This is a genomic window from Flavisolibacter nicotianae (assembly GCF_003628535.1).
Taxonomy (GTDB): Bacteria; Bacteroidota; Bacteroidia; order Chitinophagales; family Chitinophagaceae; genus Flavisolibacter; species Flavisolibacter nicotianae.
The window spans coordinates 57,672-257,732 of record NZ_RBCI01000008.1 but is presented as its reverse complement, the minus strand read 5'-3'; the positions used below and the strand labels follow the sequence as shown (position 1 = coordinate 257,732).

The 200,061-nt window shown below is 51.0% G+C and carries 181 protein-coding genes, 1 tRNA gene and 1 riboswitch (1 of these 183 cut by a window edge); of the genes, 73 read left to right on the top strand and 109 right to left on the bottom strand.

The features are described from left to right. Positions 1-98: 98 nt before the first annotated feature. The 8 genes from truA to D6024_RS19480 form a co-directional block, all read right to left on the bottom strand. Complete coding sequence (gene truA, locus D6024_RS19515; RefSeq protein WP_121356423.1) at positions 99-833, bottom strand: tRNA pseudouridine(38-40) synthase TruA; 735 nt, start codon at positions 831-833, stop codon at positions 99-101. 3 nt (positions 834-836) lie between these two features. Then, positions 837-2,141, bottom strand: coding sequence for a DUF4476 domain-containing protein (locus tag D6024_RS19510; RefSeq protein WP_121356422.1), 1,305 nt, complete (start codon positions 2,139-2,141; stop codon positions 837-839). A gap of 129 nt (positions 2,142-2,270) precedes the next feature. Beyond that, positions 2,271-3,062 (bottom strand): TPM domain-containing protein, encoded by a 792-nt coding sequence (locus D6024_RS27455; protein ID WP_121356421.1) that lies wholly within the window; start codon positions 3,060-3,062, stop codon positions 2,271-2,273. A gap of 3 nt (positions 3,063-3,065) precedes the next feature. Next, complete coding sequence (locus D6024_RS19500) at positions 3,066-3,527, bottom strand: TPM domain-containing protein (protein ID WP_121356420.1); 462 nt, start codon at positions 3,525-3,527, stop codon at positions 3,066-3,068. Continuing rightward, a complete protein-coding gene (locus D6024_RS19495; RefSeq protein ID WP_121356419.1) occupies positions 3,528-4,181 on the bottom strand; it encodes a LemA family protein in 654 nt (217 codons plus the stop codon). Between the two features lie 84 nt (positions 4,182-4,265). Continuing rightward, positions 4,266-5,456 carry a phosphoglycerate kinase gene (locus D6024_RS19490; protein ID WP_121356418.1) on the bottom strand — a complete coding sequence of 397 codons (1,191 nt, stop codon included), beginning with the start codon at positions 5,454-5,456 and terminating at the stop codon, positions 4,266-4,268. 85 nt (positions 5,457-5,541) lie between these two features. Next, on the bottom strand, positions 5,542-6,552 hold the full coding sequence (gene gap / locus D6024_RS19485) for a type I glyceraldehyde-3-phosphate dehydrogenase (protein ID WP_121356417.1): 1,011 nt from the start codon (positions 6,550-6,552) through the stop codon (positions 5,542-5,544). Between the two features lie 152 nt (positions 6,553-6,704). Beyond that, positions 6,705-7,415 (bottom strand): head GIN domain-containing protein, encoded by a 711-nt coding sequence (locus tag D6024_RS19480; RefSeq protein WP_121356416.1) that lies wholly within the window; start codon positions 7,413-7,415, stop codon positions 6,705-6,707. Between the two features lie 92 nt (positions 7,416-7,507). Then, positions 7,508-7,607: riboswitch (TPP riboswitch) on the top strand. A gap of 127 nt (positions 7,608-7,734) precedes the next feature. Between D6024_RS19480 and D6024_RS19475 the strand changes: the two genes are divergently transcribed. The 5 genes from D6024_RS19475 to D6024_RS19455 all read left to right on the top strand — a co-directional run bounded on the left by D6024_RS19475 (position 7,735) and on the right by D6024_RS19455 (position 13,297). Further along, positions 7,735-9,876, top strand: coding sequence for a TonB-dependent receptor (locus tag D6024_RS19475; RefSeq protein ID WP_121356415.1), 2,142 nt, complete (start codon positions 7,735-7,737; stop codon positions 9,874-9,876). 512 nt (positions 9,877-10,388) lie between these two features. Continuing rightward, on the top strand, positions 10,389-11,426 hold the full coding sequence (locus D6024_RS19470; RefSeq protein ID WP_121356414.1) for a PhoH family protein: 1,038 nt from the start codon (positions 10,389-10,391) through the stop codon (positions 11,424-11,426). A 153-nt stretch (positions 11,427-11,579) separates the two neighbouring features. Continuing rightward, positions 11,580-12,008 (top strand): nuclear transport factor 2 family protein, encoded by a 429-nt coding sequence (locus D6024_RS19465; protein ID WP_121356413.1) that lies wholly within the window; start codon positions 11,580-11,582, stop codon positions 12,006-12,008. Between the two features lie 305 nt (positions 12,009-12,313). Continuing rightward, complete coding sequence (locus D6024_RS19460) at positions 12,314-12,865, top strand: inorganic diphosphatase (RefSeq protein ID WP_121356450.1); 552 nt, start codon at positions 12,314-12,316, stop codon at positions 12,863-12,865. A gap of 24 nt (positions 12,866-12,889) precedes the next feature. Then, positions 12,890-13,297, top strand: coding sequence for a sulfite exporter TauE/SafE family protein (locus tag D6024_RS19455; protein ID WP_205573326.1), 408 nt, complete (start codon positions 12,890-12,892; stop codon positions 13,295-13,297). Here the strand turns inward: D6024_RS19455 and D6024_RS19450 are convergent. Then, positions 13,281-14,060: a C40 family peptidase gene (locus D6024_RS19450; RefSeq protein WP_162944889.1), complete on the bottom strand. Its 780-nt coding sequence runs from the start codon at positions 14,058-14,060 to the stop codon at positions 13,281-13,283. The two genes, D6024_RS19455 and D6024_RS19450, sit on opposite strands and share 17 nt — an antisense overlap. Positions 14,061-14,230: 170 nt before the next feature. Between D6024_RS19450 and D6024_RS19445 the strand changes: the two genes are divergently transcribed. Both D6024_RS19445 and D6024_RS19440 read left to right on the top strand, forming a co-directional pair. Continuing rightward, positions 14,231-14,788 carry an RNA polymerase sigma factor gene (locus D6024_RS19445; RefSeq protein WP_240410096.1) on the top strand — a complete coding sequence of 186 codons (558 nt, stop codon included), beginning with the start codon at positions 14,231-14,233 and terminating at the stop codon, positions 14,786-14,788. Next, positions 14,785-15,144 carry a hypothetical protein gene (locus D6024_RS19440; protein ID WP_121356410.1) on the top strand — a complete coding sequence of 120 codons (360 nt, stop codon included), beginning with the start codon at positions 14,785-14,787 and terminating at the stop codon, positions 15,142-15,144. Before D6024_RS19445 ends, D6024_RS19440 begins: the two co-directional genes overlap by 4 nt. An 84-nt stretch (positions 15,145-15,228) precedes the next feature. On the opposite strand, the gene D6024_RS19435 is transcribed toward D6024_RS19440, so the two are convergent. After that, the gene (locus tag D6024_RS19435) at positions 15,229-15,870 is read right to left on the bottom strand and encodes a Crp/Fnr family transcriptional regulator (protein ID WP_240410095.1); all 642 of its coding nucleotides are present in this window, start codon (positions 15,868-15,870) and stop codon (positions 15,229-15,231) included. Positions 15,871-15,979: 109 nt separating this feature from the next. Here D6024_RS19435 and D6024_RS19430 point away from each other — a divergent pair, with 109 nt between their 5' ends. Beyond that, the gene (locus D6024_RS19430; protein ID WP_121356408.1) at positions 15,980-17,224 is read left to right on the top strand and encodes an isocitrate dehydrogenase (NADP(+)); all 1,245 of its coding nucleotides are present in this window, start codon (positions 15,980-15,982) and stop codon (positions 17,222-17,224) included. Positions 17,225-17,311: 87 nt separating this feature from the next. On the opposite strand, the gene D6024_RS19425 is transcribed toward D6024_RS19430, so the two are convergent. Next, the gene (locus D6024_RS19425; RefSeq protein WP_162944888.1) at positions 17,312-18,424 is read right to left on the bottom strand and encodes a T9SS type A sorting domain-containing protein; all 1,113 of its coding nucleotides are present in this window, start codon (positions 18,422-18,424) and stop codon (positions 17,312-17,314) included. A gap of 464 nt (positions 18,425-18,888) precedes the next feature. On the opposite strand from D6024_RS19425, the gene D6024_RS19420 reads away from it, so the two are divergent. Next, the gene (locus D6024_RS19420; protein WP_121356406.1) at positions 18,889-19,512 is read left to right on the top strand and encodes a hypothetical protein; all 624 of its coding nucleotides are present in this window, start codon (positions 18,889-18,891) and stop codon (positions 19,510-19,512) included. Between the two features lie 86 nt (positions 19,513-19,598). Here D6024_RS19420 and D6024_RS19415 read toward each other — a convergent pair whose 3' ends face one another. From D6024_RS19415 to D6024_RS19405, 3 genes are all read right to left on the bottom strand, one after another. Next, on the bottom strand, positions 19,599-20,594 hold the full coding sequence (locus D6024_RS19415) for a polysaccharide deacetylase family protein (protein ID WP_240410094.1): 996 nt from the start codon (positions 20,592-20,594) through the stop codon (positions 19,599-19,601). A gap of 346 nt (positions 20,595-20,940) precedes the next feature. Next, entirely contained in the window at positions 20,941-21,195 is a 255-nt protein-coding gene (locus tag D6024_RS19410) for a carboxypeptidase-like regulatory domain-containing protein (RefSeq protein ID WP_162944887.1), read from the bottom strand. Positions 21,196-21,284: 89 nt separating this feature from the next. Beyond that, the gene (locus tag D6024_RS19405) at positions 21,285-22,283 is read right to left on the bottom strand and encodes a trypsin-like serine peptidase (RefSeq protein ID WP_205573325.1); all 999 of its coding nucleotides are present in this window, start codon (positions 22,281-22,283) and stop codon (positions 21,285-21,287) included. A gap of 497 nt (positions 22,284-22,780) precedes the next feature. Between D6024_RS19405 and D6024_RS19400 the strand changes: the two genes are divergently transcribed. Beyond that, positions 22,781-23,116, top strand: a complete 336-nt coding sequence (locus D6024_RS19400) for a YciI family protein (RefSeq protein ID WP_121356447.1) — start codon at positions 22,781-22,783, stop codon at positions 23,114-23,116. A 130-nt stretch (positions 23,117-23,246) separates the two neighbouring features. On the opposite strand, the gene D6024_RS19395 is transcribed toward D6024_RS19400, so the two are convergent. The 26 genes from D6024_RS19395 to D6024_RS19270 all read right to left on the bottom strand — a co-directional run bounded on the left by D6024_RS19395 (position 23,247) and on the right by D6024_RS19270 (position 40,951). Beyond that, a complete protein-coding gene (locus tag D6024_RS19395) occupies positions 23,247-24,476 on the bottom strand; it encodes a BaiN/RdsA family NAD(P)/FAD-dependent oxidoreductase (protein ID WP_121356403.1) in 1,230 nt (409 codons plus the stop codon). Continuing rightward, positions 24,477-25,103: a T9SS type A sorting domain-containing protein gene (locus D6024_RS19390; protein WP_162944886.1), complete on the bottom strand. Its 627-nt coding sequence runs from the start codon at positions 25,101-25,103 to the stop codon at positions 24,477-24,479. It abuts the gene before it with no gap. 22 nt (positions 25,104-25,125) lie between these two features. After that, the gene (map, locus tag D6024_RS19385) at positions 25,126-25,926 is read right to left on the bottom strand and encodes a type I methionyl aminopeptidase (RefSeq protein ID WP_121356401.1); all 801 of its coding nucleotides are present in this window, start codon (positions 25,924-25,926) and stop codon (positions 25,126-25,128) included. 161 nt (positions 25,927-26,087) lie between these two features. Then, positions 26,088-27,431 carry a preprotein translocase subunit SecY gene (gene secY, locus D6024_RS19380; RefSeq protein WP_121356400.1) on the bottom strand — a complete coding sequence of 448 codons (1,344 nt, stop codon included), beginning with the start codon at positions 27,429-27,431 and terminating at the stop codon, positions 26,088-26,090. Positions 27,432-27,590: 159 nt separating this feature from the next. After that, a complete protein-coding gene (gene rplO / locus D6024_RS19375; protein ID WP_121356399.1) occupies positions 27,591-28,040 on the bottom strand; it encodes a 50S ribosomal protein L15 in 450 nt (149 codons plus the stop codon). Between the two features lie 126 nt (positions 28,041-28,166). Next, on the bottom strand, positions 28,167-28,349 hold the full coding sequence (gene rpmD / locus D6024_RS19370) for a 50S ribosomal protein L30 (RefSeq protein ID WP_121356398.1): 183 nt from the start codon (positions 28,347-28,349) through the stop codon (positions 28,167-28,169). 87 nt (positions 28,350-28,436) lie between these two features. After that, positions 28,437-28,955, bottom strand: a complete 519-nt coding sequence (rpsE, locus tag D6024_RS19365) for a 30S ribosomal protein S5 (RefSeq protein ID WP_121356397.1) — start codon at positions 28,953-28,955, stop codon at positions 28,437-28,439. Positions 28,956-28,985: 30 nt separating this feature from the next. Continuing rightward, positions 28,986-29,345, bottom strand: a complete 360-nt coding sequence (gene rplR, locus D6024_RS19360) for a 50S ribosomal protein L18 (protein WP_121356396.1) — start codon at positions 29,343-29,345, stop codon at positions 28,986-28,988. A gap of 107 nt (positions 29,346-29,452) precedes the next feature. Then, positions 29,453-30,007: a 50S ribosomal protein L6 gene (rplF, locus tag D6024_RS19355; RefSeq protein ID WP_121356395.1), complete on the bottom strand. Its 555-nt coding sequence runs from the start codon at positions 30,005-30,007 to the stop codon at positions 29,453-29,455. 102 nt (positions 30,008-30,109) lie between these two features. After that, complete coding sequence (gene rpsH / locus D6024_RS19350) at positions 30,110-30,508, bottom strand: 30S ribosomal protein S8 (protein ID WP_121356394.1); 399 nt, start codon at positions 30,506-30,508, stop codon at positions 30,110-30,112. 139 nt (positions 30,509-30,647) lie between these two features. Continuing rightward, positions 30,648-30,917 (bottom strand): 30S ribosomal protein S14, encoded by a 270-nt coding sequence (gene rpsN / locus D6024_RS19345; RefSeq protein WP_121356393.1) that lies wholly within the window; start codon positions 30,915-30,917, stop codon positions 30,648-30,650. A gap of 88 nt (positions 30,918-31,005) precedes the next feature. After that, entirely contained in the window at positions 31,006-31,575 is a 570-nt protein-coding gene (gene rplE, locus D6024_RS19340; RefSeq protein ID WP_121356392.1) for a 50S ribosomal protein L5, read from the bottom strand. Next, positions 31,575-31,904, bottom strand: a complete 330-nt coding sequence (gene rplX, locus D6024_RS19335) for a 50S ribosomal protein L24 (protein WP_121356391.1) — start codon at positions 31,902-31,904, stop codon at positions 31,575-31,577. Before rplX ends, rplE begins: the two co-directional genes overlap by 1 nt. A gap of 150 nt (positions 31,905-32,054) precedes the next feature. Next, positions 32,055-32,423 carry a 50S ribosomal protein L14 gene (gene rplN, locus D6024_RS19330; RefSeq protein ID WP_121356390.1) on the bottom strand — a complete coding sequence of 123 codons (369 nt, stop codon included), beginning with the start codon at positions 32,421-32,423 and terminating at the stop codon, positions 32,055-32,057. A 135-nt stretch (positions 32,424-32,558) separates the two neighbouring features. After that, positions 32,559-32,828, bottom strand: a complete 270-nt coding sequence (gene rpsQ / locus D6024_RS19325) for a 30S ribosomal protein S17 (protein ID WP_121356389.1) — start codon at positions 32,826-32,828, stop codon at positions 32,559-32,561. A gap of 71 nt (positions 32,829-32,899) precedes the next feature. Next, a complete protein-coding gene (rpmC, locus tag D6024_RS19320; protein ID WP_121356388.1) occupies positions 32,900-33,106 on the bottom strand; it encodes a 50S ribosomal protein L29 in 207 nt (68 codons plus the stop codon). 98 nt (positions 33,107-33,204) lie between these two features. After that, a complete protein-coding gene (gene rplP, locus D6024_RS19315) occupies positions 33,205-33,627 on the bottom strand; it encodes a 50S ribosomal protein L16 (RefSeq protein WP_121356387.1) in 423 nt (140 codons plus the stop codon). 114 nt (positions 33,628-33,741) lie between these two features. Next, the gene (gene rpsC, locus D6024_RS19310; RefSeq protein WP_121356386.1) at positions 33,742-34,545 is read right to left on the bottom strand and encodes a 30S ribosomal protein S3; all 804 of its coding nucleotides are present in this window, start codon (positions 34,543-34,545) and stop codon (positions 33,742-33,744) included. 26 nt (positions 34,546-34,571) lie between these two features. Further along, entirely contained in the window at positions 34,572-34,910 is a 339-nt protein-coding gene (gene rplV, locus D6024_RS19305; RefSeq protein ID WP_121356385.1) for a 50S ribosomal protein L22, read from the bottom strand. An 86-nt stretch (positions 34,911-34,996) separates the two neighbouring features. Then, on the bottom strand, positions 34,997-35,266 hold the full coding sequence (gene rpsS / locus D6024_RS19300) for a 30S ribosomal protein S19 (RefSeq protein ID WP_121356384.1): 270 nt from the start codon (positions 35,264-35,266) through the stop codon (positions 34,997-34,999). Positions 35,267-35,300: 34 nt separating this feature from the next. Beyond that, the gene (gene rplB / locus D6024_RS19295) at positions 35,301-36,140 is read right to left on the bottom strand and encodes a 50S ribosomal protein L2 (RefSeq protein ID WP_121356446.1); all 840 of its coding nucleotides are present in this window, start codon (positions 36,138-36,140) and stop codon (positions 35,301-35,303) included. An 84-nt stretch (positions 36,141-36,224) separates the two neighbouring features. Continuing rightward, complete coding sequence (gene rplW, locus D6024_RS19290; protein ID WP_121356383.1) at positions 36,225-36,524, bottom strand: 50S ribosomal protein L23; 300 nt, start codon at positions 36,522-36,524, stop codon at positions 36,225-36,227. Positions 36,525-36,603: 79 nt separating this feature from the next. Next, positions 36,604-37,242 carry a 50S ribosomal protein L4 gene (gene rplD / locus D6024_RS19285; protein WP_121356382.1) on the bottom strand — a complete coding sequence of 213 codons (639 nt, stop codon included), beginning with the start codon at positions 37,240-37,242 and terminating at the stop codon, positions 36,604-36,606. 55 nt (positions 37,243-37,297) lie between these two features. Beyond that, entirely contained in the window at positions 37,298-37,915 is a 618-nt protein-coding gene (gene rplC / locus D6024_RS19280) for a 50S ribosomal protein L3 (protein WP_121356381.1), read from the bottom strand. Positions 37,916-38,210: 295 nt separating this feature from the next. After that, a complete protein-coding gene (gene rpsJ, locus D6024_RS19275; protein ID WP_028787065.1) occupies positions 38,211-38,516 on the bottom strand; it encodes a 30S ribosomal protein S10 in 306 nt (101 codons plus the stop codon). A 275-nt stretch (positions 38,517-38,791) separates the two neighbouring features. Further along, positions 38,792-40,951 (bottom strand): right-handed parallel beta-helix repeat-containing protein, encoded by a 2,160-nt coding sequence (locus tag D6024_RS19270; protein ID WP_121356380.1) that lies wholly within the window; start codon positions 40,949-40,951, stop codon positions 38,792-38,794. Between the two features lie 47 nt (positions 40,952-40,998). Between D6024_RS19270 and D6024_RS19265 the strand changes: the two genes are divergently transcribed. Beyond that, positions 40,999-41,910: a lysylphosphatidylglycerol synthase transmembrane domain-containing protein gene (locus D6024_RS19265; protein WP_121356379.1), complete on the top strand. Its 912-nt coding sequence runs from the start codon at positions 40,999-41,001 to the stop codon at positions 41,908-41,910. Between the two features lie 84 nt (positions 41,911-41,994). On the opposite strand, the gene D6024_RS19260 is transcribed toward D6024_RS19265, so the two are convergent. The 3 genes from D6024_RS19260 to D6024_RS26860 form a co-directional block, all read right to left on the bottom strand. Beyond that, a complete protein-coding gene (locus D6024_RS19260) occupies positions 41,995-42,786 on the bottom strand; it encodes a DUF4382 domain-containing protein (protein ID WP_121356378.1) in 792 nt (263 codons plus the stop codon). Between the two features lie 262 nt (positions 42,787-43,048). Further along, positions 43,049-45,196 (bottom strand): elongation factor G, encoded by a 2,148-nt coding sequence (gene fusA / locus D6024_RS19255; RefSeq protein ID WP_205573324.1) that lies wholly within the window; start codon positions 45,194-45,196, stop codon positions 43,049-43,051. 594 nt (positions 45,197-45,790) lie between these two features. After that, positions 45,791-46,321, bottom strand: a complete 531-nt coding sequence (locus tag D6024_RS26860) for a hypothetical protein (RefSeq protein WP_162944885.1) — start codon at positions 46,319-46,321, stop codon at positions 45,791-45,793. On the opposite strand from D6024_RS26860, the gene D6024_RS26855 reads away from it, so the two are divergent. Then, a complete protein-coding gene (locus D6024_RS26855) occupies positions 46,320-46,481 on the top strand; it encodes a hypothetical protein (RefSeq protein ID WP_162944884.1) in 162 nt (53 codons plus the stop codon). The genes D6024_RS26860 and D6024_RS26855 overlap by 2 nt on opposite strands. 74 nt (positions 46,482-46,555) lie before the next feature. Here D6024_RS26855 and rpsG read toward each other — a convergent pair whose 3' ends face one another. Together rpsG and rpsL are read right to left on the bottom strand one after the other, a co-directional pair. Then, positions 46,556-47,023: a 30S ribosomal protein S7 gene (gene rpsG / locus D6024_RS19245; RefSeq protein WP_121356375.1), complete on the bottom strand. Its 468-nt coding sequence runs from the start codon at positions 47,021-47,023 to the stop codon at positions 46,556-46,558. Positions 47,024-47,109: 86 nt separating this feature from the next. Then, positions 47,110-47,517 (bottom strand): 30S ribosomal protein S12, encoded by a 408-nt coding sequence (rpsL, locus tag D6024_RS19240; protein ID WP_121356374.1) that lies wholly within the window; start codon positions 47,515-47,517, stop codon positions 47,110-47,112. Between the two features lie 191 nt (positions 47,518-47,708). Here rpsL and D6024_RS19235 point away from each other — a divergent pair, with 191 nt between their 5' ends. Then, positions 47,709-48,527, top strand: coding sequence for an aminotransferase class IV (locus tag D6024_RS19235; RefSeq protein WP_121356373.1), 819 nt, complete (start codon positions 47,709-47,711; stop codon positions 48,525-48,527). Between the two features lie 5 nt (positions 48,528-48,532). Here D6024_RS19235 and D6024_RS19230 read toward each other — a convergent pair whose 3' ends face one another. Continuing rightward, a complete protein-coding gene (locus D6024_RS19230) occupies positions 48,533-48,760 on the bottom strand; it encodes a heavy-metal-associated domain-containing protein (protein ID WP_121356445.1) in 228 nt (75 codons plus the stop codon). 164 nt (positions 48,761-48,924) lie between these two features. Here D6024_RS19230 and D6024_RS19225 point away from each other — a divergent pair, with 164 nt between their 5' ends. Then, positions 48,925-49,458, top strand: a complete 534-nt coding sequence (locus tag D6024_RS19225) for a hypothetical protein (protein ID WP_162944883.1) — start codon at positions 48,925-48,927, stop codon at positions 49,456-49,458. 189 nt (positions 49,459-49,647) lie between these two features. Then, positions 49,648-50,055: an Hsp20/alpha crystallin family protein gene (locus tag D6024_RS19220; RefSeq protein ID WP_240410093.1), complete on the top strand. Its 408-nt coding sequence runs from the start codon at positions 49,648-49,650 to the stop codon at positions 50,053-50,055. Positions 50,056-50,160: 105 nt separating this feature from the next. On the opposite strand, the gene D6024_RS19215 is transcribed toward D6024_RS19220, so the two are convergent. From D6024_RS19215 to D6024_RS19190, 6 genes are all read right to left on the bottom strand, one after another. Further along, entirely contained in the window at positions 50,161-50,994 is an 834-nt protein-coding gene (locus tag D6024_RS19215) for an MBL fold metallo-hydrolase (RefSeq protein WP_121356371.1), read from the bottom strand. Beyond that, entirely contained in the window at positions 50,991-51,383 is a 393-nt protein-coding gene (locus D6024_RS19210) for a PAS domain-containing protein (RefSeq protein WP_121356370.1), read from the bottom strand. Before D6024_RS19210 ends, D6024_RS19215 begins: the two co-directional genes overlap by 4 nt. A 58-nt stretch (positions 51,384-51,441) precedes the next feature. Further along, the gene (locus tag D6024_RS19205) at positions 51,442-52,503 is read right to left on the bottom strand and encodes a glycosyltransferase family 9 protein (RefSeq protein WP_240410092.1); all 1,062 of its coding nucleotides are present in this window, start codon (positions 52,501-52,503) and stop codon (positions 51,442-51,444) included. Between the two features lie 158 nt (positions 52,504-52,661). Next, positions 52,662-53,906 (bottom strand): MFS transporter, encoded by a 1,245-nt coding sequence (locus D6024_RS19200; RefSeq protein ID WP_121356369.1) that lies wholly within the window; start codon positions 53,904-53,906, stop codon positions 52,662-52,664. A gap of 3 nt (positions 53,907-53,909) precedes the next feature. Beyond that, positions 53,910-54,608: a DedA family protein gene (locus D6024_RS19195; protein WP_121356368.1), complete on the bottom strand. Its 699-nt coding sequence runs from the start codon at positions 54,606-54,608 to the stop codon at positions 53,910-53,912. 39 nt (positions 54,609-54,647) lie between these two features. Continuing rightward, complete coding sequence (locus tag D6024_RS19190; RefSeq protein ID WP_121356367.1) at positions 54,648-55,904, bottom strand: dicarboxylate/amino acid:cation symporter; 1,257 nt, start codon at positions 55,902-55,904, stop codon at positions 54,648-54,650. Positions 55,905-56,062: 158 nt separating this feature from the next. On the opposite strand from D6024_RS19190, the gene D6024_RS19185 reads away from it, so the two are divergent. The 3 genes from D6024_RS19185 (at position 56,063) to D6024_RS19175 (ending at position 59,115) form a co-directional block, all read left to right on the top strand. After that, positions 56,063-57,712, top strand: a complete 1,650-nt coding sequence (locus tag D6024_RS19185; RefSeq protein WP_121356366.1) for an amino acid permease — start codon at positions 56,063-56,065, stop codon at positions 57,710-57,712. A gap of 181 nt (positions 57,713-57,893) precedes the next feature. After that, positions 57,894-58,616: a YebC/PmpR family DNA-binding transcriptional regulator gene (locus D6024_RS19180; protein WP_121356365.1), complete on the top strand. Its 723-nt coding sequence runs from the start codon at positions 57,894-57,896 to the stop codon at positions 58,614-58,616. An 82-nt stretch (positions 58,617-58,698) separates the two neighbouring features. Further along, positions 58,699-59,115 (top strand): thiol-disulfide oxidoreductase DCC family protein, encoded by a 417-nt coding sequence (locus D6024_RS19175; protein WP_121356442.1) that lies wholly within the window; start codon positions 58,699-58,701, stop codon positions 59,113-59,115. 189 nt (positions 59,116-59,304) lie between these two features. Here the strand turns inward: D6024_RS19175 and D6024_RS19170 are convergent, their stop codons facing one another. Genes D6024_RS19170 through D6024_RS19160 form a run of 3 tightly spaced genes read right to left on the bottom strand, consistent with a single transcriptional unit; the run spans position 59,305 to position 63,113 of the window. Beyond that, positions 59,305-60,090, bottom strand: a complete 786-nt coding sequence (locus tag D6024_RS19170; RefSeq protein ID WP_121356364.1) for a PhzF family phenazine biosynthesis protein — start codon at positions 60,088-60,090, stop codon at positions 59,305-59,307. Positions 60,091-60,095: 5 nt separating this feature from the next. Next, on the bottom strand, positions 60,096-60,710 hold the full coding sequence (locus tag D6024_RS19165; protein WP_121356363.1) for a trimeric intracellular cation channel family protein: 615 nt from the start codon (positions 60,708-60,710) through the stop codon (positions 60,096-60,098). A 12-nt stretch (positions 60,711-60,722) separates the two neighbouring features. Further along, positions 60,723-63,113 carry an alpha-ketoacid dehydrogenase subunit alpha/beta gene (locus D6024_RS19160; RefSeq protein ID WP_121356362.1) on the bottom strand — a complete coding sequence of 797 codons (2,391 nt, stop codon included), beginning with the start codon at positions 63,111-63,113 and terminating at the stop codon, positions 60,723-60,725. 195 nt (positions 63,114-63,308) lie between these two features. Between D6024_RS19160 and D6024_RS19155 the strand changes: the two genes are divergently transcribed. Genes D6024_RS19155 through D6024_RS19145 form a run of 3 tightly spaced genes read left to right on the top strand, consistent with a single transcriptional unit; the run spans position 63,309 to position 64,744 of the window. Next, positions 63,309-63,740 (top strand): DUF1573 domain-containing protein, encoded by a 432-nt coding sequence (locus tag D6024_RS19155; RefSeq protein WP_121356361.1) that lies wholly within the window; start codon positions 63,309-63,311, stop codon positions 63,738-63,740. Beyond that, on the top strand, positions 63,737-64,225 hold the full coding sequence (locus D6024_RS19150; RefSeq protein ID WP_205573323.1) for a DUF1573 domain-containing protein: 489 nt from the start codon (positions 63,737-63,739) through the stop codon (positions 64,223-64,225). The genes D6024_RS19155 and D6024_RS19150 overlap by 4 nt, the downstream gene beginning before the upstream one ends. A gap of 57 nt (positions 64,226-64,282) precedes the next feature. After that, a complete protein-coding gene (locus D6024_RS19145; RefSeq protein WP_162944882.1) occupies positions 64,283-64,744 on the top strand; it encodes a DinB family protein in 462 nt (153 codons plus the stop codon). Between the two features lie 46 nt (positions 64,745-64,790). Here D6024_RS19145 and D6024_RS19140 read toward each other — a convergent pair whose 3' ends face one another. Further along, on the bottom strand, positions 64,791-65,249 hold the full coding sequence (locus D6024_RS19140; RefSeq protein WP_162944881.1) for a TspO/MBR family protein: 459 nt from the start codon (positions 65,247-65,249) through the stop codon (positions 64,791-64,793). A gap of 40 nt (positions 65,250-65,289) precedes the next feature. Continuing rightward, entirely contained in the window at positions 65,290-66,384 is a 1,095-nt protein-coding gene (locus D6024_RS19135; RefSeq protein ID WP_121356358.1) for a DUF3810 domain-containing protein, read from the bottom strand. Positions 66,385-66,476: 92 nt separating this feature from the next. Between D6024_RS19135 and D6024_RS19130 the strand changes: the two genes are divergently transcribed. From D6024_RS19130 to D6024_RS19115, 4 genes are all read left to right on the top strand, one after another. Further along, positions 66,477-67,022 carry a YceD family protein gene (locus tag D6024_RS19130; RefSeq protein ID WP_121356357.1) on the top strand — a complete coding sequence of 182 codons (546 nt, stop codon included), beginning with the start codon at positions 66,477-66,479 and terminating at the stop codon, positions 67,020-67,022. Positions 67,023-67,089: 67 nt separating this feature from the next. Next, the gene (gene rpmF / locus D6024_RS19125; protein ID WP_121356356.1) at positions 67,090-67,281 is read left to right on the top strand and encodes a 50S ribosomal protein L32; all 192 of its coding nucleotides are present in this window, start codon (positions 67,090-67,092) and stop codon (positions 67,279-67,281) included. A gap of 73 nt (positions 67,282-67,354) precedes the next feature. After that, positions 67,355-68,299: a phosphate acyltransferase PlsX gene (plsX, locus tag D6024_RS19120; RefSeq protein ID WP_121356355.1), complete on the top strand. Its 945-nt coding sequence runs from the start codon at positions 67,355-67,357 to the stop codon at positions 68,297-68,299. A gap of 74 nt (positions 68,300-68,373) precedes the next feature. Next, a tRNA-Lys gene (locus D6024_RS19115) sits at positions 68,374-68,446 on the top strand. 773 nt (positions 68,447-69,219) lie between these two features. On the opposite strand, the gene D6024_RS19105 is transcribed toward D6024_RS19115, so the two are convergent. Beyond that, entirely contained in the window at positions 69,220-69,492 is a 273-nt protein-coding gene (locus D6024_RS19105) for a short-chain dehydrogenase (protein ID WP_121356353.1), read from the bottom strand. Positions 69,493-69,788: 296 nt separating this feature from the next. Here D6024_RS19105 and D6024_RS19100 point away from each other — a divergent pair, with 296 nt between their 5' ends. Continuing rightward, a complete protein-coding gene (locus tag D6024_RS19100) occupies positions 69,789-70,097 on the top strand; it encodes an RNA recognition motif domain-containing protein (protein WP_121356352.1) in 309 nt (102 codons plus the stop codon). Positions 70,098-70,322: 225 nt separating this feature from the next. Here D6024_RS19100 and D6024_RS19095 read toward each other — a convergent pair whose 3' ends face one another. The 4 genes from D6024_RS19095 to D6024_RS19080 all read right to left on the bottom strand — a co-directional run bounded on the left by D6024_RS19095 (position 70,323) and on the right by D6024_RS19080 (position 79,726). Continuing rightward, positions 70,323-71,651 carry a DEAD/DEAH box helicase gene (locus tag D6024_RS19095; RefSeq protein ID WP_121356351.1) on the bottom strand — a complete coding sequence of 443 codons (1,329 nt, stop codon included), beginning with the start codon at positions 71,649-71,651 and terminating at the stop codon, positions 70,323-70,325. Between the two features lie 513 nt (positions 71,652-72,164). Further along, complete coding sequence (locus D6024_RS19090) at positions 72,165-74,897, bottom strand: TonB-dependent receptor (protein ID WP_162944880.1); 2,733 nt, start codon at positions 74,895-74,897, stop codon at positions 72,165-72,167. A gap of 126 nt (positions 74,898-75,023) precedes the next feature. After that, positions 75,024-77,366 (bottom strand): GH92 family glycosyl hydrolase, encoded by a 2,343-nt coding sequence (locus tag D6024_RS19085; protein ID WP_121356349.1) that lies wholly within the window; start codon positions 77,364-77,366, stop codon positions 75,024-75,026. A gap of 215 nt (positions 77,367-77,581) precedes the next feature. Next, the gene (locus tag D6024_RS19080; protein ID WP_121356440.1) at positions 77,582-79,726 is read right to left on the bottom strand and encodes a glycoside hydrolase family 97 protein; all 2,145 of its coding nucleotides are present in this window, start codon (positions 79,724-79,726) and stop codon (positions 77,582-77,584) included. A gap of 264 nt (positions 79,727-79,990) precedes the next feature. Between D6024_RS19080 and D6024_RS19075 the strand changes: the two genes are divergently transcribed. Next, positions 79,991-80,578 (top strand): hypothetical protein, encoded by a 588-nt coding sequence (locus D6024_RS19075; RefSeq protein WP_121356348.1) that lies wholly within the window; start codon positions 79,991-79,993, stop codon positions 80,576-80,578. A gap of 33 nt (positions 80,579-80,611) precedes the next feature. Here D6024_RS19075 and D6024_RS19070 read toward each other — a convergent pair whose 3' ends face one another. Then, positions 80,612-81,022 carry a response regulator gene (locus tag D6024_RS19070; RefSeq protein ID WP_121356347.1) on the bottom strand — a complete coding sequence of 137 codons (411 nt, stop codon included), beginning with the start codon at positions 81,020-81,022 and terminating at the stop codon, positions 80,612-80,614. A gap of 145 nt (positions 81,023-81,167) precedes the next feature. Here D6024_RS19070 and D6024_RS19065 point away from each other — a divergent pair, with 145 nt between their 5' ends. Continuing rightward, a complete protein-coding gene (locus D6024_RS19065) occupies positions 81,168-82,196 on the top strand; it encodes an Atu2307/SP_0267 family LLM class monooxygenase (protein WP_121356346.1) in 1,029 nt (342 codons plus the stop codon). Between the two features lie 174 nt (positions 82,197-82,370). Here the strand turns inward: D6024_RS19065 and D6024_RS19060 are convergent, their stop codons facing one another. Next, complete coding sequence (locus tag D6024_RS19060) at positions 82,371-83,222, bottom strand: dienelactone hydrolase family protein (protein WP_121356345.1); 852 nt, start codon at positions 83,220-83,222, stop codon at positions 82,371-82,373. A 170-nt stretch (positions 83,223-83,392) separates the two neighbouring features. Here D6024_RS19060 and D6024_RS19055 point away from each other — a divergent pair, with 170 nt between their 5' ends. The 3 genes from D6024_RS19055 to D6024_RS19045 all read left to right on the top strand — a co-directional run bounded on the left by D6024_RS19055 (position 83,393) and on the right by D6024_RS19045 (position 86,356). Next, positions 83,393-84,139, top strand: coding sequence for a hypothetical protein (locus tag D6024_RS19055; protein WP_121356344.1), 747 nt, complete (start codon positions 83,393-83,395; stop codon positions 84,137-84,139). Between the two features lie 106 nt (positions 84,140-84,245). After that, the gene (locus D6024_RS19050) at positions 84,246-85,316 is read left to right on the top strand and encodes a sensor histidine kinase (protein ID WP_121356343.1); all 1,071 of its coding nucleotides are present in this window, start codon (positions 84,246-84,248) and stop codon (positions 85,314-85,316) included. Continuing rightward, on the top strand, positions 85,313-86,356 hold the full coding sequence (locus D6024_RS19045) for a sensor histidine kinase (RefSeq protein WP_121356342.1): 1,044 nt from the start codon (positions 85,313-85,315) through the stop codon (positions 86,354-86,356). Before D6024_RS19050 ends, D6024_RS19045 begins: the two co-directional genes overlap by 4 nt. Before the next feature lie 131 nt (positions 86,357-86,487). On the opposite strand, the gene dinB is transcribed toward D6024_RS19045, so the two are convergent. Next, on the bottom strand, positions 86,488-87,591 hold the full coding sequence (gene dinB, locus D6024_RS19040) for a DNA polymerase IV (protein ID WP_121356341.1): 1,104 nt from the start codon (positions 87,589-87,591) through the stop codon (positions 86,488-86,490). A 97-nt stretch (positions 87,592-87,688) separates the two neighbouring features. On the opposite strand from dinB, the gene D6024_RS19035 reads away from it, so the two are divergent. Both D6024_RS19035 and D6024_RS19030 read left to right on the top strand, forming a co-directional pair. Further along, positions 87,689-88,042 (top strand): hypothetical protein, encoded by a 354-nt coding sequence (locus tag D6024_RS19035; RefSeq protein WP_121356340.1) that lies wholly within the window; start codon positions 87,689-87,691, stop codon positions 88,040-88,042. 76 nt (positions 88,043-88,118) lie between these two features. Next, positions 88,119-89,036, top strand: a complete 918-nt coding sequence (locus D6024_RS19030; protein WP_121356339.1) for a pirin family protein — start codon at positions 88,119-88,121, stop codon at positions 89,034-89,036. 115 nt (positions 89,037-89,151) lie between these two features. Here the strand turns inward: D6024_RS19030 and msrB are convergent, their stop codons facing one another. Together msrB and D6024_RS19020 are read right to left on the bottom strand one after the other, a co-directional pair. After that, a complete protein-coding gene (msrB, locus tag D6024_RS19025; RefSeq protein ID WP_121356439.1) occupies positions 89,152-89,592 on the bottom strand; it encodes a peptide-methionine (R)-S-oxide reductase MsrB in 441 nt (146 codons plus the stop codon). 87 nt (positions 89,593-89,679) lie between these two features. After that, positions 89,680-91,542 (bottom strand): outer membrane protein assembly factor BamB family protein, encoded by a 1,863-nt coding sequence (locus D6024_RS19020; RefSeq protein ID WP_121356338.1) that lies wholly within the window; start codon positions 91,540-91,542, stop codon positions 89,680-89,682. A 365-nt stretch (positions 91,543-91,907) separates the two neighbouring features. Here D6024_RS19020 and D6024_RS19015 point away from each other — a divergent pair, with 365 nt between their 5' ends. The 10 genes from D6024_RS19015 to D6024_RS18970 all read left to right on the top strand — a co-directional run bounded on the left by D6024_RS19015 (position 91,908) and on the right by D6024_RS18970 (position 103,776). Continuing rightward, entirely contained in the window at positions 91,908-93,218 is a 1,311-nt protein-coding gene (locus D6024_RS19015; protein WP_121356337.1) for a hypothetical protein, read from the top strand. Positions 93,219-93,671: 453 nt separating this feature from the next. After that, positions 93,672-94,253: a dihydrofolate reductase family protein gene (locus tag D6024_RS19010; RefSeq protein ID WP_121356336.1), complete on the top strand. Its 582-nt coding sequence runs from the start codon at positions 93,672-93,674 to the stop codon at positions 94,251-94,253. Between the two features lie 370 nt (positions 94,254-94,623). Next, complete coding sequence (locus D6024_RS19005; RefSeq protein WP_121356335.1) at positions 94,624-95,403, top strand: aminoglycoside 6-adenylyltransferase; 780 nt, start codon at positions 94,624-94,626, stop codon at positions 95,401-95,403. Positions 95,404-95,653: 250 nt separating this feature from the next. Further along, a complete protein-coding gene (locus D6024_RS19000; protein ID WP_240410090.1) occupies positions 95,654-96,301 on the top strand; it encodes a dihydrofolate reductase family protein in 648 nt (215 codons plus the stop codon). 198 nt (positions 96,302-96,499) lie between these two features. Beyond that, complete coding sequence (locus tag D6024_RS18995) at positions 96,500-97,066, top strand: DcrB-related protein (protein ID WP_162944879.1); 567 nt, start codon at positions 96,500-96,502, stop codon at positions 97,064-97,066. Between the two features lie 152 nt (positions 97,067-97,218). Continuing rightward, the gene (locus D6024_RS18990; RefSeq protein WP_121356332.1) at positions 97,219-97,704 is read left to right on the top strand and encodes a DUF4256 domain-containing protein; all 486 of its coding nucleotides are present in this window, start codon (positions 97,219-97,221) and stop codon (positions 97,702-97,704) included. 297 nt (positions 97,705-98,001) lie between these two features. Next, positions 98,002-100,632 (top strand): T9SS type A sorting domain-containing protein, encoded by a 2,631-nt coding sequence (locus D6024_RS18985; protein ID WP_121356331.1) that lies wholly within the window; start codon positions 98,002-98,004, stop codon positions 100,630-100,632. Positions 100,633-101,046: 414 nt separating this feature from the next. Continuing rightward, positions 101,047-101,457, top strand: a complete 411-nt coding sequence (locus D6024_RS26850) for an ester cyclase (RefSeq protein WP_162944878.1) — start codon at positions 101,047-101,049, stop codon at positions 101,455-101,457. 205 nt (positions 101,458-101,662) lie between these two features. Further along, complete coding sequence (locus tag D6024_RS18975) at positions 101,663-102,247, top strand: cupin domain-containing protein (protein ID WP_162944877.1); 585 nt, start codon at positions 101,663-101,665, stop codon at positions 102,245-102,247. A 224-nt stretch (positions 102,248-102,471) separates the two neighbouring features. Beyond that, the gene (locus D6024_RS18970; protein ID WP_162944876.1) at positions 102,472-103,776 is read left to right on the top strand and encodes a gliding motility protein GldB-related protein; all 1,305 of its coding nucleotides are present in this window, start codon (positions 102,472-102,474) and stop codon (positions 103,774-103,776) included. Between the two features lie 185 nt (positions 103,777-103,961). Here the strand turns inward: D6024_RS18970 and D6024_RS18965 are convergent, their stop codons facing one another. From D6024_RS18965 to D6024_RS18950, 4 genes are all read right to left on the bottom strand, one after another. After that, positions 103,962-107,297 carry an error-prone DNA polymerase gene (locus D6024_RS18965; protein ID WP_121356327.1) on the bottom strand — a complete coding sequence of 1,112 codons (3,336 nt, stop codon included), beginning with the start codon at positions 107,295-107,297 and terminating at the stop codon, positions 103,962-103,964. A 77-nt stretch (positions 107,298-107,374) separates the two neighbouring features. After that, complete coding sequence (locus D6024_RS18960; protein ID WP_121356326.1) at positions 107,375-108,877, bottom strand: Y-family DNA polymerase; 1,503 nt, start codon at positions 108,875-108,877, stop codon at positions 107,375-107,377. Position 108,878: 1 nt separating this feature from the next. Beyond that, entirely contained in the window at positions 108,879-109,604 is a 726-nt protein-coding gene (locus tag D6024_RS18955; protein WP_121356325.1) for an ImuA family protein, read from the bottom strand. Positions 109,605-109,890: 286 nt separating this feature from the next. Next, on the bottom strand, positions 109,891-112,305 hold the full coding sequence (locus D6024_RS18950) for an alpha-amylase family glycosyl hydrolase (protein WP_121356324.1): 2,415 nt from the start codon (positions 112,303-112,305) through the stop codon (positions 109,891-109,893). 296 nt (positions 112,306-112,601) lie between these two features. On the opposite strand from D6024_RS18950, the gene D6024_RS18945 reads away from it, so the two are divergent. From D6024_RS18945 to D6024_RS18935, 3 genes are all read left to right on the top strand, one after another. After that, positions 112,602-114,749, top strand: a complete 2,148-nt coding sequence (locus D6024_RS18945) for a TonB-dependent receptor (RefSeq protein ID WP_121356323.1) — start codon at positions 112,602-112,604, stop codon at positions 114,747-114,749. A gap of 281 nt (positions 114,750-115,030) precedes the next feature. After that, on the top strand, positions 115,031-115,828 hold the full coding sequence (locus D6024_RS18940; protein WP_121356322.1) for a polysaccharide deacetylase family protein: 798 nt from the start codon (positions 115,031-115,033) through the stop codon (positions 115,826-115,828). 242 nt (positions 115,829-116,070) lie between these two features. Further along, a complete protein-coding gene (locus D6024_RS18935; protein ID WP_121356321.1) occupies positions 116,071-116,694 on the top strand; it encodes a peptidylprolyl isomerase in 624 nt (207 codons plus the stop codon). Positions 116,695-116,925: 231 nt separating this feature from the next. Here the strand turns inward: D6024_RS18935 and D6024_RS18930 are convergent, their stop codons facing one another. The 3 genes from D6024_RS18930 to D6024_RS18925 all read right to left on the bottom strand — a co-directional run bounded on the left by D6024_RS18930 (position 116,926) and on the right by D6024_RS18925 (position 118,905). Then, positions 116,926-117,978 carry a response regulator gene (locus D6024_RS18930; RefSeq protein ID WP_121356320.1) on the bottom strand — a complete coding sequence of 351 codons (1,053 nt, stop codon included), beginning with the start codon at positions 117,976-117,978 and terminating at the stop codon, positions 116,926-116,928. Positions 117,979-118,283: 305 nt separating this feature from the next. Continuing rightward, complete coding sequence (locus D6024_RS26845) at positions 118,284-118,481, bottom strand: hypothetical protein (protein ID WP_162944875.1); 198 nt, start codon at positions 118,479-118,481, stop codon at positions 118,284-118,286. A gap of 37 nt (positions 118,482-118,518) precedes the next feature. After that, positions 118,519-118,905, bottom strand: a complete 387-nt coding sequence (locus tag D6024_RS18925; protein ID WP_121356319.1) for a hypothetical protein — start codon at positions 118,903-118,905, stop codon at positions 118,519-118,521. On the opposite strand from D6024_RS18925, the gene D6024_RS18920 reads away from it, so the two are divergent. Together D6024_RS18920 and D6024_RS18915 are read left to right on the top strand one after the other, a co-directional pair. Further along, a complete protein-coding gene (locus D6024_RS18920; protein WP_121356318.1) occupies positions 118,904-119,143 on the top strand; it encodes a hypothetical protein in 240 nt (79 codons plus the stop codon). The two genes, D6024_RS18925 and D6024_RS18920, sit on opposite strands and share 2 nt — an antisense overlap. Positions 119,144-119,153: 10 nt before the next feature. Beyond that, positions 119,154-119,645 (top strand): YbhB/YbcL family Raf kinase inhibitor-like protein, encoded by a 492-nt coding sequence (locus tag D6024_RS18915; protein ID WP_121356317.1) that lies wholly within the window; start codon positions 119,154-119,156, stop codon positions 119,643-119,645. A gap of 204 nt (positions 119,646-119,849) precedes the next feature. Here D6024_RS18915 and D6024_RS18910 read toward each other — a convergent pair whose 3' ends face one another. Continuing rightward, positions 119,850-120,986 (bottom strand): baeRF3 domain-containing protein, encoded by a 1,137-nt coding sequence (locus tag D6024_RS18910; RefSeq protein ID WP_121356316.1) that lies wholly within the window; start codon positions 120,984-120,986, stop codon positions 119,850-119,852. Positions 120,987-121,044: 58 nt separating this feature from the next. Then, positions 121,045-121,860 (bottom strand): universal stress protein, encoded by an 816-nt coding sequence (locus D6024_RS18905; protein WP_162944874.1) that lies wholly within the window; start codon positions 121,858-121,860, stop codon positions 121,045-121,047. A gap of 296 nt (positions 121,861-122,156) precedes the next feature. On the opposite strand from D6024_RS18905, the gene D6024_RS18900 reads away from it, so the two are divergent. The 3 genes from D6024_RS18900 to D6024_RS18890 all read left to right on the top strand — a co-directional run bounded on the left by D6024_RS18900 (position 122,157) and on the right by D6024_RS18890 (position 124,737). Further along, a complete protein-coding gene (locus D6024_RS18900) occupies positions 122,157-122,918 on the top strand; it encodes an SDR family oxidoreductase (RefSeq protein WP_121356314.1) in 762 nt (253 codons plus the stop codon). A gap of 109 nt (positions 122,919-123,027) precedes the next feature. Beyond that, positions 123,028-124,041, top strand: a complete 1,014-nt coding sequence (locus tag D6024_RS18895) for a zinc-dependent alcohol dehydrogenase family protein (protein WP_205573322.1) — start codon at positions 123,028-123,030, stop codon at positions 124,039-124,041. A gap of 225 nt (positions 124,042-124,266) precedes the next feature. Beyond that, entirely contained in the window at positions 124,267-124,737 is a 471-nt protein-coding gene (locus D6024_RS18890) for a pyridoxamine 5'-phosphate oxidase family protein (protein ID WP_121356313.1), read from the top strand. A gap of 14 nt (positions 124,738-124,751) precedes the next feature. On the opposite strand, the gene glgP is transcribed toward D6024_RS18890, so the two are convergent. From glgP to D6024_RS18860, 6 genes are all read right to left on the bottom strand, one after another. Further along, entirely contained in the window at positions 124,752-127,259 is a 2,508-nt protein-coding gene (glgP, locus tag D6024_RS18885) for an alpha-glucan family phosphorylase (RefSeq protein ID WP_121356312.1), read from the bottom strand. A gap of 69 nt (positions 127,260-127,328) precedes the next feature. Continuing rightward, on the bottom strand, positions 127,329-127,967 hold the full coding sequence (locus D6024_RS18880; RefSeq protein WP_121356311.1) for a phosphoribosyltransferase: 639 nt from the start codon (positions 127,965-127,967) through the stop codon (positions 127,329-127,331). A gap of 10 nt (positions 127,968-127,977) precedes the next feature. Further along, positions 127,978-128,637: a dienelactone hydrolase family protein gene (locus tag D6024_RS18875; protein WP_121356310.1), complete on the bottom strand. Its 660-nt coding sequence runs from the start codon at positions 128,635-128,637 to the stop codon at positions 127,978-127,980. Positions 128,638-128,752: 115 nt separating this feature from the next. After that, on the bottom strand, positions 128,753-129,244 hold the full coding sequence (locus tag D6024_RS18870; protein ID WP_121356309.1) for a hypothetical protein: 492 nt from the start codon (positions 129,242-129,244) through the stop codon (positions 128,753-128,755). A 96-nt stretch (positions 129,245-129,340) separates the two neighbouring features. Next, positions 129,341-130,459 (bottom strand): site-2 protease family protein, encoded by a 1,119-nt coding sequence (locus tag D6024_RS18865; RefSeq protein ID WP_121356308.1) that lies wholly within the window; start codon positions 130,457-130,459, stop codon positions 129,341-129,343. An 87-nt stretch (positions 130,460-130,546) separates the two neighbouring features. Next, positions 130,547-130,963, bottom strand: coding sequence for an Hsp20/alpha crystallin family protein (locus D6024_RS18860; RefSeq protein WP_240410089.1), 417 nt, complete (start codon positions 130,961-130,963; stop codon positions 130,547-130,549). Between the two features lie 362 nt (positions 130,964-131,325). Here D6024_RS18860 and D6024_RS18855 point away from each other — a divergent pair, with 362 nt between their 5' ends. Further along, positions 131,326-131,916 carry a CDP-alcohol phosphatidyltransferase family protein gene (locus D6024_RS18855; RefSeq protein ID WP_121356306.1) on the top strand — a complete coding sequence of 197 codons (591 nt, stop codon included), beginning with the start codon at positions 131,326-131,328 and terminating at the stop codon, positions 131,914-131,916. A gap of 40 nt (positions 131,917-131,956) precedes the next feature. Here D6024_RS18855 and ppsA read toward each other — a convergent pair whose 3' ends face one another. The 3 genes from ppsA to D6024_RS18840 form a co-directional block, all read right to left on the bottom strand. After that, positions 131,957-134,356, bottom strand: coding sequence for a phosphoenolpyruvate synthase (gene ppsA / locus D6024_RS18850; RefSeq protein WP_121356437.1), 2,400 nt, complete (start codon positions 134,354-134,356; stop codon positions 131,957-131,959). An 82-nt stretch (positions 134,357-134,438) separates the two neighbouring features. Next, on the bottom strand, positions 134,439-135,272 hold the full coding sequence (locus D6024_RS18845; protein WP_162944873.1) for a universal stress protein: 834 nt from the start codon (positions 135,270-135,272) through the stop codon (positions 134,439-134,441). A gap of 226 nt (positions 135,273-135,498) precedes the next feature. Then, positions 135,499-138,945, bottom strand: a complete 3,447-nt coding sequence (locus D6024_RS18840) for a ThuA domain-containing protein (protein ID WP_121356304.1) — start codon at positions 138,943-138,945, stop codon at positions 135,499-135,501. Here D6024_RS18840 and D6024_RS18835 point away from each other — a divergent pair. Further along, positions 138,944-139,249, top strand: a complete 306-nt coding sequence (locus D6024_RS18835; RefSeq protein ID WP_121356303.1) for a hypothetical protein — start codon at positions 138,944-138,946, stop codon at positions 139,247-139,249. The genes D6024_RS18840 and D6024_RS18835 overlap by 2 nt on opposite strands. Here the strand turns inward: D6024_RS18835 and D6024_RS18830 are convergent. Continuing rightward, positions 139,224-142,439 carry a VPS10 domain-containing protein gene (locus D6024_RS18830; RefSeq protein ID WP_121356302.1) on the bottom strand — a complete coding sequence of 1,072 codons (3,216 nt, stop codon included), beginning with the start codon at positions 142,437-142,439 and terminating at the stop codon, positions 139,224-139,226. The genes D6024_RS18835 and D6024_RS18830 overlap by 26 nt on opposite strands. Positions 142,440-142,796: 357 nt before the next feature. On the opposite strand from D6024_RS18830, the gene D6024_RS18825 reads away from it, so the two are divergent. After that, complete coding sequence (locus D6024_RS18825) at positions 142,797-143,237, top strand: VOC family protein (RefSeq protein ID WP_121356301.1); 441 nt, start codon at positions 142,797-142,799, stop codon at positions 143,235-143,237. Between the two features lie 192 nt (positions 143,238-143,429). Continuing rightward, a complete protein-coding gene (locus D6024_RS18820; RefSeq protein WP_121356300.1) occupies positions 143,430-143,915 on the top strand; it encodes a GNAT family N-acetyltransferase in 486 nt (161 codons plus the stop codon). A 267-nt stretch (positions 143,916-144,182) separates the two neighbouring features. Here the strand turns inward: D6024_RS18820 and D6024_RS18815 are convergent, their stop codons facing one another. After that, positions 144,183-144,620, bottom strand: a complete 438-nt coding sequence (locus tag D6024_RS18815; protein WP_121356299.1) for a hypothetical protein — start codon at positions 144,618-144,620, stop codon at positions 144,183-144,185. A 347-nt stretch (positions 144,621-144,967) separates the two neighbouring features. On the opposite strand from D6024_RS18815, the gene D6024_RS18805 reads away from it, so the two are divergent. Further along, entirely contained in the window at positions 144,968-146,713 is a 1,746-nt protein-coding gene (locus D6024_RS18805) for a glycoside hydrolase family 13 protein (protein ID WP_121356297.1), read from the top strand. Positions 146,714-146,774: 61 nt separating this feature from the next. Here the strand turns inward: D6024_RS18805 and D6024_RS18800 are convergent, their stop codons facing one another. After that, the gene (locus D6024_RS18800; protein ID WP_121356296.1) at positions 146,775-147,881 is read right to left on the bottom strand and encodes a mechanosensitive ion channel family protein; all 1,107 of its coding nucleotides are present in this window, start codon (positions 147,879-147,881) and stop codon (positions 146,775-146,777) included. Between the two features lie 379 nt (positions 147,882-148,260). Here D6024_RS18800 and D6024_RS18795 point away from each other — a divergent pair, with 379 nt between their 5' ends. Next, positions 148,261-149,586, top strand: coding sequence for an MFS transporter (locus D6024_RS18795; protein WP_262670731.1), 1,326 nt, complete (start codon positions 148,261-148,263; stop codon positions 149,584-149,586). Between the two features lie 250 nt (positions 149,587-149,836). Here the strand turns inward: D6024_RS18795 and D6024_RS18785 are convergent, their stop codons facing one another. Together D6024_RS18785 and D6024_RS18780 are read right to left on the bottom strand one after the other, a co-directional pair. After that, positions 149,837-150,595 (bottom strand): SDR family NAD(P)-dependent oxidoreductase, encoded by a 759-nt coding sequence (locus D6024_RS18785; protein ID WP_205573321.1) that lies wholly within the window; start codon positions 150,593-150,595, stop codon positions 149,837-149,839. 54 nt (positions 150,596-150,649) lie between these two features. Continuing rightward, positions 150,650-152,365 (bottom strand): IlvD/Edd family dehydratase, encoded by a 1,716-nt coding sequence (locus D6024_RS18780; RefSeq protein ID WP_121356293.1) that lies wholly within the window; start codon positions 152,363-152,365, stop codon positions 150,650-150,652. Positions 152,366-152,706: 341 nt separating this feature from the next. On the opposite strand from D6024_RS18780, the gene D6024_RS18775 reads away from it, so the two are divergent. Next, positions 152,707-153,657 (top strand): D-2-hydroxyacid dehydrogenase, encoded by a 951-nt coding sequence (locus D6024_RS18775; RefSeq protein ID WP_121356292.1) that lies wholly within the window; start codon positions 152,707-152,709, stop codon positions 153,655-153,657. Between the two features lie 14 nt (positions 153,658-153,671). Here the strand turns inward: D6024_RS18775 and D6024_RS18770 are convergent, their stop codons facing one another. Further along, entirely contained in the window at positions 153,672-154,814 is a 1,143-nt protein-coding gene (locus tag D6024_RS18770; RefSeq protein WP_121356291.1) for a glycerate kinase, read from the bottom strand. Between the two features lie 125 nt (positions 154,815-154,939). Between D6024_RS18770 and D6024_RS18765 the strand changes: the two genes are divergently transcribed. After that, positions 154,940-155,857 (top strand): hydroxypyruvate isomerase family protein, encoded by a 918-nt coding sequence (locus D6024_RS18765; RefSeq protein WP_121356290.1) that lies wholly within the window; start codon positions 154,940-154,942, stop codon positions 155,855-155,857. Positions 155,858-156,022: 165 nt separating this feature from the next. Here the strand turns inward: D6024_RS18765 and D6024_RS18760 are convergent, their stop codons facing one another. Further along, the gene (locus tag D6024_RS18760) at positions 156,023-156,883 is read right to left on the bottom strand and encodes a sugar phosphate isomerase/epimerase family protein (protein ID WP_121356289.1); all 861 of its coding nucleotides are present in this window, start codon (positions 156,881-156,883) and stop codon (positions 156,023-156,025) included. Between the two features lie 146 nt (positions 156,884-157,029). On the opposite strand from D6024_RS18760, the gene D6024_RS18755 reads away from it, so the two are divergent. The 7 genes from D6024_RS18755 (at position 157,030) to D6024_RS18725 (ending at position 171,405) form a co-directional block, all read left to right on the top strand. Further along, positions 157,030-158,025 carry an FAD:protein FMN transferase gene (locus tag D6024_RS18755; protein WP_162944872.1) on the top strand — a complete coding sequence of 332 codons (996 nt, stop codon included), beginning with the start codon at positions 157,030-157,032 and terminating at the stop codon, positions 158,023-158,025. Positions 158,026-158,070: 45 nt separating this feature from the next. Beyond that, positions 158,071-159,030, top strand: coding sequence for a formylglycine-generating enzyme family protein (locus tag D6024_RS18750; protein WP_121356435.1), 960 nt, complete (start codon positions 158,071-158,073; stop codon positions 159,028-159,030). 18 nt (positions 159,031-159,048) lie between these two features. After that, positions 159,049-160,380: a Gfo/Idh/MocA family protein gene (locus tag D6024_RS18745; protein ID WP_121356287.1), complete on the top strand. Its 1,332-nt coding sequence runs from the start codon at positions 159,049-159,051 to the stop codon at positions 160,378-160,380. A 383-nt stretch (positions 160,381-160,763) separates the two neighbouring features. After that, positions 160,764-161,543, top strand: a complete 780-nt coding sequence (gene xth, locus D6024_RS18740; RefSeq protein WP_240410088.1) for an exodeoxyribonuclease III — start codon at positions 160,764-160,766, stop codon at positions 161,541-161,543. Positions 161,544-161,907: 364 nt separating this feature from the next. Beyond that, on the top strand, positions 161,908-167,799 hold the full coding sequence (locus tag D6024_RS18735; RefSeq protein ID WP_121356285.1) for a S8 family serine peptidase: 5,892 nt from the start codon (positions 161,908-161,910) through the stop codon (positions 167,797-167,799). Between the two features lie 111 nt (positions 167,800-167,910). After that, entirely contained in the window at positions 167,911-169,878 is a 1,968-nt protein-coding gene (locus D6024_RS18730; RefSeq protein ID WP_162944871.1) for an adenylate/guanylate cyclase domain-containing protein, read from the top strand. 12 nt (positions 169,879-169,890) lie between these two features. Continuing rightward, the gene (locus tag D6024_RS18725) at positions 169,891-171,405 is read left to right on the top strand and encodes a YitT family protein (protein WP_205573320.1); all 1,515 of its coding nucleotides are present in this window, start codon (positions 169,891-169,893) and stop codon (positions 171,403-171,405) included. Positions 171,406-171,499: 94 nt separating this feature from the next. On the opposite strand, the gene D6024_RS18720 is transcribed toward D6024_RS18725, so the two are convergent. Continuing rightward, positions 171,500-173,155 carry a UxaA family hydrolase gene (locus D6024_RS18720; protein WP_240410087.1) on the bottom strand — a complete coding sequence of 552 codons (1,656 nt, stop codon included), beginning with the start codon at positions 173,153-173,155 and terminating at the stop codon, positions 171,500-171,502. Positions 173,156-173,397: 242 nt separating this feature from the next. After that, the gene (locus D6024_RS18710) at positions 173,398-174,315 is read right to left on the bottom strand and encodes a sugar phosphate isomerase/epimerase family protein (protein ID WP_121356432.1); all 918 of its coding nucleotides are present in this window, start codon (positions 174,313-174,315) and stop codon (positions 173,398-173,400) included. Positions 174,316-174,742: 427 nt separating this feature from the next. Between D6024_RS18710 and D6024_RS18700 the strand changes: the two genes are divergently transcribed. Further along, positions 174,743-175,939 (top strand): Gfo/Idh/MocA family protein, encoded by a 1,197-nt coding sequence (locus D6024_RS18700; protein WP_121356281.1) that lies wholly within the window; start codon positions 174,743-174,745, stop codon positions 175,937-175,939. Between the two features lie 261 nt (positions 175,940-176,200). Here the strand turns inward: D6024_RS18700 and D6024_RS18695 are convergent, their stop codons facing one another. After that, complete coding sequence (locus D6024_RS18695; protein WP_121356280.1) at positions 176,201-177,070, bottom strand: aldose 1-epimerase family protein; 870 nt, start codon at positions 177,068-177,070, stop codon at positions 176,201-176,203. Between the two features lie 215 nt (positions 177,071-177,285). Between D6024_RS18695 and D6024_RS18690 the strand changes: the two genes are divergently transcribed. Further along, positions 177,286-178,044, top strand: a complete 759-nt coding sequence (locus tag D6024_RS18690) for a hypothetical protein (RefSeq protein WP_121356279.1) — start codon at positions 177,286-177,288, stop codon at positions 178,042-178,044. Positions 178,045-178,256: 212 nt separating this feature from the next. Beyond that, complete coding sequence (locus tag D6024_RS18685) at positions 178,257-179,027, top strand: class I SAM-dependent methyltransferase (RefSeq protein ID WP_121356278.1); 771 nt, start codon at positions 178,257-178,259, stop codon at positions 179,025-179,027. Positions 179,028-179,156: 129 nt separating this feature from the next. On the opposite strand, the gene D6024_RS18680 is transcribed toward D6024_RS18685, so the two are convergent. The 5 genes from D6024_RS18680 to D6024_RS18655 all read right to left on the bottom strand — a co-directional run bounded on the left by D6024_RS18680 (position 179,157) and on the right by D6024_RS18655 (position 187,460). Then, positions 179,157-181,349, bottom strand: a complete 2,193-nt coding sequence (locus D6024_RS18680) for a PAS domain S-box protein (RefSeq protein ID WP_121356277.1) — start codon at positions 181,347-181,349, stop codon at positions 179,157-179,159. Positions 181,350-181,544: 195 nt separating this feature from the next. Continuing rightward, a complete protein-coding gene (locus tag D6024_RS18675; RefSeq protein WP_121356276.1) occupies positions 181,545-181,985 on the bottom strand; it encodes a hypothetical protein in 441 nt (146 codons plus the stop codon). A 319-nt stretch (positions 181,986-182,304) separates the two neighbouring features. After that, entirely contained in the window at positions 182,305-182,760 is a 456-nt protein-coding gene (locus D6024_RS18665) for a hypothetical protein (protein ID WP_121356274.1), read from the bottom strand. Between the two features lie 9 nt (positions 182,761-182,769). After that, the gene (locus D6024_RS18660; protein ID WP_121356273.1) at positions 182,770-184,305 is read right to left on the bottom strand and encodes a SusD/RagB family nutrient-binding outer membrane lipoprotein; all 1,536 of its coding nucleotides are present in this window, start codon (positions 184,303-184,305) and stop codon (positions 182,770-182,772) included. Between the two features lie 11 nt (positions 184,306-184,316). Next, entirely contained in the window at positions 184,317-187,460 is a 3,144-nt protein-coding gene (locus D6024_RS18655; RefSeq protein ID WP_121356272.1) for a SusC/RagA family TonB-linked outer membrane protein, read from the bottom strand. Positions 187,461-188,078: 618 nt separating this feature from the next. Between D6024_RS18655 and D6024_RS18650 the strand changes: the two genes are divergently transcribed. Next, on the top strand, positions 188,079-189,002 hold the full coding sequence (locus D6024_RS18650) for an L-lactate dehydrogenase (RefSeq protein ID WP_121356271.1): 924 nt from the start codon (positions 188,079-188,081) through the stop codon (positions 189,000-189,002). 118 nt (positions 189,003-189,120) lie between these two features. After that, a complete protein-coding gene (locus tag D6024_RS18645; RefSeq protein WP_121356270.1) occupies positions 189,121-189,378 on the top strand; it encodes a hypothetical protein in 258 nt (85 codons plus the stop codon). Between the two features lie 8 nt (positions 189,379-189,386). On the opposite strand, the gene D6024_RS18640 is transcribed toward D6024_RS18645, so the two are convergent. Both D6024_RS18640 and D6024_RS18635 read right to left on the bottom strand, forming a co-directional pair. Then, entirely contained in the window at positions 189,387-190,154 is a 768-nt protein-coding gene (locus D6024_RS18640) for a LytR/AlgR family response regulator transcription factor (protein WP_121356269.1), read from the bottom strand. Further along, entirely contained in the window at positions 190,132-191,172 is a 1,041-nt protein-coding gene (locus tag D6024_RS18635) for a sensor histidine kinase (protein WP_121356268.1), read from the bottom strand. Before D6024_RS18635 ends, D6024_RS18640 begins: the two co-directional genes overlap by 23 nt. A 567-nt stretch (positions 191,173-191,739) precedes the next feature. Between D6024_RS18635 and D6024_RS18630 the strand changes: the two genes are divergently transcribed. Further along, a complete protein-coding gene (locus D6024_RS18630; protein WP_121356267.1) occupies positions 191,740-192,165 on the top strand; it encodes a hypothetical protein in 426 nt (141 codons plus the stop codon). A 145-nt stretch (positions 192,166-192,310) separates the two neighbouring features. Here the strand turns inward: D6024_RS18630 and pepE are convergent, their stop codons facing one another. The 7 genes from pepE to D6024_RS18595 form a co-directional block, all read right to left on the bottom strand. Beyond that, positions 192,311-193,033 (bottom strand): dipeptidase PepE, encoded by a 723-nt coding sequence (gene pepE / locus D6024_RS18625; protein WP_121356266.1) that lies wholly within the window; start codon positions 193,031-193,033, stop codon positions 192,311-192,313. Between the two features lie 39 nt (positions 193,034-193,072). After that, on the bottom strand, positions 193,073-193,594 hold the full coding sequence (locus D6024_RS18620; RefSeq protein ID WP_121356265.1) for a dihydrofolate reductase family protein: 522 nt from the start codon (positions 193,592-193,594) through the stop codon (positions 193,073-193,075). 19 nt (positions 193,595-193,613) lie between these two features. Beyond that, positions 193,614-193,931, bottom strand: a complete 318-nt coding sequence (locus tag D6024_RS18615) for a DUF4157 domain-containing protein (protein ID WP_240410086.1) — start codon at positions 193,929-193,931, stop codon at positions 193,614-193,616. An 86-nt stretch (positions 193,932-194,017) separates the two neighbouring features. Further along, positions 194,018-195,448 carry an MFS transporter gene (locus D6024_RS18610; protein ID WP_121356263.1) on the bottom strand — a complete coding sequence of 477 codons (1,431 nt, stop codon included), beginning with the start codon at positions 195,446-195,448 and terminating at the stop codon, positions 194,018-194,020. A 112-nt stretch (positions 195,449-195,560) separates the two neighbouring features. Continuing rightward, positions 195,561-196,220: a bifunctional 4-hydroxy-2-oxoglutarate aldolase/2-dehydro-3-deoxy-phosphogluconate aldolase gene (locus D6024_RS18605; protein WP_121356431.1), complete on the bottom strand. Its 660-nt coding sequence runs from the start codon at positions 196,218-196,220 to the stop codon at positions 195,561-195,563. Positions 196,221-196,488: 268 nt separating this feature from the next. Then, positions 196,489-197,532 (bottom strand): Gfo/Idh/MocA family oxidoreductase, encoded by a 1,044-nt coding sequence (locus tag D6024_RS18600; protein ID WP_121356262.1) that lies wholly within the window; start codon positions 197,530-197,532, stop codon positions 196,489-196,491. Positions 197,533-197,571: 39 nt separating this feature from the next. Then, positions 197,572-198,000, bottom strand: coding sequence for a rhodanese-like domain-containing protein (locus tag D6024_RS18595; RefSeq protein ID WP_121356261.1), 429 nt, complete (start codon positions 197,998-198,000; stop codon positions 197,572-197,574). 341 nt (positions 198,001-198,341) lie between these two features. On the opposite strand from D6024_RS18595, the gene D6024_RS18590 reads away from it, so the two are divergent. Beyond that, positions 198,342-200,061: the 5' portion of a chloride channel protein gene (locus D6024_RS18590; protein ID WP_121356260.1), read on the top strand. Its footprint extends 173 nt past the window's final position; the window shows 1,720 of its 1,893 coding nt (coding positions 1-1,720); it begins with the start codon at positions 198,342-198,344; its stop codon lies off the right edge, out of view.

The window sequence follows — 200,061 nt, the reverse complement described above, 5'->3', positions numbered from 1 at the left end:
TTAAAAGAGCGGTCGCAAAGATAAGCACCCCCAACCTCCCACCCAAATCCTTCCAAAAATAAATCCCCAATTCCCCGTGAAACACAGTCCCCACCCAACTAAAAAATTCTGTACAAATACTCGACCTTCTTCAAATAAAGACCATGTGCGGGTACAGAAAAGACTGTTTTTTGACCCTCAACAAATAGATTTTCAAATTGTGAGGCGGTAATTTTTTCCCGTCCAAGCTTTAAAAGAGTGGCCGTTAATAAACGAACCATTCCTCGGAGAAATCGATTTCCCTGTATATTATAGGTTAGATTCTCTCCTTCTTCTATCCAAATACTTTTATGAATTGTACAATTGAAGTTTTTTACCTGCGTGTTCGTTTTTGAAAATGCAGAAAAGTTTTGCTGTTGCAGTATATAAGAAGCGCCTTGCTGCAAAAGGGCGATATCCAATTTGTATGGGTAGTAAAAGGATGCCCCGTCTAAAAACGGATTTTTGAACCGGTGAATTTTATAAATATACTCTCTGCTAATTGCATCAAAACGGGAATGCGCTTCTGGAGGCATGCGGCTAATATTGTAGACCACGATGTCGCCAGGTAAAATTGCATTTAACTTATAGACAGCTTGTGGATGAATTTCTCCTTCAAAATCGAAATGAAAATAATTTTGCAAGGCATGCACGCCGGCATCTGTACGGGAAGAACCGGTTAGTTGTACCGGTGTACGGTGAAGAGTTTGTATGGCTTTTTCAACTTCCGACTGGATGGTGGCTGCGTTCTCCTGAATCTGAAAACCGCTGTAGCGAGTTCCCTTATAGGCCACTTCAATAAAGTAACGTGCCATACGTCACTCTCCGATCAGGGCTTTAAAGCGCTTCTGATAATAGTCATCTTTAATCTCAGATGATAACGATGCAAAATTCTCCGTATCCGAAACATGCAGGTAAGCTGTATCAAAGAATTGGTATTTCGCCGCGGCAGTGAGAAACAGTGTGCTTAGGTAGCGAATCTGTTCCACACTGTAACATTTGTTTTTAAATTCCTTCTTCGCTTCGGTAATCATTTCATCGTCGTTGTCCTGCGCCGCCATTTTCTTGCGCAACTTCATAAAATCCTTATCGGAAGCTGCATTGGAACATCCCACCTTGCTACCCGTTTTTTTAACTGAGCCAGTCTCTTTTACACTATTAGCAGGCTCCATCTCCTTTCTTTCGATCAAAGAATCTGCTTGTGCTTTCACCGGGTTTGCTTCCGGTACCGAAGTTGGTTCGGTTTCCGCAACAAACTTTAGCTTCGACGAGGGGATCAGAATGCGGATGGTATCGATTACATCTCCGGCCTTATCAAGATAAACAAGCCCAAAGCCTTCCGTTGTTGAACTCTCCGCACGCCGCGTTACGACTGAAGGTTTATAATCCGTTTCCACAATTGCCGGTTCTTCTTTAATCACCGCAGGCGTTTCTTTTACGGTTTGCTGTGCTGCGCTGGTATCGCTTTTTACCATGCTATTATCTTTGAGATCGGATGCATTACTTTTTGAGGGGGTCGATGCCGTACTTTCTTCCACCTTTATTTTTGTCTCCGCCGTGTTATCAGGCTGGGAAGCATGCGTGTTATCTGCTACGGGTTGTTCTGTAGGTTTCGCTTCTTCCGTTTTTGCAACCGTTTCTTCTTTTTTCTCTTTCTTTTCTGCCACCGGTTCTTCCTTTTTCGCAACCGGAACCCTTACGATGCTTGGATCATTGGCGGCTTTGGATAAAACGCTCGAGAAATTATCCGATTTCGTTTCGTAAACCGTGTTGTCTTTCGGCGCCGAATTGGCTTTCACGATAGATAAATCACCAAAATCAAAAAGCGCCAGTTCGTCATCGAACTTCTTAATGAGGAAGCCCTTGTCGTTTTGCCTGATGGCAATGGAAAACTTTGCCTCCGGCTCCGTGCTGTTTGCAAAGCCTACATTCAATTGATAGGTGCTATCGGTAAGATTGGGAAGGATCAGGAAGCCGGAAGCCGCTGAACTAAAGATTTTATCTTTCATCCGTACATAGAACGGTGCCTGCGTTTCGGTTTGCAGATAGATAAAATAAACTTTTTGGGCGGAAGCCATCACCGTTGTACAGGCCACCAGTAAAAGCAAAAAAACTTTCTTCATCACAACCAAAATTAAAGGAATCCGGAAGAACGCATGATAAAGGAATGCAAAGTCCGGGAAACAGGCACCTGCAGCAATTCAATCCGCCTGCGTAAAAAATCAGGAAAGGAATGTACAGATTCGAGCGATTTACCAGTTTCCGCCGGCACCACCGCCTCCAAAACCGCCACCGCCAAAGCCGCCAAAGCCACCGCCGCCGCCGCCACCTGACCAACCTCCGCCACCGCTGCTTCCCCAGCCGCCCGTCGGAAAAATCATGGGACCGCCAAACCCGCGATAACCACGGCGGGACATGTATCCACCGCCACGGTTGCCACCGCCGAAGATGGATAAAATAACAAACAAAATGATAATGCCTGCAATGAGTTTTCCCAAATTGAAGCCACCGCCTTTTCCACGGCTTCGGTACCCTTCCGGCGCCTTGTATTCGCCGGCTGCAGCCCTGATGAGAGCATCGGTTGCCTTGTCGAATGCTCCGTAGAAATCACCAGACCGCAGGTACGGAATCATGATATCCTCGTAAATATGCCCTGCCGTCATGTCCGGGATAGCGCCTTCCAGTCCGCGGCCAACGGCAATAAACGCTTTGCGGCTTTCCTCTTCATTTCCCATGGAAACCAGGATTACGATCCCGTTGTCGAACTTAGCGCCACCCACACCCCAACGCTGCCCCAACTCCGTGGCATAAACATCGGGCTCATAGCCACCCAGGTTTTTGACAATGATAACGGCAATCTGGTTGGAGGTACTGTCATCATAAGCCACTAACTTTTTTTCCAGTGCTTCTTCCTGTTCAGGCGTCAATTGGTTTGCATAGTCGTTGACAAGCCGGGGCGGATTGGGCTTTGGAGGAATGGGAATATCCTGTGCCTGTACAAGAACACAAAAAAGGATACCGATAAAAAAAAGGAGTTGCTTCATTGTTTACCTGCCGAATACAATTTCATCCGGTAATTCATTTTTGTCGTGTTCCGCACTGTAGGGGAAATGAAAGTGAAGGGCTTCTCCAATATCGGTAATGATATTGCAAAGCCCTTCTGTCAGTTGTTCACTCCTGAAATAAAGCAACATCTTTTTCACTTCTGATTCCCAATATTGCTGCCCCACTTTTTGGTGGATGCCCTGGTCGCCCAGAACGGCAGCCTGCCTGTCTTTTACGGCAACGTAAACCAAAGTGGCGTTCCGCTCGTCGGTTTTCTCCATACCGAGCTGCAGGAAAATTTCCTTGGCCCGGTCCATGGCATCAACGAATCGACACTTCGACTCGACGAAAAGCCGGATTTCACCACTGGTGCGCATTTCGGCATTCCGAATGGCCTGCACCAACTGCTCTTTTTGTGGTGCCGTAAAAAACTCTTTTTGCTTTTGCCAGGGAAAGAGCTTCACTTACCGTGTTTTTGAAGTATCTAAAGTCCTTTGATTGGGCGTTGCCGTACCCGGTTGGTTGGTCGGGAAATTTACCCGCGGCGCCGTTTGTGCACCCTGTTCTGCTTCGAACGGCGGACGGGCACGGAAGCCAAACATGCCGGCAAAGATGTTATTGGGGAACGAACGGACCTTGGTGTTATACGAATTCACCACGGTATTAAAGCGGTTTCGTTCTGTATTGATGCGGTTTTCCGTACCTGCCAGTTCATACTGCAAATTGCGAAACGCATCGTTGGCTCGAAGATTCGGATAGTTTTCGGTTACCACCAGCAGCCGGCCGAGGGCCTGCGACAACTGGCCTTGCGCCTGTTGGAATTTCTCCAGTTGTTCCGGAGTAAGCTGGTTGGGATCCACCTTTACCGCGGTGGCGTTTGCTCTTGCATTGATCACATCTGTCAATGTTCCCCGTTCAAAGTTTGCTTCACCCTGAACAGTGGAAACAAGGTTTGGTATCAGGTCGGCGCGGCGCTGGTAAGCACTTTGCACGTTACCCCAGGCATTTTTTACGTTTTCATCCTCTTTGACCATGCCGTTGTATTGTCCGCACCCGACAAAAGCCAGGATCAAGACAATACCCAGTACAACCCAAAGAGTCATGTTGCGAGATCTCATGTTGGTGAATTTTAGTTGTTTGAATTTGGATGGAACTATTCAAATTGCGCACCAGCCTTTGCAGGCTGCAATTCTGTCGTATTGTTACTTCACAGCAGCGATACCGGGTAACTCTTTCCCTTCAAAATATTCCAGCATGGCACCGCCACCGGTAGAGACATAGCTTACTCTATCGGCAAAGCCAAACTGGTTTACAGCAGCCACGCTGTCACCACCACCCACAAGCGAAAAAGCACCATTTTCGGTTGCCTCTGCCACAGCTTTGGCGATGGCCTTCGTACCGTGCTGGAATTTATCCATCTCAAAAACACCCATCGGGCCGTTCCACAAGATCGTTTTAGAATTGTGTATGACTTTGGTAAACGTATCACAGGCCATAGAGCCGATGTCCAAGCCCATCCAGCCATCCGGAATGGTATTGCTTAGCGAAGAAGAGACATCGGCATCGGCCGCAAATTTGTCCGCGATCACGGAATCCGAAGGCAGGTGTATGCAAACGCCTTTCGCATCCGCTTTGGACATCAGCTCCTTCGCTGTTTCCAGGCGGTCTTGTTCGACCAACGAATTTCCGACCTGGCCTCCCATCGCTTTAAAAAACGTGTAGGCCATACCGCCACCGATGATGATATCGGTTGCTCTCTCGAGGAGGTTTTCTATAATGAGGATTTTGTCCGACACCTTGGCCCCTCCGATGATGGCAGTAAACGGCTTTTCAGAACCGTGCAAAACCTTTTCTGCGCTGGCAACCTCTCCTTCCATCACCAAACCGAACATCCGGTTTTCAGGGGAGAAGAATTGGGCGATAACTGCCGTAGAAGCATGGGCACGGTGCGCTGTACCAAACGCATCATTCACGTAAACGTCGCCAAGTTTGGAAAGCTTCTCGGCAAATTCCTTATCTCCTTTTTCTTCCTGCTTATAAAAACGCAGGTTTTCGAGCAGCAGCACCTGGCCTTCTTTCAACGAGGCAGCTTTTTGCACGGCTTCTTCACCAATGCAATCATTGGCAAACTGCACGTCGGTGCCCAGGAGTTCGCTCAGGTGCTTTACCAGGTGTTTCAAGGAGTACTTTTCTGTAGGTCCTTCTTTCGGGCGGCCAAGGTGCGACATCAGAATCACGCTGCCGCCATCGCTCAGTATTTTTTTGATGGTCGGGATGGTTGCCCGCATCCTGGTATCATCCGTAATATTGTAGTTCTCGTCCAGCGGAACATTAAAATCCACCCTGATCAACGCCTTCTTCCCGCGAAAATTCGTCTCCTGAAACTTACTCATAGATTAATTGGTTTTGAAATGTGCCTAAAGGTAAATTCAAATACGGAGCAAAAAAAAGCCGAACGAATGTTCGGCTTTCAGCTTTTTATTTTTGGATCAGCTCTGCAAAGTATTTCACGGTCCGTACCAACTGCGAGACGTAGCTCATTTCGTTGTCGTACCAGCTTACCGTTTTCACCATCTGCAGGTCACCAACCGTCAGCACTTTTGTTTGCGTGGCATCGAACAGGCTGCCGTATGACATGCCAATGATATCACTGCTGACGATTTCGTCTTCCGTATAACCATAGCTTTCGTTGGCAGCCGCTTTCATGGCAGCGTTCACTTCGTCAACCGACGTCTTTTTACCCAAAACCACCGTCAATTCCGTCAGTGAACCAGTCAATGTCGGCACACGCTGCGCCGTACCATCCAGCTTGCCTTTCAGGCCAGGCAGTACAAGACCGATTGCCTTGGCAGCACCGGTGCTGTTGGGAACAATGTTCTGTGCAGCCGCTCTTGCCCTGCGCAGATCGCCTTTCGGATGCGGTGCATCCTGCGTGTTCTGGTCGTTGGTATAGGCGTGAACGGTTGTCATTAAACCACCAACAATGCCATATGTATCATCCAGTACCTTGGCCATTGGCGCCAGGCAGTTGGTGGTACAGGAAGCGCAGGAAATAATCGTTTCAGAACCGTCCAGGATGTCGTGGTTTACGTTGAACACGATGGTCTTCAGGTCGCCGGTTGCCGGTGCAGAAATGACAACTTTTTTGGCGCCTGCCTTGATATGGGCTTCGGCTTTTGCTTTATCCGTGAAGAAACCGGTGCATTCCAGTACAACGTCCACATTGTGATCGCCCCAGGGAATTTGTGCCGGATCTTTCTGTGCGTAAATCTTGATCTCGTTTCCGTTAACGGAAATGGAGTTGTCGGTAGAAGTTACTTCCTGGTTGAAGCGACCTTGTGCCGAGTCATATTTTAAAAGATGTGCTAATACTGCAGGTGAGGTTAAATCATTGATGGCAACTACATCAATTCCTTCCATGTCGTGGATTTGACGAAACACCAGCCGGCCGATCCGTCCAAAACCGTTAATGGCAACTTTTACTGACATATCAAATGTTGTTTTAAATTTAAAAAATGCGTGGCGAAGGTACAATAATGCAAAATAGAACCACACAGGAAAATAAATACCGAATTACGACATCCATAGACAGCAAAAAGCCCCGCAGAATTGCAGGGCTGCCCATTTTTTCTTTTATAAAACTATGACCGTGATCGGACCGAACTGGCCCCCGACGCTTTGGCCTCTTTGATGGTCGGGTTGCCTTTGTAGTGGATATCGCTGGCACCGCTGGCACGGGCCGAAAGTTCCCGGTTGGCGGTGATCTCAATATCGCAGGCGCCGCTGGCCTCGAGGTCGCATACATCCGCAACAAGGTCGTACCCTTTAAAGTCCGACCCGCCACTGGCATCCACGCTGAGGTTTGTTGCCTTCCCCGAAATTTTTACATCGCTGCCGCCGCTTTGCCGTACCGAAAGCTTGCTTACGTCCACCGCACCTTTGAAATCTGAACCGCCGGAAACATGCAGCGCCAGGTCGCTGCTGTTGATGGTGCTCTCGGCGGTAATGTCGGAACCACCGGAAGCCTCCAGGCTTTTCAGCGTCTTATACGAAACATAAGCTTTCAGGTCTTTATTACCGTTGATACTGATCCCCCATTTGCTATCGTACCAGATCTTCAGGACGCCGTTTTGCACTTCCGTCCTGATCCGGTCGCGGTATTCGGGCTTTGATGCACTCACGGCAATCGCCTCGTCGCCGGCGGAGATATAAATATCAATACCACCGCTGACATCGATACCGGTGAACGAACCGATTTTTCGTGGTTCAGCATTGGGATCGTTAATGGTTTTTTGTGCATGCAGGAATGTCGCAACAGAAAGCAGGCAAAAAAGGGTAAACAGCTTTTTCATTTTTGGCTTTTCCCGTTTAACGCGGCTCCGGCTGAAAAGTTACAGCCCCTGAATATTTATCCTTCTTTATTTTTGCAGCGACAATTAGTTTTTCAGTGTTACCGGGGTGCTTTTCCGAAACGAAAGGCTGAGATTAAACCCGTACAACCTGATCAGGGTAATGCCTGCGCAGGGAGCAAATCAGTTTATCGTTTTTAGTTTCCAATCTTTCGTTTACTAGCAGGCAAAAGGTAAACTGAAAGACCAAAGTCTAAAAACGAAGACTAAGAACTACTCTCTCTTCAGCGTTTCCCTTTCATTTTTAAACCATTTTTTTAAAATGAAAAGGATTCTACTTTTTCTTGGCGTGACCGCCAGCATTTCATCCATTGCACAGCAAAAAGACACCACCGACCTGGAGCCGGTGGAAGTGAAAACCATCAGGGCAAGTGCTACTGCACCATTTGCAAAAACCAATTTGAACAAAAAGGAAATCGAAAAGAAGAACCTCGGACAGGATCTTCCCTTTGTGCTGAACCAGACACCGTCCGTCGTGGTAAATTCCGATGCGGGAAACGGGGTTGGTTACACCGGCATCCGGATCCGGGGAACGGATGCTACCCGGATCAACGTTACGATCAACGGCGTGCCCTTTAACGATGCAGAAAGCAATGGCACCTATTTTGTCGACCTGCCCGACCTGCTTTCTTCTGTCAACAGCATCCAAATCCAGCGCGGCGTCGGCACTTCGTCCAATGGACCCGGCGCTTTTGGCGGAACCATCAACCTCAGTACGAACGAAGTGAACAAACAGCCATATTTCGAAAGCAACAATAGCTACGGTTCGTTCAACACTCTTAAAAACACCATCAGGCTGGGCACGGGTATGTGGGGGAAAAATTTTGTGACCGATCTGCGCCTCTCCCGGATCAGCAGCGATGGCTATGTCGACCGCGCCAAGAGCAATCTGAAATCATATTATTTCTCCACTGCCTATGTAAAAGAGAAGACTACCCTTCGCTTTACAACGTTTTCAGGCCGGGAGAAAACCTACCAGGCCTGGTATGGCGTGTCGGAGGCGGACCTGAAAACCAACCGCCGGATCAATTATGCCGGAATGGAAAAGCCGGGAACGCCGTACGAAAACCAGACAGACAACTATACGCAGACCCACTACCAGTTGTTCCTGACGCAGCAGCTCTCACCCAGGTTGATCTTCAACACAGGCCTGTTTTATGTAAAAGGCAAGGGCTATTACGAAGAATACAAGGCCGACCAAACCTATACAGATTACGGTCTGCAAAACGTGACTAACGGCAGCACGGTGATCACTGCGTCCGACCTGGTGCGCCAGCGCTGGCTGGACAATGATTATTACGGCGACATCTTCTCGCTGCACTATGCTAAAGACAAGACCCAACTGACGCTGGGCGGCGCCGTCACCAGCTATCTTGGCGACCATTTCGGCAAGGTCATCTGGGCCGAAAAAGGCATCAATGGCAACAGTCAGTATTATTTGAATGATGCAAAGAAAAAGGACGGCAATGTGTACCTGAAGTGGCAACAGGACCTGGCCAAAGACTTGCAGTTCTTTACCGACTTCCAGGTGCGCCGCGTCAACTACGCCATTAATGGTTTCGATTACAACCCGGGGATTGCAGTGAATAAGACCAACACATTCTTTAATCCCAAAGCCGGCCTGACCTATCACAAAAATAACCTGACGGTCTTTGGCTCGTACGGCATTGCCAACAAGGAACCAAACCGGGATGATTTTGAAGCCTCGCCCAACGAACAGCCAAGACCGGAGCGGTTGAACGATGTGGAACTGGGATGGGAGAGCAAGGGGAAAAAAGCCAGTGTAGGTGCAACGTTTTATTACATGAAGTACAAAGATCAGCTGGTGCTGACCGGTAAAATTAACGATGTCGGCTCCTACACCAGGACGAACATCGACGAAAGTTATCGCATGGGGATTGAGTTGCAGGGAGGGGCAGCCATTGCCCGCTGGCTCAAGGCATCAGCCAATCTTACCCTGAGCCGGAACAAAGTGAAAAATTTCCGGGAGTTTTACGACGATTACGACAACGGGGGACAAAAGTCGAACCTTTATAAGGAAACCGACATATCCTTCTCCCCGTCTGCGATTGGTGCAGCCACGGTAACCGCCACGCCTTTCCGGCATTTTACGGTTGATCTCCTGAGCAAATATGTCGGCAAACAATACCTGGACAACACCAGCAACGAAGGCCGAAAGCTCAATCCCTATTTTACCGAAGATGTACGTCTTGCATATGCATTGCAAAAAGGTGCGCTGAAGAATGCCGACATCATTTTCCAGGTGAACAATGTTTTCGACAAGAAATATGAGCCCACGGGCTATACCTACAGTTATTTGTATAACACAACCCTGACAACAGAAAACTATTATTATCCTATGGCAGGAACCACGTGGACACTTGGCCTGAATATCCGGTTTTAAGATTCGGTTTCAGGACAGTAAAAGCCCCTCCTGCAAGAGGGGCTTTCTTTTGCTCCCTACATTTCTTTTTTAGAATGACAAGATGCCTGTGACAATTCTGCACGTTCAAGATCAAATAAACGGGTGGCGTTTTTGACGGTAAGGCAGGCAACCGGATGGACCGGGAGATCAGCTCACCGAAAAGCTGTCGATTGTTAACAAAGGTTCAAGGCGTTGAAAAAAGGAGTTCCGTCATTGGGCAGAATCGATTCTGGACCATGAAAACGATAGCAATTAATGTTTACAAAACCTAAACCGGCTGCCATTTATTTTATTAACATTCGTTCATTACTTTTTGCGGTAAATCCTTTGCAAGTCCGAATAAATGGCACTATTTTTTAATTATCATTCTGTGTACAAGAAACGGCGGTTTAAGACCATCAGATGTGCTAAATTGTCGTCTTGAAAACTTGCTACACCAGCAAACGCCAACCGTACGCGAAACGGATTTTGAAAATTAAATTTTACTGGAATTGAGAGAAACAATCATCAACCTTGAAACGGTTAATCCTATAGAGTTCTTTGGTGTAAATAATGGTAAACTGGACATTCTGAAGCGCAAATTTCCCCTCCTGAAAATTCTTTCCCGGGGTACGCAACTGAAACTGAGCGGTGCTCCCGAACAGGTAGACGGGGCCAAAGAAAAGATTGACCTCATTGTGCAATACTTAGAAAGAAATGGTCACATGAGCGAAAATTATTTTGAACAGATTTTAGGTGGCGACGATGCCGAGACCGTCGACAATTTTGTGGAGCGGAACCCGAACGACATTTTGGTTTTTGGTCCCAACGGCAAAACGGTTCGGGCCCGTACGGCCAACCAGAAACGCCTTGTGACGGCAGCCGAAAAAAACGACGTCGTATTTGCTATCGGGCCTGCCGGTACGGGTAAAACTTACACGGCCGTTGCCATGGCTGTCAGGGCACTGAAAAACAAAGGCGTGAAAAAGATCATTCTCACCCGCCCCGCGGTAGAAGCCGGCGAAAGCCTCGGTTTTCTACCCGGTGACCTCAAGGAAAAGATCGACCCATACCTGCGCCCCCTGTACGATGCGCTGGATGACATGATCCCCGCCGATAAGCTGGGCTACTACATGAGTACTCGTACCATCGAGATCGCACCGCTGGCCTACATGCGTGGACGGACACTGGACAATTGCTTCATTATCCTGGACGAAGCGCAAAACGCTACCGACCTGCAATTGAAAATGTTCCTCACCCGTATCGGCGCCAATGCGAAGGCCATTATCACGGGTGACCTGACCCAGGTGGACCTGCCGAAAAACCAGAAAAGCGGTTTGGCCAAGGCGAGTAAGATCCTGCGCAACATTGACGGCATCGGTTATATTGAACTGGATGAAGAAGACGTGGTACGTCACAAACTGGTAAAGGCGATCCTGAAGGCGTACGACAAAGAGAACCAACGCGAAATGGAACTCGAGGAAGCCGAAAAGAAAGAGCGCCGCGAAAGAAGGGAATACTATCGCGAAAGGGACCGGGAAAGAGAATAGTAACTGACAGAACAAATGAACGTGGAAGTGCCTTAGAAATAAGGCACTTTTTAATTTCATCAGCTTCTGCTTCAGATAATAAGGAAACTGTCCACTTTTAAATGTCGAATATCCACTATCCCAATATCTAAATCTCCCTTTAGCTTTGGACCGATGAAAAAACTCCTTTCCATTTGTCTCCTTCTGCCACTTGCCTGGGCCTGCACCAATAGTTCCGACACGGAAAACGCGACCGGCAAGCCGGAGAACGACGTGGATGCAGCCCGCATGTTCATCCGCAGTGCACTGGACGGAAACTATAAACAGGCCCGCAAGCTGATCCTGCCCGATTCTTCCAACGTACAGCTTCTCGACAACCTGGAACGGGCCTATTTGCACAACAACGATGTAACCGAACAGAGAGGATACCGGCAATCTTCCATCCGGGTGCATGAAACCAAAAAGCTCAACGATACCGCCTCGGTGGTTGTGTATTCCAATTCGTTCAAAAACAAAAAAGATTCTGTCAAAGCCGTAAAGGTCGGAGACGACTGGCTGATTGACCTGAAGTATTCTTTTCCGCAAACCACGATCACACAGTGAGCCTTGCCCGGTTGTTGATGGCAGCGCTTTGCATGTGCTTTCTGCCGGTGGCTGCCTCGCATTTGAAACAGGAATCCTTGTGACGATGGCATTTAGCATGCGCCATTAGCCACTTTTTTCCGGCCGGTCGCGCATTGCCTGAACTTCCATGCCCGATTTTGGCAAGGGATTTACAGTCTGTTTCATTCTTGCATTCGGAAATTGGCAAACGAAGAAACCGGAATCTTTTTCGTCTTTTTCTTTACACCTTTGCAAAAGTTAGTTTGGGCTTAGCAGCCGAGAATACGGATTTAAATTTTTTGAGCATGAAAACACGAACAACACAAGTATTACACCCCTGGCACGGCGCTTCGTATGGAGAGGATGCACCGCAGAGAGTGATGGGAATGATTGAGATTTCGCAGGGATCCAGAACCAAATATGAAATTGACAAAGAAACCGGCCTGCTGATCCTGGACCGGGTGATCTACTCCTCGTTTCATTACCCCGTCAATTATGGATTTATTCCGCAAACCCTGGGCTGGGACGGCGATCCGCTCGATATCCTGGTGCTGTGCTCACAAAGCATTCAACCGCTTTGCCTGGTGGAAGCAACCGTCGTAGGCAATATGCAGATGATTGACAGTGGCGAACACGACGACAAGATCATTGCCGTTGCAACCAAAGACCCTTCCGTGAACCACATTACGTCCATTGAAGAACTGCCCCCGCACTTCATCAGTGAATTGCGTAATTATTTCGAGCAATACAAGGCGCTTGAAAATAAGCAGGTGCAGATTGAAAATTTCCAGAACAAGGAAGAAGCGTATAAAATCATCAACGAAGCCATTTCGCATTACAAAATGACCTTTGCATAATTCATGCAAAAAAAACCGACACCCATGACGATGCATTTGATCTTGCTGCTTTCCATCATTGGATTACTGGCAGGTATTTTAAGTGGTATGATCGGTGTGGGTGGCGGCATCATCATCGTTCCCGCACTGGTGTTTTTCCTGGGCTTTACACAAAAGGAGGCCCAGGGAACATCATTGGGACTCCTGTTGCTGCCGATCGGTATTCTGGCCGTATTTAATTATTATCAAAAAGGACTGATCGATATAAAAGTCGTCGGTATCATGGCTGTTGCCTTTCTACTAGGCGGTTTTGTGGGCAGTAAGATTGCCCTCGCCATTTCGGAAGCGGCGCTAAAACGCATTTTCGCGGTTGTCCTTTTTTATACCGGTTTCAAGATGCTGGGATTCGACTTCATTGACCTGTTGGCCCGGGGTTTCAAAAAAATCTTCTGATGGAGTGAAACCGGTGCGTACGCTTCCCGGTCTCCCGATTGAAAATTCCCTCCTCGTCTATCGTATCGATGCGCACTTTGCCTGATGCATGAACAATTTCCTTGTTCTCCAGCAAAATACCCACGTGCATGATTCTGCCTTTCTCGTTTTGGAAAAAAACCAGGTCACCCAGGCGTGCATCTTTCAGGCTTTTTACTTCTGTGCCTTGTTCTGCCTGCAGGTAGGCATCCCGCAAAAGTGGCAGCCCAAAAAGTTTGAACACCTGTTGTGCAAAACCGCTGCAGTCGATGCCATAGATTGATTTACCGCCCCAGAGATAAGGTGTGTCCAGAAACACCTGGATGATGGCGTCCAAATTTGGTTTGGAAAACCCTTTGCTGTTGCTGTTCCAAACGGCCGTACCCGATACCTTGTAGCTGACCTGCTGGTTACCAAAATGCAACGGGTCTCCCGGCTTTCCCGAAGAATAAACGGGAATGGCAAACGGCATCAGACGGCGGCGCCCATTGACGAAAACTTCCTGGGTAAACACACCGATATATTCCGAAGTGGTCAACACCTGCTCGTCTGCAACCGTTGTCAGTTGGTTTGCCTGAACCCAGCCCTGGTAGCCATCAGACTGGCAGGTAACAAATACAAAGTCCTCTTTCTCCTCTCCCAGCGTCACATATTCGCCAAACAGGACCTGGCTCACCATCTCGCTGCAGTGCGAAGGCTCTTTGCGCATGGGAACAACCGATAATAAACAAATGGCAGACTGCATGAAAATTATACCGTTTTGATTATGCAAATTTGCAGGCATTGCATCTTATTATCAAACGGGAGAAATAAAATGTCAACCGTGAAGCAGGAGTTCAAATAAAATAAAAAGTTTCTCCTGTCTCGCGTCTCACGTTTGCTGTTTCACGTACCATGGCCGACCGATACAACCATATGACCGACAACGAGCTTCTGGAGCATTTTTATGCCGACAGCAACCAGGAATGGGTGGGTATCCTGCTGCAGCGGTATACCCTTCTGCTACTGGGTTTGTGCATGAAATACCTGAAAGATGAAACCGAAGCGAAAGATTGCGTGCAGCAGATTTTCCTGAAGGTATTGACCGAAGTGCCGAAATACAAAATCGACTACTTCAAGAGTTGGCTATACATGGTGGCAAAGAACCACTGCCTGATGCGGCTGCGGGAAAAAGACAAGAATGTAAAAGAGCTGTCTGAAAAAAGCAACATTGCGCACAATGAAACCGACCGGCACGACCTGCTGCAAAACGAACAAACCTATGAGTTGCTGGAAGAAGCAATCGGGGATCTCAATGCTGAACAGAAAGTCAGCGTCACGCTGTTCTACCTGCAGAAGAAAAGTTACCAGCAGATCGCCGACCAAACCGGCTACTCGCTGATGCAGGTAAAAAGCTACATTCAAAACGGAAAGCGTAACTTGAAAATACTTTTGGAAAAAAAATTGAAAGAAAAGAGGCAACGGAGATCATGAACGAAAAGTTGAAAGACATATTATCCAATTTGCACTCTGAAGTTGACCAGGAAACGCTGCTGAAATACCTGCAGGGACACCTGACGGATGAAGAGCAAAATGCCGTGGAAAAGAATCTGCTCGACGATCCTTTTGAGTCCGAGGCCATGGAAGGGTTGCAGACCATTCCGGACAAAAACCACATTTCCGATCTTGTTGAGCAGTTAAACCGCGATCTCAAGAAAAAAACAGCCCGTAAAAAAAGCAGGCGAATCCGGCGCGACGTCAGGATCGAACCCTGGCTCCTGCTGGCCATCGTAATGATCCTGCTGATGGTTATCATCGCCTTCATCGTTATTTACAGAACGGGTAAATAAAACGCAGCGACAAAATGGCTTTTCGCGGTGCCTGCAGTTTCACCACCTGCCATTCAAAGAATTTTTTTGGACGTGACGTTCTGGTTAAAAAGCGTTGCCCTGCGAAAAATCCTGCGATGCCACTCCCCTTGTCGGATGAGCGGGTGGCGTTTTAAGCAAATGTTTAAAGCGGCTGAACGTCTCGGGTTGGATGTTGAGCAAAGACGCAAGGTATTTCTGCGGCACCCGTTGCATCAGCTCGGAATTTTTCTGGACGAAATCCAGGAATCGTTCGCGGGGCGACAGCTTCAGCAGACTCATTTGCCAGCGTTCGTTCAGCACCATCATATACGTCACGATCAGACGGCCCAGTCGCTCCATGGCTGCACCGGAAGAAAAGATGGTTTCGAGTTTATCGTAGCTGATGGAAAGCAAGGTGGAAGTTTCGATGGCATCGATGCAATATTCCGAAGGCGAACGGCTGTAGAAAGACTCTTGCGAATGAATGATCTGCCCTTCCCGGGAGATTTGGGTAATGATTTCACCGCCATCCTTGACAAAGTATTTCCGTAACAATCCGGTACCAATGAAGTTGATATAGTTTTCCGCCTCACCGATACGCGTCACCACTTCTTTTTTCTTGATTGTCCGCACTTCGATGAAAGGAACAATCTTCGAATAAAATTCATCTGTTTGGAGTGGAATGAATTTATTCAGGAAGCTCAAAAAGAGTTCAAGCGGTTCCATAGAAGGAGCATTAATAGTAGCTCTACTATAAACATACGGTATTTTTGTTCTACAACTACACGAAACCCTTAGTTTTGCGCATTATTTTTTAAAAAAAATCGCTGGTCTTATGACAAAAAAAATCAAAGTGGCCAATCCCGTAGTAGAGCTGGATGGCGACGAAATGACGCGAATAATCTGGAAATTTATCAAGGACAAACTTATCCTTCCCTACATAGACGTTGACATTAAATATTTTGACCTCGGCGTTGAGTATCGCGACCAGACCAACGACCAGGTAACAATAGATGCCGCCAATGCCATTCGCCAGTATGGTGTGGGTATCAAATGCGCAACGATTACGCCGGACGAAGCACGGGTAAAAGAATTTAACCTGAAGCAGATGTGGAAGAGCCCCAACGGCACCATCCGGAATATCCTGGACGGAACGGTTTTCCGCGAGCCGATCGTTATCAACAACATTCCCCGCCTGGTAACTACCTGGGACCGCCCCATCGTGGTTGGCCGCCATGCGTTTGGCGACCAGTACCGGGCTACGGATTTCGTGGTGAAAGGAAAAGGAAAACTGACCATCACCTTTGAAGGCGAGGATGGCACCAAACAGGAGTACGAAGTATACCAGTACAAGGGCGAAGGTGGCGTGGCGCTGGCCATGTACAATACCGACGAGAGCATCCGTGGCTTTGCCCGCAGTTGCATGAACATGGCCCTGCAAAAAGGCTGGCCGCTGTACATGAGTACCAAGAACACGATCCTGAAAAAATACGACGGCCGTTTCAAAGACATTTTCCAGGAAGTGTTCGAAGCGGAATTTGCCGACAAATTCAAGCAGGCCGGCATCACCTACGAACACCGCCTGATTGATGACATGGTCGCCAGTGCGATGAAATGGAACGGCGGCTTTGTCTGGGCCTGTAAAAACTACGATGGCGATGTACAAAGCGATTCGGTTGCACAGGGCTTTGGGTCGTTGGGTTTAATGACCTCGGTGCTGGTAACGCCTGACGGACAAACAATGGAAGCGGAAGCAGCCCATGGTACCGTGACACGGCACTACCGCGAACACCAGAAAGGCAACCCAACCTCTACCAACCCGATCGCATCCATTTTTGCCTGGACAAGAGGCCTGGCCTTCCGCGGCAAACTGGATAACAACCAGGAATTGATTGATTTCTGCAACGCTCTGGAAGCAGTCTGCATCGAAACAGTGGAAAGCGGCAAGATGACCAAAGACCTGGCACTGACCATCAAGTCGAAGGCCGAACACGGCAAGGATTACCTCTACACCGAAGAATTCCTCGACGCAATCGACGAGAATCTGAAAAAGAAAATGGCAGCCACCGTTGGCGCATAAAAATCGATAGCGATTATCTCAAAAGCCCCGCGATGCGGGGCTTTTCATTTCTTTCATTTGACAGCAGGTAGCTCCGTAACGAGCCTGTTATTGCAGCAGGATCTTTTGTGCCAGAGAAACGCCGTTTCCAGAAAGTGAAATGATATAGGTTCCGTGGGAGAAAGTGGCTGGCAGCGGCAAAAGGTAATCGCCGGAAACATTCGCTATTTTATTCTTCAGCACTACCTGCCCGCTCATATCAGCTATCTCCAGCGCATAAGGACCCGCACTGAGCCCCTTGATGACAACCGATCCATGAATGGAACCGGATACTGTGACTGCACTTTTCGCAAAGTCAACGGTCCTCACCACATAGCTTCTTTCGCTGCCGTCAACATCCACTTCTTTCAACCGGTAGTAGTTTTTCCCGCTCTCGGGCTGCGCATGAAAATACGAGTAGTTCGATCCGGTAGCGAGGTTTTTTTGTCCCGGGAAACTGGCAATCGGTGCAAAGCGGATACCGTCCGTGCTGTGCTCTATCACGTGCTTATCTACGTTTTGCTCGTTGGCTGTTACCCAGTGTACCCGCACACCCGTCCCTTCTTTCCTGGCCGTAAATTCTACCAGCGTAAGCGGAAGGGGAACAGCATTCGATACATTGGCAATGGAGATGTTGTTAAAGGTCATCTCGTCGGGGGCAATTCCGGCATCCGCGTAGTGAAAGTCAATTTGTATTTCTGAAACGTCGGCAAATCCGCCAGACGGAAAAGGAACGGAAAAAGCAAAGGATGAAATGGCGGTCGCATAAACGTCCAGTGATTGCGGGGAAGCCAGTGTCAGCCGCCCGATTTCCACACCATAGTAGTTGCGGAGCGTAACGGTGAAGACGTCCAACGTGGTGTTTTGTCCAAAGTTGCGTAAACTCAGATCTTTGAACGTAAAGGTTTTATTTTTTGTGCCGCCTTCGGCCTTGATGATAACAGTTTCGGTTGCACCCGGTGTAGCATCATTGGCGTACATGGTTGTCCGGTCCTGCGTAAAAACATTGCTGACCTTGAACTTATCACCCTGTTTTCGGAAACCCGTGCCGCCGCTGTTTTCAGCGCCAAGAGCACTGAAATTGTATGTACCGTCGGATGTGCCGGATTGTGCGTGGAGAAAAAGGCTGGATGCCAACAACAGCGCGGAAAGAAAAGTACGAGGCAAATACGTGTTTCTCATAAGCAAGATTTGCGTGTTTCCCATAGGCAGATTTAACAGCCAAAAATAAGGTTTAACCCTTGTATATGAAAGAGGGTTTCTACCAAGTAAATCCACTTTTTTTCAGTAAAAATCCCAGGGCCTTATTCCTGACCGTGTATTGAAGTAGGCAGCTGTTTTAACGAACCAGGCTCCAATAGCCTCGCAACGTTCTCACTTGTGTAACTAACCGATAAATCACCATATGAATGACTGGTTCACCCTTTCCGATTCATCTGCAATAGAAGAACATCATTAACGAACTCGCACAATTGCAGGATAAATAAAATATTTTTTAAGTGTAATTTTTTGTACTTGATGTACATTTTTTTAGTTTCGTCTTGCCAAATCTCCTTTATTCTTCGTTGAACCTCTCCGAACATTTACAACATCAACTGTTGGCTTTGTGAATACCCATGACACTACTTAAATTCATTTCACTAGCCATGAAGAAAACGTACTTTTTCGTGCTGTTGGCCACCTTCGTGATCTGCGCCTGCCAAAAAGAAGCTGGCAAACCACCAGCGGAGCCCGAGCCCCCCAGGCAAGTATGGCCACTTGCGATGGGCAACATGTGGATCTACAACAGGAGCGCCTATTTTGAAGATGGCACCCTGAAAAGCAGCTTTGCCGATACACTGATCGTTACAACAACGCTGCGAAAAGAGAAGAAACTCTATTACCAACTTAGCTGGCGCAATTCCACGACCGAAACTTTTCCCTTTTTACGTTCAGAAGAATCAGCCGTATATGCTTACTCCGACAGTTCGGATCATGAACTGGCAATTTTCAGGCAACCCACCCAGGAAGGGGAAGTTCTTTTTTCCGAAACCTTCGGTGATCAGAAGCAGGAATGCATTGCATCAGCAGCCGCATTATCATTAGACACGGCGCAGACAAACCATGTAACCATCAACAATTGGGAAAAAGGTGTGATGACCTCGTATTTGGAGCTGGACCTGAAACCAGGCATTGGCCTAAGCCGGCAGGTCTCCTACAAACGAAAAGCATCCGGCCAGAATTTTTACAGGAGCTTCGAAGCGACGCTGTCCTCTTACCGGTTTCATTAATACTGGCCAGCTTTCCACAATTTGCAGTCTCATTTTTCAAGATCTCAGGCAACGATGCATTAAGCCGCAAAAGATCTTTGAACCGATCAATGCTGCGCTCTTCGCTGTTTCAGTTCACGCCAGGTCGTTAGAATAATTCCCTCCGTTTGAATGGCCTTTTTAAGGGCCGGGTCAAGCATGGCCAGCAGGTCTCCTTTTCGAACGGGGCCGCTGTCGCTAATGTACGGGAATACGTCTGTCGGCGCGGTGCAGTGCATGATCATCATGGTAATTCCCGGCTTCAGCATCCGGATCGCCTCCCTATATTTTTGCGTTTTGAAGGCCTGTAGTTTCTTGTCATCGCCGGCGATGGCTCCGGGCACCTTCCAACCATAGCTGTCATTGTGCAAATCGTCCAGCACGGGCAGCCCTGCATTCCACAACAGTTTCCCGATGTTGCGAATTTGCTGAATCTGTTCGTTGGAAAAATGGGTTTGCGCCTGGATCAGCGTGGCGTGACCGCCGGGCAACATCACCGGAATTTTTTTTTCAATCCCGAGCCGCACATAGCGCTCCAGGAAAACCGGCGTTGCGTAAACAGTGCCCATGTGCGTATCGAGATGGGTTGGCTGAAATCCCATACGCTCTGCCCGCTGCAACTGTGCCCGCATTTCCTTATCTACCTCCTCGGCGGATGCATGTTCCGCCACCTCTTCTACCGAAGCCCAGAAATCCCCTGCAGTATCTACAAGGCCGGGAACGGCCGGCTTTCCGGCCAGTGGTCCCCAGCGGTAGTCTTTCCATTCCGATGTCAGCGTGAGGTGAAGGCCCGCATCAATAGAAGGATGCTCTTTTAAAAAACGTAAAAAAGCCGGCACCCACGGACAGGGCATCATCACGCTGCACGAGGTGGCCACGCCTTTAGTTAAAGCGGCAACAGCGCCTTCGTTGGAATCATAACTCATTCCTGCATCGTCCACATGCAGGATCAAAACTTTGGCTCCTTTAGGAAAGCCCAACCGTTCTGCATACGTCGAATCGGTTGTTTGCGCTTTTCCCAATTGAAAAGCAAAAAGCAGCAGTAGTAAAATGCGCAGTGACATTGCTTTGATTTTTTTGCATAGGAGCATTCCGACAATCTTTCCGGGACAGCGTTCAATACGCCCTTGCATTCACTCTGAAGATAGATGATTTCAGCAGTTTATCACTCCGGATGTGCAAGAAAATGAACACCCTGGTTTTGAAACTGTGATTCGCGAAGCGCAAAAATGCCAACCCATCTTTGCGAGATAAAATAGGTTCCTGACGCATGAGGGAAGGAAAAGGTATCGACGAGCGGAATGACAGTTACCGTTCAGCAATGGCAAACAAAATTCGCTTGCAATCATATCCTCTTTTGCGAACACGGCTTGGTGCCGGCAAGGGGCTAGTGCAACACCAAAAGCTGTCTCAATACTGTAATTGAATCTGCTCATTACCGGAAAGCGAAACCGGTTGTTGTTTGGAACCACTGTCAGTTTTGATCAGCAAAACATAATCGCCGGGCACCACGATGTCGGACAGGTAAAACTCGCCGCTGTCATTGGTAACCGACGCAATGTCGTGATGCGAATGACTGCCTTGCGCAATCATCACGATGGCATTACTTACCGGCCTGCCGGATGCATCATGCAGGATACCCTTGACGGTTGTTCTCGTTTCCATGTGGTTGTTGTTTGAAGTACAGGCCTGCAAAATCAAAAAAATAAAAAAGAGCAGGGCCATTTGAAAGGTCCCTGCTCCCGGCAAAGGGCTTACAAGCCCTGGTTTTTCCATGCCTGTAAATTGTTGAATACCGGCTGTACGATGCGGGTGGCAGAATTCCCTGTAGCGGCACCATTCGTGTGAATGCCCACAGCCGTACGGGTATTGCCAACTTTGATCCAAACAGGCGCACCGCTTTGGCCGCCAAACGTATCGATGTCATAGGTGATTACCCGTGCAGAAACAGACTTTGTTCGCAGGGCCATAAACCACTGCTGGTTGCCGCCTTTATCGCCGGGATAGCCGGAAAGGTTTAGAATAGAATTCCGTAGGTATGCATCGTCCTTTACGCCAAACCCGAATACACCAGTTGTGGCACCCGGCCGGTAGGATTGCGGTAAAATGATAGCACCGTAATCATAGTTCCTGTTCTTGCTCTGGGTCCATCCCAATACGCTCCGTAGGTTGTTGGTCGCACCGGATTTATAGGGCCGTGCCGCATCGTTGAGACCCGGGATGACTTCAATACTTTTTGCCCATCCGCCGTGATCGTGCATGAATACGCAGTGGCCGGCAGTGATGACCGTACGGGGAGAGATCAACCAACCGGTCCCGATCCAGCGGGAGTTATCCTGTGCTGTGATCTTCAGCGCACAAACGGCCCGCCAGGGATAAATTGTTGTGTTCAGGATCCGTACGCGGTTGTCGGGACCAATGATCACTTCTGCGAGCTCTCTTGCCTTTGGCAGCAATTCGCTGTAACTCGCAAACAGGGCATCGAGCGGCTCTTCTTCAGTTACAATGCCTTCGTAGCCGGCCTCTTCGAGTGTTATCATTGCATCTTCTTCAAATGCTTCAGTAGGCAAGCTGGAAACTTCTTTGTCTACATCGTTGGGGTTGAGCAATACAAATCCTCCCTCCACTTCTTCCACTTCAGTTGCACCGGCGGCGGTTGCTTCAGCTGGTCGTTGTTTTACGACAGCGTCGTTAGAGACAGGAGGCGTTTCTACAGTTGGCTGCTGGGGTGTGTCAATCATTCTTGGTGCCATAACAATTGATTTAAGATGTAAGAAATAAAAACAACGGACTGCCGGGAAAGATTGCCTGCACCCTACGCAGGCAACAACAAAAAGCAGGCATCATATTGCCACAACGATAGCGTCAGCAAGCAGGAAATTGAAGAATTATCAAAGATGGAATCAGTGGAGGATAGAGGGGTAGCAATCTCTGATAAAAAAGGCAGGTTGGTGATATCTTGCTTTCCAAACATACGATGAAGCGATTACGATGTTAGGCGAAGCACACAGCCAGTTTCCTCAAGAACAATCCGCATCTAAAATTACAACAACACAGTTTTCTCAACAAACGTTTTTTCTGTGCAAACTCAACAGCAACGCTGCGGATCAGCCAGTTATGCGATATGATAATTTTTAATACCATTGCCACCCAAAATGCGCCGGGAAGAGAAACGGAAGTGTTGTCTTGCCGTTTTTCTTCCCTGCAAAAAAGGAAATTATCTTCAAGCGAACAACATAAACAAACCACCATGCAACCGATCACAGACGAATTCATGCAGCAGATGCTAGCGAAAACGAAAGGATATTCCTTGCTCCTGTTGAAGCCCGGACCGAATCTTAACCGGGAGGATTTGCAATCAATTATTTGGGAACACGGACGAAGCAACTTCCGCCTGCGGGCAGAAGGATTGCTCTCCATCGTCGCCCCTGTGACGAAAGAAAGCGATATCGTCGGCATCGGTATTTTCAATGCAGATGAAGCAACTGTTCACGAACGCATGAAGGATGATCCGGCCATCCGCGAAGAAATTTTCACGTACGAGATTCTTCCCATCATGAGCTTTCCCGGCGACAGCCTCCCGTGATTAGAAGAGCTGATCTCTAACCGAACGAAAATGGAGCATTAATCAAAATGGTGCAAACCCCGGCCATGGTAAATTGGCAGGGAGATAATTTCCTCAGGGATCCAGGGCTTTCTTACAAGAGAGAAATCTTTCACCCTTCTGCTAGTGCACTGATGCTTTTAGCAGCAATCCACCCGCTGGTCCAGGCATGCTGAAAATTGAAGCCACCGGTGATGCCATCGACATCCAGCACTTCGCCTGCAAAAAAAAGATTCGGCACTTTGCGGCTCATCAGGGTGTTGGGATCCACTTCGGATACGTTAATACCCCCGGCCGTTACGAATTCTTCCTTGAAGGTGGTTTTGCCTTTAACGTCTACGACAAAATCAACCAGGTTCCGGATGAGTGCATTTTCGGTTTTTGCAGGCAGGTCGGCAAAACGCAGATCTTCTTTCACCCCCGATTGTTCCAGCAGAAAATGCCATAGCCTGTTGGGCAAACCAAAGTTGTGATTGCTGATTTTTTTAGCCGCATGCAGTTTGCGGATTTCGCTGAATGATTCTTTCAGGCTTTGTTCATTGGCATCGGGAAGCCAGTTCAGGTGCAGTTTGAAGGTGTACTGTTTTTGTTCCAGTTCTCTTGCACCCCATGCGCTCAAACGCAAAACAGCCGGACCACTCAGGCCCCAATGGGTGATAAGAACAGGTCCTTCTTCCACCAGCTTGCTGCCTTCGATTTTTACTCTCGCCGTTTCCACGCTTACGCCCATCAACGCCGTAATGGGATGCTTGGGCAAATTGAAGGTAAACAGCGAGGGAACGGGGGCGGCAAAACTGTGCCCAAGATTTTGCAGCCAGTCGAACATGGATGCCTTGGGATAACCTCCAGTTGCCAGGCACACAAAATCGGCCTGAATTTGTTCACCGCTTTGAAACTTTACGGAAAACTGCCGGCTGCCGACTGTTAACTCTCTTACGTCTGCATTCATGCGAATATCAACACCATACAGGTTGGCTTCCTGCAGCAGGCAATCAATAATGGTTTGCGAAGAATCGGTAACAGGAAACATGCGGCCGTCCTTTTCGGCTTTCATCTTAACGCCGCGTTGCTCGAACCAGTTGATGGTATCGGTTGTAAAGAATTGATGAAAGGTTTTCTTGACGAAATTTTGTCCGCGGGGGTAGCGTTTGCTCATCTCCGCAATGTCAAAAAGAGCGTGGGTGACATTGCACCGGCCACCGCCAGAAACCCTGACCTTGGAAAGTAATTTGGATGTTTTTTCTACGATGGTTACCTGCAGGCCAGGATTCATTCTCGCCGCATTGACGGCGCAGAACAAGCCACCGGCACCACCGCCAATCACAACCAGTTGTTTGCGCATTTATTCTTTAATGAAGGAAAGTGTTTTTCTTTCTGATCCGGCTTCAACCACCAGCTGGTAAAGCCCCTGCAGCAGGGATTGGGCAGAAAGCGAAAGCTGGTTGATACCGGTTGATAAACGAAATGTTTGTGTTGCGACCTGCAGGCCATTCTGCGATACCACGGTTAGCGAAGCCTGCCTGGCTGATGCTGCAGTCAGTTCTACCTCGATGTTGTTCCGCACAGGGTTTTGCTTTAAGCGAACCACGATCTGCATTTCGCTGACCCTGGCTTCCTTCAAATCGGAATACACACTGATCCCGTCTTTTGAAATCAATTTCAACCGGTACCGCAGAGAAACGTTTTGTTTTGGTGTGGCATCGACAAAATCATAGTCGGCATTGCTGCCTTTGCTGATAGCAAGTTTGCTCCCCACCTTGGTGAAATTGATTCCGTCCTCCGACCGCTCGATGTCGAAACTCTTAAAATCCTCTGTTTCCTGGATAGACCATTTCAGCAAAACCACTTTGTCGACCGCCTGCACCTGGAAAACCGTTAATGGCACAGGCGACACTACTGCTGTATCGGACTGCGCACGGCTCTCGGTCAAAAAGAAGATTGCTGCCAGGAACAGCAAACAATTTTTCATAAGCATTGTCTTTTTCTGCGGCTCAGTAGTCAGCAAAAAGATTGCCGTTTTCTTTCTCAGCCTTCTCAATTTCGGTATAATTGGAAAGAACATCGGCTTTTCCCTTCTTAACGCAAACATCGTGTTCAAAGTGTACGGAAGGCTTGCCATCTTTTGTGCGGACGGTCCAACCGTCGTCTTCAGTATACACCTCTTTTTTGCCCAGGTTGATCATGGGCTCGATGGCAATCACCAGCCCTTCTTTCATGACCGGACCTGAACCACGTTTGCCATAGTTCGGAACCTGCGGATCTTCGTGCATGCTTTTGCCAAGACCATGGCCAACTAATTCTCTCACCACACCATAGCCATTCTTTTTTTCGGTATGTTCCTGGATGGCAAAGGAAATATCACCGATCCGATTGCCGGCCACGGCTTTTTCAATGCCTTTGTACAACGACTCCTTGGTAATTTTTACCAGCTTGATCACCTCATCCGATGGACGGCCAATCATAAATGTGTAAGCATGATCGCCATGATAGCCGTTTTTAAATACACCAACGTCAATAGAAACAATATCCCCTTCTTTCAACTCGTATTTCCCCGGAAAACCATGCACCACGACATCGTTTACGGAAATGCAGGAATTGAAGGGATAGCCGTGGTAATGCAAAAACGACGGCTTGCCACCGAGGTCCTTGATCACAGTGCCGATGAAGCCATCGATATCGATCGTCTTTAACCCGGGCTTTAGAATTTTGGCAGTTTCGGTCAATGTTTTGCTCACTTGCAAAGCACTGTGCCGCATCAGTTCAATTTGTTCTTCGTTCTTATAATGAATCATAATCTTGCGCTTTCAGTTACCAGCCGCTGTCTTTCGGTTTAAAACTACCGGAAAATGAAATTTTATAGGTAGCCGATGACAGAAAGCTGATGGCATTGACAAAAAAACCCGGTAAGATGTCTCACCAGGTTTTGATTTGTAAAAAGTTTATACGTGTCTTCTTAGTAAGAAGCCTGGGTTACAGTTCTGCCCTGGATACGGCCGCTCTTCATCAAACCATCGTACTGACGCATCAGCAATTGTGTTTCAATTTGCTGAAGCGTGTCGAGGATGACACCCACCATGATCAACAGCGAAGTACCTCCAAAAAATGTGGAGAAGCTCGGCTGAACACCAAGGCGTTGTGCAATACCGGGAAGAATACCAACCAGTGCCAACAGGATGGCGCCGGGCAGCGTGATCTTATCCATAATGCCACCGATATAGTCGGCTGTTGGCTGACCTGGCTTTACACCCGGGATGAAACCATTGTTCTGCTTCAGGTTGTCGGCGATTTGTTTGGGGTTAAAGATCAGGGCTGTGTAAAGGAAAGTAAATCCAATTACAACCACCGCGTAAACGATCATATACCCAACATTCGAGTGATCCTGGAACATGCTGGCAATACCGGTACCGGTTGCTGTGCCAGTCAGGTTGAACAACGTGGGCAGGAACAAAACAGCCTGCGCGAAGATGATCGGCATAACACCGGCACTGTTTACCTTAATGGGCAGGAACTGGCGGGCACCACCAAACTGGCGGTTACCAACAATCTGCTTGGCATAGTTAACCGGTATTTTGCGAACACCTTGCACCAGCATGATACATCCCATGATGATGGCAATGAGGATAGCGATTTCAACGATGAAAAGCAGGATCAAACCGGAACGGGTTGACTTGCTTCCCAGTTCCTGCATGAACGACTGCGGTAGGCGGGCCAGGATACCGATCATGATGATCAGCGACGTACCGTTGCCCAATCCCTTGTCCGTGATCTTTTCACCCAACCACATAACGAACATCGTACCGGCCGTCAGGATAACAACGGTCGACAACCAGAAATAATCGATATACGAAGGCAGGATACCTCCGGCCTGACCGGTGATCTGGCGCAGGTAGGCTACATAAGCAGAAGCCTGAACCATGGTCACCGCAACGGTCAGGTAACGGGTCCATTGGTTGATTTTCTTACGGCCGCTCTCACCTTCTTTCTGCATCTTCTGGAATTGTGGAACCAGAACGGTCATTAACTGAACAAAGATCGACGCGGAGATGTAAGGCATGATACCCAATGCAAAAATGGATGCCTGTGAAAAGGCACCACCTGCAAACGTGTTGATCAGGCCCAGGATACCGTTGCTCTTTGTTTGTTCGGCCACACGGGTCAGTCCTTCCGGATTCACACCGGGCAACACGATATGCGTACCGACACGATAGATAAACAACAGGAGCAGGGTGTAAAGGATTTTGCTGCGCAGTTCCTCTATGCTCCAGATGTTTTTTAAGGTCTTAATTAAATTTTTCACAGAAGAGAATTATTTGAAGTCAAAATTCAAAAGTCAAAAGTAAAAATGAGGTTGGGTGGCTTGCGAAAACCCTTTTGAACTCTGTTTTTTTACCTTTGACTTTTTTTTCAATAGCATTTAAATGCAAGACATTTACGGTGCCTTGCAATATAAGACAATTTACTTCACGATTTCAACGCTACCGCCAACGGCTTCGATCGCTTGCTTGGCTTTTTCGCTGATTGCGTTCACTTTGAAGGTGAGCTTTGATTTCAATTCTCCGTTTCCGAGCACTTTTACCCTGTCAGTCTGGTTAATGAGGCCGTTGGTGTACAGGTTTTCAAGAGAAAATTCCTGCAAACCATATTTTTCCTGCAGTTGCTCAATTTGTCCAAGGTTGAACACTTTGTATTCGATACGATCGGGGTTTTTGAAGCCACGCTTCGGAACACGACGTTGGATCGGCATCTGGCCACCTTCATGGGCACGCTTGCGCTTGTAACCTGCACGGCTCTGGCCACCCTTGTTACCTTTTGTTGATGTGCCACCATGTCCGGAAGCTTCACCACGACCTAATCTTTTCTCTTTGTGAACGGCGCCTTTAGCAGGACGCAAATTGTGTAGTTTCATCTTTGATTGATTTTTACTTACGGGGTTCTTCTCCCCTCGCTTTAAGAATGATGTTAAATGCTGAATGATAAATGTTGAATGGAACTACTCATTAATTCAACATTCAACACTTATCATTCAAATAATTTATGCGACGTCTTCTACGCTGATCATGTGCTCAACTTTGCGCACCATGCCAAGGATCTGCGGAGTGGCTTCCACTTCTTTCGAAGCGTTCAACTTATTTAAACCCAGGGCCTGCAAGGTCAGTTTCTGACGCTCGGGTCTGTCGATTGGGCTTTTGACTAAAGTTATTCTTATCTTTTTCATTGTAAGTAGTTTAAGGTTTTGGGTTTAGTGTTTAAGGTTGAGGTTTTGACCAACTCAAAACTTAAAACTCTAAACTCTAAACTTTTCTTATCCGTTAAATACTTTCTTCAACGCAACCCTTCTTGTTTTGGAAACAGAGATCGGTTCACGCAAAAGAGCCAAGGCTTCAAAGGTTGCCTTTACCACGTTGTGCGGGTTGGCAGATCCCAGTGACTTTGCCAGTACGTCGGTTACACCGGCGCTCTCCAGCACAGCACGCATTGAACCTCCGGCGATCACACCCGTACCGTGAGCGGCAGGCTTAATCAGGACTTTCGCAGCGCCAACTTTAGCCAACTGGTCGTGGGGGATTGTACCGTGCATTACCGGAACCTTGATGAGATTTTTCTTTGCATCTTCAATTCCTTTGGTAATTGCTTCCTGTACTTCTTTGGCTTTACCGAGGCCGTGGCCAACAACACCGTTTTCGTTGCCCACTACCACCAGTGCAGAGAAAGAGAACGTACGACCGCCTTTGGTAGTTTTGACTACACGATTGATAGCAACTACCTTTTCTTTCAGTTCAAGGTCGCCTGCTTTTACTCTGTTTAAAATTGCTTTTGCCATTTTATTATTTCGTAATTACGTAGTTAAAAATTAGAATACCAGTCCACCTTCTCTTGCGCCGTCAGCGACAGACTTTACACGGCCATGATACAGGTAACCGCTGCGATCAAATACCACGTTCTCGATACCGAGGTCTTTTGCTTTGCGGGCAATGGCCTGGCCTACCAGTTTGCCCTTTTCGCTTTTATTTCCTGCCTGGGCAGCAATGTCCTTGTCCCTCGAAGAGGCGGCAGCGATAGTTACGGCTGCATCGTCATCGATCAACTGAACGTAGATGTCCTTATTGCTACGGAAAACAGACAGACGGGGCTTTTGTGCAGTACCGGCAATCTTTCTACGGATGCGGTAGCGGATGTTCTGCCTTCTTGTTGTTTTTGCGCTTGTTCTCATTTTTCTGTATTTAATTCACGATTCTGCCGTGAATGATTTGATGTTTGAAGTTTGAGATTTGAAATTGGAAAACTCCAATCGCAAATCTCAAATAAGAAATTTCAAATTTATTTACCAGCAGCTTTACCGGCTTTCTTGCGTACGATTTCGCCAACATAACGCACACCTTTTCCTTTGTACGGCTCAGGCTTGCGCAGGCTGCGGATCTTCGCGGCAACTGCACCGAGCAGCTGGCGGTCAGTGCTTTCCAGTGTGATAGTTGGGTTTTGACCTTTCAACTGTTCGGTAGCCACTTTCAGTTCGTTTGGAACTTCGAAGATGATGTTGTGCGAGTAACCCAAAGCCAGGTCCAGTACATTTCCGGTATTGGCAGCTTTGAAACCCACACCAATCAGTTCAAGCTTTTTTGTGTAGCCTTCTGTCACGCCTTTTACCATGTTGGCAACAAGGGCTCTTGACAAACCATGCAGGGCACGGTGACGGATTTGGTCGGTGGGTCGAGTGATATTGATGGTACCATCTTTCACTTCCACGGTAATATCACGGTCAATTGTTTCCTGCAACTGGCCTTTCGGACCTTTTACAGAAACCACGTTGTCTTTTCCGACGGTAACCGTAACACCGCTGGGAACTGTAATTGGGGCTTTACCTATACGAGACATGTTCTAAAAAGTTTTAAGTATGAAGTTTTATGTTTTACGTTGCCGACCGGTCAGCCTAGTATAGTCTCGGCTTAATGTATCTGCAACTTTAGCTGGCAACGCTTAGTAGATGTAGCAAAGAACCTCGCCACCTACGTTTTGTGCTTTTGCTTCCTTGTCGGTCAAAACGCCCTTCGACGTAGAAACGATCGCAATACCCAGGCCGTTTTTCACACGACGGAACTCGGCAGGCTTCGCATAGGTACGCAGACCCGGGCGGCTTACTCGTTCCAGCGATTGGATGGCGGGTTGCTTGGTGGCGGCATCGTATTTCAAGGCAATCTTGATCACGCCTTGCTTGTTATCGTCTTCGAATTTGTATTTCAGAATATAACCCTGGTTGTACAAAATTTCAGTCATACGCTTTTTCAGGTTCGACGCAGGGATTTCCACGATGCGGTGACCGGCCATTTGCGCATTACGAATTCTTGTCAAAAAATCTGCAATAGGATCTGTTACCATGTTTATTGTCCTCCTACACCCCGGTTCACCCGGAGCAATTGGATGTTTTAAGTTGTTTAAAGTTTTGTGTCTTGTGTTTAGTGCATGTTTCAAACTTTGACTAACCCAAAGCTTAAAACACTAAACGCAAACCTTTTTCTTACCAGCTTGCTTTCTTCAAGCCTGGAATGGTACCGTTCAACGCCATGTCGCGCAGTGCCACACGGGAGATACCGAAATAACGGCTGTAACCACGGGGACGGCCGGTCATCTGGCAACGGTTTTTCAAACGCACTTTCGAAGAGTTTTTTGGCAAGGCATCCAATGCTTTCCAATCGCCGGCAGCTTTCAGTGCTTCTCTTTTTTCAGCAAACTGTGCGACCATTCTCTCTCTTTTACGTTGTCTGGCCTTTACTGATTCTTTAGCCATAGTTTATTTTAATTTGAAAATTTGAAAATTTGAAAAACTTGAAAATGGCTGTTTCATTTGCACATTTTCTCATTTTCACATTTGCTCATTATTTTTTGACATTTTTGAAAGGCATACCCAGTTCTTTCAACAGCTCGTATGCTTCTTCGTCATTTTGAGCACTGGTAACAAACGTGATGTCCATACCGGTGATACGACTCACTTTGTCGATATCGATCTCCGGGAAGATGATCTGCTCGGTTACACCCATGGTGTAGTTACCGCGACCATCGAATGACTTCTCGTTTACCCCTTTGAAATCGCGTACACGGGGAAGCGCAACGGAGATCAAACGATCCAGGAATTCATACATCTTTTCACCGCGCAGCGTAACTTTTGCACCAATCGGCATGTTCTTACGCAGCTTAAAGTTCGAAATGTCTTTTTTTGACATTGTCGCAACCGCTTTCTGACCGCTGATGGTTGACAATTCTTCAAGAGCAATGTCTACCAACTTCTTGTCATTCACCGCACCGTTCACACCACGGTTGATAGAGATCTTTTCCAAACGGGGAACCTGCATGAAGGATTTGTAGTTAAACCGCTTCTGCAATGCCGGTGCCACTTCGTTGGCATATTTTTCCTTTAATCTTGGAGTTACTTTAGTTTTCGTAGCCATTAGATGATCCCTCCAGATTTTTTAGATATACGAACTTTTTTATCGTCTTTTACTTCACGCTTTACCTTGGTGGCTTGCTTGCCGTCCCACAGCATCACGTTGGAGATAGCGATGGGAGCTTCTTTCTTCACGATACCGCCTTTGGTATTTTGCGCAGAAGGTTTTGTGTGCTTGGTGATGATATTCACACCGTCTACAATCACTTTACCATCTTCCACCAGCACCTCTTTCACCTCGCGAGGCTTTTTCAGGTCCTTGTCATCTCCGGCAATCACAACCACCTGGTCGCCTTTGCGGATGTTGTACTTGGGTTTAAATCTTGTCTTCATTTTTTATGGTTCCTTTTTCCCTCCCATTCCAACGGGAGGAGGAGTTTGCAAAATTAATTAAGTGAAGCGGGAAAGGTGAAACGGAAGACCGGAGTTAACGACAATTTGAGAGTTCCTCCGGTTTCACGTTTAACGTTTCTCGTCTCACGTTTACAGCACTTCCGGTGCCAGAGAAATAATCTTCATGTAGCCTTTATCGCGGAGCTCACGGGCAACAGGGCCGAAAATACGGGTACCTCTTGGCTCGTCGGCGGCGTTCAGGATCACAACCGCGTTATCATCGAAACGGATATAAGATCCGTCTTTGCGACGCAATTTGTTCTTTGTGCGAACGATTACCGCTTTTGCAACGGTACCTTTCTTAATACCACCGGCAGGGATGGCATCCTTTACCGTCACCACAATTTTATCGCCTACGCCGGCGTAGCGCTGACCACTGTTTCCCAATACACGGATACACAGTACTTCTTTCGCACCACTGTTATCCGCTACGGCCAAACGAGATTCTTGCTGGATCATTTTATTTAGCTTTTAGCTTCAGGCTGCAAGCTGCAAGCCTGCCTCCTACTGTTTTAAAATCATTATTATTATACTAACTGCCTGCTTTATGTAGCTCAAAGCTTGTGGCTTGTCGCTAATAGCCTGCAGCTTTTCTTACTTCACTTTCTCGACAATCTCTACCAGTCTCCAACGCTTAGTTTTGCTCAGCGGACGGGTTTCATGAATGCGGACAACGTCACCGATGCTCGCTTCGTTCTTTTCGTCGTGCGCATGAAACCGGGTCGTCTTTTTAATGAATTTACCATAGATTGGGTGCTTTACCTTACGCTCTACGGCAACAGTGATGGTTTTGTTCATCTTGTTGCTGGTAACCACACCAATTCTTTCTTTCCGTAAATTTCTTGTTGTTGTTGCTTCAGCCATATATTTAAGCTTTTAGCTTCTAGCTTCAAGCTACAAGCTTGCGGCTCGTAGCTAACAGCTTGTAGCTGTTATTAACCTTGTTGTTTCTTTTTTAATTCAGTTTTCAAACGGGCCACTTCTCTGCGCAGGTTGCGGATGTTCATTGGGTTTTCCAACGGAGAAATAGCGTGTGCAAATTCAAGCTTCTTTAAACGCAGCTCATCTTCCTGAATACGGGCAGTTAAGTCTTCCACGCTCAGCGCCTGAATGCTTTTTTTGAAATCAACTGTCTTTGACATTGTATTGTAATTTGAAAATTCGAAAATTTGAAAATTTGAAAATGAAGAGATGGTTCAAGCCATTTTCACATTTTCATATTTTCACATTATCACATTAATTAAGCTTCAGCCAGGTCGTGACGCTTGATGAATTTTGTTGCAATAGGCAGTTTACCGGCTGCCAGTTTCAGGGCGCCCTGTGCCACTTCTTCCGATACACCATCAATTTCGAAGATGATGCGACCGGGTTTTACCACGGCAGCCCAGTACTCCAGGTTACCCTTACCTTTACCCATACGCACCTCTGCAGGTTTGTTGGTGATCGGCTTGTCTGGGAAAATACGGATCCACACGTTCCCTTCACGCTTCATGTGACGGGTCAGGGCCTGACGGGCAGCTTCGATCTGGCGGTCAGTAATCCAATGGTCTTCCAAAGCTTTCAATGCATAAGAACCGAAAGAGATGGTTGTGCCTCTTTTCGCGTCGCCTTTCATGCGACCTTTCTGCATCTTTCTGTGCTTTGTTCTTTTCGGCTGTAACATAACTTGTTTATCGTTTGTGGTTTGTAGTTCGTGGTAAAACCTTCAACTAAAACCTGTCTTTACAATTTTTGTACTGTTCCTCGTTTCCAGCTTATGGCTGGCAGCTTGCGGCTCTTATCGGCGTCCACCACCTTGTCCGCCCTGACGGCCACCGCCTCTGCGATCGCCACCGCCACCACGGCGCTCACCTCTGTCATCGCGACGACCGAAATCACCACGGTTATCTCTTCTTCCGCCCATTTCACCGCCTTCTTTTCCGCCGATGATATTGGGGTTCAGGTCACGCTTTGCCAATACCTCACCACGGCAGATCCATACTTTGATACCGATCTTTCCGTATACAGTTTGCGCAAAAACGTTTGCATAATCAATGTCCATCCGGAATGTATGCAGGGGAACACGACCTTGCATGAACTTTTCGCTACGGGCAATCTCCGCACCGCCCAGGCGTCCGCTCAGCTGCACTTTAATTCCTTCGGCACCCATGCGGAGAGCAGAAGCAATCGCCATCTTCGTGGCACGCTTAAAGTTGATGCGGTTTTCGATCTGGCGGGCAATGGTATCGCCAACGATCATTGCATCCAGTTCAGGACGACGGATCTCGAGAATGTTGATCTGAACATCTTCCTTACCGGTCAGCTTCTTCAATTCTTCTTTCACACGATCAACCTCGCCACCACCTTTTCCGATGATGATACCAGGCTTTGACGTATGGATGGTGATGATCAGTTTTCCAAGCGTACGCTCAATCACGATCTTGGAGATACCACCTTTATTGATACGGGCATTCAGATACGTTCTGATTTTGTTATCCTCAATCAGTTTGTTGGCAAAGTCTTTCTTGTTGCCATACCAGTTAGATTCCCATCCGCGGATGATACCTAACCTGTTACCAATCGGATTTGCTTTTTGACCCATGATTATATTTTATGTACGATTTTGAATTAAGGTTTTGCGTCTACAATGACAGTGACGTGATTGCTTCTTTTGCGAACGCGGTAACCACGACCTTGCGGAGCGGGACGCATGCGCTTCAGCGTTCTGGCACCATCAACGAAGATGGTTTTTACATACAGAGAACCCTCGTCACCACCTTCGTTTTTCTGCTTCCAGTTGCTGATGGCACTCAGCACCAGTTTACGCATAGGCACCGCCGGGTGTTTTGGATTGTGCTCCAGAACCGCCAGGGCCTTTTCTACTTGCATGCCACGGATCAAATCGGCCAGGAGGCGCATTTTACGGGGCGATGTCGGGTAATTTCTCAGTTTTGCTACTGCTTCCATTTTATATCTTGTTTGGTGTTTTGGGTCTTGAGTTTTGAGTTTCGTGTACTTCACTCAAAACTCTAAACGTTAAACTCAAAACTGTTTTATCCTTTTTTACTTGAGTGTCCTTTGAAGTTACGGGTAGGTGCAAACTCGCCGAGCTTGTGACCAACCATGAACTCTGTTACATACACAGGAATGAATTTGTTCCCGTTGTGTACAGCGAACGTGTGACCAACAAAATCAGGAGTGATTGTCGAACGACGGCTCCAGGTTTTAATCACACCTCTTTTTGTTTTACCGTCATTGATCGCAACAACTTTATCTTCTAAATGAGCTGCTACGTAAGGACCTTTTTTAATTGAACGAGCCATGTGTTATTTCGAATTACTGATGTTAAAAGATTGATTATTTCGCCAGTTTGGAACCATTCTTACGCTGGATGATCAGCTTGTCGCTTCCTTTACCCTTGGTGCGTGTTTTCAACCCACGAGAGTATTGGCCGTTTCTGCTGCGAGGCTGGCCACCGGAGGCTTTACCTTCACCACCACCCATCGGGTGATCCACAGGGTTCATGGCAACACCACGGTTTCTTGGCTTGATCCCTTTCCAACGGTTGCGACCGGCTTTACCCATTGACTGGAGCTGGTGATCCGAGTTGGAAACAACGCCGACTGTTGCATGACAATTAATCAATACTTTGCGCAATTCGCCACTCGGCATTTTCAATACAGCATACTTCTCTTCTTTGTTCGACAACTGCGCAGAAGAACCGGCAGAGCGGGCAATTTTACCACCCTGGCCAGGCTGCATTTCGATGTTGTGAACCACAGTACCCAACGGCATATTTTTCAACTGGAGCGTATTACCCAGTTCAGGCGCCACGGCTTCGCCGCTGACAACCGTCATTCCCACCTGCAGACCTTGCGGGCAAAGGATGTAACGCTTTTCACCGTCTGCATAATTCAGCAGGGCGATGAACGCCGTACGGTTCGGATCGTACTCGATGGTTGCCACCTTTGCAGGGATTTCTTTTTTATCCCGCTTGAAATCGATGATACGATACGCATTCTTGTTACCGCCACCGATGTAACGCATCGCTCTGCGACCAGAGGAGTTACGACCACCGGAACCTTTCTTTGACTCGAGCAAAGATTTTTCCGGCGTGTCTGTTGTGATCTCAGCATATGCATTGCCAATTCTCCAACGAGTACCGGCTGTAATGGGTTTGTATTTTCTTAGTGCCATGTTTGCAATTTTTGCGGCCTTGCGGGCCATTCTTTTTAAGTCAAAATTCAAAAGTCAAAAGTTGGTCTTTTGTCTTTCTACTTCTTAGATGTTCGAGTAAAGATCAATTGTTTCGCCTTCGGCAACTGTTACCAGCGCTTTCTTGTAAGCCGATTTTTGTCCTTGTACAAAACCTTTTTTAGTGTAGCGGGTTTTGTTTTTACCAGGAACCACAATTGTGTTGACATCAACGATTGTTACACCGTAAACGGCTTCAACAGCTTTCTTGATTTCCAGCTTGTTGGCTTTACGGGCTACCTTGAAAGCATAGCGGCGCAGGCTTTCCTGCTGGCCGTTTGCCTTTTCGGTTAGGATGGGTTTTATTAATACTTCAGAAGGTCTCATCTGAAAAAAATTTGAAAATTTAGAAATTTGAAAATTTGAAAAGGAACGAACCGGCCATTTTCAAATTTTCATAGTTGGCTTAAGCTGCAGCTTCTTCCTCGTTACCGGCAAAGATCTTGGCAGCGCCTTCGGTCAATACCAGCACTTCGGAATTCACGATATCGTAGGTATTTACATCGCTCAGCAACGTGGTCAATACTGACGGAATGTTGCGGCTCGATACGTATACGTTTTCGTTGTATTCCGGAAGAACAAAAATGCTCTTCTTCTCGCCTACCTTCAGGCTGTTCAGGATACCGGCAAAGGTTTTTGTCTTCGGTGCATCCAGGGTTACATCTTCAACGATGACGATCGCATTTTCCTTTGCCTTGTGCGCAAGGGCTGACATTTTCGCCAGGTCTTTCACCTTGCGGTTCAGCTTGACTTCGTACTTGTGCGGCTTGGGACCGAAGATAGTACCACCACCTTTGTACAGCGGGTTACGAATGTTGCCCTTACGAGAGCCACCGGTACCTTTTTGCTTGTGCAGTTTGCGGCTGGCACCTTGCACTTCGGCACGGGTTTTTACTTTGTGTGTACCCTGGCGCTGGGCTGCCAGGTATTGCTTTACAGCAAGGTAAATGGCGTGGTCGTTTGGCTCGATACCAAAGATTTCTTCAGGAAGCTCAACAGTTCTACCTGTTTCTTGTCCTTGTATGTTGAATACTTTTACTTGCATGATAATTTTTATTTTATCACTGGCTTATCCGTACGGACACGCCAGCGGCGTGTCCCTATTTCTGGATTAAAACGATTGAACCATTATGGCCCGGAACTGAACCACTTACCAAAATGAAATTTTTCTCAGGGAAAATCTTAACGATCTTCAGGCCTTTCACCTTTACACGGTCGGTACCCATACGGCCGGCCATGCGCATGCCTTTGAATACACGGGAAGGGTAAGACGAACCACCGATCGAACCCGGAGCTCTTTGACGGTCGTGCTGACCGTGAGAAGCTTCACCCACACCACTAAATCCGTGGCGCTTAACAACACCCTGGAAGCCTTTACCTTTTGTGGTACCGACAACCTCGACTTTTTCGCCTTCGGCGAAGATGTCTACTGTGATGGTGTCACCAATATTTTTGTCGAGAGAAGAGTTGCGAAATTCCTTTACAAATTTCTTAGCCGGAGTGCTGGCCTTGGAGAAGTGTCCTTTTTCTGCTGCAGTGGCGTGTTTGTCTTTCTTGTCGCCGAAGGCTACCTGGATAGCGCTGTAGCCGTCTGTGTCCTGTGTCTTGACTTGCGTAACGACGCAAGGACCAGCTTCGATAATCGTACAAGCGGTTTGTTTGCCGCTCGGATCGAAGACGCTGGTCATCCCAATTTTTTTACCAATGATACCTTTCATTTGTTTTGCGGTTTAATCCCCGCAAGGTTGTGCAAGACAGACCCATTGGTATAGTTGGGTCTTCAATCCTGGTTCATCATCCGACCTTTTCTTTTATCTCGCTTTACGCGGTCCGCTCGTGGCGGCTTCAGAAGTACCGGCGACAAACAAACCTCGAAGGGCTTGTTTATATGTAATGTGCGGTTTTACCCGCATTTTGTTTCAGAGCTCTTTTTTCGCTTCCCGGAAAACGGGATTCGGTTGAGAGATGAGAAATGGTTTTATAAGAACTGCTTGCCTTTGGTAAGGACTTCTTTTACGCTTTGATTTCAACCTCAACACCAGAGGGCAAATCCAGCTTCGACAGGGCATCTACGGTTCTTGAAGAAGAAGTGTAGATATCCAGCAGGCGCTTGTGAGTGGCCAACTGGAACTGTTCGCGGCTCTTTTTGTTCACGTGGGGTGAACGCAACACGGTAAAGATCTTCTTGCGGGTAGGCAGAGGAATTGGACCTGTAACTACGGCGCCGGTGCTACGAACAGTCTTAACAATTTTCTCTGCTGATTTGTCTACCAGGTTGTGGTCGTAAGACTGAAGTTTAATTCTGATTCGTTGTGACATAATCGATTCCCATTTTTTACAATGGGAGTGCAAAAGTAGGGGATCATTTCATATGCACAAAGAAAGACAAAAGTTTTTTTGTGAAGAAAGGCCTAAAGCAACCGGAAATGGGCAGGCGGCGACCGGCTTTGGGTAAAAAAAGGCAAATCTTAGGGTAAACTCAATTGCCCAGGTCGGCCAAGATTCTTAGAAGATTGGAGCTTTCCAGGTTCGCGAAGGCGATTTACTTTAAATAGAACAGATCGCTCCTGACTGCGCTAAGGAAAGAATCACGATCAATTCTTCTTGGCCAGTTTCAGGCTTAAGGTCGCAAAACCGTGGAGGTTGGCATGCTCAATCCTGAAGCGATGCCATCCGCCGAGGTTAATGCCCACCCTCCTGTTTGGCGCCTCGTCGAATGTATACTTCGACGGCTCCCATTCATCGATCACCAGCTTTCCATCAATATATACCCTTACGGCATCGTCCCAGGTAACGCTCAGCTCGTAGAGGCCTTTGTCCATCTCGGCCTTACCCTCGGCGATAGTCAGAAACTGCTGGTACGAACTGTCCTTCGTTTTGATTCCACTCCACCAGGCGTAGTCAAGCCTGTCCACAGATTCTACCTTGATGGGTTGTTGTGTTTCCAGGTTTTTCAATGTTTCCTTTTTGACCGGGTTACTGGCACTATCAAAGGCAAACCATTTTACCGTAAACGGTATAGGCTGAAAAAACTTTTTGAATTGGAAGCGGTATGGCCGGTTTGCTGCCACCCGGTTTCCAAACACATCGGTAAATGCCGGCCCGCGGTATTCGGCCGTAACAACAATGTCATGCTTCGCTCCTGCTTTTTTGGTTATCCTGAGTTTACCGGGAAAGCTGTCGCCTGCCGCCTGGTAATCTACCGCTCCTTTCACCGAAACGATCTTCCATTTACCCCTGGGACCAAACACGTCAAATTCCATTTTGCCTGCCGTATCGGTTGGATTCGAATTCCAAAGAATCGGGTAGCCATAATCATAAGGTCCCCATTCTGTCATGCGAATGTTTTTGCGTCCCGCCAGCTTGCCGTTTCCTTTAAAAGCATCCATTCCATTTGGCAGGCTGTAGTCGAATGCTGCGGTATCGTAAACCCGTTGCGGCACACTGTCTAGGTTGGTAACCGTACTGTCTTTGTTGTATTGTTTCGCGTTTTCGGAATAGACGTTGTCAAAAATGGCCAGGCTATCGGTCCGCTGCAGGTCAAAGACTGTTCCGTTGCGGCTGAAATTGTTGGTACCGATCGTGTAGTCCACGCTTCGCGTATCGCGGAATTTTGCATAGCCCCAATCCAAAGGCTGCTGTGGCCGCGACCAAATTTTAATGGCCTCTTTGTTCTCCAGGAAAGTATTGCCAGTAATCTCGTTGTGCTGCCCATGTTCGATGGCAATGGCAACGCGGTTGTTGCGAAATTGGTTATCGGCAATGGCCGAGTGGAAACTGTATCCGCCCCACACCCCATGATCACATTCGTAAATCCGGTTGTGAGCAATGATGTTGCGGCTAAACGTTACTTCAACACCATTGGTGGGTGAATAGGAAAAGTCGTTGAAGAGAAGTTGATTGTCGTTGCAGCCGCCCTGTCCCGTGTCCATGGTCGACTGGCCCGCCCATAAGAAAAAGCCGTCGCCGCTGTGCGTAACGGAGTTTTTAAAAAACAGGTTGCCGCTGCTTTGCTCATAAACCAGGATGCCGGCACTATCCTGTCCCCTGTTATACACCCCATGGCTATAGCCACGCACATTAAAGTTTAGACGGTTATGCAGTACCTTGTTGTAGCTACTGCGATAAAAGCCCAGGCCCAATCCTGAATTATACGAAAAATCGTTGTTGTAGATCATGGCGCCAACGCAGGCCGTCATCAGCAGGGCGTTTTGACCGCCGGTAACTTTGTTGCCAGAAATCACGGCGCCGTTGCACCCCTTTAAGTAAATAGCAGCCCCGTAGCGAAGCCATTCGTCGTTTTCGTTGTGGTGATGGCTCAGCCAGTCGGAAATGTCTTCTTTCTCCTGCGTGCTATTAAGGCGCTGCCGGTAATTATAACTGAAATCGCAGTTTTCGATTTTCAGCCCTTCAACATTACGGGCCAGCACGGCAACTTTATAGCCCCTGGCTGTCAGGTTTTTGATCGTAATGTTTTTCCCGCCTTTGATCAGAACCGCCACGCCGTAAAATTCATCCGGGTTCTTTTTGGTGGAGCTTCCCCGCAACACCGCATGATTGAAATCGACGGTGATATTGTCTCCCATAATTACGATGGCACTCTTGGTCAAACTGTCGAAACCATTCAATGCATACACCCCCTTTTTGATTGTTGCCGACCGGGTGATGGTCATGCCTCGATGAAGCATTACCTGCGCCTGAACCGAGAAACATATCAGCAACAGGAAAACGAGCCATCCTATTTTTTTATTCATCCTTTTCGTTTTACTTGCACCGCTTTTGTGAGCGCTAAATTTAATGAATGCCGACAGAGATCACCCCTGAAAAAAAAGAATCGAGGACGAAGAAACTGGTGAAGTTGCTTGTCAAGATCGTGATTACTGTTCTTTGTTTTTGGTATATCTCCCGGAAGATTGATTTCGGCAAAGCATTCGATGCCCTGCAAACAGCCAATTGGGCCTTTTTCGTGTTGGCAGTTTTGGCCTACATTCTTTCAAAACTGGTGGCCGCTTACCGGCTCAACATCTACTTTCAAAATATCAGCCTCCATCTGCCGCAGTGGCAAAACATCAAGCTTTACTGGCTCGGCATGTTCTACAATCTTTTTCTACCGGGATCTATCAGTGGCGATGCTTACAAAGTGGTTGTGCTGAACAAGCGGTTTGGTGCATCCTATCGAAAAACCAGTGCTGCCGTACTGCTCGACCGGTTCAGCGGCTTGCTTGGCCTGGGTGTTCTGCTTTGTATTTACGGCGTAATTGTGTTTGACAATAAAACGTACGACCTGGTATTGGTTGGCGGATGCCTGCTCGCCATTGCGGCTTTGTATTTTACGATTGCAAAATTTTTCACCGATTTTCTTCCCGGCTTTCTGCCCACGTTTTTCTGGGGTCTTGTCGTGCAGGCCATCCAGGTGGGGGGCATCTACCTGATTTTATCGGCCCTGCACATCACTGCAAATGGCAAGGAATGGGTGTTTATCTTTCTTTTTGCCTCGGTCGTTTCGGTCCTGCCGCTTTCACTGGGCGGAGGGCTGGGCACAAGGGAAGTCGTGTTTGCCGAAGGCGCCACCTATTTTCATATCGATCCGCATGTTGCCGTCATCATCAGCCTTCTTTTTTACCTGAGCAGCGTGGCTGGCGCTGCCTGGGGCGCCTATTTCGTCTTTCACGATCCGCTGCAGGGAATGACACCCTCCAAACAATCACCGTAAACGAATTCCCAAATAATGGCCGAAAGGCATCGTTATAAAAAAGGCCGGCTACAAAGCCGGCCTTCTCTATTGTAAAAAAACATCTTACTGTACCAAATGCACAGTATCCACGACAGTCACATTGTTCACGGTTACGTTGACACCTGCTTTTGTCTGCGACTTGAATGTGCTGTTGCCAGGCACAAAGGCCAGTGAATAGGAACCTGCATTCAACCCTTTCAGCATGTAGGCACCGCTCACGGTATGCGTTCCGGCTACCGTATCGGTTCCCTGCAAAGCATAAACGGCTGTGGCAATACTATCCGGCGTTACAAAACCACGTACACTGCCGCCGATGGCTTCCAGGGTTGTGCGGATCACCGGCTTCAATAGGTATTTTCCATTCCCGGTCTGAACGATTGAACGGGATGCATCAAAGTCCATCAACAGTTTGTACGTCACGCCTTCGTTTACATCCTGGTGGATATTCAGTTTCAGCCCGGATTGTTGTGCACTGGGCGTTTGGAGTTTAATTGTTTGCCCGTTGACCCGCACAAAATTGTTATCGCCCAAAATGAGACGGATTTGTTCGATGCGGCCGGTGTTGATCTGCGCATCGGCCAGTACGGTATCTTTCCCGTTGGCCAGCCGCAGGATATCGTAACTGCCGGTTTTTACGCCATTCAGGCTTACCCAGCCGTTTGCGGTATCGTTTGAATAATTGATGCGGATATCCTGCACGTCGATGTTCACTTCATCATAATTGCCCGGGCCATCGGTCAGCGCCACCTGCATGTGGGCTTTGCCATCGCCGGAGGAAACATCATTTTTGGAACAAGCATAAAAAGAGAAAACGGTAGCTGCAGCAGCCAATACGAGGAAACGTTTAGTTTTCATGACAGAAAAATTTTCCTGTCACGGGCAAGGATGGTGCCAATGTTAAAGAACGTGAAAATGGGCTCCGAAGAGCCCGCAGGACAATTGACCCGGTTGGTGTTTTTCATAGGCCAGTAACGGCCAGTATGAAGAGGGGCAATTATCTTGACTCAAAGACAAAATCAATGCCTAAACGGTTGCATGCTGTTTCTAATTAGATTTTTTTTCAATAAAAAATCCCGTCAGTTGCCCGACGGGATTTTTATTTCGAGAATACCAATTCTTATTCAGCGCTCACTTTGCCCTTGCTCTTCGCGATCACTTCTTCAGCGATGTTGTTCGGAGCCGGAGAGTAGTGAGAGAACTCCATCGTAGACGATGCACGACCGGAAGACAGCGAACGCAGTTGGGTTACATAACCAAACATTTCGCTCAGCGGAACTTTGGCCTTGATCACCTGTACGCCTGCACGGGTATCCATACCTTCCATCATACCGCGACGACGGTTCAGGTCACCGGTAACATCACCCATGTACTGGTCAGGAGTCAGCACTTCCACTTTCATGATCGGCTCCAGCAAAACAGGTTTTGCTTTTCTTGCCGCTTCGCGGAAACCTTGCTTGGCGCAAAGTTCGAACGACATGGCGTCCGAGTCAACCTGGTGGAACGAACCATCAAAAATGCGCACTTTCATGTTGTCAACCGGGTAAGAGGCCAGCACACCGGTACCCATCGACGCTTCGAAGCCTTTCTGGATTGGCGTGATGAATTCTTTCGGAATGGAACCACCGAAGATATCGTTCACGAACTGGAAATTCTTGTCCGGGTTTGCTTCTTTCCAATCAGCATCAACCGGTCCGAGGTTGAAGACGATATCGGCAAACTTACCACGACCACCCGACTGCTTTTTCAGCACTTCACGGTGTTCGACAGTTGTGTTGAATGCTTCTTTATAGGCAACCTGGGGAGCACCCTGGTTTACTTCTACTTTAAATTCGCGACGCATACGGTCAACGATGATCTCCAGGTGCAATTCACCCATACCGCTCAACACGGTCTGGCCTGTATCTTCATCTGTTTTTACACGCAGTGTCGGATCTTCTTCAATCAGCTTTGCAATGGCCATACCCATTTTGTCAACGTCGGCCTGCGTTTTCGGCTCAATGGCGATAGAGATCACCGGCTCCGGGATGAACATGTTCTCCAGCGTGATCGGGTGGTTCTCGTCGCAAAGGGTATCACCGGTTTTGATTTCTTTGAAACCAACCGCTGCACCAATATCACCAGCCTCGATGAAGTCGATCGGGTTTTGTTTGTTGGCAAACATCTTCATGATACGGCTGATCCGCTCCTTCTTACCGCTGCGTACGTTCAGTACGTATGAACCGGCATCGAGGTGGCCAGAATAAGCCCGGAAGAAGGCCAGGCGACCAACGAACGGGTCAGTCATGATCTTGAAGGCCAGGGCTGCAAAAGGTTCTTTGGCATCCGGTTTCCGCGTGATTTCCTCACCTGTGTTGGGATCTGTACCTGTTACGGCTTCAATATCAACCGGAGAAGGCAGGTAGCGGCAAACAGCATCCAGTGCCGTTTGTACACCTTTATTTTTGAAAGAAGAACCGCACATCATTGGAACGATGCTCAGGTCGATGGTTGCTTTGCGGATCGCTTCGTGCACTTCGGCTTCCGTAATTGTGCTCGGATCGTCGAAGAATTTCTCCAGCAACTTGTCATCGTATTCAGCAACGGCTTCAATCAGGTTTTGTCTCCACTCGTTTACTTCGTCCACCATGTCAGCAGGGATAGCGATCTCGTCGAACGTCATTCCTTCTGTTTCCATGTGCCAAACGATGCCCTTCATTTTGATCAGGTCAACCACGCCTTTGAAATCATCTTCAGCGCCGATCGGAAGCTGCAGGGGAACGGCTTTCGCACCCAGCATTTCTTTTACCTGGTTTACCACCATCAAAAAGTCGGCACCCTGGCGGTCCATTTTGTTGACGAAACCGATCCGCGGTACACGGTAACGGTTTGCCTGGCGCCATACGGTTTCCGATTGAGGCTCTACACCATCAACCGCAGAAAACAGGGCAATCAGGCCATCCAGTACACGCATGGAACGCTCTACTTCTACGGTAAAGTCCACGTGACCCGGAGTATCGATAATGTTGAAATAGTATTTTTTTGTATCGGGAGTTGCCTTACCTAATACAGTAGGGAAATTCCACTGGCAGCTTACCGCCGCAGAGGTAATGGTAATCCCTCTTTCTTTTTCCTGCTCCATCCAGTCGGTTGTAGCAGCCCCGTCATGCACCTCACCAATCTTGTGGATCATGCCGGTATAGCGCAAAATACGCTCTGTAGTGGTCGTCTTACCCGCATCGATGTGGGCGGCGATACCAAAGTTGCGTTGAAATCTTAAGTCTGCCATGATTGATTAAAATTGAATTTGGAGCGCAAAGGTAAGCGTTTAGCCCTGAAATCCGGCAAAAGAAAAGGGCCAAAATCGTTAACCCTAGATTAAATCCGGTTGAAATCCGGCGCCTTCTGTTTGGTGCAGGAAAGCACTCTTGAACGGTCGCTGTAAACAAGGACGTAAAAAAACAAAGTCCAACAATCACTATTCTAAAGTACTTACGGATGGTGTGAAAAGAAACAAACAAAAGAACGACACGGCATGTTGCAACTCTACCAGAAAATTTCGGATGACATTTTTCACACGCTGCGATTGCGCAGGTCGAAGCACGAGTAGCATAAGCAAACCAGTTAGAACGACCTGCGACGCAGACGCAGCGCACATTTCCCATGCATGCGTTTGCATTGCACCTGTCAACTTCCTTCGCAGATTCACATGAAGACAGTCTTGCAGAAGCAAAAAATAGGTGTGCACAATTTTTGCAAATAATTTATCATTCGTAATTTCATTACGGATATTTATTAACCCTTACTTAAAACCCATTAAACATGGCAAAAGCAACAAAAAAAGCAGCCCCTAAAAAAAGCAGTGCCTCCTCGAAGGGAGCCGCTAAAAAAGGTGGTGCAAAAAAGGCGGCGCTTCCAAATCTGCGTCTAAATCCTCTGCCAAAGGTGCTGCGAAGAAAACAGCAGCCAAGAAAGGCGGCATGATGTCGAAGGGCGGCGCAGCCAAAGGTGCAGCCAAAAAAAGCAGTGCCTCCTCAAAGGGAGCCGCTAAAAAAGGTGGTGCTTCCAAAGCCAAAAAAGGCGGCGCTTCCAAATCTGCGTCTAAATCCTCTGCCAAAGGTGCTGCGAAGAAAACAGCAGCCAAGAAAGGCGGCATGATGTCGAAGGGCGGCGCAGCCAAAGGTGCAGCCAAAAAAGCAAGTTCAAGTGCATCGAAAAGCGCAACAAAAACAGCCGTAAAAAGCACAAGCGGTGGCCGTAGCGCAACCCGTAGCGGTGGTTCTTCCGCAACCAGAAGCGGATCAGCAACAAAGAAGAGCGCAGGATCGCCTTCAAAAAGCACACGCAGCAGCGCAGCCAAGAAAGGCGCAAGCCGCCGTAGCAGCAATGAATCGACCTTACCTATTGGTGGCATGACCGGCGGTACGGGCGGCTCTTACGAAGGTTCTGATTTTGCCACGGGCTCGCAAACGCCGGAAGGTATCACGACACCTTCGACCGATGTATTTGACAGCGGCATTGCCGGTGGCCCAACCAACGGTGAAGGCGAAGAGAATCCGGGTTCTGCCTCCTAAAAACAAGAAAGAACGAGACATAAAAAAATATCCCGCCAGAAGCGGGATATTTTCATTTATAGAACCGATGTTCCTTAGACTTTGAAGTGAGCGAAAGCCTTGTTGGCTTCGGCCATACGGTGGGTATCTTCTTTCTTTTTGAAAGCGGCGCCTTCACCCTTGGCAGCGGCAACGATTTCGTTGGCCAGCTTATCAGCCATGCTGCGACCGTTTCTTTCGCGGCTGTAGCGGATCAGCCATTTAATGCTCAGGGAAATCTTCCTGTCCTGGCGAACTTCAGACGGGATCTGGAAGGTGGCACCACCGATACGACGGCTGCGTACTTCCACGGCTGGTGTTACATTGGCCAGGGCTTTGCGCCAGATTTCATAACCTTCTTCACCGGTTATTTTCGAAACTCTTTCCAGGGCGTTGTAGAAGATATCAAAGGCAACGCTTTTCTTTCCTTCCCACATAATGTTGTTCACAAAACGGGTCACCAGTTTGTCGTTGTAACGGGGATCCGGGGCGAGGGGAAGTTTTTTGGCTTGTGCTTTACGCATGTAGTTTAATTTTTAAGTCACCGCAACGGCAGAATGTCTTCAAGTATTAAAACTTTACTCTGTATTGCGGCCGGTATTACGAAAAACTATTTCTTTCCTTTTGCAGGCGCACCTTTTGCACCGGCTTTTTCCTTCTTGGTACCGTACTTGGAACGGCTCTTCTTGCGGTCTTTTACACCGGCCGTATCCAGAGAACCGCGTACGATATGGTAACGTACACCCGGCAGATCCTTTACACGACCACCGCGGATCAGGACGATCGAGTGCTCCTGCAGGTTGTGGCCTTCACCAGGGATGTAGGCAATGACCTCCACTTTATTGGTCAAACGAACTTTGGCAACTTTGCGGAGAGCTGAGTTCGGCTTCTTTGGCGTGGTTGTGTACACACGGGTACAAACACCGCGGCGCTGCGGACAAGCGTCCAGCGCTCTTGACTTGCTTTTTGCACGAATGATCTCTCTTCCTTTACGTACTAATTGTTGTATAGTAGGCATTACGAACCTTAAATTTTGGGACGGCGAAGGTAGGGGAAAGATTTGAGAATGGGAAAGCGGTTTGACTTTTTTTTCAGATTTTAGAAGTTTGTTGGCAATAACAAAGGCAAAATCCGAAAGTGAAACCTAAAAATAAGGTTCAAATGTTTTGATAGCCCTTTTGAATTTCGCCTTTTTACTTTTGCCTTTCTATGGCAAAATGGGTTTTCCTGAACGACTCGTTCGTGGCAGAAGAGAAAGCGATGCTGCATTTCCGTGACCTTTCGTTTCAACGAGGGTATGGCGTTTTTGATTTCTTCCGTCTGGCGGGGTCTAAGCCGCTGTTCCTGGATGACCACCTCGACCGGTTCAACCGGTCGGCAGAAGGACTGCATCTCCCCTTGCCTACCCCAAAAAAAGAATTGAACGACATCGTTCTTGACCTGGTGCAGAAAAACGATCTGCCAGGTACGGGCATTCGGCTTAGCCTTTCGGGGGGATATTCTGAAGACGGCTTCAACATTGGCCAGCCAAATTTCCTGGTCTCCCAGCACAGTTTTACGCCACCCCCGGCCAGCCAGTTGGACAAAGGCATCCGGCTCCTCACCTACTCTTATCAACGGCAATTGCCGCATATCAAGTCGATCGACTACCTCATGGCCATTTGGTTGCAGCCCCAACGGGCTGTCCAGGGAGCAGACGATATCCTCTATCACCACAACGGTTTCATCAGCGAATGCCCCCGCAGCAATTTTTTCCTGGTCACAGCCGATGACCGCGTTGTTACACCGTCGGAAAACATCTTATCCGGCGTCACCCGGAAAAAAGTGCTGGACCTGGCCAAAGAATATTTCCAGGTGGAAGAAAGACCGGTAGGCCTGGCAGAAATTCAAACGGCAAAGGAGGCTTTCATCACCAGCACCACCAAGCAAATTCTTCCGGTTGCCCAAATCGACGACAAAATATTTGCACGAAATCCTGTCACCCGAAAACTAATGGGATTGTTCCATTCAACCTATAACCAGGCATAAAAGTCTTAGGCCTGCTCCTTAGGAACGGCCTTAAAACCGGCATTTTCCACATAGAGTTGCACTTGCTCCAGCGCCAGCTTGCTCGTTTCAATTTCCAGCGTATGATCGGGGTCGGTGAGATGAACCTGCCAGTGTTTGATCTGTCCTTCCTGCTCCAGTTTGTCCAGGTGTGGCTTGATCTGGGAGGCGCAGCCAATGCAATTGATGTTCGTTTTGAAACTGTATTTGCTCATAAAGGCTGTTTTTAACCTCGCCTCCAATTTGATGCCGAAGCAATCGGTGCCAGGGACCCGCTCCGGTGCGGTTGCCAGACCGGGCATAAAATTTTAAGCATGCAGGGAAAGACTTTTTTATGGCAACGGAAAGAACAAATCCCGCAAACGAAAGGGACATGAATATGAACAAACTTGAAGGGCGGTCGTCCATTCCCGGCGACCTTCCCGACAGCCCGGAGGACAGCAAAAAACTGCAACCGGAAGAAACCACCATCAACCTGCCGGATGTAAAAGATATACCGGGACAGGAATTTGTCAACGCACCTTCAATCGGGGAAATGGCCGATACCACCGCGTCCTCCTCGGACGAAGAAGGCGACAGTATTTTTGAACGCGACGACAGCCGCGGATTCAGTTCCGGCAACGACGCCGACGTGCGACCTGATGAATTACAGGCCCTCCGCGACACGACCTATATGCCAACCCGCGACGAAGACAACCTGCGGCAGGCCCGCATGGACAATGTGGACTTCCAGGGTGAGCCCCTGAATGAAGAAAGCTTTGGCGAAGGACAACGCCTGTCGGCCTCCGACCTCGATACCGACACCGAGCAGGAAGGCCCGCAGTCTGATGCTATGGACGATGAAGAAAACAGGGACTACAGCGTGGAAGACACGGACAGGGACCAGCCGAACGAGAACAGGACCGGGGCATAGGCAGATAGTAGATAGTGGGAGGGATTGAAATTTTTGCAGGCCCGTTGTGTCAATGATTCAAGAATGCTGAAAATTTTTCAGCATTTTTTATTTGGTACCAGAGTTGAAAAAGAGGAGCTGTTAACCCATATTCCTAACGCTAAAATGGAGGTCACTATGTCACAATTCAGATGGAACCAATTTCCGGCAATGACTAACCTCTTCGACGATTTTTTTACCAAAGATCTGCTCAACTGGGGGTTAGACAACAATTCATCCACCAACACTACCATTCCCGCTGTCAACATCAAAGAAACAGCCGACAGCTTTGAAGTTGAAATGGCTGCACCGGGTATGCAAAAGGAAAACTTTAGCGTGGAGCTGGATGGCAACAACCTCACCATTCGCAGCGACTGGCAAAACCAGGAAAGAGAAGATGAACGGTACACGCGGCGTGAATTCAGCTACCAATCTTTCCAACGCACGTTTACCCTGCCGAAAAACGTAGTGGATGTGGACCAGATCAATGCCAAATACGAAAACGGCCTTTTGCAACTGCGGATCCCCAAGCGGGAAGAAGCAAAGCAAAAGCCGCCAAGAATGATTCAGATCCAGTAACATTGAAAAAAGTAAAGCCTGGCCGGCCATAATCGTGCAAGGTTGCTAATGCTCATTTTGCCCGCCGGGCGGAATGAGTATTTTTACTTCGCCGCAGGGAGCAAATCACAATTGAATGGCCAGCCCTTCGTAAGCTAGCGCATAGGGAAATTGATACGACGTTGTTTCCTGGAGGTGCCTGAATGCTTTTTCCAGTTCTTCGTCCGATCGAAGGGGATCGTGGTGGGTTAGCAGCAGTTTTTTTACTCCTGTTAAAGCGGCATATTCCAAAGCGTCCGTAAGCGAGCTATGCCCCCATCCGACGCGATCCTTGTACTCTTCCGGCGTGTACTGGGCATCGTGCAACAACAGGTCGGCCTCCTTTGCCAGGTCGCTTCCCGACAACCATTTTACATCATGCAACAGGCCGTCGCGTCCCAGCGCTGGCTCATGGTCCGGCAGGTAGGCCAGCGTTCCCCGCTGGTGCCGAACCCGGAAACCCAGCGTGGGACCGGGATGCATAATATGGCAGGATTCGATATGAAACGGACCAATGGCAAACGAGCTGTCGTCCACTTCGTGAAGGACCAGTTTGCAGGTCAGATTACGAAAGTAAACGGGAAAAAGCGGTGGTGAAAAATAACGGCCCAGCCGGGCACGAAGACTTTGTGTTTTGCTGGCAGGTCCCCAGATATGGATTTCCGATTCGGGGTTGAAAAGCGGTTTGAAGAAACCCAGGCCCTGGATATGATCGATGTGCAGGTGGGTCAGCAGGATATCGACCCGGTTGTTGCGAAAGCCATTGCCGGCATGAATGTGTTGCATGCCGCTTCCGGCATCCAGTACCAGGCGCCACCCGTCGGCTTCCACTTCTACGCAAGAGGTATTGCCACCATACTTTTTTGTTTCCAGGGTCGTCGTGGGTATGGAGCCACGAACACCATGTATGGTAATGTTCATTCTTCGGTTGGACGCCAGAAAATAGCCACGGCTCCTAAAAACTTCCCCGAACGGCCGATAATGGGATACGAGGTCACCGAAATACGTTCGGCCCGCCCCTGCAGGCTTTCAATCCAAAATGTTTTGTGATAGGGCTGCTGATTTGTCAAGGTCTTCACCAGCGGCAGTTCGGCAGGCGGCAGGACCTCACCATTTTCATCCTTGTTTTTAAATACGGTCGACCATTCGTCTACCGCCATCTCGCCGGTATCCTCGTATCGCTTACCCAAAATTTCTTCAGCGGGTTCGTTATAGAAAAGAAGGTTGCCTTCCGTATCTGTAATAAAAACAGGGATGGCAAGGCAGTCGGCAATCTGGCGGTTCAGGATCAGTTCTATAGCGTAGGCCATATTCCAATAATTGGGTTGGCAGGAAAGGGGCAGTCGTTACCAAATATAAAAAATTCCTTTACGATTGCCGCAGCCTCTTTTCTACGTTTGCCACGATAGCATCGATCGAAATCTGCTTCATGCATTTGAAATGCCCCTGCGGGCATTTGTGCCGGCCGATCTTGGTGCAGGGACGGCACCAAAGTTTAAGCACCTGCACGTCGTCGTACGGTGCGGGGTTTCGCTGGAGGTAATTTTTTCCATAATAGGGCACCATGCCAAACGAAGGCGTCGTGCTGCCCCAGACGGCGATGACCGGCTTTCGCAAGGCAGCGGCAATGTGCATAAGCCCTGTATCATGCGCAATCACCACCTTGGACTGGCGCACCAGGTCGGCGCTTTCGTGCAGGGAAAACTTCCCGCAGGCGTTGTACACTTTTACCGGATCAACCGAAGCGATGGCGTCGCCCTCTTCCCGCTCTTCTTTGGCACCCAAAAGAATGATCGGGTGATTGATTTTTTTGCACAGCTCCTGCAATTTGTCCACCGGCAGTTTCTTGGTGTAAAAGGAAGCGCCAATAACAATGGAAATAAACCCGGCATGATGCGAGTGCGGGATATCGCTCAGCGGAACCCTGTCTTTTTCCGGGATGAAATAATCCATGCCTTCCCCGTCGTTGTACACGCCAAACGGCGCCACGGTTTCCATGTAACGGTCGATGATGTGCACCTTCGGCATCACGTTCCACTTCAGCTTGACGAAAATGAGTTTCTCGATATTGAGCTTGTTGAACGAATAGGACGGCACCTTCAGGGCATTTTTTACCCGTAGGGTGCGGAGGTTATGATGCAGGTCGATGATGTAATCGAAGCGTTCCGCCTTCAGTTCCTCTATCATGGCGTCCCAGTCGGCCTGGAGCAAATGAAGCTTGTCGATGTACGGGTTGGGCTCCATCACCATCCGGAATTGCGGTTTGATCAGGTAATGGATCTCGGCGCCCGGCACCTGCTTTTTCAAGCAACGCACAACAGGCGTGGTCAGCACAATATCGCCAATGGAAGAAAAGCGGATAACCAAAAACTTAATTCGCTTTTCCTGCTGAAGTGGGGCCATGGCTGTATCGGTTATTTCAGTGCTCATTCGTCGTCTCTGCTCGTTTTTATAGGGAAGCGGTATACCTACGTTTTGGCCGGCTTTTTCACGATAGAAACCTGCCTGCCGGTCCGCCAATCCCGTGCAAAGAAAAGCACGGAACGGGGAATGCCGTAAAACGAAACTTCAGGGAGATTGCAGTGGAATTAGGTTTCCACAAAATTCAGGTCCTTGTGAAAACTCTCTTTGGACAGCAGCGCCGCAATGATCGTAATGACCATGATCACAACAGCCGTCATCCAGCCGCCGGTGTAATAATCGGTGGCAGTACGCAGTACTTTGAACAGCGGGAGAATAAAAACGGTCAACATGCCCCGCACCATGTTGGGAATGGTGGTGGCGGCCGTTGCCCGCAGGTTGGTGCCAAACTGCTCGGCCGCCATGGTCACAAAAATGGCCCAAAAGCCCGTGCTGAATCCAAGGCCTGCGCAGATCCAGTACATTCGGCTGGCCGTGCCGTTCCACTGCGTGGTAAAGAACAGGACCATAAAAATGATGGTAAGGCCATAGAACAAAAACAAGGCTTTTTTGCGGCTCCGGAACCACTGGCTGATCAACCCGACCAGGATATCGCCTGCCGAAATCCCGGCATAGGCATACATGATGGCCTTTCCCGGGTCGACTTTTTCTGTAATGCCCATTTTCTCGGCAAACTCACCGGAGAAGGTCACCATCACGCCGATCACGTACCAGGTGGGCAGGCCAATGAGTATGCCCATCAGGTATCGCCTGAAACGGTTGCCGTTGGTGAAAAACATAAGCAGGTTTCCCCGCTCCACTTCCAGCTTTTTGACCTCGTGAAACATACCCGATTCAAAAACGGAAATACGCAGCAGCAGCAGGAGCAAGCCCAGGCCGCCGCCAATGAAATAGCAGGTGCGCCAGTCAAAGTTCTGTTTCATGACAAAGGCCACGATGGCGCCGGTCAGCCCGATGCCGGCAACAAGAGAAGTTGCCACGCCGCGCTTTTCTTTTGGAGTCAGCTCCGATACCAGTGTAATGCCGGCACCCAGTTCTCCCGCCAAACCCAGGCCGGCGATAAACCGAACGAGTTTGTATTGCTCAACGGTATGCACAAACCCATTCCCGATATTGGCCAGTGAGTACAGGATGATGGAGCCAAACAAGACACTCAGGCGGCCCCGCTTGTCACCCATGACACCCCAGATAATTCCGCCAATCAGCAGCCCCGCCATCTGCCAGCTTATGATGCTTTCGCCGTCGATAGTGATCTGCTCTTTGGTCAAACCCAGTGAAGTCAGGCTGGGAACACGGATAATGCTAAACAGTAACAGGTCGTAGATATCAACAAAATAACCCAGTGCCGCAACAAGAACGGCCAGGCTGAAGACGCTTTGTGTGCGGCGGGAAGGCGCAATCGTTGGCTTCATACATTAAACAGTGGGTGGATTTTTTTTCTGGTCGGAGTTCGATGCACTTTTGGTAAAAAACAGCTTGTACAAAACAGGCAGGGTGGTAATCAGGATAATGCCGATCGCGATCAGTTCAATATAATCGGTGAGGCTGATGCCAAACTGCCGGTGCACCCACTGCTCCAAAAAATAGCCGCCCAGCACCATCGACAACACCCAGGCTGCACTGCCCAGCAGGTTGTAGACCATGAACTCCGCGGCGTTCATCCTAACGATACCGGCCACGATGGGGGCAAACGTGCGGATCACCGGCAGAAATTTCGCCAAGAAAACGGTGGACTTTCCATACTGGTCGTAAAATTCCTTGGCCCGGTACAGATGTTTTTTCTTGAAAAAAAAGCTGTCCTTCCGGTTGAAAAAATGCGGCCCGGTGCGCTGTCCAAACCAAAATCCCGCCATGTTGCCAAGGGTGGAAGCCAGGATGATCAGCAGCACAACAACCAGGTAGTGCAAATGGTAAAAACCTTCCGGGAAGGTGCGGAGGTAAATGCCGGCTGCAAAAAGCAGCGAATCGCCGGGCAGGAAAAAACCCACGAACAAGCCGGTTTCGGCAAAGACCACAAAAAGCAGAACGAACAACCCGCCGTTGCTCAAAATCCATTCGATTAGCCGGTTAATAATTCCGCCGCTTAATAGCACGATGTCGAGCAAATATGTCATTGATTGAAATGGATTTTCTGTTTTTCAAAACTTGCCGGATCAGGCAGCCAGTTCAGTCTCTGCATGTTCCAACTCTCCTTCCCACTTGCTTACCACACTGGTGGCAAGCGCATTACCGACTACATTGGTGGCCGTGCGAAACATATCGCAAAAATGGTCGATTGGCAATATTAGCGCAACTCCTTCTGGCGGAATGTTAAACATGGCACAGGTAGCCAGCACCACCACCAGCGAAGCCCGTGGCACACCGGCAATTCCCTTGCTTGTCAGCATCAGCACCAATAACATGGTAAGTTGCGTGCCAAGCGGCAGGTGCACGCCATACGCCTGGGCAATGGCCAGCGACGCAAAAGTCATATACATCATGCTGCCATCCAGGTTGAACGAATAGCCCAGCGGCAACACGAAGGCAACGATCCGGTCGCGGCAGCCAAAACGCTCCAGTTCTTCGGTCAGCTTGGGAAAGACGGCTTCACTGCTCGTGGTACTGAACGCAATCAGCAGCGGGCTGCCAATGCGCTTCAGCAATTCCTTCAGCCGCGACCCAAGGATCAGTCCACCAACCGTCAGTAAAAGCACCCACAGCACCGCAATACCCATCAGGAAGAAAAGGAAATATTTCAGGTAAAAATTAAAAATGCCCAGGCCTTTCGCCGCCACCACGGCAGCGATGGCACCAAACACACCCACCGGCGCAAAGTTCATCACGTAGTTGACCATTTTCAGGATCACATGCGAGGCCACTTCGAGGGCTTTGATCAGGGGCTTGGTATAATTGCCGATAGCCGCTGCGGCCACACCAAAAAAAATGGAGAAGATCACCAACTGCAAAATTTCATTGTTGGCCATCGCTTCGATGAAACTTTTCGGGATCACATGCTCTACGAAGTTTTGAAGGGAAAAGCTTTTTTGTTTGCCGGCTAGGTCGGTCAGGCTGGCCACGTCTTTCTGGGAGAGGTCAATGTATTTACCCGGTTGAAAAAAATTCACCAGCACCAAACCAATCAACAGCGATGCAAGTGAAGCGGAGACAAACCAGAGGATGGCCTTGCCGCCTACCCGTCCCACTGTTTTCAGGTCGCCCAGTTTGGCAATGCCCACGACAAGGGTGGTAAACACCAGCGGCGCAATGATCATCTGCACCAGGCGAATAAAAATGGTGCTCAGAAGTTTGATATTGTTGGAAAACGTTGTTTGAAAATCCGAACCGGTTGACGTGTGCACCAGGTATCCGACAAAAACACCCAACACCATCGCAGCAATAATATAGATCGTCAGCCGGTTTCCTTTCTTCATACGCAGGGTTGATAAACGAGGGCCGAATATCGGTAAAAAAAAGGCATTGGTGAAAGTTTTGCGATTTGCGCACCGACTCATCATACAAAGAATTGAAGAGGCAATTAATTTATTCCTTTATTTTACGAGCTTAAAAAACTAAATTCTAATTCACATTTATGAGTTTATTTGTAAAGAAACCTATCGCCGGCTTGATGGCTGAAGCGCAAGATGAAGGTGGTCACTCTCTCAAGAAAACACTTGGCGTCGGCGGATTGATTGCTTTGGGAATTGGTGCCATTATTGGTGCGGGTTTATTTTCCATTACCGGCGGTGCTGCCGCCAACCAGGCCGGCCCTGCCATTACCATTTCTTTTGTCGTTGCTGCCCTGGGCTGTGCTTTTGCAGGTTTGTGTTATGCCGAATTTGCGTCCATGATCCCGGTAGCCGGAAGTGCGTATACGTATAGTTATGCAACGATGGGCGAATTCATTGCATGGATCATCGGCTGGGACCTAGTATTGGAATATGCGGTGGGAGCCGCAACGGTTAGCATTAGCTGGAGCCGTTACCTGGTAAAGTTTTTGGAAGGCTTTGATATCCACCTTCCCGCCGCCATTGCCACGGGCCCCTGGGACGGAGGGATAATCAACTTACCTGCTGTTTTTATCGTGATCCTGGTTAGTTTACTTCTTATAAAAGGAACAAAAGAGAGTGCGTATGTGAATGCGATTATCGTTACACTGAAAGTGGCGGTAGTATTGGTCTTTATTTTCTTAGGCTGGAAATACATCAACAACGACAATTACAAGCCGTACATCCCGGACAATACAGGCACGTTTGGCGAATATGGCTTTAGTGGCATCATCCGGGCAGCGGCCATTGTGTTCTTTGCCTATATCGGTTTTGACGCCGTGAGCACGGCAGCGCAGGAAGCAAAAAACCCAAAAAGGGATATGCCCTGGGGAATTTTAGGCTCCCTGGCGATTTGCACGGTGCTTTATATTTTGTTTGCCCACGTGATGACGGGTGTCACGAATTACACGTCGTTCAAAGGACAGGACGGCATCGCCCCTGTCGCCGTAGCCATTGATCACATGGGAACGCCTACTGCAGCCGGAACGATCACGCCGGATTATCCCTGGTTGAACCGAGCCATCATTGTGGCGATTTTAGCCGGATACTCGTCGGTTATCCTGGTGATGCTGATGGGGCAAAGCCGGGTATTCTATAGCATGAGCCGGGATGGTTTGTTGCCAAAGGTCTTTTCTGATGTTCACCCGAAATTCAGAACGCCATTTAAAAGCAATTTTATGTTCATGCTGTTTGTTAGTTTATTCGCTGCTTTTGTTCCGGCAAGAGTGGTGGGTGAAATGACGAGCATCGGTACCCTGTTTGCTTTCATTTTGGTTTGTATCGGCGTGATGGTGTTACGGAAAAATGAACCCAACATTCCCAGGGCGTTCAAAACACCACTGGTGCCGTTGATCCCAATCCTTGGCATCTTTACCTGTTTATTCATGATGGTATTCTTGCCCCTGGATACCTGGATCCGGTTGTTGGTATGGATGATCATCGGTTTTGATATCTATGCCTGGTACGGCATGCATAAAAGTGTGCTTTCCGGCGGTGATAAGGCATCGTTTGGCAGAAGCAACCGTATCATCGGGAGCACCGGTCTTGTGCTGGTTGTGCTTCTGGCGGCAGTCGCTTTTATTCACCACTCGCTGGTGAAAGCTGACGATTCAGATACCGGTTTGTTTTATTTCTCTCTGATTTTCGCGGCGATTCATGCCGTACTGTATGCGATGAAGCTGACTAAAAAATAAACAAAACGCCATATGAAAAAAGCAGCTCCTCCGGTGAGCTGCTTTTTTTTGCGCCATAATAGTACATTTGCGCCTCTTGAGTGTACGTATTGAACAGCGGCGAGAGGTTACCAGGCAATGGTACCGAAGCGCAAAACGTACATTTAACATCAAACGACAAACATCAAATCGTAAACTTTTTATGGGTCGCATATTTGAAGTTAGAAAAAGTACCATGTTTGCCCGGTGGGACCGGATGGCCAAACAGTTTACCCGTGTCGGCAAAGAAATCGTGATCGCTGTAAAAGCGGGTGGTCCCGACCCGGCAACCAACCCGGCCCTCCGGCGTGCCATGCAAAACGCCAAAAGCGTGAACATGCCCAAGGACCGCGTGGAAGCCGCCATCAAGCGTTCACAGGGCAAGGATACGTCCGATTACGAAGAAATCCTGTACGAAGGCTATGCCCCGCACGGCGTAGCGGTACTGGTGGAAACAGCCACCGATAACCATGTCCGTACTGTAGCCAACGTGAAATCAATTTTCAACAAAGGCGGCGGTGCGTTGGGCAATAGCGGCAGCGTGGCCTTTCAGTTTAAAAAAATGGGAACGTTTAAATTGAATCCCGAAGGCTTGAATACGGAAGAACTGGAATTCGAGCTGATCGATCACGGCCTGGAAGAAATGGGCGAAGGCACCGGCGAAAATGGTGAAGACGTACTGGTCTTGCGTTGCGCCTTTACCGACTTTGGCGCCATGCAAAAAGCACTGGAAGAAAAAGGCCTGGCAACACTAAGCGCCGAGGTAGAATGGATTCCTACCACTACAGTATCACTTTCGGAAGAACAGGCAGAAGAAGTGCTGAAACTGGTGGACAAGCTGGAGCAGGACGAAGACGTGCAGAAGGTCTTTCACAACCTGGCCTGATGAGCATACGAATGACAGTTTTTCGATGACTGTCCATTCCAGTCATAATTTTGAAGCATCCAGGAATTTGGATGCTTTTTTCATGCCATCGACAAACGCAGTTCAACAGCAGCCCGTAATCTTATTTGATGGTGTTTGCAACTTTTGCAACGGCACGGTGAACTTCCTTCTCAAACAGGATAAGAAAAAGCGTTTCCGCTTTGCAGCGCTGCAGTCGGAAGCCGGTCAGGCTTTACTGGCACAATACGGTTTGTCGAAAGAAAACCTTGACACATTTATTTTGGTGGACAACGGAAAAGTGTACAGGCGTTCGACAGCAGCCTTGCGTGTTGGCAGCAACCTACCCTGGTATTGGCAGTGGACACAGGCGTTCCGGATTGTTCCACCGTTTATCCGTGATGGGGTTTACAATTTCATTGCAAGAAACCGTTATAAATGGTTTGGAAAAAAGAAGACCTGTATGCTGCCCGCTCCCGGTATGCAAAGCCGTTATCTTTAAGCGGCAGGATCACCCGCCATCACGTCAAAACCAACGATCAAAATGGAGTCCCAAGTGCCTTGGAAAATCTTCCATTCAACTACTTTTCACCGCCTGCACCAGCGCTAATAATATAAAAGCCCTTCAAGTTTCGCATCCAAAGGCTGATCTTGCAACAGCGGGCTGGTCTCATAACATGAATACCGACGACTAAAGGGTGATTTCCCCTTGCAGGAACAAAGCGCATTTTCCACTCATCAGTACCCTGTCTCCTGCCAGTTCGCAATGCAAATCACCGCCGCGGGCCGATAGCTGCTGGCAGAACAGTTTTGTCTTGCCCAGCTTTTCGCTCCAGTAAGGAACGATGTTGCAATGTGCTGAACCCGTTACGGGATCTTCGGGAATGCCGGCACCGGGGTAAAAGCAACGCGACACCACGTCGGCCTCGTGTCCTCTGGCTGTTACGATCACGCCAATCGTGTCGAGTTCCTTCATCAGTGTATAATCCGGTTCGCAATTCCGCACCGCCTCCTCATTGGGCAAGACCACAAAATAATCCCGTGATCGAAGCACTTCCACTGCATTGCCGATGCCTAAGCTGGGTAATAGTTTGTCTGGAATGGCACAGGCTTCTGGCAGGCGGGACGGGAAATCCAATGTGTACATCCCGTCTTTGGCGGCGGCTTTCAGCACACCGGCTTTTTGCGTGGTGAAATGGATTTCGGCCACGTGCGGTTCCAGGAAATTTTTGATCACATAGGCAGAAGCCAGCGTCGCATGACCGCAAAGGTCGATTTCGTATTCCGGCGTAAACCAGCGAATATGATAACCGGAATCCGTCTTTACAAAGTAGGCGGTCTCGCTTAAATTATTCTCCATCGCGATCTGCTGCATCAGTGCATCGTCCAGCCAATCTTCCAGTGGAACAATGGCAGCGGGGTTTCCTTTGAAAACAGATTCGGCAAAGGCATCAACCTGGTAAATGGGGAGCGTCATGCGGTTTATTTTACGGTGATCTGCGGCAGCGATAAATGGAATTTCACGGCAATGATACGGATAGAAAAGATCAGAAAGATGCAAAGCCCCGTAACCACATCGCCGTTGATCGCCGTGCGCTTCAGCATAAAATAGGCAATGCCGCCGAGGATGCAGGCCAGCGCATAGATTTCCTTCTGGAAAATGAGCGGCACTTTGTTCAGCAGCACATCCCGCAGCACGCCGCCAAAGCAGGCCGAGATGGTGCCCAGCGCAATACAAATGCCAGCGCCAAAGCCCTTCCTCAGGCCAATTTCCAGCCCAACGATAGTGAACAAGCCCAATCCCAGTGCATCAAAAAGAAAAAGGAACGTATTCAGGTGTTTGAAGTAGGAGCCAAAAACCATGGTAAGAAGAGCGGAAGCCAAAATCACCCAAATGGCCGTATCGTTGTGCAGCCAGTTTACCGGCAGATTGCCCACCAGGATGTCCCGGATGGTGCCGCCGCCAATTGCGGTCACAAACGAAATGATCAGGATGCCAAAGATGTCCAGTTTTCGTTCCATCGCCGAAAAAACACCGCTGACTGCAAATGCAAATGTGCCCAGTATGTCGATCAAATTCAAAAAGCCTGAGTACATGCCGGCAAGTTTTTATTCTGCCATCATTTGCCGGATGACGGTCTTGATTTCTTCCGCATTCGGCTTGCTGAAATAGTCGCCGTCGCTGCCATAGGGCGGACGGTGCGCTTTGGCGGTCAGGGTTCGCGGCACTGCATCCAGGTAGCGGTAACCGCCCTGCCCTTCCATCACCTGTTGAAACATGTAAGCGGTGGCGCCACCCGGCACGTCCTCATCTACAAATAAAATGCGGCTGGTCTTCTTCAGGGAGTCAAGAATTTTATGGTGCAGGTCAAAGGGCAGCAAGGTTTGCACATCCACCACTTCGCAGGAAATTCCCTGCTTCTCAAGGGCCTGCGCCGCTTCAACGACAATGCGAAGCGTAGAGCCGTAGCTTACCACCGTCACATCCCGGCCTTCTTTAACTACTTCCGGTACACCCAGCGGAACGGTGAAGTCGAGCAGGTTGGCCGGTAGTTTTTCCTTCAGGCGGTAGCCGTTGAGGCTTTCGATGACAATGCCCGGGTCGTTGCTGCGCAACAAGGTATTGTACATGCCAACAGCCTGCGTCATGCTGCGGGGTACGCAGACCCACATGCCGCGAAGCGAGTTGATCACCATCCCCATGGGGGATCCGCTGTGCCAGATGCCTTCGAGCCGGTGACCTCTTGTTCGAACAATGATCGGGCAACTTTGCTGCCCGTTGGTCCGGTAATGCAGTGTGGCCGCATCGTCGCTGAGTGGCTCCAGGCCATAAAGCAGGTAATCCAGGTACTGGATTTCGGCAATGGGCCGCAGGCCGCGTACGGCCAGGCCGATGCCCTGTCCCATGATGGTCAGTTCGCGGATGCCGGTATCGAAAATGCGGTTTTCGCCGTGTTTAGCCTGCAGACCGGCAAAACCCTGGTTGACGTCGCCGATATTGCCAAGGTCTTCGCCAAAGGCAACGACCTTGGGATTGGCCGTGAAGAGCTCGTCAAAATAGTGGTTGATCACCTCAAAACCATTGACGGTGGGTGCGTCGGCAGCAAAACGCACTTTTACTTCCGGCACTTTCAATGCACTTTTGGGTCCTTCGTTATACAGATAGGTATTATACAGGTTCCGGGCTTGCTGCTGCAGCTCCTTGTAAAAATCATTAAGCCAGAAAGCAGCTTCGTTTTGCCCAACAATTGCCAGCGCGGTGTGAAGCGTCCGCATGATATCCCGCCGCAGGGGCTCGCGGAGAGAAGAAAGTTCGTTGATCAGCGGCTGCAACTCGTTGGAAAAACCATCCGCCTTCGACGCCACATCGTTCAGCAGTTCTACGGCCTTTTCTACCTGGGTCTTGATCGGCTGAAGGTAATCGTTCCAGGCTGCCGTGCGGCCATCCCGGACATGGCGTTTGGCCTCGGCTTCCAGTTCTTCCAGTTCTTCTTCCACTGCCAGTGCATTTGACAGGATCCATTCCCGCATCTTGCGGATGCAGTCCCATTCGCGTTCCCACTGCAGGCGGTCGGCCGTTTTATAACGCTCATGGCTGCCGGAGGTGGAGTGACCCTGCGGCTGCGTGATTTCTTCTACATGAAACAGCACCGGCGTATGGGTTTCGCGGGCCAAGCGTACGCCTTCCTCGAAGGTCTCGCAAAGGCTGGCGTAATCCCAGCCTTTTACTTTATAAATGTTGAATCCGTTGGTTCCGTCTTCTTTTTGAAAGCCGGCCAGCGCATCGGAAATAGAGGCTTTGGTGGTTTGGTATTTTTTCGGAACCGAGATGCCGTAGCCATCGTCCCACACGAAAACCGCAAGCGGCACCTGCAGCACACCGGCCGCATTGATCGTTTCCCAGAAATGCCCTTCCGACGTGGAGGCATCACCGATGGTCACAAAACAAACTTCGTTGCCGTTATCGGAAAGGTGGGTAAACTGTTTCAGGCTTTCGACGTTCCGGAAGGTTTTCGAGGCAAAGGCCAAACCCAGGCTGCGGGGCATCTGTCCCGCTGTGGGAGCAATGTCGGCGCTGATGTTTTTGCGTTCCGTCAGGGGCAGCCATTCGCCGTTTTCGTCGACAAAAGCGGTAGCAAAATGCGAGCTCATTTGACGGCCGGCGCTAAAAGGGTCGTTGTTCACGTCGGGGTCGGCATAAAGCTGGGAAAAGAACTGCTGCACGGTTGCCTGCCCGATAGCAAAAGCAAAGGTCTGATCGCGGTAATAGCCTGCACGGAAATCACCCGGCTGGAAGAATTTGGCCATGGCCACCTGCGCCACCTCTTTCCCGTCGCCGAAAATGCCAAACTTGGCCTTACCGGTCAGCACTTCTTTCCGCCCCAGCAGGCTGGCCTCGCGGCTGACACACGCCATACGGTAATCGTACAACACTTCGGTGCGAAAATGATCAAAGGACAGTTGCTCCAACGACCGGCTTCCTTCCGTGAAATTTTCCATGGCGCAAAAATAGGGGTTCGGGTTTTGTTGCTAAGGAAATGCCAAAAAACCAGGCCTTTGCTGCCACCGGCCGGGCACCTCTCTTTTCTGTACTCCGGGCCGTACAGCGTGCCTCCACCGTTAAAAAAAGCTAAATTGTCGCCGCCTCTTTCAGATCAAAAATCTTTCTGCTATTTTTGAGCACAACCCTGAAAAATGAAACAGCTTTTTACCCTCTTTGTTTTGATGACCTGCGCCTTTGCCGGTCATGCACAAACGGCCACCGAGGCGTTGGAAGTGAAGGAACAGGAATACAACTTCGGCACCATCCCACAGGGAAAACCGGTGTACCACGTCTTCCAGATTGCCAACAAGGGCGCCATTCCGCTTAAGCTCGATAACGTACAGGCCAGTTGTGGCTGTACCACCCCCGAATGGAGCAAAGACCCGATCCCGGCCGGCGGAGCCGATAAGATCCGGGTGGGGTACAATGCCGCTGCCGAAGGTCCTTTTGAAAAAGTAGTGACCGTCACATACAACGGAAACAGCACAAAACTCATCCGAATAAAAGGAGAGGTATGGCGGGCACCTGCCGGCTCTGCTCCTTCCAATGCTTCTATCAACTTTTTAAAACAACAAATGCAATGAAAAAGCTCCTCTTCTTAGCTGTGGCTTTTGTGGCAGGCCTCAGCGCAATGGCACAAAAAGCAGATGACGTTATCAAAGTCAGCGCCGACAAATACGATTTCGGCAAAATCAAGCAAGGTGTACCGGTAACGACGTTTTTTACGATTACCAATACCACCGACAAGCCCGTAGTGATTGAGAACGCCTGGGCGGGTTGCGGTTGCACCACTCCCGAGTTTTCGAAAGAGCCGATTGCCCCGGGTGGCACGTCCAAGCTGAAGGTTGGGTACAATGCGGCTTCTATGGGTCATTTTGACAAGGTCGTGAACATTAAACTGGCCGGCGTTAACGAACCCAAAGTCGTAACGATCACCGGCGAGGTGGTTGATGCCAACGCATCAGGTCTTGCAACAGCAGCCACCACTGAAACAAAGGTTTCGACACCGGCTGCCGACGCCAATGCGAAAACAGTGACCAAGGTGAAAACGAAGACCAAAAAGTCATAATAAAAAACAAGCTGTCCCCCGCCGATGCGGGGGATTTTTTTGTCCAAACCTTTCGCCATGAAAGAACAGCTGCTGCAGGCATGGCAAACCAACAACGCCAAAAATTTGTTGTTGCTGCAACACCTCACCGAAGCACAACTGGCAGTGTCACTTACAGCCAGGAGCCGCACAGTGGGCGCACAGTTGGCGCACATGCAAAATGTTCGCATCAGCTGGACTGAGCACGTGGCCAGGCCGATTTACCAGAAATCCCTCCTTCTTCCCAAAGACGCCGCGCTAACCCTCTCCTCGCTTTCACAAGCCTTTGTCAGATCAGCAGAAAAGATTGCAGACGTTATTCATACCAGTTGGGAAAAGGATGGCAGGCTTCCCTCGTTCAAAGCGGGCTTACTCCCTTTTATCTCGTACCTCATTTCCCACGAATCGCATCACCGCGGCGCAATTTTGCTGACGCTGAAACAAAGCGGTTACCCGTTACCCGACACCCTGAAATGGGGCCTGTGGGAATGGAATAAATGAGTTTGGCGTTGGTAAAAATCAAATCGTCCCTATGCATTACCTGGCCTCAGTTCAATTGGTAGATGTTCAGGGTCAGGAGAGTGGCAAACGTCACCCAACTGATATAAGGCACCATTAGCCAGGCCGCCGGCTTGCTGACGCGACCAAAGGACAGGATGGTAAGCAGGATGAAAAACCAGAGGATGACGATCTCTCCCAGCGCCCAATCGATCTGATGTTTTTTGAAAAAGATGAACGACCAAAAAAAATTAAATACCAGTTGGATAATCCACAGTGTGACGGCCATTCGTTTTGTTTTGGCCGGTGCCGGGCTTTTCCAGACCAGGTAAAACGCAATCCCCATCAGGATATAAAGCCCTGTCCAAACAGGGCCAAACACCCAGTTGGGCGGCTGCCATGCCGGTTTTCGGATGGTTTGAAACCATCCGCTGATTTCGGAGGTCGTAAACAGGCCGGCAATGCCGCCAACGGCCAGGGGTAGCACCAAACTGATAACAAGCTTCATCCAATTTTTCATACCACCTTTTCAACAAAGCTAAAGCCGGTTAGATCGCATCCTTCCCATATTTTTTCATGTAGGCAATCAGGTAGGCAATGACTTCGTCGTATGTCGCCGTTCCCTTGGGCTGGTTATTGAATTTGAGGTAGCGGTCGTAAAAGCCGCTCATAAATGGTTCGACGAAGTTTTTATTGCGCAGCAGGTAAAGCTGCAGGTCGTGTGCATCGATCCGTACACGGGGATGGATGTTGCGGCGGAGCGGCTCCGTGATCTCCTTGTTCGGCGTCAGCCGGCATTCAAATATCGCATCCCGGTAAAGCTCGAAATAGGCCGAATAAAGAAAGTTGACGTCGGCCGAGGCCTTGCAGGTAAGGTAGGCCACAAAACTGGCTTCATTCTCCTTGGCATAGCCCAACTGGTGCGCCATTTCATGCGAGATAACAAAGGGCTTCAGGAAAACCGGGATGGTCGTACGCAGTTGCGCCTCCGCGGTAAACGGATTGTAGTATCCCGTAAAGCCAAACCAATGTCCCACCGGTGTATAAAGCGAAGGCTTCAGCGAAGGCTGGCGATAGGCCAGGAAAGGATACTGCCGCTGAGCCGTTTGATAGGCTTCCTCACCTCTTCGGAACAAAAAATCGTTTTGGTTAAAGGTCAGCCGCTGTACGGAGTCTACTTTTTCGGCAAAACTGTTTAGCCGCTGCTGCAGGACCATTGTTACGTCGAACAGGTCCTGCACAGAATAGTGCTCTACTTTCAAACCCAGTTGTGCGGGGAGCCCCTGCCGGTAGTAGTTCATCCCCCACAACGACATAAACACGATATAGACCAACAGCGAGAGCTTCAGGTATTTGCGAAAAAGCTCCCAGGAGAGAAGGTTGCTTCCCCGCCTGTGTTTTAGCACCAGCACCAATTTCCAGGTTTTCCAGACCAGCCAGGCAAAGGCGAGAAAATAAACGACATCGCCAACACTGAATGGGACCCAGCCAAAAACTGCCCGGAAGATCCGCGACAGCACCGGGTAAACGCCAACGGTGTAAATTCGTTCCACCCCACTTTGGTCCAGGGCAAAGAGTCGAAGGAGGACAGCGACCAGCAGCAACAGGATCAGGTATCGGTCACGAAAGAGGGCTTTGAACATGGGTTTTGCAGGGCAATTCGTTAAATTCTTTGCTCAAAATAATGCATTTCAGGCGTTTTCCTTTACCTTCGCACACTCTTAAAACGAATGTCATGAGCAGCAGGCGTGAATTTGAGATTGCATTTGTGGGTCTTAAGCCGGGTGTTCACGAGTTCAATTACGAGATTACCAACAGTTTCTTTGAAGATTACGGCGAACAGGATTTTTGGGACTGCAACGCCACGGTGAAGCTTTTGCTGGAAAAAACGACCGGTTTCATGCTGTTGCGTTTCCAGGTAGGCGGCACGGTAAAAGTGGTGTGCGACCGTTGCAATTCCAACCTTCCCATGAACCTGTTCGAAGACTTTACGGTGACGGTGAAAGTTGTGGAGAACCCCGAAGAAATGAACGAGACGGAAGAAGATCCGGACGTGTACTACATTTCCCGTGGTGAAAGTCACCTGAATGTCGCCCCCATGGTTTACGAATTCATCAACCTGAGCATACCGACGCAAAAGGAATGTGAGTACGAAAACATGGACGGCCCCTACTGTAATCCGGCAGCCCGCGAAGTGCTGAACAAGATGCGGCAGGCCGGGGAAGAAAAAGACAATCCCTTGTGGAAGGGACTGGATAAATTTAAAAACCTGGAAGATTAGCCATCGGCTTTCAGCCGACAGCGGCGAATATAAACAACAAAACACGTAGAATTTAAATAACTGAGTTATGCCAAATCCGAAACGCAGACATTCGCAACAAAGAAGTGCCAAGCGCAGAACCCACTACAAAGCAGTAGCGGCTACGCTTTCTACGGATAAGACGACCGGCGAGATCCATGTTCGTCACCGCGCACATGTGAGCGAAGGAAAACTGTACTACAAAGGACAGGTCGTTGCAGAAACGTCTCCGATCAAGTAAGCAAAAAAGATTTTTGCACCATCCATTCTCCCCCATACCGGCGGGATAATGGATTTTTTATTTTTGGGCCAACATGAAGATAGGCATTGACATGATGGGTGGCGATTTTGCTCCCCTCGAAGCTATTAAAGGCATACAGGAATATTTTGCAGAAAAGACAGACAGCCCGGCACACGTGGTTTTGATTGGTGACGAAGAAAAGATTACGCCGTTGCTTCTTCAATACCCGCTCCCCGAAGGGACGTATACAGTCGTGCATGCATCGCAGGTAATTGATATGCACGAATCGCCAACCAAAGCGCTGAAAGAAAAGCAACAGTCGTCCATCGCCGTTGGCTTTGGTCTGCTGGCACGGGGCCGCACCGATGCCTTTATCAGTGCCGGCAACACCGGTGCCATGCTGGTTGGTGCTTTGTATTCGCTGAAGGCGCTGGAAGGTGTGTTGCGGCCCACGATCTCCACCATCATCCCAAAAGAAAATGGCAGCACCGGCCTGCTGCTCGATGTGGGACTGAACTCCGACTGCAAGCCCGAGCACCTGAACCAGTTTGCCATCATGGGATCCGTGTATGCACAAACCATCCTGGGTATCGACAACCCGCGGGTGGCACTGATGAACATTGGTGAGGAGGAAGGGAAGGGCAACCTGCTGGCACAGGCAACCTATCCCCTGCTGAAAGAAAACCGGCACATCGACTTCGTGGGGAATGTGGAAGGCAGGGACCTCCTGATCGACAAAGCCGATGTGATTGTGTGTGATGGCTTCACGGGCAATATCATTTTAAAAATGGCCGAGAGTCTGTTTGAAATCACACACCGCAAACAGATCAACCACGAATATTTTGAACGTTTTAATTTTGAGAATGTCGGCGGAACGGCCGTACTGGGGATTTCAAAGCCGGTGATTATCGGCCATGGCATTTCCAAGGGAAAGGCGTTCAAGAATATGATCGTGCTGGCCGAAAAGATGATCGAAACGGAGATGATGCAGAAACTCCAAACGGAATTGATTAATTAAAAAAATATCTGTGCAAAAGTTTGGCAGCAATAAACACGCCCCTTATTTTTGCACTCCCAATCACAAAACGGGATGAACTCGTAGCTCAGTTGGTAGAGCAATACACTTTTAATGTATGGGCCCTGGGTTCGAGTCCCAGCGGGTTCACAAAAAACAGCGAAGCCTTCCAGGTTAACAACCGGAAGGCTTCGCTGTTTTAGCAGGAAACAGTTTTTCCCTCCAGTTGACAGTACTGGACTGTTTTTCATCAAAGCAATCGTTGATTGCGTGCAGAGGCATTACCCCATCACAATACGACCACTATGCAGCGGTGAATATTCCGGGCCACTTCTGCGAAAGGAGTGTTCCCCTAAGCCGAAAAAAGAATCACGAAGCGTTGGCCCCAAATGCGACTGCTTAAATTCGAAAAAATAAAGTTTAGGCTCATCATTCTACGTTCCATAAGTAAGAGACGATGCCTTCTTCGAAAGAACGGTATTCGTTTGGGCTGTGTTTTCCGGAGTGTTATTCCGCAAGGTTTTCAACCGCGGGACTTGCTGCTTCGTGGAAAAGAACTGTACCCTTCCTTGGGCCAGTTGGCATTTTGCTTCAAAGCTAATCGTGTACTCGTTCTGCCTGCGTAATTCGTTCGCTGCGGGATCAAACAAAAGAACGGCAGAAAGATTTTTTGCGATCGCGGGCAAACCAATGCTGCTGTCGGCCTTGCCATTACGAAACCCAATGGTAAACTTATGACCGCTTTTGCGAACGGCAGCTGACTTTTGAAAGTCCGGTGCGTTTCAATTGAAACGTTTGATCTTCAGGGATCGCTCTTTTTAAAAGAATCCTAATGACAGGCAAGGATTTAATCCACGTTTGCATGTACATGGATTTTGTTTAGATCATGAGTAAACAGGCCGCGGTCAGTTTGGCTGCAATGTTTATTCAACAATGTTCTTGCTCAAGGTTAGCCTGGAAAAGTCAGAGCCCTGGAAAATCTTAGCAAGGCCGACATTTTTCGATTGGTGATAAGCATCAAATTGGCTTTCCGGCACAATGCGCCAGAAATTCTTTGATTTTAAATCTCCGTAATCTCTATGCTCCCTGATAAACAGACCATAAACCGGATTCCGTTTCTTGAAGGTTATCTTAACGTACTCATTACCTGCCGAAGTCTTGTTGTCAAGGAACTTTTGAATATCTTCTATGCTCATTATGTATGTTTAATGCGACCTGAGACGAAAGCGAGCAGTATAAAATTTGGGAAATGATTAGACTGTTTGCTGAAAGCTCATTGGAATTCCCGAAAGGTAACCTTAATCACCTGAACGAATAAAGAACAAACGTTCTTTATGAAAGTTTTGGCAATGGATATAAGAAGAAACCCTATCTTCACCGGGCTAATTTGAGCCTCGCATCAGTAATCACTTATTATTCTGCTTTATCTGCATCGTAGTTCGTCTCTTACTTCTTGCCTTCTCAACATTTTTTATTTTTTATTTTTCAGATCATGAACATTTATGTTTCCAATTTAAGCTTCAACGTACAGGATGAAGACTTACGCGAATTTTTCACTCCTTATGGAGAAGTTACCTCAGCAAAAATCATTATGGACAGAGAGACCAACCGTTCCCGCGGATTTGGTTTTGTTGAAATGTCGGATGATTCAGCAGCCAAAAAAGCGATAGCCGAATTGGACCAGGCTTCCGTAGAAGGCAGGACAGTGAAGGTGATGGAAGCCAAACCCAAAGAAAACAAGACTTCTTCAAGTTTTAGCCCGTTCCGCAGCAACAATAGCGGTTACACAAAAAAATACTGATACATTTTTCACGGTAAAACGGACAAAAGACCTAAGTTTTTAGGTCTTTTGTATTTATAGCCACCCGCATACGATTTATTCGCTGCTGGAGGACAAAGAAACAGCACTTCTCGCCCAATCACGATCCCATTCCCGATCGATTTTTCAGGTTCCTGTGCAGCTTAATAATGCAATTACTTCATCGGCGTGTCGCAGACTAATCAAATGGCGACGCCCACCTCCGCCTTATTTGGCGATGTCGATACGCACCTTTTTATTTTTTATCTTTTGCTCCTTTACCAGATGCAACACATGGCTTGCTTTTGTTTTTCGAACGGCCACAAACGAAAAGAAATCCTTGACTTCGATAAGCCCGATGTCTTCTTTTTTCAATTCACCGCGGTTCGACAAAAACCCGACGATGTCTACTTTATTTACCTTGTCTTTTTTGCCGGCGCCAATGAAGAGTGTCGTCCATTTCGGCTTTTCAGGCAGAAGGGCCGCATCGGGTAATTGAATTTCTTCTACCGGCTGGGTTATATACGCCGGGACTTTTTCTTCATCGTTTAGAATCAGGATCGCCGTTCCGCTGGCGGTCATCCTTGCCGTTCTTCCATTGCGATGGGTAAATGTTTCCTGTTTATCGGGCAGGTGATAATGAATAATATACCGGATATTGGGAATGTCCAGTCCACGGGCTGCCAGATCGGTGGTGACCAACGTATTCACACTGCCATTTCTGAATTTGGCCAGCGCGACTTCCCTGTCCCGCTGTTCCATAGCGCCGTGATAAAACGTGTTGATGATACTTTTTTCCGCCAGCAGTTTGCTTGTTCTTTCCACTGCTTCGCGGTGGTTGCAAAAAATAACGGCAGACCGGTTTCCTAAATGGCAAAGCAACCGGAACAACGTTTCAATTTTGTCTTTTTCCGGTGAATGCAGTTTTTGAATCTGGAGGGCCTGGGACGGCGCGCCTCCTTCCGGTAAAAAATTCAGCGTTTCGGCATCCGTGGCACCGATGAATGCGGGTATGTCTGCAGCTTCGGTTGCCGATGTCAGTATCCTTTTCTTAACAGAAGGCAAGGAGTTAACAATAAAAGCCATCTCCTCCTGGAAGCCGAGTTCAAGTGATTTATCAAATTCATCAAGCACAAGGGTGTGAATCGCATCAGCTTTTATATTTCCCCGGCGCAGGTGATCGCCTATTCTGCCGGGTGTGCCCACAATCAAAGCCGGGGGTTGAACGAGGTTGTTTTCTTCAATCTCCCGTTTATGTCCCCCATAGCAACAGGTTATTTTAAAGCCTGTACCCATTGCTTTGAACACCTGCTCTATCTGCAAGGCCAGTTCCCGGGATGGCACAACAACCAGCACCTGCGTTTTTGAAATGGAACGATCCATACCACGAAGGGCAGGCAGCAGGTAAGCCAGGGTTTTTCCCGAGCCGGTAGGAGAAAGAAGAACAATATTGTTGTGTTGGGAAGTGGCCTGTAATGTAACGGCCTGCATTTCATTAAGGGCCTCTATATTCAAATTCGCGAGGACGAATTCCGGGGAGAATTGACTTTTAGACATCAACAAAGATACAGGTTTCGCTTCCCTTGCAATCTGGGGGACGAAGCGAGGCCCTTCGTCCCTTCTTTGAACTCACTGCGTTGTATTTAATGTTTGCATTAAAATAGAAAGGAGCAGAAGCAGCGAGAAAAGCAATTTTATTAGATGTCTCTCAAATACTGACCAAAAATGTATTTGTTCATTCGTAATTGTTTCAAAATAAATATAGAGAAGCTTTGAAGCTTTACGAGGAAGAGAAATCCGTAATAACAGCAAATGAAATAAAATTCAGTTATAGGCATTCAAGAGTTGCATGAACTTGAATACAGTGGAATAAAAACATAGAGATGTGGTGAAAATTGAAGATTTTCCTGAGAAATAAATTTCATTAAGAAATGCGAAATACTTTAAAAATAGATTTTAAAACATCGAAACCTGTTGTCGCAAACCCAGAAGGAAGAAGTTTGAGTTAAGTATTCTTGAGATTCATAGGTAATTCATCTGCACATGTAGTGGAATCTTTTGGCAACTGTACTACCCTCTTCCTGACTTCACTGCCCCGGCAAACCGCGACATACGCAGGTTGACCGAAAAAAGGAAATACCGGGCCAGTCGCGTGGTGCGACTGTCCGTGATCGTGGTTTCGTTCACGCTTCTTGTAATGCCGATGTTTTTATTGAAAAGATCAAAGCCCTGCAAGCGAAGCGTTAGTTTTTTCCCCTTTAGCATCCGGTATTCGGTATACAGATTCAAGATAGCCGGATTGCTGTTTACACTGCTGCTGAATCCATAATTCACCAGCTGCGAAAAATCGTAGCCGACAGCAAGATCACCAAAATAATTTTTTCCGCTGACGCCCAGGTTGAGCGATTGTGCACGGGTGTCATTGGTAAAGGCGGCATAACGGGTTGTTGTCTGGTAAGTGGTATAATCAGCCCGCAGGGTGACATCGACCTTGTTTTCCAGGTCAACACGGAAGTTGACGCCGGACCGTACACTCCAGTTTCGGCCTTTGTTTTTCAGCCCGTCGGTGTAGGAGATATTGTTGTCGTAACTGGCAGCCATGTTGATGCCGGCCGTGTATTTACGGTTGGCAAAAGGTTGGGTAAAAGAAGCATTGCCGTTATAGCCGAAAAAACCATCCGTGTTCAGGAAAGTGGTCGTTCGTCCCGTACCGGTACTGTTGTTGATCCGGTTACTGACAATCTTGTCGCTGGTTTTATCATACGAGAAATTCAGAAAGAGGCTGCTGCCCACCTTTGGGTCAAACTTGTGGTATTGCAGTGAAACGCGGTTGGTTAATTCGTTCGTCAGGTTCGGGTTACCGAGCACAATATTATTGAGACTGGAACTGTCGGCAACGGGTTGCAGCTGCACAAAATTGGGTTCCCGTGCCCAGCCGTCCATGGTTGCCGTAAACGTGTTGTTGCGGGCAAAATTGTAAACAAAGCGTGCTTCCGGAATCCAGTTGCTGTTGCGGTAGGCCGTCGATTGATTTTTTCCCACGGTGTTGCCGGTCAGGCGGTTTGGCTGCGATTGGATCCCGATGCTGTAATTGTATTTTTCATTCCGTCCTTTGAGGCTGATCCCGCGCCGGTTGGTGGTAAACTGGTAGCGGTAATGATTGCTCTGCCGGTCATTGAAAACACCGGTTTTGCTCACGGAATCCAGCAGGTCGCTGACTTCTTTAATGCTCTCGGTTGCCGATTTGTTCCATTCGTAATTCAGTTCGAGAACGGTTGTCCCGGATGCATTCAGGGGCTCCGTGTACGAAAAGCGCAAATTGGTGCGCCGGTTCGTGGTAGCGGTATTGATTTGTTGGATTTGCAGCGTGTCGCGGATAGACAAAGGCGTGGAAGCCGAGTCAATGTTGTGGTACGAACTGTTGGAAAAACGGCCGGCATCGTTGCCTGAATAATCCAGTGCCAGGTTCGCACTGAAATTGCGGCCACGCCTGCCAAACTTGTGGTTATAGAGCAAATTGCCACCGGCATTGGGCGAGTTGCTGTTGACCGTACTGTGGTTCTCGTTCAGCGTATAGTACTGGTGGCGGTTGATCCCGGAATGACTCCGGCTTTCATTATCCGAACGGCTCTGCGAGAGATAAGGTGAAATTTTAAAATAGTTGAACGAGTCCGGGGAATATTCCATGTTCCAGGTCAACCGGTGATTTTGACTGCTGTTTTGGCTGACACTTTCCCGCTGGGTGGTGCGAATATTCAGGGGGTTGATGTCCTGCGAAAAAACGGATGAAACGATCGAGGTCTGGCGAGCAGAAAAACTATAACTGCCATAGACCGACAGTTTCTTTCCCCACTTATCCCTGAAATTGAGTCCAACGGAACGGGACAGGGTAATGCCGGAGCCGCCGCCCCCTGCCCTGTTTTCGCTGCCGAAATTGGCGCCGCGGGCACCACCGCCACGGCCACCGCCATTGAAGTTGAACAGGTTGGCATTCGTGTTATTGACGGCACCCAGCAGCGATATTTGCTGCTCTTCGTCAAAGCGGTTAACAAAGATGTTTCCCGCATAGCGACCTTTGTCGCCAGCGGCAATCGTGCTGTTTCCAAAGGCACCCTTGTTGCGGTTTTGCTTGGTGATAATATTGATGACTTTCTCCGGCTCGCCGCTTTTTATTCCCGTGATATTTGCCTGGTCGCCGTAATCGTCAATGACCTGGATGCTTTGAATCAGTTCGGCCGGGATGTTCTGCGTAGCGGTTTGCACGTCGCCGCCAAAAAAATCCTTGCCGTTGATGCGAACCCGGGCCACTTTCTTGCCGGCCGATTCAATGTTGCCGTCCTTGTCTACCGTCACTCCCGGCAGTTTCTTAATGACATCTTCCACAGGAGCGCCGTCTCTCACTTTGTAGGCATCCGCATTGAACTGCACCGTGTCTTCTTTTAAGGTAACCGGCCGCACGGAACGGATCACGATATTGTCCATCGATTGCGAGAAAGGCAAAAGAACAATCGGGGCGAGCTGGAAAAATGAACCGCTGTTGCTCCTGTACGATTGCTGAACGGTTTGCAAACCGGTATACGTCGCGACAATCGTAAACGAATCGGTCTTTTGCCCCGTGAAAGAAAACTCGCCTTTTTGCGATGTCAGGGAAAACGCGCTGTCATGCCCCTGCAGCAGCTTTATCGAAACGCCGCTTAGGGGCTGGCCACTGGTATCAACAACACTCCCTTTGATGTTCCATCTTTCCTGGCCCCGTGCGGTGAAGCCAAGAAGAAAAAACAGCAAAGGGAGCAATTGTCTCATTTCACCGGAAATATAGACGACCCGGCTAAAACCACTGTCCTGCCTACGCGAAATTTTAATGATAAATAACATTGCGCAGCCAACAACAGGTTTTGCCTGTGGCTGTTTCGCGGTTAGCCGCACGTCCTATTGCGCTTTTTTACCGGCTGCAGGCGTTTGCGCCGATGAGGGTAGCCCTGGTGATTTTTCGGTTGAAAACGAATAGGGATAAGCTGTGGCGGATGTGCCACGGCTTTTGTTTGGCTGCGCACCCATCGTAAAATTGAGTGTGCCGCCTTTTTGCAGGTCAAAATGATCCAGCCAGTTCCTGTCCTGCGCTTTGCCGTTCAAATTGACCGCCTGCACGTACTTATTCGTCTCGCTGTTGCCTGCCGCGTTGATCACCAGCTTTTTCCCGTTGTCGAGCGACACGGTGATCTTCTGGAACAGCGGCGTGCCTAACACGTATTGCGTTGTGGCGGGACAAACCGGGTAAAAGCCCATGGCCGAGAACACGTACCAGGCCGATGTTTGCCCGTTGTCTTCGTCACCGCAGTAGCCATCGACGGTTGGCTTGTAAAGGCGGCTCATGGCCTCCCGGATCCAGTACTGTGTTTTCCAGGGCTGGCCGGCATAGTTGTACAGGTAGATCATGTGCTGGATGGGCTGGTTGCCGTGGGCATATTGGCCCATGTTCATGATCTGCATTTCGCGGATCTCGTGGATCACACCACGGTAATAGCTTTCGTCGTAAACCGGCGGCATGGAGAAAACGGAGTCCAGCATCCGTACAAACATATCGCCTCCACCCATCAGCTTTTTCAATCCCTCGATGTCGTGAAAAACGCTCCAGCTATAATGCCAGCTGTTGCCTTCGGTAAAGGCATCGCCCCATTTGAAGGGATTGAAGGGCGACTGGAACTGGCCGTCCTTGTTCCTGCCCCGCATCAGCTTAGTCTGTGCATCAAAAAGGTTGCGATAGTTCTGCGACCGCTTTTCGTACAGCTCGATTTCCGCTTTGGGTTTTCCCAGCGCTTTTCCCAGTTGGGAAATGGTAAAATCATCGTAGGCATATTCCAGCGTGCGGGCCGCATTTTCATTGATGTTCACATCATAGGGCACATAGCCCAGCTCATTGTAATACGCCACGCCTTTACGGCCCACGGCGGTCAGGGGGCCTTCGTTGTTGGCACCGTGTTTCAGTGCTTCGTAAAGCGTATTGATGTCGTAGCCCCGCAGGCCCTTGATGTAGGCATCGGCCACCACAGAAGCCGAGTTGTTTCCCACCATCACGTTGCGAAAACCGGGGCTTGACCATTCAGGCAGAAAACCGCCTTCCTTGTAGTCGTTCACCAGCCCTTCCTGCATTTCGCGGTTGATGGAGGGATACAGAAAGTTGAGGAAGGGATAAAGGGCCCGGAAGGTGTCCCAAAAGCCGGTGCCAGCAAAGAGGTAGCCGGGCAGCACCTGCCCGTTGTAGGGGCTGTAATGAACGGCTTTGCCCTGCCCGTCGATTTCATAATGCTTTTGCGGGAACTGAAGGGTGCGGTAGAGGCAGGAATAAAACGTCCGCACCTGGTCAACCGTGCCGCCTTCCACCAGGAGCTTGCTGAGTTGCTTGTTCCAGGCTGCTTTTGCCTTGGCGCAGGTTGCGTCAAAACCGTCTTTTCCGATCTCGCTAGCCAGGTTGCGTTCGGCCTGTTCGTAACTGATGAACGAGGAGGCTACCCGCAGGGCGATCTTTTCTCCTTTGCTTGTTTTAAACCCGATGACAGCGCCGGCGTGGTCGGCGGTTGTTTCCAACACGCCTTTCGTCAGGGTGCTGTCGTGCCAGCCACTGGCGATGGCAAAGGGCTTGTCAATAGAAATAACAAAATAGTTTTTGAAATTCTGGGGCACACCGCCGCTGTTGCGGGTGGTATAGCCGATGATCTTTTTTTCCTGCGGAAGGATCTTGACATACGAGCCTTTGTCAAAGGCATCGATCACCAGGAACGAACTGTCGGACTTGGGAAAGGTAAACCGGAATTGGGCGGCCCGTTCCGTGGGAGTGATCTCGGTGGTTACGTCATGGTCGGCCAGGTAAACGCTGTAGTAGTAAGGCTTGGCCACTTCCGCCTTGTGCGAAAACCAACTGGCCCTTTCGGCTTCGCGAAAGCGCAGTTTGCCCGTTACCGGCATAATGGAAAACTGCCCGTAGTCGTTCATCCACGGGGAGGGCTGGTGCGTTTGCTTGAATCCCCTGATCTTGTCCGATCCGTACGTATAGGCCCAGCCGTTGCCCATCTGGCCGGTTTGCGGCGTCCAGAAGTTCATGCCCCAGGGCACACAAATCGCAGGATAGGTATTCCCGTTTGACAAACTGGGTTTCGAATCAGTTCCCATCAGGGGGTTGATCCACTCCACCGGGTCAACAACTTTTTGAACCATCTGCGCAGGCGCAGTTCCAAATCCGGCAGCGGCAATGGCTGCGAGAAAGATCTTTTTCATATTTTTTTTCACGGACGTAAATTTCGTTGTTTCGCCAATCGCTTCCGCGAAACTTTATCAACACACGGTTTCAATCACCGGTCCCCTATTCGATAAAAGCAGAAGAGTTGAATTGACCCTGTTCTGCATGCAATGCAAAACCCGGGTACAAATTCAACTCTTCCAATGGGGCGAGGCAAAATGAGCAGCTGCTTAAACAACAGGCAAACGCCAGACTATAATTTTTTCAACCCCTTGGTTTGCGCTTTGTCGGCCTCCACGATGCTGATGGCATATCCCCCACCGGGTGCGGAAAGCTGCGCCAGTTTTGATTTGTTATTCACAATTACTTTGCGGATAGTGTAAGCTTGCGGGTTGGTCTTGTAATGCGCATTTTTGGCGTCGGCATAGATGGTGGCCACGTAGGTTTTACCGGGCTCCAGAAAATCAAAACCGATGTTCGATATCCTGGGCGTTTCGCCGTTGACGTTACCCACAAACCACTTGCCCGTGCCTTTTGCCTTGCGGGCCACCGTAATGTAGTCGCCGGGTTCGGCTTCCAGGTATTTGCTGTCGTCCCAGTCTACCGCTACGTCCTTGATGAATTGAAAGGCATCCAAAAAGCGGTTATAGTTCTCCGGCAGGTCGGCCGCCATCTGCAAGGGGCTGTACATCGTTACATACAGCGCCAGTTGATTGGCCAGCGTGCTGTTGACATGCGACTTATTACCGGGGTTGATCTTGCTGATGTCCATTTCAAAAATTCCGGGTGTGTAGTCCATGGGCCCGCCGATCAGCCGTGTAAAGGGCAGCACGGTCACGTGGTTGGATTTGGAACCGCCAAAAGCCTGGTATTCGGTTCCGCGGGCCGCTTCGTTGCCGATCAGGTTGGGCCAGGTGCGGCCAATGCCGGTAGGCCGGGCCGCTTCGTGTGCATTGACCATGATATGGTACTTTGCCGCTTTTTCGATGGCGTATTGATAATGGTTGACCGTCCACTGGCTGTAGTGATTTTCACCCCTTGGCAAGATTGGTCCTACATAGCCGCTCTTCACCGCATCGTAGCCATTTGCCTTCATGAATTTGTAGGCCGTGTCGATCCACCGTTCGTAGTTGCGGGTAGAAGCCGAAGTCTCGTGGTGCATGATCAGCTTTACGCCCTTGGATGCGGCATACGCATGCAGCTCTTTCACGTTGAAATCCGGGTACGGCGTTACAAAATCAAACACGTAATCCTTGGAGTTGCCAAACCAGTCTTCCCAGCCAATATTCCATCCTTCCACCAGCACGGAATCAAACCCGTGAAGGGCGGCAAAGTCAATGTATTTTTTGACGTTGGCGTTGTTGGCACCATGACGGCCGTTCGGTTTTGCCTTCGCATAATCCGTGATCCCCAACTGCACGGTTGGATATTCGTCGGTGTAAGCCCAGGTCGATTTACCGGTGATCATCTCCCACCATACGCCGATGTACTTGGTCGGTTTGATCCAGGACACATCACTGATCTTCGACGGTTCGTTCAGGTTGTAGGTCATTTTGGAGGCAAGGATATCACGGGCATCGTCGCTGATGATCACCGTTCGCCAGGGTGTCGTGCAGGGTGCCTGCATGTATCCCTTGTCGCCGATGGCGTCGGGTGTCAGCCACGATTCAAACACCATGTTTTTGTCATCCAGGTTCAGGTGCATCACCGGGTAATTGATCACTGCGGCTTCGTGCAGGTTGATGTAAAGCCCGTCGTTGCTTTTCAGCATCAGCGAGGTTTGCACACCGGTGGGAGAAAACGATGTTTGCGACAGGTTGGCCGTGATCGATTTCGCCATCAGCGGCCTGATCTCCGACAGCTTTGATTTGGTGTAATCGTATTCCTGCGTGTCGTAGTCACCTGGGATCCAAAACGCGGTGATGTCGCCCGGCATGGCAAACTGCGTCCGTTCTTCCTTGATGACGAAATAGGCCAGGTTCTTCTGCGAAGGAAACTCGTAGCGAAAACCCAGTCCGTCATCGAAAAGGCGGAAGCGTATCAGGATTTGCCTAGCAGATTCTTTCTGGTTCAACGTTACCGCCAGTTCGTTGTACTTGTTGCGGATCTTGTTGACCTCACCCCACACCGGCGTCCAGGTTTCATCAAACGATGTTGTTTTAGTATCCACTACCGTGAAATCATTGAGCAGCGAATTCTTGTCGTTCTTCAAATAAAAACCCAGCTTGCTGGGCCTGATAACGTCTTTGCCTTTGAAAGAAAGCTGGTACACCGGTGTTCCGTCCGCTTCGAGTGAAAACCGCAAACGCACCTTGTCACCAGGCGAATGCACCTCCTGCGAAACAGCAATGTCAACGATCGCCACCAGGAGCATAGACAACAAAAATATTTTCTTCATAGTCGTTCTTCTTGGTTGCAAATCTTTGGAAAAAAACACGAGAAGAATGAAATTAAAATCCGCTGTTGTCAAACAGCTCCAATAAAACCGGATCACCGCATTTTCAATTGCAGGAGATCTTACACGCACATCAGTAGCCCACACCGCGAGGTCTGTTTACTTCCGGCACGCAATATTTCCACTACCAGAAACATGCATTGTTATTTTTCTCCATAAGTTCTACTTTTAAAAAACGGATTGATCTCAAAACACAACGCATTTTTTATGAGAACCTATTTCCTGCTTTCAACGCTTTTACTTTCCCTTGTTGCCGGCGCACAGCGTTCGGCCGATGCTCCGGTCACGGGCCTTGCCTTTCTTTCTTCGGTTGGTTTGGGTGTGATCGACAACGAATTCAAACCCCGCATTTCAAACAGCATCCAAACTTCGCCGGGCCTGGAATACAGGTTCTCCCGGCAGTCCAGCCTCACGGCAGCGGTCAATTTCGACAGCTACGGCTATGAAATTACCGGCTCTTCGTACGCTCTCAACACCAGCCTGAAGGCAACCGGATTTGTCTTTGCATACCGTCACCGGTTTGGTAAGGCCAACTGGCTTCCGTACCTGAAAGCCGGCGGCGGCGCCGTTCGTTTATCGGTGCCAAACGTGGCTGCTTCACCGGGCTTTACCCGGGTTGAGAACAACGTGGAAGTAACAGGTGTGGTATCGGCGGAAGCCGGCATCCAGTGGAATGCCTATCGCCGGTATGCGCTCTTCGTCGGCGCCGAACGGGAGTGGATGGGCAAATCGGATTTGCTGAACAATTCGCTCCGGGCAAATTTTTACAAGATCGGCCTGATCTCGGCTTTTTAAGAACACGGCCTCCCGCCGCTGTTTACCTTCTGCTTACATCGCGGATTTCTTTTCCGGCGCATGACAGTAGGAAAGAAACTGCTGTGCGATCTTCTGCATCTCCCCGAACGTGGCCGGCTTTTCAAACACATCCACGTTCATGTCGTGCAACTGCTTTGCCTGCGGCGAATTGGCGCCGGTGGTAAACATCACCACGGGCAGGCGGCGATACGTCTCCGAATCCATGAGCTGGGCCAGAAGTTCAATACCGTTTTGCACGGGAAGATTAATATCGAGGATGACAAGGCAAACTTCCTGCGCATGAACGGCGAGGTATTCCATCAGGGCCACACCGGTGCTGACAGAATGCAGGCGATACTCCGGGAAGGCTTCAAAGGTTTCCTGGAGAAAATGCAGGTCGTCCGCATCATCGTCTACATAAAGAATGGTTTTAGCGTTTGCCATAACATTTGAATACAAGAGTAAGGAGCAACAAATTTATTTCCGGCAACAATACAACGAGCAGGGAAACGAATCCAATTCTTCGTCACCGCTTGGTTGACGGCTTTCCGGAAGTCCCCAACTACCTTTGCCGGCAAAACCTTTCAGCATGGAAATCGGCATTGGCATGTTTGGCGATTTGCACGGCCACAGCAACGGCAAGTGGCAACCGGCACAGCAACGCTTGCAGGAACTCATCGAAGAGATCAAACTGATGGATGAAGTGGGTCTTGATTTTTTTGGCATCGGTGAGCATCACCGTCCCGATTATGCCGTGTCCACGCCGGAAATTGTTCTTGCCGGTGCTGCAACGGTTACAAAGAACATCAGGCTAGGGAGCGCCGTTTCGGTCTTGAGTTCCTCCGATCCTGTGCGCCTGTACCAAAGTTTTTCCACCCTTGACCTGCTTGGCGGTGGCCGTGCCGAACTAATGGTGGGCCGTGGCAGTTTTACCGAATCGTTTCCCTTGTTCGGGTACAACCTGGCCGACTACGACGAGTTGTTTGAAGAAAAGCTGGAGCTGCTGCTGAAGATCAACAACGATGAACGTATAACCTGGAAAGGCCGGTTCAGGCCCGAATTGGTAAACCAGGAAGTTTTACCCCGTGCAGTCAACAATCACCTCGACATCTGGGTTGCGGTTGGCGGCACACCCGAATCCGTGCTCCGTGCCGGGCGGTTGGGTTTGCCGGTGATCTTCGCCATCATTGGCGGAAACCCTGCACACTTCAAATCCCTGTTCGATTATTACCGCAAAGTGTATGCGCATTTTGGTCACACGGCACCCGTGCAGGCAGGTGTGCACATGCACGCTTTTTTTGGAGACGACAGCAAACAAACGGCAGAGGAATACTATCCCGTTTATGCGGCCCAGATGAACCGCATTGGCCGCCAGCGGGGATGGCCGCCCTACCAGAAGCAGCAGTTCGATCTTGGCCGCGGGCCGCAGGGCCACCTGTTGATCGGTGACGCCAGCGAAGCGATCGATAAAATACTCCGCCTCCAGGAACTGTTTGGCCTTACCCGGTTTTCGGCGCATATGGATGTGGGTGGCCCTTCGCACCTGTCGCTGATGAAATCCATCGAAATCTTTGGAACCAAAATCGCCCCGAAAGTGAGAGAAGCGTTGGGCAGGTAAAACTGGTTAGGATATTGGGATATTAAATAGTGGGATATTTTATACCACGCACGTCCCACTATCACAGTATCTCCATATCATGGATACAGGCCACCGAAACCGATAGAATATGATTCATTGTGTACTTGTCAACTCGCATACAAGAAACGAACAGCGTCGGGCAAAAGCCCGGTTCTACTTCAGGTACTTCGCAAAAAAAGCCAGTGTGCGGCTCCAGGCTAGTTTGGCCGCTGCTTCGTTGTAGCGTGCCGCCGATGTATCGTTGTGAAATGCGTGCTGGGCGCCTTCGTATAGATACAACTCGTAGGTTACGCCTGCTTTTTTCAGCGCTTCTTCATAAGCGGGGATGCCGGCATTGACCCGTTCGTCGAGACCGGCATAATGCAGTTGTACGGCCGCTTTAATTTTGGGCACGTCTTCCGCAGCCGGCTGCCGTCCATAAAAAGCAACGACGGCCTTTAGTTCGGGGACATTCACGGCAAGACTGTTGGCCATGCCGCCGCCCCAGCAAAAGCCAACGCAGCCTACATGCCCGTTGTAGTCTTTGCGGCCGGCTAGGTAAGGAAAAACATTTTTAAAGTTTTGCAGGCTGTCCTCCGCTTTTAGTTCGCTGAACCACTGGCGGGCCTCGTCCTCATTGGCCGGCGTTTTTCCCAAAGCCGAAAGGGCATTGGGTGCGATGGCCAGGTAGCCTGCGCTGGCCGCCCTGCGGGCCACGTCTTCGATGTGCGGTGTCAGTCCGCGGTTTTCGTGGATCACCACCACCGCCGGGTAGTTTTTTTCTTCTTTCGGCCGGGTCACATAAGCCGTGACATTTCCGGGCACACCGGGATAGTTGATGTATTCGGTAAACAATTCGTCACCGGTAGTAACGGCAGCTTTTGCATAATTGCTTTCGAGCAGCGGAAGCAGCGACATCGCAGCAGCCGTTCCGCCGGCCAGCACCGCAAGACGTTTCAGAAAATCCTGCCGGCTTAGGGGCTGATGGGTGTATTCGTCGTAAAGGTTGATGATCTGCTGGTCCATGATGGGTCGTTTTCCTGAAGATACGGCAATGTTGCCGCCCGGGAAGCGGGTCGATAAGTACAGAAATGGAAGTCCCCTGTTTTATCGATTGCGGTTCCGCTCTTTTATAAATCCATGAACGGTAAGAGCAACTATTTGCCGCCCTTTAGTTTCGCGGCAAATTTCATTGTATGAAACAAGTGACAGGATTTTTTGCAGCGCTGCTGGCAGGATTCAGCAGCATGGCGCAGGTCGACACCATCAACACGCAAACCCACCAGCTCAATACCGCCGCCCTGAAAGAGAGCAGGGCGTCCTACGTCGTTTACTTTGCCGACAGCACCGGCAAACGCACCGCGCCGATCGACATCTGGGATCGCAGCCTGCAGGTTACGACCAACGGTCATGGCCAGCGGATCTACCGGTTCGACTGGAGCGTTTACCGCAAAGACACCCTGGCCGCAACGGTGAGTGCCACGGGTTTGCTGCCCTCGTTCCAGCCACTGACCCACGATGCCGACTACACCGGTCGCGGCAAGCTTTCGTTTGCATTTGCCAACGAGGTTGTCACGGTACCGCAGGACAAACAACGCACAGCGAGGGACAGTGCCTTTCATGTAGTACTGGAGCAGCCGGCATTCGAATTTCCCATGGACCTGGAGCTGTTTGCACTTCTTCCTTTCAAGAAAACAGGACAACGGTTTGCCATGGCCTTTTACGAGCCGGGAAGTCCCAAATCGAACTACTACCCGCTGACGGTCACCGGGAAAGAGTATCTGCCGCTGCCGGGAGGACAAAAGACCGCCTGCTGGCTGCTGCGCATTGACTATGCTCCCGGCAGTTACGCCACGTTCTGGATCGCCGACAAAACAAGGGAGGTACTGAAGATGAAAGAATTTTTCCGTGGCCGTTACCGTTACAAAGTGCGCCTGTTCTGATACCGATGACTCTTTTCCCCAAAAGGCACCGGCCCTGCAGTTTTTTTTAGATTTCCGTAACGGGCGGGCAACAAAAGCACAAACCCAAATCCTTTATTTTTAGCGCATGATCAACAGGCGTCCGGCGGTAACGAGTATGCGGATGACAGCAGACGATGTGTGGGCTGTCATCCTTGTGCTCCCCGTACTCAGTTTGGCGTTTGGACTGGTGTGTTTTGGCACCGTCCTTTTTCAAAGTCCCGTTCATTTTGTAAAAGGCTATGTTCCCACGTTTTTGCTGGTGACCATTTTTCACGTGGCACTGGTGCAGATCAGTTATGCGATGCGCCGCCGCTTTCCCTCGCACCAGGACACGTCCAGGCGCCTTCTTTCCGCCCTGGCTTTTTACCTCCTGACTTCTTTTCTTGCCATTCACCTCAGCCTGTGGATCTATGGCCGCGTTGGCCTGCTGGGTCTCGAAAAAACACCGCAACTTACCCAACGCTGCCTGCTGGTAGCACTGGTAGGCAACCTGGTAAACGGAATCATGTACGACCTGTTTTACACGTTTGCCAAAATGAAAGAAGCACTGGTTGCGAAGGAAGGTTTGCAGAAAGAGCACCTGCGGCAGCAGTTTGATGCGTTAAAAACCCAGGTCAACCCGCACTTCCTGTTCAACAACCTGAATACACTTTCCGAGTTGATCGAAGAAGACCCCGATGCGGCCGACCGGTTCCTGAACGAGATGAGCAAAGTGTACCGTTACATGCTGCGCAGCCGCACCCACGCCTGGGTTCCGCTGCAGCAGGAGCTTCGTTGTATTGCCTCCTATTTTTACCTGCTCACTGTACGGCATGGCAACAAGATTTCGTTTGAAAACGGCACGGACCCGCAACAGGCGGATTGGCAAATTCCTTCACTTAGCCTGGCACTGATGATAGAAGAAGCCGTTCGCACCAGCCGGTTCTCGCGGGAAGAACCGCTGGTCATCCGCCTGTCATCACGGGGAGAGCACCTGGTATTGCACTATCGCCATCAGCCCAAACAACGGTTGCTGGATACCGGTAGCCTGGACTGGGCTATGCTGTCGGACCGTTTTGCAGAACATGGCCTCACCGGCTTTGCCCGCACCGAAACCAAGGGTACCGTCACCGTTACACTTCCCCTTTTGTCAACTTCCGAAACCGTTGCCTCATGAAGCAGTTGACCGCACAAAGCCGCTTTGCGCTTCTGACCTTTCTTTGGGTGCCTGTCCTGGCGCTGCTCCTGAATCATGTTTTTTTTGGTGAAGCTTACGTTTCCATTCTGCCTCTTTTAGGTGGCGCCACCGCCATTACCCTTCCAACCGTCCTGTTGCTCTCGCAGGTACAGGTACAGCTTTCATTACGGCTGCGGGCACAGTATCCGCGGTTCGAACAGCGGCGGCTTCGTTTTGCCCGATGGCTCCTTGTTTCGTTACCGCTAACGCTGGCGGCTATGGCCTCGCTTTGGATCGCATTTACCCGTATTCCGTTCTTTGCCGGCAATGTGCAAGGCGGCAGCCTGCCCTGGGCCTTGCTGCTGGGCGCCGTGGCCACGATCATCGCCATCATTGTCAATGAAGGACAGTTTACCTACCACCAATGGAAGGAAGCCATTACCGAAGCCGAGCGGCTGCAAAGGATCAACTGGGAAAGCCGCTATGAGGGTTTGAAGCAACAGGTGAACCCGCATTTTCTTTTCAACAGCATCAACACGCTATCGAGCCTGATCACGGAAGACAAGGCAGAGGCGGGACGCTATGTAAAAGAAATGAGCCGCGTGTACCGGTATCTTCTGCGCACCAACGACGACGAACTGGTGCCCCTGCAAACCGAACTGCAGTTTATTTCTTCCTATTACCATCTTTTGAAAACGCGGTTTGGCAGCGCCATTCACCTGGCGGTGAATGTGCCACAGCGGTATGCGCAGTCGCTGCTGCCGCCGCTTACCCTGCAGATGCTGGTGGAAAATGCGGTGAAGCACAATAACGTGAGCAAGGACACGCCCCTGTCGATTGGCATTGGCTGTACGCAGGAGGGCTGGCTTTGGGTGAAAAATAACCTGCAGCCCAGGCAGGGATTTGTGGATTCGACCGGCATTGGGTTGAATAATATCCGGGAGAAATACCGCCTGCTTGGATTGCCGGATGTGCAATTACAAAATACGGAGCAGGAATTTACCGTCCTCCTTCCGCTGGTGGAACAACTAGGCAGCTGATACCAACCGCTATCCGGATAAATCCATCTTCTGTTGAAAAAGGCAATTTTCTCCCTGCTGTCATCTATCCTCTAACATCCGTCATCAACGAAACCTTTCCAGGCAAAAAGCAATTGGGTACGAATGCCAGTTTAAAACAGGACTAACTGCCCGTTTGGCTGTTCGCAGGTATCGCCGGCTGGCGTGCCAAAGTTGGACAAAGTGAGTCCCAGCAACCGAACCTTCGCGTTGGCCGGATCGGTTTCCGCCAGCAGGCTTTTGGCTGTGGATGCCAATGCTTCCTGTTCGTCCACCGGTACTGCCAGGGAACGGCTGCGGGTCACGGTTTTAAAATCATGGTAGCGGATCTTTACCGTAACCGTGCGGCCTTTTAGCCCGCGGCGCTTGAGCCGGCCTTCAACGAGTGCGGCCAGCCGGTCGAGCTCTTCGCACATGGCATCCAGCGTAACCAGGTCTTCCGGGAAAGTGTCCTCCGCACCGACGGACTTGGTTTCGCGGTTGGGTTGCACCGGGCGGTTGTCGATGCCCCGCACAATGCTGTAATAAAAATGCCCCGGCTTGCCAAATTGCTGTACCAATGCTGCTTCGGAGAGTTTTTTCAGGTCGGCCCCGGTGTGCAGTCCCATCGCTTTCATTTTGGCCGCTGTGACCTTGCCCACGCCAAAGAATTTCTCTACAGCCAGGCTTTCCATAAAGCGTTCCACTTTCGACGGACCGATAAAACTAAGCCCGTCGGGTTTTTGAAGATCGGAAGCGATCTTGGCGAGAAATTTGTTTACCGACACACCCGCTGAAGCGGTGAGGCCCAGTTCCTCCCTGATCCGTTTTTTGATTAACGTCGCAATGTCGATGGCCGAGCCGATGCCTTCTTTGTCGACTGTTACATCGAGGTAGGCTTCATCGAGAGAGAGTGGTTCGACAAGATCGGTATAGGTGTAAAAGATAGCCCGGATCTGTTGCGAGACTTCTTTGTAAGCCTCAAAGCGGGGCCGGACGAAGATTGCCTGCGGGCAAAGCTGCTGCGCTTTTTTTGAGGGCATGGCCGACCGGATGCCAAACTTCCGCGCCTCGTACGAGGCCGTGGCCACCACGCCTCCCCGGCCTTCGGGTTGCCCGCCAACGACCACCGGCTTGCCCCGCAGTTCGCTATTGTCGCGCTGCTCCACGGATGCGTAGAAGGCATCCATATCCACGTGGATGATCTTGCGGTGGTTGATGGGTGCAGGCTGCGACATGAGGGAAAGTTGCCGGCTAATTTAGGAAAGTTGGCGGAAGACGGCGGACCGCATATGGTTTGAAAACCGGATTTTTGTTATCACTGAATAAAACATCATGAAAAACGTCATCCTTGTTCTGCTAATGACCACTATGGGAAGTTCCGTCTTTGCGCAAAACACGACCGTTGCCGATAGCAGTCGCCGCGCTGCGGAAGATATCGGCACAACGATCTACGGGCTGCCCGTGCACAAATCCTATGTACCGCCGGAAGTTGTTGAGCGGGCAAAGAAAAAGTACGGCCGGTCCCTGTATAGCATTGAGAAATCGACCGCTGAAAACTGCCAGGAGTCTTATCTCGTGGGCCTGATCAAAAACGGCCGGTTAACGATGGAGTGGATGTGTGACGACCCGAAGATGGTGTGGCTGAATCGCCGCGACTCTTTCCTTGCCCTGCAGGCGACCGAGTGAGCGCCTCCGGTTTCACGCAGCGGATACACAAAACGCTGTACCTTCCCATTCCTGTCCAACCGCAGTTGCCCAGCCTATGCTCGACCTAGTCATTGATGCCCGTCCTGCCGCCATTAGCGAATCCATGAAGGTGAAGCGCATTCTTCCCTTTCGCCTGCGACGGATGGTAGGCCCCTTTATTTTCATGGACCATGCCGGCCCGGTGGAATCCGCCCCGGCCAACCGGTCTTCGCTGGATGTACTGCCGCATCCCCACATCGGCCTTTCGACCGTGAGTTATCTGTTTGGCGGACAGGTTACCCACCGCGACAGCCTGGGCGTGGAGCAGATCATTCGTCCCGGGGAAGTAAACTGGATGACGGCCGGCCGTGGAATCTCCCATTCCGAAAGGTTCGAAGACCCTGCCGCACTGGCCGGCGGCCAGCTGGAAATGATTCAAACCTGGGTGGCGCTGCCGGAAAAAGACGAAGAAGACCTTCCTTCCTTTCATAATTACACGCCGGACCAATTGCCTGTTTTTACCGACACCGGTGTCTGGATGCGCCTGATCGCCGGCGATGCCTATGGCCTGCAAAACGGAGTAAAAACCCATTCGCCCCTGTTTTACCTGCACGTGGTTTTGCAGCCGGGAGCCCGGTTTGGCCTGCCCAAAGAACATCCGGAACGCGGCATTTACATTGCCAGGGGCAGCCTGGAAGTTGGCGGGACGACTTATCGCGAAGGACAGATGCTGGTGTTCAGCAAAGGCGTCGATCCCCTGCTCCTGGCGAAAGAAGCCTCCACGCTCCTGTTGCTCGGCGGGGAGCCGCTGGGAGAACGCTTTATCTGGTGGAATTTTGTGTCGTCGCGGCGGGAACGAATCGAGCAGGCCAAGGAAGACTGGAAACAGGGTCGCATCATTTTGCCGCCCAACGATAACAAGGAGTTCATCCCCCTGCCCGAATACAAATCCCGGCCGGCCGGCAGTGCGCCAAAGCCCGAACCGCTCTCCTGAAGCAATCAAGCAAAACCTTACCCAGCATTAACGAAAGGAATTGATTCGGTCAAAGGCCTCTTTGGAAGTCTCTCGCCGGTCTGCAGCATTTTCTTTTCCCTTACTAACCCTGTTCTCAGGAATCCACCTTTTTCAGCGATGCGGAATTGATGCAAAACCGCAGGCCCGAAGGTGCCGGCCCGTCGGGAAAAACATGGCCCAAATGCGCTTTGCACACATTGCACAGCACTTCGATGCGGGTCATGCCCCAGGAGCTGTCTTTTTCATAGCGAATGACGTTTTCTTTGACGGGTTCCGTAAAAGAAGGCCAGCCGGTTCCCGATTCAAATTTCACCCATGAATCGAAAAGTTCCGTGCCGCAGCAGACGCAGGCATAAACACCGGGTGAATGCGCTTCGCAATACTCACCCGTAAACGCCCTTTCGGTGCCGTGCTGCCGCGTGACGCGGTACTGTTCCGCTGTGAGCTGGGCTTTCCATTCCGCATCCGTTTTGCTGACTTCCCTGTCGGGAGCCAAATTGTGTTGGCTGTGACTGAGCACATCATTCCAGTTCATATGGTTTGCTTTGGGTTGACATTTTTTACCGCAGGCTTCCTTTCCTTTTGGCATTGCGATGCCCGTTTGCTGCAGGTGCCGGAAGCCTTACTCTGTTGTTTGCAACAAGCAGACCTTCCCGTCCATCGTTGCGGCAATGACCTGCTTTCCGCTGATCACATTGACGGTATTCACCATGGAGTTGTCGATTTTATAGGCCCATGCTATTTTTTGCGTGGCTGGCGTAATGGCGTAGACGACGCCGTTGCGGGTTCCAAAAAACAGGCGGCCGTCTTTTTCCACCAGCATCGAAGGCGCATGCTCGTAGCCAAAACCGGCGTGCATCTTCCAGGCAAACTGCGGCTCGCGGCTGTTGGTGCGCAGCGCCACAACCGTATCCTGCATGGTTTTCCCGTAAATCCAGTTGCCGTCGGTTGACAGACCGATGCTTTCGCGAACCGTGGCTTCGTTGGTGCGCCAGAGCGTTTGGCCGGAAGCCAGGCCGATGGCCGAAAGATAGCGGTCGGGGGCCACCACGTAAACCACGCTGTCTTTGATCACCGGGATGCAGGCGGCTGGTGAATAATTGATCACCGGTGAGCCGTTGTTCCATTTCCACAGGAGGCGGCCGTCATTTTTGTCCAGTGCATAGAGGTTCTTGTCCCAGGCGCCAAAGATGATGGTGCTTCCGCTGATCACAGGCTTGCTCACCACCGGACCGTTCAGCTCCGCAAACCGCCAGCGTTCGTTGCCGGTGTTCAGGTCAAGAGCACGAAACACGTGATCGCTGCCACCGATATAAACAAAGCTGTTTTCAATCAGCGGTGATCCCAGGACGGCCGCATCGGTTGTGTGTGTCCACAGTACCTTACCATTAATGGAAAAACAGTAAACCTTGCCGTCGGCCGAACCCACAACCAGCCGCGTTTCCTTTTGTTTGACGACAGGAGTAAAAGCCGGTGACGAAAAAACCGGCCCGCCGGTTTGCACCGTCCATTTTCGTTTGCCGCTTTTTTTGTCCAGCGCTTCTATCTGCCCGTTTTGGTTCCCAAAAACAACCAGTCCTTCCACCACGGCAGGTGTCGAGATCACGTTGGCACCCGATTGATAGGTCCAGGCAGGGCTTACCTGCGGATACGTTTGATTGATGGAAAAATCAGGTCGGGGGAAAACTTTTGTCCTGTCGTATTGCTGCAAGGCCAGCGCCACGCCGGTCCATTTTCGTTCCGCCTTGCTTACCGGTTTCCGTTCGGTAAACGTGATTGAATCAGTGCGGACATCAACGAGGTTGTAGCCACCTTCGGATGCCTTGGCCCGCAGGTTCGACCGCCCCATCACAGCCGGGATATCGTCGGCCTTCACGGGACGGTTGGTGTGACCATGACCGCACAGGGCCAGCACCGTATTTTTTGCCCGCAACTGGTCGATGATCTCGTACCAGTTGTCCAGGCCATTGTCGAGGGGATAATGGTTGAGGAAGATCACCGGTTCTTTTTCACCGATCGTTTTCAGTTTGTCCCGCATCCAGTTCACAGCGTTGCGGGGCACGTGTCCGTCGCTCATGCGGACATAAGGCCCGGAGGCGCAGCCGATGAAATGAATGCCGCTGTACGTAAACGAAAATTTATCGTCGCCAAAAACCTGGTTGAAACGCAGTCCACCGCTTTCGCTCCAGCCAGTATCGTGGTTGCCCGGAATAATGTAGTAAGGTACCTGCAGGCTGTCGAGGATTTTCTTGGCCAGTGCCAGTTGTTCATTTTTACCCAGCTCCGTAATGTCGCCGGTCAGCACCACGAAGGCAATGTCGTGCATGGCGTTGATGTCGGCCACGGTACGCCGCAAATCTTCTTCCGCACCACCGTTAGGTGAACCGATATGCGTATCGGAAATAAAGGCAAAGCGAAAGGGTTTTGTTTGCGAAAATGCAGAAAAGCAAAGGGACAGGAAAAAGGCAAACCAGATTGATCTCATAGCCGGCAAATGTACGTTTTGGCTGCAGAACGCGATCGGGCCAGCAGCAACCAGGAGCCATCATTTTCCGTTTTGACAATCTTTTACCGTTATGCTTTGTGTTGACTGCAATCTTCACCGGCCGGATGCCGCTCTCCTTCTTGCCGTTTCGGCAATTCATGTTTGACTTCCGGCAGTTCATTCACCTGCCCTGCAAACAAGCATAGCTCGCGGCTATTTTCGTTCGGTCAACGCGAAACAACTGCAACAGTTTCGTGTAACCGTAAAATACGGACGCCATTCTTTCCGGCCGTTTCGCCGGTCAGGCAGCAGGACGATTGCCGGTTGATTTTAGGCAAACCCATTCCAACATCAAACACTAAGTCATGAACAAGAAACTCAAACCCTTTTTTTACGCAACCCTGTTTGCCGGCATTGCCTTCTTGGCCAGCTGCAAAAAAGAACCGGCAAGTCCGCAACCGCCAACGGAATCCGTCGTCCCGTTGGTAACAACCATCGGTCAACCCGTGGGCTCTGCCAGTACCGCCAGCATCGGTGCTGCCGGTGGTTCCATTACTTCACCCGACGGACGGGTAACCCTGACCATCCCGGCCGGCGCCCTGGGCACGGCCACAACCATTTCCATTCAGCCCATCGAGAACACGGCGCCACTGGGTGTTGGACTCTCCTACGATTTCCTTCCCAACGGGCAGAAATTTGCCAAACCGGTAACCGTCACGCTCCATTATACCGACGACGAACTGGCGGGTACAGCGCCGGAACTGCTGGAGTTTGGTTTCCAAAACGCCAAGAATAACTGGCAGGGAAAAGCCAACCTCCAGGTAAACGCTACGGCACGCACTATAACGGCAACGACTAACCATTTCAGCCGCTGGTCTTTCTATGCAAGCTTTAAACTGCAGCCGGAGCAAAAAACGTTGCCGGTGAATCAAACGGTTAACCTGCAGGCCATGAAGCTGCCGTATACCGAAGACCCCGACCCGAACAACATGGAGGAGCTTTTGCATACACTGGGTGAGCCTAAACCGGTTGCCGACGCCGACGTAAGCAACTGGCTTGTGAATGGCGAGGCCAGTGCGGCGAATAGTGCAAATGGCTGGCTGACCGGAACGGCGGCCAACGAAAAACTCTATCATGCGCCGGCACACCAGCCGGCTGCCAACCCGGTTGCTGTCAGTGCGCAGATCCATACAACGCGGGGCTACTTCACCGTTGTGTCAAACATAACAGTCGTGGAGGACCGCTATTTTGAATTCAGCTGCTACGGGCAAAGTTTCAAAGACCTGGAGGGAAGCATCAACGCTTCCACAACCGCGGGTACACTCTCCATCTTTATGATGGCAAAAAATGCAACAGGCAACAAGATCCCCAGTCTTGTGCTGGCAATGGGCGAAGGTTTCAAAGGCGTAGGGTCGTATTCGTTTGGCGAAAAAAACCAGGTTGCCTGCACTACCACGACTTACCCGTACGAATGGGAAACCATGTATTTTGAAAAAGACAACGCGACGCCCAAATTCGGCAGCGGCTCAGTGACCATTACCTCCTATGGGCGTATCGGGGAACCGATCACCGGTACGATCTCAGGCACGCTGCATTTCCAGCGCACAGTTGATGATGTCACGGAACACCTGACAGCACCAGTCAATGCCAAATTTTCGGCGATCCGGAACGAATAGTGCAGGTTCACCGCAATAGCAGCCTTGTGTCTTTCCTGCACGACAAAGACCCCTTGAAAAAGGGGTTTTTCATTGGATATAGTTCCTCGCAACAAATACTGTAGGCAGGTGATGTGAAAGGTTATGCGGAATCGCATACAGCCTGATTTGCACTGGGCCGATTTGGGACAACTGTAAAGAAGGACTGTCATCTCATAAATTCCGGCAGCAAACACATCCGGTGCGTTCCGCATGGGAAAAGGGCAATTGATTGCTGTTGGCGAACAAAAGATTGGCAAGAGCGATGTTGTTCATATTTACGATACGGCACAATACAAAAGTGAAATAAGCAAGTGATGAAAATGAAGAACATAAAAAAATTGTTAGTTTCGGGAGATCGCTTGATACGACTATTGGCAATCATTTTAAAAAGTCAGTAACAAACCATAAACCACAATAAAAAAATAGCACCTTATGAGAAAAATAATTTCATTCATGCACATATCGCTTGACGGTTTTGTAGCAGGACCAAACGGAGAAATGAACTGGATTAAAGTCAATGAAGAAATTTTCGATCACATCGGTAAGCGGATTAGTGAAACTGATGCTGCATTATATGGACGAGTAACCTATGAGATGATGCAAAATTACTGGCCGAGTGCAGGAGACGAACCAGGAGCATCCAAACATGACATCGAACATTCCACCTGGTATAACAAGGCGCACAAACTTGTTTTATCAAAAACGATGAAAGGTGCAAGTTTGACGAATACAACAATCATCAGTGATAACCTCCCGGACAGGATCAATGAAATAAAACAATCCCGCAATGGCGGGAGTGAAGAGATCTTGCTTTTTGGTAGCCCGACAGCAACACATTCACTTATTCAACTGAACTTAATTGACGGCTATTGGCTATTTGTTAATCCAATTATCCTGGGACAAGGCATTCCTTTGTTTGTCGATGTCAAAAACAAAATAGCACTAAAACTTTTGACTTCCCGGCAATTTTCTTGCGGAGTAATTGAACTGAATTACGCGGTGGACAAACAATAACAACGAAACGCTAACAAACGTACTGGCAAATGCAAGGCAGACGGCAGATCAATCGGCAGTAATCGTTCCTGTACTGCACCAGGCACGAGGGAATTCTGCTCACCATTTCGTTATTGATTGGGCTATAATTTCCTTACCCGTCTGCCGTTCCGGGCTGGGCAAGCAATAATTATCCAGCCTTCGCCAATACTCGAACGCTGTGTGCAAACAACCAGGTAACCATGTGGAAACTATCGGCGCTTATACCCATTTTTCTCACTGGCTGTACAATTCCAGTAACAGACTTGTTTCATATGTCCTGGCTTGAGACAACTGTTTTATGGTAGCGGCATCCCATAAAACCCCTCATCACAATCAAGAGGATATAGAGATGTTACAGAAAGAATTTGCAGGCAAGGCTGCAGAGATTTTAAAGGAAGACGAAAATGTTATCGGTTTAGCCGTTGCGGGTTCCTGGCTGACAAATGAGATGGACGAATTTTCTGATCTTGATTTAATTCTTGTTACCCATGAAAGAATCTCCAGTGATAAAAACAGAATGCTGGACTATGCCAATCGCCTTGGACAGCTTCTGTCTGGTTTTACGGGTGAACACGTCGGTGAACCCAGGGTTTTGATTTGCCTGTACGACAATCCCTTGCTACACGTAGACATCAAGTTCGTAACGCTGCAGGAGTTTCATACAAGAATTGAAACACCGACTCTCCTGCTTGACAAAGATGGACAGTTGCAACACGCATTAAACAACTCAACACCAAAGTTTCCTTATCCCGATTTTCAATGGATCGAAGACCGCTTTTGGACCTGGGTTCATTATGCCTTATTAAAAATCGGGCGGGGAGAATACCTGGAAGCTTACGACTTTTTTGGTTTTCTACGAATGGTTGTATTTGGTCCATTACTGCACATAAAAAACGGCAACTTACCAAGAGCGGTTCGCAAGGTTGAAACACAATTGCCGGCAAAAGACTTTGCGCAATTGAAAGCAACCATTCCAACATATTCTAAAAGCTCGTTGTTAGACAGTTTACAGAATTCCATAACACTCTACCGGCAGTTACGGAATGAATTGTTTACGACCAATGTCACCTTAAATGGTAAAACAGAAAAAAGAGTAATGGCGTATTTCGAAGAAATCAACGCAGGTTAATGCATTGGTTGGGCTGCTATCAAAAGCATTGCTGCAAGTAGCACCGGACGCTAATAAACCGGCGATTTATTGCATGCAGCTGCAGTCCCGGCAGTTTTAAAATGCACGTCTTCATAAAGCCCTGTTCGTTCGTGTGCATACAATAGCGAAAGATTCGCCTGTCTTTACCGGGCTATCGAGCGTTGTCGCATTCAGTTACCAAGATTGTCGCATTTACACTATGCTAACATGGCCTTTGTTGACGAGATTTGTGCAATACAAACCCATTCATTTAAAAATAAAATTTAAGTGGAGGCAACATCGTATGCGAAAAATAATCGTGTTAGAGTTTATCACCCTGGATGGCGTAATGCAGGCGCCCGGCGGGCCCGACGAAGATACATCAGGTGGCTTTGAATTTGGCGGTTGGTCTGCCCCTTATTCTGACGAAGTTTCCGGTAAGATCATGCAAAAGCAGATGGAACCCGCAGATCTGCTTTTGGGCAGAAAAACATTTGAGATCTTTGCCGGCTACTGGCCGGAACATGCAGCCTATTGGCCGGGTATAAATGACGTCACAAAATACGTCCTGTCTACGACGGTGAGAAAGTCAGACTGGACAAACTGCGTTTTTCTTGAAAGCCTCGCCGACATCGAAAAGCTCAAAAATTCTGAAGGTTCGGACATTAAGGTTTGGGGCAGTAGCGAACTTGTTCAGTTGCTCCTAAAAAAAGACCTGGTGGATGAACTCTGGCTTAAAATTTACCCCTTGACCCTTGGTAAGGGAAAAAAAATTTTTGATAACGGAACCATTCCGGCAGCATTAAAAGTAACAGAGAGCACCGTTACTCCGAGTGGCGTTTTGGTTGTGAATTACAAGCGGGCCGAAAAAGTGAAGACCGGTACGATTGGCGCTTAAGGAGAAAGCACCAACCGCTAACAATTTATTTGGCTGTAATGCTGGCATGGGGAGGACAAATCTGCCGTTGTAAAACCTGCAGCGAGTATCCACGAGACGAATTTCTAATGCGCATTTGTTGTTAATTTGATCATCGGTATTTTCACAGGTCCTCAGTTGTCGGCTAACGGTTATAAAATGCCAGCACCATAGCTGGTCTTGAACGTTGCCAGCAGCTTTTCGGAACCGTTCAAAACGAACCAACCACTTATGAGATTTTTAATCCTCCTTCTTTTCCCCGTTCTTAGTTTTAGCCAGTCGAGGCTGGACACTCTTCGTTTCCTGAATGGCAAAGTAAAAATCCTTGCTCCCCAGGAGTTAAAGCCGATGTCTGACCAAATGTGGACTGCTAAATATCAAAAAAGAGCACGCCCTTTGCTCGTTTTGAGTGACGACGATGGCGAAGTGAATCTTCTGGCCGATATGACCCCGCAACCGGCGGCAGAAAGCCAACTGGCCTCTTTCAAAGACTTTCAAATTCAACAACTGAAATCCAGGCGACCTGACCTGGAATTGCTTTCAGACGGGGTAAAAACAATCAATGGCAAAAAAGTAGGCTATTTTACGTTTGTCACCCAGGCCATTGACCAGAAGGTTTTCAACTATTATTTCTTTACAATTGTCGATGGAAAAGTATTGTTCTTCTCCTTTAACTGTATTGAGAAGTTGCAAAAAAAATGGGAACAGACAGCCGACCAAATTGTAGCATCACTTAAAATAACCTAATGCCGTTATGGATACCTGTGCTATCGGCTGACCGCGGAAACCGGCACCTATTGATAAAACAATCTTTACTTGCATGGCAAATAAAAAAGGCTTATCAACGGAACAACGGGAAGAATTATTCCGGACGGTAAAAAATCCGTTTCGAAAAAAACATGAATCGTCATCCGGGCCTGGTATGGGCTGCCGTACAGGCAAAGCTGGAGTCAAATTGGGACAAACTGTGGTCGCTCCATGAAATGGAACGAACCGGTGGCGAACCGGATGTTGTTGGTTTTGATCAAAAGACCCGGGAATACATTTTTTTCGATTGTTCGGCCGAAAGCCCCAAAGGCCGCAGAAGTGTTTGTTACGACCGCGAAGCGCAAGAGTCACGAAAAGAGAACCAACCCGAAAACAACGCACTAGACATGGCAGCGGCTATGCGTATTGAACTTTTAACGGAAGAGCAATACAGGGATTTGCAAACACTGGGGCACTTCGATACTAAGACATCGAGCTGGGTGAAAACACCTCCCGGTATTCGAAAACTCGGCGGCGCCCTCTTTGGCGATTACCGATACGGCCAGGTTTTTATCTATCACAATGGCGCTCCTTCTTATTATGCGGCCAGGGCGTTTCGCGGCGCACTGCGAGTCTGAAATTTTACATCCTGCCCCGTTTGAAGATTTTGTTTGACTGCAGCAGGCTGACACAGGATTGTGACCTAATTGTTGATCGCCTGAATTTTTTTGTAAAAATCATAGATCATCGCAAATGTCCGCGGCATCCGGAAACAGGAATGGTCAAATTCCCTTGGTATTCTTACGCTTTTCCACTTTTTGTTCCTGACAGGCGGATAAAACGTTGTCGCGAAATATAATTTCCTGCAAATGGTTCCTATCTTACGCCTTGTTTATTAAATCGTAGTCCCTGTAAAAACGAAACTTCCAATTCTTATGAGAAAAAAGTTTACACTTTTCCTTTCCCTGCTTTTTATTGCCTTCCTTCAATCGAATGGCCAGGCGCCTCTCACCGGCTGGTATCTGACCAATGGTACGGTTCGCACAATGGTTCAAAGCGGATCAACTCTTTACATCGGCGGCGATTTTACGTATGTCGGTCCCAACGTTCCTAACGGCACATCGCTAAGTGTCAGCACCGGCGCTCCCGATCTTTCTGTTGCCAGGCCAAATGGAGCTGTTTATACAGCGGTACCCGACGGAAGCGGTGGATGGTACATCGGCGGAAATTTTACCAGCGTTGGTGCCGTACCCCGCAATTCGATTGCGCGGATCAATGCAGATGGAACGGTTCATCCCTGGAACCCCGGCGCGGATAATGCGGTTCACTCCTTACTCGTGAGCGGCAATACGATCTATGCAGGCGGTGATTTCACTTCCATCGGTGGACAGACGCGGTATTTTCTTGCCGCACTGGATGCCACCACCGGAAATGCGACTGCGTGGAATCCAAGTGTCAATAATACGGTTTACGCACTGGCCATGAGTGGCAGCACCGTGTATGCAGGTGGCGCATTCACCGCTGTCGGCGAACAAACGCGGAACTACCTTGCAGCTATCGACGCAACAGGGAGTGCCACAGCCTGGGATCCCAGCGCTGATGGCGAAGTGTATTCGCTGGCTGTCAACGGCAGCACCGTGTATGCCGGTGGAACGTTTAATAACGTTGGCGGACAGGTGCGGTACTACCTTGCTGCACTGGATGCCACAACCGGCACCGCTACCACCTGGGATCCAAGTGCAGATGACTTTGTTCATTCGCTGGCTGTCAACGGTAGTATCGTGTATGCAGGCGGTGCATTTATGTCGATCGGCGGACAGGCGCGGAACCGGATCGCTGCACTCGATGCCGTAACTGGTAACGCAACGGCCTGGGATCCAAATGCCAATAACACGGTCCGCTCGCTGGCCATCACGGGCAGCACGATCTATGTCGGTGGTGATTTCACTTCGATCGGCGGACAAACCAGGAACCGCATTGCGGCACTGGATATCACGACCGGTACAGCAAGTGCCTGGGATCCGAATGCGACCAATACGGTCTATACTGTCGCCTCTAGCGGAGGCACTGTGTATACCGGCGGAGCATTCACCTCTATCGGCGGACAAACAAGAAATCGCATTGCTGCTATCGATGTTTCAACTGGAACAACAACAGCCTGGAACCCCGATGCAAACAATACGGTGTATTCGCTGGTCGTCAGCGGTAGTACCGTCTATGCCGGCGGAGCATTTACGTCGATCGGCGGACAAACAAGAAACCGGATCGCGGCACTGGATGCCACGACCGGCAATGCTTCTTCCTGGAACCCCAACGCAAGCAACTTTGTGCTTACGCTGGCTGTCAGCGGCAGCACGGTTTATGCAGGTGGATCGTTTACATCTATTGGCGGACAGGCAAGAAATCGCATTGCCGCACTCGATGCCACAACCGGTACGGCTACAGCGTGGAACCCCAATTCGAACAACTACGTCTGGTCCATTATTCTGAATGGAAGCAACGCGTATGTCGGCGGCTATTTCACTTCCATCGGCGGACAAACCAGAAACCGCATTGCGGCACTGGATGTTTCTGCCGGTACTGCTACGACATGGAACCCCAATTCGAATAATTATGTTTTGAGCCTCGCTACGGATGGCAGCAACATTTATGCAGGAGGAACGTTCACCTCTATTGGCGGGCAAACACGGAACAAGATCGCGGCGCTGGACATCGCCACCGGCACGGCCACAGCCTGGGATCCGAATGCATCTAATACGGTTAATACCATTGTGCCCAGTGGCAACACTGTATATGTTGGCGGTGACTTTACGGCCATCGGCGGACAAACCAGGAACCGGATCGCCGCAATCGATGCGTCGGCTGGTGTTCCTGCGGCCTGGGATCCGAACGCTGGCGGTAGTGTTTATGCCCTTGCTGTCAACGGCAGCACGGTATATACAGGTGGCCAGTTTGCCACCATGGGTGCTTCGGCGACAGGTAACCTCGCTGCCCTTTCTTCTGTTGTACTGCCGGTAAAACTTCTCTCGTTTACCGCCACTGCGCAACACACCCTTGCAGCGAAAGTGGTGTGCACCTGGGTAACCGCGGAAGAAGAAAACAGTCTCAATTTTATCGTTGAAAGAAGTATAGACAGAAGAACCTACACGGCCATCGGTAGCGTTAGCGCGGTTGGTTATTCCTCGGCGACACAAGCCTATCGCTTTACGGATGATTCCCCGATGCAGGACGTTGCGTATTACCGCCTGAAACAGGTTGATAAGAACGGCTCTTTCTCCTATTCAAAAGTGGTGGCCGTTTCCTGTCGCAAAGACGGCAGCGTGGTTTTGCTTTACCCCAACCCGGTACAGGAGCAGGCGACGCTGATGATTTCCCTGCCGTCTGCACAACAAGTGCAGTACAGCCTCATTGATCAAAGTGGAAGAGTGGTGATCTCCGCGTCTGTTTCATTAAAGGGAGGAAGCAACCAGGTGATCATTCCGGTAAACACGCTTTCCAGGGGACTGTACACCTTCCAGCTCTCGGGCCCTTCTGTCCAGAAACAAATGCAACTGGTCAAACAATAAAGGGGATACAAACGATTTGTCAAAGCAGGACTTCCGGGTCCTGCTTTTTTGTTTTGATCCAATGGCAGCATCCACACCTGGTCAACACAAATGAGGCCAGGACAAACCGATCGCCTTTCTACAATGCCGTGCACTTCTGCCTGCAGTCCTCTCATCCATCATCTGCTTTCAATCTTACGATCGCGACTTACCCGACGAGTCATACCACATAAAGCGTATCGCTACGAACGGCTTTTGCATGTTATTTTTCCATCATACGTCAAATCAAGTACCTTTACTGTGGTCTTTGCAAAAAGCAAGGCAACAGATCAAAACCGCCCTACTGCGCAAAGCTGCTCGCCGTTGCACGGCATGTCCAATCATCCCTCTGCCTTAGGAGGCATCGCACTGATTGTTCACTCAAAACTGCTTTTTATGCGTAACACAAAATCAACCTTGCTCTATCGCTGGTTCGAGGAAGTATGGAATCAAAACCGGGAAGATTCCATCGACCAATTAATGACGACAGACTCTCATGCGCATGGGATCATCGCTCCCGGGCAACCGAAAGGCGCAGCCGGGTTCAAAACTTTTTACCGCGACTTTAAAAAACAATTCGACGCGATCCATATTGCGGTGAAAGATGTCGTTGCCCAGGACGACATGGAATGCGGGCTGACGGAAGTAACGGCCCGGCACCGCGAAACCGGGAAGGCGGTAAAATTTTCCGGTCTTTGCATGGTCAGGGTGGAAAACGGGAAAATCGCGGAGGCATGGAATCACTACGACTTCCTTGGCATGCACCAACAGCTTGGACAGGTTTTAACACCGATGGAAGCAGCCTGACACAGCCAAACTGTGAACAAAAAAATGACTTAACGCTTCGGGAGAAATGCGCCCCGGAGAAGACATCTTTTGTGTGGCATTTGCCAACCTTTGTTTGGCCACCTTCGTCCGGCAACTCAATCTTTCAACAGAAAAACTACAAGCTGCTTACGGTTTACCGGCCATCGCGAAAAAGACTACCTTACAGGTTGATAAAATCGTTCTTATGGCTACCCATCGGCAACCACGCAGGCAGTTTTTGCAAACTGGGGTTACAGCTGTTGTTGCGTCACTTTTCGGAAGCCTTCCGCAAACAGGTTTTGCAAACGCACTTTCCGGTGATAACGACGGTATCGTCGTTCACGAATACGAAGGGATTCAAATTCTCACAAGGCGCAAGATTCCAATCACCATAAAGATCTCCAAAGCGAAGCATGGTGTTCAGGGCATCTCGTTTTGTATCGAGGAAATGGAGCCAAGGCGCAAAATGCGGGTGCACAAGCACCTTTATCATGACGAACTTGTGTTTATTCACCGCGGACAAGGCACCCTCACCTTAGGCGAGCAGTCCATTAACGTCAACACCGGCACAGTGGCCTATATTCCGAAAGGCACCTGGCATGGACTGGATAATACCGGCCAGGAAAAGCTGCAAATGGTTTTCCAGTATACACCTGCGGGGTTCGAGGAGTATTTTATCGAAAACGGCACACCGGTTGGAATGCCGGCAAAAGAAAGAACGGCCGAAGAATACAAAGCCACCGAAGAAAAATACGGGATGGTGTATAAAGACGGGTCCCCGGATCAATAACACCAGCGCACAACGGGCAAGCGCCAATTTGCCTACCTGTGTCACAATCACAATTAAAAATTCTTATCGCTGACTGGAACCATGTAAAAAGTGCCCTGCATCCCGAAACGGGGCGTTCATCATCGGCAAGGAAAAAACTCGAAACGTCTATCTTTATCACAGGCATTGAAGGACGTTACGCACCATGCAAGGCCCTGAATCTTTGCCAATCAATTCCAACCTTCATGATGAAAAAAGCTGCTTATCTCATTTTTGTTTTACTGACACTTTCTCTCCTGTCTGCAGGGCAAAGCTCCCGGCCAACGGTTTTTACGTCCGACATCGGCAATTTCTGGCGTGCTTATGACAGCCTACAAACAACAAAAGACAGTGTACAGCAGGTCCGAATGATCCGTGACCTCTACATTGCTAAGGGCACCGAAGGATTAAAAGCATTTATGGAAGCCAGGGACTATACGGCAGAAGGATGGGTTGACCTGATTCGCAAATATCCCCGGTTCTGGCGCTCCATCCGGCCCAATACACTTACGGTTCGCTCAAAGGCGAAAGAAATAGAGAAAAGCATCCAGGCACTGAAAAAGCTTTATCCTGCGCTGAAGGAAGCCAAAATGTATTTTACCATTGGTGGCCTGCGTTCCGGCGGTACAACCATGAAGGACATGGTACTAATCGGGACAGAAATTGCAACAGGAAACGCGGCTACCGATGTATCGGAATTTCCCGATAACTGGCTTGCGGGTGTTTTTAAAAGCCAGGAAACCAACAATCTTGTTCCGCTCAACATCCATGAATATATCCATACGCAGCAAAACGGGGAAGCGCAAAATCTTTTGGGCCAGGCCATCAAAGAAGGCGCCTGTGATTTCATTACAGAACTGGTCATGCAACAGCCGCTGCAGAGCAACTATCTCCAGTACGGACGGCAGCACGAAGCAGAACTGAAAGAACCGTTCAAACAGCAAATGTTCACCACGGCGTATTACAACTGGCTTTACAACGGCAGTGCTGCGCAAACAATGGCAGACCTGGGCTATTTTATGGGCTATGCCATTTGCAAGGCCTATTACACACACGCGGCAGACAGGAAAAAAGCCATCAGCGAAATCATTGAATTGAATTACGCGGACAGCACAGCCGTTGAAACCTTCCTGCAAAAATCGGCCTACTACGATACACCCCTGAACAAAACAGAACTGGTCCAACAGTTTGAATCCAGGCGGCCAACTGTTTTACGGCTGGAACCATTTGCCAATGGCGATACGTTGGTCGATGCGTCTATCAAAGAAATCAAAATCGTTTTTTCGGCGCCGATGAACAAAAAGGGTTTTTCGATCAACTACGGAAAACGCGGCAAAGCATATGCACCCATTTCCGGCGTGGGCGGCTTTTCCGAAGATGGAAAGTCGTTTTCCCTTCGCGTCGACATGCAGCCGGGGCACGAGTACGAGTTTAGCGTGACCGACAAGAGTTTCCGGTCAACAGAAGGTTACCCGCTCCGGCCCTACGACGTAAACTTTAAAACAAAATGAACAGCCGAAGCAATGCATGGCCGATACTGTGGCAGTTGAAATAGGCAGTCGACAGTACGCAGTTGGCTGTCGAATCGCCATCACTGCTGATTCAGTTGCTGCTGCCGATGTTTCTGCCAACGGCAGCAGCAACTGAATTGTCACCCGGTAGGCAACTGGTAAGCAGAATTAACGTTCACCATTCATTACTTAAAATTTCTTGCATCGGGGAAAAGCTTTTCCTGCTTCGTCACCCGCTGATCCTGTACCGGGACTTTTTCGTCGGCACGTGACAGGGTAAGTAAAGGCAGGTCTTCGTTACCCGTAGCCGTTAGTTTGCGCAACAGCTTTGAAAGGTCGTAGCCTGCTTTCACGATCAGGTGAATCACTTCGCCTTCTTTCTGCACCGTGCCTTCAGCGAGAAAGAGCCGGGCACCAATGATGGCTTTGCGGTATTGCTCCATCACGTTTGGAAAAAGCACCAGGTTGGCAAAACCGGTTTCATCTTCGATGGTCATAAAGCATACGCCTTTGGCTGTGCCGGGCCGCTGCCGCACCAACACAAGGCCGGCTACTTTCACGGGCTGCCCGTTCTGCAATTTTGCAAGGTCTTTGGTGCAGCACACGTGCAATTGCTCCAACTGCGGCCGCACAAAACTAACCGGGTGCGCCTTGAGGGAAAGCGATGTGGTGGCATAATCCTGTACCACGTGTTCGGAGGGCCGGAGCAGCGGCAGTTTCACATTTTCGCCAACGGCATCGGGTGAAGACTGCCCGGCAAAGAGAGCCTGCGGACGGTCCTTCGTACTGACTTCCCACAAAGCCTGCCGACGGTCGAGCCCAAGGGATCGGAAAGCATCGGCATCGGCCAGCCGTTCCAGTGCCGCATCGGAAAGGCCTGCGTCCCGCAAGTCGTTGATGCTGGTGTAAGCACTCGTTCTGCCGGCAAGGAGTAACCGTGTATCGTCTTCCCGCAATCCTTTTACGAGGCGGAAGCCGAGACGAAGAGTCCCCCTCCCCCCCAGGGGAAATCCTCTCCAAACCCCTTTGGTGAAGGGGCTTTCCAACTCACACCCCTCGTTAAAGCAAGAACCAAACTTGGATACAACATCGTTGCAAAGCGAGGAAGGTGCGGAGGCCTCTCCACCCTTGGGGGGCGGGGGGGCTAATTGATGATCCCATCCCGAATGGTTTACATCAACCGGCAGCACCTTTACACCATGTTTCCGGGCATCCTGCACCAGTTGCGCCGGCTGGTAAAAACCCATGGGCAGGCTGTTGAGAATGGCACAGGCAAAGACGTCGGGAAGATAGCATTTGAGCCAGCTCGAAACATAAACCAATTGTGCAAACGACGCAGCATGGCTCTCGGGAAAACCATAGGATCCAAACCCTTCAAGCTGTTTGAACACCCGCTCGGCATAGTCCTTTGCATAACCGTTTGCCATCATGCCCCTCACCAGTTTTTGCTGGAAAAGGTTGACCCTGCCCGGTAGTTTGAACGTCGCCATGCTGCGGCGCAGTTCGTCGGCTTCGGCGGGAGAAAAGCCGGCAGCTGCAATCGCGATCTTCATGGCCTGCTCCTGGAAAAGCGGAACCCCTTTTGTTCGCTGCAGAATTTCACGCAGTTCTTCCGAGGGATATTCCTCCAGTTCTTCATTGTTTCGGCGACGCAGGTAGGGATGCACCATATCGCCCTGGATAGGCCCGGGCCGCACAATGGCCACTTCGATTACGAGGTCATAGAAAGTTCGCGGCTTCAGCCTCGGCAGCATGGCCTGCTGGGCACGGCTTTCGATCTGGAAAACACCGATGGTATCAGCAGCACAGATCATGTCGTAAACCCTTGCATCATCCTGCTCAATATTGGCAAGGGTGAGGTGCAAACCGTAGTGTTGTTTGGCGAGGGTAAACGCTTTGCGGATGCAGGTAAGCATACCAAGCGCCAGCACATCGATCTTGAGAAAGCCAAGGACGTCGATGTCGTCTTTGTTCCATTCGATACAGGTACGACCCGGCATGCGGGCATTGAGGATGGGACAAAGAGACGAGAGCTTATGCCGGGTAATGACAAAGCCGCCGGTGTGCTGTCCCAACTGGCGGGGAAAACCCATGTACTGCTGCGTGAGTTGCAGTGTCTTGCGCAGGTGCGGATCGGCCGGGTTCATACCCGCATCTTTTACGTGTGCATCGCTGATCGCTTCGTCGCTGAAGTGGTGCAAGAGGCTGGAAAGTTTGGTCACCACATCTACCGAAAGACCCATGGCCTTGCCCACATCGCGGATGGCACCTTTCCCGTGCACCTGCGTGACGGTAGCCACGATGGCAGCCCGGTCGCGGCCGTATTTTTCATAAATGTATTGAATCACTTCCTCGCGGCGTTCGTGTTCGAAGTCCACGTCAATATCGGGTGGCTCGTTGCGGGCAGCGGAAATAAAACGTTCAAACAGGAGGTCGAATTTTTCGGGGTTGACAGACGTAATGCCAAGACAAAAGCACACGGTAGAATTGGCTGCCGAGCCACGTCCCTGGCAAAGAATGTCACGGCTGCGGGCAAAGCGCACAATGTCGTACACCGTCAGAAAATAAGCGGCATAATTCATCTGCTCGATGAACTGCAGCTCGTGGTTGATGGCAGCGACAGTTTTAGACGGCAACGGTTCGCCAAAGATCTCCATCGCCCCTTTCCAGGCCAGCTGCGACAGTTCCTGCTGTGGGGTGCGGCCTTCGGTCGTAATCTCCTCGGGGTATTCGTATTTCAGTTCGTCGAGTGAGAACCGGCAGGCCGCAGCAATTTCCTGTGTACGCTGAATGGCTTCGGGGTAGCGGCGGAAAAGGCGAAAGATCTCTTCCTGCGGTTTGAGATAGCGTTCGGCATTGGGAAGCAAACGGAAGCCAGCATTGTGAATGGTGCATTTTTCGCGAATGCAGGTAAGGATGTCCTGGAGCTGCCGTCTTTCGTGGTTATGGTAGTGCACGTCATTGGTGGCAACAAGCGGAACATCACATTTTTCTGCTAGCTGACGCAGACGGTGAAGTTGCTTGCCATCGTCACCGTTGTAACGACGGGTTATGGCAAGTGAAAGCTGGTTGCCAAACGCTGCTTTGTATTCGCTGAGCGCCGCTTCGAAAGAGGGATCAAAATGAAAATCTTCGTTGAGGGTTTCGGGTGGCAAGATGATGAAGTGAAGACCTGCACCCCGTTGAAAAACGTCTTTCTTGTAAAGATGACAGTCTCCTTTTTCCGCACGAAGGTTACCGGTGGAAAGAAGCGTACAAAGATTAGCCCATGCATGAACGTTAGTGGGATAAGCCAACAGCCCCGGGCCATCGAGAAGAGCTAACCGGCAGCCTGGTATCAGGCGGATGTGGTGCTTTTTGGCGGCCGCATGGGCTCGAACAACACCGGCTACTGAATTGCGGTCGGTGACGGCAAGCGAAGTATAGCCCAGGACGGCAGCGTATTCCACTAACTCCTCAGGGTGTGACGCACCACGGAGAAAAGAAAAATTGGTTGTGATCTGGAGTTCGGAGTATATCATGTTTGATTTTTTGAACCACGAAGGCACGGAGCCTCACGAAGAATCTTCCAACTTTTATAGTGCTGGCTTTTTATTCTCTATGCAAAGAACCCGTGCAGGAACCACGACGGTGTTTCCTCTTCGTTGTAATGCCCGGACCGAAACAACCAATACCGCCTGCCTTCTTCGTCTTCCACGCAGTAATAATCCCGGTGTTTGCCATCCTGTATCCACCATTCCTGTTCGATGCGTTCGGGTCCGTCGGCTTTGACGATCTTATGCACTGAGCCTTTGTAACGAAACAACATCGGCGGGTAATCGGGAATAGGTGCCGTGACGTCGATCCGTTCGGGAGGCGACAACAATTGCAAAGGCCGCGGACGATCCAGTTTCCAGCCGGCAGCCGGCAGTTCGTCCAACGAGGCTGCCTTTTTAAACGAACGCTCGGGCCACCAGTGTTCTGCAGGCAGGTAACGGCAAATGGCTTCCTGTCCCAGCTTGCCTGCAAGACGATCCACCAGTTCGGCCAGCCGCGGATCCTGGAGGCCGCTCCCCTCCTCCCACAAGCTTTCCTGGAGCGGTGTGGCATCTTCCACTTTTGTTGCTTCGAGCAGGAAAAGTTCGATGCCTTCTTTGGGTTCGATTGTCGACAGCTTCAGGCTGAAAAGATGAAACAGGTGTTCTTCGTTGTGGGAAGAACGGTTGGTGCCGATCTCGATGCCCTGTGTGCCGCCATCCACGCGGTAGACGCGAAAAAAAGCGCTTCGCAAACCTTTGCCTTCTTTGCGAAGCCGGTCGCACAAAGCCGCTAACAGGTGGTGCAAGGCGATTTCAATTCCTGTTAACGTGCGAATGGGTTCCAGGCAGGGCAAACGTTCCTGGAAAGGCTCCGGGGGATAAACCGGCTGGATGCATTCCTCTTCATCACCCAAGGCCTGGTTGATGCGTTGGATAAGCTGTGCACCAAACCGGCGGCGCAGGGAAGTTTGCGGCAAGGCCATCACGTCTTTGATCTGCCGCAGTCCCAGCTTGTGCAGGCGAACAATCATCTCTTCTTCCAAACGGAGAGAAGAAACCGGCAACGAAAGCAATATTTTCCGGTGGTGGCCGCTGTCCACGACCGGTGCAGTGTTTCCGTAACGGGCCACGGCCCAGGCAGCGCCGATGGTGTCGGCCATGGCTGCACGAACCGAATACCCCCTTGCCGTTAAGCGTTTACAGATATCTGCCAGGTAGGCATCTTCCCCACCCCACAGATGCGCACAGCCGCTTGCATCGAGTAGAAGGCCACCGAGTGGGTCGGGAGCAGCAACGGGTGTAAAACGAATACACCATTCGGCCATGCGCTGGAGCAATTGCTCCGCCAAACCTAGTTTGTGCTCCAGTGCCTGTAAAGAAGGAACCAACGCTTTTGCATCGGCCAGCGTGGTGCCGGTGCGGATGCCCAGGGAAAGCGCCGCCGGGCTCACAGCCGTCACGACGATGCGGTTGCGCACCGGTGCTTTCAGCACAAAAGGCATGTTGTGCAACTGCGGCTGTTTACGTATGTGCCAATCCGTAACCAGGCAGGGAAGCCAGATGGAAACAAAACGCCTGGCCATATCAACCGGTTTTCTTTTGTGCCTCGCGGTGAAGAATCGCCAGTTTCGAAACAGTACGGAAGGCACCTTTCACCCATTCCACGTTCCAGCTTCCGGGTTTGCCGTTTCGGACCTTCAGCAAGCTAACCTGCCAGCGTGGATAACCAACACCGGGAAGATCGTCCGGCTGGCCGCTGCGGATCGTTTCTACCTGCCAGCGGGTTACAGAAGCTGTCGTGCGGTTTTTGGGATTCCGGCGAATAACAAAGCAACCCACGCCGCTTTGCTCAATCGCCAGTTGATAACGGCGGCTGGCCGTAAAACTCAGCTCCTGCATTTCACCAATAACCGCCGAAAGTGAGCGGCATTTCAGGGCTTCTTCCACCGCCCAGGCCACCTCTTTCTCTTTTTGCAGCTCGAGAAAAATAACCTGCCCGGGCTGAATGCCAAAAGCGTTCAGGGCAGGCGGAAAAATCCTGCGGGAAGAACTGATCCACATCACAACACCTTTGCTTTTCGTCAGGGCCGAAACGATGCCGGAAATGAAAGCCATGGATGCAGTGGCACTTTCCTGGCTGGTGCAAAAAAATTCATGGAGTGCCGACCGTGGGAAGACGCCATGTGGAAAGGCTTCGTTTATGCGCCCCAACCCGGTTTCATCCACGGCTTGAAGAGAAGGCGATTTGATTCCCTGCAACAAAAGAATGTCGCGTTGCAAACGGGCAAGGATGTCTGCTTTTGCTGGCATGTGGTCGTGGTTAGTAAGAAAACAAAATTACTAAATTTTTTAGCAAAGTTTTTACGCGAGTTTTCCACCGATTGAATCAACTGAATGGATCGGGAAAGAACAGGTGGGCAGGTCGCAGTTGACAGCCGTGGAGATTTAGCGGCTATTTCAACATGAGATTTTCATTTTTCAACGAAACGTATTGCAAAATGCAAAGGAGAACAACAGCAGGTCATATCCCACTATCTCAGTATCGCAATATCCATTTTACCATATCGCAAAATTGCAAACGCTATAGACCTTGTCCTCATTGCCGCACAAGCACGACAAACCCATTGGCCGGAATAACCAGTGAAAGCTGTCCCGGCCAAGCAGCGATGACCGCACCCGCATTGCCTGTATTTTGACCACCATAGAGGGCCGCATCGCTGTTGAAAATTTCTTTCCATCCGCCACCGGGGATGGCCGCCGCATCTTTCGCTATGACATAACCGTTATCGAAGGGCCGGTTGTTAAGACTTGCGACCACGATCACTTCTTCCTGCCCGCTCCAGCGCTTGAACGCGATCACGCGGTTTTGGTTAGACTGGTGCACGATGTCGATATTCCGGCTGCGGATGCAGGACAACCGGCGGCTCAGCGTAATCAGGTCCTGGTAAAAATGAAACAGTGCGCCACCGTTTGCAATGCGTTCGCCGGTAATGTCTTCGCGGTGAGCCAAAAAGCTATTGAACCGGTAGGGCTGCTGCGCACCGATCTCCTCTCCCATGAAGAACATGGGTGTCCCTGCCGAGAGAAGAGTCAACCCAAAACAAACCCGCGACCGCGACTCGGCAGCGATCCGGGTAGCGCCAAAGATGGCTGCATGGTTTACCGCCGTTACAAGTGTACGGGCCGTACCGCCGGCATTGCCGGCTTCATCGTGCGACTCGTGAAAGACCACCTGCCGGTATTGGGTGTTGTACAAAGCCGCAGAAAAGCTGTCCATGGGCAAGGGATCATCTCCGCCGAATCCGGCTTGTTTCAACAACCTTGCTTTACCGCCGGCCATATCCGAATCTCCGACCAGGTGATGATAATAGGCCGCCTCCCACCTGGCATCAAAACCGAGTCCGCCCTGGGCAGGCGGCTTGGTCACAGCATCCCATTCGGTATGGTCTTCCGCAATCAGCAACACGCTTGGCTTGATCATTTTCAGGGTGCGGCTCCACTCCCGCAAAAATTTTTGCCCAAACACATTGGCTGCTCCCACTGAACGCCCATCGGCATGCAGGGCATTGTCGCGGTGAAGCGCCTGTGTCAGGTCTACCCGTAAGCCGTCGACATGCATTTCTTCCACGAGGAAAGCGGCAGCACTGATAAATTGCTGGCGCACGGTTTCTTCCCAAAAACGCGGTGTAAAGCCACTCGAGCCGTTGTCGAGATACCCGCCTTCCGCAAATGTGTAATCAGTGGAGCGGCCTTCATACCAGTAGTAAATATTTTGCTCCGGCACGGTCGAATCGTATTGCCACTGGGCTCTTTCGGCGCCGGGATCGTAATGATTGTAAACGACATCCTGGATCACCGCGATACCGCGGCGGTGGCATTCGCGAACAAAATGCCGGTACTGGTCGCGGCCGCCAGCGCTTGCCTCAATGCAGAGATGGTGGCTGTCGCCATAGCCCCAGGCAACATTGCCCGAAAATTCGGCCATGGGCAGCAGTTCGATGGCATTGATGCCAAGATCCACCAAGTGATCGAGAAAGGCCAGGGCGTCGGCCAGGTTCCCGGGACCGGCTTTGCCAAAACCCAGCGAACCCACATGCAGTTCGTAAATCACCAGGTCTTCGAGCCCCGTGGGTACCGGCAGGCCGGCAGTAAACTCGGTTGCCCAGAAATCCTCGGCCGGTACTAGGTTTGGCGGCACCGTGCCCGCAGGTACGGAAGAAAATGTGGACCGCACGACATCCGGGTCGATGACCACACTGCAACTCACCGTGCCATCCAACTGGTCCGGGGTACCGGGATACGCATTTCCTCCAGGGTTGAAAGCACCCTTGCCGATCTGGCTGCGGGAAAAAATATCGGTGCGATACACTGTTTTTCCCTGCGCATTTTCGATGCGGTACATGTAAGGCACACCCAGGCAGGATGCAAAGTTTTCCCTGAGCACGCCAGCCCAAATACCGGCATCGTTTGCGGCAAGCGGAAGAACGCTTCTGGCCGGGTCGATGCCGCCGCCGTTGTCGTCGATATAACCGTTGGATGGATCGCCAAACACGACTTCCACCTTCCTGGCATTCGGTGCCCAAACTGCAAACCGAACCAACGGTGCAGCACCCGCTGTTGCACTGTGCTTGTTGGCACCCAGCCGACGCAGCCAAGTGAAATAATAGGTTTCCTCCTGCCCTTCATTCCCGCTCTGAAGACGAAATTGCCGGAAGCGTTCCGTGGAATTGACATCCTGCAATTCTGTAGGAATGCCCCAGAAATTACTTCCCTGTGGCCCATCGAGCAACACCCCCCACCGAAAGGTGTGATGGCTGTCGGCGAGGTCCAGCGAAACAGAAGCGGTAAATACCGGGCACCCGTCTTCGCCCGTGATTTCCGTCATCGGGCTTTCGGTCCAGACATCGGTAAAATGGCCCGTTGCATCCCAACTGCCCAGCAACCGGGCATTGCGAAAAATGGGTCTTTTCAAACCCGTGACAAAGCGGAAGGTGACAGTCTTTGTTTGCATATGCGAACAGTTAGACAGTAAGTTAACTTGTTATAACAATAATTTAAAATACATCCTGTTTACTGCCTTATACCGCTGCCGTATGTTTTTCGAAGGCCTGGCCCACTACATCCGTTGCTGTGTAACCAGCAACCAGCCGGGTTGTCTTTTCCTATATCGCGAAACATTTGCCGGCACCATTCCATTACCGCATTCGGATTAGTTTTGCAGGGAAGTAAAAAAAACAGATCACCGATTTGCTTCCGGTTTTGTCCAATGCCTTGGGTGGCTTCGCCCCTTCACTCTTTTGATACGAAATGAAAAAAATACTTTCGCTGAGCCTTGTTTTGCTTTTCGCCTTCTCTTCGTTTGCACAACATTCACTCAGGTTATCCATCCAAAGCAGGGAAGAAAAAACAGCGCTTGCCGGTGCCACGGTAACGATTGCTGCTCTCCGGGAAACCACCCTGGCCGACAGCCTTGGTATTGCACGTTTTGCAGGCCTTGCAGAAGGCACTTATCGGATCAACGTGACGCACACGGGCTTTGCAGCGCAAAACATAAGCGTGCGGGTGCCGCACGACAGCATACTGATTACCGTTTTGCTGGAAGAAGCCGAAGAACATACGGAAGAAGTGGTGGTAACCGCCACCCGTATCAGCAGGACCATTGGCAACATGCCAACGCGGGTTGAAGTTATTTCGGGGGAAGAGCTGCAGGAGAAAGGCAATATGAAACCCGGCGACATTCGCATGCTGCTGAACGAAAGCACCGGTATTCAAACACAGCAAACCTCTGCCACTTCTTTCAATGCCGGTATCCGGATACAGGGCCTGGACGGCCGTTACACGCAGATCCTGCGAGACGGCTACCCGCTTTATTCCGGTTTTTCCGGGAGTTTGTCCATCCTACAGGTTGCACCGCTGGATCTGCGGCAGGTAGAAGTCATCAAAGGTGCAGCGTCTACCCTTTACGGGGGCGGTGCGATTGCAGGTTTGGTCAACCTGGTTTCCAAAACACCGGGAGCAAACAGGGAAACCAGTTTCCTGGCAAACGGTACATCGGCCGGTGGCCTCGACCTCAGTGGATTCTACCGCGAACGCTACGGCAAAACCGGTCTCAGTTTGTATGCCGCACACAACCGCAACCGGCCCTTTGACCCTGCCGGCATTGGACTGACAGCCATTCCCCAATTTGATCGATCGACCATCAACCCGAGGCTTTTTCTTTACGGCAAGAATACAACCGCTGACGTGGGAATCAGCTACATCACGGAAGACCGCACCGGTGGCAGCATCGCTTACATTCGAAACGGCGGCAGCGGTTTCTACGAAAAGAATAACACCAACCGTCTCACCTCGCAGTTCGGGATTGTTCATACGCTTACTGCTCATTCAACCCTGCAACTTAAAAACAGCTACAGCCGTTTTGCCCGTACACTGCGCATTCCAACCTATACGTTCGATGCCCTGCAGCAATCGTCCTTTTCCGAACTTACATGGAACCGCAAAAATGAAAAAGCGGACTGGATCCTTGGTGCAACCGTGCTGACCGATGATTTGGCCGAGAACGGACAGACAACAGATCCACGGCGAGACTACCACATAAACACCTACGGCCTGTTTGTGCAAAATGCCTGGTCGGTCTCCGACAAGTTTGTTTTGGAAAGCGGTCTTCGCGGAGACTATGTCAACGAATATGGATTCGCACTGCTCCCGAGAGTTTCGGCTATGGTCCGGATTTCACCCAACCTCACAACCCGTATCGGTGGCGGCTTTGGCTATAAAACGCCAACCATCTTTACCGAAGAAGCCGAAAGACGACAGTTTCAAAATATACTGCCGGTAAACGGCCTGGTGAACGAACGTTCGGCTGGCGGCAACTGGGACATCAATTATCGAACGAGAATGGGCGATCTGGATGTGAGTTTGAATCACCTGTTTTTCTATACCCGGTTGAACCATCCGTTGATCCTGGCAGCAGCAACCGGCAACAAACTGCAATTCCAAAACGCAACAGGCCATCTTGCTACCAGGGGAATGGAAACAAATTTGCGGGTCGTGTATGGCGACTTCAAACTATTTGTCGGCTATACCTATACCGATGCCCGTACGCACTTCACAAACAGCGAAGAATGGTTGCCCCTGACAGCCCGGCACCGACTCAACAACGTGTTGATGTACGAGATCGAAAACAAACTGAAGCTGGGTGTGGAAGCCTATCATTTCAGCCGGCAACGACTGAATGACGGCACGTTCGGGCAACCTTACTGGCTGGCGGGTATTATGGCGGAACGGTTATGGAAGAAATTTTCGTTGTTTGTAAACTTTGAAAATATCACCGATACCAGGCAAACAAAATTTGGCCCTCTCTATACCGGTACAATTGACAACCCTCAGTTTAAAGACATTTATGCTCCGGTAGACGGATTTGTGGTAAACGGCGGTGTCAAACTCAGGCTCTGAAGCAAGCGCAAAAGGTCCACTACATTGCCAGCGCCTTCCTGTAATCCTGGCCGGCGAACCATTCTTCGTCATGCCAATTTAGTCCACTACCGATACAGCGAAAGTTGACCTTTGCATGCCGGTAAGTCGTGTAATGCGGGGGGATATTGTGCCGATTAAATTTGAATCGTCGCGGTAACGAACTACTTTCAGACAAATCAGGATACAGGCAAACTGACCTCCGCTCACCTAAGGCCGCGAAGCCTGGCTTTACCGCACCGCCTCTCGATAAATTTTTTCATATGAGATACTGTCTTTTTTTGACCGTTCTTCTTTTGCTTCAGGCAGGTATTCATGCGCAGACAAAAAAGACGGGGAAAGCCATCATTTGCCTGACCTATGATGATGGACTGCAATCGCATCTTTCCACAGTCCTTCCTCAGTTGGACAGCGCAGGACTAAAGGCAACGTTTTTCCTGAATGCCATACAGGGTTCATCTGAAGCCATCGGCGAGGCTTCTCCCGCTGTTGCCGCCTGGACACGTGCAGCAGGCAACGGGCACGAGCTTGCGAACCATACGCTATTCCATGCCTGCCCCGAAAGATTGGGATGGCAAAAAGCATTTGCCATCGAAAGCTACACGGTTGAAAAAATTATTACGGAGATCAAAACTGAAAATACCCTGCTTTCCCTGTTAGATCCCAAACGAAAGGCAAGAGCGTTTGCATTCCCCTGCAACAACTTTCTAATTGGCAGTACAGATTATTCAGACCTGATCAGGAAACAGAACCTGGTGACATACGGGAGAATCGGTGGCGACAGGAAAAGCATCATCACACAATTCGGGAACATCAACAGCATGAAGATGCCAAGCTGGATGGTGGAGGAAGGCACGACACTGGCCGAACTGATCGCCTTTGCTGAAAAGGTCAGGGATTCGAACGGTATGGGGATTTATCAATTCCACGGCATTGGGGCTGAATTTTTCAAAATTTCAAAAGAAACGCACAGCGCTTTTTTGAACTACCTGAAAGAGCACCAGGACGTGTATTGGGTGACGACATTTTCGGATGCCCTGGATTTGATTACGTCCAAATAATTGGCAAAACGATTTGCGCACCAATTTGATTTATTCACCGGTAACACAAAGTGCAAATATTTACAAACGCAATGAATCAGCCATCCCGGCATGACGAACAAAACCGAAATCAAAAAATTCAATCCGCCATTCGTTGGAAATTGAGCGATGGTTTCACTTGTATGGACGTCTCGGGCAGGACGGAAATATCGCCAGTGTCATTCTAAGCAATTCCTTACATTGTGTAGCACAAAACCAACTGCATGAAATACCTGTTCTATGGCTTTCTTGTTCTGTTGTGCATGAGTTGCAACAGGGCCGCATTCCAATCGAAATGGACTACGGAGCAAGCACCGTCAACCTATATCGTACGGTTTGAAACATCGAAGGGATCGTTTGACGTGAAGATCACAAGAGAATGGTCGCCCTTGGCTGCAGACCGCTTTTACCAGTTGATCAGGCACCGGGTTTATGACAATGCGCTGTTTTACCGCGTTGTGCCCAACTTCGTTGCACAATTCGGAAGCAGTGACACGGCCAAAATCGAAAAATGGATGCCCTACAAAATTCCGGATGAAGCGGTTGTGCACCCGAATCAAACAGGCAGCCTCGCCTTTGCCCGCAGCGGTAAAGAAACCCGGGGCCGCGAAGTTTTCATCAACCTCAAAGACAATCCCCGGCTGGACACGATCACGTACAACGGCGTAAAAGGATTTCCTGCCTTTGGCGATGTTGTCAGCGGCATGGATGTCGTGTCGGCGCTTTACAGCGGCTATGGCGACAAAACAATGCCGCGACTGGGCGCGATGTATCGAAACCGGAAACGATTCATAGATACATTTCCGGGGCTTGATGTCATTCACAAAGTCTCTATCCTGAAAAATTGACCAGGAAGAGAAGGCAATACCGGGCAATTATTTAAGGTCGCAAAAACAAATCTGCTGTCAGGATCATTTCGCCGTGCGTCGCTTGCCCACAACAATTCTGACTGGCGAATTCACGCTATTTTTTGGCAAACAATTCGGTGCAGCTTAGGCATGGTCTTGCCTGCTTGTTGGCGTCCTGATTCAATAATTTGCTACACGGCTGTCGAAACTGATTTGCATTCCTGAGCAGCCTTAATTGATCATGAGTTCCAGCTTTCGTGGATCGAGAATGGTGATTTTGCCGTCGGCAATGTCGATCAGGTGTTCGGCTTTGAAATCCGTCAACGTGCGGATGAGAGATTCGGTAGCCGTGCCGGCAACAGCGGCCAGGTTTTCACGGCTCAGGTGAATGCTGTTTTGACCGACCGCATTTTTGTATTTCTCCTGTACCGAGAGAAGGGCGATGGCCACTTTTTTACGCAACGAATTATAGGCAATGTGGATCAATTGCGTTTCTTTTTCTGCCACGTCGCTTGCCAGCATACGGATAAAGCTTCGCGACACGTCGGGGTTGGTCTGGATCAGTTCTTCAAATTCGGCCTTGGGCAGGCCAATGATTTCGGCGTATTCCAGCGCTTCTGCATTTTCGCGGTAAACGGAATTTTCGAGCAGGTGGGTATAGCCAAAAAAATCGCCTTCGTTGGCAATGCGCACAATCAGTTCCTTTCCTTCGTCACTCAACTTGTACACTTTCACCTTGCCTTTCTGCACGTAGTAGAGTCGCAGGGCGTGATTGCCCTCCGTGTAGATCCGCTGCTTTTTTTTGTATACATCCACCTGCCGGCCTTCTACAAATTCCTGCAGTATTTTTTGGCCATCGCCACCGGAAAACGGCTCACTAGTGTGGGCTGGCCCCTGCAGCAAACGCTTGACCAGTTCGCCCTTACGCAGCCGGGCTTCCACTGCGTTTAACAGGTCGGTGGGATCAAAGGGTTTGGCAATATAATCGTCGGCACCCAGCGACATGCCTTTGCGCACTTCGTGCTTCTCGGACTTGGCTGTCAAAAAGATGAAAGGAGTATGCTGCAGCGACGGCGTTTTCTGCACGATGTGCAATACGCCATAGCCATCCAGTTCCGGCATCATGATATCGCAAAGGATCAGGTCGGGATTCACTTTGAGGGCAAGTGCCACCCCCTCTTTTCCGTTGAGGGCGGTATAGACTTCATAATTGGAAAGTTCCAGGATTTCCGCCGTGTTTTCGAGGATATCAGGACTATCCTCAATAACCAAAATCTTTTTCATGTGGTGCTTTTTTACGTTAGGCAATCCGGTTTTTGCAGCGATGCACAAATGCGCCTATTCGCGGAGGTAACAGATCAGGATGATGGCTTCGAATACGACTCGGGTAAAACAAAATCACGCTAGTTGTTTCAATCGATGGAAGATGGCCGGTCTTTTTTGTTATTATAAATATATAACATAAATACATTCAAACGCCGTATTCTGCAGGGACGGGAAACGGCCGTTTTCTTGCCGGCAAAAACGCTTGCTATCTCAAAAAGATGGAAGAGATAAGGGATGACAGCAGGAATAAGTGGCAGGCTGTTTTAACCTTGATGGTGATTTGATTTCGAAGCACAAACCGGCAGCCCGCCACGCATCACTTGCAGGCGCTGTAGTGAGTGACGCAAGGCCTTTCGACACCAGGATTCCGCAGCCGGGAATTGTCCCATTCGCAGGCGAAAAATGACTGTCAGCACCACAATCGCAATCGTTGTCCGCAGCGGGCAAGACAGTCCCTGCATTGATTTTGAAAGGCAGTCGGACCGCTATTTTCCAGGTTCAGAAAGCAGCCCGCCCCAGGAGGTGATACGAAGAAAAACTAATGCATACGGCCGCACCGATGTAAAGGCCATGCAGCCAGTGAAAGGATTGCAGCAAAAGAACCTGCACCAGGATCCAAGCGGCCAGTACGAGGCCACTCGCCAACGTCACTTTGTAGGCTAGCGGATGACGTTGCAACAGGAAGAAAAGCCCGGCCAGGCTGGTGCCGCCAACAACAGCGGCAAGGATCAGGCCCGGGATGAAAAAGTTGGTAAACGGTGTGTTGTTAAGCAAAGAAAGCGGAAGGTCCAGAAGGCTGCCGTCGGGGTGTGCCATCAGGAACAGCCCACAGGGAATTGCAGTGAGCACAACACCCGTCAACAGCAGGAAAAGAAACAGGCGCATGGTCGGTTGGTTTGTAGCGTTGAAGGTAATGGCCAACCTCTCTGCCGGCAATGATACCTGTCATCCGCCTCCCTATCCGGCATCATTCAACTACCACTTTTCGCCTGTCTATTTTCGCCTTGCCCTGTTGCCTTTGCAGAAAGCCGGTGCCAAAAAACGAATGCCCGTTTTGACTTGTTTCGAAATGGGCTGGCTGGTATCGAAACGGCACCTGCCTGTGAGAGTCGTCATCATTTAAACAGCATACTATGGACTTCGCAAAAGCCTTTACCGCAAGCAAGGTTGAGGATTTCAAAACGCTTGAGATCACCAGTCCTTCTTTTGAACAACATGCCATCATCCCCTCCCGTTTCACCTGTGATGGAATCAACATCAACCCGGCCCTGTCTATTCATAACATTCCGGAGGAAGCCAAAAGCCTTGCTATACTTGTGGACGATCCCGATGCGCCGGGTGGCAGCTTTTGCCACTGGGTTACCTGGAACATCCCGGTTACCCATTTTATCAAGGAAAAGGAAAGCCGCGGGATGACGGGCACCAACGATTTCGGCGACCAGCATTATGGTGGCCCCTGCCCACCGTCGGGCATGCACCGCTATTTTTTTAATGTGTACGCACTGGATTGTACACTCGAGAACCCCGTGACATCCGACAAGCCGCAGATTGAAAAAGCCATGGCCGGCCATGTGCTGGCCTTCGGAGTACTGATGGGCCGCTACCAGCGTACGAAAAAGGCTTAGTGCCGTTTTAACGGATTGATCCGGAAGCAATGAGCAATGGGCAACCTGGGCGATCCGACTGCCAATGCAATATCGTACGTACATTTTTCAAAATGGCATAAAACCGGCACTGGCGTTGGCTTTTCATCGTGAGAGATCACATAAAAATCCCGGCGGCTTTTACACCGCCGGGGCAAATTCCTGTCGCAAGCGTTTGCCGGAGATTTAATAACGTGTCTGCAACGCCATACGCTGGTAAGCGCTGAGCGTACCGTTTTCGACAATGACCACGTCGCCGTTTTTTTGGAGTGTGGACCGGATCAGTGAATTAACAACATCCACAACAGTGTAATCTCGCCTGGCGGGTCGGCGCAGGTACAAATGGCGGTTATCGCCTTTCGGCACATAGCCGGTCACCGCATACTCTTTTTCCACAAACAGCCGCAAGCCTTTTCCTTCATTCACCGCATTATGGATTTCGTAAACACCGGTAAGCACCCTTTCCTTCGGAGCATTGGCCAATGCCTCCACCCATTCGTCCTTACGCCGGTTTAAAAATAGTTTTACGGCGTCCCAGCTTGCCATGGACAGTTCATTGACCGGCACATAAAAATAGTTGCCGAAAACTTCGCCAATTGCCTTGTGCCTGGCAACGGATTTGAAAAGGGCAATATCTTTTTTGGTCCCGGTAATGACAAGCGCCGGGTCGTCCTTATCCAGATAGCTATCGAGCACTTTGTCGGCCTTCCTGGCAAAGGCCTTGAAGCGGAAAGCCGCTACCTGCGCCTTGTCTTTTTCAAATGCTTGCAGCATTGTATTACCGCCATAGGAAAGAGCCCGTGAAGGCTTGCTGTACTCATAGGCCGCATCGTTGTTCATGGGAAAATTCGAATCGTTCACTTCTTCCAGCTTGTTGAACTGGCCGCGGTAAAGTCGGGCCTCATCGCCACTCAGCAGGAGCAGCCTGTAGGGCTTTGCATAAAACTGCTCATAAAGCAGGTCCTGCAGGGCAAATACATTCGAAACGGAGACCTCCTCCCTGACCGGAGAAAAAAACAAAACAACCTGCTTCATGCTAGCGGAGACAAAGAGACCAATACCTTGAGCGGCCTGCTGGAAATCGACATCGCTGTACAATGCATCCAGGTCCTGCTGCAACCGGCTGGCATCGTTTTCAGGAACACTGTGTTGCAGCGCCTCTTTGGCCCTGTCAATGGCTTTCTCCACCCGCAGCGGATCGCCGTTCCGTCCCGGCGAAAGAGGATTCAGGGGAACAATGACCGACACGCAGATCGCATTGTCTGTCTCCTGCAGGAAGGGCGTTAGTGCCGTTTTTTCTTTTTTAATCGAACCTGTTTTCATGCTGCTTTTTTTTACGTGAATGAATGACCGTCCTGGTGCCTTACCCGGCTGCCGGTGGTCAGTCGTTTTTCAGGATCAGCAACGGCTGTTGCGACAAAAAGATGATGGACCGTGTATGAACCGTTCCGAAAAGCCGCTCAAAAATGTTGTGATGATGGGCCACCATAACCAGCAAATCGATCGCATGTTTTGTGGCATACTCCCGGATGCCTTCTTCGATCTTGTCGGCCTCCATTGTTTCGAACCGGCCGGCAAATCCCGAAAGCGCCTGGCTGAGTTGCAGCTTTTGCGGAACCTCCCGGCCACGGAGTGGGGTTTCCGGCTTTTCTACGTGCAGCACGGTCACCGACGAATGGAAAGCCTGGCAAACATCCTGCAGCGGTGCAAAAAGCGAATGTGTGACCATGCTTTCGAAGTCCACGGCCAGCAGGACGTTGCGGAGCGGACGATACGACAGGTTTTCCGGCACGACGAGCATCGGTACAGCCGTATCGCGAATCACTTTGTTCACCGTACTGCCCCAGAAGCGGCTCCGGTTCTCCGTTTTGCTACCCATCACAATCAGTTCCGCACCGTTTTCCTCCGCTACGCGGCTAATGGTGTTGCCGCGAAATCCTTCTTCCAGGATAACTTCTCCCTTTATCCCCTTTTCTTCCAGGAAAGAAAGTTCCTGGTTCAGTTGTTTTTGGAGATATACCCGCATTTCCGTTAACGGAACAACCCAGGTTTCCGGTCCCATGGCCCCCGAGGGATAATCCTGGTAAACGTGCAGCAACTGCACCATGGCATGCATTTCTTTTGCCAGGGAAGCGGCATACACAGTTGCGTTACGGGAAGCTGCTGAAAAATCGGTGGGGACCAATATCTTTTTCATGGCGTTTGTTTTTCGGAGGCAATTCAAAGTTGTCAAATCAACAGGGCCGCAGGAATGACGACCGTTGGTGAGAGCAGTGACAGCTATCAGTGGCGATTCACTGCACATGATCGCAGGCGCAGCAGGCAGAGGCAAGGGTGGTTATTTTTCCAGGCGACGACACGCTATGCAATAACGGACAGCTTGTCGCATGCTTCATATGTTTCGCCAGGCGGCTTGCTGCGCATCAGCTTTTCCGCTGACCCGAATCATGTGCCGCTTGTTTTCTCAAGTGTATTTTCAGGAAAATTCCCGTTATGGAAAAACTGTTCCAAAACAAGATCGCTCTCGTCACGGGGGGCAGCTTTGGCATTGGCAGGGCCACAGCTGTAGCCTTTGCGCAACGAGGCGCCAGGGTTGTGATCGCCGATTGGAAAGAAGACCCCGACGGTCTTACGCTGCAGCAAATACGGGAGGCCGGAAGTGAAGGCCTTTTTGTGAAAACAGATATTGCAAAGACCGCGGACGTGAAAGCACTGTTCGAAAAAATCATGGCGATCGATGGCCGGATCGATTATGCGTTTAACAATGCCGGTATTGAAGGCGAAATGGCACCGGTGCACGAGTGCACGGAAGAAAACTGGGACCGCACCATTGCCATCAACCTCAAAGGCACATGGCTCTGCATGAAAGAAGAAATTGCCCGGATGCGCAAACAGGGCGGCGGCGTGATCGTCAACTGTGCCTCGATCGCAGGCCTGGGCGGCTTTGCCAACCTGCCGGCTTATGTTGCCAGCAAACATGCGGTTGTTGGACTGACCAAAACGGCGGCCCTGGAAAATGCCACGGCCGGTATCCGGGTCTGTACTGTTTGCCCGGGTGTAATCCGTACGCCAATGATCGACCGGGTTACACGCGGAGACCCGGAAGTGGAAAAACAGTATACCGCCATGGAACCCATGGGTCGCATGGGAAGGCCGGAAGAAATTGCGGAGACGGTGGTGTGGCTTTGCTCCGAGGCAGCATCGTTCGTCACAGGGATTTCCATGGCCGTGGACGGCGGTTTTATGGCAGGTTAGCCTTTTGCACATCGCCGACTGCAAACGGGTAATTCCCCTACCGCCCTGTATAAAACTGCAACCCTGTTCTCTCCTCCCTTTGGAAGGAAACCCATTCAAAATCGTTTTAATGCTGCCACAAGGTTCGATGCACGCCATGGTACTGGAAAAGCCGGGACAACCACTCGTTCTTCGAACGGTCCCTATTCCCGCACCCGCAGACGGGCAGGTCTTGGTCAAAGTCATTGCCTGCGGCGTTTGCCGTACCGATCTGCATATTGTGGACGGAGAACTGGCTGCCGCAAAACTGCCCCTCATTCCCGGCCATGAAATTGTTGGCGTCGTGGTGCAAAAGGGAAAAGGGATTACGACACTCCGGGAAGGAGAAACCGTTGGCATTCCCTGGCTGGGATATACCTGCGGTTCCTGCCGGTATTGCCTTCGGGGCCAGGAAAATCTCTGTGAGCATGCACGGTTTACCGGCTACACCCTTGACGGCGGCTTTGCCGAATACACAGTTGCCTACGAGTCGTATTGCTTCCCGCTTCCGCGCCGCTATGCCAACGCTTCGGGCAGCCCGCTTCTTTGTGCAGGACTCATCGGCTACCGGTCCTATTCTTTCACCGGCCGGCAGGCAGTCAACCTTGGTATCTATGGCTTCGGGGCCGCTGCTCACCTCCTGATTCAACTGGCCCGCTCGGAAAACAAAAATGTATTTGCCTTTGTCAGGGAAGGCGACCGGGAGGCACAGGATTTTGCGCTGTCGCTTGGCGCGGTCTGGGCGGGCAGTTCGGCGCAACTCCCACCCGAAAAGCTCGATGCGGCCATCATTTTTGCCCCGGTCGGAAACCTGGTGCCGCAGGCCCTCGAAGCCGTTGACAAAGGAGGCATCGTGGTTTGCGGCGGCATTCATATGAGCGATATTCCTTCGTTTCCCTATCACCTCTTGTGGGAAGAACGGGTGCTTCGTTCGGTGGCCAATCTAACCCGGCAGGATGGTAAGACCTATCTGCAACTGGCGCCGCAGGTGCCGGTCAAAACCACCACCACGTCCTACCCGCTGCACCAGGCCAACGAAGCCCTGAATGACCTTCGCAACGGACGCTTACAGGGTGCGGCTGTGCTCGTGATGGATTCAACGTGAAGGCTGAAAAATACTGGCAACAGTTGCAGTGAAGTAAAGCCGTTGATGCAGGTTTAAAGTATTTGTTGAACGAAGGATTGGTTGCAACGGTAAACCCCAATCGAAATCCGGCACCTGCCCTGTTGCTTTCACTGAAATCATGAGAGGGATCAAAGCACCCGGTGACAGCCATCATAGCCCGACCTCTTGCCGCACCTGTAGCTTTAGGGAAGAAAATCTTCCGTCATGATCGGCAAACTGAATGAAACCGAAATCCAGGCCCTGCTTGCCCAGCAAGTGGTTGGCCGCATTGCCTGCTACAACGACGACTTCCTTTTTCTTGTGCCGGTAAGCTATGCTTACGATAACGACAAAATCTATGTGCGCTCACTGGAAGGCACAAAGGTCAACCTGATGCGCAACAATCCCCGGGTGTGTTTTGAAGTGGACGACATTGCCGATATGGCCAATTGGAGGAGTGTGATCGCATGGGGTGAGTTTGAAGAACTGCAGGCGGAAGAACGGGACAAAGGCCTTAAGATTTTACTGCAACGCCATTTACCCTTAAGCTCCAGCGTGACGACGCACCTGGGAAGAACCTGGCCTTTTTCTGCCAACGAAACAGACCAGATATCCGGCGTTGTTTTCCGGATCAATCTTTCCAAAAAGACGGGTCTTTTCGAACGCACGTCATCCAACGGTGCGATGCTCGATTAATGTGTCTTTTTCGCTTATTGCCAAAGGATAAAGCTGTTTTCCGGCGATGCCAATTCCTGTGACGCCGCCGCAACAATCCGTGGCGTGTAATGCGTGGATGGTTTATTGGCCGGCACTTCCGTCTCGTAGACCAAGGCACCATCGACCTCACGAAGCGGCTTCATTTTCTGGCGGGTCGGCTGTTCTTCACCTACGGCTTCAGCATACAATTCCACTTCAATTTCGTCGGCATGCAAGCCATTGAGAAAAACCGGCACTGCAAAGTGGTAACGGGCACCTTGTTTTGTTACCACCGTTTGGCCATACCGCAGGCCGGTCCATTCACCGGCAAAGCGTTTTTTCCGGTCGAGGAGTCTGCGCCCCTGCTCGCCCCGGTTGGCAGCAAGCTGGTGGTACCTGGAGGCGGCCGGCAGGTAATAATGGAGTGTGTATTCCTGCAGGGCACGGGTTGATGAATAACGCCAGGTGAGCTGCGCCATGCTGTTGCGCATTTTCTCCAGCCACAGGGCCGGCAGGCCCATGTCGTTGCGTTGGTAAAAAAGCGGTACGATCTCGTTTTCCAGCACCGCGTACAACCGTTCCGCATCTTCCTCGTCGTGGAGTCGGTCATCGGGCATGTCGCGGCGGTCGCCAAAGGTCCAGCCCACATCGGGTGAGTAGGCTTCATCCCACCAGCCATCCAATTCGGAAAGGTTCAATCCACCGTTGACCAACACCTTCATGCCGCTGGTGCCGCAGGCTTCCCAGGGACGGCGCGGCGTATTGATCCAAAGATCCACGCCCTGGACCATCTGTTCGGTCAGCAGCATGTCGTAATCACTTAAAAACACGGCCCTGTGCTGCACGCCGGCATCGCGGATAAATCGCACCCATTCGCGAATCATTTCCTGGCTCCCGGTGTCGGCGGCATGGGCCTTACCGGCAAGCACCAGTTGCACCGGCCGTTGCGGATGGAGCAGAATCGCTTTTAGTCTTTCGTGATCGCGGAGCAACAGGTTGGTCCGTTTGTATGGCACAAACCGCCGGGCAAAGCCGATAGTCAAATAAGAGGGATCGAATAAGTTTCGTGCATTCTTTATATCGGCCGGTGAAGCGCCGGTCGTGGCAAGCTGGCTGGCATAGTGCTCCCGCACATCATCCAGGAAATCGGCAATGCGCAGCGTCCGCAACTGCCAGAGTCGTTCATCCGAAGCCGTTGCGATATTTTTTTCGTGGTTGCCCAAAGAGCCCAGCCAGCGGTCCTTGCCGCAGGTCTCCGTCCATAACACGTCGGCTGCAGGCGAATCCCAGGTCGACATGTGCACGCCGTTGGTCACATAGCCAATGGGAATTTCATCCAGTGGCCATCGCGGGAAAAGTGGTGAATACAGTTGCCGGCTTACTTCCCCGTGCAAATGGCTGACGGCATTGACAGATCCGCACCCGCGGAAGGCCAGAAAACTGGTATTGAACGGTTCATTCGCATCGGCCGGATTTTTTCGTCCGAGGGCCAGGAAATTGGAAAACGAAATTTTGAGCTGGTCGCGGACATAGCTGCCCAGGTATTGCTCCAGCATCGCTGCAGGAAACAAATCGAACCCCGCCCCGATGGCTGTGTGCGTGGTAAAAATATTTCCGCTACGGGTGACTGTTAGCGCTTCGTCAAACGAAAGACCGTCTTGCTGCATCCGGTCGAGGGCTCGTTCGAGCACCAAAAATGCGCAGTGGCCTTCGTTGAGGTGACACACGTCGGGCCGGATGCCCAGTCGCTGCAACAGGCGCCAGCCACCCAGGCCAAGGATCAGTTCCTGCATCAGCCGCAGGGTGGCATCACTTCCGTAAAGCTGGTTGGTAATACCGCGGTAGAGCGGGAAGTTCGCCACATCGTTACTGTCGAGCAGCAGCAGTTTCACCCGCCCCACTTCCACTTCCCAGGCACGCAGCCACACAGAAAAGCCAGGCAGCGGTACTTCGATGCGCAGCCATTCGCCGCTTTGCGTACGCAAAGGAGTAATGGGAAGATTTCCCGGGTCGTTGAATGGTGACACATATTGCTGCGTACCATCCGGCTGGATAACCTGCCGTGAATAACCCTGGTGATACAACAGGCCCACTCCGGTAACCGGCACACCCAGGTCGCTGGCGGTTTTTAACAGGTCGCCGGAAACGTTTCCCAGTCCGCCCGAATAAATGGGGAGCGCTTCGCTGAGCATGTATTCCATGCTGAAATAGGCAATCTGTGTGAGTGGGGAAGAGGGAACGGTGTTTTGAAACCAGGCCGGCGACACGGCACGCTGCCGCCTCGCCCCGATCAGTTCTTCGATGATCTCGCGGACAATGGGATCGTCCAGCACTTCGCTGATACGGTTGTGCGAAACCGTTTGCAGCACCACAAGCGGGTTGTGTGTGAGCTCCCACAAGGTTGCGTCGAGCTGGCGCCAGATCTTATCCGTTGCGTGGTTCCAGCTCCAGTGCAGGTCCATTGCCAGCTCTTTCAGCCACTGGCCCAGTTCTTCTTTGTTTGCCGGGGTATGATGATCCATAAACAGGTTTTCCGTGCGGTTATGCTGAGGTACGTTTTTCTAGCTGCAACGCCTGAACACGACGTTCCTTCAGCCGGTACGGCGCAGTGCCGATAACTGGCGGATACAGTGCACCACCTCCTTGTCGGTGAGTTGCCGGAAATCGTCGTAAAAAGCACCCACGCCGTGAAAAACTTCCGGCTGTAACACGGCGATGATTTCATCGGCTTCTGCCGCGAGCAACCGGAGAGCCGACGGCGAAATGACCGGCACGGCCACAACGATACGATCCGGCTTGCTTTTGCGCAAGATGTGCAAGGTTGCCAGCAGGGTTTTGCCCGTGGCCACACCGTCGTCTATAACGATCACGGTCTTTCCTTCCAATTCTTCGGGCTCAAGATCGCCCATGAATTTTTCCTTCATCTCCTGCAGCCGCTGCCGCAGTTTTTTTGCTTCGGTAAACAAATAAAAATCATACACGCCTTCGTGCGGAACAAAAAACGTCTGGTTCAGTCCCACAGCCCCGATGGCGTATTCCTTGTTCAGCGGATGACCGAGTTTTTTTACTAGCACCACGTCCATGGGCAGGTTCAGTGCCAGGGCTACTTCGCAGGCCACCGGCACACCGCCGCGGGGCACGGCCAGCACCACGCCGTTGGTATTTCGGTAAGCCGAAAGCAGGTCCGCCAGTTGGCGACCCGCATCTGCCCTGTTTAAAAAGCGTTTCATACCGAAGTTTTTAGGCAATTGCTTCCAGTTTAAAATGCTGTTTGAACCAGACCGCCGCTGCATCGCATACCTGTGTCATTGTGCCGCGTTCTTCAAACAGATGCGAGGCACCCGCGATCACCTGCAATTGCTTTTCGCAGGTCAATGCAGCGAAAGCACGCTGGTTCAGCCACAGCACTTCCGTATCGAGGCTGCCAACGAGCAACAGGGTTGGCGACTGCACGGCAGGCAGCGAATCAAGTACAAGATCGGGACGGCCACCACGGCTTACCACCGCAGCAATGTCTTTGTCGCCGGCGGCTGCCAGCAACGCTGCCGCCGCACCGGTACTGGCGCCAAAATAACCCAGGGGCAGTCCCTTGCAGACCTGCTGCGCACGGACCCATTCCTTTACTTTTTTCAGGCGCCGGGCCAGCAGCGGGATGTCGAACCGGTTGGCATAGAGCGTGTCTTCAGCAGACGTCAGCAGGTCGAACAGCAGGGTCGCCATGCGCTGTTCATTCAGGAAGTTTGCCACCAGGGTATTGCGCGAACTGAAACGGCTGCTGCCGCTGCCATGGGCAAACAACACCAGGCCCCGTGTCCGTTCCGGAACAGCCAGATCGCCTTCCAGTACGACGTCGTCCACGGGGATGCGCACCGGTATTTTGTGTTGAATGGATGCGTCCATGATCGCTAATTTTAGACGGGACAATCCCGCAATTTTCATCACCGGCTACAGAACTGCAAAAGACGGGTGGAAGCGGGTTGTCGGCACTCCTCTTCCGTTTATTCCACCGCATTTTTCAACCCGCCTTGTTGTACGATTGCACTTCTTCCAACTCCCCTTCTTCCACGCGGACAATCAGCAGCTTTTTCAATCCTTCCAGATTCACCACCCAGATATCGCGGTTGTTTTCCCGTACGTTCACGGCCCGGGTGATGTTGTAGTCGCCGTAAGCCTGCTGCACTTTTGTGCGGATTTCCGCGGGCAGGTTTTGCTCGTAGCCAAAGCGGATTTGATAAATGAGCTTACCGTTCTTTTTAAACAGGGCATTGTTGCGCATGTCTTCGTTGATAAAGGTTACCAGGAAGTTTTTGTTCATGCGGAACCACTCCGGGTTCTTTGCGTCCTTAAACTGCTGTTTGAATGCCTTGTCCACCGCTGCGTTTACGTTGGTGGTTGTGCGGATGACGACGGGCTCCAATACATTCATGCTGTCATCCTGGGCACGCAGGCGGTTCACGGTACCGGCCAGCAAGAGTGCCAGGGCCATGAATATCCATTTCTTTTTCATATCGCTTTATTTTGGTTTGACAATGTTGCCTTCCCGGAAACGGATGATCCAAGGGGTAAAACGGAACGCGGCTTTCAAAGGGCATGTGGCCTCTGCTTAAACAAGCTGGGCGAGGGAACCGGCCCTGTACGATTCATCGCTGAATTGCCTGTGCAGGAGCAGGTATTCGACGATGTGCTGAAAATTGATCACACCCAGGAAACGGCCCTTTTCCATCACGGGGTAAACCGTTTCTTCGTGCGAAGACAGTTTTTGCAAAACGGAGTCTGCAGGCGTTTCTCCATCCAGCATCACCAGGTTTTTTTTCATCAGGTCGGTCAGCGGTTCGGCACACCGTTCTTCTGCAACCGCTTTCACCACATCCATCCGGTCGAGGGAGCCGACAGGCACACCGTCTTTCATCACCAGGAAGGTTTTGTGGTGGTTGTGTTGCAGCATGTTTGCCGCTTCGGTTACGGTCAGTTCGGCGTCCATGCCGTTATAATCGTACATCAGCATTTCCTTCAACCGCATGCCCTTTACCAGCCGTTTCAGGTGCACAAAAACTTCTTCGGCACGGGCAAACAGGAGAACGAATATGCCAATAAAGACCAACAGGAAATGGAATGAGCCGAGGCCGTAAATAACCATCACCGAAGCAATTACCTTGCTGATAGCCGTAGCAACGGTGGTGGCCTTTGTATACGAAAATCGCAGGGCAAGCAGGGCCCGGAGGATGCGGCCACCGTCCATGGGAAAAGCCGGCAAAAGATTAAAGAGGGCGAGGTACAAATTCACCGTGCGCAGGAACCAAAAGAAATTAGCCCCGCTAATGACGGCCACATCGGCTGAAGGCGGCACCCCACTGTTAGCAGAGGACAACAACCAAAACAGCCCAGCCAGCAAAAAACTTACGGCCGGACCGGCGGCGCTGATCAGCAATTCCTGCCGTGGCTTTTCGGGCAGGGATTCAAAACTGGCCACACCACCAATGGGATAAAGCGTAATATCCTTTACTGCGATTCCGAAAGAAGCCGCCACGACTGCATGCCCCATCTCGTGAAAGATGATACTGGCGAAAACTGCGGCAATAAAAAGCGCATACCATCCCAGCGAAGCGCCGGTCATGCCGCCGGATGCGGCAGCAAAAAGCACGAACCCTACAAACAGAAGCAGGGTAAGGTGCAGGCGCACCTGCATGCCTTTTACCGTAACAAGGTTGACAGATCCTTTCATGATGTATCGGTTAGGGTTAGCCAAAAAGCCCTACCGCGTGGGGCGACAGGGCTGGTTGCAGGGCAGTTCTGTCATAACGTGTATGACTTATTTCACAGCGATCTTCCTGGTGGCTGTCGCTTTTTTTGCGTTTTCTTTCCGCGGGATGGTGATCCGCAACTCGCCATCCTGGTAGCGGGCATCGATGCTTTCGGGCTTTACATCACCGGGCAGCGTAAAGCTGCGGGAAAAAGAGCTGTAGCTGTACTCGCAGCGGGTGTACAGTTCTTTTTTCTCTTCCTTTTCGGAAGAAACGGTCAGCGTGTTGCCGTCCAGGTCAATGTGGAAATCGTCTTTCTGCATGCCGGGAACGGCCAGGGAAATCTGGTAATCGTGGTCGTTTTCCCTGATGTTGACAGCCGGGATATTGGTCACGCGGCCCACCAGCCTGCTATCGTCATACCACTCGTTCCATGGTCTGAAAAAATCTTCCAACAGGGAAGGCATCCGGCTCGGTTTTGTCATTGCGCGGGTTGACATGGTAAATGATTTGAAGTGAGCAATAGTGGTGAACAAGACAAAGCTACCTGCAGCCGGATGCCGGAAAGTAAGACGGTTATCATCGCATTGCCTGTTTGTGGTCAGTGAACACGATCAACGATTTTCCGCCGCACCAAACAAGGATTTGCAACCATCTTCCAGGTCTCTGCCTGCCGGTCTTTTTACGTGGATAGCCTTCTTCCAGCAAAAAAAATGACACGGATAAGCCGGCAAACTAACCGCGGTCATTCGGCATCAGCAGGCAAGGCTTTATTTTCAACGAACACGAAAAGGAAGACAGGCGAAGACGGGCATTTTCGCCAACCGGCCTGATAGAGCCGGCCTGTATGAACAGAACCCATTACTATATCGTCAATGCCATTACACTTTATCGCTTGCTGGCGACGCTGGTGCTGGCCGTTTGTCTTGCAAAGCAGGCCTTGCCGGCCTTTCGCTGGCTGCTGGCCATCAGCTTTTTTACCGATGCCCTCGACGGCTGGCTGGCCCGGCGGCTGAAAGTAACCAGCGATCGCGGCGCCCGGCTGGACTCGATAGCCGACGATGCCACCGTGCTCGTTGCGATCATCGGCATCCTCGTGTTTCAACCAGATTTTGTGTGGGAGGAACTGCCGCTGTTTTTTATCCTGATCGGTCTTTACCTGTTGCAATTGCTGGTGGCCATGATCGTATACGGACGGCCTACCAGTTTTCACACCTATGCTGCCAAGGTCGCCACCGTTGCGCAAGGCGGCTTCCTGATCATCTTCTTTTTTTCCGACGAATGGCCGGTAACGCTATTCCATGTTGCCGCCGCTCTAACGGCCTACGACCTTTTGGAAGAACTGGTACTCGTTGCACTACTGCCCTCCTGGCGGGCCAATGTGAAAGGCTTTTGGTGGGTACTGAAGCGAAAGCACTCCACCATTTCATCCCCGTAACAAGGGTTTATCAGGCCGGCAATCTTTCAGGCCTCCTGCATCAGGCCGAAAGAGGCTGGCCGGCAGCCCGCTGTTTTTCTTCGGCCTTGCAGATGTTCTCAATTCCTTTCAGCACCGCGTCCGGCGCAAAGGAAATACTGCTGATGCCTTTCTGCACCAGGAATTGGGCAAAGGACGGATCGTCGCTTGGCGCCTGGCCACACAAGCCTACACGGACACCGGCTGCTACGGCTTTTTCAATCATCATCCCGATCATGCGTTGCGCAGCTTCATTCTTTTCATTGAACAGGTCCTGCAGGATTTCAGAGTCGCGGTCAACGCCCAGTGTAAGTTGCGTGAGGTCGTTGGAGCCGATGGAAAAGCCATCGAACAAGGCAGCGAATTTTTCGGCCAGCAAAACGTTGCTCGGAATTTCGGCCATCATGTAGATGGCCAAACCGGCGTCGCGTCGTTTATCCAAACCGTTTTGCGCCATCACGGCAAGCACCCGTTCGCCTTCTTCCACCGTGCGGCAAAACGGGATCATCAGCTTCACATTGGCCAGGCCCAGGACTTCCCTCACCCGCCTGATGGCTTCGCATTCCAATGCAAAACCATCTTTGTACAAGGGGTGGTAATACCGGGATGCGCCACGAAAACCGATCATGGGATTTTCTTCTTTCGGCTCGAATCCTGTGCCGCCAATGAGGTTGGCGTATTCGTTGGTCTTGAAATCGGACATGCGGACGATGACCTCCCTGGGGTAAAAGGCGGCGGCGATCGTGGCGATGCCCTGCGCCAGTTTTTCAACAAAGTATTTCTTCTTGTCGGCGTAGCCCTGTGTCAGTTGGTCAATGTGCCGCTTCACGTTGTCGTCCGGGAGACTGTCGAACCGGGCCAGGGCCATGGGGTGAATTTGAACAAAATGGTTGATGATAAATTCCATCCGCAGCAGGCCCACGCCATCGCACGGATAAAACGAAAGCTGAAAGGCCTTGTCTGGGTCGCCGACGATCAGCATCACCGCCGTTGTTTTTGGTTTTTTCACGGCCGATAAATCAACCTCCACCAGTTCGAACGGCAGTTCGCCGCGGTACACAAAACCGGATTTTCCTTCGCTGCAGGAAATGGTGACCACTTCCCCGTTTTTGATTTGTTGCGTGGCATTGCCGCAGCCAACAATGGCCGGCACACCCAGTTCCCGTGCCACGATGGACGCATGGCTGGTGCGTCCGCCTTTGTCGGTAACAATGGCTGCCACTTTGGTGAGCAGGGGATCCCAGTCGGGACTGATGGTTTCGGTGATCACCACATCGCCTTCTTCCAGGGCCGCCGCTTCCCGCACCGAATGCAACACCCTGGCCCGGCCAAAAGCCACCTTGTTGCCAACCGCCTGCCCGGAAACAACTGCCTCGCTTTTTTGGCTTAAGTGATACTCGGAATACAGGAATGGATTTTTTGCCGACTGCACCGTTTCGGGACGGGCCTGCAAAATGTAAAGCCGGCCGTCAATGCCGTCCTTTCCCCATTCGATGTCCATTGGTTTGCCATAGTGGTCTTCAATGGCAAGACACCAGGAGCCGAGTTGCATGATCTCTTCATCGGTCAAAACAAACTGGGCCTGCAACGATGCAGGAGTCGAAGTGTTTCGTGTGGCGCCGCCTTCCTCGGCATAGACCATCATCAGCGCCTTGTCGCCAAGCCGCTTTTGCAGGATGGAATAACGCTGCTGGCGAAGGTTGGGCTTGAACAGGAGAAACTCGTCGGGAGTGACAGTGCCCTGCACCAGGTTTTCGCCCAGTCCCCAGACGCCGCTGATGTGCACCACATTGCGGAACCCCGATTCCGGCTCCAGCGTAAAGGCTACGCCGGAACAGCTTTTATCGCAACGCACCATTTTCTGCACACCCACCGACAGCGCAACCTTTTCGTGGGCAAAGCCGTTGTTCTCGCGGTATTTGATCGCCCTGTCGGTATACAGGGATGCAAAGCATTTCCGGACGGCCAGCAGCAGCTCTTCTTCATTTTGAATATTCAGAAAGGATTCATGCTGGCCCGCAAAGCTGGCCTGTGGCAGGTCTTCGGCCGTGGCACTGCTCCGCACGGCAACAGCCCCGTTTTCGCTTTGCCAGAGCTGTGCCGCCTCGGCACGGATGGCGTCGGCCAGTTCTGCCGGAAGGGAAGCCTGCAGAATCATGGTTCTTGCCTGCTGCCCCACTTCACCCAGGTTGGAGAACCTGGTGCGGTCCAGTGTTGCCAGCAACCGGCGCAAGGGTTCACGCAATTGGTTTTGATCGAGGAAAAGCCAAAAGGCGTTTGCCGTGGTAGCAAAACCGTTGGGTACACGAATTCCCTTTTGCTGGAGCTTGCCGTACATTTCTCCCAGCGATGCATTTTTTCCGCCTACATCCGGCAGGTTGTTGAGACTGATATCCTGAAAACGCTTGGTAAGTGTGTTCATAAATTTTCGGTTGGCCCGGCAGGTGCCGGCGTTGGGCAATTGGGTTGTTTTTTGACCATGCCGCCTCGCAGGCACAAGCCTGTTACAGGTTGTTGTGTGCAATAAAAATGGGCAGGTCAACGGTGCGGATAAGGCCTTCGGCGGCACTGTGGCTAAAAAAATTGGATAACTGGCTTCGGCCATACGACCCCATAACAATGAGCAGGCCTGCCCGCATAAAAAAGAACGAAAGAAGTTCGTCTTTCGCACGGCCGGCAAGGGCCTGGAAGTGAACGACCGGGTAGTGCGCCTGGAGCCAGCTCATGATGCGGCGGTGGTCTTCGCCAAATTCTTCTTTTCCGGTTTTATTCACTTCAAGCAACAAGGCTTTTTTGGTTTGGAAAGAAGGCAGCAGGTAGGTAAACTGCTTCATGGCAAAGACGGCAGAAGCACTGCCATCGTAACAAAAAACAACTTCATCGAAGGCAGAAAATTTGTCCGGCGACAGGAGCACCGGGCATTCGGCGCCGGCCAGGATCTCTTTGACAAAATGCGAAGGCAACTGCTCGGTGCCCTCGTAAAAATCGAGGTGGGGATCGATGATGAGCAGGTCGGCAAAACGGCTTTCGAACAGGGTTTCCTGGATCGGCTCACCCTTGTCGAGATAGGTTTCTGTCTGCACATTCTGCCGGGCACATTCCTGTACAAAAAACCGGATGGACTGGTCTGTATCTGTGGCAACGGCAACCGTATCCGGCTGCTGCGAAGACGTAAAATACGATTCCGATGATGACTCTTTTTTCGCGGAAGGCTCGAAAAGGTTTTCGATGAACAGCCCGACGATTTTTGCCTTTTCCATCGTAGCAATGCGACAGGCAAAATCAATGGAGGCCACATCGGGTTTATGGGCATTGAGGAGAAGGACAATCTTTTCCATTTTCCTTTTTCCGTAAAGGTAGACCGGCAAAAGAGCGGTGGCCATGACGGGGATTAGGGCAAGGGATGACGGTGGTTAAATACCCAGCCTGTAGCGACACGCCGCGGCGTGTCGCTACAGGTTTCACCGGCAAAGAAAAATGGCATGTGTTGCCACATGCCATTTCAAAAAACCATAGAATTATTTCGGGCTATAAAGCTGTTTGCATTGTGTTGCAGCCGGTCTTTTATTTTGCCCGGAACCGTACGGCCGTCAGGGCAAAGTTGCCTTCCTCCTGCGGGTTCAGCACGTTGCTCACAAAATAAAGGTTGTGCATTTTTCCATCCGTCACGGGTTCCATTTTTACCGGAACTACTGCACGGTAACCACCCGTTGTCTTTGCGCCTTTGTTGCCGGGCGGAACGGTTCCCTCCCCGATCTTTTTGCCCGTGGGACTATCGAGGCGAAGCTCGAACGTGTAGCCGTATTTCGGCGCCTTGTCGCCTCCTGCCTGCAGCTCCACAATAGAAACGTTGGTCAGATCGATGCTGTCGAGACTAAAGGAGGCCTTGTTTTTCGGCACCAACAAAAAGAGCATTCCGTTAAAGGCCTGCTTCGACATGCCTTCCAGGTGGTGAGCATACGCAACACTGACCTTGCTGTTCTTTAAAGCGACCGAGGTATTGCCGGTCAGCGGCTTTGTGCCCGCCGTACCCTTATCGGTATAGCTGGCGGAGACCACCAATACACCGTCGTCTTTCGGCGCCTTGGCCAGCGTGGGTTTTAAGGTACCGCTGACGGGCAGCGATTGCGGCTTTTGCCCTTCGGCAGCCAGCGACAACACCCAGGTCACGATCTGGTGGGCATCGCCTTCCGGCAAATTCGGGTGCGCCGGCATGGCGGTTTCACCCCACACACCTGAACCTCCTTTGATAATTTTGTTGACCAGGTGCGAAACGGCATCGGGATTCTTTTGGTAGCGTTGAGACACGGCCGTGTACGCAGGGCCGATGGATTTTTCCGCTTCTTTATGACAGCTCTTGCAGTCCAGCGATTCCATGAGGCTGCGTCCTGCCATGGCCTCCGACATAACCTGGTGGCCCATCGAAGCGCCGGCCTTGTCGTAGCCTTCCACGTAATCGGCCGAGACCCAAATGTTTTTTGGATCGGCTGTTGCCGACGGGTCGTCCCTGTCCGTTACCTGCACGGCATAGTTAACCGGCTGATCGGGGAAATAAAAAGATTGGTTTCCTTTAATATCGATGTCAACAACCGGCGCTTCGTTTCCGGCATAAACCTGCACGGGAACACTCTTTGAAGCAGCGCCCTGCTTGTCTTTTACCACTACGGAAATGGCATAATCACCAGCACTGCTGAAGGTGTGCTCCAGCCGTGGCACTTTAGTTTCTGTTACAGTATTGCCGATGTGCCACTCGTATGTCATCGGATCGTTTTCGGGGTCTGATGCATGGACGGTTGCCACCAGTTTGAACGGCAGATCACCAGAGGTTTTGTCTACATCCAATCCAGCCACTAAGGGCGCACGGTTGCCGCCGTTGTAATCGATCCGTGACAGGCCCGCATCGGGGTTTTTGCTGAACCACCCGGTGCCATACTCCAGCATATAGATTTTCCCGTCTGGTCCCACTTCCATGTCGATCACGTTATTCAGCTTGGTGTGCTGCATGAAAGGCTCCATTTTGTCGAAGTCACCGTTGGGCAACATCGTCACGGCTTTGATCCAGCCGCGGATCCAGTCGTAGATAAACAGCTTGTTGTTATAGTAATCGGGCAGCCGGGTTTCTTTCGGGAACATGTCGGTGTAGTAAACCGGGCCGGCCATGGCATTGCGGCCACCGCTGCCCACTTGCGGAAAGTCAGGAGAATCGCCGTAGGGGTACCAAATAAATGCCGGTTGTGCCGGTGGCAGGTTTTGCATGCCGGTATTGTTGCGGGACGTGTTGACCGGTTTGGCCGGATCAAAGAATTGCCCGGCGGCCCCGGTGTTGAAATCAAATTCGCGGTAAGCAAAGTTGTTCCCGATAAAGAACGGCCAGCCAAAAAAGCCGGCCTTGCGGGCCTGGTTCACTTCGTCGTATCCGCGGGGGCCTCTTACCGCCAGGCTGTCCTTGCCGGCGTCGGGACCCACTTCACCCCAATAGAGGTAGTTATTTTTCTGGTCGATGGAAATGCGATAGGGATTGCGGTCGCCCTGCACGTAAATCTCGGGACGGGTGCCCGGCGTGCCCTTCGCGTAAAGGTTGCCTGCGGGAATTTCATAACTGCCGTCTTCCTTTACACGGATGCGCAGGATTTTTCCGCGCAGGTCATTGGGGTTGCCGGCGGTGCGGCGGGCATCGTATTGCGCATGTCCCGGGCGGTCGTCGAGTGGTGCATAGCCGCCATTGGGATGCGGTTGCTTGGGCTCGTCGAACGGCGTGGAGTTGTCGCCGGTGGAAACGTAGAGAAGGCCGTCCTTGTCGAAGGCAATCGAGCCGCCGGTGTGGCAGCAGATCTCACGGTCCGAATGGAACTGCAACACGACCTTTTCGGAAGCCGAGTCGATCCTGTCGTTCTCGAATTTGAAACGCGACAAGCGGTTCACCGATGTATCGATGGGGCTGTAGAACACATAGACATAATGGTTCTTGGCAAAATTCGGATCGGCTTTCAGTCCCAGCACGCCTTCTTCAGCATTTACGCCGGGAGTGTTGGTTTTCCAGTATACGTTGAGAAAGCCGGCGGGTTTCAGGATGGAGTCGCCTTTTTTGTACAGCATGATCTCGCCGCGGCGCTGCGCAATGAGAATGTCGAGGTTGGGCAAAACGGTCATTTCGGTTGGTTCAAACAACTGCCCGGTAACCAGCATGGTTTTCGCAAAGCGGTTTTCTTCCGGCACCCTGGCTGTTTTGGCTTTGTCGTAATCCAGTTTTTTGTTGTCGCCGATGGCATATTGAATCCCACCCAGCAAGTGCTTCAGGAAAAGGTCTTCGCGAAATGTTTCTTTTGTATGACCTAGGTTGGTATACCAGGAGCGGCCGCCATCGAAATCGTGGTACCAGGCCATCGGGTGGTTGCCGTTCATGTAGCCACCTTTAAAGCTGCCTTCATCCACTTTTATCAACACGTTGACGGTGCTGTCCATTTTTTTAAACGAATAAAACTCGTCGGTGTGTTTCCATTGTTCCGGCAGGTCTTTGGTAGAAACATGATTTTTGTTCACCACCTGTAGTGTGCCGGGTTGCACGTTCGGAAACGAATCACGGATCCCCGGGTGGGTCAGGAAATAACCGCCCACCAACCGGCCGTACCAGCCCCAGTCGTATTCGGCGTCGGCCGCGGCATGGATGCCTACAAAGCCGCCACCGGACTGTATGTAACGTTCGAGGTCCGCTTCCTGGTAGTTGTTGAGCACATCACCCGTTGTGCTTAAAAACACAACGGCGGAATAATTTTTCAGGCTGTCTTCGGTGATCCAGTCGGCGTTGCTGGTGGTGTCGACGGAAAACTTGTTCTGGCTTCCCAGTTTTTGAATAGCGGCAATGCCATCAGGAATGGACTCGTGATGGTACCCGGCCGTTTTGCTGAAAACAAGAATGCGGGGATTACCCGAGCGTTTGGAACACGATGAAATGGCCACGAGCAAAACCAAAAGCCATGCGAATGGTTGTAGAAGTTTCGGAAATCGTTTCATGTTTGTTGAGCGTTTAAAGAACAAGGGCACTAAAAACTTTGGAGAATGGTTCACTGTTTTTTTACAGTGGTGGATTGCAATCGCCAGTCGTTACGGAAATACCTCTTGCTGTCGCGTACTAAACTACTTGTTTTTTTTAAACTACCATCCTTTACTGCCAGTGCTTTTGCAAGCATCAATCCTGTACGCCGTCTTTCCGTTGCACCGGAACAAAATAAAAGCGGGCCGACAACACAAACGTTTCGTCGGCCCGCTTTTATTTTTTGGTTACCAATTGCCTATTCCGCAGCAGCCGGGATGGTAATTTTCTCGATGTTGGCGCCGCGGCAAAGTGCATTGAAATCGGCCACCTTTTTTTGCAGGCCGGCGTATTCATTTTTCAGCGGCTGCCATTGGGCATTCAGTTCGGCAAGCCGTTGCTTTTGACCGGTGGTCACGTCCGGGATGTTGGTGTCCATCTCCCCTCGCAGGAAAATGTAGTCGGCGCTCAGCATGTTCACAAAGTTGATGATGTCATCATTGCTTTGCGCTTTGGGCTGCACCAGCTTTTCTTCCCAGGCCGTAATGTCTTTCACCAGCTTTTTGCCGTTGTCGATCACGTTTTTGTACGCCACCGTGTCGGTCAGCAAGGCCACCAGGTCCGTGACCTGTTTGCGCACCACCCGCATCTGGTTCACGTCATTATGTATCTCACCGATCTTGCTGTCCACTTCCGACAGTGTTTGCTGCTGCGCCGCGTAGGCTGCAGCGGTTGCATTGATGCGCGGATCGGGTAGTACGCTGATCGTTGTTGTCTGCTCTTCGTTGTTTCGCTTCAGGCGGGCCGTGTACGTGCCGGGAGCCACTTTGCGGCCTTCATAGCTGCCTTCGATGAAGACATTGGGTACACCGGGCAACGTGGCATAACGCAGGTCCCACACAAAGCGGTTCAACCCTGGTTTGTTCGGCAACAACGGGTCGGCTTCCGGGCCGCCGGGAAAGGCAACGAATTTCGGATCGGCCTTGGTGGAATATTTGCGAACGAGAGCGCCTTTGTCGTCCAGGATCTCCAGCGTCAACTTTGCTGAATCCGGCTTTGCCGGCAAAATATAATACAGCGAAACACCCGATGTGGGGTTGGTACCTGCATTGCCCATCACAGGAGCATCATCATCTTCTTCCCGCACCACATCCAGCGCACTGCGGCCCGAAACACGATAGGCATCGGAAGGCTTTAGCAGGGCAAACAGTTTTGTCGTATCGCGACCCACCATCTGCCGCAACACGGACAGGTCATCCAGGATCCAAAACGCACGGCCCATGGTGGCGGCAATCAGGTTGCCCTTGTGCACCTTCAGGTCCGTGATGGGTGTAACAGGCAGGTTCAGTTGCTGCTGTTTCCAGTGGCGGCCACCATCATACGATACGTAAAAACCTGTTTCGGTGCCGGCATAGAGCAGGTCTTTGCGCACATCGTCCTCGCGGATGCAACGGGTGTATGCACCGTAGGGGATGCCGTTGTTGATAGCCGTCCATGTTTTGCCGTAATCGGTCGTCTTGTACAAAGCCGGTGTGAAGTCGTTGAACTTGTAGCGTGTGGTAGCGATATAAGCAGTGCCTTTGTCGTGTGGCGAAACCTCGATGCAGTTGATTAGCCGCTCACTGAGTCCGGCCGGCGTGACGTTGTTCCAGGTTTTGCCGTTGTCCCGTGTCAGGTACACCAGGCCGTCATCGCTGCCGGTCCAGATCACGCCTTTTTCGTAGGGCGATTCGACTACATATGCAAGCGTTGCATAGTTCTCACCACCGGCGCCTTCGTTGGTGTACGGCACGCCGCTCATGCCCATTTTGGCCGTGTCGTGCCGGGTGAGATCGGGTGAAATCACGTCCCAGTTAAGGCCCCTGTCCCTTGTGCGGAACAGGACATTGCCGCCGTGATAGAACACTCCCGTATCGCTGGGCGAATGCACGATAGGTGCGTTCCAGTTGAACCGGTATTTCATGTTTTTGGGCTGCAGGCTTTGGTACTGCACCGGTGCCGCCATCACGCCCTTGCCTTCGTTCAACTGCTGGTCCAGCACTTCGATGGTGCCCTGGTAGCTGCCGCCCATCACGTAGCGCGGATTGTCGGGGTTAAAGGCCAAAAAGGCGCTCTCGCCACCGGCCGAAGGCGCCCAGTTGCGTTCACTGATATTGAAGCCGGAAAGATTGCGGCTGGCGATCATCACCGAGGTGTTGTCCTGCTGGCCACCGTATACGTTGTACGGGAACTTGTTGTCGGCATTGACGCGATAGAACTGGGCCGTGGGCTGGTTCATTTGCGTCGACCAAGTTTTGCCGGTATTGAAGCTCACGGCTGCACCACCGTCGTTGGCGATGATCATGTTTTTGCCATTGAGGGGATTGATCCAGAGCTGGTGGTAGTCGCCATGTGTACCACGGATATTGGTCCATGTTTTTCCCCCGTCAGCCGAACGCAGGCCGGGAGAGTTGAACACATACACCACGTTTTCGTTTTGCGGGTCCAGGGCGATCTCGATGTAATACCAGGCCCGTTGCACCAGGCGGTGGTCTTTGCTGATGCGGTTCCAGCTTTTGCCGGCGTCGTCGCTCACAAACAGGCCACCCTGTTCCTTTTGCGTATCACTTTCGATAAGGGCATAGACTTTTTCGCCGTTAGCACGACTGACCGCGATAGCCATCTTGCCTTTTTCGGCCGGCAGGCCCTTTGTCAGTTTTGTCCAGGTTTCGCCGCCATCCGTTGATTTGTACAAATTGCTACCGGGCCCTCCGCTGCGGATTTCCCAGGGCAGGCGACGGTGATCCCACATGGCGGCATACAGGATACGCGGATTGTTCATGTCCATGCTCAGGTCTGCACAACCGGTGTTTTCATCCACGTACAAAATCTTTTTCCAGGTTGTTCCACCATCCGTTGATTTGTAAATGCCGCGTTCTTCGGACGGGCCATGCAGCGCACCTTGTGCTGCTACGTACACGACGTCGGGGTTGGATGGATGTATGCGAATGGCCGCAATGTGGCGGGTAAGGGCAAGCCCCATTTTCTTCCAGGTTTTACCGGCATCGGTCGATTTGTAAACGCCATCGCCATAGGAAGTCATCACACCGCGTGGTGCATGTTCGCCCATGCCTACAAAGACCACGTTCGGATCGCTTTCACTCACCGCGATGGCGCCCACGGAGCCCGTGGTAAAAAAACCATCCGAGATGTTTTGCCAGTTGGCGCCGGCATCAACCGTTTTCCAGACGCCGCCGCCGGTAGTGCCCATGTAATAAACAAGTGGATCATGCACCACGCCGGATACGGCCACCGAACGGCCACCACGGAAAGGCCCGATGTTGCGCCACCGCAAGGCCCGCAGGCTGGAGTCGGTTTCGGCCGGTGAGGAAATGGTTGGCAAGGGTTGTGTTTCTTTTTTCTTCCCAGGCTTTTGCTGCGCCTGCAGTTGGAAAAGGGAAAGAAGCAATGTGGAGAGAAAAACAATTTTTTTCATGTACAGTTGATTGGATGGTTTGAAGATAGGGAGAGATGAACATCCGTCCGCCAGATATTCCCCAGAGGCAAGGAAGCCGCCTTGCGGTCAAGGGCAATTTGTGTTTCGATCAATCCCTTTCAACGGGTCGTTGTCAACTGATAGTTTATGTACAGTGGCTGCGCATGCGGATATCAAATACCCAGCGCAAAAGCGGATAAACGAAGGCGTCATTGCAATTAACAAACTGCACCAATTCAGGCCGACATATCCATCTGACTCTTGGCGCAATCGACCTGTTTTTTTGCCGCGATTCTACCTTATTTATTTTGTGGTTAAGTGGTATGTTTGAACACTAACAAATCAATGATCTCAACTATGGCACGCATCAATCCTCACATTAATTTCAACGGAAACGCCGAAGAAGCGTTCACCTTTTACAAATCAGTATTTGGCGGAGAGTTTGCAAAGGTTATTCGTTTCAAAGACCTTGCAAGTTCCGGGTTCCCGGTAGAAGAAAAAGAGCAGGACAAAATTCTACACATTGCTTTACCTATCGGTAAAAACAATCTGTTGATGGCGAATGATGTCCCGGAAAGTATGGGACGAACAAACGAAAATGAGAACAGAAGCAAAATCGCAATCAGTGCGGAAAGCAAAGAAGAAGCAGACAAACTATTTAATGGCCTTTCGGTAGGAGGACAAATAGAAGGCCCGATTGGTGACAGTCCCTGGGGTTCCTATTTTGGATGCTTTAGAGACAAATACGGTATTGAATGGATGGTGGATTTCGACCCAAAAAATACAGCGGAAAAATAGGGACGAAAAAAACGAAGCCTGCATGGTAACTGGAAGGCAGGGCTGACACAAGTAATTGACCATTTGAACTTCTACCTGCATTTGTGGATGATTCCGTCGGACGGTTGTCAAATGCCCTGCCATCGCCATGAACCGCCAAAAAACTTCTCAGGACGACCGGAACCAATTGCAAACTCTATCTATACAAACTGTATGACGAACAACAAGCTGGACATAAAACTTAGGCGAACAGAAGTTTCAGACTTAGACAATCTCTTTCAGTTTCAACTGGACAAAGAAGCAGGCTACCTGGCTGCATTTACACCTAAGGACCCAACAGACAAATCAGCATACTTAACCAAATACACAAAGTTGTTGAGCGACCCGGCAATAAACAACCAGACAATCATTATCGACAATCGAATAGCCGGAAGTATCGCGAAGTTTGTAATGGACGGCGATGCCGAAATCACCTATTGGATAGACAGGAACGTTTGGGGCCAGGGAGTTGCAACAAAAGCGCTAACAGACTTTCTTGCCATTGAAACTACCAGACCGATTTTTGGACGCGTTGCGTTTGACAATATTGGGTCACAAAAAGTTTTGGAAAAATGCGGGTTTGTCAAAATCGGTTCCGACAAAGGTTTTGCAAATGCACGCGGGGAAGAAATTGAAGAATTTATCTATAAACTGACCTGACCACCGAACAACTGATAAACACGCTACGAGATCATATTGCCAAGAACGCCGCTGACAGCATTCTCCCGGCAAACGGAATGCGCCTGCTTTCATAACCCTATTAAGCGGTGGTACGGAAATCCCTGCCTTCGCTTGGAAGAATTTCGAACGATTTTCCCACTGCGACAAGAGAGAGAGTCGATACACCAACCTAAAACAAGGATACTTTGTCCGCCTGTCTCCTAATCGTCAGGGAAAAATAAGCAGGCTACTTTCACACTATTGTGCTTAATCCGATTGCCCGTTTGCCGCAACGCGGCGGCCTTTCTTTTGGAGGTAATACATCAACAGGTAGGCAAAGAGCATGCTGACGACAAGTTCCTGGCTTTTCATGTCGGCAACCCGTTCGTTCATAAGCAAATCAACGAGCGGTTTGATGATGACCAGCAGAACGGCCGTGACAAAGGCCCACGCCATCGCTTTTCGGCGAATGACCATTGTCGTTTCATCTTCCACCCTGTCCTTTGCCAGGGCAACCAGGAGCAGGCCAAGGATAAAAGCATTCATCGTGAGCAATCGAAAAAATTCCTTGTTTGCCGGCTCTATCGCAACATGCAGGATTTTGACGATAGCGGCAGGAACAAAGGCCAGCAGCATCACGGCAAGTCCTACTTTCTTGCAATAAAAAGGTAACAAACCGGCTTCACCGGGTTTTTGTTTTTTCATGTTGTAATCATTATGTCCCGGTGGCAAGTATAGTTTACAGCGGCCATTTATCAAATTCCCGGGTAGAAAACGGCGCACCGGTTGATACGACATTGCTGCCGCCTGGATGAAATGCGAACACTGTGCTGCATGGTAAAGGTTCTTCCCAATACCTTATTTCGTTTGCGCTCCTTTCTTGATGAAAGGCGTTGTAGCAACCGGAACCAAGACGACTGAGGAAAGTCTTTCCTATCTGCTGGTCCGCGCCGTTCGCCGCATCGAACGGCGCTGCCGCTGCGCAATATCGTATCTTAGTAAACAGGCGCCTTTTCCAACGCTGACACTTTACCCGCATTCAAAATTTGCTTATGCAACGAGGTTTGCTTTTACTGACCCTACTTTCTTTTCTTGTGCTTTGCTTCAAGACAGGATACGGTCAGCCTGGAACTTCTACGGCTTCAGGAAAAAAATGGTGGAAGGAGGCGATCGTTTACCAGGTCTATCCCCGCAGCTTCCAGGACAGCGACGGCGACGGCATCGGCGACCTGAAAGGCCTCCTTTCCCGCCTCGATTATTTGAAAAGCCTGGGCATTACGGCTGTCTGGCTGAACCCTATTTACAGCTCACCCAACGACGACAACGGCTACGACGTGAGCGACTACCGGAACATCATGAAGGATTTTGGAACGATGGCCGACTTTGATGCCCTGCTGAAAGGCCTGCACGACCGCGGGATCAAACTGGTGATGGACCTGGTGGTGAACCACAGCAGCGACGAGCACGAATGGTTCAAACAAAGCCGCAGTTCCCGGACCAGTCCTTACCGGGATTATTACCACTGGTGGAACGCAGAAAACGGCAAGCCGCCGTACCGTTACAGCCTGTTCGATGTGGCGCACGATGCCTGGAAATACGACTCGCTGACCAATGCCTATTACCTGCATTATTTCTCGCAAAAACAACCCGACCTGAAATGGGAAAATCCGAAGCTGCGGCAGGAGGTGTACGACATCATGCGGTTTTGGGCGGAAAAGGGCATCGACGGTTTCCGGCTGGATGCGTTCCAGTTTGTGGCCAAAGACACCACCTACCCGGCCTTCCCTGAAGGCTTTGAAAAGTCCTTTGTGCAGTACTACGCCATGCAGGGAAACCTGCACGGCTATTTACAGGAGATGAACAAGGAAGTGCTCAGCAAATACAACGTGATGAGTGTGGCGGAAGGCGCCGGCAATTCGTTCACCGATGCGCACAACCTGGTGGATGAAAACCGTCGCGAGCTGAACATGGCTTACGCCTTTGAAGGCGTTGATATTGCCAAACCCGCAGGCTACAGCCTTTTGCACTTCAAAGAAGTGTTCTCCCGCTGGGACAGCGCTTTTGCCCGGAGCGGCTGGCTTTCGGTCTTCCTGGCCAACCACGACCAGGCAAGGATGGTCAGCCGATTTGGAAACGACAGTCCAAAATTCAGGGAGGCTTCATCCAAACTGCTGAACACTTTCATCCTGACCATGCGGGGAACGCCGTACTGCTACAACGGCGACGAGTTGGGCATGACCAATGCCGGCTTTGAAAAGATTGATGATTTCAGGGACGTGCAAACGCTCAACGAATACCGACATGTGAAAAATACAGGCGGTGATGTACAGGCGCTCTTCCGGCGCCTGCAGGCTACAAGCCGTGACAACGGGCGAACACCGTTTCAGTGGGACAGCAGTGCCAATGCCGGCTTCACAACCGGCAAACCCTGGATCAAAACAGCTGCCAATTACCGTCGCATCAATGCCGCTTCGCAGGAAGCGGATCCCAACAGTTGTCTCAATTATTTCCGACGCCTGGTACAACTGCGGAAAGAAAACACAGACGTTCTCGTTTATGGCAATTATACACTGCTGGATAAAACCAACCCTGCCGTGTATGCCTATACAAGAAAAGACGAAGGGCAAACAATGTTGATCGTCCTGAACTTTTCCTCCGCGAATGCACAGACCAGGCCTGGGCTCAATCTTTCCAGGGCGAAACTGCTTTTGTCCAACTACAAAGAAGCGCCACTGGTTGGTAAAGAAAAAACAACACTGATATTGAAACCTTACCAGGCCGCGGTGTACAAATTATAACCGGGCTGGGTACACTGTTCGTTTCGAACAGCATCTTACTGAAAAAGAGTCTGCCGTTTATTTACCCGGCATTTTGCAAGTCTTCTTTTTGGGTGACCTCTTCCTGCAACAGGGCTCTTGTCCGCGGCAGGCATTGCGGGTACACGTCCACGATGCGCTGCAGTAATTGCTCGCGGATGTGACAACGTAGGTCAAAATTGTTGCCCGAAGACCGTGAACTGACGATCCCTCTGATTTCCATAACATCCTTGTTCAAACTGGTGATCACCACACCGGCGGTCTGCCCGTCCCACAACGGGTGGTCTTTGATGATCTGGTTGAATTCGTTGCGCACCCATTCCATCGGCAACGTGTAATCGGCATAGAAATAAACACTGCCGATGATCTCGGCCGTTGTGCGGGTCCAGTTTTGAAACGGCTTTTCCAAAAAATAATTGATGGGAAGAATCATACGACGGTTGTCCCAGATGCGTACGACTACGTAGGTCAGCGTCAGCTCTTCGATCTTGCCAAACTCGCCTTCCACGATCACTTCATCGTCGATGCGGATGGGCTGCGTAAACGCGATCTGGAAGCCCGCCAGCAAATTGGCCAGCGACCGCTGTGCCGCAAAGCCAATGATGATGCCGCCGATGCCTACGCCGGTCAGCAAACCCGTACCGATCTTTCGCAGCGTATCAAACGAAAGCAGCACGGCGCCGATGGCCAGGAGGATAATGATGCTGCTTGCCACCCGCCGGATGTAGATCAGTTGAGTCATGATCTGCCGTTGCCGCAGGTTGTCGCTGACGTTGATGTTGATCTTGTCGTGCACAATGTCCTGCGCTACCTTGATGCAGCGGATCAGCAACCAGGCAAAGCCAATGATCATGACGATTTCGCTTGCCCTGGCGATGTATTGCCGCACCGCAGAAGGCATTTGCAGCAGCGGGATCAGGGCATCAAAAAAAAAGAGCGGGATCAAAAACGCAACAGGACTGGAAAGGTGCCGCAGCAGCGACTGCACCAGGCTGAATTTCATTTCGGTCCCGGTCTTCTGGCGAATGAATAACCGGAGAAAAAAACTTACGGCGACACCAACCAGCAGTGCAGCAGCAATCAAAAGAAAGTTCCAGACATACGGATTCAGGTTCCATTGCCGCAGCAGGTCTGTCACAATTTTTTGCATGTGCTATCCGCAGCAAAAATTATACTTGCCTGTTAAATGCTAATGCCTGCCGGCTCCATTTTACCCGCCAAATAATAGCCCACACAGGCGATCTTCCGCACCGCTGTTTCGGTCAAAGTTTAAAAACGCCGGCAAATCGACCTTTATTCATTTGCCGGATTATCGTTGTCAGGACAAAGGGCAATGCCTTAAAAACACTCCTGCTCGTTCAGGATTTTCTTTTCAGGTAAAACCGGACAGGCCTCACAGGTTTCGAAAACCTGTGAGGCCTGTCCACCCGAAGAAGAACGGTGACGCAGCACTAGATTTAAACTTCCTTTTTTTGTTGCAGGAAATTGCTCTTTATGTGTTTATTTTACCTGCATGAAAACCTTTTCGTTTGAAAAGGGAAAGCAGTACATTCATCACCTTTATAAAAAAAACTACAGCTTGCATCATGAAACCCACTAACACAGGTCAATCAAACGCAAACATCAACAAAAGCGCCCTGTTTAACGGGAGTTGCTTTGCACTCATTACAACCGCCTTTACATTTTCCATCCGTGCCGGGATCCTCCCGCAATTGGGGGAAAGTTTCGGGCTTACAGCCGAACAGCTTGGATTCATCAACTCCATGTGGTTTTTAGGCTTCCCGATTTCCATGATTTTGGGCGGAATATTTTACCATACGATTGGTCCGAAAACGATTATGACCGTTGCCTTTTTCTGTCACACCGCCGGTATCCTGTTAACCATTTTTGCCGGTGGCTACAACACCCTGCTCATCTCCACGCTCCTGATCGGTGTGGGAAATGGCTGTACCGAGGCCGCCTGTAACCCGATGATCGCGGATATGTATTCGGGGGTAACCATGCAAAAAATGCTCGGCCGGTTCCACATGTGGTTCCCGGGTGGCATTTTGGTGGGTTCCCTCATCTCCTTCTTCATGACAAAGATGGGGGCAAGCTGGCAGGCTCAAATGTGGGTGACAATGATCCCGACTGTTGCGTATGCTGTTTTATTTTTCGGCAAGACGTTTCCAAAATCACACGTGGCCGAGGCGACCTCTTTCAAGGAGAACTTCAAGGCCATGGGAAGCCCGGTTTATATTTTCCTGTTCTGCTGCATGGCGCTCACCGCAATCACCGAGTTTGGCCCCAGTCAATGGGTTAGCATCGTGTTGGGTGCCAGTGGTGCCAACGCCATGCTCATCCTGGCGTTAACAAACGGCATTTCTGCTGTCGGCCGTTTTTTCGCCGGTCCGGTTGTGGGACGCCTGGGTCAAACGGGTGTTTTGCTGATGGGTGCTATTCTGGCAACGATCGGCATTTATTTGTTTAGCAGCGTCACGGGACCGATGGCCTACGTGGCGGCAATCGTCTATGCGCTTGGCATCTGTTATTTCTGGCCGGTTATGATTGGTTCGGTTGCTCACCGGGTACCCCGCAGCAGTGCATTGGGTATGTCCATCGTGGGTGGTGTCGGCATGTTTTCCACCTCTATCTTCCAGCCTATCATCGGTGGCTGGATTGATTCGGCCCGGGCCGCGAATACGGCCAAAGGCCTTTCCGGAACGGCATTGGAATTGGCCACCGGCCAACAGTCATTGATAAAGATGATGACCTTCCCTGCGATCCTGATCGTGGCGTTTATCATCTTCTTCATCTGGCAAAAAAATGCAAAGACCGAAGCGACGGAAAGTGAAATGACGATGGCTGTTCACTAACCCTTTCAATGATAAATTTCCAAAAAGGAGAAAGAATATCTGGTTTAGATATCCTTTCTCCTTTTTTGCTTTATTGCAAATGATGGTTTGAAATCGTTTCCATTTTTTTGGATCAACATGGGAATGCGGATAAGGCCGATGGAGCGGATCGACTTCTCCGATCCGTCCCCGCCAACATTTTCCTTCAAAAAAAGTTCGCTGCGGGAGACACATCGGGGAAGGTGATTAACATTTGCAACGGCTGAAATTTTCAATACGGCGAGGGACTGACACTCGTCCACCCACCGTCCACCACCAATGATTGCCCGGTGATGTGCCTGGCTTCGTCGGAGACGAGAAACAAGGCCGTAGCCGCAATGTCTTCGACACTGGCCGGCCGGCCCATGGGTGTAATGCGGGACCAGGTTTTTGTGTATGCCGGATCTTCCAGTGTCCGCTCGGTGGCCGTGGCGCCGGGAGCAATGGCGTTGACATTGATCCGGAAAGGCGAAAGCTCAATCACAAGGTTTTTGGCGAGCATCTCGATGGCGGCTTTGGTCATGCCATAAGCCGCCAGGTTTTTGTGCGCCTGGTGGCCCGTCACGGAGGACATGAACAGCAAGGTGCCGCCACTCTCCTGCATTTTCATTTGATTGGCAGCCGCCTGCGCCAGGAAAAACGTACCGCCCAAATTCACCTGCAGCACACGAAAAAAATCATCGGGCCTGTAGGCAAAGAAATCACCGAACAGCGTAATGCCGGCATTTGCCACAACGATATCTAACCGCCCAAAATGAGAAGCGGCTGTTTCCACCAGCTGATGGATGATCGAAAGATCGCTTGAATCCCCTGGTACCGGAAGGCAAACCCCACCGCTGGCCGTAATTTCTTCTGCAGCTTTCGTTGCCAATGCTTCGTCCAAATCATTGACAATAACCTTCGCCCCGGCCTTTGCGAGTTTTTTGCAAATCGCTAAACCTATGCCTTGCCCGGCTCCGGTGACAATGGCTACTTTCTCCTTGAGCATCATACGTCCTTGTTGTTAGGAAATGAGAAAAATCGTTTCGTTTGTTATTCAAAATTCTTAGTGCGAATCCTTCGTCACCTCGCTTCCTGAGCGGCCTCGCAAAAAATCGAAATCGGCGCCCAAATGCGCCCCCTCCACGTGTTGCTGGTAAAGCTGCACATAGCCCCTGCTCACCCCATTCGTCCGTTGTTTTTGAGCCTGTTTCCGGACGGCAATTTCTTCCTCCGGAACATTCAGTTGCAGCAACCGCCGGTGCACATCAAGAATGATCTCATCGCCGTCCTGCACTATGCCCAGCGTTCCGCCATCCGCCGCTTCGGGGGAGACGTGCAGCACAACAGTACCAAAGCCGGTACCGCTCATGCGCCCATCCGAAATGCGCACCATGTCCGTCACGCCTTTGGCCAGCAGCTTCGCCGGCAGTCCCATGTTGCCGACTTCCGGCATGCCGGGATAGCCCTTTGGTCCCACATTCTTTAATACCAATACGCTGGTTTCGTCCACGTCAAGATCCGGATCATCAATGCAGGCTTTATAGTCGTCGATGTCTTCAAAGACCACCGCACGCCCCCTGTGTTGAAGGAGCGAGGCTGAGGCAGCCGAGGGCTTGATGACCGCACCGTTTTCGCAAAGGTTTCCTTTCAACACCACCACACCCGACAAGACGTTGAATGGCTTGTCCATGCCGGTGATGATGTTGGTATCGTAACATTCGGCCGTTGCAAAATTCTCCCCTACTGTTTTGCCATTCACGGTCAGGCAATCCCTGTGCAGGTGCGGCAGCAATTCTTTGATGACAACCGGCAGGCCCCCTGCATAATACAGGTCTTCCATAAAATAAGCCCCCGATGGCTGCAGGTTGGCCAACAGGGGAATGCGGGCCGACAGGGTATCAAAGTCCTCGAGTGCGAGGTCAACGCCAATGCGTCCGGCAATGGCCAGCAGGTGAATGACGAAATTGGTGGACCCGCCAATGGCCGCGTTGACCATGATGGCGTTTTCAAACGCTTCCCTCGTTAAAATAGCCGACAGCCTGCGGTCTTCTTTCACCATGCGAACAATTTCGAAACCGGAACGTTGTGCCATAATCTTTCGTGCGGCATCCGGTGCCGGTATGGCGGCATTACCGGGCAGCGAAATTCCCAGTGACTCTACCATGCAGGCCATGGTGGAGGCAGTGCCCATCACCGCGCAATGGCCATCGCTGCGGCACATGCCGGCTTCGGCCAGCGTCATTTCCATATCGTCCATCTGCCCGGCACGATTGGCTTCCGAAAACCGCCAGATATCGGAGGTACTGATGCTTTTTCCCTTGTGCTTGCCCGTAAGCATGGGTCCGCCGGACACGACGATCGTCGGAAGGTCCACACTGCAGGCACCCATCACCAGCGAAGGCGTGGTTTTGTCGCACCCGCAGAGCAGTACCACGCCGTCCAGCGGGTTGGCCCGAATGCTTTCCTCCACGTCCATCGACGCCAGGTTGCGGTAGAGCATGGCCGTTGGCTTCATTAGCGTTTCGCCCAACGACATCACGGGAAATTCCACGGGGAATCCACCGGCTTCGTACACGCCTCTTTTCACGTGTTCGGCCAGGTCGCGGAAATGCGAATTGCACGGCGTGAGTTCCGACCAGGTGTTGCAGATTCCGATCACCGGACGGCCGTCGAAGGCATGCGAGGGAACGCCCTGCTTTTTCATCCAGGCCCGGTAAATGAACCCGTCTTTTCCCGTTCGTCCAAACCACCCGGCACTCCGTAATTTTTGCTCTTCCATGGTATTGCTTTCGTTGTGTCAATCTTGTAGTTGAAGCTGCAAGCCAAACGGCAGCGCCATGCATTGTTCTACCTGTTTAGCCGCATAGCAAGCTGTCGTTTCGTATGCGTTTCGCAAATGATCGCAGCAATCTTTCTTTCCCGGACAAGATAAATAATTTGATAGCAAGATGTTGGGATAGTAAGACAGAGAGACAATTTTCCGCCACCAATATCCAATATCCCAATATCGCAATATCCCACTGCCAGGCAGTTGAAAGGTGGATGGACACATCTTTTTCTTCCCTGCACTTCTCTTTGCGATCCTTTCTTATTTTAAAGCCGCAAACAATCTTTTCAAAAATGAACATTGTTGTAACGGATGGTTTTACGCTGAATGGCGGCGACCTGACCTGGGATGGAATTGCCCGCTTTGGTCCGCTTCACTTGCATGACCGGACGCCGCCGCACCTGATCGAAGAACGATGCCGCGAGGCAGAGATCATCGTTACCAATAAAACGCCGTTCAGCAGGGAAACCATTGCGAACCTGCCCAAGCTGAAATGCATTTGCGTCACCGCCACCGGCTATAACATCATTGACACGAAAGCCGCGGCGGAAAAAGGGATTGTTGTGTGCAATGTTCCCGGTTACGGTACGGCCTCTGTAGCCCAGCATGTGTTTGCCTTGCTGCTGGAACTGACCAACGCCGCGGGCCGGCACAGCACGTCGGTACGAAACGGTGACTGGAACCGGGCCGCCGACTGGAGCTATTCTTTGCAACCGATCATAGAGATCAGCGGTAAAACAATGGGCATTGTGGGCTTTGGCAATATTGGCCAGCAGGTGGGCCGCATTGCCGATGCGTTTGACATGAAGGTGATTTATTTCAACCCCAGGGAAAAGCAATCCGATATCGGTGAACAGCGGCCGCTGGAGGTTGTTTTTGAAGAAAGCGATGTCGTATCGCTGCATTGTCCACTGACGCCTGAAAATACCGGCATGGTCAACAAAGCGCTGCTGCAAAAAATGAAACCGACAGCGTATTTGATCAACACCGCCCGGGGTCCATTGGTGAACGAAGACGACCTGGCCGCTGCGCTCAATGAAGGCCTGATCGGCGGTGCTGCTTTGGATGTGTTGTCCACAGAACCGCCGACGGAAAAACACCGGGCTTTGATAGAAGCAAAGAACTGCCTCATCACGCCACACAACGCCTGGATGAGCCGCGAAGCAAGACAGCGGATCATGGAGATGACGGAGAAAAACATGCAAGCATTTTTAAACGGCTCGCCTGTCAACCGGGTTGCCTGACCAAACCGGAACAGTCATTTTTTATACGGTTCGTTTAACGTCAACATGCGTCCCACGGAAAAAGCAGTATGCGAAAGCAAGGATGCGGCCTGTTGAAACGCTTCTTCTTTTGGCATTGGCTGGTTGAGGATAGAGAAAGCAGCCGTCAAGCCGCAGGCCTTAATTTGTACTGGCGAAAGAGCCACCGTTCCACACAAGGCAATTACCGGCTTGCCGTGTTTAAGCCCCAAACGGGCAACAGCATCCACCAGTTTTCCATTTGCCGTTTGTTCATCCAGTTTGCCCTCTCCGGTCAACACCACGTCGGCCTCCCGAATGTGTTGCTCCGCCCCACTGAAGGAGAATGCCACCTGCGCCCCGCTGACGATCTCCGCGCCGAGAAAGGCCACACAACCGGCTCCGATACCACCGGCCGCACCACCGCCCCGGACCGACTCCACGTCTACGCCCTGCTGCTTTTTCAGGATACCGGCAAACCGTTTCATACCACTTTCCAGTTCGTTCACCATTTCTGGCGAAGCGCCTTTCTGCGGACCGTAAACCCGTGTGGCTCCCGCTGCTCCGGTGAGATAATTCGTGACATCGCAGGCCACCAGGAAGGCGCAGTTCCGCCATGTACTATTTTCGGGAGCAAGAATGGTATCGATGGCTGAAAGATTTTTGCCAACCGGCTTTACCTCTTTTCCGTTTTCATCAAGAAAGCGATAGCCCAGGGCTGCCGCCATGCCGGTGCCGCAATCGTTGGTGGCGCTGCCTCCTATACCGATAATGATTTTGCGGGCACCGCATTCCAGCGCTTTTTTGATCAATTGGCCGGTGCCATATGTTGTGGTTTCCGCACAGTTGTACTCGGAAGGTTTCAGCAAATGCAGACCCGAGGCCTGGGCCATTTCAACAAAGGCGGTTTTCGTATTTGCATCATACAAGAACGCGGCTTCCACCGGCCGGTAAAGCGGGTCGCAAACAATGTCTTTGATTTTTTCAAACGGGCGGTAATGTGCCAGCACGTCGGCGAGGCCATCCCCGCCGTCTGATAGCGGCAGCGCCGTCACGTTAAAATCCGGTGAAGCCAGCAAGAGTCCCTGGTGAATGGCTTCGCAAACAGCAAGGCTGCTTAGCGAGTGTTTGAATTTATCGGCAGCAATGACAACTTTCATGGCGGATGGACCAGGTGTCCTTTTGTTGCAAAATAGGCAAACGGCAGCGCACCGTGGAAAACTGTTGGAAGAAAATAAACCCGTGGTTGGATAATTTTCGTAACATAGTGCCGATAACCATTGCCATGCAACGAAGAAATTTTATTCAGCAATCCGCACTGGCCGGCGCAGCTTTTCTCACCCCGGCTTTTTCTTTTGCACACGTCAAAAAAACGTCTTTAGCCGAAAAGACGTTTCATCTTGATTATGCCCCACACGACGGTATGTTCCGGAACAGTGCCGGCGCCTCGTTCCTCGACCAGATCAAATTCAGTTACGACATGGGCTTCCGCGCCATCGAAGACAATGGCTTTATGGACCGCCCGGTCAAAGAGCAGGAAGCCATTGGCAGCCTGCTGGGAAAACTGGGCATGCGCATGGGCGTGTTCGTGGTGAACTTCGACCACTGGCCCGTGAAAACGTCGCTGGCTTCGGGTGACAAAGAATGGCGGGAAAAATTTTTGAAAGCCTGCCGCGAAGCCGTGGAAGCAGCCAAACGTTGCAATGCCAAATGGATGACCGTTGTTCCCGGCAACTATGAACGAAGCCTGCCTGCAGATTTTCAAACCGCCAACGTAATAGAAGCCCTGCGTCCTGCCTGCGATATCCTGGCACCACACGGCCTCGTGATGGTGCTGGAGGCGCTGAGTGATACACCGGATCTTTTCCTGCGCCACTCCGATCAAACCTTTGCCATTTGCAAAGCGGTCAACAGCCCTGCATGCAAGTTCCTGTTCGACATGTACCACATGCAGCGCAACGAAGGCAACATCATCAACAACCTCAAGGCCGCCTGGGACGAGATCGGCTACATCCAGATCGGCGACAACCCTGGCCGCAAAGAACCCGGCACCGGCGAGATGAATTACAAAAACATTTTCAAGTTCATTTACGAGAAGGGCTACAAGGGCGTTCTGGGGATGGAACACGGCAATGCCTACCCGGGCAAAGAAGGTGAGATGAAACTGATACAGGCGTACAGGGAGAACGATAGCTTTTTGTAGGAACCTTTTTGATATTGGATATTCGATATTATGATATTGAGATAGTGAGATATTGCTGAAAGCTACACGGCATTATTCCGTTTTCAATTTGACGACGTGTATTTGCATTGAAAGCAGCCACTAAAAATATCCAATATCCCAATATCTAAATATCCTATCATCGCATCACTTCTGCAGACCCTTCAGGTAAGCAAGACTTTGCGGCACCTGCTCCAACGACCGCGACGATTCATCTTCAATAAAAGCATAGCGGATGCCGATCTTTTTCGCGGCTTTCATCACGGCCGCAATATTGACGTTACCGGTACCCAACACGACATTGGTTTCCACATCTGTCTGGGCGGTTACGTTTTCCGGCGTACCGGGCTTGCGGTCTTTCAAATGCAGCAACAAAAAACGTTTGGGATAGTTGAGCAGCCAGGCGGCCGGGTCCTGGCCCGAATTTCTGAACCAGAAAACATCCATCTCGAAATTGGCATAAGCCGGGTTCATGTTTTTCAGCATGTAGTCGAACAAGGTGCCATTCGCATAGGGCTGAAATTCGTAACCGTGTGCATGGTAAACGAGTTTGAGTCCTTTTGCCGCCAGCAGCTTGCCGGCCTTGTTGAACACCGCTACCGCTTTTTTCGCATCGTCGAAGGTAAAGGTTGTTCCGTCGTGCGGCACCCAGGCACACATCACGTAGGTTGCGCCAAAAAAACGGGCTCCTTCCGCTATCTTTTCCGGCTGATCCTGCAGTTCTTTAAAGTCCGCACCGTAACTGACGATCTGCAGGTGGTTTTGCTGCAACAGGTTTTTGAATTCTTCTTTCGGCAGTTTGTAGGTTCCGCCGCCTTCAAGGTAGCGAAAGCCCATCTCGCTGATCTTTTTCAGCATGCCCGGAACGTCTTTGGGAATCTGGTCGCGAAACGTATACAACTGCAAACCAACAGGCATTTGCGCCCTGGCGGCAAGCACGAAACAAAATGACAGAAGCAGCGCAAACCGGTGCGCCTGGAAATGGTTGATTGAACGGATGGATCGCATAGCTGGAAGACTGTTTGCTCACCAATGTACAAAACAATTGTTTTGTTCCCGACTTCCCTTTTCGTTGTTCAATTGAAAAGCAACCGTCGGCCGGCCGGAAGCGAAACTTTTTTACATTTACCTCTCAACCCGTAAACACATTTCCTTTGCACCGCTTGTTTCTCCTTCTCCTGGCTTTTACTTGCACAGCCTCTTTTTCGCAACAACGTTTCCAGTACACGCAGGCCAAAATGGGTTCGCCGTTTCACCTCGTTTTTTACGCACCCGATTCGGCTGGCGCGGCAACGCTGGCCAGACAGGCGTTCGAACTGGTGGATTCATTGAATGCCGTTTTCAGCGACTACCTCGAAACCAGTGAGCTAAACCGGTTGAACGAAACAGCCGGCAGCGGACGATCCGTTCCTGTGTCTCCTTCCCTCTTTGCTCTCCTGCTTCAGAGCCAAAAAGCGGCGGGGAAAAGTGAGCAGGCCTATGATATCACCATCGGGCCGCTCAGCCGCTTGTGGCGCAGCGCACGAAAGAACAAACGCTTTCCTTCACAAGCCGACGTGCTGGAGGCGAAGAAAACGGTTGGTATCAAAAACATGGTTTTGGATACGGCAAAAAACGAAGCCAGGCTATTGAAAGCCGGAATGCGGCTCGACCTTGGGGGCATTGCAAAAGGACACATCGCGCAGAAAGTTGTGGACTACTTAAAAGACAAAGGAATCGCCTCCGCCCTTGCCGATGCCGGCGGCGACCTGGCCTGCACCGACGCGCCACCGGGTAAAAAGGGCTGGACCGTTGGCATCAACGTTCCAGAAAGCGAAACCGGTTTGCTGGCCGAAACAATCACCATCAGCAACAGTGCCGTTGCCACCTCCGGCGACGTTTACCAGTACATGGAGTACAACGGGAAACGCTACTCGCACATCATCGATCCGCGAACGGGTTATGGTGTGCAGTTTCAACGGAACGTCACCGTCGTGGCACCCGACGGCGCTACGGCCGACTGGCTGGCGACCGCCTGCAGCATCCTGCCGCTGGCAAGCTGCCGGAAACTCGTGCAGCGGTGCAATGCGCAACTGCTCATCACGCAGTTGCACAACAACCATGTCTCCTATTTCATGACAGACGAAATGCGGTCGCGATTAAATCCATAATTCTTACGCAGTTTGCTTATTTTTAAAACCGTTAAATTGACAATTGTGAAAAGAACCGGCCTCCTGCTTGCTGTCGTTTTCGGATACACTTGCCTGTTTGCACAGCCGGCCGATACGGCCTTCCGTCCCTATCAACAAACCATTCCCGGCACTGCCGTTCAGTTCAGGATGGTGCCAATACCGGCCGGCCGGTTTACCCTGGGAAGCCCGGCATCGGATAAGGCCGCCAAAGCTGATGAACAGCCACAGCGATCCATTGCCATCAGTCCTTTTTGGATGGGCGCCTATGAAGTGACGCATGATGAATTCGACGTATTTTTCAACGACATGCAGTTTGCGGAAAACTCGAAAGTTGACGCCGTCACACGTCCGACGCCGCAGTACATCGACCTGTCGTGGGGCATGGGCAAAGAAGGCGGCTACCCGGCCAACAGCATGCAGCAGTTCACGGCGCTGATGTATTGCCGTTGGCTCTATCAAAAGACCGGCGTTTTCTACCGTTTGCCAACCGAAGCCGAGTGGGAGTATGCTGCACGGGCAGGCGCTACAACCCTCTACCCGTTTGGTAACGACCCCAAAGACCTGGACACGTATGCCTGGTACAAGGCCAACAGCAAGAAAGCCTACCAGAAAGTCGGGCAGAAAGCACCCAATGCCTGGGGATTGTACGACATGCTGGGAAACGTTGCCGAATGGACCCTGGACCAGTATGACGGGCAGGCTTATTCGAAAATCGCCGACGGTGCGGCCGACCCGTTGCCAATGCCCAGCAGCCGCCATCCCCGTGCGGTTCGTGGCGGCTCATTCGAAGACGAAGCGGAAGCGCTGCGGCCGGCAGCCCGCCGTTCCTGGATCGCCGAATGGAACAAGCGGGACCCGCAAATTCCCAAGAGCCGCTGGTGGCTGACTGATGCTTATTTTGTCGGCTTCCGCCTGGTGCGGCCACTGAAACAACCGGCACCCGCCGAAGCGGATGCTTTTTACAAAGCGCAATTAGGTCAATAACCTTTTATCGATACAGTTATGAAATCAACTAACTCCCGCAGAGAATTCGTCAAGCAAACGGGTGTCCTGGCCGGTGGCCTTTTCGTGCTGCCAAACATGGCCGGTGCCAACTTTTTTTCCGGAGCCGATGATGTCATCAAAATTGCCCTCGTGGGCTGCGGCGGCCGCGGCACCGGTGCCGTCATGCAGGCCCTTTCCACCAAACAAAACATTAAGCTGGTGGCCATGGCCGATGCCTTCCGCGACCGGCTGGACGATTGCTACAAAACGATCAACGCCGACGATCTTTCGGACTCGCTGGGAATAAAAGGAAACGTAAAGGCAAAGATCGATGTGCCGGAAGACCGCAAGTTCGTGGGCTTCGACGCTTACCAAAAAGCCATCCCGCTGGCCGATGTGGTGATTCTTGCCACGCCTCCGGGCTTTCGCCCGATCCATTTTGAAGAGGCCATCCGCCAGAATAAACACGTGTTCATGGAAAAGCCGGTCGCCACCGATCCGGCAGGCGTTCAAAAAGTACTGGCCGCGGCAGAACTGGCCAGGCAAAAAAAACTAAACGTAGTGGTGGGACTGCAACGTCGTTACCAGAACTCCTACCGCGAACTGTACAAGCGCAAAAAAGAAATCGGCGACATCACCTCCGCACAGGCCTGGTGGAACAACGACGGCGTATGGGTGCGCAAGCGCCAGCCCAACCAAACCGAAATGGAATACCAGATGCGCAACTGGTATTATTTCAACTGGCTGTGCGGCGACCATATTAACGAGCAGCACATCCACAATCTCGACGTAATCAACTGGTTCAAAGAAGGCTACCCGGTAAGAGCCCAGGGCATGGGCGGACGGGAAGTGCGCAAGGGAAAAGACTACGGTGAGATCTTTGATCACCACTTCGTGGAATTTGAATATGCCGATGGCTCGGTGCTGAACAGCCAGTGCCGTCACCAGCCAAAGACCATGAGCCGCGTGGACGAACTGTTGGTGGGTACAAAGGGAAAAATCCAGTGCGGTGCCGCTCGGATCATCGACAACAAAGGCAAGGTCGTTTACCAGTTCGATAAACAACAGGAAAACAATCCTTACCAGACGGAGCACGATGAACTGTTTGCCGCCATTGCCAAAGGCGACTACAAATATGCCGACGCGGAAAGAGGTGCCTACAGCACCATGACGTCGATCCTGGGCCGCATGGCAACGTACAGCGGGCAGGTGGTGGAATGGGATAAGGCACTCCAATCCGGCATCAGCCTGCAACCGAAAGAGTATGCCTGGAATGCTGCGCCGCCGGTGTTGCCCGACGAAAACGGTTTGTACCCCGTTGCCATTCCCGGCGTTACGAAATTTCTGTAAACGAATAAACGCATCCTTCCTAAAAAACCGCAAGGCCTGCACAGTGGAGCAGGCCTTTTTGCTTTTTACAGGCAATCGGCAAAAGATGAATCAAAGCCTGCGAAAAAAAGCCAGGCCATCGCCCTGCAGTCATCCACCAGCTGCCATCCAGTAAAATTTTCCAAGTGAAAGCGCCTGATGATAGGGTATACAATGGAAATAAACCGCAGCCGGGCGGTTGTATCATGGGCAGAAGCCAGCCGGGCTGCAGTGCGACATTGAAAAATTTGCAGCTCGTCTGCCTTGTTTGCCGGAGTTTTGTATTTTACCTTTTTGTGAACGGACTCTTTGCAGGCAGGATAGTAAGCAGGCGAAGGTCTGCAGCACCTTAACCAAAGCCTTGAATGATGAAGATCGCCACGTACAATGTCAATGGAATTACGGCACGCTTGCCCGTATTGCTTCGCTGGTTGGAGGAAACGGCGCCCGATGTGGCCTGCCTGCAGGAGCTTAAGGCACCGCAGGAAAAATTTCCGCTGGAAGCCATCGAAAATGCCGGCTATAAGGCTATCTGGCACGGACAAAAAAGCTGGAACGGCGTGGCCATTCTTTCGCGTATCGGTGAGCCAACAGAACGGCACCGCGGTGTGCCCGACAACGACGAGGACGAACAAAGCCGCTACATCGAAGCCGAGATCAACGACGTGATTGTGGGCTGTCTTTACCTGCCGAACGGCAACCCGGCGCCGGGACCGAAATTCGATTACAAACTTCGGTGGATGGACATTTTTACCCGTCATGCAGCCGCTTTGCTGAAGGAAGAAAAGCCCGCCTTGCTCACCGGCGACTACAACGTGATTCCCACCGAGAAAGACGTGTACAAACCGGAGCGCTGGGTAGAAGATGCGCTCTTCCGACCCGAGTCCCGCGAGGCCTTTCACAAGATACTCGAACAGGGCTGGACCGATGCCTTACGCAAATTAAATCCCGACGACACGATCTACACCTACTGGGATTATTTCCGCAATGCCTTTGGCCGTAATGCCGGCCTGCGGATCGATCATTTTTTACTTAGCCCGCCATTGAAAAAACGTCTTACCGCCGGCGGCGTGGACAAACAGGTAAGAGGATGGGAAAAAACCAGCGACCATGCACCGGTCTGGATTGAACTTGCCGACAAATAGACGTGCCTGTTATGCACTGAATTCTTCTGCACGACAAGCCATCAAAATACAGGGCCGTTTGCAGCACCTTCATGCGGGACAACAGGGAACGGGCACCGGGAACCCGCATTGCAACAAAGCTTAACTGCCTGAAAAATAAAGATTAGAAAAATCTACGCTATATAGAAAAAAGGAATATTTTAGACCTATCCTTCAGATCCCTTTTATCCTTCAAAGACAGTTCTCTTTCGTTTCCCTATGACGCTAACTGCCTGTTGCGCCGCAGAGTCCTTCTTCCTTTTTTGTAAGCCGGAAGATCGTTGTACGGCCAAATGACAGTTGGCAACGGTAGAATGATTTTTACCAACTTAAAACCACCTGACGTATGCCTAACCAACTGCGCACTTCTTTATCGATTCTTTTATGGCTGTGTTTTACGACGACTGTTTTTGCACAAACCTTGCCCCGCCCGATTTCCGACACTACCACCATTTCCCAGTACGTGCTTTTTGCCGATGGCACCCACCGCGGCATGAACGATTCGGTCCGCTACGGTTTGCAACTGTCGGCCAACAGCAGCATCTCCAGAAGCCAGGAGTTGCGAACCATTATTGGCAGTAATTTTCTGGTGACCGTTGGCAACCACAACGATCTTGTTACCGATATCTACAGCGGCAACCGGATCAACATGACGGCCGGTGGCAACACCATTGGGGGCAACCTGGTGGCCCGTAACGATGCCTTCGTCAATTTCCCTGTGATCAATGCTCCACTAAACACGGTAACGACATACGATCCGTTCAACAGCCTGCAGGACCCGCCACAAGGCGGCCTGGTTCAGGCAAGAGGACACGTGGTTTTTGACACGGGTGATCTTGTTGACGGACCGGTTTATCTTCAGAAGCCCTACACCTACCTCGGTCCCGTCCCCACGTTCGGCCCCGTGCAGTTTTTGGATACACTTCCCCTTCCGATTTTACCCTCCCTGCCGTTTCAAACAACGTTTCCACCCTTCACCAGCAAAAATGTCGTCGATGGCGACTCGATTGTGCCCGGTGCTTATGGCGACCTGGTGCTAACCGGGAATGGAAGGGTTGTTTTTACCACGCCGGGTATTTATGTGTTCCGATCCATCCGCACCAGCGGGAGAAATACGATCAGCTTTGACATTCCGCCATCCAGTGAAGAAAGCTACCGGATCTATGTGCACCAGGACGTTGACCTGGGTCCCACCGACATGATCGTCGGCAGCAATTTTCCCAACAACGGGTACTATCCCGAAGCCTCGCGGGTTTACCTGGAAGTGCACGGAAATGGCAGCACCGTTCCCGGTGGGAATGCGTTTCGCATCAGGGATACCACCCGCGGTGCAGAGATCAGCGCTTTTTGGGCCGGTACCGTCTATGCGCCCAATGGCAGCATTGCCATCGGTACGCCGAATGCACTGGAAGGTAATTATGCGGAGGTATACGGCGCTTTCTGGAGCAAAACAAAGATCATAGTGGGCGACGCTGCCAGGATCAACTACCAACCGCTCAATTTTACTCCTGTCGTCATCGATCCCTACTATCCACCTCCGCCCGGCGGAAAAGTGACCAACAAGATCGGATCGGAACTGACATCACTGAACCAAAACCCTGACATCATCACGACAGTTCCCGACAACATCATTTTCCGGATCGACCAGGCGACGCAGAAGGTCTGGATCGAAGTCGTTGCAAAATCGACCGAGCCGTCCGTTTACAACACGCTGTTCAACTACCTGAAAAGCGAGGGCTTCGACTCGGTGTCGACCTTATCGACACACCGGGTGCTCACCGGCAAGTTCCCGATTGCGAAGCTGAACCTGCTGAACCTCCGCGATGACATTGATTATGTACGCCCCCTGTTTGAACCGATTAATAACGTTGGCCAGGTAACGACACAGGGCGACCTGACCATGAAGGCAAATTTTGTACGTTCCCAATGGGGGATTGAAGGCAATGGTGTGACAGTCGGCGTTTTCTCGGATAGCTACGACACCAAGCAGGAAGCGGATCACGACAAGCAGGAAGGCGATGTGCCTGCCGATCTTACCGTGGTAAGGGAGTTTCCCGACCCGCCCCGCTCCGACGAAGGAAGGGCCATGGTGCAAATTGTTCATGACGTGGCGCCGAAGGCCAAGCTTTTGTTCCGCACCGGCATCCTCAGCCCGCTCGATTTTTCGCTGGGCATTAAAGAACTGGCATTGCCGCCAAGGAGCGCCAATGTGCTGGTTGACGATATCACCTACATCACGGAGCCTTTCCTGAAAGATGGCTTGATTGCACAGGCGGTCAATGATGTGGTGGTGAACAACAAAGTGACCTACATTACCTCCGCAGGCAACTTTGGCAGCCGTTCGTTTGAAGGAACTTTCTCGCCGGGCGACGCAACAGCATTACCGGCCGGTATCACTGGCGTCCCTCACAACTTCGGCGACGGCATCCGGCAAACGATTCACCTGAAAAAAGGGATTTACACGATTGTATTGCAGTGGGACGACAATTTTTATTCGCTGGGCGAAGACCCGGGCGCCCTGGTGGACCTTGATATTTACCTTGTCAAACCCGATGGCAGCTATTTTGGTTTTAACCGTGACAGCCGCACCGCCGACCCGTTTGAAGTATTGCCCTTCAATGTCAACGAAGAAACGGATGCCGACCTGCTGATCGTCAGCGCCACGGGTGCCACCAACGTCAGGTTCAAGTACATTGTTTTCCGCGGCGACGCTTCCATTGCAGGTTATCCGGGTTCGTCAACGATCGTTGGCCAGGCCAATGCGGAAAGTGCCATTTCGGTTGGTGCCATGCTGTACGACAACGTCAACAACATCGTTCCGGATTACCCCAGCGTGGCCTCGTTCTCTTCCCGCGGTGGAACTGAGGTGGAAGGAACTGTCCGGAGAAAACCCAACGTGGTGGCGCCCAATGGCGTGAATACAACCGTTACCATCAACACCGATCCTGTCACCAATATCGAAGGCGACCCCTTCCCGAACTTCTTTGGCACATCGGCCGCGGCACCGCACGCCGCCGGTGCTGCAGCCCTGCTCATCGAGGGTAAAAAGAAATTCAACCTCCAGCCTGCGGTGGCACCGGCAGAAGTAAAGGAGCTACTGCAAACGACAGCACTGGACCTGCACGAACCGGGGTTTGACTTCAAGAGCGGCTATGGTGCCATTCGCGCCGATGAAGCCATGCTCACCATTGCCAATGCACGGCCGGTCATCAGCAGCCTGATCGCCCCACCGGATTTAACGCCTTCAACAAACGTCGACTTTACACTCCGCGTCAGGGGCCTGTATTTGATTCCGACCACAAAGGTGTATGTGCGGGGCGCAGAGGTACCCACTGCTTTTGTCAACAACCAGGAAGTCGCCGCACACATTACCGGTTCGGTAGCAGACGATCCGGCCATCCAGCTTTACAATCCGCCGAAAAGCCTGAGCGGGCTGGATGGCGGTTTTTCGGACGCCCTGCACCTGTTTAGCAGCAGGAAGACCGTTTTGGTTAAGGCGGATAACAAAACAAAAACCTTCGGCGAAGCTTTGCCGGAATTTACGGCAACAGTGACCATCGACGGGCAGCCGCTGAGCACCACCACCGAAACCCTTGCCAGCCTCAAACTCGACGGCACCAACATCCATTACGAAACCTTTGCCACCGCCACCAGCAATGCCGCCAACTACAGCATCACGCCTTCCCGCACCACACCACTTGACCCTTCGAACCCTACCGACGCGGCGCTGCTCGCCAAATACGATTTCGTGTTCCAGGCCGGCACACTCACCGTGCAAAAACTGCCGGTGAAAATCATGCCACGTAACCAGACGGTCACCTATGGCGAATACGTAGGAGGTATTGCCTACGACTTCGATTTTGGTGGCCGCCTGATTGATAACACGGTGGTTGAATCTTTAAAAGCCAGGTATTTGAAATACCTGTCCGGCAATACACTGGCCGTGGTCAACGGCCTGGCGGTCCCGCCACCAGCAGACGAAGTAGCCGCACTCAAAAACATGGGCACGCTGGCCAGCTTCCAGTCGGTTAGGAATGCACGGAAATACCTTGTTCGAAACGGGCAACTGGTTCCCATTACCGGACTGGTTTCTTCCGCCGATGCGAAAAACCAACGTTTCCTGGTTGATCTTTCGGCTGAATCGCTGGCCGCCTACAAAACGGATTCCGCACATATCCAACTTCTGCCCACACCACCCGAAAACAAACTGAGAGGGCTTGTGAGTATGCGGGCACTGGCGAATGGTACTGCCCAGGCCACACCGCCGGGCGGACAGACAAAAACACTGATCAATGGGCAATTACTCAGTATGGTGAATGGACAATTGCAAGCCATTGTGAACGGGCAACTGCAGGCACTGGTGAACGGTGTCTGGCAGCCAGCCGAAGACTTTACGGTTCTTAACGGCCAGTTGATGGCCATGGTGAACGGCGTGTGGGTGCCCGTCACCAACGGACAAATCCAGGCAGTCGTCAATGGTGTAGCCGTGACGGTTGACCTGAGCATGCAGAACGGGCAGTTGCAGGCTATCGTCAATGGCCAGTTGATGGCATTGGTGAACGGCCAACTGCAAGCCATTGTCAACGGACAATTACTGGCGCTTGTCAACGGACAATTGCAGGCTGCCGTCAACGGCCAGCTAATGCCGGTCGTGAACGGCCAGTTGCAGGCTCTTGTCAATGGGCAATTACAGGCCATCGTCAACGGACAACTGCTGGCATTGGTAAACGGAGAGCTGACCGTCGTTGATTATGCCGTCCTTGAAAACGGGCAATTGCAGGCCGTGGTGAACGGGCAGTTACAGGCCCTTGTCAATGGCCAGTTGCTGGCGCTAGTCAACGGGCAGCTACTCAGCATAGTGAATGGGCAATTGATGGCTGTCGTAAATGGACGGTTCACCTTTGCAGAACTGGTCAATGGCCAGTTGCAGGCTCTTGTGAACGGGCAGTTGCAGGCTTTGGTCAACGGACAGTTAATGGCGGTGGTGAACGGCACCGTTCAGCCGGTGGAAAGCTACACCATCACGAACGGGCAACTGCAAGCCATGGTCAATGGCGAATCGTACACATTGGTCAACGGGCAGTTGCAGGCACTTGTGAATGGACAGTTGCAGGCCCTTGTCAACAATATCGGCGGAATCAGCGCCACCAACAATTCCAACGCGGCTCTTGTCATCGACCGGGATGACCTGCTGCTGCAGCAGGGCGCCATTGGCGGCCTGTTCTCCGTGAACATGATTACCGGGCTGAATGCAGGTGTACAAAAACTGGTTCCCGGTGCCCTGTTCGATCCAAATTTCGACATCACCTACGGCACGGCCGATATCACCATTTTGCCGGCACCGCTAACAGTTGATGCCGACTGGAAATTCATCAACCAGGGCGATCCGACGCCGCCGCAATCGTTCTTTACATCGACCATCACAGGTTTGGCTTACAACGATCCGCCAGGCATTGTAACGGGCATTACGTACAGCCTGTCGCCGGTGTATAACGGCCAGCCCGGCATGTATATCATCCAGCCTAGTGTCAATGGTCTTGTCCTGGCCAATTACAGGCCCCTGATCATGGATACCGGTCGCCTGTACGTGAACCCGTATGGCAATGGCGCGAAAAAGATCCTGGTCAAAACAGAATGCGTGCGGGCACTCAGTGCAGCCGAAGTGGCACTATATGGCTACCGTTACGTGGTCGTGTTCAGCTACAACAACCGCAACGAAACACCGGTGTACATTCCGCGAGGACCGGACAACTACATTTCCAGTGCACCGGGAAGCTTCTACCGAAACACGTTGCCGGAAGTATTTGAACCCGGCGTACACGAAGTGCAGATCCTGTTCAACGGTCAACCGATGTCCTGGAATTTACGCTCCCTGGAATCCAACCACAAAACGGCCGTTACCAGCGACGTAAATGCCAACTCACCACGATGCCAGTCAACCGTCATCACGCAGAAGCAGGCAGTGGGAGCGCCGGAAGTTGAAACAACGGCTGTCGCCACCTCTGTTTACCCCAACCCGGCACACGACAGGGTAAGGGTTCATGCAACGGTCAGCATTGAATCGGAAAAGGATTTTATGGTGGTAGATGCCACGGGACGACGGTATGCAGGACTGGCTGCGCAAAGGATTGATGAAAAGACGCTGGAAATATCGGTAACTTCATTGTCGCCGGGCATCTACCTCGTCCGGGTAAAAACAGCCGAAGGCTACCGCACCTTGCGCTTTACCAAACTCTAAACGGTACTGCTGCCAAATGAATATCTCCGTACCATGGGAAGTTGATTGTGAACCTGTAAAAAATATGCAATGGCGACACGTAAACGTTTCGTTGGAGGGAAATCGTTGGTGATGCTGAAACGTCTATCCTGCCTGCTGGTGCTGGTGTTGTTTTTCTGTATCACGGCGGCCGCACAAACCGCCTCTCGGGAAGATACCGCAACGGTCAACCACCTGTTGGAGAAAAGCAAATCACTGTTTGGCGAGGATCCTGTCAAAGCCATCGACGTTTCCCGCGAGGCGCAACGCCTGGCGGCAAAGCTACACTTCCAGAAAGGGGAAGCGGTTGCGCTGAAAAACATCGGCATCGGCTATTACTACCAGCAGAAATACGACATGGCGCTGAATTACTGGCACCAGTCGCTGGCCATCTTTCGGCGCATGAACGATGATGTGGGGATCTCCAACCTGCTGAACAACATCAGTGCGGTGTACAAAGACCGCGGTGACGACGTGAAGGCGCTGGATTTTTGCCTGCAGGCCCTGAAGCTGGCCGAAAAGACCAAAGACACCACGCGGATCATTTCTTCGCTGGTCACGGCCGCCAGTATTTACCACAATACCCGCGACCCCAAGGCACTCGATTACCTGCTGAAAGCCCTGCCGCTGAGTAAAGCCAAGGGTGACCAGCGCACCAACTCCATCGTACTAAGCAACCTTGGCGAGATCTATTACGACGAACAGCAGGACGACAAGGCCCTGCCTTATTACAAAGAAGCCATTGTCGCCGACAGTTCCTCCGCACAGGTGGCCTTTGCCTATAACGGCCTTGGCAAGATTTACCTGCGAAAAAAAGCCTACGACGCCGCTCTCCACAACCACCAAAAAGCCCTTCTTCTTTCGGAAAAAGTCGGCGACCAGTCGCAGCAAATGCGGGCCTGGCAGGGAATTGCGAACGTCCAGTTGCAGGAAGGAAATTATGGCTCGGCCCTCACCTATCTTCAACGGGCCGAAGCAAGAGCGCAGGAACTGGGCACCAAGGTGGACCTGCGGGACATTTACCAAAACCTTTCCCTCGCCTATTCGAAAACCGCGGATTACCGGAACGCCTATCTCTACCAGTCGAAGTATGCCGGGATCAAGGATACGCTGTACAATACCGAAAGCCTGAAGAAACTGGGCCTGCTGAATTTTGATTTCGAGTTGTCAAAAAAAGAAGACCAGATCAAGCTGTTGACCAACGAAAAAAAGCTCGGTGAAGTACAGGTGCAAAAAGAGCGGCAGGCCAAGACAGCCTTCGCTATCGGCGTGGTGCTTCTCTGCCTCATCGCCTTCATTATTTTCCGGGGGTACCGGCACAAAGAAAAAATCAACAAGGTGCTCGACCGGCAGCGGGTACAAATTCACACCCTGCTCAACAACATCCTGCCGGCCGAAGTGGTAAAAGAACTGCAGGACTACGGCCATGCCAAACCCCGCAGCTACGAAAGGGTCTCCGTGCTGTTCAGCGACTTTCGCAACTTCACCATGATTGCCGAAAAAATGACTCCCGAAGAACTGGTGAAAGAACTGAACATCTGCTTCGTGGCTTTCGACAACATCATTGAAAAAAACAAACTCGAGAAGATCAAAACCATTGGCGACGCTTACATGTGTGCCGGTGGCATTCCCACGGCCGATATCAGTCATCCCTTCCGCATTGTGCAGGCGGCAATGGAAATACAGGCTTACATGAAAACCTTTAACCAGCGGAGAAAGGACGAGGGCCATGAGCCGCTCGAGATGCGGATCGGCATCCACGTTGGCCCGGTGGTAGCCGGCGTGGTAGGCAAGAAAAAATATGCGTACGACATCTGGGGCAACACGGTGAACATTGCCAGCCGCATGGAAAGCAACGGTGAGCCGGGAAAGATCAACATTTCCGCAGCTACTTACGAACTGGTGAAAGAAAAATACGTCTGCACACACCGCGGCAAACTGTATGCGAAGAACGTGGGTGAGATCGACATGTATTTCGTGCAACAGGAAATTGGCGTACCGGATGAAAAAGCGGTGTCGGAAACGGCCGAACCGCTCGACGACAGGATCTATGTCAACTAAACCTCAGTTCCCATGAATGCAATAAACGACAACGGCGTTCCCGAACCCGGTGAAAAAACAGCGGCCGTACCGGCCAAATCCATCGACTTCCCGGCCTTGTACAACACGGTTTTAAATCTCCTGGAAGAAAACCTTCCGGCCCATCTCACCTATCACAATCCGGCACATACGGTGGGCGTGGTTGAGGCCACCGAAAAGCTGGCAGAAGCCGAAGGCCTCAGCGAAGAAGAAACCCTGCTGGTAAAAACAGCAGCACTTTTCCACGACAGCGGCTTTCTGCGCACCTACAAAAATCACGAAGAAGCATCGTGCGAAATGGCAAAGGAAAACCTGCCGGCCTACGGCTATTCGACGGCGCAGGTGGAAACAATTTGCCGCATCATCATGGCCACCCGCCTGCCCAACCGCCCCGTCGGCAAACTGCAGCAAATCCTTTGCGACGCAGACCTGCACTACGTGGGCACGGACCACTATTTTACGACAGCCGAAAAGCTGTTTTACGAATTCAAAAAAGAAGGCCTGGTCAAGACCCGCGGCGAGTGGCAGGAAAAACAGATTTTGTTTTTAAAAGCCCATCGTTTTTTTACGCCGTCGGGGCAGAAATGGTACGAAGAAAAAAAGAACGAGCACCTGAAATCCCTCTCCTTAAAAGAATTTAAATGGCACCACCAGCACGACGCCATCAAGGATATCTTCCTGATTGTTCTTGGTGTGTTGATTGCCGGGTTGGGACTGGAAAGTTTTTTGGTGCCCAACGGGTTTGTCGACGGTGGCGTAACCGGTATTTCGCTGCTCGTCCACGAACTGAACCACGATAACTTTCTCGCCTATTATATTGTTGCGTTCAATCTTCCCTTCATCATCGCCGGCTATTATTCGGTCAACAAAAAATTTGCGTTCAAAACACTGGCGGCCGTGATCCTGCTCGGTCTTTGCCTGAAGTTTCTTCCCTACCCGATCGTGACTTCTGACAAATTGCTCATCTCCATTTTCGGGGGTGTTTTCCTGGGCCTCGGTATCGGGCTTACCATGCGTGCCGGCTGTGCGCTGGATGGTATCGAAGTGCTGGCGCTGTACACGCTGAAGCGCACCAGTTTCACCATCACCGAGATCATCATGGGAATGAACATCATCATCTTCGCCATTGATGCCCTGGAGTTCGGGCTGGAGCCGGCGCTGTATTCGGTGCTCACGTATCTTGCCGCCTCACGCATGATCGACTACGTGATCGAGGGCATCCAGGCCTATACCGGCGTAACGATCATTTCCCGCGAAAGCGAAACCATCAAGCATGTCCTGGTGAATGAACTGGGCCGCGGCATCACGGTGTACAAAGGCGAAAGAGGTTTTCTGCCCGGCAATTTTGATGTGAGCAACGAATGCGATATCATCTTTACGCTGGTTACACGCATGGAACTGCGCAAACTGAAAAACCTCGTGTACGAAACCGATCCCAAAGCCTTCGTCTTTGCCCACACCATCCGCGAAGCATCGGGCGGGATCATCAAGCGAAAAGAATCGCATTGATGACAAAGAGAAAATAAAGCTTCTGACGAACGCAAATCCTTTGCGACCAAAATTCCTTGACAGCACCATTGCCGGGAATTTCGAAAGAGGCCGGTTACAGTGACACGCCGCGTTTCCAGGGAATGAAATCGTCCTGGTTCAGCAACACAGCTTTGGGTGTGACCTCACCGCTGGCAGCACGAATGCAATAGTCCAGGATATCTTCCCCCATCTCTTCGATGGTTTTCTCTCCAGCAATGATTGGCCCGGTGTCGATGTCAATAATGTCTTTCATGCGGCTGGCCAGCCGCGAATTGGTGGCGACTTTAATGGTGGGACAAACCGGGTTGCCGGTTGGTGTTCCCAGGCCAGTGGTAAACAGGATGAGTGTGGCACCCGATGCCGCTTTCCCGGTGGTGGCTTCCACATCGTTGCCCGGTGTGCACACAAGGTTCAGGCCCGGCTTCGTTGCCGGTTCGGTATAATCCAGCACATCCACGACCGGCGAGGTGCCGCCTTTTTTTGCGGCGCCGGCACTTTTGATCGCATCGGTAATCAGGCCGTCTTTGATATTGCCCGGTGAAGGGTTCATGTAAAAACCGGAGCCGGCCCGTTCTGCCTGTTCTTCGTAATCCTGCATCAGTTGTATGAACTTGCGGGCAACCGGTTCGCTCACCGAACGATCCACCAGTTGCTGTTCCACCCCGCAGAGCTCGGGAAATTCGGCCAGCAACACCGTTGCGCCGAGAGCCACCAGCAGGTCGGCGCAGTGCCCCACGGCCGGGTTGGCCGAGATCCCGCTAAAGCCATCACTGCCGCCGCATTTTACCCCAACGACCAACTTGTCCAGCCCGGCGGGAGTGCGCTGGTACTGGTTGATGAGGGCCAGCCCCTCAAACGTTTGACGAATGGCATCGGCAATCAGCTTGTCTTCATTGCCCACCTCCTGCTGCTCGAAGATGTAAAGCGGTTTATCGAAATGAGGGTTGCGATCCCGGAGGTCTTTGACAAAATCGGCTACCTGCAAATGCTGGCAACCCAGGCTCAGCACCGTTACACCACCCACGTTGGGATGGTCGGCATAGGCGGCAAGCAAGCGGCTTAGCGTGGCCGCATCCTGCCGGGTTCCACCACAGCCACCCTGGTGATTGAGGAATTTAATTCCATCCACGTTTTTAAACAGGCGGTTTTGTTGCGTGGCTTCCGGGCCAAAGCTGACCTCCTCAAGCGTGCCGCCTTTTTGAAACGCTTCCACCAGCTGATGGGCATACTGCCGGTACTTGCCCGATACCGCGTAACCCAGTTCATTGTGCAGGGCTTCGCGGATCACATCCAGGTTGCGGTTCTCGCAAAAAACAGTTGGAACAAACAACCAGTAATTGGCTGTCCCCACCCGGCCGTCGGACCGGTGGTAGCCATTAAACGTCCGGTGTCGAAAGCGGCTGACGTCCGGTGCCTTCCACTCGTACCGAGCGCCCCTGTAGTCATAGGCGCCGGCCGCATGCCTCACGTTGGTGGTCGTCATCAGCCCGCCACGCGGAACAGCCATTTGCGTTTTACCCACCAGCACGCCGTACATGGTAACAGCATCCCCCGCGGCCATGTCCTGCAAAAAAAACTTGTGCTTGGCCGGTATGGCGTCGACAACTGTGTAGCTGTCGTTTTGAAAATGTACCGTTTCTCCTTTCTTCAGATCCTGGAGTGCCACGAGCACGTTGTCTCCGGGATGAACTTTGATGACGGTCTGGCGAATGTTCTTATCGGGAGTCATAGCCAAAAGTAATATTTAAGCCAACGCAGATAGCGGGCTTTTTCGCGATGATTGCGGTTACGCGTAAACACAGAACATGACCGGCAACCCGTTTGAAAATGCACCGCTGCGCTACACTCAGGCAGGCTGCTATCGAACAAAAACGAAACACGTTGAATCGATCAGAAAAAAAGACCGGACGGTTGCCCGTCCGGTCTTTTCGATACAATTTGTAAACACAATCGCGAATGGCGATCCTATTTTTAGAAACCCCATTTTTTCATGATGGCCAGGTCGGCTTTGACAGAATCCAATGGCGTCTGTCCCTGGTAGGATTCCTGCTCGATAATGAAGTGTTCCGTTCCACCCATTTTTTTCGCCATGTCAAGGATCTCTTTCACCTTTACCACGCCGTTGCCGAGGATCGTGCTTTCGTAGCCACCTTCCATTTCGCCCTTGTTGGCGGCTTTGATTTCGTCCTTCACGTGCATGGACTGGAAACGACCGGGATACCGTTTAATGAAATCGGTTCCCCGTCCGCCGACGCCGTAAAAATTGCCGATGTCCAACTGGTGAATCACGAAGGCCGGGTCAGTGTTTTTAAGGATCACATCGTATAATGTTTCATTACCCACTTTGGTGCTGATCTCGAAATCGTGGTTGTGGTAGCCAAACTTCATCCCCGATTTTTTGCACAACTCACCACTCTTGTTGAACAGGTCCAGAAAGTGCATCAGCGCATCGTGATCGTTGCGCAGCTTTTCATCCATCCACGGGCTGATGACATATTTCTGCCCCATCAGCGCCGCGTCGTCCACCGTGGCCTTCCATTCGTCCGTAAAGTCTTTTTTGGATTCATCCCAATGCGTAGCCCGCATGACCGTATGCCCACTGGGCATGTGCAGGCCCAGACCGTCGAGCAGTTTCTTAAACTCACTGGGCGTATAACCGTAAAATTTCCGGTTCACGTAATTGGCATGTTCCACATAGCGGTAGCCCATATCGGCCAGCGCTTTCAGCGTGCCGGCGGGATCTTTTTTCATGTCATCGCGGACTGAGTACAGTTGAACGCCGGTAAGATGTTTTGCTGCCGTCGAGGCAAACAACGGGTGTGTGAAGATTGCGGCGCCTGCGAGGGCAAAGGAGGATTGCCTCAGAAAGGCTCTTCGGGTTGTATTCATATAGCCTGGTTTGTGTTTTGCCAACAAGATAATCCATCTGCTGCAACTTCGCTCCCGGCAAAAACCGTTTTTTTCACGGTTCTTGATGTTGATGGACAAAATGCTTGTTCGCTTGCATAAAAAAATTCTTTTTTACCAAGTCTGAAAAGGATGTTGTAAACTTGGCATGTACACCCGGCGACAGGTCTTTGCAGGACGTCAACCAGATTGCTATGCCCAGTGATTCAACCATTTTTTTCGCAAAACCAATCTCCCAGCCGCCAACAGTTACGAGGGCACGGGTCGGCCTCTTCGGGACAGACGGTTCGCCGCGGAATTGCAGGGAAATGGAGCAAAACACGGGCACCACAAAGAACTGCGAGGGACTGCAACCGGCGTGCGAACACCACCAGTACACTGTTAAAATGAACGATAAAAACAACACAGTATGATGAAGATTGCAATGCTTGGATCAGGCTTTATCGGCCGCTTCTATGCAGACTCCATTCAGGGAAACCGCAGCGGCGACAAGATTGTCAGTATTTATTCCCGGCGGGAAGAATCAGCCAAAAAGTTTGCAGCCGATTACGCGGTGGCGCACTGGACGCTCAACATGGAAGAGTCGATCGCCAATCCCGATGTGAACATGGTGTGCATCGCCCTTCCCAACAACCTGCACGAAGAAGCCGTTATGCTTTGCTGCAAGCACAAAAAAGCCGTGATCACCACCAAGCCGCTGGGCCGCAATGCTGCCGAGGCCAAACGCATGCTGGACGCGGTAGAACAGGCCGGCATTTTCAACGGCTATCTCGAAGATCTAGTGTATACGCCCAAGTTCCTGAAGGCGCAGGAAAGCGTGCAGAAAGGTTCGCTGGGGCGTATCCTCTGGGCCAAGTCGCGGGAAACCCACCCCGGGCCGCACAGCAACTGGTTTTGGGACCTGGAACAGGCCGGCGGCGGTTGCATTCTCGATCTTGGCTGCCACTGCGTAGAGATCTCCCGCGGCTATATCGGCAAAGACATCAAACCGGTTGAGGTGATGTGCTGGGCCGATACGCAGGTGAAACCCATCGATGCGGAAGACCATGCCATCGGCCTGGTAAAGTTCGAGAACGGCGCCATCGGGCAGTTCGAGGTAAGCTGGACGTTCCGCGGCGGTCTTGACCTTCGCGATGAAGTGATGGGTACGGAAGGTACCATTTGGATCAATTCGTTTTTACGCACCGGTTTTGAAATGTTCACCTCCGGCAAAAGCGCCGATTACCTGGCCGAAAAAGCGGAGAGCAACAGCGGCTGGCTTTTTCCCGTGGGCGACGAACTGAATGAACTGGGCTACAATCATATGTTCCTGGATATGTTCAGCGCCTTTGAAAAAGGACGGGCACCTAAAGAAACTTTCTACGACGGTTACGTGGTGAACGCCGTGCTGGATGCAGCCTATAAGTCGTCGAAAAGCAAATTGTGGGAGCCGGTGCAACTGGAAGACTGGCGTGGCCGTACCGGCGTGGGCAAAGACAGCCATCTCACCGAATACGATGCGGACCACTATTTTGTAAAAGAAGAAGTGACACACTACGGTGCCAAAAAACTGATCCTGAAAAACAAAGCCTCCGGTAAGTTTATCGAGAAGGTTGTGGAAGAATAGCGGGGCAATGAGCAGTCGGAAGTAAAAGACCCGTAGAGTTTCAGTAAAGAAAATAAAAGCAAAAGGGCGGAAAGTCATTTTCCGCCCTTTTTAATTCCAATCGTTATTGTGTTTTCAATTACGTGGACATTTTCTTAGTCGATACAGGCTGCCCTTCGCAAACATTCTGAGCAAAAACGCAGCGTGTTCAATGGATAGAATTCATTTTTTTCAGACACTGCAAACTGCCGACTGCTTACACCTTAATTTTTTAGTGAAAATTTAATAGAACTGCACCTTCCAGGTGGCGGAAAATGTTTCCGTCGGCGCCAGTTTGTTGATGCCTTCCTTGTGCGCCAACTCGCCATCGGCTTCGGTGCTGTCGGCAATGCCGCACCAAGGTTCGATGCAGACAAAATCCGCTCCCGGTGCTGCCCACAAACCGAGATAAGGAAAACCGGCAAACGAAAACCGCAAGCCGTGGGGCGTCTTGTCCGACTCCAACCGCACTTCGTCCGACTGCAGGTGCTTCAGCACGATCGCGTCTTTTTCAAAAAGCGATTTTGCCAGTGGCAACACGTCGGTGTTTTGCAGGAAAGGCTCCGGTTCCGCGCCGATCTGTCCTCCGGCTGTAATGGGCCAGCGGCCGGCTGTTTCGGCTTTGTTGAAACGCAGGCGGTAATCGGCATAGGACGTACCCTCTGCCAGCGGCACTTTGAATGCCGGATGCCCGCCCACAGAAAAGAACATGTCTGAAGCACCGGTGTTCTGCACCCGGTAGGTCACGGACAACTCATCCCCTTCCAGCAGGTAGGCGACGTAAAATGTAAATTCGAACGGGTAGACCGGCCGCGTTTCGTCGTTGCACTGCAGCGAAAACAGGATGTGGTGAACGTCCTGTTTTACCACGATAAATTCCTTGTCGCGAGCAAAGCCGTGCCGCGACAATTGGTAGCTCTTGCCGTTGTAACTGTATGCATTGTCTTTCAGTTGCCCGACGATGGGAAAAAGCACTGGCGAGGTTTTGGGCCAGAAGGCCGGGTCGGCACCCCACATATACTCCAGCCCGTGGCCTTTGTGAGCCACGCTTTTCAACTCAGCGCCCTTGCTGTCGATGGTAACTTTCACCTTGTCGTTTTCGAGATGGAACATAATTCTAAATTAAGAAGGAAAGCGCAGGTGAATGAAATCTTTCTGTGTAAAAGTGAAGTTTGGTCTTGCGCCTTTGGATTTGGAATTAAATGTAGTTGGAAGCAAGAAGCGGGTGGCAAGAATTGTTGCCTGCAATAACAACATCATACTGCTAGTAAACTTTAACAGAAGTTAAAATTCGCAACAATTATTATTATAGTCCAAAACCATAAACCATGACTAAGCTTTCCATTCCTGCTTCATTGATTATTCTTCTTTTTGTTGTTTGTGCCTGCCAAAAGGAAATTACGGGTACTACAGATCACTCCTTCATTCAAATGACGACTACCAAAGCCAATGATTCACTTAACTATACCCGGTTTTTTTATGACAGTCAAAACAGAATTGTCATAATCTCGGATAGTTCTAACAGCGGTCACAAATACATAAAGGGTTTGACGTATGATACACAAGGAAGACTTGCGGTAGTAACAGACAGCTTTGACGGTGCCTTAAACGATTCCTTTTCCTTTCTTTACGATAGCAAGGGTCGGATTGTACAAAAAATAAGCAATTCTTCTTCAGGATCTGGGAATTCCTTGCAGAACACCTATGCCTATGACCAGAAAGGCAGGCTTATCGCTGATACAACGTATAGTTCTTGGTCCAGGATGATCTATCAATACACCACCTATCGTTATGATGAAAACAACAACATTGTTGAACGAAAGACCTTTGATGCGACAGGTGCATTAGAACAAACCATTCAGGCGCAGTACGATACGAAGCCAAATCCTTACAGCCATTTTGGACTGGTTTTATATTTTACAGGCAACTATTATAGTTTGAACCAAAACAATTGTTTAAGCGAAAGCTATCCAGATGGTACAAAGTTTTCTTACGAATACCAGTACAACAGCATGGGGCTGCCGATACGGTTTAGCGTGAAAGACAATACCGACCCGCTGATAATCTATGGAAATTTTTTATATTAAGGCAACTCATTCGAAACACACTGCGGCGTCTTTCCCGACGCGTCTCCCGCAGCTATATTTTGCCACGAAAGCAAATCTCAGCGGTGACACACCGGATGTAAAAACAGCCAACTAAGGCATTACTACATCACGACCTGTAAGGCCTTCCTGCAAAAGAAGGAAGGTGCGTATATTTAAGCCAAGAGGCAACGCAAACACGGCACCAGCGAACAATGAATTATTTTCAACCCAGGACAGCAGCCGAACGGTATTCGAAAGGGCGACCCGACTTCCACAGCAACACGATCAGGCATATCAAAGACTATTTGCACCTCGACAAAAAACTGGATAACGCATTGGACATTGCCTGCGGAACCGGGCTTTCCACCAAAGCACTTCTGGAAATTGCCACCCATGTTTACGGGACAGACAGTTCGCAAGAGATGTTGAACCTGGCAGCGCAGCCCGATAAAATTCGGTACGCTGTTGCCCCGGCAGAACAACAACCGTTTGAAGACAGTCGCTTCGACTTAATTACAGTCAGTTCCGGCGTCCATTGGTTTGACATTGATAGGTTCCTGGCAGAAACGAACCGGCTTTTAAAACCCAATGCCTGGCTAGTGCTTTACGAAAATCACTTTATTGCCGAAATGGCCGGCAATGACAACTTCACCAACTGGTTTTTCGCTGTCTATCTAAAAAAATTCCCGTCTCCACCCCGCAACAATGCCTACGCCTGGACCACGGAAAACCTGGCTCCAAAAAATTTCAACTTTGTCATGGAGGAAAGATTTAAAAACGCCGTTTCCTTCACGAAAAAACAACTGGCGCTTTATTTTACCACGCAGAGTAACATCATTGCAGCGGTAGAAAAAAACCTGTTTACATATGAACAGGTGGAGAGTTGGTTGAACCAGGAACTTTCTTTCTTTTTCGACAAGGACGATGCACTTCAAACCATTCGGTACGGAAACTGGATCAAGTATCTTCAACGGGCATGCTGACAACAACGACACCAAAGAACAGCCGGTAAAAATCACCGCGTTTTCAATTGGTCAATCTTCAACTGGTCGGCTGCTTTACTATTGGCACGTATCCGGCAGCGAATGAACTGAATGCCCCGCTCCGCTTCTTTACATCTTGCACTCCTCACACGGAAAACAGATTTCGATTTCACAGCCTTTCCCCGGCTCGCTTTTCAGGCGAAAATCGCCGTGGAGATGTTCGGCCCTCGTTTTCATGTTGGTAATGCCAATGCCCATGCGTTTGGCAGTCGTGTCGAATCCCTGCCCGTTATCGGTGATTCGCAGGCAAAGTTTTTTCTCCTTGCGGTAAAGTTCGATACAAGCCACCTGGGCCTGCGAGTATTTGAGAATGTTGTTGAGCCCCTCCTGTACAATGCGGTAAACAGCAAGGTGCAGGTCCTGCGACACGCAGCAGGCACTCACGCCTTTGGGCATATAAATAATTTCCAGGCGTCGCGTGAGGTTGATGGAATCTACCAGTTCCCGAATCGAATCCTGCATGGAAATACGGCCCAGCGTGGGTGCCGACAGGCGCTTGGAGATGCTGCGGATTTCATTGATGCAGTCCTGTGTGTACTGTGCCGACTTGCTCAGCAACTCTTTGTCCTGCACATACCCGGTCAGGTACATTTCGTTGTATAGCTTCACCGTCGTCAGGATCTGGTTCACGTTGTCGTGTAGCTCCAGTCCCATTTGCGACCGCTCGGCCTCCTGCGCCTTGATCACCGCCGATGTAATTTCCTTTTGCTTGTTGAGCATTTCGCGGTTCAGCTTTTTTTGCAGCCTGATGCGGTCGGTAATGTTGCGGGAGTTTGCCAGGATACCCTGGATAGAGGGAGTTAGGTAATGGTTGGTGCAGCGGGTTTCCAGCCAGAGCCAGTCGCCGTTTTTGTGCAGAAAACGGTGCTGCACACCTTTGGCATTTTCCGGATCCTGGAGCACGATTTCCATTTCGCCAGACACTTTTTGCACATCGTCGGGGTGAATAAAGTCTAGGGCATCGCGGCCGGTCATTTCCGCTGGCAAGTAACCCAGCACGTTGGTCACGTTGTCGCTGCAATAGGAGAACTGACCCGTGTCGTCAATCACCACGATCATGTCGGAACCGTTCTTCACCAGTGCCTGGAAACGTTGCTCGCTTTCATGGAGCGCATCCTCCCTGTGTTTTTTCTCGGTGATGTCACGGGTGTTCACCACCAGTCCGTTAACAGCCGGGTTGTCCAGTTGATTGGAGACCGTGGTTTCCATCCACCGCCACTCACCTTTGTTGTTTTGAAAGCGAAACGGCGGCACTGTCAGCGAGGAATGATTGGCAATGTCCTGCAGACAGCTTGCCGTTCTTTCGATATCATCGGGGTGGATGAACTGGAACGCGTTTTTGCCATTGAGCTCTCCGGCCGTAAAACCCAGAAGAGACTCCACATTACTACCAACGAACTGGTAATTTCCCTGCAGGTCAATGATGCCGATCAGGTCATTGCCATGCTGCACCAGTGTGCGAAAACGCTCCTCGCTTTGTTGCCGGGCCAGGTCGCTTTGTTTGCGTTCGGTGATGTCCTGGATGATGCCGATGGTTTTCACCGGCTGGCCGGCCAGGTCGCGGATCACTTCCCGCAGGCGGCTGATGTAGACAACCCGGCCGTCGGGACAAACAATCCGGTATTCCACCACGCCTTCGTGCGGCTGGTCCATTCGCGAAATATTTTCCCGCACCCGTTCCATGTCATCGGGATGAACCATTTTCCAAAACAGTTCGGACGTAAACTTCGGATGGACCTTGCGGTCGATTCCAAAAATATCGAAGAGTGTATCGGACGTGTAGGTGTATTGTTTGGCCAGCACATCGTATTCGTAATTGGCCATCCGGGCAATTTGCTGGGCTTTCAGCAGGCGTTGTTCGATCTCGCATTTTTCCGAACAATCCCTTGCCACGCAATACAGGAGTTGGTCTCCTTCATCCCACCGCCCCGACCAGATGATGGACTTTACGGTGCCGTCTCTATGAATATAGCGGTTTTGAAAATCGGAGGTGCGGCAGTTGTCCGTCCGTTGCTGCACTTCCCGCACAGTTTTTTCCACGTCATCGGGGTGAATAAAATTCAGGAAAGAGGCCCCGGTCATTTCGTCCGCCTCGTAGCCAAACAGGTGGGGAGCCGAAGGGCTGACATACCTGAAGATACCCGTAAGGTCAATCACACACACCACGTCAACGATGGAGGCAAGCAGTTTTTGGGGATCAATGGCAAAAGGTTTTGGTTGGCTCCGGGAAGCGGAGTCCGTAAGGACGGATTGGATTTTCATTCAACTAAATTACACGCTTCACCGCAAGCACAAATGCGAAATCAACAGCCTAAAGGTTTTTCCTTAACTTGAGCTAAGAGCCGCATTCTACGAGGTTCCGATCCAGCGCAGTTACAGCATTGCTTGAAGGGAACAGGCAGGTCAAACAAAAACAGCGGGGTCAACCCCGCTGTGCACCTTTTAAAACAAGAGAACTCAGTTACCGGATTTTGTCATTTTATCCAATTGGGTGATTTGCCCTATCGCATCCACCCGCACGGTTGTCCACGTTTTTTTATCTTCCAGGTTAAGGATATAGAACATCTCTTCGCTGTTGGTGATTTCGGTTACACCGAAGATGGATTTGCCCGGGTATTTTTCGGCCACTTTTGCTTTCAGAAAAGCGCAAAGCTTGTCGCCGGAATAATAGTTCCGAGTGCTGACGATCTTGCCATTCAGATCGTAGCGGATATGGTATTTCACCTTGTCTTTTTCGAAGTAAACATCGTAATGGTTTTCGCCTTCAAACCATTTGGCATCATCCACTGCCGGAAAAACGGCAGCAAATTGCTTCAATACTTTTTCACCAATGGGAGGATTGGCAAATGACGTTGCGGCAGCCAAGATAAACGCAAGAAGTACGAGGGTCTTTTTCATAATAACAAATTTGAGAGTGAGTGAATTGTACCGTCAAATTAGACCCCGCTAAGAGTGAAAAAAAGACAAATCACGACCAACGGCAACCGAACCGGCAAGCAATGCCCTTAACATCTCTTTCACCTTCCGGCGAAACGTTATTTTGTTTGCCTGAAGGAATCTTTTTTCACACCGAAACATGTAACACGCCACCCGAACCAGCCATTCCCGTTGCAACAAAAAACCGGAATTTTGGATAAGCGGCAAGTTGTACGAAACATTTCGCACACAAAAAAGACCACCCCGGAGGGATGGCCTTATGGTACCGAAAAAGAACCAACTAGGGCACGATTTTCAGTGTCAGCATTTGCGTTGCCGGCGTATTCTTTGAACCCAGTGTTAGCTGCGTGCCGTCCTCTTTTACCGCCTTGGTCACTTTCAGTGTGGCCGTTGCCGATGTGGCCGGCGGCGTGATGACGTTATTGGGAATGGCCACCGTGGCTGTTGCCGCGGTTTTTTCCTTATCGAAAGTCACGGTCTGGTTGGTGAGGTTAAGACCCCCGCCGGTCACATCGTAATACACGGTCACCTTTTGCTGCAAACCGGTGCGCATCTGGAAGGCAATGTCCACCGATTCGCCCTGTTTCACCGTTTTGGCCTTGGTGCTGGTCAGCTCCACGTAGGGAGGCAGGGAGTTGCTGAAGTCAAATCCTTTCGTGGCGGCTTCGTCTTTGTTGCAGGCCGCAACAACGAACAGCACCACGAAGAAAAATACGGTTGCAGGTATTTTTTTCATATTCAAGTTTTAGAGGTCAAACCACATTTTTGTGTCGTAGCGGATCTTTTCTTTGGGCGCATTCGGGTTGGCGGCAATTTCGGCCGTGACCGGGTACTCGTACCGGCGGAACAGGCCACCCGCCGGCGCACCCGTGGGAAGGGTCAGCGGCGGCACCTCGTCGCCTTCGGGCCCCGAACGGCGCCATTGGGTAAAGGCATCGAGGCCACGGTCCCATTTGTCGATCCAGTGATGGTAATGAATGTATTTGACCGCTTCGCGTTGCGAACCGAAGGAGCTGAGGTTGGGTAGCGAAGCGGCAAAGGTGGCAGCCGTAGCAGCGGCGTTGTCGGCAGCAGCAAGGAAAGCTGCGCTGTTTCCACCCGAAGTGACGAGGGTGGCGGCTTTTGCCTGGGCGGCATAAAACTTCACCGATTCTTCCACGGCTTTTTTGTACAGCGTGTTTGCCTTGGCCATGTCGACAGAAACGCCCAATCCACGTGCATAAACCTCGGCTTCGTAAAACAACTCTTCCTGGTAACTAAACAAAACTTCAGGCTCGCTGGCGTTGTGAAAATTGCGGTTGACCCGCGCATGCACATCGTCATCGAGGTCTTCGCCGGGATCGGGTGCCACATAGGTTGCCGCCGTAGCCGGCTTTTCGAAGAAAATGCCAAGCCGGGGATCGTTGATGGGATTCATGAAATTCACCAGCCACTTGGACGCACCAAAAAATGACTGTTCGCTGTTGTACTGTTTGTTCAGACCATACTTCGGATTGTAACGTCCGGCCGTATTGTAATAGGCGACCAGGAAATTGTCGGCCGGAGAACTGAGCATCCCACCTGCCGTTACCATTTGCCCGATGGCCGCGGCCTTGCTGGGATCTTTGTCCACCATGATCATAAGGGTGCGCAGTTTCAGCGACCGGGCCACTTTTTTCCATTTTGCGATGTCGCCCTTGTAAAACAGGTCATAGTCTGAAATTTTCAAAGGACTGGCCTCGTCAAACTGGGCCAAGGCATCGTCGCACAGCTTGATGATGCCTTCGAGCACCACGGGCTGCGGGTCAAATTTCGGATACGCGATATCCGTATTCAATGCTTCGGTAAACGGCACATCGCCATACAGGGTGGTCAGGTCTTCAAACACAAATCCCAGCAGCACTTTGGCTTGCGCCGCAGCATTGTTGTTTTTTACCGGTGCCGCTTCGGCAAGCCGGATGACTTCTTTCAGGTTGACGCCGGCAAACGTGTAGAGCGTCCGCCAGGTATTGCCCAGCGAAAGGGCATTGACATCGTATTGCTCTTCCGAGGGAAAGCCCCAGGCGGTTGGATTGTTGCCTCCCGACGCAATGGCCTGTCCTGTTAATGAGATCGGGATATAGAGGTCGCCCCCCGCCCGAACGTTGACATAGTTCACAATTGCGTTGGAAAAAAGAAGTTTGGGATCCACCACTTCCGCGGCATTGGGGTTCTTGTTGATGTCGAGGTATTTTTTACAGGAGGTGCCCAGTGTGCTCACCAGGAACAGTGCACCGAGTATCTTGATTGTTGCTCTTTTCATTGTTGTTTTCTTTAGAAGGTTGCTCGCAGATTGATACCAAATGAACGGGTGGACGGAAGGTTGTAAAATTCCACGCCTTCACCCACGCTTGCCGATCCAAACAGGTTCACTTCGGGGTCGATGTGCGGCACGTTGGATTTAATCAGCCACAGGTTTCGTCCTTCCACGCCAAGGCTCAGTCCCTTCACAAAGGCCTGGTTGGTGAACCATTTGGCCGGGAAGCTGTAGTTCAGCACGGCCTCCCGCAGCTTGATGTAGGAGGCGTCGAAGACAGCCGGCTCCGAAGCGGTGTTGTTGCCAAACTGTCCCCAGAAATCCTGCATGCTCTGCACCGGAACGGTGTTGGGAACATATTTGCCGGTAGCTGCATCGAGGAGAACACCTTTGTCGATAATGATCTTGTCGCGGTCGATCGCGGTTTCCTTGGCAAGCCCCAGGCTCCGCAGGGTGCCCACGGTACCGGAATAAAACACGCCGCCCTGGCGGAAATCGAACAGGAAACTCAGGTTGAGTCCTTTGTAGCTAAAGCTGTTGTTGATGCCCATGGTCCAGTCGGGGAACACGTTACCGAAGCGCTGGTCGGTCACCACGCGGCGCAAGCCGTTGTTGGGATTGATTACTATGTTGCCGCTGGGGTCCCGTTCGAAACCCGTGCCCCACATACCGATCTGCTCCCCGTTGCGGGCCCGGATCTGCAAGCCGTTGTAGGCACTGGCAAGCGTGTATTGCTTGATATCGGCCGGCAGGTCTTCCACTGTTTGCCGGTTCTTGGTGAAGTTCACGTCGATGTCCCAATTGAAGCTTTTCAGCATCAGTGGCCGTCCGCTCAACGTCAGTTCAATGCCTTCATTTTTGATGGCGCCTGCATTTACACGTTTCGTCGCAAAACCCGTTGATTGCGGCAACGCCAGGGCAATGATCTGGTCCGCCGTTTTGGTGTTGTAATAGGTGAAGTCGATCCGTGCCCGGTCTTTGAGGAAGCGCAGGTCGATACCAGCCTCGTACGATTGCTGGTTCTGCGGCTTCAGTTGCGCATTGGGGATCGTTGGTGGAATGGTGAATCCCAGCAGTCCGCCAAAGGGAAACTGCGAACCCTGTCCGTACTGGGCAAACACTTGGCTTACGGCCGTATAGTTGAACGCAAGCTGGTAGGGATCGGTGTCGCTACCCACATTGGCCCAGCTGGCCCGGATCTTTCCATACGAAAGCGGCTTGGGTTTCCACAGCTCCGTGAACACGAAGCTGGTGCTGACGGAGGGATAGAAATAAGAGCGGTTTTCGACAGGCAGGGTGGAGCTCCAGTCGTTGCGGCCCGTTGCATTCAGATAAAGATAGTTCTTGTACGACAGGCCAACTTCCCCGAAAACGCCGATAATGCGGCGCTTGTTGGAAGTATTGGAATTGGTCACCGTTGCCGCATTGCTAAACGTATACAACTCGTCCACAGTCAGCTGCTGGGCATCGGCCTGGTCGCGGCGGTAATAGGCCTCGTAATTGTTCAAACCGGCCAGTGCACGGATATTGAGATCGTTGGTTACCCGCTTGTCGGCGGTGATGATAAAGTCGTTGTTCAGGATGCGGTTGAACAGGTTCGCCTGGAAAAAGTTTCCCTGCAACTGGCCGGCCGTACCGGGACGGGTCACCAGCTTGCGAAACTCGTTGTACACATCACTGCCGAAGTTGTTGGAGATGGTCAGCCAGGAAATGGGTTTGTAGCTTAATACCGCGTTTCCATAGATGCGTTCCACGTTGTTTTCGGAGGTGTTGTTGTAAATCACCCAGTAAGGGTTGTTACCGGTCCGTGTCGGTGTCAGCGTAATCTGCTGCCCGGTAACCGGGTCAACATAATTGGCCTTCAACGCACGGCTGTCGACGGTTCGCGGCAGGAACTGCACGATCTGCACCAGCGAATTGGAGTTGTTCGAAGATTGAATGGGCCGGTTCTTCCCGATGGAGCTGACGTAATTGAGCGTGGTGCGCACATCAAATTTGGCCGACACGGCGCGGCCCGCATTCAGGTTGATGCTGTTGCGGCCAAACGATTCTTTCTCCACGATGCCCGTCTGGTAATAGTTGGTATAACCGAGGCGGAAATCGCCGGATTCGCCGCCGCCTTCAAAGGAGATCGAGTTGATGTAGGTGTTGCCCGTCTTGTAAAAGTCCTTCACGTTATCGGGATAGGCTTGCAGTTTTACCTGCTGGCCCAGGAAATTGGGAAAGGTGCGGTCCTGCACTTCGCTGATCTTTGGCCCCCAGCCGTTGGTGCTGTTGATAGAATACACGCCGTAATTGCCCTGTGCATACTCGTTCTGGTAGTCGGGCAGGCGCAAGGGCTTATCGAAGCGCACCGACGAATTGAACCGCACCACCGAGGCACCGCGTTTTCCCCGCTTGGTGGTGATGATGATGGCGCCGTTTTTAGCACGGGCACCGTAGAGGGCTGTTGCCGCCGCACCTTTCAGCACGTTGACCGATTCAATGTCATCGGGGTTAATGTCGCCGGCCCTGTTCCCAAAATCCACCCCGGCCGATCCCTGTGGCACGGCCGATGGCGTGGTGGCCAGTTGCTGCGACGAATTGTCGATAGGCAAGCCATCAATGACAAAAATGGGCTGACCGCCGCTGGGATCGGAAAATGACGACTGGCCGCGAAGGATGATCTTGGATGAACCACCAGGGGTACCCGATTGCGACGTAACACGCACCCCGGCAACTTTACCGGCCAGCGAATTGACGACATTCGATTCACGGGCCTTGATGAGTTCATCACCTTTCAGGTTGGTGGTACTGTAGCCCAATGATTTTTGCGTACGGGTGATGCCCATCGCCGTCACCACCACTTCCTGCATCGCATTCTGGCGGGCCGTGTTCAGGGTGACGGACACATCGTCTTTGCCCGCAACATTTACTTGCTGCGGCTCAAAACCGATGCTGGTGAGTAGCAGCGTGTTGCTGCCGGGGGGCAGGTCAATGACAAACGTTCCGGTTTCGTTGGTTCGTGTACCTACGCGGGTGTTTTGCACCTGTACGGACACATTCGGGAGCGGGGCACCGGCACTGTCGGTCACCACACCTTTCACCTGTCTCGTTTGTGCAAATGCCAGCCCGGTTACCAACAGGGCAAAGCAGAGCAAAAGCGCCTGGATCTTTCTCATAAATTGAAGGGTTGACGTTTATGGATATTCGTTAAAACCGGCAAGATGAGGATTCACCTTTACCATCTTCTTTGGGCAGGTTTTCAGCAATGACTTTATTCCACCAAAGCATGAAAATGGGGTACCGAAAACAACAGGAGACATGCAACGGAATCAACGGGATAAAATGTTTTGTTCTGGCCAATCACGTATTCTTCACATCGAAAGAAGTTGCGCCGCACGAACAATCGTATACAGCAAGGCAAACGTGTTGCAACACAGCCGTTCTGTTTCTTCCCGTATTGCAGTCTGATTATACATTATAAATATAACTAAATTTTGCCACTGCATTTCCAAACACAGGTGAACAACAAATGGCACTGCTGCGCAGATTGCCTGTGCCAGATCCAAGTTTTTTCGCAATCAAAAGCGGTCGGCGAGATGCCAATGACAGGCATGTTCGCTTACGTTTTTCCAAAACGAATCCTGCCTTGTGAAAAGTGCAAACTGCCAGACGCTTCGGGGCACCTTGCTGTACATGCCGGTAACATTGTATTGCTACTGACTCGGCGTTTGAATACCGTAGAATGGCTTTATAAATCACTACCAAATCGTGCGATCTTTTTTCACTTTTGCACTATGTCTGCAACAACCAAAAAAACACGGATCGTCATTATCGGCGTAGGTGCCGTTGGATCCACAACGGCTTACACCCTCCTGCTTCGCAACCGCGTGGATGAACTGGTGCTCATTGACGCAAACAAAGCAAAAGCCGTTGGCGACGCACTCGACATGAACCATGGACTGCCGCTGCTGGGCGCGGCCAGTGTTTGGGCCGGCACCTACGAAGACTGCCGCGAGGCCGACATTATCATCATCACGGCGGGAGCAGCCCAGCGTCCTGGCGAAACAAGGGTAGACCTTCTCAAACGCAACGTGGCCATTTTTGAAAGCATCACCACCGAAATGCTGAAACACAACCAGGACGGCATCCTGCTCATCGCCAGCAACCCGGTTGACATCATGAGTTATTTCACCTGGAAAAAATCGGGCTGGCCTGCACGCCGGGTGATCGGGTCGGGCACCCTGCTCGACAGTTCACGCTTTCGTTATCTCATTGGCGAAAAACTGAACATCGATTCTCGGAGCATCCATGCGCACATCATTGGCGAGCACGGCGATTCGGAACTGCCTCTCTGGAGCCTGGCCAACGTAGCCGGTACGGAGCTGTCGCTGAGCGAAGAAGACAAGGCGGAAATCTTTGCAAACACCCGGGATGCCGCCTACAAGATCATCAATGCGAAAGGCGCTACCTATTATGCCATTGCGCTTGCACTGGACCGCATCTGCACAGCCATTTTGCGCAACGAAGCTGCCGTGCTCAACGTTTCCACTTTATTGAACGACTACCATGGAATCAGCGACGTGTACCTCGGGATTCCCTGCGTGGTAGACCGGTCGGGAATCCGCGAGGTTCTGCCCCTGTCCATCAGCGAACAGGAAGAAGAACTGCTGAAAAAGTCGGCCACAAAACTAAAGGGGTTGATCCAGTCGATTGTTTAAATGGGGAAGCCAGGAAAATTTGTTGAAGGACGCCACAGATTTTAGCCGTCCAGCTAAACACCCGTAGCAAGAAGTATTTGTGGCACAGGTTTTACACTGTTCAGGAAAACAGTTTGCCATGATAGCATTGGAATTTAAGGAGTTGGTGGAAGTGAGCACCCCCAAAGGCGATGGCTATATCTGGTACATGATCGACTACGGCCCGCATTCGGATACATTGTATACCATCATCCTCAAAGAAAACGGCGAATGCTGGCAAATGTGCCACAAGGATTTTCGCATCAAGCAAAACACCACCATGGGCATTTGCAGCAGCTACCAGAAAAACGGTTTTTACAAACAACCGGTAGTAGAGGGCCAACCGGTGAACCAATGATCCTTAATTCAGGCTTCCAACAGCCACCGGCGGAACATGGGTGCCGTTTCCTGGCTGATGATGATGGAGTGATCGATATCGGGCAGGACAAGATCCACCCAAAGTTTCACTCGCTCGTAAGGCTTAAAGCTTTTGATGTAGTTGATGTTTAAAATGTACTGCCGGTTGGCTCTGAAAAATGTGTTTTCATCCAGCTCTGTTTCCAGGTCGCAAAGGTTTTTATCCACCATGAATTTGCGGCCCGTCCTGTCGAGTGCATGCACAATCTTGTTCTCGGTGTAGAAAAGAACGATGTCGCTCAGTGGCATGGTAATGTTCTCGATACCCTTGCGCACCAGGATGCGTTTTTTTCTTCCCCCATTGATGTACTGCAGCAACTGGCTCATGGCCTCTTCCGGTTTTTCGTGGGTGAAATGGCGCTCCAGGCCCTTGTATTTTTTCAGGGCCTTTGCCAGGTCTTCTTTATCAACGGGCTTCAACAGGTAATCGATGCCATTGTTTTCAAAGGCATCCAGCATGAACCGGTCATAGCCGGTAATGAAGACCACCGGTGCGGTATTGTTCACCTTTTCAAAGATGGAAAAGGAAAGGCCGTCTCCCAGTTGCACGTCGCTGAAAATAACATCCACTTTGCCGTTGGCGGACAAATAAGAAACGCCACTTTCCACGCTGTCCAGCACTTTCAGGATCAGGATCTCCGGATCCACTTCACGCAGCATTGCCGACAGGTAGCTGGCGGCCCGTTTCTCGTCTTCAATGATCACTGCTTTTATCATAACGGTTGGTTTGTTTTACAACTGGAAGTTTGACCAGGAACCGGCTGGCCGTTCGGTGCACCAGCACATTCTGGTTGGTGATGAGCCGGTAACGTGCCTTCAGGTTGCGCAGCCCCACTTTGGTGGAGTCGGCTGCATGAAGCTTGGGCCGTACCGGGTTGGATACGCAGATGTAGGCACCGTTCATCGCCAGGGACACAACCAGCGGCTCTTTCTCCGAAAAAAAATTGTGCTTCATGGCATTTTCCACCAGCACCTGCAGGGTGCAGGGAAGAATAAAGGTTGCGCCGTTCTGCGGCTCGATGGTGTTTTCGATACGGATTGTGTCGTCGAAGCGGATGCGCAGCAGGAAATGATAATTGTCGAGGAATTCCAGCTCTTCCCGCAGGGGCACATAATCCACTTCTTTGTTTCGTAAAAAATACTTGTAAATGTTGGAGAGCTTGTGAACAAACTTGTGCGCTTTCACGGCATCTTCCTTGACAAGAAGCGACAGGGTGTTCATGCAGTTGAAAAAGAAGTGCGGATCGAGTTCGTTCTTCAACACCGTCACTTCGGCCTGCAGCCGCTCCCTGTCGATTTGCTGCAACACCCGGTTATCCAGCTCTTTTTCGATACTCAGAAAAACAACCTCGTACAACAGCGACAGGAGTATTCCGCCAACACCGCCAATTAGTGTGGCCCGTATCACCGGCCCGGGAAGAAAAGTCAGTCCTGCCAGCCGAAGCCAAACCACGGCAAAGACAAAGCACAGGACAGCCGCATACAGGCCCGGTACCAGGGAAAGAGTCAGCAGCTTTAAAAGGATGTTTTTTTTCAAGCGGGGAAAGGTCCGGAGGTTACCGGTAAAGCGCACCACGCCAACCCAGGCCAGGTATACGGCAACCGTAAAAAAACACCCGGCCAGTGCAAACTGTAAAAAATTTTCGGAATGAAAACGCACCAAACCTGCCAGCAACGGAATGCAAAAGCCCATCAGCGGAATGAAAAGTCGTTTGATGAGTTGGTCTTTGATCATAAGAGATGACCGTGTTCGTTTTTGGTGTCATTTCAAATCTATCATAGGCAAAGCAACCGGGGCGTCTGATTTATTCGTTCGGAAGTATTTATCGATAAGTGGTAAACGGTGGCAAAGCCGCATTATTGTTGCAAAAAACCGTTTCCCTTCCCCTTTCATTTGCACCCAAAAAATTGTAGCAAAAAAGCACGCAGTATCCTGTATTGGTTTGCTACCGGCTCATTTTTCCGGCATTCCGGCAGCTTGTCTTTTTAAACCGGGACGCCGCTACCCCGCGATCATCGTACTGCAAGAAAAGGTCGTGAATGAATGGCAGCGCTTACCCGGCCGATAGCTGTTGCCGCTCATCAAAAAGCTCATTCTGCGTTCGTTCATGCAGTGCTTTTAAAGCAAGGCAAACGGCTGTTGAAACAGGAATTTCAATACCCGGAACAGGGCTGCAAAAACTCCCGTTCCGCACTTGTAAAAAGACTTGCTTCAGGGCACAAGCCAACGCTATTTTAACAGCCAGGACCTGCACAGTGCCGCGCAACAAAAATCTAGTTTACCTCCCAAAACCACACAAACATGAAATCACTTCTGGCGGTCTTTTCGTTCCTGTTTCTGAACGCTTCCGATGATTCGCTCCTCATCGTCGACAGAGACCTGAAACATCCACCGGCACAATCAACCGAATTCACACTTCAGCACTACCTGCGCAGAACCTTCCCGGTGTATGCTGCAGATGTACAGAACCTCACCGATGCCGTGGACGAAGCGGTAAAACTCGTTGACCGCAAACCGGCAAGCAGTGTCCTCGACACCATTGCCGCCGGCCACACAACGATCCTTTTAGCTACCGAAATCGATGGAGCCAACACGATCAACATTACCCTGGTTACAGAATTGGACGAGTCGCATGCCTCGTACAGCTTTGCACTGGTGCGCAACGAAGCTGATGTACGAAAGGCCCAGCGACGGCTGCTCGACTTTGCCACCTACCTGAATCAATAATAGCCAACTGCCATTAAGAAGTGCTGTTGCTTTTGTGAAATGTGAAACGGGAGACCGAAGTGTACGTCAATCGAAAAAGTCCCACGGCTTCACGTCTGACGTCTCACATTTCACGACGGCCTGGCAACCGCCGCTTTTGCATACATCAGGCTTGCAGGAGGAAAGAAAGATCGCTGCCTGGAGAAAGGAATTTTCTCTCAGCAATGGCCGTAAGCGCAGGTTGTTGAAACAAGGCAGCATCCTGCGTTCCCAGGAACTGAAGTCGATCCCCGTTCCTGTGCAAGGCTGTGCCTTCGGGCAAGCCCACCACCGGCACACCGGGATTGACCAGCAGAAACTCGTTCAGCCGCTGGTCCCTTGTCTCGCCATGAAATCCTTCGATCACCACGTTGTAATAATGCGGGTTGAGCTGGAAGGGCAAAAAGCCAAAGGCCGTAAAACTCTGGGGTTGAATAATGGGCATATCGTTGGTGGTACAGATCGTTCGGCCGGCAAGGTTGGAACCGGCACTCCAGCCGATGTAGGGCTTTCCGTTTTCTACACTTTCCCGGATCAACGCAAACAGGTCATAGCGGTAAATATCGTGCAGCAATTTGAAGGTATTGCCGCCACCCACTACAATGCCGTCGGTCGCTTCGATCACGGCTCTTCCGTTCTCCGGCGTTACCAGGCAAAGCTCGTGCGGCAAGGAAGAAAGCCCTTCTTTCACCTTCGCGAGATAGGATTCGTCGTTGTTATCGGCTGTGGCAAAAGGAACAAAGGCAAGCCGCAGGGGCTTGGCACCCAAAAACCCGTTGATCAGGGGAACAGCCGCAGTCAGGTAACCGCCGTCTCCGACTCGTGAACTACTCAGCGCCAACACATGCATAGAAAAAGAATTGAGGCGGCAAAGGTAAATTCGGAGCGCTTAGGTAGGATCATAGTTGACGGCATAATTCACCCGCAGCGTGCCGTTGCCATAGCGCTTGCTGTTGAGAAAGGAAAGCCAAACTTTTTGCTTCAGCACATCCACCATCGGCTTGCCGGCGCCCAGTAAAACAGGGATGAACGAAATCGCGATTTCATCAACGAGGCGAAGATCCAGGAACGAGGCAAGAAGGTTGGCGCCGCCAAACAGTGCAATGTCCTTCCCTTCCCTCTCTTTCAGGCTTTCCATTTTGGCCTTTACATCGTCGCGAACCAATACAAAACCTTTTTCGGCCTCCTGCAGCGTGGTAGAGAAAACATAATTAGTAATGCCTTCCTGCGGGCCGCCGTACATCTTCAGTGCAGCTTCGTACGACCGGCGGCCGAAAAGAAAGGTATCGAATCGTTTCAGCTCTTCGGCAAAATCGATCTTTTCGTCAATGATGATCCAGTCATATTCCCCTTTGAGCCCTTCAATGTAGCCATCAACACTGGCGGCAAAACCGGCAACAATTTTTCGCATGGAAACATTTTTTGGTGTGTTAGAGAAATTCAATCCCGGCAGGATCAGGTAATGCGTTCTCGGCAGCTCTTGCTTCGGCTTCAAACCGGTTGTTGCGGTAGCCCCTGCGAAGGCTTTCCCACAGGTACAAAACCGTGAACCGCAAAAAACCGTAGCGACGAAACTGGCGCACATGCTCCACTTCGTGCCGCACCCATGAAGGGCACTGCAAAAAATCGTCGCGGCGCACATTCCAGAGATGGATCGTCTGCCCGACAACGATCGCCACAGATTTTGCGTTCAGCTTACGGGCGGCCAGGCGTGCCACCAGCGTTCCTTCCCTGATTCTGATTTTCACCAGGGCAAATTAAAAAGAAATACACAGCCTTCCGTTGTTGGAAAAGCATCAAAGCGAATTTGGATAAAAAGATCGCGAACCCGTTCTCAGAGCGTCGTGATCGGGCTGTAGCGCGGCACCAGCGATTTCATGATGACCCAGGCAATAACATAAGCCACGGCACATACCGTGAACATGATCGTGTAACCGGTTTGCACGTGGCCCAGCGCTTTGTAATGATCGAACAAAGCCCCGCCGACCTTAGAGATGACTACACCACCCAGGCCGCCGGCCATACCGCCAATGCCCACAACGGAGCCCACCGCCTTTTTGGGAAACATATCCGAAACCGTCGTGAAGATATTGGCGCTCCAGGCCTGGTGAGCCGAGGCCCCGATCCCGATAAGCAATACCGGAAGCCAGTAACTGATTCCTCCCAGGGGTTGCGCCGCCAGCACCACCAGCGGGAAAAGAGCGATCACCAGCATGGCTTTCATTCGGGCATCGTAAGGCGCCAGTCCTTTCTTCATGAAATGCACGGGAAACCATCCGCCGCCAATGCTGCCAAACATGGTGAGGCTGTACAACACGGCCAGCGGTAGCATGATCTGCATTTTTTCCATCCCGTATTGCGCCTTCAGGTAAGCCGGCAGCCAGAAAAGAAAAAACCACCACACGCCGTCGGTCAGGAATTTGCCGATGGCAAACGACCAGGTTTGGCGGTAGCCCAGCAGCCGCAGCCAGGAAATGCTTTGCGGTTGTGGTGTCGTGGTTGCTGATGGAACGCCACTGGCCGATGTATCATCACGGTCGCTGTTGATATAGGCCCATTCTTCTGCCGACAGGCGCTTTTGTTTTTCCGGTTTATCATAATACCGGTGCCAGAACAAAAGCCATAAAAAACCAATCACGCCAACGAGGATAAAAGCGGCCTGCCAGCCCCATTTCATTTCGATCCAGGGAACGGTCAGCGGTGCCAGGATAGCACCCACATTGGTGCCCGAGTTGAAAATGCCGGTGGCAAACGAACGTTCTTTTTTGGGAAAATAATCCGCCGTGGCTTTGATGGCGGCCGGAAAATTTCCCGCCTCCCCTATCGCCAGTACAAGCCGTCCCACCATAAAACCAGCAACCGAAACCGTAAATGCCGTAATGCCCACCCAGCCCAGGGCGGTCACCACCGCCGTGCCGAAGGGAATTGCAAGGGCGTGCAGCAAGGCACCGACCGACCAGATGATAATGGCCCAGGTAAAGCCACGCTTTGTTCCCATGCGGTCGATAATGCGGCCCGCAAAAAGCATGGAGATGGCATAGGCAAACTGGAAAACCGATGTGATGTTGGCGTAGTCGTTATTGGTCCAGTGGTATTTTTCAGCCAGCGTAGGCTGCAGCAGGCTCAATACCTGCCGGTCGAGATAATTGACCGTCGTGGCAAAGAAAAGCAGCGCACAGATGGTCCAGCGATAGTTCCCGGCAGGTTTCGCTTCCGCGGGCAGGTTGGTGGTAACGTGTCTTGGTTCTACTTCTTTGATGATCATGAAAGGGAGTTAAAGCGTTAGCAATCGATCCGCAAGGAAGATAAGGCAAATTGTGTTGCGGCAGTCCGAACAAAGCATTCACTCAGCCTCCTGCGGAAAAAAGAGAGCGAAACTATGCAATGTCCTTTACTAGCGCCAAAGCTCTCTGTGTGGCCTCTTTGAGGCCTTCGTAATCCTGCCGCTCGATCAGTTCTTTCGAGATCAGTTTGCTGCCCAGCCCAACGCCTGCCACGCCTACACTGAACCAGCTACGGAGATTCATCTCTTCGGCTTCCACGCCGCCTGTCACCACAAAACGCAGTCCGGGAAAAATATCTTTGATAGCAGTGATGTAAGAAGGTCCCAGGATGTTGCCGGGAAAGATTTTCACCAGCGTGGCGCCGGCGTTTTCGGCCCTGGCGATCTCGGTGGCTGTCATGCAGCCCGGCACCCAGAGCAGGCCTGCTTTTGAAACCAGTTTGCCCACCTTGGTATTGAGCGAAGGACAGATCACGAAATCGGCGCCGGCATCGACAAAATCACCGGCGGCTTTTTTTGTTTTGATAGTACCCACACCCAGCAACAATCCGGGCATCCGTTCATCCACCGCCTTTCGCAGCTGTTGAAAATTGTCGAGTGCGGCCTCTCCCCGGTTGGTGTATTCCACGGCCCTGATGCCTGCGTCGTACAGCGCTTCGAGAATTTTTGTGCTCACCTCCGCACTGTCGTGGTAGTAAAGCGGCAATATTTTTTGCGAAAAAAGAAGGTCCAGCGCTTGTTGTTTTTTATCCATGATGTCGTGCATTTTTGTGAATCTGGTCTACGGTCGCCGCGGTCGCATCGCCTTTGATAAAGTGTTTGGAGAAAGCCGCCGTCCAGCAAAATCAATAGTCTCCTGCGGAGAAAATTCCTGCCTGCTTCCAAAGATCGCCCCTGCTATGAGCCTATCGCCACTGTCCACTTGATCGACAATCAACACTGCACCGCCAACAAAGACCCGCACATGGTGTTGCCGGATCCAATGGTGCAGTCTTTCAACCAGGCAAACCGGCCCTTAAGCCTCAGAACGAAACAACACATTTTTCTGTGCTGCTGCGGAAGGCCGCTTCGATCACCCGCACGGTATTGACACCGTCCTGCGCCGCCACCGGCGCCGGCGCACCATTGCGGATGGCTTCGTAGATGCCTTCAAAATAGTCCATGTAATTGCCCTGCAGCGTGGGCACCGTTTCGCGAATCACTTCGCCATTCACTTCGGTATGCAGCAGTCCTCTTTCGGTCACCAGTTCGATGCCCCAGTCGGGAGTGCCGGGTGTTTTACCGTTTTGCAGGGCCGCCTCCTGCACATCGGCCCGCCACTTGATGAACGAACCTTTTGAACCATGGAGGATAAACGAAGGCAGGGGCTCCCGCACCAGGTAACTGCCGTGCAGGCGAACCCGCAGCGCCGGGTAATACAAAAGGAGTTCAAAATAATCATCCACCTTGCTGATGGGACGAAGGATGCGGATGTCGGCAAACACGGCTTGCGGCAGGCCAAACAGGTGAAGGGCCTGGTCGACCAGGTGAGAGCCCAGGTCGTAGAGTGCGCCGGTACCGGGCATCGGGATTTCCTTGTGCTGTTTCGAACTGAGTTCTTCTTTGTAGCGGTCGAAATGAAATTCGGCCTCCACGATCTCACCCAGCCATTGCTCGGCCACGATTTTTTTTACGGTTTTAAAATCACTGTCCCAGCGCCGGTTTTGAAAAACCGACAGCAGCTTGCCTTTTTGCTGTGCCAGTGAAATGAGTTCTTCTCCCTCGCTTGCGTTCACCACGAAGGGCTTTTCCATCACCACGTTCTTGCCGGCTTCCAGCGCCTTTTTTGCATAGTCGAAATGGGTGCTGTTGGGAGTGTTGACGATCACCAGTTCCACCGACTCATCGGCCAGCAATTCGTCGAGGGTGCGATACGTTTTTACATCCGGGTAATGCTTTTGCGCTTCGTTCTTTGTGCGTTCCCAAACGGCATAAAAGTCGAAGCCTTCGTGCACGTTCAGAAAAGGCGCATGAAAAACACTGCCGGACATGCCGAACGAAAGAACAGCGGTTTTGATGGGTTGCATGGTAAATGGTTTGGCGATCGTGCTGGTTTTCCTGTGCGTTTATTTCACCGTCGGAAACCCTTTGTCGATCCAGTCGGTTTTGAGATTATGCGAAAGGTTGAGCAGTTTGTAATTGGAATAGCCAAGGTCTTTCAACGTGGCAATGGCGGGACGCACATTGGGACAATGCTCAAAGGGGCAACAGCCGCAATACACCACAATGGAGGCATCTTTGGCAACGCCGCTCAATTGCTTTTTGAGCTTGTCCACGTTTTCTTTGTCATTGGTCATGCCGATGGCGGTGGAATGCGGAATGGACGCTCCGGGACCAACAGAAAGAATGAGAGGCAACTCGTTTCCTGCTGCCAGTGTTTTCGCCAGGTCGGCCGGTTCCATCAATTGCTCCTTTGTCCAGTTCACAGGATTCTGTGCATTGGACTGGCAAACGAGCAAAAACAACAAAGCGAAAAGAGCAAGGGCTTTTTTCATAAAAAGAATTTGCGCTAAAGATAAACAACGAAGCCGATCGCCAAGGGCTATCAGCAATTTTAAGAAAACCCATAGAGCGCAAATTTTTGGCGGACATAGGCGAGGATGCAGGTCAAATCGGGCAGGATTCGTTTGGGTAAAAAGAGAGCGGGAAAGGCTGTTGATGGCTTCCCGCCAACGGCTTTTTTTCATCGGCGCAAAGAACCTTGAACCGGCACGTTGGCGAAACGCCACAGTGAGCAAAAGTACCATTTGACAGAGACGCTGACGGCCGTAACCCCGACCAAAACGCAATCCTTGCCTACCTTTGCGGCCATTCACTCATCAACGAAACACTTAGCATGCTGAAGAAAGACCACACCGCTCCCGGCGGCATTCCCATTTCGCTTTCCCTTGAAGATACCCTAATCCAATCCGGAAGCAGCACCAAAACGACATCAGATAAAAGCCGGCTCCTGTACATCTCCCTTTTGGCCGTTGGTATTGGTGGTGTAATTGCCGTCGTTGCCAAACTGCTGGTTTACCTGATCAACTTTTTTACCAACCTTTCTTTTCATCACCGCCTGTCGATCGAAGCTGCAAGTCCTGCGACAAACACCTATGGCCTGTGGGTTATTGTCATTCCCGTTGTCGGCGGCCTGTTGATCGGCCTGATGGCGCTGTACGGATCGAAAGCCATTCGCGGACACGGCATACCCGAGGCCATGGAACAGATCCTGACCAACAAAAGCAAGATCAAACCGGCCATTACATTTTTAAAGCCTGTTTCAGCTGCCATCTCCATTGGCACCGGCGGACCGTTTGGTGCCGAAGGACCGATCATCGCAACCGGTGGCGCCTTTGGTTCCACCATCGGGCAAATCCTGCGCATCTCGCATTACGAGCGGAAGATCCTGCTGGCAGCAGGTGCCACGGCCGGTATGTCGGCGATTTTCGGAACACCCATCGCGGCGATTTTCCTGGCCATTGAATTGTTGTTGTTCGAATTCTCACCACGCTCCATTATTCCGGTAGCACTGGCCTGCATTACCGGTGCGGCGGGTCACCATCTTTTATTCGAAGATGGTTACGTTTTTCCCATGCCGGCCGTTTCTGTTCCCGGCAACGAGGCGCTGGCTGTTTACAGTGTGATCGGGATCGTTATTGGCCTGCTTTCCGCACTCGTCACACGCATTCTTTACTGGGTCGAAGATGCGTTTGAAAAACTTCCCATACACTGGATGTGGTGGCCGGCCATCGGCGGACTGGCCGTGGGCATCATCGGCTATTTTGCTCCCCGCACGCTGGGTGTGGGTTATGACAACATCACGTTACTTCTTTCCGGCAAGCTGGCCTTGCAGGTAGTGGCATCGCTTTGCGTGCTGAAATTTCTTTCCTGGGCCATTGCGCTTGGCAGCGGCACATCGGGAGGAACACTGGCACCGCTGCTGACAATCGGTGGCGCCACGGGCATCCTGCTGGGCATGGCGGCTACCTCTCTTTTTCCCGGCGCTGGCGTAGTGCTGCCTGTTGCGGCTATGATCGGCATGTCGGCCATGTTTGCCGGCGCCTCCAGGGCGCTGCTTACCTCCATCGTATTTGCAGTGGAAACTACCGGCCAGGCCAACGCTTTGCTGCCGCTGCTGGCGGCCTGTATCGCTTCGTATCTTATCTCGTACTTCCTGATGGAGAACACCATCATGACGGAAAAGATTGCCCGCCGCGGCGTGCAAACACCACACATTTACGAGCCCGATATTCTAGACCGCCTGACCGTGCAGCAGGTCATGACCGCAGAAGAATTTGTCTTGAGTGCCGACAGCACGCTGGAAGAAGTGCGGGCCTGGCTCACGGCAAACAAAAAGGCCCAGCGCAATTTTTACATCGTGGCAACATCCGACGGTACGTTCCGGGGCGTCGTCAGTGGGTCCAACCTGTTCAGCATGCACCATCCTACCGACCGCCTGACCGGTGAATTGATCAAACGAAAAGCCTTTACTGTTACCCAAAACGAACCGCTGAAGGCGGCCGTTGAAATGATGGCAAACGAAAACATCGATGTGTTGCCCGTAACGGATCCGG

Bases quoted from the DNA above. Each gene is read 5' to 3' on its own strand.
- truA (WP_121356423.1), bottom strand. From the start codon at position 833: ATGGCACGTTACTTTATTGAAGTGGCCTATAAGGGAACTCGCTACAGC.
- D6024_RS19510 (WP_121356422.1), bottom strand. From the start codon at position 2,141: ATGAAGAAAGTTTTTTTGCTTTTACTGGTGGCCTGTACAACGGTGATG.
- D6024_RS27455 (WP_121356421.1), bottom strand. From the start codon at position 3,062: ATGAAGCAACTCCTTTTTTTTATCGGTATCCTTTTTTGTGTTCTTGTA.
- D6024_RS19495 (WP_121356419.1), bottom strand. From the start codon at position 4,181: ATGAGATCTCGCAACATGACTCTTTGGGTTGTACTGGGTATTGTCTTG.
- D6024_RS19490 (WP_121356418.1), bottom strand. From the start codon at position 5,456: ATGAGTAAGTTTCAGGAGACGAATTTTCGCGGGAAGAAGGCGTTGATC.
- gap (WP_121356417.1), bottom strand. From the start codon at position 6,552: ATGTCAGTAAAAGTTGCCATTAACGGTTTTGGACGGATCGGCCGGCTG.
- D6024_RS19480 (WP_121356416.1), bottom strand. From the start codon at position 7,415: ATGAAAAAGCTGTTTACCCTTTTTTGCCTGCTTTCTGTTGCGACATTC.
- D6024_RS19475 (WP_121356415.1), top strand. From the start codon at position 7,735: ATGAAAAGGATTCTACTTTTTCTTGGCGTGACCGCCAGCATTTCATCC.
- D6024_RS19465 (WP_121356413.1), top strand. From the start codon at position 11,580: ATGAAAAAACTCCTTTCCATTTGTCTCCTTCTGCCACTTGCCTGGGCC.
- D6024_RS19460 (WP_121356450.1), top strand. From the start codon at position 12,314: ATGAAAACACGAACAACACAAGTATTACACCCCTGGCACGGCGCTTCG.
- D6024_RS19455 (WP_205573326.1), top strand. From the start codon at position 12,890: ATGACGATGCATTTGATCTTGCTGCTTTCCATCATTGGATTACTGGCA.
- D6024_RS19450 (WP_162944889.1), bottom strand. From the start codon at position 14,060: ATGCAGTCTGCCATTTGTTTATTATCGGTTGTTCCCATGCGCAAAGAG.
- D6024_RS19445 (WP_240410096.1), top strand. From the start codon at position 14,231: ATGACCGACAACGAGCTTCTGGAGCATTTTTATGCCGACAGCAACCAG.
- D6024_RS19440 (WP_121356410.1), top strand. From the start codon at position 14,785: ATGAACGAAAAGTTGAAAGACATATTATCCAATTTGCACTCTGAAGTT.
- D6024_RS19435 (WP_240410095.1), bottom strand. From the start codon at position 15,870: ATGGAACCGCTTGAACTCTTTTTGAGCTTCCTGAATAAATTCATTCCA.
- D6024_RS19430 (WP_121356408.1), top strand. From the start codon at position 15,980: ATGACAAAAAAAATCAAAGTGGCCAATCCCGTAGTAGAGCTGGATGGC.
- D6024_RS19425 (WP_162944888.1), bottom strand. From the start codon at position 18,424: ATGAGAAACACGTATTTGCCTCGTACTTTTCTTTCCGCGCTGTTGTTG.
- D6024_RS19420 (WP_121356406.1), top strand. From the start codon at position 18,889: ATGAAGAAAACGTACTTTTTCGTGCTGTTGGCCACCTTCGTGATCTGC.
- D6024_RS19415 (WP_240410094.1), bottom strand. From the start codon at position 20,594: ATGTCACTGCGCATTTTACTACTGCTGCTTTTTGCTTTTCAATTGGGA.
- D6024_RS19410 (WP_162944887.1), bottom strand. From the start codon at position 21,195: ATGGAAACGAGAACAACCGTCAAGGGTATCCTGCATGATGCATCCGGC.
- D6024_RS19405 (WP_205573325.1), bottom strand. From the start codon at position 22,283: ATGGCACCAAGAATGATTGACACACCCCAGCAGCCAACTGTAGAAACG.
- D6024_RS19400 (WP_121356447.1), top strand. From the start codon at position 22,781: ATGCAACCGATCACAGACGAATTCATGCAGCAGATGCTAGCGAAAACG.
- D6024_RS19395 (WP_121356403.1), bottom strand. From the start codon at position 24,476: ATGCGCAAACAACTGGTTGTGATTGGCGGTGGTGCCGGTGGCTTGTTC.
- D6024_RS19390 (WP_162944886.1), bottom strand. From the start codon at position 25,103: ATGAAAAATTGTTTGCTGTTCCTGGCAGCAATCTTCTTTTTGACCGAG.
- map (WP_121356401.1), bottom strand. From the start codon at position 25,926: ATGATTCATTATAAGAACGAAGAACAAATTGAACTGATGCGGCACAGT.
- rplO (WP_121356399.1), bottom strand. From the start codon at position 28,040: ATGAAACTACACAATTTGCGTCCTGCTAAAGGCGCCGTTCACAAAGAG.
- rpmD (WP_121356398.1), bottom strand. From the start codon at position 28,349: ATGAAAAAGATAAGAATAACTTTAGTCAAAAGCCCAATCGACAGACCC.
- rpsE (WP_121356397.1), bottom strand. From the start codon at position 28,955: ATGGCAAAAGCAATTTTAAACAGAGTAAAAGCAGGCGACCTTGAACTG.
- rplR (WP_121356396.1), bottom strand. From the start codon at position 29,345: ATGAGAACAAGCGCAAAAACAACAAGAAGGCAGAACATCCGCTACCGC.
- rplF (WP_121356395.1), bottom strand. From the start codon at position 30,007: ATGTCTCGTATAGGTAAAGCCCCAATTACAGTTCCCAGCGGTGTTACG.
- rpsH (WP_121356394.1), bottom strand. From the start codon at position 30,508: ATGGTAACAGATCCTATTGCAGATTTTTTGACAAGAATTCGTAATGCG.
- rpsN (WP_121356393.1), bottom strand. From the start codon at position 30,917: ATGGCTAAAGAATCAGTAAAGGCCAGACAACGTAAAAGAGAGAGAATG.
- rplE (WP_121356392.1), bottom strand. From the start codon at position 31,575: ATGGCTACGAAAACTAAAGTAACTCCAAGATTAAAGGAAAAATATGCC.
- rplX (WP_121356391.1), bottom strand. From the start codon at position 31,904: ATGAAGACAAGATTTAAACCCAAGTACAACATCCGCAAAGGCGACCAG.
- rplN (WP_121356390.1), bottom strand. From the start codon at position 32,423: ATGATCCAGCAAGAATCTCGTTTGGCCGTAGCGGATAACAGTGGTGCG.
- rpsQ (WP_121356389.1), bottom strand. From the start codon at position 32,828: ATGGCTGAAGCAACAACAACAAGAAATTTACGGAAAGAAAGAATTGGT.
- rpmC (WP_121356388.1), bottom strand. From the start codon at position 33,106: ATGTCAAAGACAGTTGATTTCAAAAAAAGCATTCAGGCGCTGAGCGTG.
- rplP (WP_121356387.1), bottom strand. From the start codon at position 33,627: ATGTTACAGCCGAAAAGAACAAAGCACAGAAAGATGCAGAAAGGTCGC.
- rpsC (WP_121356386.1), bottom strand. From the start codon at position 34,545: ATGGGTCAAAAAGCAAATCCGATTGGTAACAGGTTAGGTATCATCCGC.
- rplV (WP_121356385.1), bottom strand. From the start codon at position 34,910: ATGGAAGCAGTAGCAAAACTGAGAAATTACCCGACATCGCCCCGTAAA.
- rpsS (WP_121356384.1), bottom strand. From the start codon at position 35,266: ATGGCTCGTTCAATTAAAAAAGGTCCTTACGTAGCAGCTCATTTAGAA.
- rplB (WP_121356446.1), bottom strand. From the start codon at position 36,140: ATGGCACTAAGAAAATACAAACCCATTACAGCCGGTACTCGTTGGAGA.
- rplW (WP_121356383.1), bottom strand. From the start codon at position 36,524: ATGAGACCTTCTGAAGTATTAATAAAACCCATCCTAACCGAAAAGGCA.
- rplD (WP_121356382.1), bottom strand. From the start codon at position 37,242: ATGCAAGTAAAAGTATTCAACATACAAGGACAAGAAACAGGTAGAACT.
- rplC (WP_121356381.1), bottom strand. From the start codon at position 37,915: ATGAAAGGTATCATTGGTAAAAAAATTGGGATGACCAGCGTCTTCGAT.
- rpsJ (WP_028787065.1), bottom strand. From the start codon at position 38,516: ATGTCACAACGAATCAGAATTAAACTTCAGTCTTACGACCACAACCTG.
- D6024_RS19270 (WP_121356380.1), bottom strand. From the start codon at position 40,951: ATGAATAAAAAAATAGGATGGCTCGTTTTCCTGTTGCTGATATGTTTC.
- D6024_RS19265 (WP_121356379.1), top strand. From the start codon at position 40,999: ATGCCGACAGAGATCACCCCTGAAAAAAAAGAATCGAGGACGAAGAAA.
- D6024_RS19260 (WP_121356378.1), bottom strand. From the start codon at position 42,786: ATGAAAACTAAACGTTTCCTCGTATTGGCTGCTGCAGCTACCGTTTTC.
- fusA (WP_205573324.1), bottom strand. From the start codon at position 45,196: ATGGCAGACTTAAGATTTCAACGCAACTTTGGTATCGCCGCCCACATC.
- D6024_RS26855 (WP_162944884.1), top strand. From the start codon at position 46,320: ATGACCGGCGGTACGGGCGGCTCTTACGAAGGTTCTGATTTTGCCACG.
- D6024_RS26860 (WP_162944885.1), bottom strand. From the start codon at position 46,321: ATGCCACCAATAGGTAAGGTCGATTCATTGCTGCTACGGCGGCTTGCG.
- rpsG (WP_121356375.1), bottom strand. From the start codon at position 47,023: ATGCGTAAAGCACAAGCCAAAAAACTTCCCCTCGCCCCGGATCCCCGT.
- rpsL (WP_121356374.1), bottom strand. From the start codon at position 47,517: ATGCCTACTATACAACAATTAGTACGTAAAGGAAGAGAGATCATTCGT.
- D6024_RS19235 (WP_121356373.1), top strand. From the start codon at position 47,709: ATGGCAAAATGGGTTTTCCTGAACGACTCGTTCGTGGCAGAAGAGAAA.
- D6024_RS19230 (WP_121356445.1), bottom strand. From the start codon at position 48,760: ATGAGCAAATACAGTTTCAAAACGAACATCAATTGCATTGGCTGCGCC.
- D6024_RS19225 (WP_162944883.1), top strand. From the start codon at position 48,925: ATGAACAAACTTGAAGGGCGGTCGTCCATTCCCGGCGACCTTCCCGAC.
- D6024_RS19220 (WP_240410093.1), top strand. From the start codon at position 49,648: ATGACTAACCTCTTCGACGATTTTTTTACCAAAGATCTGCTCAACTGG.
- D6024_RS19215 (WP_121356371.1), bottom strand. From the start codon at position 50,994: ATGAACATTACCATACATGGTGTTCGTGGCTCCATACCCACGACGACC.
- D6024_RS19210 (WP_121356370.1), bottom strand. From the start codon at position 51,383: ATGGCCTACGCTATAGAACTGATCCTGAACCGCCAGATTGCCGACTGC.
- D6024_RS19205 (WP_240410092.1), bottom strand. From the start codon at position 52,503: ATGAGCACTGAAATAACCGATACAGCCATGGCCCCACTTCAGCAGGAA.
- D6024_RS19200 (WP_121356369.1), bottom strand. From the start codon at position 53,906: ATGAAGCCAACGATTGCGCCTTCCCGCCGCACACAAAGCGTCTTCAGC.
- D6024_RS19195 (WP_121356368.1), bottom strand. From the start codon at position 54,608: ATGACATATTTGCTCGACATCGTGCTATTAAGCGGCGGAATTATTAAC.
- D6024_RS19190 (WP_121356367.1), bottom strand. From the start codon at position 55,904: ATGAAGAAAGGAAACCGGCTGACGATCTATATTATTGCTGCGATGGTG.
- D6024_RS19185 (WP_121356366.1), top strand. From the start codon at position 56,063: ATGAGTTTATTTGTAAAGAAACCTATCGCCGGCTTGATGGCTGAAGCG.
- D6024_RS19180 (WP_121356365.1), top strand. From the start codon at position 57,894: ATGGGTCGCATATTTGAAGTTAGAAAAAGTACCATGTTTGCCCGGTGG.
- D6024_RS19175 (WP_121356442.1), top strand. From the start codon at position 58,699: ATGCCATCGACAAACGCAGTTCAACAGCAGCCCGTAATCTTATTTGAT.
- D6024_RS19170 (WP_121356364.1), bottom strand. From the start codon at position 60,090: ATGACGCTCCCCATTTACCAGGTTGATGCCTTTGCCGAATCTGTTTTC.
- D6024_RS19165 (WP_121356363.1), bottom strand. From the start codon at position 60,710: ATGTACTCAGGCTTTTTGAATTTGATCGACATACTGGGCACATTTGCA.
- D6024_RS19160 (WP_121356362.1), bottom strand. From the start codon at position 63,113: ATGGAAAATTTCACGGAAGGAAGCCGGTCGTTGGAGCAACTGTCCTTT.
- D6024_RS19155 (WP_121356361.1), top strand. From the start codon at position 63,309: ATGAAACAGCTTTTTACCCTCTTTGTTTTGATGACCTGCGCCTTTGCC.
- D6024_RS19150 (WP_205573323.1), top strand. From the start codon at position 63,737: ATGAAAAAGCTCCTCTTCTTAGCTGTGGCTTTTGTGGCAGGCCTCAGC.
- D6024_RS19145 (WP_162944882.1), top strand. From the start codon at position 64,283: ATGAAAGAACAGCTGCTGCAGGCATGGCAAACCAACAACGCCAAAAAT.
- D6024_RS19140 (WP_162944881.1), bottom strand. From the start codon at position 65,249: ATGAAGCTTGTTATCAGTTTGGTGCTACCCCTGGCCGTTGGCGGCATT.
- D6024_RS19135 (WP_121356358.1), bottom strand. From the start codon at position 66,384: ATGTTCAAAGCCCTCTTTCGTGACCGATACCTGATCCTGTTGCTGCTG.
- D6024_RS19130 (WP_121356357.1), top strand. From the start codon at position 66,477: ATGAGCAGCAGGCGTGAATTTGAGATTGCATTTGTGGGTCTTAAGCCG.
- rpmF (WP_121356356.1), top strand. From the start codon at position 67,090: ATGCCAAATCCGAAACGCAGACATTCGCAACAAAGAAGTGCCAAGCGC.
- plsX (WP_121356355.1), top strand. From the start codon at position 67,355: ATGAAGATAGGCATTGACATGATGGGTGGCGATTTTGCTCCCCTCGAA.
- D6024_RS19105 (WP_121356353.1), bottom strand. From the start codon at position 69,492: ATGAGCATAGAAGATATTCAAAAGTTCCTTGACAACAAGACTTCGGCA.
- D6024_RS19100 (WP_121356352.1), top strand. From the start codon at position 69,789: ATGAACATTTATGTTTCCAATTTAAGCTTCAACGTACAGGATGAAGAC.
- D6024_RS19095 (WP_121356351.1), bottom strand. From the start codon at position 71,651: ATGTCTAAAAGTCAATTCTCCCCGGAATTCGTCCTCGCGAATTTGAAT.
- D6024_RS19090 (WP_162944880.1), bottom strand. From the start codon at position 74,897: ATGAGACAATTGCTCCCTTTGCTGTTTTTTCTTCTTGGCTTCACCGCA.
- D6024_RS19085 (WP_121356349.1), bottom strand. From the start codon at position 77,366: ATGAAAAAGATCTTTCTCGCAGCCATTGCCGCTGCCGGATTTGGAACT.
- D6024_RS19080 (WP_121356440.1), bottom strand. From the start codon at position 79,726: ATGAAGAAAATATTTTTGTTGTCTATGCTCCTGGTGGCGATCGTTGAC.
- D6024_RS19075 (WP_121356348.1), top strand. From the start codon at position 79,991: ATGAGAACCTATTTCCTGCTTTCAACGCTTTTACTTTCCCTTGTTGCC.
- D6024_RS19070 (WP_121356347.1), bottom strand. From the start codon at position 81,022: ATGGCAAACGCTAAAACCATTCTTTATGTAGACGATGATGCGGACGAC.
- D6024_RS19065 (WP_121356346.1), top strand. From the start codon at position 81,168: ATGGAAATCGGCATTGGCATGTTTGGCGATTTGCACGGCCACAGCAAC.
- D6024_RS19060 (WP_121356345.1), bottom strand. From the start codon at position 83,222: ATGGACCAGCAGATCATCAACCTTTACGACGAATACACCCATCAGCCC.
- D6024_RS19055 (WP_121356344.1), top strand. From the start codon at position 83,393: ATGAAACAAGTGACAGGATTTTTTGCAGCGCTGCTGGCAGGATTCAGC.
- D6024_RS19050 (WP_121356343.1), top strand. From the start codon at position 84,246: ATGATCAACAGGCGTCCGGCGGTAACGAGTATGCGGATGACAGCAGAC.
- D6024_RS19045 (WP_121356342.1), top strand. From the start codon at position 85,313: ATGAAGCAGTTGACCGCACAAAGCCGCTTTGCGCTTCTGACCTTTCTT.
- dinB (WP_121356341.1), bottom strand. From the start codon at position 87,591: ATGTCGCAGCCTGCACCCATCAACCACCGCAAGATCATCCACGTGGAT.
- D6024_RS19035 (WP_121356340.1), top strand. From the start codon at position 87,689: ATGAAAAACGTCATCCTTGTTCTGCTAATGACCACTATGGGAAGTTCC.
- D6024_RS19030 (WP_121356339.1), top strand. From the start codon at position 88,119: ATGCTCGACCTAGTCATTGATGCCCGTCCTGCCGCCATTAGCGAATCC.
- msrB (WP_121356439.1), bottom strand. From the start codon at position 89,592: ATGAACTGGAATGATGTGCTCAGTCACAGCCAACACAATTTGGCTCCC.
- D6024_RS19020 (WP_121356338.1), bottom strand. From the start codon at position 91,542: ATGAGATCAATCTGGTTTGCCTTTTTCCTGTCCCTTTGCTTTTCTGCA.
- D6024_RS19015 (WP_121356337.1), top strand. From the start codon at position 91,908: ATGAACAAGAAACTCAAACCCTTTTTTTACGCAACCCTGTTTGCCGGC.
- D6024_RS19010 (WP_121356336.1), top strand. From the start codon at position 93,672: ATGAGAAAAATAATTTCATTCATGCACATATCGCTTGACGGTTTTGTA.
- D6024_RS19005 (WP_121356335.1), top strand. From the start codon at position 94,624: ATGTTACAGAAAGAATTTGCAGGCAAGGCTGCAGAGATTTTAAAGGAA.
- D6024_RS18990 (WP_121356332.1), top strand. From the start codon at position 97,219: ATGAATCGTCATCCGGGCCTGGTATGGGCTGCCGTACAGGCAAAGCTG.
- D6024_RS18985 (WP_121356331.1), top strand. From the start codon at position 98,002: ATGAGAAAAAAGTTTACACTTTTCCTTTCCCTGCTTTTTATTGCCTTC.
- D6024_RS26850 (WP_162944878.1), top strand. From the start codon at position 101,047: ATGCGTAACACAAAATCAACCTTGCTCTATCGCTGGTTCGAGGAAGTA.
- D6024_RS18975 (WP_162944877.1), top strand. From the start codon at position 101,663: ATGGCTACCCATCGGCAACCACGCAGGCAGTTTTTGCAAACTGGGGTT.
- D6024_RS18970 (WP_162944876.1), top strand. From the start codon at position 102,472: ATGATGAAAAAAGCTGCTTATCTCATTTTTGTTTTACTGACACTTTCT.
- D6024_RS18965 (WP_121356327.1), bottom strand. From the start codon at position 107,297: ATGATATACTCCGAACTCCAGATCACAACCAATTTTTCTTTTCTCCGT.
- D6024_RS18960 (WP_121356326.1), bottom strand. From the start codon at position 108,877: ATGGCCAGGCGTTTTGTTTCCATCTGGCTTCCCTGCCTGGTTACGGAT.
- D6024_RS18955 (WP_121356325.1), bottom strand. From the start codon at position 109,604: ATGCCAGCAAAAGCAGACATCCTTGCCCGTTTGCAACGCGACATTCTT.
- D6024_RS18950 (WP_121356324.1), bottom strand. From the start codon at position 112,305: ATGCAAACAAAGACTGTCACCTTCCGCTTTGTCACGGGTTTGAAAAGA.
- D6024_RS18945 (WP_121356323.1), top strand. From the start codon at position 112,602: ATGAAAAAAATACTTTCGCTGAGCCTTGTTTTGCTTTTCGCCTTCTCT.
- D6024_RS18940 (WP_121356322.1), top strand. From the start codon at position 115,031: ATGAGATACTGTCTTTTTTTGACCGTTCTTCTTTTGCTTCAGGCAGGT.
- D6024_RS18935 (WP_121356321.1), top strand. From the start codon at position 116,071: ATGAAATACCTGTTCTATGGCTTTCTTGTTCTGTTGTGCATGAGTTGC.
- D6024_RS18930 (WP_121356320.1), bottom strand. From the start codon at position 117,978: ATGAAAAAGATTTTGGTTATTGAGGATAGTCCTGATATCCTCGAAAAC.
- D6024_RS26845 (WP_162944875.1), bottom strand. From the start codon at position 118,481: ATGCAGGGACTGTCTTGCCCGCTGCGGACAACGATTGCGATTGTGGTG.
- D6024_RS18920 (WP_121356318.1), top strand. From the start codon at position 118,904: ATGGTCGGTTGGTTTGTAGCGTTGAAGGTAATGGCCAACCTCTCTGCC.
- D6024_RS18925 (WP_121356319.1), bottom strand. From the start codon at position 118,905: ATGCGCCTGTTTCTTTTCCTGCTGTTGACGGGTGTTGTGCTCACTGCA.
- D6024_RS18915 (WP_121356317.1), top strand. From the start codon at position 119,154: ATGGACTTCGCAAAAGCCTTTACCGCAAGCAAGGTTGAGGATTTCAAA.
- D6024_RS18910 (WP_121356316.1), bottom strand. From the start codon at position 120,986: ATGAAAACAGGTTCGATTAAAAAAGAAAAAACGGCACTAACGCCCTTC.
- D6024_RS18905 (WP_162944874.1), bottom strand. From the start codon at position 121,860: ATGAAAAAGATATTGGTCCCCACCGATTTTTCAGCAGCTTCCCGTAAC.
- D6024_RS18900 (WP_121356314.1), top strand. From the start codon at position 122,157: ATGGAAAAACTGTTCCAAAACAAGATCGCTCTCGTCACGGGGGGCAGC.
- D6024_RS18895 (WP_205573322.1), top strand. From the start codon at position 123,028: ATGCTGCCACAAGGTTCGATGCACGCCATGGTACTGGAAAAGCCGGGA.
- D6024_RS18890 (WP_121356313.1), top strand. From the start codon at position 124,267: ATGATCGGCAAACTGAATGAAACCGAAATCCAGGCCCTGCTTGCCCAG.
- glgP (WP_121356312.1), bottom strand. From the start codon at position 127,259: ATGGATCATCATACCCCGGCAAACAAAGAAGAACTGGGCCAGTGGCTG.
- D6024_RS18880 (WP_121356311.1), bottom strand. From the start codon at position 127,967: ATGAAACGCTTTTTAAACAGGGCAGATGCGGGTCGCCAACTGGCGGAC.
- D6024_RS18875 (WP_121356310.1), bottom strand. From the start codon at position 128,637: ATGGACGCATCCATTCAACACAAAATACCGGTGCGCATCCCCGTGGAC.
- D6024_RS18870 (WP_121356309.1), bottom strand. From the start codon at position 129,244: ATGAAAAAGAAATGGATATTCATGGCCCTGGCACTCTTGCTGGCCGGT.
- D6024_RS18865 (WP_121356308.1), bottom strand. From the start codon at position 130,459: ATGAAAGGATCTGTCAACCTTGTTACGGTAAAAGGCATGCAGGTGCGC.
- D6024_RS18860 (WP_240410089.1), bottom strand. From the start codon at position 130,963: ATGACAAAACCGAGCCGGATGCCTTCCCTGTTGGAAGATTTTTTCAGA.
- D6024_RS18855 (WP_121356306.1), top strand. From the start codon at position 131,326: ATGAACAGAACCCATTACTATATCGTCAATGCCATTACACTTTATCGC.
- ppsA (WP_121356437.1), bottom strand. From the start codon at position 134,356: ATGAACACACTTACCAAGCGTTTTCAGGATATCAGTCTCAACAACCTG.
- D6024_RS18845 (WP_162944873.1), bottom strand. From the start codon at position 135,272: ATGGAAAAGATTGTCCTTCTCCTCAATGCCCATAAACCCGATGTGGCC.
- D6024_RS18835 (WP_121356303.1), top strand. From the start codon at position 138,944: ATGTTTGTTGAGCGTTTAAAGAACAAGGGCACTAAAAACTTTGGAGAA.
- D6024_RS18840 (WP_121356304.1), bottom strand. From the start codon at position 138,945: ATGAAACGATTTCCGAAACTTCTACAACCATTCGCATGGCTTTTGGTT.
- D6024_RS18830 (WP_121356302.1), bottom strand. From the start codon at position 142,439: ATGAAAAAAATTGTTTTTCTCTCCACATTGCTTCTTTCCCTTTTCCAA.
- D6024_RS18825 (WP_121356301.1), top strand. From the start codon at position 142,797: ATGGCACGCATCAATCCTCACATTAATTTCAACGGAAACGCCGAAGAA.
- D6024_RS18820 (WP_121356300.1), top strand. From the start codon at position 143,430: ATGACGAACAACAAGCTGGACATAAAACTTAGGCGAACAGAAGTTTCA.
- D6024_RS18815 (WP_121356299.1), bottom strand. From the start codon at position 144,620: ATGAAAAAACAAAAACCCGGTGAAGCCGGTTTGTTACCTTTTTATTGC.
- D6024_RS18805 (WP_121356297.1), top strand. From the start codon at position 144,968: ATGCAACGAGGTTTGCTTTTACTGACCCTACTTTCTTTTCTTGTGCTT.
- D6024_RS18800 (WP_121356296.1), bottom strand. From the start codon at position 147,881: ATGCAAAAAATTGTGACAGACCTGCTGCGGCAATGGAACCTGAATCCG.
- D6024_RS18785 (WP_205573321.1), bottom strand. From the start codon at position 150,595: ATGATGCTCAAGGAGAAAGTAGCCATTGTCACCGGAGCCGGGCAAGGC.
- D6024_RS18780 (WP_121356293.1), bottom strand. From the start codon at position 152,365: ATGGAAGAGCAAAAATTACGGAGTGCCGGGTGGTTTGGACGAACGGGA.
- D6024_RS18775 (WP_121356292.1), top strand. From the start codon at position 152,707: ATGAACATTGTTGTAACGGATGGTTTTACGCTGAATGGCGGCGACCTG.
- D6024_RS18770 (WP_121356291.1), bottom strand. From the start codon at position 154,814: ATGAAAGTTGTCATTGCTGCCGATAAATTCAAACACTCGCTAAGCAGC.
- D6024_RS18765 (WP_121356290.1), top strand. From the start codon at position 154,940: ATGCAACGAAGAAATTTTATTCAGCAATCCGCACTGGCCGGCGCAGCT.
- D6024_RS18760 (WP_121356289.1), bottom strand. From the start codon at position 156,883: ATGCGATCCATCCGTTCAATCAACCATTTCCAGGCGCACCGGTTTGCG.
- D6024_RS18745 (WP_121356287.1), top strand. From the start codon at position 159,049: ATGAAATCAACTAACTCCCGCAGAGAATTCGTCAAGCAAACGGGTGTC.
- xth (WP_240410088.1), top strand. From the start codon at position 160,764: ATGATGAAGATCGCCACGTACAATGTCAATGGAATTACGGCACGCTTG.
- D6024_RS18735 (WP_121356285.1), top strand. From the start codon at position 161,908: ATGCCTAACCAACTGCGCACTTCTTTATCGATTCTTTTATGGCTGTGT.
- D6024_RS18730 (WP_162944871.1), top strand. From the start codon at position 167,911: ATGCTGAAACGTCTATCCTGCCTGCTGGTGCTGGTGTTGTTTTTCTGT.
- D6024_RS18725 (WP_205573320.1), top strand. From the start codon at position 169,891: ATGAATGCAATAAACGACAACGGCGTTCCCGAACCCGGTGAAAAAACA.
- D6024_RS18720 (WP_240410087.1), bottom strand. From the start codon at position 173,155: ATGACTCCCGATAAGAACATTCGCCAGACCGTCATCAAAGTTCATCCC.
- D6024_RS18710 (WP_121356432.1), bottom strand. From the start codon at position 174,315: ATGAATACAACCCGAAGAGCCTTTCTGAGGCAATCCTCCTTTGCCCTC.
- D6024_RS18700 (WP_121356281.1), top strand. From the start codon at position 174,743: ATGATGAAGATTGCAATGCTTGGATCAGGCTTTATCGGCCGCTTCTAT.
- D6024_RS18695 (WP_121356280.1), bottom strand. From the start codon at position 177,070: ATGTTCCATCTCGAAAACGACAAGGTGAAAGTTACCATCGACAGCAAG.
- D6024_RS18690 (WP_121356279.1), top strand. From the start codon at position 177,286: ATGACTAAGCTTTCCATTCCTGCTTCATTGATTATTCTTCTTTTTGTT.
- D6024_RS18685 (WP_121356278.1), top strand. From the start codon at position 178,257: ATGAATTATTTTCAACCCAGGACAGCAGCCGAACGGTATTCGAAAGGG.
- D6024_RS18680 (WP_121356277.1), bottom strand. From the start codon at position 181,349: ATGAAAATCCAATCCGTCCTTACGGACTCCGCTTCCCGGAGCCAACCA.
- D6024_RS18675 (WP_121356276.1), bottom strand. From the start codon at position 181,985: ATGAAAAAGACCCTCGTACTTCTTGCGTTTATCTTGGCTGCCGCAACG.
- D6024_RS18665 (WP_121356274.1), bottom strand. From the start codon at position 182,760: ATGAAAAAAATACCTGCAACCGTATTTTTCTTCGTGGTGCTGTTCGTT.
- D6024_RS18660 (WP_121356273.1), bottom strand. From the start codon at position 184,305: ATGAAAAGAGCAACAATCAAGATACTCGGTGCACTGTTCCTGGTGAGC.
- D6024_RS18655 (WP_121356272.1), bottom strand. From the start codon at position 187,460: ATGAGAAAGATCCAGGCGCTTTTGCTCTGCTTTGCCCTGTTGGTAACC.
- D6024_RS18650 (WP_121356271.1), top strand. From the start codon at position 188,079: ATGTCTGCAACAACCAAAAAAACACGGATCGTCATTATCGGCGTAGGT.
- D6024_RS18645 (WP_121356270.1), top strand. From the start codon at position 189,121: ATGATAGCATTGGAATTTAAGGAGTTGGTGGAAGTGAGCACCCCCAAA.
- D6024_RS18640 (WP_121356269.1), bottom strand. From the start codon at position 190,154: ATGATAAAAGCAGTGATCATTGAAGACGAGAAACGGGCCGCCAGCTAC.
- D6024_RS18635 (WP_121356268.1), bottom strand. From the start codon at position 191,172: ATGATCAAAGACCAACTCATCAAACGACTTTTCATTCCGCTGATGGGC.
- D6024_RS18630 (WP_121356267.1), top strand. From the start codon at position 191,740: ATGAAATCACTTCTGGCGGTCTTTTCGTTCCTGTTTCTGAACGCTTCC.
- pepE (WP_121356266.1), bottom strand. From the start codon at position 193,033: ATGCATGTGTTGGCGCTGAGTAGTTCACGAGTCGGAGACGGCGGTTAC.
- D6024_RS18620 (WP_121356265.1), bottom strand. From the start codon at position 193,594: ATGCGAAAAATTGTTGCCGGTTTTGCCGCCAGTGTTGATGGCTACATT.
- D6024_RS18610 (WP_121356263.1), bottom strand. From the start codon at position 195,448: ATGATCATCAAAGAAGTAGAACCAAGACACGTTACCACCAACCTGCCC.
- D6024_RS18605 (WP_121356431.1), bottom strand. From the start codon at position 196,220: ATGGATAAAAAACAACAAGCGCTGGACCTTCTTTTTTCGCAAAAAATA.
- D6024_RS18600 (WP_121356262.1), bottom strand. From the start codon at position 197,532: ATGCAACCCATCAAAACCGCTGTTCTTTCGTTCGGCATGTCCGGCAGT.
- D6024_RS18595 (WP_121356261.1), bottom strand. From the start codon at position 198,000: ATGAAAAAAGCCCTTGCTCTTTTCGCTTTGTTGTTTTTGCTCGTTTGC.